Source organism: Demequina globuliformis, from assembly GCF_000975155.1.
GTDB classification, from domain to species: Bacteria; Actinomycetota; Actinomycetes; order Actinomycetales; family Demequinaceae; genus Demequina; species Demequina globuliformis.
Genome location: NZ_BBRG01000001.1, coordinates 1533647 through 1764332 on the forward strand (window position 1 = coordinate 1533647; position 230686 = coordinate 1764332).

203 protein-coding genes and 5 tRNA genes (1 of these 208 only partly in view) are annotated in these 230686 nt (G+C 66.8%); 127 read left to right on the forward strand and 81 right to left on the reverse strand.

Annotated elements, in window-relative coordinates; genetic code table 11:
• Positions 1-40 precede the first annotated feature (40 nt).
• The 3 genes from AOP75_RS07225 to AOP75_RS07235 all read left to right on the forward strand — a co-directional run bounded on the left by AOP75_RS07225 (position 41) and on the right by AOP75_RS07235 (position 11220).
• A complete protein-coding gene (locus AOP75_RS07225; protein WP_236683086.1) occupies positions 41-9061 on the forward strand; it encodes a malectin domain-containing carbohydrate-binding protein in 9021 nt (3006 codons plus the stop codon).
• Between the two features lie 22 nt (positions 9062-9083).
• Positions 9084-10685, forward strand: coding sequence for a sugar transferase (locus tag AOP75_RS07230; protein ID WP_062077777.1), 1602 nt, complete (start codon positions 9084-9086; stop codon positions 10683-10685).
• Positions 10686-10770: 85 nt separating this feature from the next.
• Entirely contained in the window at positions 10771-11220 is a 450-nt protein-coding gene (locus AOP75_RS07235) for a CAP domain-containing protein (RefSeq protein WP_062077779.1), read from the forward strand.
• Here AOP75_RS07235 and AOP75_RS07240 read toward each other — a convergent pair.
• Positions 11210-11779 carry an arsenate reductase/protein-tyrosine-phosphatase family protein gene (locus AOP75_RS07240; RefSeq protein ID WP_062077781.1) on the reverse strand — a complete coding sequence of 190 codons (570 nt, stop codon included), beginning with the start codon at positions 11777-11779 and terminating at the stop codon, positions 11210-11212. The two genes, AOP75_RS07235 and AOP75_RS07240, sit on opposite strands and share 11 nt — an antisense overlap.
• A 44-nt stretch (positions 11780-11823) precedes the next feature.
• Between AOP75_RS07240 and AOP75_RS07245 the strand changes: the two genes are divergently transcribed.
• The 3 genes from AOP75_RS07245 to AOP75_RS07255 all read left to right on the forward strand — a co-directional run bounded on the left by AOP75_RS07245 (position 11824) and on the right by AOP75_RS07255 (position 14761).
• Positions 11824-13596 (forward strand): DUF4012 domain-containing protein, encoded by a 1773-nt coding sequence (locus AOP75_RS07245; protein ID WP_083966763.1) that lies wholly within the window; start codon positions 11824-11826, stop codon positions 13594-13596.
• A 45-nt stretch (positions 13597-13641) separates the two neighbouring features.
• Positions 13642-14181, forward strand: a complete 540-nt coding sequence (locus AOP75_RS07250) for an LAVTG motif-containing sortase-dependent surface protein (protein ID WP_062077785.1) — start codon at positions 13642-13644, stop codon at positions 14179-14181.
• Positions 14182-14299: 118 nt separating this feature from the next.
• Positions 14300-14761, forward strand: a complete 462-nt coding sequence (locus AOP75_RS07255; protein WP_152649991.1) for a hypothetical protein — start codon at positions 14300-14302, stop codon at positions 14759-14761.
• Here AOP75_RS07255 and AOP75_RS07260 read toward each other — a convergent pair.
• The 9 genes from AOP75_RS07260 to AOP75_RS07300 form a co-directional block, all read right to left on the reverse strand.
• Positions 14758-16122, reverse strand: coding sequence for a tyrosine-protein kinase domain-containing protein (locus tag AOP75_RS07260; protein ID WP_062077789.1), 1365 nt, complete (start codon positions 16120-16122; stop codon positions 14758-14760). The two genes, AOP75_RS07255 and AOP75_RS07260, sit on opposite strands and share 4 nt — an antisense overlap.
• Before the next feature lie 155 nt (positions 16123-16277).
• Entirely contained in the window at positions 16278-17426 is a 1149-nt protein-coding gene (locus tag AOP75_RS07265; protein WP_083966764.1) for a glycosyltransferase family 4 protein, read from the reverse strand.
• Positions 17423-18484: a glycosyltransferase gene (locus AOP75_RS07270; protein WP_062077793.1), complete on the reverse strand. Its 1062-nt coding sequence runs from the start codon at positions 18482-18484 to the stop codon at positions 17423-17425. The genes AOP75_RS07265 and AOP75_RS07270 overlap by 4 nt, the downstream gene beginning before the upstream one ends.
• Before the next feature lies 1 nt (position 18485).
• Complete coding sequence (locus tag AOP75_RS07275) at positions 18486-19820, reverse strand: hypothetical protein (RefSeq protein ID WP_062077794.1); 1335 nt, start codon at positions 19818-19820, stop codon at positions 18486-18488.
• Positions 19817-21094 (reverse strand): lipopolysaccharide biosynthesis protein, encoded by a 1278-nt coding sequence (locus AOP75_RS07280; RefSeq protein ID WP_062077797.1) that lies wholly within the window; start codon positions 21092-21094, stop codon positions 19817-19819. Before AOP75_RS07280 ends, AOP75_RS07275 begins: the two co-directional genes overlap by 4 nt.
• Complete coding sequence (locus AOP75_RS07285; protein ID WP_062077799.1) at positions 21091-21654, reverse strand: acyltransferase; 564 nt, start codon at positions 21652-21654, stop codon at positions 21091-21093. Before AOP75_RS07285 ends, AOP75_RS07280 begins: the two co-directional genes overlap by 4 nt.
• Entirely contained in the window at positions 21651-22799 is a 1149-nt protein-coding gene (locus tag AOP75_RS07290; protein ID WP_161794553.1) for a glycosyltransferase, read from the reverse strand. The genes AOP75_RS07285 and AOP75_RS07290 overlap by 4 nt, the downstream gene beginning before the upstream one ends.
• A 205-nt stretch (positions 22800-23004) precedes the next feature.
• The gene (locus AOP75_RS07295) at positions 23005-23853 is read right to left on the reverse strand and encodes a hypothetical protein (protein ID WP_062077803.1); all 849 of its coding nucleotides are present in this window, start codon (positions 23851-23853) and stop codon (positions 23005-23007) included.
• Between the two features lie 56 nt (positions 23854-23909).
• The gene (locus AOP75_RS07300) at positions 23910-24131 is read right to left on the reverse strand and encodes an RNA-binding S4 domain-containing protein (RefSeq protein ID WP_062077805.1); all 222 of its coding nucleotides are present in this window, start codon (positions 24129-24131) and stop codon (positions 23910-23912) included.
• 143 nt (positions 24132-24274) lie between these two features.
• Between AOP75_RS07300 and AOP75_RS07305 the strand changes: the two genes are divergently transcribed.
• Positions 24275-24526, forward strand: coding sequence for a hypothetical protein (locus AOP75_RS07305; RefSeq protein ID WP_062077807.1), 252 nt, complete (start codon positions 24275-24277; stop codon positions 24524-24526).
• 22 nt (positions 24527-24548) lie between these two features.
• The gene (locus tag AOP75_RS07310) at positions 24549-25583 is read left to right on the forward strand and encodes a tocopherol cyclase family protein (RefSeq protein ID WP_062077809.1); all 1035 of its coding nucleotides are present in this window, start codon (positions 24549-24551) and stop codon (positions 25581-25583) included.
• A gap of 13 nt (positions 25584-25596) precedes the next feature.
• Here the strand turns inward: AOP75_RS07310 and AOP75_RS07315 are convergent, their stop codons facing one another.
• Positions 25597-25923, reverse strand: coding sequence for a hypothetical protein (locus AOP75_RS07315; RefSeq protein WP_062077811.1), 327 nt, complete (start codon positions 25921-25923; stop codon positions 25597-25599).
• Between the two features lie 224 nt (positions 25924-26147).
• Here AOP75_RS07315 and AOP75_RS07320 point away from each other — a divergent pair, with 224 nt between their 5' ends.
• Both AOP75_RS07320 and AOP75_RS07325 read left to right on the forward strand, forming a co-directional pair.
• Positions 26148-26690 carry a PadR family transcriptional regulator gene (locus AOP75_RS07320; protein WP_062077813.1) on the forward strand — a complete coding sequence of 181 codons (543 nt, stop codon included), beginning with the start codon at positions 26148-26150 and terminating at the stop codon, positions 26688-26690.
• Between the two features lie 38 nt (positions 26691-26728).
• A complete protein-coding gene (locus AOP75_RS07325) occupies positions 26729-28402 on the forward strand; it encodes an ABC1 kinase family protein (RefSeq protein WP_062077815.1) in 1674 nt (557 codons plus the stop codon).
• Between the two features lie 3 nt (positions 28403-28405).
• On the opposite strand, the gene AOP75_RS07330 is transcribed toward AOP75_RS07325, so the two are convergent.
• On the reverse strand, positions 28406-29866 hold the full coding sequence (locus AOP75_RS07330; protein ID WP_062077817.1) for an NAD-dependent succinate-semialdehyde dehydrogenase: 1461 nt from the start codon (positions 29864-29866) through the stop codon (positions 28406-28408).
• A gap of 67 nt (positions 29867-29933) precedes the next feature.
• Entirely contained in the window at positions 29934-31586 is a 1653-nt protein-coding gene (locus AOP75_RS07335; protein WP_062077819.1) for a DUF389 domain-containing protein, read from the reverse strand.
• Positions 31587-31726: 140 nt separating this feature from the next.
• Between AOP75_RS07335 and AOP75_RS07340 the strand changes: the two genes are divergently transcribed.
• Entirely contained in the window at positions 31727-32521 is a 795-nt protein-coding gene (locus tag AOP75_RS07340) for a L,D-transpeptidase (RefSeq protein ID WP_062077821.1), read from the forward strand.
• Positions 32522-32585: 64 nt separating this feature from the next.
• Here the strand turns inward: AOP75_RS07340 and AOP75_RS12640 are convergent, their stop codons facing one another.
• Both AOP75_RS12640 and AOP75_RS07345 read right to left on the reverse strand, forming a co-directional pair.
• Positions 32586-32735, reverse strand: a complete 150-nt coding sequence (locus AOP75_RS12640) for a hypothetical protein (RefSeq protein WP_161794554.1) — start codon at positions 32733-32735, stop codon at positions 32586-32588.
• Between the two features lie 66 nt (positions 32736-32801).
• A complete protein-coding gene (locus tag AOP75_RS07345; RefSeq protein ID WP_062077823.1) occupies positions 32802-39161 on the reverse strand; it encodes a hypothetical protein in 6360 nt (2119 codons plus the stop codon).
• Positions 39162-39475: 314 nt separating this feature from the next.
• On the opposite strand from AOP75_RS07345, the gene AOP75_RS07350 reads away from it, so the two are divergent.
• Together AOP75_RS07350 and AOP75_RS07355 are read left to right on the forward strand one after the other, a co-directional pair.
• Complete coding sequence (locus tag AOP75_RS07350) at positions 39476-42343, forward strand: FAD-binding and (Fe-S)-binding domain-containing protein (RefSeq protein WP_062077825.1); 2868 nt, start codon at positions 39476-39478, stop codon at positions 42341-42343.
• 55 nt (positions 42344-42398) lie between these two features.
• On the forward strand, positions 42399-42893 hold the full coding sequence (locus AOP75_RS07355) for a CAP domain-containing protein (RefSeq protein WP_161794555.1): 495 nt from the start codon (positions 42399-42401) through the stop codon (positions 42891-42893).
• Between the two features lie 42 nt (positions 42894-42935).
• On the opposite strand, the gene metX is transcribed toward AOP75_RS07355, so the two are convergent.
• Positions 42936-44132, reverse strand: coding sequence for a homoserine O-acetyltransferase MetX (metX, locus tag AOP75_RS07360; RefSeq protein WP_083966768.1), 1197 nt, complete (start codon positions 44130-44132; stop codon positions 42936-42938).
• A gap of 179 nt (positions 44133-44311) precedes the next feature.
• Between metX and AOP75_RS07365 the strand changes: the two genes are divergently transcribed.
• On the forward strand, positions 44312-45814 hold the full coding sequence (locus AOP75_RS07365; RefSeq protein WP_083966769.1) for an NlpC/P60 family protein: 1503 nt from the start codon (positions 44312-44314) through the stop codon (positions 45812-45814).
• A gap of 126 nt (positions 45815-45940) precedes the next feature.
• Here AOP75_RS07365 and AOP75_RS07370 read toward each other — a convergent pair whose 3' ends face one another.
• Positions 45941-46462 (reverse strand): inorganic diphosphatase, encoded by a 522-nt coding sequence (locus AOP75_RS07370; protein WP_062077830.1) that lies wholly within the window; start codon positions 46460-46462, stop codon positions 45941-45943.
• Positions 46463-46566: 104 nt separating this feature from the next.
• Here AOP75_RS07370 and dacB point away from each other — a divergent pair, with 104 nt between their 5' ends.
• From dacB to AOP75_RS07470, 20 genes are all read left to right on the forward strand, one after another.
• Positions 46567-47949 carry a D-alanyl-D-alanine carboxypeptidase/D-alanyl-D-alanine endopeptidase gene (gene dacB / locus AOP75_RS07375; RefSeq protein WP_062077832.1) on the forward strand — a complete coding sequence of 461 codons (1383 nt, stop codon included), beginning with the start codon at positions 46567-46569 and terminating at the stop codon, positions 47947-47949.
• Positions 47950-47976: 27 nt separating this feature from the next.
• Positions 47977-48978 carry a tRNA lysidine(34) synthetase TilS gene (gene tilS, locus AOP75_RS07380; protein WP_062077834.1) on the forward strand — a complete coding sequence of 334 codons (1002 nt, stop codon included), beginning with the start codon at positions 47977-47979 and terminating at the stop codon, positions 48976-48978.
• Positions 48979-49031: 53 nt separating this feature from the next.
• Complete coding sequence (gene hpt, locus AOP75_RS07385) at positions 49032-49568, forward strand: hypoxanthine phosphoribosyltransferase (RefSeq protein WP_062078498.1); 537 nt, start codon at positions 49032-49034, stop codon at positions 49566-49568.
• A gap of 130 nt (positions 49569-49698) precedes the next feature.
• Complete coding sequence (gene ftsH, locus AOP75_RS07390) at positions 49699-51795, forward strand: ATP-dependent zinc metalloprotease FtsH (protein ID WP_083966771.1); 2097 nt, start codon at positions 49699-49701, stop codon at positions 51793-51795.
• Between the two features lie 32 nt (positions 51796-51827).
• Positions 51828-52424 (forward strand): GTP cyclohydrolase I FolE, encoded by a 597-nt coding sequence (gene folE, locus AOP75_RS07395; protein WP_062078502.1) that lies wholly within the window; start codon positions 51828-51830, stop codon positions 52422-52424.
• A 6-nt stretch (positions 52425-52430) separates the two neighbouring features.
• The gene (gene folP / locus AOP75_RS07400; RefSeq protein ID WP_236683088.1) at positions 52431-53285 is read left to right on the forward strand and encodes a dihydropteroate synthase; all 855 of its coding nucleotides are present in this window, start codon (positions 52431-52433) and stop codon (positions 53283-53285) included.
• Positions 53282-54319, forward strand: a complete 1038-nt coding sequence (folK, locus tag AOP75_RS07405) for a 2-amino-4-hydroxy-6-hydroxymethyldihydropteridine diphosphokinase (protein ID WP_062077836.1) — start codon at positions 53282-53284, stop codon at positions 54317-54319. Before folP ends, folK begins: the two co-directional genes overlap by 4 nt.
• Positions 54320-54328: 9 nt before the next feature.
• Complete coding sequence (locus tag AOP75_RS07410) at positions 54329-54796, forward strand: DUF3180 domain-containing protein (protein ID WP_062077838.1); 468 nt, start codon at positions 54329-54331, stop codon at positions 54794-54796.
• A gap of 48 nt (positions 54797-54844) precedes the next feature.
• Positions 54845-55324: a PH domain-containing protein gene (locus tag AOP75_RS07415; protein WP_062077840.1), complete on the forward strand. Its 480-nt coding sequence runs from the start codon at positions 54845-54847 to the stop codon at positions 55322-55324.
• Positions 55321-56919 (forward strand): PH domain-containing protein, encoded by a 1599-nt coding sequence (locus AOP75_RS07420; RefSeq protein ID WP_062077842.1) that lies wholly within the window; start codon positions 55321-55323, stop codon positions 56917-56919. The genes AOP75_RS07415 and AOP75_RS07420 overlap by 4 nt, the downstream gene beginning before the upstream one ends.
• Positions 56912-57796 (forward strand): Rossmann-like and DUF2520 domain-containing protein, encoded by an 885-nt coding sequence (locus tag AOP75_RS07425; RefSeq protein WP_062077844.1) that lies wholly within the window; start codon positions 56912-56914, stop codon positions 57794-57796. The genes AOP75_RS07420 and AOP75_RS07425 overlap by 8 nt, the downstream gene beginning before the upstream one ends.
• Entirely contained in the window at positions 57793-58659 is an 867-nt protein-coding gene (gene panC / locus AOP75_RS07430; protein WP_062077846.1) for a pantoate--beta-alanine ligase, read from the forward strand. The genes AOP75_RS07425 and panC overlap by 4 nt, the downstream gene beginning before the upstream one ends.
• On the forward strand, positions 58656-59117 hold the full coding sequence (panD, locus tag AOP75_RS07435; RefSeq protein WP_236683089.1) for an aspartate 1-decarboxylase: 462 nt from the start codon (positions 58656-58658) through the stop codon (positions 59115-59117). The genes panC and panD overlap by 4 nt, the downstream gene beginning before the upstream one ends.
• Positions 59118-59156: 39 nt before the next feature.
• Positions 59157-60851: an L-aspartate oxidase gene (locus AOP75_RS07440; protein WP_062077850.1), complete on the forward strand. Its 1695-nt coding sequence runs from the start codon at positions 59157-59159 to the stop codon at positions 60849-60851.
• A gap of 41 nt (positions 60852-60892) precedes the next feature.
• The gene (gene nadC / locus AOP75_RS07445; protein ID WP_062078504.1) at positions 60893-61798 is read left to right on the forward strand and encodes a carboxylating nicotinate-nucleotide diphosphorylase; all 906 of its coding nucleotides are present in this window, start codon (positions 60893-60895) and stop codon (positions 61796-61798) included.
• 20 nt (positions 61799-61818) lie between these two features.
• Positions 61819-63351, forward strand: a complete 1533-nt coding sequence (gene lysS / locus AOP75_RS07450) for a lysine--tRNA ligase (RefSeq protein ID WP_062077852.1) — start codon at positions 61819-61821, stop codon at positions 63349-63351.
• Positions 63351-63560: a hypothetical protein gene (locus tag AOP75_RS07455; protein WP_062077854.1), complete on the forward strand. Its 210-nt coding sequence runs from the start codon at positions 63351-63353 to the stop codon at positions 63558-63560. The genes lysS and AOP75_RS07455 overlap by 1 nt, the downstream gene beginning before the upstream one ends.
• Before the next feature lie 120 nt (positions 63561-63680).
• A complete protein-coding gene (locus AOP75_RS07460) occupies positions 63681-63992 on the forward strand; it encodes a histone-like nucleoid-structuring protein Lsr2 (protein WP_062077856.1) in 312 nt (103 codons plus the stop codon).
• Between the two features lie 96 nt (positions 63993-64088).
• On the forward strand, positions 64089-65171 hold the full coding sequence (locus AOP75_RS07465) for a lactonase family protein (RefSeq protein ID WP_062077858.1): 1083 nt from the start codon (positions 64089-64091) through the stop codon (positions 65169-65171).
• Positions 65172-65245: 74 nt separating this feature from the next.
• Complete coding sequence (locus tag AOP75_RS07470) at positions 65246-65989, forward strand: phosphoglyceromutase (protein WP_062077859.1); 744 nt, start codon at positions 65246-65248, stop codon at positions 65987-65989.
• Positions 65990-66067: 78 nt separating this feature from the next.
• On the opposite strand, the gene phoU is transcribed toward AOP75_RS07470, so the two are convergent.
• Complete coding sequence (gene phoU, locus AOP75_RS07475; protein WP_062077861.1) at positions 66068-66727, reverse strand: phosphate signaling complex protein PhoU; 660 nt, start codon at positions 66725-66727, stop codon at positions 66068-66070.
• Positions 66728-66872: 145 nt separating this feature from the next.
• Between phoU and AOP75_RS07480 the strand changes: the two genes are divergently transcribed.
• The 6 genes from AOP75_RS07480 to pstB all read left to right on the forward strand — a co-directional run bounded on the left by AOP75_RS07480 (position 66873) and on the right by pstB (position 72970).
• Positions 66873-67985: a sensor histidine kinase gene (locus AOP75_RS07480; protein ID WP_062077863.1), complete on the forward strand. Its 1113-nt coding sequence runs from the start codon at positions 66873-66875 to the stop codon at positions 67983-67985.
• Complete coding sequence (locus AOP75_RS07485; protein WP_062077865.1) at positions 67982-68677, forward strand: response regulator; 696 nt, start codon at positions 67982-67984, stop codon at positions 68675-68677. The genes AOP75_RS07480 and AOP75_RS07485 overlap by 4 nt, the downstream gene beginning before the upstream one ends.
• Before the next feature lie 277 nt (positions 68678-68954).
• Complete coding sequence (locus tag AOP75_RS07490) at positions 68955-70115, forward strand: phosphate ABC transporter substrate-binding protein PstS (RefSeq protein ID WP_236683090.1); 1161 nt, start codon at positions 68955-68957, stop codon at positions 70113-70115.
• A gap of 91 nt (positions 70116-70206) precedes the next feature.
• Positions 70207-71211, forward strand: coding sequence for a phosphate ABC transporter permease subunit PstC (pstC, locus tag AOP75_RS07495; RefSeq protein ID WP_083966773.1), 1005 nt, complete (start codon positions 70207-70209; stop codon positions 71209-71211).
• Positions 71211-72167 (forward strand): phosphate ABC transporter permease PstA, encoded by a 957-nt coding sequence (gene pstA, locus AOP75_RS07500; RefSeq protein WP_083966774.1) that lies wholly within the window; start codon positions 71211-71213, stop codon positions 72165-72167. The genes pstC and pstA overlap by 1 nt, the downstream gene beginning before the upstream one ends.
• A gap of 23 nt (positions 72168-72190) precedes the next feature.
• The gene (gene pstB, locus AOP75_RS07505; RefSeq protein ID WP_062077869.1) at positions 72191-72970 is read left to right on the forward strand and encodes a phosphate ABC transporter ATP-binding protein PstB; all 780 of its coding nucleotides are present in this window, start codon (positions 72191-72193) and stop codon (positions 72968-72970) included.
• A 305-nt stretch (positions 72971-73275) separates the two neighbouring features.
• Here pstB and AOP75_RS07510 read toward each other — a convergent pair whose 3' ends face one another.
• A complete protein-coding gene (locus AOP75_RS07510; RefSeq protein ID WP_062077871.1) occupies positions 73276-73746 on the reverse strand; it encodes a hypothetical protein in 471 nt (156 codons plus the stop codon).
• Positions 73747-73906: 160 nt separating this feature from the next.
• Here AOP75_RS07510 and AOP75_RS07515 point away from each other — a divergent pair, with 160 nt between their 5' ends.
• From AOP75_RS07515 to rlmB, 5 genes are all read left to right on the forward strand, one after another.
• Positions 73907-74389 (forward strand): CarD family transcriptional regulator, encoded by a 483-nt coding sequence (locus AOP75_RS07515; RefSeq protein ID WP_062077873.1) that lies wholly within the window; start codon positions 73907-73909, stop codon positions 74387-74389.
• Positions 74386-75096, forward strand: coding sequence for a 2-C-methyl-D-erythritol 4-phosphate cytidylyltransferase (gene ispD / locus AOP75_RS12745; protein ID WP_062077875.1), 711 nt, complete (start codon positions 74386-74388; stop codon positions 75094-75096). Before AOP75_RS07515 ends, ispD begins: the two co-directional genes overlap by 4 nt.
• Complete coding sequence (ispF, locus tag AOP75_RS12750; protein ID WP_062077877.1) at positions 75093-75566, forward strand: 2-C-methyl-D-erythritol 2,4-cyclodiphosphate synthase; 474 nt, start codon at positions 75093-75095, stop codon at positions 75564-75566. Before ispD ends, ispF begins: the two co-directional genes overlap by 4 nt.
• A gap of 19 nt (positions 75567-75585) precedes the next feature.
• Positions 75586-77001 (forward strand): cysteine--tRNA ligase, encoded by a 1416-nt coding sequence (cysS, locus tag AOP75_RS07530; protein ID WP_062077879.1) that lies wholly within the window; start codon positions 75586-75588, stop codon positions 76999-77001.
• A 150-nt stretch (positions 77002-77151) separates the two neighbouring features.
• Positions 77152-78111, forward strand: a complete 960-nt coding sequence (rlmB, locus tag AOP75_RS07535) for a 23S rRNA (guanosine(2251)-2'-O)-methyltransferase RlmB (protein WP_062077881.1) — start codon at positions 77152-77154, stop codon at positions 78109-78111.
• Positions 78112-78116: 5 nt separating this feature from the next.
• Here rlmB and AOP75_RS07540 read toward each other — a convergent pair whose 3' ends face one another.
• Together AOP75_RS07540 and AOP75_RS07545 are read right to left on the reverse strand one after the other, a co-directional pair.
• Positions 78117-79436, reverse strand: a complete 1320-nt coding sequence (locus tag AOP75_RS07540) for a DUF4032 domain-containing protein (protein ID WP_083966848.1) — start codon at positions 79434-79436, stop codon at positions 78117-78119.
• A gap of 155 nt (positions 79437-79591) precedes the next feature.
• A complete protein-coding gene (locus AOP75_RS07545) occupies positions 79592-80743 on the reverse strand; it encodes an ABC transporter ATP-binding protein (protein ID WP_062077883.1) in 1152 nt (383 codons plus the stop codon).
• A gap of 164 nt (positions 80744-80907) precedes the next feature.
• Here AOP75_RS07545 and AOP75_RS07550 point away from each other — a divergent pair, with 164 nt between their 5' ends.
• The 7 genes from AOP75_RS07550 to AOP75_RS07580 all read left to right on the forward strand — a co-directional run bounded on the left by AOP75_RS07550 (position 80908) and on the right by AOP75_RS07580 (position 86619).
• Complete coding sequence (locus AOP75_RS07550; protein ID WP_062077885.1) at positions 80908-82503, forward strand: serine/threonine-protein kinase; 1596 nt, start codon at positions 80908-80910, stop codon at positions 82501-82503.
• 118 nt (positions 82504-82621) lie between these two features.
• Positions 82622-83134 carry a MauE/DoxX family redox-associated membrane protein gene (locus AOP75_RS07555; RefSeq protein WP_062077887.1) on the forward strand — a complete coding sequence of 171 codons (513 nt, stop codon included), beginning with the start codon at positions 82622-82624 and terminating at the stop codon, positions 83132-83134.
• Positions 83135-83154: 20 nt separating this feature from the next.
• Positions 83155-83979, forward strand: a complete 825-nt coding sequence (locus AOP75_RS07560; RefSeq protein ID WP_062077889.1) for a DsbA family protein — start codon at positions 83155-83157, stop codon at positions 83977-83979.
• A 203-nt stretch (positions 83980-84182) separates the two neighbouring features.
• Positions 84183-84255 (forward strand) — tRNA-Thr (locus AOP75_RS07565).
• Positions 84256-84710: 455 nt separating this feature from the next.
• The gene (locus AOP75_RS07570) at positions 84711-85115 is read left to right on the forward strand and encodes a hypothetical protein (protein WP_062077891.1); all 405 of its coding nucleotides are present in this window, start codon (positions 84711-84713) and stop codon (positions 85113-85115) included.
• A 23-nt stretch (positions 85116-85138) separates the two neighbouring features.
• On the forward strand, positions 85139-85729 hold the full coding sequence (locus tag AOP75_RS07575; protein ID WP_062077893.1) for a signal peptidase I: 591 nt from the start codon (positions 85139-85141) through the stop codon (positions 85727-85729).
• Complete coding sequence (locus AOP75_RS07580; RefSeq protein WP_062077895.1) at positions 85726-86619, forward strand: hypothetical protein; 894 nt, start codon at positions 85726-85728, stop codon at positions 86617-86619. Before AOP75_RS07575 ends, AOP75_RS07580 begins: the two co-directional genes overlap by 4 nt.
• Here AOP75_RS07580 and AOP75_RS07585 read toward each other — a convergent pair.
• The gene (locus tag AOP75_RS07585; RefSeq protein WP_083966775.1) at positions 86576-87298 is read right to left on the reverse strand and encodes a uracil-DNA glycosylase; all 723 of its coding nucleotides are present in this window, start codon (positions 87296-87298) and stop codon (positions 86576-86578) included. The two genes, AOP75_RS07580 and AOP75_RS07585, sit on opposite strands and share 44 nt — an antisense overlap.
• Before the next feature lie 170 nt (positions 87299-87468).
• Between AOP75_RS07585 and AOP75_RS07590 the strand changes: the two genes are divergently transcribed.
• From AOP75_RS07590 to groL, 3 genes are all read left to right on the forward strand, one after another.
• Positions 87469-87768: a DUF3263 domain-containing protein gene (locus AOP75_RS07590; RefSeq protein WP_174435799.1), complete on the forward strand. Its 300-nt coding sequence runs from the start codon at positions 87469-87471 to the stop codon at positions 87766-87768.
• 10 nt (positions 87769-87778) lie between these two features.
• Entirely contained in the window at positions 87779-88420 is a 642-nt protein-coding gene (locus tag AOP75_RS07595) for a LytR C-terminal domain-containing protein (RefSeq protein WP_062077898.1), read from the forward strand.
• Between the two features lie 344 nt (positions 88421-88764).
• On the forward strand, positions 88765-90390 hold the full coding sequence (gene groL, locus AOP75_RS07600; protein WP_062077900.1) for a chaperonin GroEL: 1626 nt from the start codon (positions 88765-88767) through the stop codon (positions 90388-90390).
• Between the two features lie 137 nt (positions 90391-90527).
• Here the strand turns inward: groL and AOP75_RS07605 are convergent, their stop codons facing one another.
• The 3 genes from AOP75_RS07605 to AOP75_RS07615 all read right to left on the reverse strand — a co-directional run bounded on the left by AOP75_RS07605 (position 90528) and on the right by AOP75_RS07615 (position 92057).
• Entirely contained in the window at positions 90528-90809 is a 282-nt protein-coding gene (locus tag AOP75_RS07605) for a DUF4031 domain-containing protein (RefSeq protein ID WP_062078512.1), read from the reverse strand.
• Between the two features lie 110 nt (positions 90810-90919).
• Positions 90920-91213: a WXG100 family type VII secretion target gene (locus AOP75_RS07610; protein WP_062077901.1), complete on the reverse strand. Its 294-nt coding sequence runs from the start codon at positions 91211-91213 to the stop codon at positions 90920-90922.
• Positions 91214-91367: 154 nt separating this feature from the next.
• Positions 91368-92057: an HD domain-containing protein gene (locus tag AOP75_RS07615; protein WP_062077903.1), complete on the reverse strand. Its 690-nt coding sequence runs from the start codon at positions 92055-92057 to the stop codon at positions 91368-91370.
• Between the two features lie 166 nt (positions 92058-92223).
• Between AOP75_RS07615 and AOP75_RS07620 the strand changes: the two genes are divergently transcribed.
• From AOP75_RS07620 to AOP75_RS07630, 3 genes are read left to right on the forward strand one after another with little or no spacing between them, the layout of a single operon-like run.
• Positions 92224-92607 carry a cold-shock protein gene (locus AOP75_RS07620; RefSeq protein ID WP_062077905.1) on the forward strand — a complete coding sequence of 128 codons (384 nt, stop codon included), beginning with the start codon at positions 92224-92226 and terminating at the stop codon, positions 92605-92607.
• A gap of 10 nt (positions 92608-92617) precedes the next feature.
• Positions 92618-93658 (forward strand): DUF3027 domain-containing protein, encoded by a 1041-nt coding sequence (locus tag AOP75_RS07625; RefSeq protein ID WP_062077908.1) that lies wholly within the window; start codon positions 92618-92620, stop codon positions 93656-93658.
• A 22-nt stretch (positions 93659-93680) separates the two neighbouring features.
• Entirely contained in the window at positions 93681-94841 is a 1161-nt protein-coding gene (locus AOP75_RS07630) for an MFS transporter (protein ID WP_062077909.1), read from the forward strand.
• An 18-nt stretch (positions 94842-94859) separates the two neighbouring features.
• Here the strand turns inward: AOP75_RS07630 and AOP75_RS07635 are convergent, their stop codons facing one another.
• The gene (locus AOP75_RS07635; protein ID WP_062077911.1) at positions 94860-95735 is read right to left on the reverse strand and encodes a CAP domain-containing protein; all 876 of its coding nucleotides are present in this window, start codon (positions 95733-95735) and stop codon (positions 94860-94862) included.
• On the reverse strand, positions 95732-96856 hold the full coding sequence (gene serC / locus AOP75_RS07640; protein ID WP_062077913.1) for a phosphoserine transaminase: 1125 nt from the start codon (positions 96854-96856) through the stop codon (positions 95732-95734). Before serC ends, AOP75_RS07635 begins: the two co-directional genes overlap by 4 nt.
• Positions 96857-96897: 41 nt before the next feature.
• Here serC and manA point away from each other — a divergent pair, with 41 nt between their 5' ends.
• The 7 genes from manA to AOP75_RS07675 all read left to right on the forward strand — a co-directional run bounded on the left by manA (position 96898) and on the right by AOP75_RS07675 (position 106815).
• A complete protein-coding gene (manA, locus tag AOP75_RS07645) occupies positions 96898-98067 on the forward strand; it encodes a mannose-6-phosphate isomerase, class I (protein WP_062077915.1) in 1170 nt (389 codons plus the stop codon).
• Between the two features lie 9 nt (positions 98068-98076).
• Complete coding sequence (locus AOP75_RS07650) at positions 98077-99408, forward strand: UDP-glucose dehydrogenase family protein (protein ID WP_062077917.1); 1332 nt, start codon at positions 98077-98079, stop codon at positions 99406-99408.
• Positions 99405-100103, forward strand: a complete 699-nt coding sequence (locus AOP75_RS07655) for an iron-dependent transcriptional repressor DtxR (RefSeq protein WP_062077919.1) — start codon at positions 99405-99407, stop codon at positions 100101-100103. Before AOP75_RS07650 ends, AOP75_RS07655 begins: the two co-directional genes overlap by 4 nt.
• Before the next feature lie 156 nt (positions 100104-100259).
• Complete coding sequence (locus AOP75_RS12965; protein ID WP_062077921.1) at positions 100260-100970, forward strand: C40 family peptidase; 711 nt, start codon at positions 100260-100262, stop codon at positions 100968-100970.
• A 195-nt stretch (positions 100971-101165) separates the two neighbouring features.
• Entirely contained in the window at positions 101166-102149 is a 984-nt protein-coding gene (locus AOP75_RS07665) for an aldo/keto reductase (protein ID WP_062077923.1), read from the forward strand.
• 97 nt (positions 102150-102246) lie between these two features.
• Positions 102247-102322 (forward strand) — tRNA-Arg (locus tag AOP75_RS07670).
• 221 nt (positions 102323-102543) lie between these two features.
• The gene (locus tag AOP75_RS07675) at positions 102544-106815 is read left to right on the forward strand and encodes a PDDEXK-like endonuclease domain-containing protein (RefSeq protein ID WP_152649995.1); all 4272 of its coding nucleotides are present in this window, start codon (positions 102544-102546) and stop codon (positions 106813-106815) included.
• 30 nt (positions 106816-106845) lie between these two features.
• Here AOP75_RS07675 and AOP75_RS07680 read toward each other — a convergent pair whose 3' ends face one another.
• Positions 106846-107043 (reverse strand): FmdB family zinc ribbon protein, encoded by a 198-nt coding sequence (locus AOP75_RS07680; protein WP_083966850.1) that lies wholly within the window; start codon positions 107041-107043, stop codon positions 106846-106848.
• A gap of 10 nt (positions 107044-107053) precedes the next feature.
• Positions 107054-107677, reverse strand: coding sequence for a 5-formyltetrahydrofolate cyclo-ligase (locus AOP75_RS07685; RefSeq protein WP_062078514.1), 624 nt, complete (start codon positions 107675-107677; stop codon positions 107054-107056).
• A gap of 111 nt (positions 107678-107788) precedes the next feature.
• Between AOP75_RS07685 and AOP75_RS07690 the strand changes: the two genes are divergently transcribed.
• From AOP75_RS07690 to AOP75_RS07700, 3 genes are read left to right on the forward strand one after another with little or no spacing between them, the layout of a single operon-like run.
• On the forward strand, positions 107789-108991 hold the full coding sequence (locus AOP75_RS07690) for a molybdopterin molybdotransferase MoeA (RefSeq protein ID WP_161794556.1): 1203 nt from the start codon (positions 107789-107791) through the stop codon (positions 108989-108991).
• A gap of 40 nt (positions 108992-109031) precedes the next feature.
• Positions 109032-109571, forward strand: coding sequence for a GNAT family N-acetyltransferase (locus tag AOP75_RS07695; RefSeq protein ID WP_236683128.1), 540 nt, complete (start codon positions 109032-109034; stop codon positions 109569-109571).
• A 52-nt stretch (positions 109572-109623) separates the two neighbouring features.
• Positions 109624-110649 (forward strand): hypothetical protein, encoded by a 1026-nt coding sequence (locus tag AOP75_RS07700; protein ID WP_062077931.1) that lies wholly within the window; start codon positions 109624-109626, stop codon positions 110647-110649.
• 168 nt (positions 110650-110817) lie between these two features.
• On the opposite strand, the gene AOP75_RS07705 is transcribed toward AOP75_RS07700, so the two are convergent.
• From AOP75_RS07705 to AOP75_RS07715, 3 genes are all read right to left on the reverse strand, one after another.
• Complete coding sequence (locus tag AOP75_RS07705; RefSeq protein WP_062077933.1) at positions 110818-112140, reverse strand: glycosyltransferase; 1323 nt, start codon at positions 112138-112140, stop codon at positions 110818-110820.
• Positions 112137-114341 (reverse strand): glycoside hydrolase domain-containing protein, encoded by a 2205-nt coding sequence (locus AOP75_RS07710; protein ID WP_062077935.1) that lies wholly within the window; start codon positions 114339-114341, stop codon positions 112137-112139. The genes AOP75_RS07705 and AOP75_RS07710 overlap by 4 nt, the downstream gene beginning before the upstream one ends.
• Before the next feature lie 266 nt (positions 114342-114607).
• On the reverse strand, positions 114608-115237 hold the full coding sequence (locus AOP75_RS07715; RefSeq protein ID WP_062077937.1) for an HdeD family acid-resistance protein: 630 nt from the start codon (positions 115235-115237) through the stop codon (positions 114608-114610).
• A 141-nt stretch (positions 115238-115378) separates the two neighbouring features.
• On the opposite strand from AOP75_RS07715, the gene AOP75_RS07720 reads away from it, so the two are divergent.
• Positions 115379-115454, forward strand: a tRNA-Ala gene (locus tag AOP75_RS07720).
• A gap of 87 nt (positions 115455-115541) precedes the next feature.
• Here AOP75_RS07720 and AOP75_RS07725 read toward each other — a convergent pair.
• Positions 115542-116399: a Sir2 family NAD-dependent protein deacetylase gene (locus AOP75_RS07725; RefSeq protein ID WP_062077939.1), complete on the reverse strand. Its 858-nt coding sequence runs from the start codon at positions 116397-116399 to the stop codon at positions 115542-115544.
• Between the two features lie 238 nt (positions 116400-116637).
• On the opposite strand from AOP75_RS07725, the gene AOP75_RS07730 reads away from it, so the two are divergent.
• On the forward strand, positions 116638-117636 hold the full coding sequence (locus AOP75_RS07730) for an FKBP-type peptidyl-prolyl cis-trans isomerase (RefSeq protein ID WP_152649997.1): 999 nt from the start codon (positions 116638-116640) through the stop codon (positions 117634-117636).
• Positions 117637-117747: 111 nt separating this feature from the next.
• On the opposite strand, the gene AOP75_RS07735 is transcribed toward AOP75_RS07730, so the two are convergent.
• Positions 117748-118953 carry an AI-2E family transporter gene (locus AOP75_RS07735; protein WP_062077943.1) on the reverse strand — a complete coding sequence of 402 codons (1206 nt, stop codon included), beginning with the start codon at positions 118951-118953 and terminating at the stop codon, positions 117748-117750.
• Positions 118954-119037: 84 nt separating this feature from the next.
• On the reverse strand, positions 119038-120075 hold the full coding sequence (ocd, locus tag AOP75_RS07740) for an ornithine cyclodeaminase (RefSeq protein WP_062077945.1): 1038 nt from the start codon (positions 120073-120075) through the stop codon (positions 119038-119040).
• Between the two features lie 149 nt (positions 120076-120224).
• On the opposite strand from ocd, the gene AOP75_RS07745 reads away from it, so the two are divergent.
• Positions 120225-120662, forward strand: coding sequence for an Lrp/AsnC family transcriptional regulator (locus AOP75_RS07745; RefSeq protein WP_062077947.1), 438 nt, complete (start codon positions 120225-120227; stop codon positions 120660-120662).
• 5 nt (positions 120663-120667) lie between these two features.
• Here the strand turns inward: AOP75_RS07745 and AOP75_RS07750 are convergent, their stop codons facing one another.
• Complete coding sequence (locus AOP75_RS07750) at positions 120668-122182, reverse strand: dolichyl-phosphate-mannose--protein mannosyltransferase (RefSeq protein WP_152649998.1); 1515 nt, start codon at positions 122180-122182, stop codon at positions 120668-120670.
• Between the two features lie 62 nt (positions 122183-122244).
• Between AOP75_RS07750 and rsmI the strand changes: the two genes are divergently transcribed.
• The 7 genes from rsmI (at position 122245) to AOP75_RS07785 (ending at position 129409) form a co-directional block, all read left to right on the forward strand.
• Positions 122245-123090 carry a 16S rRNA (cytidine(1402)-2'-O)-methyltransferase gene (gene rsmI, locus AOP75_RS07755; protein ID WP_062077951.1) on the forward strand — a complete coding sequence of 282 codons (846 nt, stop codon included), beginning with the start codon at positions 122245-122247 and terminating at the stop codon, positions 123088-123090.
• A complete protein-coding gene (locus AOP75_RS07760; RefSeq protein WP_062077953.1) occupies positions 123087-123953 on the forward strand; it encodes a M15 family metallopeptidase in 867 nt (288 codons plus the stop codon). The genes rsmI and AOP75_RS07760 overlap by 4 nt, the downstream gene beginning before the upstream one ends.
• 45 nt (positions 123954-123998) lie before the next feature.
• On the forward strand, positions 123999-125795 hold the full coding sequence (gene metG / locus AOP75_RS07765; protein ID WP_062077955.1) for a methionine--tRNA ligase: 1797 nt from the start codon (positions 123999-124001) through the stop codon (positions 125793-125795).
• Entirely contained in the window at positions 125792-126628 is an 837-nt protein-coding gene (locus tag AOP75_RS07770) for a TatD family hydrolase (RefSeq protein WP_062077957.1), read from the forward strand. Before metG ends, AOP75_RS07770 begins: the two co-directional genes overlap by 4 nt.
• A 145-nt stretch (positions 126629-126773) precedes the next feature.
• Positions 126774-127571 carry an aggregation-promoting factor C-terminal-like domain-containing protein gene (locus tag AOP75_RS12885; RefSeq protein ID WP_062077960.1) on the forward strand — a complete coding sequence of 266 codons (798 nt, stop codon included), beginning with the start codon at positions 126774-126776 and terminating at the stop codon, positions 127569-127571.
• Between the two features lie 4 nt (positions 127572-127575).
• Positions 127576-128430 (forward strand): 16S rRNA (adenine(1518)-N(6)/adenine(1519)-N(6))-dimethyltransferase RsmA, encoded by an 855-nt coding sequence (gene rsmA / locus AOP75_RS07780; protein WP_062077962.1) that lies wholly within the window; start codon positions 127576-127578, stop codon positions 128428-128430.
• Between the two features lie 49 nt (positions 128431-128479).
• The gene (locus AOP75_RS07785) at positions 128480-129409 is read left to right on the forward strand and encodes a 4-(cytidine 5'-diphospho)-2-C-methyl-D-erythritol kinase (RefSeq protein ID WP_062077964.1); all 930 of its coding nucleotides are present in this window, start codon (positions 128480-128482) and stop codon (positions 129407-129409) included.
• 95 nt (positions 129410-129504) lie between these two features.
• On the opposite strand, the gene mscL is transcribed toward AOP75_RS07785, so the two are convergent.
• Positions 129505-129888 carry a large conductance mechanosensitive channel protein MscL gene (gene mscL / locus AOP75_RS07790; RefSeq protein ID WP_062077966.1) on the reverse strand — a complete coding sequence of 128 codons (384 nt, stop codon included), beginning with the start codon at positions 129886-129888 and terminating at the stop codon, positions 129505-129507.
• A 119-nt stretch (positions 129889-130007) separates the two neighbouring features.
• Entirely contained in the window at positions 130008-130607 is a 600-nt protein-coding gene (locus AOP75_RS07795; RefSeq protein ID WP_062077968.1) for a TetR/AcrR family transcriptional regulator, read from the reverse strand.
• Positions 130608-130704: 97 nt separating this feature from the next.
• Between AOP75_RS07795 and AOP75_RS07800 the strand changes: the two genes are divergently transcribed.
• From AOP75_RS07800 to AOP75_RS07810, 3 genes are all read left to right on the forward strand, one after another.
• Positions 130705-130776, forward strand: a tRNA-Gln gene (locus AOP75_RS07800).
• Between the two features lie 121 nt (positions 130777-130897).
• Complete coding sequence (gene glmU / locus AOP75_RS07805; protein ID WP_062077970.1) at positions 130898-132460, forward strand: bifunctional UDP-N-acetylglucosamine diphosphorylase/glucosamine-1-phosphate N-acetyltransferase GlmU; 1563 nt, start codon at positions 130898-130900, stop codon at positions 132458-132460.
• Complete coding sequence (locus AOP75_RS07810) at positions 132457-133437, forward strand: ribose-phosphate diphosphokinase (protein WP_062077972.1); 981 nt, start codon at positions 132457-132459, stop codon at positions 133435-133437. Before glmU ends, AOP75_RS07810 begins: the two co-directional genes overlap by 4 nt.
• A gap of 92 nt (positions 133438-133529) precedes the next feature.
• On the opposite strand, the gene AOP75_RS07815 is transcribed toward AOP75_RS07810, so the two are convergent.
• Together AOP75_RS07815 and AOP75_RS07820 are read right to left on the reverse strand one after the other, a co-directional pair.
• Positions 133530-134243, reverse strand: a complete 714-nt coding sequence (locus tag AOP75_RS07815) for a phosphatase PAP2 family protein (RefSeq protein ID WP_062077974.1) — start codon at positions 134241-134243, stop codon at positions 133530-133532.
• Between the two features lie 4 nt (positions 134244-134247).
• On the reverse strand, positions 134248-135015 hold the full coding sequence (locus AOP75_RS07820; protein WP_161794557.1) for a DUF1206 domain-containing protein: 768 nt from the start codon (positions 135013-135015) through the stop codon (positions 134248-134250).
• Between the two features lie 273 nt (positions 135016-135288).
• Between AOP75_RS07820 and AOP75_RS07825 the strand changes: the two genes are divergently transcribed.
• The 4 genes from AOP75_RS07825 to AOP75_RS07840 all read left to right on the forward strand — a co-directional run bounded on the left by AOP75_RS07825 (position 135289) and on the right by AOP75_RS07840 (position 140130).
• Positions 135289-135906: a 50S ribosomal protein L25/general stress protein Ctc gene (locus tag AOP75_RS07825; protein ID WP_062077978.1), complete on the forward strand. Its 618-nt coding sequence runs from the start codon at positions 135289-135291 to the stop codon at positions 135904-135906.
• A gap of 125 nt (positions 135907-136031) precedes the next feature.
• Entirely contained in the window at positions 136032-136607 is a 576-nt protein-coding gene (gene pth / locus AOP75_RS07830; protein ID WP_062077980.1) for an aminoacyl-tRNA hydrolase, read from the forward strand.
• 230 nt (positions 136608-136837) lie between these two features.
• A complete protein-coding gene (locus AOP75_RS07835) occupies positions 136838-137578 on the forward strand; it encodes an HAD family hydrolase (RefSeq protein ID WP_062077982.1) in 741 nt (246 codons plus the stop codon).
• The gene (locus tag AOP75_RS07840; protein ID WP_062077984.1) at positions 137575-140130 is read left to right on the forward strand and encodes a glycoside hydrolase family 65 protein; all 2556 of its coding nucleotides are present in this window, start codon (positions 137575-137577) and stop codon (positions 140128-140130) included. The genes AOP75_RS07835 and AOP75_RS07840 overlap by 4 nt, the downstream gene beginning before the upstream one ends.
• A gap of 127 nt (positions 140131-140257) precedes the next feature.
• Here the strand turns inward: AOP75_RS07840 and AOP75_RS07845 are convergent, their stop codons facing one another.
• From AOP75_RS07845 to AOP75_RS07870, 6 genes are all read right to left on the reverse strand, one after another.
• Complete coding sequence (locus AOP75_RS07845; RefSeq protein ID WP_062077986.1) at positions 140258-140992, reverse strand: amino acid ABC transporter ATP-binding protein; 735 nt, start codon at positions 140990-140992, stop codon at positions 140258-140260.
• Positions 140989-141852 (reverse strand): amino acid ABC transporter permease, encoded by an 864-nt coding sequence (locus AOP75_RS07850; RefSeq protein ID WP_062077988.1) that lies wholly within the window; start codon positions 141850-141852, stop codon positions 140989-140991. The genes AOP75_RS07845 and AOP75_RS07850 overlap by 4 nt, the downstream gene beginning before the upstream one ends.
• Positions 141853-141864: 12 nt before the next feature.
• Complete coding sequence (locus AOP75_RS07855) at positions 141865-142758, reverse strand: ABC transporter substrate-binding protein (RefSeq protein WP_062077990.1); 894 nt, start codon at positions 142756-142758, stop codon at positions 141865-141867.
• A gap of 75 nt (positions 142759-142833) precedes the next feature.
• Complete coding sequence (locus tag AOP75_RS07860; protein ID WP_062077992.1) at positions 142834-143271, reverse strand: cupin domain-containing protein; 438 nt, start codon at positions 143269-143271, stop codon at positions 142834-142836.
• Positions 143268-144602 (reverse strand): amidohydrolase family protein, encoded by a 1335-nt coding sequence (locus tag AOP75_RS07865; RefSeq protein WP_062077994.1) that lies wholly within the window; start codon positions 144600-144602, stop codon positions 143268-143270. Before AOP75_RS07865 ends, AOP75_RS07860 begins: the two co-directional genes overlap by 4 nt.
• The gene (locus AOP75_RS07870; protein WP_062077996.1) at positions 144599-146071 is read right to left on the reverse strand and encodes an adenosylhomocysteinase; all 1473 of its coding nucleotides are present in this window, start codon (positions 146069-146071) and stop codon (positions 144599-144601) included. Before AOP75_RS07870 ends, AOP75_RS07865 begins: the two co-directional genes overlap by 4 nt.
• A gap of 167 nt (positions 146072-146238) precedes the next feature.
• On the opposite strand from AOP75_RS07870, the gene mfd reads away from it, so the two are divergent.
• The 10 genes from mfd (at position 146239) to AOP75_RS07920 (ending at position 156951) form a co-directional block, all read left to right on the forward strand.
• Complete coding sequence (gene mfd, locus AOP75_RS07875; protein ID WP_062077998.1) at positions 146239-149715, forward strand: transcription-repair coupling factor; 3477 nt, start codon at positions 146239-146241, stop codon at positions 149713-149715.
• Between the two features lie 5 nt (positions 149716-149720).
• Positions 149721-150344: a hypothetical protein gene (locus tag AOP75_RS07880; RefSeq protein WP_062078000.1), complete on the forward strand. Its 624-nt coding sequence runs from the start codon at positions 149721-149723 to the stop codon at positions 150342-150344.
• Positions 150337-151035, forward strand: a complete 699-nt coding sequence (locus AOP75_RS07885) for a nucleoside triphosphate pyrophosphohydrolase (protein ID WP_236683091.1) — start codon at positions 150337-150339, stop codon at positions 151033-151035. Before AOP75_RS07880 ends, AOP75_RS07885 begins: the two co-directional genes overlap by 8 nt.
• Before the next feature lie 80 nt (positions 151036-151115).
• Positions 151116-152399 carry a phosphopyruvate hydratase gene (eno, locus tag AOP75_RS07890; protein ID WP_062078003.1) on the forward strand — a complete coding sequence of 428 codons (1284 nt, stop codon included), beginning with the start codon at positions 151116-151118 and terminating at the stop codon, positions 152397-152399.
• A gap of 192 nt (positions 152400-152591) precedes the next feature.
• On the forward strand, positions 152592-153308 hold the full coding sequence (locus AOP75_RS12410; RefSeq protein ID WP_152649999.1) for a septum formation initiator family protein: 717 nt from the start codon (positions 152592-152594) through the stop codon (positions 153306-153308).
• Entirely contained in the window at positions 153305-153820 is a 516-nt protein-coding gene (locus AOP75_RS07900; protein ID WP_062078007.1) for a DUF501 domain-containing protein, read from the forward strand. The genes AOP75_RS12410 and AOP75_RS07900 overlap by 4 nt, the downstream gene beginning before the upstream one ends.
• Positions 153817-154773: a Ppx/GppA phosphatase family protein gene (locus AOP75_RS07905; protein WP_062078010.1), complete on the forward strand. Its 957-nt coding sequence runs from the start codon at positions 153817-153819 to the stop codon at positions 154771-154773. The genes AOP75_RS07900 and AOP75_RS07905 overlap by 4 nt, the downstream gene beginning before the upstream one ends.
• Positions 154774-154796: 23 nt before the next feature.
• Positions 154797-154873 (forward strand) — tRNA-Leu (locus AOP75_RS07910).
• Between the two features lie 141 nt (positions 154874-155014).
• Positions 155015-155830, forward strand: a complete 816-nt coding sequence (locus tag AOP75_RS07915; protein ID WP_062078012.1) for a Bax inhibitor-1/YccA family protein — start codon at positions 155015-155017, stop codon at positions 155828-155830.
• A 134-nt stretch (positions 155831-155964) separates the two neighbouring features.
• Positions 155965-156951: an acetylxylan esterase gene (locus AOP75_RS07920; RefSeq protein ID WP_062078014.1), complete on the forward strand. Its 987-nt coding sequence runs from the start codon at positions 155965-155967 to the stop codon at positions 156949-156951.
• A gap of 65 nt (positions 156952-157016) precedes the next feature.
• Here AOP75_RS07920 and msrA read toward each other — a convergent pair whose 3' ends face one another.
• Positions 157017-157670 carry a peptide-methionine (S)-S-oxide reductase MsrA gene (msrA, locus tag AOP75_RS07925; protein ID WP_062078016.1) on the reverse strand — a complete coding sequence of 218 codons (654 nt, stop codon included), beginning with the start codon at positions 157668-157670 and terminating at the stop codon, positions 157017-157019.
• A 99-nt stretch (positions 157671-157769) separates the two neighbouring features.
• Between msrA and AOP75_RS07930 the strand changes: the two genes are divergently transcribed.
• Positions 157770-159257, forward strand: coding sequence for an AI-2E family transporter (locus tag AOP75_RS07930; RefSeq protein ID WP_062078018.1), 1488 nt, complete (start codon positions 157770-157772; stop codon positions 159255-159257).
• Between the two features lies 1 nt (position 159258).
• Positions 159259-160404: a methyltransferase domain-containing protein gene (locus AOP75_RS07935; RefSeq protein ID WP_062078516.1), complete on the forward strand. Its 1146-nt coding sequence runs from the start codon at positions 159259-159261 to the stop codon at positions 160402-160404.
• A gap of 228 nt (positions 160405-160632) precedes the next feature.
• Here AOP75_RS07935 and greA read toward each other — a convergent pair whose 3' ends face one another.
• The 3 genes from greA to trhA form a co-directional block, all read right to left on the reverse strand.
• The gene (greA, locus tag AOP75_RS07940; protein ID WP_062078020.1) at positions 160633-161115 is read right to left on the reverse strand and encodes a transcription elongation factor GreA; all 483 of its coding nucleotides are present in this window, start codon (positions 161113-161115) and stop codon (positions 160633-160635) included.
• 75 nt (positions 161116-161190) lie between these two features.
• On the reverse strand, positions 161191-161595 hold the full coding sequence (locus tag AOP75_RS07945) for a DUF4307 domain-containing protein (RefSeq protein ID WP_062078022.1): 405 nt from the start codon (positions 161593-161595) through the stop codon (positions 161191-161193).
• Between the two features lie 267 nt (positions 161596-161862).
• Positions 161863-162516 carry a PAQR family membrane homeostasis protein TrhA gene (gene trhA / locus AOP75_RS07950; RefSeq protein ID WP_062078024.1) on the reverse strand — a complete coding sequence of 218 codons (654 nt, stop codon included), beginning with the start codon at positions 162514-162516 and terminating at the stop codon, positions 161863-161865.
• Between the two features lie 75 nt (positions 162517-162591).
• Between trhA and AOP75_RS07955 the strand changes: the two genes are divergently transcribed.
• The gene (locus tag AOP75_RS07955) at positions 162592-163356 is read left to right on the forward strand and encodes an isoprenyl transferase (RefSeq protein ID WP_062078026.1); all 765 of its coding nucleotides are present in this window, start codon (positions 162592-162594) and stop codon (positions 163354-163356) included.
• A 211-nt stretch (positions 163357-163567) separates the two neighbouring features.
• Positions 163568-164926 carry an RNA 5'-3' helicase PhoH2 gene (gene phoH2 / locus AOP75_RS07960; protein WP_201774153.1) on the forward strand — a complete coding sequence of 453 codons (1359 nt, stop codon included), beginning with the start codon at positions 163568-163570 and terminating at the stop codon, positions 164924-164926.
• Between the two features lie 114 nt (positions 164927-165040).
• On the opposite strand, the gene AOP75_RS07965 is transcribed toward phoH2, so the two are convergent.
• The 10 genes from AOP75_RS07965 to AOP75_RS08010 all read right to left on the reverse strand — a co-directional run bounded on the left by AOP75_RS07965 (position 165041) and on the right by AOP75_RS08010 (position 174935).
• Complete coding sequence (locus AOP75_RS07965; RefSeq protein ID WP_062078028.1) at positions 165041-165880, reverse strand: siderophore-interacting protein; 840 nt, start codon at positions 165878-165880, stop codon at positions 165041-165043.
• Positions 165881-166003: 123 nt separating this feature from the next.
• Positions 166004-167095 carry an ABC transporter substrate-binding protein gene (locus AOP75_RS07970; protein WP_062078030.1) on the reverse strand — a complete coding sequence of 364 codons (1092 nt, stop codon included), beginning with the start codon at positions 167093-167095 and terminating at the stop codon, positions 166004-166006.
• A gap of 32 nt (positions 167096-167127) precedes the next feature.
• Positions 167128-167610: a hypothetical protein gene (locus tag AOP75_RS07975; protein ID WP_062078032.1), complete on the reverse strand. Its 483-nt coding sequence runs from the start codon at positions 167608-167610 to the stop codon at positions 167128-167130.
• A complete protein-coding gene (locus tag AOP75_RS07980) occupies positions 167607-168401 on the reverse strand; it encodes an ABC transporter ATP-binding protein (protein ID WP_062078034.1) in 795 nt (264 codons plus the stop codon). Before AOP75_RS07980 ends, AOP75_RS07975 begins: the two co-directional genes overlap by 4 nt.
• Positions 168398-169429, reverse strand: coding sequence for a FecCD family ABC transporter permease (locus AOP75_RS07985; RefSeq protein ID WP_062078036.1), 1032 nt, complete (start codon positions 169427-169429; stop codon positions 168398-168400). The genes AOP75_RS07980 and AOP75_RS07985 overlap by 4 nt, the downstream gene beginning before the upstream one ends.
• Positions 169426-170418, reverse strand: a complete 993-nt coding sequence (locus tag AOP75_RS07990; protein ID WP_062078038.1) for a FecCD family ABC transporter permease — start codon at positions 170416-170418, stop codon at positions 169426-169428. Before AOP75_RS07990 ends, AOP75_RS07985 begins: the two co-directional genes overlap by 4 nt.
• Before the next feature lie 235 nt (positions 170419-170653).
• Positions 170654-171145: a hypothetical protein gene (locus AOP75_RS07995; RefSeq protein WP_152650000.1), complete on the reverse strand. Its 492-nt coding sequence runs from the start codon at positions 171143-171145 to the stop codon at positions 170654-170656.
• Entirely contained in the window at positions 171142-172443 is a 1302-nt protein-coding gene (locus tag AOP75_RS08000) for a hypothetical protein (RefSeq protein ID WP_062078042.1), read from the reverse strand. The genes AOP75_RS07995 and AOP75_RS08000 overlap by 4 nt, the downstream gene beginning before the upstream one ends.
• A gap of 158 nt (positions 172444-172601) precedes the next feature.
• Positions 172602-173510 (reverse strand): hypothetical protein, encoded by a 909-nt coding sequence (locus AOP75_RS08005; protein WP_062078044.1) that lies wholly within the window; start codon positions 173508-173510, stop codon positions 172602-172604.
• A 120-nt stretch (positions 173511-173630) separates the two neighbouring features.
• Positions 173631-174935: a glutamyl-tRNA reductase gene (locus AOP75_RS08010; protein WP_062078046.1), complete on the reverse strand. Its 1305-nt coding sequence runs from the start codon at positions 174933-174935 to the stop codon at positions 173631-173633.
• Positions 174936-174988: 53 nt separating this feature from the next.
• Between AOP75_RS08010 and hemE the strand changes: the two genes are divergently transcribed.
• From hemE to AOP75_RS08030, 4 genes are all read left to right on the forward strand, one after another.
• Positions 174989-176080, forward strand: coding sequence for a uroporphyrinogen decarboxylase (gene hemE, locus AOP75_RS08015; protein ID WP_236683092.1), 1092 nt, complete (start codon positions 174989-174991; stop codon positions 176078-176080).
• Positions 176073-177374: a protoporphyrinogen/coproporphyrinogen oxidase gene (locus AOP75_RS08020; RefSeq protein WP_062078050.1), complete on the forward strand. Its 1302-nt coding sequence runs from the start codon at positions 176073-176075 to the stop codon at positions 177372-177374. Before hemE ends, AOP75_RS08020 begins: the two co-directional genes overlap by 8 nt.
• Positions 177375-177496: 122 nt before the next feature.
• Positions 177497-178171 (forward strand): hydrogen peroxide-dependent heme synthase, encoded by a 675-nt coding sequence (gene hemQ / locus AOP75_RS08025; RefSeq protein ID WP_062078052.1) that lies wholly within the window; start codon positions 177497-177499, stop codon positions 178169-178171.
• The gene (locus tag AOP75_RS08030; protein ID WP_062078054.1) at positions 178168-179367 is read left to right on the forward strand and encodes a ferrochelatase; all 1200 of its coding nucleotides are present in this window, start codon (positions 178168-178170) and stop codon (positions 179365-179367) included. The genes hemQ and AOP75_RS08030 overlap by 4 nt, the downstream gene beginning before the upstream one ends.
• A gap of 155 nt (positions 179368-179522) precedes the next feature.
• On the opposite strand, the gene AOP75_RS08035 is transcribed toward AOP75_RS08030, so the two are convergent.
• Together AOP75_RS08035 and AOP75_RS08040 are read right to left on the reverse strand one after the other, a co-directional pair.
• Positions 179523-180842, reverse strand: a complete 1320-nt coding sequence (locus tag AOP75_RS08035) for an LCP family protein (protein WP_161794558.1) — start codon at positions 180840-180842, stop codon at positions 179523-179525.
• 99 nt (positions 180843-180941) lie between these two features.
• Positions 180942-182051, reverse strand: coding sequence for an LCP family protein (locus tag AOP75_RS08040; RefSeq protein WP_062078057.1), 1110 nt, complete (start codon positions 182049-182051; stop codon positions 180942-180944).
• 171 nt (positions 182052-182222) lie between these two features.
• Between AOP75_RS08040 and AOP75_RS08045 the strand changes: the two genes are divergently transcribed.
• The 4 genes from AOP75_RS08045 to AOP75_RS08060 all read left to right on the forward strand — a co-directional run bounded on the left by AOP75_RS08045 (position 182223) and on the right by AOP75_RS08060 (position 188064).
• Entirely contained in the window at positions 182223-183218 is a 996-nt protein-coding gene (locus AOP75_RS08045; protein ID WP_062078059.1) for a glycosyltransferase family 2 protein, read from the forward strand.
• Between the two features lie 80 nt (positions 183219-183298).
• Positions 183299-183619 carry a WhiB family transcriptional regulator gene (locus AOP75_RS08050; RefSeq protein ID WP_062078061.1) on the forward strand — a complete coding sequence of 107 codons (321 nt, stop codon included), beginning with the start codon at positions 183299-183301 and terminating at the stop codon, positions 183617-183619.
• A 24-nt stretch (positions 183620-183643) separates the two neighbouring features.
• Entirely contained in the window at positions 183644-186760 is a 3117-nt protein-coding gene (locus AOP75_RS08055) for a glycosyltransferase (RefSeq protein ID WP_083966785.1), read from the forward strand.
• Positions 186757-188064, forward strand: coding sequence for a DUF5719 family protein (locus AOP75_RS08060; protein ID WP_062078065.1), 1308 nt, complete (start codon positions 186757-186759; stop codon positions 188062-188064). The genes AOP75_RS08055 and AOP75_RS08060 overlap by 4 nt, the downstream gene beginning before the upstream one ends.
• A gap of 33 nt (positions 188065-188097) precedes the next feature.
• Here the strand turns inward: AOP75_RS08060 and AOP75_RS08065 are convergent, their stop codons facing one another.
• A complete protein-coding gene (locus AOP75_RS08065; RefSeq protein WP_062078067.1) occupies positions 188098-188502 on the reverse strand; it encodes a metallopeptidase family protein in 405 nt (134 codons plus the stop codon).
• A 73-nt stretch (positions 188503-188575) separates the two neighbouring features.
• On the opposite strand from AOP75_RS08065, the gene AOP75_RS08070 reads away from it, so the two are divergent.
• Genes AOP75_RS08070 through ahcY form a run of 4 tightly spaced genes read left to right on the forward strand, consistent with a single transcriptional unit; the run spans position 188576 to position 192777 of the window.
• Positions 188576-188938: a DUF3499 domain-containing protein gene (locus AOP75_RS08070; protein ID WP_062078069.1), complete on the forward strand. Its 363-nt coding sequence runs from the start codon at positions 188576-188578 to the stop codon at positions 188936-188938.
• A gap of 17 nt (positions 188939-188955) precedes the next feature.
• Positions 188956-190374 (forward strand): phosphomannomutase/phosphoglucomutase, encoded by a 1419-nt coding sequence (locus tag AOP75_RS08075; protein WP_062078071.1) that lies wholly within the window; start codon positions 188956-188958, stop codon positions 190372-190374.
• Between the two features lies 1 nt (position 190375).
• Positions 190376-191335, forward strand: coding sequence for a cation diffusion facilitator family transporter (locus AOP75_RS08080; protein WP_062078073.1), 960 nt, complete (start codon positions 190376-190378; stop codon positions 191333-191335).
• Complete coding sequence (gene ahcY / locus AOP75_RS08085; protein ID WP_062078075.1) at positions 191332-192777, forward strand: adenosylhomocysteinase; 1446 nt, start codon at positions 191332-191334, stop codon at positions 192775-192777. The genes AOP75_RS08080 and ahcY overlap by 4 nt, the downstream gene beginning before the upstream one ends.
• A 150-nt stretch (positions 192778-192927) precedes the next feature.
• Here ahcY and AOP75_RS08090 read toward each other — a convergent pair whose 3' ends face one another.
• Positions 192928-193746: an RDD family protein gene (locus AOP75_RS08090; RefSeq protein ID WP_236683093.1), complete on the reverse strand. Its 819-nt coding sequence runs from the start codon at positions 193744-193746 to the stop codon at positions 192928-192930.
• Between the two features lie 43 nt (positions 193747-193789).
• Here AOP75_RS08090 and AOP75_RS08095 point away from each other — a divergent pair, with 43 nt between their 5' ends.
• Positions 193790-194785, forward strand: coding sequence for a stage II sporulation protein M (locus AOP75_RS08095; protein WP_062078077.1), 996 nt, complete (start codon positions 193790-193792; stop codon positions 194783-194785).
• A gap of 9 nt (positions 194786-194794) precedes the next feature.
• Here AOP75_RS08095 and AOP75_RS08100 read toward each other — a convergent pair whose 3' ends face one another.
• The 5 genes from AOP75_RS08100 to AOP75_RS08120 are packed head-to-tail and all read right to left on the reverse strand — an operon-like array spanning position 194795 to position 200294.
• Entirely contained in the window at positions 194795-196087 is a 1293-nt protein-coding gene (locus tag AOP75_RS08100) for a DUF58 domain-containing protein (RefSeq protein WP_062078079.1), read from the reverse strand.
• Between the two features lie 3 nt (positions 196088-196090).
• Complete coding sequence (locus AOP75_RS08105) at positions 196091-197173, reverse strand: AAA family ATPase (protein ID WP_083966854.1); 1083 nt, start codon at positions 197171-197173, stop codon at positions 196091-196093.
• A gap of 47 nt (positions 197174-197220) precedes the next feature.
• Positions 197221-198486, reverse strand: a complete 1266-nt coding sequence (locus AOP75_RS08110) for a DUF4350 domain-containing protein (protein ID WP_062078081.1) — start codon at positions 198484-198486, stop codon at positions 197221-197223.
• Positions 198483-199109, reverse strand: coding sequence for a DUF4129 domain-containing protein (locus tag AOP75_RS08115; RefSeq protein ID WP_062078084.1), 627 nt, complete (start codon positions 199107-199109; stop codon positions 198483-198485). The genes AOP75_RS08110 and AOP75_RS08115 overlap by 4 nt, the downstream gene beginning before the upstream one ends.
• 3 nt (positions 199110-199112) lie before the next feature.
• Positions 199113-200294, reverse strand: coding sequence for a DUF8558 domain-containing protein (locus tag AOP75_RS08120; protein WP_152650001.1), 1182 nt, complete (start codon positions 200292-200294; stop codon positions 199113-199115).
• A 102-nt stretch (positions 200295-200396) separates the two neighbouring features.
• Here AOP75_RS08120 and mtrA point away from each other — a divergent pair, with 102 nt between their 5' ends.
• The 6 genes from mtrA (at position 200397) to secA (ending at position 209062) form a co-directional block, all read left to right on the forward strand.
• Positions 200397-201080: an MtrAB system response regulator MtrA gene (gene mtrA / locus AOP75_RS08125; protein ID WP_062078088.1), complete on the forward strand. Its 684-nt coding sequence runs from the start codon at positions 200397-200399 to the stop codon at positions 201078-201080.
• Positions 201077-202750 carry an MtrAB system histidine kinase MtrB gene (mtrB, locus tag AOP75_RS08130; RefSeq protein WP_062078090.1) on the forward strand — a complete coding sequence of 558 codons (1674 nt, stop codon included), beginning with the start codon at positions 201077-201079 and terminating at the stop codon, positions 202748-202750. The genes mtrA and mtrB overlap by 4 nt, the downstream gene beginning before the upstream one ends.
• Complete coding sequence (locus AOP75_RS08135; protein ID WP_062078092.1) at positions 202747-204462, forward strand: LpqB family beta-propeller domain-containing protein; 1716 nt, start codon at positions 202747-202749, stop codon at positions 204460-204462. The genes mtrB and AOP75_RS08135 overlap by 4 nt, the downstream gene beginning before the upstream one ends.
• Positions 204463-204557: 95 nt before the next feature.
• A complete protein-coding gene (locus AOP75_RS08140; protein WP_062078094.1) occupies positions 204558-205229 on the forward strand; it encodes a ComF family protein in 672 nt (223 codons plus the stop codon).
• Between the two features lie 174 nt (positions 205230-205403).
• Positions 205404-206063: a ribosome hibernation-promoting factor, HPF/YfiA family gene (gene hpf / locus AOP75_RS08145; RefSeq protein WP_062078096.1), complete on the forward strand. Its 660-nt coding sequence runs from the start codon at positions 205404-205406 to the stop codon at positions 206061-206063.
• Between the two features lie 194 nt (positions 206064-206257).
• Positions 206258-209062, forward strand: coding sequence for a preprotein translocase subunit SecA (gene secA, locus AOP75_RS08150; protein ID WP_083966788.1), 2805 nt, complete (start codon positions 206258-206260; stop codon positions 209060-209062).
• A 60-nt stretch (positions 209063-209122) separates the two neighbouring features.
• On the opposite strand, the gene AOP75_RS12720 is transcribed toward secA, so the two are convergent.
• Positions 209123-209509, reverse strand: coding sequence for an Rv3235 family protein (locus tag AOP75_RS12720; protein ID WP_162488573.1), 387 nt, complete (start codon positions 209507-209509; stop codon positions 209123-209125).
• A complete protein-coding gene (locus AOP75_RS08160; protein WP_062078100.1) occupies positions 209506-210294 on the reverse strand; it encodes a LysM peptidoglycan-binding domain-containing protein in 789 nt (262 codons plus the stop codon). The genes AOP75_RS12720 and AOP75_RS08160 overlap by 4 nt, the downstream gene beginning before the upstream one ends.
• Before the next feature lie 132 nt (positions 210295-210426).
• Between AOP75_RS08160 and AOP75_RS08165 the strand changes: the two genes are divergently transcribed.
• On the forward strand, positions 210427-210939 hold the full coding sequence (locus tag AOP75_RS08165; protein ID WP_062078102.1) for a hypothetical protein: 513 nt from the start codon (positions 210427-210429) through the stop codon (positions 210937-210939).
• A 17-nt stretch (positions 210940-210956) separates the two neighbouring features.
• On the opposite strand, the gene AOP75_RS08170 is transcribed toward AOP75_RS08165, so the two are convergent.
• Positions 210957-211163 carry a helix-turn-helix domain-containing protein gene (locus AOP75_RS08170; RefSeq protein ID WP_062078104.1) on the reverse strand — a complete coding sequence of 69 codons (207 nt, stop codon included), beginning with the start codon at positions 211161-211163 and terminating at the stop codon, positions 210957-210959.
• Positions 211164-211273: 110 nt separating this feature from the next.
• On the opposite strand from AOP75_RS08170, the gene AOP75_RS08175 reads away from it, so the two are divergent.
• From AOP75_RS08175 to AOP75_RS08185, 3 genes are read left to right on the forward strand one after another with little or no spacing between them, the layout of a single operon-like run.
• On the forward strand, positions 211274-211894 hold the full coding sequence (locus AOP75_RS08175) for a hypothetical protein (protein ID WP_062078106.1): 621 nt from the start codon (positions 211274-211276) through the stop codon (positions 211892-211894).
• A gap of 1 nt (position 211895) precedes the next feature.
• Positions 211896-213143: a CpaE/TadZ family protein gene (locus AOP75_RS08180; protein WP_236683095.1), complete on the forward strand. Its 1248-nt coding sequence runs from the start codon at positions 211896-211898 to the stop codon at positions 213141-213143.
• 4 nt (positions 213144-213147) lie between these two features.
• A complete protein-coding gene (locus AOP75_RS08185) occupies positions 213148-213594 on the forward strand; it encodes a DUF6912 family protein (RefSeq protein ID WP_062078108.1) in 447 nt (148 codons plus the stop codon).
• A 77-nt stretch (positions 213595-213671) separates the two neighbouring features.
• Here AOP75_RS08185 and AOP75_RS08190 read toward each other — a convergent pair whose 3' ends face one another.
• Complete coding sequence (locus AOP75_RS08190) at positions 213672-214469, reverse strand: inositol monophosphatase family protein (RefSeq protein ID WP_062078110.1); 798 nt, start codon at positions 214467-214469, stop codon at positions 213672-213674.
• A 263-nt stretch (positions 214470-214732) separates the two neighbouring features.
• Here AOP75_RS08190 and AOP75_RS12970 point away from each other — a divergent pair, with 263 nt between their 5' ends.
• Complete coding sequence (locus tag AOP75_RS12970) at positions 214733-218449, forward strand: right-handed parallel beta-helix repeat-containing protein (protein ID WP_062078112.1); 3717 nt, start codon at positions 214733-214735, stop codon at positions 218447-218449.
• Positions 218450-218480: 31 nt separating this feature from the next.
• Here the strand turns inward: AOP75_RS12970 and rsgA are convergent, their stop codons facing one another.
• The 3 genes from rsgA to AOP75_RS12645 are packed head-to-tail and all read right to left on the reverse strand — an operon-like array spanning position 218481 to position 221352.
• Entirely contained in the window at positions 218481-219500 is a 1020-nt protein-coding gene (gene rsgA / locus AOP75_RS08200) for a ribosome small subunit-dependent GTPase A (RefSeq protein WP_062078114.1), read from the reverse strand.
• Positions 219497-220753: a 3-phosphoshikimate 1-carboxyvinyltransferase gene (gene aroA, locus AOP75_RS08205; protein WP_062078526.1), complete on the reverse strand. Its 1257-nt coding sequence runs from the start codon at positions 220751-220753 to the stop codon at positions 219497-219499. The genes rsgA and aroA overlap by 4 nt, the downstream gene beginning before the upstream one ends.
• 56 nt (positions 220754-220809) lie before the next feature.
• Positions 220810-221352 (reverse strand): hypothetical protein, encoded by a 543-nt coding sequence (locus AOP75_RS12645; protein ID WP_062078116.1) that lies wholly within the window; start codon positions 221350-221352, stop codon positions 220810-220812.
• 156 nt (positions 221353-221508) lie between these two features.
• Between AOP75_RS12645 and AOP75_RS08215 the strand changes: the two genes are divergently transcribed.
• Together AOP75_RS08215 and rsrA are read left to right on the forward strand one after the other, a co-directional pair.
• Complete coding sequence (locus tag AOP75_RS08215; protein WP_062078118.1) at positions 221509-222099, forward strand: sigma-70 family RNA polymerase sigma factor; 591 nt, start codon at positions 221509-221511, stop codon at positions 222097-222099.
• Between the two features lies 1 nt (position 222100).
• Positions 222101-222343, forward strand: a complete 243-nt coding sequence (rsrA, locus tag AOP75_RS08220; RefSeq protein ID WP_062078120.1) for a mycothiol system anti-sigma-R factor — start codon at positions 222101-222103, stop codon at positions 222341-222343.
• Between the two features lie 98 nt (positions 222344-222441).
• Here rsrA and AOP75_RS13010 read toward each other — a convergent pair whose 3' ends face one another.
• Positions 222442-222516 (reverse strand): 50S ribosomal protein bL37, encoded by a 75-nt coding sequence (locus AOP75_RS13010; protein ID WP_439645193.1) that lies wholly within the window; start codon positions 222514-222516, stop codon positions 222442-222444.
• A gap of 125 nt (positions 222517-222641) precedes the next feature.
• Here AOP75_RS13010 and AOP75_RS08225 point away from each other — a divergent pair, with 125 nt between their 5' ends.
• Positions 222642-223730, forward strand: coding sequence for a type IV pilus twitching motility protein PilT (locus tag AOP75_RS08225; protein WP_062078122.1), 1089 nt, complete (start codon positions 222642-222644; stop codon positions 223728-223730).
• A 400-nt stretch (positions 223731-224130) separates the two neighbouring features.
• Here the strand turns inward: AOP75_RS08225 and AOP75_RS08230 are convergent, their stop codons facing one another.
• The 4 genes from AOP75_RS08230 to AOP75_RS08245 all read right to left on the reverse strand — a co-directional run bounded on the left by AOP75_RS08230 (position 224131) and on the right by AOP75_RS08245 (position 230518).
• Positions 224131-224733 (reverse strand): GDSL-type esterase/lipase family protein, encoded by a 603-nt coding sequence (locus AOP75_RS08230; protein WP_062078124.1) that lies wholly within the window; start codon positions 224731-224733, stop codon positions 224131-224133.
• Complete coding sequence (locus AOP75_RS08235; protein WP_062078528.1) at positions 224730-228428, reverse strand: multifunctional oxoglutarate decarboxylase/oxoglutarate dehydrogenase thiamine pyrophosphate-binding subunit/dihydrolipoyllysine-residue succinyltransferase subunit; 3699 nt, start codon at positions 228426-228428, stop codon at positions 224730-224732. Before AOP75_RS08235 ends, AOP75_RS08230 begins: the two co-directional genes overlap by 4 nt.
• A 378-nt stretch (positions 228429-228806) precedes the next feature.
• Positions 228807-229622 (reverse strand): ABC transporter permease, encoded by an 816-nt coding sequence (locus tag AOP75_RS08240; RefSeq protein ID WP_062078126.1) that lies wholly within the window; start codon positions 229620-229622, stop codon positions 228807-228809.
• Positions 229619-230518 carry an ATP-binding cassette domain-containing protein gene (locus tag AOP75_RS08245; RefSeq protein WP_062078128.1) on the reverse strand — a complete coding sequence of 300 codons (900 nt, stop codon included), beginning with the start codon at positions 230516-230518 and terminating at the stop codon, positions 229619-229621. Before AOP75_RS08245 ends, AOP75_RS08240 begins: the two co-directional genes overlap by 4 nt.
• Before the next feature lie 85 nt (positions 230519-230603).
• On the opposite strand from AOP75_RS08245, the gene AOP75_RS08250 reads away from it, so the two are divergent.
• Positions 230604-230686, forward strand: partial view of a hemolysin family protein gene (locus tag AOP75_RS08250; protein WP_062078130.1) — the 5' portion only. Its footprint extends 1234 nt past the window's final position; 83 of the gene's 1317 nt are visible here — the first part of the coding sequence; its start codon is at positions 230604-230606; its stop codon lies beyond the right edge, outside the window.

Consider the following 230686-nt stretch of genomic DNA (forward strand, 5'->3'; position numbering starts at 1 on the left):
GGATTGGTCGTTCGCGCACCGTGAGGCTCCGATGGAGGGTGTGCCGGACAAGAACTACTCGGCGCGTTTTGAGCGCACGGTGAGTGTGGATGCGGGGACGTATGTGTTCTCGCTGGTGCACGATGACGGTGCGCGGTTGTTGATTGACGGTGTGGTCGTCTATGACGGGTTTGCGCGGTCCTCGGGTGACGAGGGTAAGTCCGTGGCGGTGCCGCTGACGGCGGGCGACCACGAGGTCGAAGTGGAGTACTTCCAGCAGTATTACGGCGCGAAGTTGTCGGTTGAGTGGGAGCTGCTGCCGCCGCAGGAGTGTGCGGCCGATGCGTGGTCGGTGTCGTATTTTGCGGGTACTGCGTTGCAGGGGTCACCGATTGCGCGGGATTGCCTGACGGATCTGGACTGGCAGTTGGCTACTGGTGAGGCTCCGGTTGCGGGGGTCGCGGCGAAGAACTACTCGGCTCGGTTCAAGCAGACCATTGATGTTCCTGCAGGAATCTATGAGTTCTCGTTGTCGCATGACGACGGTGCGCGCCTGTTGGTTGATGGTGTGGTGGCGTATGACGCGTTCGTGCCCTCAAGTGGCAACGATGTCAACACCGTCGCGGTGGCGTTGACCGGTGGCGAGCACGAGATCGAGGTGGAGTACTTCCAGCAGTTCTACGGCGCAAAACTGTCCCTCGACTACGAGGCGGTCAGCCTGTCGGACACCACCGCACCCCCCATTCCGGTGGCGGTGTCCGCCACCGCGACGGGCGAGGGCATCGACATCACCTGGGATCCCGTGGTGGCCGATGATCTTGCCGGGTACAACATCTACCGTGGGGCAGATGCGGGGGTCGCCCCGGACTCTGCCACCAAGGTCAACGACGCGATCCTGACGGCAACGTCGTTCACCGACCCGACCGCGCTGGCTGGCACCGAGTACTTCTATGTGGTGACGTCGGTGGACCACACCGGCAACGAGTCCAACGCGTCGAGCGCGGCCTCAGCTGAGTTGGACGGCACCGCGCCGCCTGCCCCGGCGAGCGCGAACGCCTTTGCGGGGGAGACGAGCATCGCCTTGTTGTGGGGCTCCGTGAGCGCGGACGACCTCGAGGGGTACAACGTGTACCGGGGGACAGCGGCCGGGGTGTCCGTCTCACCTGGGAACAAGCTCAACTCGATTCCGACGACCAGCACGAGCCTGATTGACGCTGACGTCGTGGCGGGCGTGACGTACTACTACGTCGTGACCGCAGTCGATTCCAGCGGCAACGAGTCTGCTCCGTCGAACGAAGTTTCCGGTGCTCTACCGAACGACGATGAGCCTCCTGCGGCACCACAGAACGTGACCGCGGTAGCAGCGGACGCGGAAGTGGTCTTGTCGTGGGACGCCGTCGACGCGGGCGACCTCGCGGGCTACCGCGTGTACCGCTCGCTTGAGACGGGTGCGTACACGGGTGCGGTGGCCGTGACCGGGGAGGAGCTGCTTGACTCCCCGACCTTCACGGACACCAACGTCGACAACAACACGACGTACTTCTATCAAGTAGTCGCGGTCGATGGCAGCGGCAACGAGTCAGATCCGTCGAACGAGGTCATCGCCACCCCGCGTGTGCCGAACACGACGGACATCAGCGTCGACTTCACCGCCACGGACGCGGCGCCCGAAGACGGCTTTGTCGCAGACTGGGGCCAGCCATACGGAGCGCGGACTAGCCCGGGGCAGGGTTCTGGGCTCACCTATGGGTGGGTCGACGCCGACGGCCACGAGCTGTCGCTCGTGGGCAACGGGCGCGACCGCGCGCGGCCAGCGGTGGACTCCAACCTCAACACGATCATTCACATGCAGTATGGGGATGTCGACGGGGGCAATGGCACCAACGGTGTGAAGACGCCTGGTGCGTGGGAGATCGCCGTTCCCGGCGGACTCTATGAGGTCACGGTCGCCGTCGGCGACCAGATGGGTGCCGATTCTTACGACTCGGAGCACACCGTCAATGTTGAGGGGTCTGTGGCAATCAACGAGTTCCAGGGCACCGCTGCCCAGGAGTTTGAGACTTACACGGCGACAGTGGGCGTATGGGACGGCAAGCTCACGCTTGACGCTCTTGGTGGCGTCAACACCAAGCCCGCGTACGTGGAGATCCGCGGCATCGAGTTTGACCGTCCGCACGTCGACACGGTGAACCCGCTCAACCGTGCGCTCGACGCTGACACCACCGGGGGCGTGGCCGCCACGTTCGCGCGAGTTCACTCCGGCGGCGGCGTGAACGACCAAACCATGCCGGGCAATGTCAAGGTCTTTAACGTCGCCACGGGCGCGGAGGTGCCCGGCTCGGTCAACACTTCTGGCGGAAACGACACCATCAACTTCGATCCTGATGGAGAGTTTGCCCCGAATACGACGTACCGCTTTGAGGTGTCGTCGGAGGTCGAGGACCTGTTCGGCAACCCGTTCGTGCCGTTTACGTCGATCTTCAGGACCGGCGACGGAGTCATTGTTGGTGGCGAGGAGTTCACCCCACTGACGAACATCGCTTTCGAGAAGGTGCAGATCGATCTTCCTGAGGTCGACAAGTACTGGGCGTCGTTCGCGTTCGGACCGGACGAGCGCCTGTATGGCACCACGATTGGGCAAGGCCTGTTCCGGTTCGACGTCGACGAGCAGACCGGTGAACTGTCCAACATGACGGACCTGGGCTACCAGGGCTACGCGATGATCGGCATCCTGTTCGATGAGTCGAGCACCGCGAGCGACCTCAAGGTGTGGGTCACCAAGACCTCCGCGAACGTGGGCAATGAGCAGAACCAGTTCATCAGTGCCATTAGTTTGCTGACCGGCGACGAGCTTCAGAACGAGAAGCAGGTCTTCACAGGCCTGCCGCGGTCTCAGTCCGACCACCTGACCAACTCGATGGTGTACGGCCCCGAGGGTGACATCTATGTCCTCCAAGGCTCGAACCAGGCCGCAGGCGACCTCGACAACTCGTGGGGACAGCGAGGCGAACAACTGCTCACCGCGGCGTTGTTGAACTTCGACCCCGACCACGCCCGTATCCAGGCGTCGCTCAACGACGCTCAGGGTGACAACCCCTTGCTGGTGCAGACTGCGCCGTCCGGTAACACCGGCGAGGATGTGCGAAATGGCTTTAACGCTGCCTCTCCGTACAACCCCTTCGCGGCCGGCGCGCCGCTTGAGATCTACGCCACCGGCATCCGCAACGCGTACGACCTCACCTACCACTCCAACGGGCACATTTACGTGGCGACCAACGGCACCGCTGGCGGCGGGAACTCGCCCGGCGTGAACTACAACGCCGCGAATGACACATGGACCCGCGTCGCGGCCCCCGGCATTCCTGGCTTTAGCAGTGTGAACGGGCAGGACCTCACCCAGGCCTGCCGCGCGCGCGAGCAGTGGGACCCCACGTTCGTGCCACGGTCTGTGCCGGCCATCAGCAACCACCCGACCCAGCGTGACCACCTCTACGACGTGGTGAAGGGTGGCTACTACGGTCACCCGAACCCCACCCGGTGTGAGTTCGTACTGCATGAGGGCAATGACCCCGCCAACCCGCCGCAGTGGGCGGGCCAAGGCGGAAGCAAGTACGCCTCGGGCGTGCTGCCCGAGTCGCACTACGACGGTGTCGCGTACGACTTTGAGTACAACAAGAGCCCGAACGGCACCATCGAGTACACGAGCAAGACCTTTGGTGGCGCCCTCGAGGGGCGGATCATTGTGGTGCGCTTCTCTAACAACAACGACCTGATCTTCCTCCAGGCCGATGCCGTGACGGGCAAGATCCTGGGAGGTCAGACAGAGGTGGGCATCACCGGCGTGCCCAACAGCACCATCGCGGGCGTGGGCGGCTTCAACGATCCGCTCGAGGTCGTCGAGGATGTCCGTAACGGCAACCTCTATGTCAACCAGTACGACCGCGCCGGTAGCAACCAGGCGCTGTACCTGCTGCGTGTGCCCGCCAGCCAGCGGGCGGCGAAGGTCACGGCTGATCGCGATGAACTGGTGTACTCCGCGGTGACCAGCAACGGCGCGCTGGTCGATTCGACTGCGGCGCACCGCACGGATGTCGAGGAGCTCACCATTACCAACGAGTCCTCCGAGCCGCAGTCCCTCACGCTCGACATCGCCGGCGCTCACGCGGCCGAGTTCTCGATTGACGGCACGGTGCCAGCGAGTCTCGCGTCCGGGGCGTCGGTCACGCTCAGTGTCCGGTTTACGCCAGGGACCACGGCCGGCCAGCGACAAGCGGAGCTGAACATCGCCGGTGGAGACTCGAACGTGGTGGTGCCGCTATACGGCCTTGCGATGGCAGGCATCCAAGGCGGCAACGAACCCACCTTCGCCGAGGTGATGGGCACGCTGGGCTACGGCGTCGACGTTGGCTGGACCAACCTCGCTGGCGGGATGAGCCCTGCAGCGAAGGGCGACGAGGTCCTCGAGCCGCTCTTTGTGAAGGCCGGGACTGCTCCGGTCACGTGGACGCCGCTCGCGCACTACGCCCCCGGCGATCTGGTGAGTTTTGGCTGGTACACCGGTGAGGGCACACAGAGCGAACGCTCGGTGCTTGGCACCATGGACGGCCGCGTCAACGTGGGCGGGTACCAGTCCCTGTTGCCGCCTTACGGGGAAGGGTCGACGCCGACCTTTGACCCTGCGGGCGAGACCTTCGGCTTCTACTACTACTCGCCGTTCTTTACCCGCTACGGCTTCACTGAGGACCGCTTGAACTCCCCAGCGTCCGAGGCGCACAGGGCTCGCATCTACCCCGCCAAGAACCGCAACGGGGTGACGATTCCGAACGCGTACCTGATTGCCTTCGAGGACGCTGCGAACGGCGATTACCAGGACTACGTGTTCCTTGTGAGCGGCATCAAGCCGGTGACCGACACAGGCTCGGGCGGCTCCGCGATCAAGGTGGACTTCACGACCGCCACGGGAGACCTGGCTCCGGGATACCTGCGTGACTACGGTCAGGCGTTCGGTCCAAAGACCCGCGCGGACCAAGGCAGTGGATTGGTGTATGGCTGGAAGGGACAGACCACCGAAGACGACCTCGACATCTCCGTGGGCGGTACTACCCCCGGCAACGGGCGCGATCGAGGCACCGCGCAGGCAGACATGAGGCTAGACAGCATCATGCACATGCAGCCGTCGGGACTGCCTAACTTCAACGGCACGCCGCTGGACGCGTACTGGGAGTTGCAGGTGCCTAACGGTGAGTATGAGATCACGGTCGGCGTGGGCGATGCCCAGCCGGGCAACGACCCCGAGAACCACGTCATCAACGCGGAGGGCGAGACCATCATCAGTGGCTTTGTCCCCAGCGGAGCCAACGGTCAGAACTCGCGCCACACCATTGCCAGCGGCACGGTCGAGGTCACTGACGGTTTCTTGACCATCGACCCGGTCGGCGGCACCAACACCAAGATCGCTTTCGTTGACGTGGTGCCCGTGGGTGACACGGGTTCCGACCCGTCGGACGGTGCTCAAGTGAAGATCAACTTCCAGCCCGCGACGGCTCCAGTGCCAGACGGCTGGACCGCGGAGATTGGTGAAGCGTTCTCGACCGAGCGTGGCTTTGGGTGGATGGATGAGGCCACCGACGAGCCTGTGGCTCGCATTGCGGCGACACGCTACCGTGCCGGCGCGCTGTCGGGCATCGCGTACCCCAGCGACGAGCGCCTGAAGACCTATGCGTTCCTCGACAACTCGACGCAGCCCGACTACACCAGCGGCTACTGGGAGTACCTGGTTCCGAATGGCACGTACCAGGTCGCCCTGTCCGTCGGTGACGCCAACTACATTGACTCAACGCACAGCGTGACGGTCGAAGGACAACCGGTCATCAACGGCTTTGTGCCGACCGAGCAGACGCCTTTCCAGACGGGAATCCGGACGGTCACCGTGACAGATGGGCGCCTCACCGTGGCCAATAGCGGGGACAACTCGAAGATCAACTGGATCTCGATCAAGGGCGACGGACTCGATGGTGGCCCCACCGAGGAGGCCCAGGTGAAGGTGAACTTCCAGCCCGCGGCGGCGCCCGTGCCTGACGGGTGGACCGCAGAGACCGGCCTTGCCTTCACGTCTGACCGTGGCTTCGGCTGGTTCAATGCGGCGAACGACCAGGCTGTCGAGCGCAGCATCGCGACGCGGTACCGGACCGCGCCACTGTCCGGCATCGCGTACCCCGCGGACCCGACACTTCAGACATACGCGTTCCTCGACAACGTGACTCAACCCGCGTACACCGACGGGTACTGGGAGTACGCCCTCCCCAACGGAACCTACGAGGTCGAGCTGTCTGTCGGTGACGCCAACTACCTGGATTCCGTTCACCAGGTCTACGTCGAGGGCGATGTCGTCATCGACGGATTTGTGCCGACAGCGGGCGAGCCGTTCCAGACCGGGAGCGCCACGGTCGAGGTCACGGACGGGCGCCTCACCTTGTCGACCGACTACAGCGCAGTCGTCGACAATCTCATTGAGGGCAATACCAAAGTCAACTGGATCACGATCTCGGGAGAGGGCCTTGAGCCGAGCGTCCCCACCACGACGGCGCATGTGACCTTCCAGCCAGCAGCGGCACCCGTGCCCCAGGGGTGGACGGCGGACACGGGCGCGGCCTATAGCGCCGCTGCAGGTCAGGGCTGGCTCGTTAGCGGGCAGCCCGCGGACCGTTCAGCGCAGACACGGTTGCGTGCCGCACCGGCGGGAGACCCCTTACGTCAAGGGCTCATCCTCATGCAAAACGTCACGACGACCGGCAGCACCATCACTGGCGGCAGCGTGGGTCACTGGGAGTACGACCTCGCCAATGGCGTGTACACCGTGACGGCGTCAGTGGGTGACGGCGAATACGACGACTCGATCCACGGCCTCGAAGCTGAGGGAGTGGCGCTCGTGACCGGCTTCGAGCCGACCGCAGCGACCCCGTTCGCTACAGGCACGGCGCAAGTCGTCGTCACCGACGGCAAGCTAACGCTCGTCCCCACGGGCGTGAACACCAAGATGAACTGGATCACGATCACGGGGCAGGCACTCGCTGACCCCAGCATCGTCGTCGAAGTCAATAACGAGCCCGTCAACGACACGTACGAGGGCGGTGTGGCCGTGGTCGCAGCGACCGCCGTGCCCGCATCCGGATCGACAGTCGAGTCGTTCACCTATTCGATCAACGGTGGCGAGGAGATCGACGTCGACGGTGACTTTGAACTGTCAACGCCGGGAGAGTACGAGGTCGTGTTCTCGGTGACGGACTCCGAGGACCGGACCGCGCAGCGCACCGTTGATTTCACCGTGCTGAACATTGGCGGCACGGTGGAACTGACGAGCGCTCAGGCGCCACGCCAACCCAATGGCGAACCCCTGGCGGGCATGCGCGATGACCTGCTGGTGATGCACCGCATGAACGGCGGAACGACCAACGGCTCGGGGACGCTGCTGTACCGCTCCTACGACTCCGCGACAGTCGAGGTGGCGAACACCGGCACGCGCGACCTGCGCATTACCGAGCTCAGCATCAGCGGACCGCAGGCGGGGCAGTTCCAGCTTGTGGATCCGCCAGCACTGCCGCTGTTCATTGAGCCCGGCGATTCCGTCGACCTTACCGCCCAGTTCATCGGATCCGGCGGCGCGAAGGGCATGAGGACGGCAACGCTGAACATCGCGTCGAGCAACGTTGGAGCCGCGACGACGCAGATCGACCTGCATGCCGGATACATGTCCGGGCCGGAGGGAGGCAGCGAGCTGACCCTGGGCCAAGTGATCGACATCTTCGACAGCCAAACATTCGTGGGAACGGATGGCTCAAACTTGCCGTACGGCTCGGAGAACCACGGCTCCGCCCTCAATGGCGAAGAGGTGCGTTCCGCACTATGGAAGCGGCTGGATGCCTCCAAGCCTGTGCAGGCTGTGCAACTCGCTGCATTCCACGGGCAAGGCGGGTCGGAGACATTGAGGATCGCGAACTCGTCGGTCTCCATGGCTGGGCTTGATGCTCAGTCGCTGTTCCCGAAGACCGGCGGCGGCAACCCGGTGACTTTGTCGCTGAATCCGACGGGCAACTTCGACATCGCGATCAGCGGCCAGACGACCAACCGCACCGACTACATGGCGGTCAAGACTTGGCCGTTCAAGGATGCGGCAGGTGACATCGTGCCCGGCTCGTGGTGGGTTGGCCATGACTACATCGCCAGCCTCAACCAGTGCGGCGTGGGCCCCACGAACTGTGACTTCCAGGACAACATCTACCTGGTGACAAACGTGGTGCCAGTGACGACCGATGCCTCCGCACCGGCCGCTCCCGCCGCCCCAGTGGGTGTCGCCGATGAGGCCGGCGTTGACCTCACCTGGGCCGCTTCAGCAGAGTCTGACCTCATGGGTTACCGTGTCGAGCGCGCGAGCGCTGCGGCCGGCCCGTGGGCGGTGGTCTCGGGTAGCGGAATCGTCACCGGCACCTCGTTCCGAGACACGGCTGTGGGCGCCGCAGCCCAGACGCACTACCGGATCGTTGCCGTGGATGCCACGGGTAATGCCACGCCGGGACCTGGCACAGCGGTCGACACGTCGATGATCGAAGCGGCACCCATCCGCATCAATGCCGGCGGACCGCAGGTGACTGCGGGTGGGGTGACTTGGCTCGAGGACCAGTTCTTTGTGGGAGGTAAGTCGTTCTCGAACACGTCAATCGCAAACATCGGAGGCACCACCAGCGATGTCCTCTTCCTGACTGAGCGCAGTGCGGTCAACAACAACACGCCGTTCTCGTACGCGATCCCGGTCTCTGGAAACGGCAGCTACCAGGTGATCCTGCACTATGCGGAGATCTATCACAACGCCACTGGCGGCGGCACGGGCGGCTCGCGCGTCTTCTCCGTGAACTTCGAGGGCGGTCCAGTCGAGATCGTCAACCTCAACTTGAACATGCTGGTAGGCCCCATGAATGCGTACTCCACGACCAACACCGTGAACGTGACGGACGGGGTCCTGAACATCAGCTTTACGTCCACGGTGGACCAGCCGAAGGTCTCCGCGATCGAGGTTGTCAAGAACTAGCGAGCACCACGGGGGGTGCGGCATGACTGAGCAGTCGGTGAGGGCGCGGACTCCCGCACGTCCAGGCGGTTCCGCGTTCGCGGTCGCGATGCCTGCTCCGACACTGTCTCCCGTGTCGCTAGGCGGTGTGCGTGCGAGCGAGCCCCGGCCAGTTGCTGATGCCGCGTCCCCCGTGCGCCGGCAGAGCATGCGGGGCCCGCGCGGTTGGGCCAAGAAGTACCAGCGCCGTCTCGCCATGACCGACGCGTTCGTCGTGGCGTTGACCATGATGATCGCGCACGGCGTGAGGTTTGGGTGGGAGCCGCTTGTCCCCGTGTCCGGCGTGAACGCGCCGGCGTACATTCTCGTGACGGTAGTGATTGCCGCTGCCTGGGTAGTGATGCTGGGGTGGACAAAATCGCGTGATCCGTCCGTACTGGGCCACGGCCCGCAGGAATTCCAGCGCGTTGTTCATGCATCGTGGCTCATTTTCGCCAGTGTCGCGCTGGTGGGATTTATGACGCAGTGGCAAATAAGCCGGGGATATCTTCTGGTGGCACTTCCGGTCGGGATTGTTTCGCTGCTCGGATACCGCGCCGCGTGGCGCTACTTTGTTCATTCTCAAAGGGACCGAGGCGAGTTGCGGGCGCAGTGTGTGGTCGTCGGCTCTCCCAGCGGCGCGCGTCAGATGATCGCTCGCCTCAACGCTGTGCCCCGCGCAGGGTACGCCGTCGTGGGGGCGTGCCTGACATTTCCTGACACCACGACCGTGGACCAGGTCGCGGGCGTCCCCGTGCTGGGCGGAACAGAGTCGGTCGCCTCCGAGGCCGAGCGGGTAGGAGCCGAGTACGTCATCGTCTCCGGCGCGGACGCACTGAACGCTGCGGCAACCAAAGACCTCAGCTATCAACTGGAGCGTGCGGACATCGGCCTTATTGTCGTGCCGGCGATCGTGGACGTGGCTGGACCCCGGGTGTCGTTTACCCCCGTCGAGGGTCTTCCCTTGATGCACGTGGATGCTCCTCGATTCACGGGTGGAAAGTATGCGCTCAAGGGCGCACTTGATCGCATCGCAGCCCTGGTCGCGCTGGTGGTGCTCGCGCTGCCCATGATGGTCGTGGCGTTCGCAGTTGTGCTCGACTCCCGTGGCCCCGTGGTCTTCAGGCAGGAACGTGTGGGGGTGGGCAGGCGCCCGTTCGTGATGTACAAGTTCAGAACTATGCACGTGGGCGCGGAACGCCAGGTTGCTGAGATGGAGCGAGAGCGCGGCTCCCAGGTGCCGAACGCCGTGTTGTTCAAATTGAAGCGAGATCCGCGCGTGACGCGGGTTGGCCGGTTCCTGCGCCGGTTTTCCATCGACGAGTTGCCGCAACTAGTGAACGTCGTCAAGGGCGACATGTCCTTGGTGGGACCTCGTCCACCGTTGGATCGGGAGGTGCGTCGCTGGGAGAAGAACGTTGACCGGCGCCAACTCGTGAAGCCAGGTTTGACCGGGTTGTGGCAGGTCTCCGGGCGCTCAGACCTCGACTGGGAACAGTCAGTCAGGCTGGACCTGTACTACGCGGAAAACTGGTCGATTGCTGGCGACTTCGTGATTGTCTGTCGCACGGTGTGGGCGGTCGTGGCGGGCCGTGGCGCGTATTAGACCCATGGCCGCGCCACGACAGCGGCCCCGCGCACCGGATGTCCGTGGGCGCCTGGGGTACGGCCGCCATGCTTGGTGGGCGGTAATGGGCGCGGTCGCACTGGGTGTGGGGGCGAGCGCGTGCGACGGCGTTGACCCTGGTTCCGCCGCGCAGGCGCAGGACTTTGCGCAAGAAGTCTTCGCGGCTACCAACACCGCGCGGGAGACGGGCGGGCTCGCTCCGCTCGCATGGAGCGACTGTTTGGCCGATGCTGCGTCGCAGCGCGCGGAAGGTGTCAAGGACCAGCCAGTACTCGAGCACGCGCCCTTAGCGGTGCAGTGCACGGATGCCGACACGGCCGGTGAGAACCTCTCGCGAGTCGAGGGGGATGCGTACACCGTGGTGGAGCGCTGGATGGGCTCTCCCACCCATGAGGCCAACGTGATGTCTCCTGCGTACGAGGTCGCAGGGGTCGCTTGCGTCCCGGTGCAACGAGCATTCGCGTGTTCGTGGTTGGCGGAAGGGACGGCGAATGATGCGTCGGTTATTTCGTAGCTGGGCCGCCGGGGTCGTTGTCCCCGCGCAGCCAACTGGCGATGGCCGCGCAACCGCTGGCGATGAGGTCAAAGGCGGCGGCGTACTCCTTGCGACTGCGACGGTAGGGATCGGGGACATCGGTGGCCGGGGTGCTCGCGAGCTGGGGGCGGAACCGCGTCACTGCGAGCGGGATTCGGGTCACCCTCTCGGCAACCGTCGACCCTTCCAGCGGGACGTTGCCCCGCGCCGTCCGGACCAGTTCATCGAAGGTAAACGTTGTGCGGAGATGCGACGGCGCGCACTGTGCGATCTGAGCCCGGTGAGCGACCGTCATCCCCACCGCGATGGTCGCGCTGTTGGCGAGGTCAGGTGTCAGCGGTCGCGACCGGTGGGACGTGGCGTCGAACCCGGCTTGAGCGAGGAGCGTGAGCATCTCGTGTGGGATCGGCTGCCCCTCCATGGCTCGCACCCCCGCGCTGTGCACGCTGACGTGGTCGCCCACGTAGGCGTCGAGCAGCATTTCAGCGGCGGGCGACCGGCAGATGTTGCCGGTGCATACAACGATGATGCTTGTCACGCCTTGTCCCTTGCTCAGCGGGATTGGGAAGGGGGTCGCTAGCCATGGCTACCGTAGCAACCCAGGATGGGCCGCGACGCCGAGTGTGGCTTCGCTGGGTTCTTGTCGCCGTGCCGGTCGCGTTCTTGGTGCCGGTGGGGCTCCTGGCGTGGGACGGGTATGCGCTCGTCTCCTCGGTCGATGAGCTGCAAGCGAGCGCGACCGATGCTCAGGTCGCATTAAGCGAGCGCGACGCGGAAGGGCTGTCCACCGCAGTGAGCGCACTGAACAGCTCCGCGGATCATTTCGCGGCTCACACCGAGGGCTGGCACTGGAGCCTGGCCGCGCACATCCCGTGGGTGCGCGACCAGACAGTCCCGCTGCAGCAGGCCGGCTCGTCAGTGCGCGCTGTGTCCAGCGGCGCGCTCCAACCGCTTGCGCAGGCGGGTAACCTCACTGCGCTCGAGGCGCCGCCTATGGAGAACGGCCGGGTAGATCCTTATTTTCTGGCGGACTTTGAGCAGCCGCTGTCCCAGGCATCTGCGGTACTCGCATCTGAGTCGCAGGCCCTGCGCACGGTGGACCTGAGCGGCACCGTGCCCGCGATCCAGGACCCGTTCGGTGGGCTGGAAGCTGACATCTCGCACTTGGCAGACGTGGTGCGTTCCGCTGACATCGCGGCGCGGCTCCTGCCGTCAATGCTGGGGGGTGAAGGTCAGCGAACCTACGCCGTGATGGTGCAAAACAATGCGGAGCCGCGCACCTCAGGCGGGATCCCGGGCGCGGTAATTGAACTGACCGTCGAGGATGGGCGGTTCCACCTGGGTGAGTACATGTCCGCGGGCGCTCTCAACACGGGGACCGTCGCGGCCGACCTCACCGCGGACGAGCAGCGAATCTTCACCGACAAGATGGCGACGTACGTGCAAGATGTGAACTTCACGCCCGAGTTTCCCCGCGCGGCGCAGGTCATGCGGTCCTTCTGGCAGCGGGGGACGGGCGCCGACGTCGACGGTGTGGTGTCGATCGATCCCGTAGCGATGGGGTACCTGCTCAACGGGATGGAGCCCATCGAGATCGACGGGGTCACCGTCACGAGCGAGAACTTGGCTCAGGTGTTGCTGTCTGACGTGTACTGGAAATATGACGACCCCGCGCAGTCGGACGCGTTCTTCGCGCTCGCGGCGACCGAGCTGTTTGCGCAATTGGTCGATGGCGGGACTGACGTCGTTGGCGGTGTGGAGACCGCAGTCGCGCACCGTCGCTTGGCGGTGTGGTCGGCGGATCCCCGCGAACAGGAACTTCTGTCACAAACGTCGTTGGCGGGTGAGTTCGTCACTGACGGCGCCGCGGCTGGGGTGTTCTTGAACGACGCGAGTGGCTCGAAGATTGGCTACTACGTCGACCAACAGGTCAAGGTCTGGCCCGCGCGTTGTGTCGATGGGCGGGTCGGGGCACGCGATGTCGAGGTGACGCTCACGCACACCTACGACGGCCAGGTGGCTGACTTGCCGTGGTACGTCTCGGGCGGCGGAGTGCACGTGCCCGAGGGTCAATTTGTCTCGAACGTGCTTTTCTATGCGCCCACCGGTGCGGTCGTCACGGGTGTGAAGGTCAACGATGAGCCAGCTCTCTACAGCGCAGATACCCACCAGGGGAGATCGCTCGCCCGTATTCGCGCTGACCTGAGCCCAGGAGATTCCACCACCTTCGTTTTTTCCACGGAACAGCAGGCTGTGCCGGAAGGAAACGCGGGCCTTGTGTGGACGCCACTCGCGCGTGATATTGCCGTCGATCGCGAAGAAATTTCTCGTGCATTTGACAATTCCACCTGTTAGGGTTTGACCTAATCGTCATTCATTTTTTCGTTTGAGGGGAACTCGATGAATCGCTCAGTTATTGCCGCAATCCTCGCCGGATTTCTGATGCTTTTCGGGGCCCCAGCCGCCAGCGCCTACACGCCTGATGCCCCTGCCGGCGACACCATCACCGCCGTGCCGCGGGAGGCGTTCACGGTGTCGTTCACCGGCTTCCGCGAGGGTGACGTGCTGTTCACCCTTGAAGGGGTCAATGCTGAGGGCGCGGACTTGGCCGGCGTGCAGACGTTCATCAAGCCGGCGAACGCCCAGGGCAACGTCGATGTCACAGTGACATTGCCGGCGAACGCAGAGGGCAGGTACACCCTGACCGGTGAACAAGACGGGGTCGACGCCGTTGCCGTTGCCATCAACGTTGCATCGTCAGCGCCGACAGGCAATGAGGGAACGGGCGCGAGCGCAGGCGGCGGCGCCGACGACCTGCCGGTGACCGGTGGGACACACAACAGCGCGCTCGTCGCGAGCGCTGCTGCACTCTTGGTCGCAGGCGCCATCGCGTTGGTTCTCTCGGCGAGGCGGCGAAGCAACGTTTCGCCTCGCGACTGATCCCTGGCGCGGGCAAGACGTGCGCACTGTGGGAATGGGGTTCGCCGGGCCCAGGACGCTCGCCGTCCGATGGCTGCTGGCCGCTGCGGTGGCGTGCGCGTGGTGCGTGGCCGTTCCCATGACCACAGCTGCCTACACACCTGATGGTGACGCCCTCACGGTCTCCTCGACCTCCGCCACCGCTGGGGACACCGTCGTGATGTCGGTCGTGGGTGAGCCCGGAGTCGTGGCGACGCTCATGGTCGACTTGCCGAACACGGAGTCGGCCGCGTCGATTGCTGGACAGTCTGCGCTTGATAAGACCATCGCATCCGACGGCTCAGCGACCTACCGGGTGACCTTTCCCCGCGATTGGAGCGGCACCGCAGCGGTCTCGGCGTACCTCAATGGCGCTTTGGTCGACACCCAGTCAATAGCGGTGCGGCCCGCGGCAGTAGCCGGCGAGACGGCGTCGCCCCTTCCTGGCACGGGTGCTCGAGACTTGACCGCCATTATTGGCGCGTCTGCGGCCATCCTGGTCGCGGGTGTCGTGACGGTGGTGATCGTCGTCAACAGTCGGCGAGCCGGCGCCGGTCGCTAGGCGTCGCGCTCCGAGTAGACATAGCCGTACCGCCCGTACCCGTACGCATCCGGGCCTTTGGTAGGGAGCATGGTTAACGCGATCCCGGAGGCGTGGGCGCCCACGTTGTCGAGCGCCCCCAACGCGCCCCGCAGTTGCTGCGCGCGGGTTTTGCCGGCCTGGCACAACACGATCGCACCTCCCACACTGCGCGCGAGGATCGCAGAGTCGGTGACGGGAAGCAAGGGTGCGCCGTCGAACAGGACCACGTCGTACCTGGCTTGGAGGGTCTCGACGAGCGCGGCCATCGACGCTGACCCCAACAACTCAGACGGGTTGGGTGGGATCGCTCCAGACGGGAGGATGTCCAGGGCCGTCTCGCCCCAGCGCTGCGTGGCGTCCTCCAGAGTGACGCGTTTGACGAGGACGTCGGTAAGCCCCACCGTTCCTTCTATGCCCATGTACCCCGCGATGCGGGGCTTGCGAAGGTCCGCGCCCACGAGCATCACGGAGGCCCCGGAGTCTGCGAGGGCCAGGGCCAGGTTGGCGGCCGTGGTGGTCTTGCCTTCGCCTGGGAGCGCGCTGGTGATCACGAAACTTCGGTGACGCTCGGTGTCGAGAAACTGGATGTTGCTCCGCATGGTTCTGAAACTCTCCGCGCGGGGGCTGCGAGGGTCGGCGTGGACCACGAGAGCGCGTTCGCGCGCTTTGGGGTCAAAAACGATGCCGCCGACGATCGGTACATCGGTGAGCGCCTCGACGTCTCTTTCGCCGTGCACGCGGTTGTCGGCGGCTTGGCGTACGAGCGCCCCGCCAATGCCGAGTGCCACGCCCAACGCGCATCCGAGCGCGATGGCAAGCGGGCGGTTGGGAGAGGTGGGTGAGCCGGGGACTTCCGCTTCTTCGACGAGGGACAGGCTAATGGGAGACGTTCCGTCTTGATCAGAGGATTCGACGTCTTCGACGACGTCGATGAGCGCCGTGGCCGTCTGAGTAGCGACCGATGCGGCAAAGACGGGGTCGGCGTGTGTGGCAGTGATGTTGATGACGGAGGTGTTGACGGGGGCCGATGCCGTGATCAGCTCTCGTAGGCCCGACGACGACACGGTGATGCCCAGGGCCTCGGCAGTGGGGCGGAGGACAGCGGTGGTGTTGACGAGGTCGATATAGGTGTTGACTCGCTGCGTGGTGAAGCTGTTGCCCTGTTGCAGGTCGGAGGCAGACTCAGCCCCAGACGTAGAGACGAACACCTTGGCGGACGCGGTGTAGGCAGGTGTGGCCAAGAGTGCGTAGGCGATGCCGACTGCGGTGCCGACGACCGCGCAGACGGCAACCAGGATCCAGTTCTTTCTCAAGACGTGCAGGTAGTCCCGTAATTCCACGGCCTTACTCCCCTCGTCGGGCGCACGGTTCCCCAGCGCCCCGTGTGTCAGTCAATCTATCTGAAGCATCGCGCGCCACACGGTCCCTTGACGCGCCCGCCGCACGTGCTTCCCAAGCCCTGCCCCGCGCACCGTGGCTGCGGGGCGCCTTGCCCCTACGCATCTGTGGTGCCCATCGCTTGAGTGAGAACCGCCTCAATCGCGGTGGTGGTGTGCTCGCGGTCATAGCGGTGCGGGAGCACCGACTCTGTCTTCCTTGTGCAGGCCGCCCACACCAGCGCGACGTCGCGCGGATCGGTTCGCGTCACGGTCACCACGTCGGCAAGATCAGCGGGCGGTGTCGCACCCTCAGAGGTGATGACTGGGAGGCCGTTCGCCAGGGCTTCCAGGATCGCGACGGGGAGGCCTTCACGTCGCCGGGTCGGCAGTAGGAGGGCATCGGAGGCGGACAGCGCGCCGCTGAGGCGGCCGCGGTCAACGTGCCCCAAGAAGTGCACCCTGGCCGTCAAGCCCAGTTCACCCGCCAGGCGGTGGAGCCGGTCGCGGTCGGGGCCTTCGCCGCAAATGAGCAGGTGGGCGTCGTGCTCGCCGGAGGCCACGACGTGCCCGAGCGCGCGCACCGCGATGTCGACGCCCTTTTGAGGGTGCAGGCGGGACGCGGTGGTCGCTACATGAGCCCCCGTACTGATCCCGAGTGTGCCTCGCACCGCCATGCGGGCGTCGGCGCTAAAGGAGAAATGTCCCGCGTGGATGCCATTGGGCACCACATGCACGGAACCGGAGCCCACGCGCACCGGGAAGTCGTAGAGCTGCGTCGCGACCGCTTGGCTGACGGCAATCACTGCATCTGCGCCGCGGTAGAAACGCCGTTCGCGGAGAGAACGGGCACCGTTGAGGGGCACCTTCAGCAACTCGCGCGGCGTGCGTGTCGCGAGCGAGCTCCTGACCTCAGCACGGGCGGTGCCGTGACACTGAGCGACGAGCGCCACCCCTCGGGGCGTCGCGAGCCCGTCGGCCGCCCGGCTGACGCTCACCGTCACCTCCGGCTCCCACGCCCACCACGCGGCACGTGGATCCTTCATCGCGCGCCACCACACTCGTGAGTAGCGCCCCGGAGTCGCTGAGCTCACGTGCCACACCCGGTCGTAGGGCAAGGCTGCGTCCGGCGCCACGCCGGGCGTGGTGACGAGCGACACCTGATGGCCGCGGTCGCGCAGACCGCGAGACACGTCGTCGAGCGCCTGCTCCATCCCTCCCGCCCCGGCGTGTGCGAGCGTTGAACGGGCGATCACGAGAACCCTCATAGCGCGCTCCGCGCAATGTCCACCAGGGCGGAGAAGTGATGGTCGGCGGAGAACTGCTCGGCCCAAGCCGCCGCCTCGGCTCGGTCAGTGGATCGCGCTGCTGTGATTGCTTGCGCGAGAGAGGCGGCGGTGTCTGACGCGGCCCTCGCGCCATTGCGTCCGTCCACGACAGTCTCGCGGTACCCGCCATAGTCGATGGTCGCCGCTGGCGTCCCCTCAAGATTGGCTTCCAGCACCGTGAGGCCAAAATCCTCGTGCGCGCTCGCGACCACAACCGCCGCGTGGCGATACAGCCACTTCAACTCCGCATCCGCCACTCGTCCCAGCCCTATGACCTGGCGGTCAGGGTCAGTGTGGATCTCGCTGCCCGTTCCCACGACCACGCACGGGAGGTGCGCTGCCACTGATGCTGCGACGGCGAGGTCGACGTTCTTGTACCCGCGATTGCGGCTCACGACGATGGAAAAGTCGTCGTATGCCAGGGAAGCGGGACGTTCGGCCTTGCCGGGAAGGCGGCTCACAGGCGGGTGAACGACGGGGCAAGTGATCCCGTACGCATCGTGAATGCGCGCCTGAGAAACGCGAGAGTTGGCCACGACTGCGGACATGCGGGACATCGCTCGCTTGTCCGCGGCTCGTAGGCGAGGGGCGAGTGCGCGCAGCGCGCCGCGCTTGGCATGGCCGAGTCCCAGACGGAAGTCATCGACCGCGTACAGCCAGCGCGCGGGGCTGTGGACGTAGGCGAGGGTGGGGACCTGAAAGTCAAAGTGGTGCGCCCACCCGCTCGTCGACACGAGGGCAAGGTCGGCATCGCCCACGTGAAGCCGGCGTGCGACCAAAGGCAGCGCGGGAAGGAGGTAGTCGAGGTGCCTCGCCATCGCTTTCCCACGGATCGCTCGGTGCACGTCGCGACCCGCAAAAGTTCCGAAGGTGGCGGCGGGAGCGTATGCAAGCGTGTAGATGGGAGAGTCGGGGAACTGGCTCGCCCATGTGGCGGCAACGCGTTCCGCCCCGCCGCACTGCACCAAATAGTCGTGCGCAATCGCAATGGTGGCCACGTCAGCGCCCCCGTGCCTCAGCCGCGGTCGACCGAGCGCTCGCCGTCGGCTCGAGCGTGAAGGTTCTGGCGGTCGACGTTCCTGGCCGTCGCGACGCCTCGAAGAGCCGCACGAGGGCGAGCGGGGGGATGAGGGTCACGCACAGAAAGAGCGCGTAGTACAGATCGAAGCTGGACCCGCCCAGCAGAAACCGCACCTGCGCCACGAGCACGAACACGAGCCCAAGGGAGGTCGCGTATGCGCGCGCGAGCAGACTCATGGCGAGGCTGAAGGCAAAAAGCGCGAGCAGTGCGGCCGGGTACGAGCCCAGCACCAGGGTCAAGTACCCCGCAGGGGACAGGTACTGCCCGCTTGTCCCGTAGCCCAGGTACTTGGCGCTCATGTCGACAGCAAGCGACGTCGGTTTGTCCGGCCACAGCGACCGGGGGATGAACGTGAGCACCACATTTGCGAGGTCCTCAGGCCGGGCCTCTTCGCGGTCGTGGATCGAGTCAGAGAACCGGTAGCCGTCGAGGGTGTCGAGCCCGGCCTCATAGGGCGCCACCCACGGGTGGGAGAGCGACTCCTGGATGACCTCGCTCGTCGAGTAGCCGTAGTCGCGCGTGGTGTTGGCGCGCAGGCCAGACATGACCGACCCCGCAAGTGCGAACGTGAGGACAAGGGCGACCAGCAGTGCGACCCGCCGCGTGCGCGCGAGCCGTCCCAGCGTGGCTTCCGAGGCAATAAAGGCGCAGACGAGGACCAACAAGGGGCTGCGCACGTTGCCTGCGATCAGCACCGCGACTCCCGCCACCACGACCAACCAGCCGAGCGGTCGGCCAAAGGCCCGGAAGTAGATCATTACTGCAAGCCCGGTGACAAGGCACGTCTTGAGCAGAATCTCGAAACCTTGGCCGCCCGCTCCGCGGTCCTCGAGCGCAGTCTGTGGCAGCACGACCATGGCGAGCGTCCCCACGATGACGAGCAGATACGCGACCCGTTCCCAGCGTGCCGCCTTGTCGACAATGGGGGCGACTTGTGGTGTCGCACGGCCTTTGCGAGTGCGCCAGCCAAGGAATTCTCCCGCCCCCAGGACCAGTAGCTCGATGCTCCAGCGCAGGCTGTACCAAGCGATTTCGGAACTCGTGATGGGGTTCGCGAATCCTGCGTCGACGAGTTTGCTGTCGGTGAGGCCTGCGAGCTGGAGTCGCGCAGGCACCCACAGGCACAGCACGTAAATGGCCGTCGACGCGAGCGTGAGGAGCACGGAGGTGGGGCGCCCCGAGGCGACCTGACGCACGCCGTACGTGCCCAGCACCACGGCGACGGCGAGGAAGAGCAGTTCTCCGGCGCTCATAGTCGCCCGCCTGTGTTTGCGCGGCTCGACTGGGTGCCTGTGGTTACGGGGCCGGCCCGGCGACGGCCGACGGCTATCACCAGAACCGCACCTACGGCCAGGCTCAGCGCCTGGCTCGCGACCGTGATGATGGCCGCGCTGCGAGCGTCTACCGCACCCCACGAGAGCGCAAAGAGAAGTGCCGTACTGCTGAAGCCGGCCAGTGGCACAAGCGAGGCGAGTCCTGGGCGCTTGACGCCCTGGAGAATGGCCGCTGCCGCAACCGCGCCGATCGCTAGCACCGTGGCTGCGCTGAGGATTTGAACGGCGGAGATGCTCGGTCGGAATGCCGCCCCAAAGATCCACGGCACATACGCGGGCGCGAAGATGCCCAGCACCGTGGCGACCGCGATACCGCCCGCGAGGTACAGCCGCACCGCGACCAGGGCGGCGCCAATGCGGACGCCGCTCGCGGTGAGTTTCAGTGTGTCACGCGCTGCGAGCGTGGCGAAGATGAGGGGTACTTCTGCGACGGTCACGGCGATCGCGTAGTAGCCCAATTGCGCGGTCGTGGTTTGGAGCGGCATCAGAACCTGATCGATTCGACTGCTGCACACCAGAGCGATGGTCCCCGTGGACGCTGCGAGTGAGTACGCCGCGAACTCGTTGGCCGATGCCCGCTTGGCGGTGGCGTCTTGAGCGGGGGCTGGTGGAAGCCACAGGATGATGGCCGCGAGGGCGAACGCGGCGAGTGCTGCAGCGACGTAGGCCATCGCCGCAGTGACTCCCAGCAGTGCTAGTGCGCACACAGCGAGAAAGCGGGTCACGGCAAAGCACAACCGCTCGGCGTCGAGGCGGCGCCAGTCCCCTAAGCCAGTGAAGGCGGCGCGCCTGACTTGGATCACGACGGACGCGATCACGAGAGTCCATGCCGTCAGCACGGCCCACGTGTCGAGGCCGTGGTTCGCGGAAATGCGCGTCGCGTACCAGGCCAAGGCGGTCAGCACGAGGGCCGTGAAGGGCGCCGCGATTGCCAGCGCTAGCCGTTGTGCCGACTTCACGTCGCGCGACCGCGAGGCGACAAAGTAGGTGACGGCGGTCGGCACCCCGATCGCCGCGATGGCTGAACCGAGCGTGAGTGGCTGCATGACGGCCGCGAACTGTCCACGACCGTCCGGTCCCAAAGCTCGCGCCAGAACGGGGCCGCTGAGCAGGCCGAGCGCTGGGCCCGCGCCGTAAGCAAGCACGCTGCGCCACTGGTGACGGCGCGCGGGGGAGTGAATGCGCGGCGTCATGACGCGTCATCTGTCGGGAGGTCTTTCACGCGGCGAGCGGGAGTTCCCGCATACAGGCCGTGGGGCTCGCAGTCGCGATTGACCAGGGCGCCAGCAGCGACGACCGCTCCCTCGCCAATGGTCACTCCCGACAGAATGATCGCGCCGCTTCCGATTGAAGCGCCGTCGCGCACGGTGATAGGCGCTGACTTTCCGGTGCCCGAGCGCTGCCGGGGGTTGGCCCGCACGTGGTCTGTCGTGATGAACATCGCGCCAATGCCGATCCCCACGCGTGCACCGACCTCAACGTCGGTGCGGTTATCGAAGACGCACTTGCCATTGATGGTCGAGTGGGCACCTACCGTCAAATGCCTATCGCGAATGCTGGCGCCTGGCCGCACGAGGACTGAGCGATGCAGGTGCAGGCCCATCATCCGGTACCCCACGGTGCGTAGCCGAGCGGGGACGCAGGTGCTGGCGAGGACACCGTTGACGACCCAGTGCCAGATGATGGGGCGCTTCTCGCCTGGATCCGTCCACAGTTGCGTCCAGGCACGTCGCGCCTGCTGAAGAGCGGTCATGCCGCACGCTCGCGCGGCCGTGAGCTCAGGGCGTCAAGGAGTTCTTCTGCCTCGGCAACGCGCCTGGTCCACGAGTGCGGAGCCGCGGAAGCCACATTCGCGGCCGCTTGTGCCTCGGTCCACGCGGCGAGCGCCCGCTCAACTGCGTCTGTGAAATGAGAGGTAGTCGCCAGGTGGACGCCTTCAATCTGCGAGTCCGCGAGTGCGGGCAGGGCCGTCGAGACAACGGTGAGGCCCGCTGACAGATACTCGTAGACCTTCATGGGGAAGACGCCCTGCGTGTATCCGTTGAGCTCATAGGGGATGAGGCCCACTGTGCAGCCGGCGAAGAGTTGAGCGAGCGCCGCAAGGTCGAGGTTGCCGTGATGGGTCACGAGCGGTTCGTCGAGCAGTGCTCGAAGCTCGCGGTCCGCGGAGGTGCCATCCGTGTGGGAAGGACCCGCAAGCTCAAGCGGGATTCCGCGGTCAACGATTTCGTGAAGCAGTGCGAAGTCGACTTTGCTTGGAGTGAGGTTGCCGGCGAAGACGGCGCGGTTGCCTCGGCGTGGCGGGTGCGCCGGGGCAGAGAAGGTGTCGGTATGGGCGACGTTCTCCCACAGGACAGGACTGCGGTGATGCTGGCGGGCGAGGTGCGCGCACACGCTCGTGGAACTAGCGATCAGGACGTCCGCCCGCGCACAGAGGTCCGCCTCCGAGGAGAGCACAAGCTGCCGCGGCACGCGCGGAACTTCGTGCAGCAGGTCAACGCAGTGGTACACCGTGCGATGGAAAAGTGCGCCTAGCCCGTAGTCGAGGGGCGAGAAGGTCCACAGGATGGCCGACCCGGCGTCTGGGACTCGACGGAGCACCTGCCGGCGCAGGAGCCGCCTATTGATCGCGCGGACCAGTCGCGACCGGTGGAACGGGATGACGTGGGGCGACACCACCGTGAGATCTGGTGGTGCCTCGCGTCCCGCCACCGGGGAATCTCGGGACCGCGTGAGTCGAGCCCAGGCCCGGCGCAGGTCGGAGGGTGACAGTCGGGGGCGGCGAAGTCCAAGCGACTCGATGTACACGACGCGTCGGGAGCGCGCGAGGCCGACGGCGAGATGTTGCTTGTTTGTCCATACCGCGCTGGTGAAGTCCGCCGTGGAGAGGATGACCACTTGCCGAGGCTCGGGCGAGTCTGCCGCTGATCCCGTCACCTCGCGCCTCCCCAAGCTATGCGCCGCCTGGGTGTCCCCGTGCCACGGTCCTTGCTCTCACCGGCTGGCGATGCGTGCCTTCAGGCTATGGGATTTACCGGTCACGGTCTATAGATTTCTTCGACGATCGCGCCCGCGCTTTTGGGGCACCTACCAATGCCGACCTTCAGGACCGGTCAGAAGGGACAAAGCGGGCGACTGATTCAAGGTCGATATCGAAGTGCCGCACTACGGCCGCAAATTGCCGGTCATTGGCTCCGCCCTCGACGTTTACTTGCCGCAGGGAGTGCTTTTGTGACCGCCGGACAGTTGAGTAGTCTTGCCTCCCGCTGGCGGCCATTCGTACTGGTACTGAGGATGCTTGCGCTGCGGCCCAGAACCATAGATCGTCTGCAGTGGGGCAAATCCGCAGGGCGGTCTCCGTGTCGGCAAAAGCAGGTCCAATGGTGCCGCGCGGATAGAGAATTCCGCCGTTGCCCTTGAGCAATGGATGGGCAGATTGTGTGGTCGCTCGCGGCCACTCGGCGTAAGCGCGCGCCCCGTGTTCATCTCGCAGTATTTCCGTGCCGCGATTTCCGACAATCGCTCCGGGGTGCTGGGCTCCGGCGGCCACCAGCGAAGCGAGCCATTGGCTCGGATAGATGGTGTCGTCATCGACGGTCACGATGGTGCTGTCGGGGATGGCGTGGACGACCGGAATGAGCTTCTTGTAGCTGCGCGCATTGCCGTTCACCCACACGACGTCGACGCCTGCCTCCGTCACGGACGCGGGTAGTCGCCGGCTAGGGAACTCTTCCTCGGCCAGCACCAGGCATACGCGGCGCGCACGGACAGATTGGCGACGGAGGGACTCCAGCGTGACCCACACGTCATGAATTCGAGCGGGAAAACTCGTGAGCGCGACCGTGACGTCGACGTTCGGCCGGGAGGGCAGGTCTCGTGCGCGAAGCGCTCGGAGCCGTGCCTCAGCGGCGGCGCTGCGTGCGCGGTTGGCCACTCCGCTGAGCGATGGCATGATGCGAGCGTATCAGCGCGCATTCGCGGGGTGCCTGCCGCCCCGAGCGCCCCTTCTTATGCCGCGACGCGGGCGCTGCGTCCCGCGAAGGTCACCACGTCGCCAATCTGGAGCTGACGGCCGCGGCGCAGGTCCACTTCGCCGTTGACGCTGACTTCTCCCGACACAATGGCTTCCTTCGCGTTACCGCCGGTGTCCAACAGGCCCGCCAGTTGGAGGAACTGGCCAAGGCGGATCCCGCGGTCGCCAATCGAGACGTCGTCCGTGTGTGAAGCCATGTCCGCATGCTATCCGACGCGCTAAACGCGGGTCGGGTGCACGGCCGCTGGGTGCCCGGCCCCGGCACCTTCCGCCTCTTCACAGGAGCCCCGGTCCGTGCCACGATGCGCATGAGGGCATCGTGCCTGCCAGGAGGTGGCTCATGGATACGCGACACGACCCGGGTGCGCTTACGCGCGCCGCAGCAGTGAAAGCCGCGGGGCAGTTGTCCGCCGCTTCATGGGACAGCGTCGAGGCTCTTGCAGTCCTGGCGCTGTCGGCCCAAGGCACTCCCGACGCGCAAGTGCTGCTGGAGCGTGCGAACACCGCGGCTCAAGGCTTGCCTGCACAGACGTGGGACAGCGTGCGCGCGTTGGGCTGGCTGTCGCACGCCCAGACCGAGTTGCGCGGCTAGGGCGGCATCCATGGACGTGAGCATGCGGTCGTCCGCCCAAGCCCTGCGTCGGACGGTGAAGACCCTCGCGGCGACGCGGCGACCGGCCGGCTATCACGGGGATTACCAGGGCAGCGCCGGCTTTTTCGAGGGGTGGTACGTCAAGTTGGTCTCGGCGGACCGCTCGAGCCGGCTCGCGGTGATCCCTGGAATCTTTAAGGGTGAGGGCGATGCCCAGGATGAGGCCTTCGTGCAGGTCCTTGACGGGGTGACCGGCGAGTCCTGGTACGAGCAGTTTCCTGCATCTCAGTTCACTGCGGACTCCAAGGTCTTCAATGCGGCGGTCGCCGGCAATCGCTTCAGCGAAGAGGGCATCGCGCTGGACCTGGACGGGCCCGACCTTCGCGGGGCAGTGGCCTTTACCGACCCCATGGACCCCTGGCCCGTAACGCTGACGGAGCCAGGAATCATGGGCCGCTACGCGTGGGTCCCGGTCATGGAGTGCTATCACGGCCTGGTGTCGTTCGGGCATGGACTGCAGGGGAGCCTCACGTTGGGCGGCCGCGAGCTGAACTTCGACGGTGGGTACGGGTACATCGAGAAGGACTGGGGGCGCGCGTTCCCCTCGGCGTACGTGTGGATGCAGACCAATCACTTTCCGCACCCAGGCGTGAGCCTGTCTGCGTCGATCGCCACCATTCCGTGGGGCAGGCGTAGCTTCCGCGGGTTCATTGTTGGTCTTCGCATCCCGGGCGCGGACGGGGGTGAACTCCACCGCTTCGCGACCTACACGGGGGCGCGGTCCGACCTGGACATTGACGATGCCGAGGTCAGGTGGAGCCTGCGGAGCAAGGCAGGCGAGCGGCTGACCCTGCGCGCGGAGCGCCGACGGGGCGGGCTTCTCCACGCTCCGGTGCGGACACAGATGCACAGGCGGGTCGAGGAAACTCTGGATGCGCGTGTGCATGTGCACCTTCAGGACCGCGACGGGCGCACGGTGTTCGAGGGTGCCGGTGAGGCCGCAGGGCTTGAGGTGCACGGCGATCTCGACGCGCTCCTTGCGATGCAGGGCAGGTGACGCGCCGGTCGGCCTAGTCGTCGACGGCGTCCTTGAGTTCGTCCTTGGTCATGGTGGAGCGGCCGTCCACGCCCTTGCGTTTGGCCTCTTCGTACAGTTGGTCTTTGGTGCGGCCCTTGGCGCCGCTGTGGGAACGCTTGCCGCCGCGCTCGCCGCTGGACATGTCCTCGGTCGACGTGCGCGAGGCTTGCTCGGACTCGCCCGCGCGGGCCCGCTCCTTGTTGACGGTGCGGGCGGCGATTTCTTTGGCGGTGTCTTCGCTCTCGCCCCGCTCCATCGCGGAGTCCTTGATGTGCGCGTACTGACGTTCGCGTTTGTCTGACCATTCCTGGGGTGCCATAGGTGCCTCCTGTGGTGGGTGACGACTGCGTCAACGCGCCGGGGTCGCGCTTGCTTCCCTGGGGGCCGATGCCTGGGTGACGCGGGCGGGAGGGTGACCGGGGGACAGGCCCTCGGCTCGCTGTGGTTGCGCGCGCGGCAGCACCGTGTGACGATAGCAACGTATCGTTCACTATCGTTCGCTATCGCTCAGCCGCCCGTGGGCGGCGTGGCAAGGAGGTCGCCATGACCAGTGGATTCCGTTCAGCGGGCCGTCACTCGAACCCCGGTGAGGCCGTCTGGGAGGCCGTGCAGCAGATGCGCGCCGGCGTAGAGAAGAAGGTTGGCACCCGCATGGGCCGCGGCGATGTGCGCGCGGCCGTCCTCGCGCTCTTGTCGGAGGACCCCATGCACGGCTACCAAATCATCCGCGAGATCGAAGAGCGCACCGACGGCAGGTGGAAGCCCTCCGCTGGCTCGGTGTATCCCACGCTCCAGCTGCTTGCTGACGAGGGCTTGGTGACGGCAGAAACCGTTCAAGACCGCAAGGTGTACACCCTGACCCCAGAGGCGACGGAGCAAGCGGCAGCCGCCGCGGCATCGGCCCCTTGGGCTGCATCAGACGAGCCCGAGGCTGGCCAATTCAGCGCACTGTCAAAGGCTGGCTTTGACCTCGCGCAGGCCGCGGGCCAAGTCGCCACTTCCGGAACCAAGGAGCAGCAGCGCCGCGTGACCGAGGTCCTCAACGAGTCGCGACGTAAGATTTACTCGATCCTCGCTGAGGACTGACGGGTCCTCGTCGGTCCCGGTGGGACCGAGGAGAGTTGATGTCTGACACCCCCCACGGGCGGGCCCGTTACCGACGCATTGTGCGCTTCGCCGCGCGTCACCTCGCGTCGATCTGGTGGTTCGATCTTGTGCTCCCGCGCATTGGCCTGGGAGGCATCGCAGACCGCACGCGCGCGGAGCGCATGGAGACGTTTGCGCGACGCTTCCGCGTGCTCGCGGTCGAGCTTGGCGGGCTCATGATCAAACTGGGGCAGTTCCTGTCCTCGCGGCTCGACGTACTGCCGCCGCAGATCACCAAGGAGCTCGAGGGCCTCCAAGACGAGGTGCCACCCGTCGAGTTCGACCAGATGAGCGCTCTGGCACTGGAGGAGTTCGGGGCGCCCCTCGAATCGGTGTACGCGCATGTCGATCCGGTGCCGGTCGCGGCCGCGTCCCTAGGCCAGGCCTACCGAGCCAGACTCAAGGACGCGGACGTCGCGGAGATGGGCTTTGCCGACGTCGTGATCAAGATCCAGCGCCCGAACATAGGCGAGATCGTCGACATCGACCTCGCTGCGCTGCGGCGCGTGGGCGGCTGGTTGCGGCGGTTCCGCGTAGTCAACAAGCGCACCGACATGCCCGCCCTGATTGAGGAGTTCGCCCGCACCAGCCGTGCGGAGATCGACTACCTCCACGAGGCCGCCGCTTCCGAACGCTTCGCGGCTGACTTTGCGGACAACCCGCGCGTGCGCGTTCCCACCGTGGCATGGGAGCGCACCACCAGGCGGGTACTCACGCTTGAAGACGTCTCCGCCATCAAGATCTCCGATGTCGCGACACTGCGCAAGGCCGGCATTGCCCCAGCGGATGTGGCGAACGCCTTCGCGTCCGTGATGTACGACCAGTTCTTCACCCACGGCTACTTCCACGCGGACCCTCACCCGGGCAACCTCTTTGTGACACCCGGCGAGGGCGATGCCGGGGACTGGACCCTGACCTTCATCGACTTCGGGATGATGGGCGAGGTGCCGGAGCACCTGCGCGGTGCGCTCCGGGCGCTCTTGGTTGCCTCCGCGGCCCGCGACGGCCGCGGCATGGTCTCCGCGATGCAGGAGGCCGGCGTGCTGCTCGACAGCGCCGACACCTACGAACTTGAGCGCGTCATGACCAAGGTGTTCGCACGCTTTGGAGGCATGGCGGTCACCGAACTTCGCGATGCCGACCCGCAGATGCTGCAGGACTTCGCTCTCGAGTTTGCCGACGTGCTGGTGGAGATGCCTTTCCAGTTGCCTGAGGACTACCTGCTCCTGATTAGAGCGGTGTCGCTCACCTCAGGCGTATGTAGTGGGCTCAATCCCGCATTCAACGTATGGGACTCCATCGAGCCATACGCTGCGCAACTCCTGCGCGAGGAGTCCAGCCAACTGGTGGGCGACATTGCGAGAGAGGCCGTCGACCTGGTGGGCATCGCCTGGCGCCTGCCCCGCCGCCTCGACTCCGCCTTGGAGCGTGTCGAAGAGGGCCGCATCGGGGTAGTGGCGCCCAAGGTTGAGCGAGCAATGACCCGGCTGGAGTGGACCGGGCGGCGACTGATCTCAGCAATGGTGTTTGGCGCGCTCCTTGTCTCCGGAGCATTGGTCCACTCCAGTAGTCCGGCGCTGGGAAACCTGCTCATGATCGGCTCCCTGGTGCCGCTTCTGCACGTGGTCTTTGGGCGCCGCAACCCTTCGTAGCCGCTACGGGGTCATCGTGTACTTGGTCTCCAGATACTCCTGGATTCCTGCCGCGCCACCCTCGCGGCCCAGCCCCGACTGCTTCCAGCCGCCAAAGGGTGCGGACGCGTTGGACACGACTCCCACATTGAGCCCCATCATGCCCGTCTCCAACCGGTCAATCATGCGCTGACCACGCGCGAGGGACTCCGTGAAGACGTAGGACACGAGGCCAAACTCGGTGTCATTGGCCATCGCGACCGCCTGGTCTTCATCGCTGAACGTCGCGATCGCCAGGACTGGCCCAAAGATCTCCTCGCGCAACAGGCGTGACCCCGGCTGCACATCGGCCAGCACGGTCGGCGCATAAAACGTGCCGTCGCCCTCAAGCGGGGCCCCGCCGGTGAGCACGCGCGCGCCGCGCTCGCGTGCGTCCGTCACCAGTGCATCGGCCTTCTCCACGGCGTCACGGTCGATCAAAGGGCCGATGCTCACGCCCTCTTCCGTACCCCGGCCCACCTTCATCGTGCTGACGGCGTCGGTCACCCGTGCGGCGAACTCTTCAGCGACGTCCTGGTGCACCAAGAACCGGTTCGCCGCGGTACACGCCTGGCCAATATTGCGGAACTTCGCGGCGAGCGCCCCATCCACGGCGGCGTCCATGTTGGCGTCGTCAAACACCACGAAGGGGGCATTCCCTCCGAGCTCCATCGAGGTGCGCAGCACGTGAGTCGCGGCCTGCTCAAGCAGCGAGACCCCCACAGGTGTGGAGCCGGTGAAGGACAACTTTCGCAGGCGGGGGTCGCGGATCAGGGGCTCCGAGACTGCCTGAGAGTGCGCCGTGGTGATGACGTTAACGACGCCGTCGGGAACGCCGGCCTCATGGAGCACCGAGGCGAACAACAAGGTCGTCAGCGGAGTGGCGCCCGCAGGCTTGACGACCATGGTGCAGCCCGCGGCAAGCGCGGGAGCAATCTTGCGGGTCGCCATGGCCAGCGGAAAGTTCCACGGCGTGATGAGGTAGCACGGGCCCACCGGGTGACGGCTGATGATGGCTCGCCCCGACCCCTCCGGATGGGCGCCGTAGGTGCCTGCTGAACGCACCGCTTCCTCGGCAAACCACCGCAGAAACTCTGCTCCATAGGTGACCTCACCGCGGGACTCGGCGAGGGGCTTGCCCATCTCCAACGTCATGAGGAGCGCAAACTCCTCTGCGCGTTCCGTCACGAGCGTGAACGCCCGGCGCAGAATCTCCGAGCGTTCCCGTGCGGGCGTGCGCGCCCACGCTGGCGCGGCATCGACTGCCGCATCAAGCGCCGAGGTGCCATCGGCCACCGTCGCTGACGCGACCGAAGCGAGGACCGCGCCCGTGGACGGGTCGGTGACGTCAAGGGTGGCGCCGTCGGCCGCCGGGCGCCACGAGCCGCCGATGAACAGCTCTTGGGGTACGCGCGAGATCAGCGCGGTTTCACGTGTGGCGGGCATGGCTCCTCCTGGGGTCGGGACCCTTCCACGGTGCTACGGATCGGTCACAGATGCGAATTCTCTACCGTTAGTTCGAGGGAGCCTCGACAGTCGTGACGGTCACAGGTGTGAACTCGATGGTGACGCTCACCGCCCGCCCCAGTTCCTCGGTGAACTCCTGCTGCAAGGCCAGCGCGGATGGCGGTTCGCCTTCTCCGGCGAGGGCGACCGTGACGCCGTCCGCAGCCACAGAAATGTCCTGTACCTGCACAGGTGTGTCCTCGCCCAGCCACTCGTCGACAATCCCTTGCGCCTTTGACTGGATCGCCGCGGTCGCGAGGAGGCCCTGCGAGGTAAACATGAGCGGCACCAGGATCACCATGGCGAGCGCGACAAACGGGATGACCGTGGTGAGGATGCCTGACGTGCGGGACTTGAGCACCGCAGGCCGGGCAAAACCGGTGAGCACAAAGACCGCACACGCCGACAGCACAATGGCGACAAAGTTGGTGAGGAACAGCAAAAGTGCGCCCGAGGCATCGGCCCACCGCGTCGCCCCCAGCGAGATGCCCACCACCGACAATGGCGGCACGAGCGCAACCGCGATAGCGACGCCAGCGATGGACGCGGAGACGCGCTTGTCGACGGTCGCGAACGCCCCGGCCGCACCCGCAGCGATCGCGATGAGCATGTCCAGCAAGGTGGGATTGACGCGAGAGACAATCTGCGTGTTCGTGTCGAATGCGACGGCGACCGGAGCCCACGCGGCAAGGCCGTAGGACAGCAGGATCGAGACCGTTACACCCATGCCCACCATGAGCAGGGAGTCGATGGCTCGGCGCCTCCACCCGTTGATGATTGCTCCCGCCAGCCCCAGGATGGGGCCCATGAGCGGCGCCACCAGCATCGCGCCAATGACCACAGCGGTCGAGTCTGCGAGCACCGCGAAGGTCGCAATGGCGACGGACAGGACGAGCATGACCCAAAAGGCGGTCCGTTTTGCCAGCCGGGCGGGTGATTCGTAATACAGGCCCTCAGCGAGCTCCTCCCGGCGCTCGCGGCCAATGTCGGAGTTCTTGATCGAGTCCCACAACACGGTCGCGACGCCGTCGCGGTACGGGTCCGCTTGCGACGGCACGAGTCCCTCCGCGCGGCGCAGGCCCCACGTGACCAGCACGAGGCCCAGAACAAGCGCGACCACGGCAATGCCGGAGATCATCGAGGACGTAACGGTGCCGGGCGAGATGACGGCCAGAACCCCGACGGCGGTGACGGTGACGCCCGCCGTCAACTTGAGTGCACGGTGGGAAACGCGCCGGCGAACCGCATTTCCGATCACATACACGGTCCCCCGGAAGATCACGTAAAGGCCGGTGAGCCACACCACGAGATCGAGGCCGAGCTCTGCACCGACCGCGCCCTGAAACGCAAAGAAGGCCATGACCGCGGCGAGCAGCAGCGCCCCGAGCCCGCGAATGAACGCGAGTACTCGGTTGGAGCGGCGGCGGAGGCGGTGCTTGCCGGTGAAGGTGGACACGAGATCGAGGACCCCTGAGGCCGCGATCGCGGCGCCCACCGCCACGGATACGGCCGTCGTGGAGAACCCGGGGAACAGGAGCACGACGGCCCCACCGATGGCCGCGATGAGGCCCTTGACGGAAGCGGGATTCGCGATCGCCCGCAGCCCCTCGCGCAACTTGACCCAGACGCGGTCAGAGTCGCGCACCATAGTCTCGGACATGCTCTCTCCTCTTGCAGGTGCGCTCATCGTACGGCCGCGCGCGCACGCGTGCGCGCCCTCGCGCGACGCGTCGATGCTCACTAGACTCGAGAGATATCCGATGAGGGGCGGAAGCGGCGATGAGGACGTGGACACGGTCAATGCGCGTGCTTGCTTTGTCGAGCGTCGCCGCGGTGGCGTTGGTCGGCTGCACCGGCGACTCTGGGCTGGAGGAGACCACCGACGCTTCCCCCCAGCCGGCGGTGTCGGCCTCCGGCCCCACCGCCTCGCCCGACCTCGCCATTCCGCAGGTGATTCAGCAGTCGAGTATCGCGACGGCGCCAAGTGCGACCGTCACCGTCTACGACGCTCCCGACGGCGACGTTCAGCAAGAAATCGATGCGAACGACGTGCTGTCCGTGCCGGAGTCGACGCCCCTGACCTTCCTGGTGAAGGAGGCGACCGACGGCTGGCTTGAGGTGTACCTACCGGTCCGCCCTAACGGATCCACCGGCTGGATTCCCGCGAGCGATGTCACCCTCAGCAGCACTGACTACCGCGTTGAGGTAGGGCTGGATGACTTCACCTTGACGGTCTATCAGGGGGCGGATGCCGTCGTGACAACGCCGATTGGCGTGGGGACGGATGACCGGCCCACACCAGGCGGGGTGTACTACATTCGCGAGCTATTGCAGCCGGAAACGCCCGACGGCCCCTACGGCACCTACGCATACGGACTATCCGGGTACTCCCCAGTGCTCGAGACCTTTAACGGCGGTGAGGCCATCATCGGCATGCACGGCACTAATGAGCCCGACTCCCTGGGCGAATACGTGTCCTCTGGATGTATCCGCATGGCCAACGATGTCATCACCGAGCTCGTCACGGACTACGGCCTGCCATTGGGGACGCCGGTGTACATCTCCGAGGACGCTGCTCCCGTCACGACCGCCTAGTGCGGCTCACGGTGCACACAGCCTGACTGAGGTGAGGTCCCGCGTGCCCGCCCGCGGCTGTGATTCAGTCGCCGGGCGAGTGCTGCTGCGCGGCCGCACGCCAGCCATGAGGTGAGCCATCGGGAAGCCCGGTCACGCGTGGATCGGGAAGCCCGGTCACGCGTGGATCGACGATGGGCGTGGGGCGGTCACGCGGCCAGTGCAGCCTGGCCATGACGAACGCCCGCCCTGCACAACTGAGGTGTGCAGGACGGGCGTCCTTGGAGCGGCTGAGGGGGGATCAGCCGGTGTAGGTGATCACCGCCGCACTCACCGGCGTGGCTGCCGGGGCGTTGGTGCTCACGGTCTGCACGGTCGGCGCCGTCACGCAGGTGGGCGTGGGCGGCGGGTAGTTGACCGTCAGCGAGGTGGTCGGGTTGACGTCCAGCCGAACTTCGATGCCGTGACGAGTCCACCCGTAGTTATTGGTGCCGACCTCGACCCATGCGCCCGTGGCGTCCTGAGCCCAACCGGGCCAGCCGGTCGGTACAAACGTTGCCGGGTTCGTGGGATCGATCTGGTCCGCGGTGTAGCCGGCTGCCGGGGCAACGCTGGCTCCTGGCCACAGGACGTACCCGTCGCCAATTGCCACCTGCACCTCGACGTTCTGGCTCTCATCCGTGGGGTGGACGAACGTGATGGTCGCCGTGCCGTCGTCCGTGGACCTGTTCTGCGGGTCCGTCAGTTCGACGTTGTAGGTGAGCCACGGCGAGTCTGCGACGCACAGACTGCTGAGTAGCGAGCCGGCGAGCGTGGGATCGATGGGCTCTGGGCAGCCGTTGTTCGCGGCTTCCTCATCCCACAGGTCGTACGCGTCGCGGTTGGCGTCGTACTCATCGGCCGTAATGGTCGACATCTCGCCAGTGCCGTCGTCAGCAGCCACACAGATCTCGACGGGCGGAACATCGCAGTCGTCGGTCGCCGCAGGGTAGGCGACCGAGTCGATCGTCACCTCAGGGTTGACGCTGACGTTGATGCTGACGCCGTTGCGAGTCCATCCGAAGTTGCCGTCGCCGACGTTCTCATACGTGCCATCGGCGAGGGTCTCGTAACCAGGCCACTCGACCACGACGCCGTCAACGAAAGCCGTGCCGGGCCAGGGGACCACACCGGTCCAGCGCAGCCATCCGGTCTCGTCCGCGTCCGTCTCGGGATCGTCGGCGAGCACCTCAGCGAGTGCCTGGTCCAGCACCACTGGGATGGAGTAGTTCTGAGAATCGTCGGTGGGGTGCAGGAAGGTCAGCTGCGCCTCAGCCGTGCCATCCTCGCCGAACTCGACCTCGGTGTACTCGTCCTCGAGCACCACAGTCCACTGGAGGTAAGGGGCATTGGCGTCACAGATGCCGCCGAGCACGCTCGGGTCAATGGTGGCGCATCCCTCCGGCACCGGAATGGTGAACTCAGTGGTGAAGAGCTCATCCACGACCTCGCTTCCTGGGCTCCGCGCAGTGATCGTGTAGGTCCCGGGGGAGAGGTCCCCGAGGTTCATGACCTGTTCCACTCCACCGCGGGTGGCGGTGCCGAGAACCCTGGCAGGCACGTCGTTGCCGTGGAATGTCGTGCCCTCGAGCGTGAACTCGAGTTGCGCAGAACGCGCGGACCCGACCGTCACGGTATAGGTGGCGGCAACATTCGGGTCCTCACACGTGGGCGTTTCATAATCCACGGCTGACACCGGCGGAACCGGGTTGCAATCGAACCCGACGAGCAAGTAGAGAAGGTCCGTGTTGCGGCCCTCAAAGCTCATCAGTTCGGTGCCGAGGTTCTCGATGGTGACGGCCGGAATGATGTCGCCAGCGTGGTTGTCGCCGTCACCGCTGTGGCGTTCCCAGCGGTCGGGATGGACGAAGGAAAGCTCGTCGCCCACGGCGCTCCAGCGGATTGCGACCTTGCGGTAGCCGTCCTCATCGTCAGGCGTGCCAGCGTGGCACAGGTAGAAGGTGCCGTTGATCGGAGCGCACTCGTCATCGCCGTTCACTGGCTGCGGGTAGTCGCTGTAGTAGTCCGCGAACTCCTGCTCGGTGACGGTCATCCGCACATATCCGCGGTCGGTGATGGCCATCGCGCGGGCATCATTGTCGGTCTCCCCGCCAGCAGGCACGCAGATGTCGACGTTGCCCTGGCAGCCGTTGTCGTAGAACTCGGCGAACGGGCCTTCTGAGGTCCAGGTCGCTGCGACCGCGCTGTGGACCTCGGCCGGCTCCTCGTGAGTCAGGACTTCGAACCCTGCATGGAGATAGCCGGTCAGATCGGTCGGGTCGATGGTGACCGTCTCCGTGCCATCGGGCGCCTTGGTGTAGGTCCACGTCACGGTCCCGGTCGAGTACCCAGAGGCCGCGTTGTCATCTGGCACACAGACGTCCACAGTGCCGGAGTTCACGCACGGGTCGCTGACCTGCTTGATGATGAGGTGGTCCTTGTACAGTGCGTGGTCGGCATACTTGGAGCCGTCCATACCGAGGCCGTTGGCGATCAGCTCCATCAGCGTGTTGTAGTGGCCGGTGGAAGCGATCTTGTACTTGTCGAGTTGGAACGCGGTCACCTCGCCGCAGACTGGCTCAGGCGCGCAGTCCTCGAGCGCCTTGAGGGCATCGAAGCTGTCGCCCCAACCCACATAGGTCTGCTTGTCGGGCGTGAAGTTGGCCTTGAAGACGCCGGTCTTGGCGCCGGCGGGACCAGTGGTGGCGAGAAGATCCACGCCGCCGTTGATCTCCCAGCAGACGAAGACCTCAAACTCGCAGAAGCCCTTCTTGTTGGGCGCAAACGCGTTCGGGTACATGTCCTTGGCCTGTTGCTCGGTCACGGTGATGACCATCCAGGGGTTCGTGGGCCCTGTGGGGCCTTCGGCGATGGCCGCAGTGAGTTGCTGCTGTCCATCGACCGGCACACAGATGTCCACGTCGTCCTGGCAGCCGTTGTCGTAGAACGCCTGGTTCCACTCGGGGTGCTGAGCAACGTCTTCGAACAATTCATCGAGGTGGTTCTTCACCGTGAACGCCGGGTGTGGGCCCGTGAAGTCGGTGGTGAAGCCTTCGCCTTCAAGGGTTTGGGTGTAGGTCCAGGTCAGGAGCCCCTGGATGTAGCCGGATGCAGACCCCTCATCCGGGACACATACCGGCACGGTGCCCGTGTTGGTGCAGTCCTGCCCTGACCGCTTCACGAACACGTGGTCGGTGTAGATCTGCGCGTCCTCTGGGCCGCCGTTGTAGCCCAGTTCGCCAGTCGACAACAGGTGGTCGAGTAGTGCGTGATCGGACTCGCTGTCGATCGTGTACAGGTCGAGCTGGTACCACGTGTCGTCGCCGCAGCGCGGCGTGTCGTCGTAGCAGTCGGTGAGGCTAGAGAAGTCCACTGACCCGTCTGCGTCTTGGTACACGTACTGCACTAGCTGCTGCTCGGGGTCGAACAGGTACGCCGCTCCGTCGGTCGGAGTGCCGTCGACGTCGGCTTGGATCTCCCAGCACACGTAAACCTGGTACTCGCAGAAGCCCCTCTTGTTGGGCGCAAACGCGTTGGGGTACATGTCCTTGGCCTGTTGCTCGGTCACAGTGATGACCATCCAGGGGTTCGTTGCGCCGGTGGGGGACTCCACTGCAGCGAGTGTCAGCTCTTGCTGTCCATCGACGGGAACGCAGAGGTCCACGTCGTCTTGGCAGCCGTTGTCGTAGAACGCTTGGTTCCACTCGGCGTGCTGAGCGACATTCTCAAACACGTCGTCGAGGTGGTTGGTCACTGTGTACGCCGGGTGAGGCCCTGCGTAGTCAGTGGTGTAGCCCTCGCCGTCTGAGTTCTTGGTGTATGTCCACGTCATGAGCCCCTGCACCAGGCCAGATGCGCTGTCGCCTGGCAGGCACACCGGCACGGTGCCGGTTTGGACGCATTCGTCTGCCTGTTGCTTGATGATGAGGTGGTCGCCACCGTAGATCGTGTGGTCGCCGTAGCTTCCGCCATCCATGCCAAGGCCATTGGCGATGAGGGAGAGCAGCGTGTCCCAGTCTTCCGTTGAGGCAATGTCGTACAGGTCGAGCTGGAACGCGGTGACGTCACCACAGATTGGCTCTGGCGCACAGTTCTCGAGGTCCTTGAGGTCCTCGAAGCTGGTGCCCCAACCGACGTACTCCTGGGGCGTCGGGCTGAAGTTGGCGACATAGACGGGGTTCTTTGCGCCCGCTGCGTCGGTCCAGGCCAGGAGGTCGATACCGCCCTTGATCTCCCAGCAGATGTAGATCTCAAACTCGCAGAAGCCCTGCGCGTTGGGCTCCGGCGCGTTGGGATAGTCGTCCACGCGCTCTTGCTGCGTGACGGTCATGAGGGTCCATGGGTTGGTGGGTCCGGCTGGGCCCGCAGAACGTTCCTGTTGATTGTCGACGGGAACGCAGATATCGACATCCGTTTGGCAGCCGTTCTCGCGGAACAGGGCGAAACTACCCGCACCGTCCCAGGTGCTTGCCACGGTGCTGTGTTCCTCAGCAGGCTCGTGGTGAGTGAGGATAGTGAAGCCGTCGTGAATCACGCCGGTGAGGTCCGCAGGGTCGGTGGTAACCGTCACGGTGCCGTTGGCGTTCTTGGTGTACGACCACGAGATGGTTCCTGGAGCCAGGCCGGACGCTCGGGAGTCGTCGGGCAAGCACACGTCGACGGTGCCGCTGTTGGTGCAGTCCGTGCCGTTGCGCTGGACAAAGACGTGAGTCTTGTAGATGCTGGCGTCTTCCGGACCGTTGTCCCACCCGAGTTCGCCGGCCTCAAGCAGGCGATCAATGAGGTTCCGGTCTCGGTTGCTGTCGATCACATAGTGATCGAGTTGGAACCACGTGGTGGTGCCGCACTCGGGCACGTAGTCCCAGCAGTCCTCAAGCGAGTACAGCGTCACCGTGCCTTCTGCGTTCTGGAAGAGGTGTTGCTTGAGTTGCTGCTTGGGGTCGAACAGGTTGGCCGCGCCTTCGGAGGGCTGACCGGTCACGTTGGCCTTGATTTCCCAGCATACGAAGACGTCGTAGGCGCAGTCGCCATTGTTCTTGACGTACCAGCCAGCGGGGAGTTCGGCCTGCACTCCCTCAAAGTTTTCACAAAGATCGGTGACGGGCGGCTCGCAGTTGTTGGCGATGTACGCCGCGATGTCGCCGTCGAAGTCGGAGGCTTCAATGGTCCGGAACACCGCACCGTTGTGGTCACGAACCTCGATGGCGGGGTGCACCGCGCCGTCAGCGATCTGCGGAGAAAGCGTGACGGTCGGCTCGCTACCGTGGCTCTTGACGTAGTTCCAGGTAATGGTCTGCAGCGTGTGGCCTCCTTGGCCGGTGGGCTGGCAGATGTCCACCTGTCCCGTCGCTGTGCAGTCAACTCCTGTCTTGTGGACGAAGGCCGCGGTGCGGTAGTCGTTCCAGATCTCGTAGTCCTCGGCGTTCCCGTCGCCGTCGACCCCGCCGAGCCCGTCGCGCTTGAGGCGCTCCAACAGCTCTTCGTCTTCCGTCGACGCGATCTTGTACTTGTCGAGCTGGAACCAGGTCTCCGTGCCGCACTCGGGCACGTAGTTCAGGCACTCCTTGAGCCCGGCCTTGGAGCCGGCTTGTTGGATGAATTTTTGCTTCGGTGTGAACCATGCGTCATTGATGATCGGCTCGCCCGCGTCGTTAAGGTCAAAGTCGTCGGACAGCACCTCCCAGCACACCCATACGTCGTACCAGCAGTTGCCCTTGCCGTCGCTTTGCATGCCTTCGGGAACGGTGGTTTGCGTGCCGTCCCAGTTCTTGCACACATCGGTTTGGGTGGGAGTCTTGCTCTTGCACACGATCCAGTGCGAGACGTCGGGGTTCTTCTTCCCGTCGCGGTCGGGTGTTTGGTACAGGACTCCAGTGGTCGGGTTCTGGTACACGACATAGGCGTTGTCACCCTTGACCGCGAGTACCTCGTACTCATACCCCTGAGGCGCTGGCTTGAGCTGAACCGAGTCCCACTCAGCCTGGGAGGTGCTCTTCACCACCGTTCCGTGGGGGCTGCTCTTGCGACCTTCAGTCGCATAGCAGGAGAGGTTGGGGTATTGACGCTGCATGTCCTTGAGCCGGATGTTGCCGGAGTACGTCGTTCCCTCGCCTAGCGGAAGCGAGGGGACCTCGGCGGCGCTGCGCTGCGCGGGGGCCTCGCTCTTGTCCTCTGCCGCGGGCTCTTCCTCCGCTGCGGGCTCCGATGACTTTTCGGTCTCAGCGGGCTGCTCTTCTTGCGCGGCGGGTGCCTCTTTCTTCGCCGGCGCCTCTTCCTTTGCGGGGGCGTCCTTCTTTGCGGGCGGCTCCTCTTCCTTCTTGGCGGGCTCCTCGGCCGCGGGCGCGGGAGCATCCTCCGTCGACTCTTCTTTCGCGTCGCCGGAGGACTTCTGCGCCTCGGGTTCGTCAGCCGGAGGGCTGGACTCATCCGGAGGTGGGTCTTGGCTGGCGGCGCCGTCCGCCTCGTCGACATCGTCGGGTGAGGTGAGGTCATTCACCTCCTTTTGCACGGCTTGGAGTACACGCATGCCCGTGTACTCGCCGGCGTTAGCTGGGATAGCCCAACCAACAATGGAAAGCGCCACTGCGGAAGCAACCGCAGCGAACTTGACCCTCAGCTTCATCACTGCCTCCTCGTCGAGGCGGGTACCCCCCTGCGGTACCCCTCAGCACCCCGACACGACTTCAACGCTAGTGACATTTCTCACACGCGCAACGGCAGAGTGTGACAGAAGTGAAGGAAGTGACAAGGTGTGAGCCAGTGTGACAAAAGTCACACTGTTATCTTCGCAGTGGCTGCAACACTATCGAAAGCGATAAGGAGCCACGGCGACACTACTGGCGCTGTCCAGCACCCGGCGGGACCCGAACGGTCGTGGCGCGTCGATCGGACTAGAGGCCATCGCGTGTGGCATCCGGCGCGCGCATCAGTGGAACAATGACGGACGTGACGATCGCTCCAGAACAGACGGCCCTCGCGGCGCATCTGCGTGCAGCGGTGGCCGGCGAGGTGGACGACTCGCCCCGCCGCCGAGCGGAGTACTCAACGGACGCCTCGAATTACCGGGTCCCGCCGCAGGTGGTGGTCTTCCCCCGCGACGCCGAGGACCTGATGGCAGCCCTCAGCGCGGCGCGCGAGGCAGGCGCCCCCGTCACTATGCGTGGAGGCGGCACTTCGGTCGCCGGCAACAGCATCGGCCCATCCGTGGTGATCGACACCAGCCGCCACATGAATGCGGTGCTCGAGCTCGACCCGCAAACGCGCACAGCGCGCGTGCAGCCCGGCCTGATTCTGGGAGACCTGCAGGCGGCGGCCACGCCTCACGGACTGCGGTTCGGGCCCGATCCCTCCACGACTTCGCGCGCGACGCTGGGCGGGCTGATCGGTAACAACGCCTGCGGACCCCACGCGGTCGCGTACGGAAAGACGTCTGACAACGTCATCAGTCTTGAAGCCATCACGGGCGACGGCCGTCAGATCTCTGCGACGCGCAAAGGCACCCACGCGATCGCAGGACTCGATGAACTCATCCGCGCCAACCTCGCGCTCATCCGACAGGAGTTCGGGCGGTTCGAGCGCCAGGTGTCCGGCTACTCGCTTCAGCACCTGTTGCCGGAACTAGGAGGGGATCTCGCCAAGTTCCTGGTCGGCACGGAGGGGACCCTCGCGACCACGGTTGAGGCCACGGTCGCGCTTGTGCCGATTGCGCCAGTGCGCCTCACCGTCGCCTTTGGGTACGACGACATGCCCAGCGCCGCGGACGCCGTGATGCCGATCATGGCCCATGGTCCGCACGCGGTGGAGGGGCTCGACGCCCGGCTCGTGGATCGCATCCGCGCGGCCAAGGGTGACGCGGCTATTCCCGCCCTGCCCGCTGGAGCCGGGTGGCTCTTCGTTGAAGTAGGTGCTGACACGGAGGATGAGGCGCGCGAGATACTCGGGCGCATCCGAGCCTCCGCCGGCACCACCTCGGTGACAGTGGTCGAGGACCCCCGCGAAGCTGCGCAACTGTGGGCGATCCGCGCGGACGGTGCGGGCTTGGCGGGGCGCAGTGCTGACAACAAAGAGTGCTGGCCCGGCTGGGAGGACGCCGCGGTGCCCCCGGAGAAGCTCGGCACTTACCTACGGGACTTTGACGACCTCATGGAGCGCCACGGGGTGACAGGCCAGCCCTTTGGCCACTTTGGCGATGGCTGTATTCACGTTCGCCTCGACATTCCTTTGCAGCAGGACGGAAAGCCCCTGCGCGCGTTCATGGAGGATGCCGCCGCGCTCGTCACGAGTCATGGCGGGTCGCTGTCGGGCGAGCACGGCGACGGCCGTGCCCGCGGTGAACTGCTCCACCACATGTACTCTCCTGACGCGATCGACCTCTTCGGTCAGGTGAAGGCTCTCTTCGATCCCGCCAACGCCCTCAACCCAGGGATCGTGGTCGACCCTGCGCCCCTCGACCTCGACTTGCGGCGCCCAGCCGCGCCAGCGACACCGGCCACCACGGGGTTCGCGTTCCTGCACGATCACGGGGATATGACCGAGGCACTGCACCGCTGCACCGGGGTGGGCAAGTGCCGGGCGGACGCCATTGGCTCGGGCAGTGGCTTCATGTGTCCCTCGTATACGGCGACCAAGGATGAAAAGGACGTCACCCGCGGGCGCGCGCGCGTGTTGCAAGAGGCCATCAACGGACAGCTCATTGGTGGGCTAGCGGCCCCAGAGGTGAGGGAGAGCCTCGACCTGTGCCTGAGCTGCAAGGCGTGCTCCACCGACTGCCCCTCCGGCATCGACATGGCGGCGTACAAGTCGGAAGCGCTGCACCGCACCTACCAGGGCAAGATTCGCCCGGTCACTCATTACAGCATCGGCTGGCTTCCGCGCTGGCTGAAGGTCATTGGTCTTGCCCCGCGCCTCATCAACACTCTGCTGAAGCCGGCGTGGATCCAGAAGGCCGCCGTCTCGATGGCAGGCATGGACACCCGGCGTCATCTACCCACCTTCTCGGCGACCCCGTTCCGCCGGAGCGCGGTAGCCAAGGCTCGCCGCGCATCGGCCACCACCCCACAAGCGGGGGAGCGGCGGGTCGTGTTGTGGGCAGACTCCTTCACAGATGGTTTGGACTCCGAGGTTCCCGCCGCGATCGTGGACGTGCTTGAGGACGCGGGCTTCGAAGTCGTGGTGCCCGAGCAGTCCGCGTGCTGCGGCGTGACCATGATCTCCACTGGCCAGTTGGATGCGGCGCGCAAGACTCTGGGCAACCTACTGCAGGTGTTGGGGCCCGTCGCCGTCAACGGCATCCCGATCGTGGGCGTCGAGCCGTCATGTACGGCAGTGCTGCGCTCGGACCTCGTGGAGCTGTTGCCGGATGACCCTCGCGCTCGCGCCGTCGCCGGCGGCACCTACTCGCTGGCCGAGGTCCTCACCGGCCGTGCCCCCGTGAAGCCACGCGAAGGGTGGGTGCCACCCCGGCTGGACGATGTCACGGCCGTGGTCCAGCCGCACTGTCACCAGTACTCGGTGACGGGATTCGGTGCGGACCGTGAACTCCTCGCGCAGGCAGGGGCGACGGTGACGGAGACCGCAGGGTGCTGCGGCCTGGCGGGCAACTGGGGCACCGAGAAGGGCCACTATGACACTTCCGTAGCGGTCGCGGAGAACTCGCTGCTGCCCGCGTTGCGCAGCGCCCCTGAAGGCAGTGTGTACCTGGCGGACGGGATCAGTTGCCGCACGCAGGCCGAGGACCTCGCGGGAGAGCGCGGCCTCCACCTGGCGCAGCTCCTCGCTCAACGGCTGGGCGGCACACGGCAGTAGCGACAGTGGAGGGCCGATGCTCGGGCCACCTTCACCGGGGGCCTACCCTGGGTACGTGCTTGCTCGCCGTCTTGTTCCCGTGTTCGTCGTCGTCGCCGTGCTAGCCGGCTGTACCCAGAGTTCCTCGAGCGTCGAGCTCCCGCCCGCGGATGATTTCGCTCAGGACGTGTTTGACGCCGTCAATGCCTTGAGGCTCGACGAGGGCATAGACCGGCTCGACGACTCGGGCTGCCTGGCGGACTACGCCGTTGCCCGAGCATCGCTCCTGCCCGGTGCGGTCGACGTGCCTCGTCAGGACCTGCCGGCGGACTGCGGCGACTACGACTATGCAGGTGAGAACGTCTCACGCTCCGACCAGACGGCAGTGGAGGTCGTTGATACTTGGGCAGCCAACGACACTCAATACCCCAACCTGGTCGACCCCGCCTTTGACGTCGCGGGCGTGGGGTGTGTGCCGGTCTCCGCGGCAAACAACTCTGAGGTCGCGGCTGCAGGCGAGGAGATTGGCGGGATGGCCTGCTCGATGATCTTCCTCGGACACGCGCCCTAAGTCCTGGGCGCGCACCTTACGCGACGTGACGGGCTCGGGTGGCTACAGGCCCTGCTCAAACTCCGCCATGAAGGCGTTGAGTTGACCGGACTCCACCAGGAAGCCGTCGTGGCCCACGGGTGAATGCACCACCTTCACGCCAAGCGACCCTGACAGCGCAGCGTCCAGCCGCTGCGAGTTCTTCAGTGGGTAGAGGCGATCGGAATCCACGGCCACCACCAATGCTGGGCTGGTGAACCGGGCGAGCGCAGTTTCGACGCCGCCGCGGTCACGTCCGACGTCGTGCGACTGGATCGCCTGTGCCAAACGCACGTAGGTGTTGGCGTCGAAACGGCGCGCGAGCTTACGGGCGTGGTGCTGAAGGTAACTCTGAATGGCGAACAGGCCGCCCTTGCCGAGCGGATCGCCGCCTTCTTGATACGTGCGCCCAAAGCGTTCCTGGAGTTCGCTCTCCGAGCGGTACGTGGTGTGCGCGATCATGCGTGCCACACCCATGCCCACATGGGGCCCGTCGCCGTCGGCCGCTGCATAGTAGTCGCCACCGCGGAACTTGGGGTCGGCGGTGATGGCGGCCAACTGTGCGGTCGACCATGCGATCTGATCGGCGCTGGTGGCGGCTGTCGAGCCCACTGGCGCGATGGCACCTACCCGCTCAGGTGCCATGACGGTCCACTCGATGGCGCGCATGCCGCCCATCGATGGCCCCGCGATGAGGCGCCAGCGGTCAATGCCAAGATGGTCAGCAAGTCGAATTTCCGCGTTCACCATGTCGCGCATGGTCACGTACGGAAAGCGGGAGCCCCACGGCTCGCCGTCGTCGGGATGGGCGGAGGACGGGCCCGTGGTGCCTTGGCAGCCGCCCACCACGTTGGCGGACACGACGAAGTGACGCTCGGGGTCGATCGGCTTGCCTGGGCCGACCATCGCGTTCCACCACCCGCCGGTGTGGTGGCCGGGTTCAGCAGGACCAAAGACGTGGCTGTCACCGGTCAACGCGTGTGCAATGTAGACCGCGTTGTCTTTGGCTGCGTTCAGCTCGCCCCAGGTCTCGTAGGCCATCCGCGCCTGTGGCAGGACGCCGATCGGGTCCGCCTCGAGCGGGAGGTCGCCTAGGTCGAAGAACTGGCGGCGCCCGGGGTGGTCACCCTCGCGCCAGGCCGCGGTCGCGGGAATGGGCGTGCCAGGGCCGGGACCCTGTTCAGCGGCCCATGCGTCTGATTCGATGCCGTCGTCATCCATACCGGAAACCACACTAGGGCACGTTCGCGCGCCCGACGCGCCGGAATGGGCTTGTCGAACCCGTCACAGGGGGTAGCGCTATCCGGTGACTCATGTTTATGCTTTGACAGATGAGTCGCATGTGACACATGTGACAAGTGCAGTCTGGGGTGGCGACGCCCGCTACGAGAGTGAGTCTGATGGCTTCTGAACGTCTAGCGCGCAGCATGGCCGCGCGCATTGCCGCACCCGTTCTCGCCACAGCGCTTGCAGTCGGCACGCTCACCGCCTTCCCCACCCAGTCTGCGATCGCCGCGGAGTACCCCGGCGAAAACGAGATTGCCGCCGCGCGTGCCGCTGCCGACGACGCCGCGACCTCCGTCGCTCAACTTGACGCCGCAGTCGCGAGCCTCGAGGACGCCCTGTCAGAGGCCGAGGTAGCCGCGCTGATCGCGCAGGAGGACTACTTGGTCGCGCAAGAAGACGCTGCGACCGCCCAGGAAGAGTTGACTGCCGCTGAAAAGGCCGCAGATGAGGCCGATGCCGCTCTCGCTTTGGCGCGACGCGGCCTCGCCGGCGCAGCGATGGCGTCGTACCGCAACGCGGGGTCCATGACCGAGCTCGAAGCCATCACGCAGGCAAACGGATTCTCCGACGTGGTGTCACGCCATGAGGCGATTGATCGCGCAAGCGCCGAGGCGGACGTCACTGTCCAGGAAGTTCGTGCAGCGGAACTTGTCGCTCAGACCATGCGCGAGCGTGCTGAAGCCGCCGCGGCCAAGGCAGAGGCTGCCGAGCAGCTCGCCCTGGACAAGTCGGAGGATGCCGAAGCCACGCGCTCTGCCGCCGACCAAGCCGTTCAGGACGCCGCCAGCGCGAGGTCCGCCGCCATCACTCGGTTGGCGCAGATGCGCGGAGTCACGGAGCAGCTGGAGCAGGAACGCCAGGACGGCCTCGCAGCTGAGCGCGCGCGCCAAGCACAGGAGGCCTTCGAGGCCGAGCAGGAGCGGCTGGCGCAGGAGGCGGCGACTGGCGCGGAAGAGACCTCAAACGAGGTGGGCTCCACGTCGACCCCCAAGCCGACCTCGAGCTCCAAGCCCGACTCGACGTCGACCCCCAAGCCAACCACGACATCGTCTCCCAAGCCTACGAAGACCTCGGAGCCGGAGCCCACGCAGACGCAGACCTCGCAGCCTGAGCCCACCGAGACTCGGACGCCTGAGCCGGAGCCCACGCAGACGCAGACCTCGCAGCCTGAGCCCAAGCCGACCAAGACCAGCACGCCGGAGCCCACGAAGGACCCCGAGCCCGGCGGCTCGTGGAGTTCATCTGCTTCGCAGGGTGCATCGGCCGCAGCGTGGGCACAGACCAAGATTGGTGCGATGTACCAGCTGGGCGGTGTGGGCCCGCGGTACGACTGCTCCGGACTCACGATGATGGCGTGGTCGCAGGCGGGCGAGTACATTAGCCGCACCTCGCGCTCGCAGTACCAGGCCGTGACGCATGTGCCGTACTCGCAGATTCGACCGGGCGACCTCGTGTTCTGGGGCTCGGGCAAGAACGCCTCAGCGATCTATCACGTGGCGATCTACATTGGCTCCGGCCGTGTCATGGAAGCGACGGTGCCGGGAAAGACGGCGCGCACGCGATCGATGTACAACTGGGCCGTGGGCGACATGATGCCCTACGTCGGCCGCCCGTAGGCCTCCAACGACCGCCCACCACCCAGCGGTGCGCCCGCCCCACGCCACATGGCACCATTTCGCTGTTTTAGCTATGCATAACAGCGAAATGGTGCCATCTGGCGTTGAGGGAAGGGGCGCTCGCCCCTAGTGCTGCGGCGGGTACAGCGGGTTCATGTGAGCGAACGGCGTGCCCTTGGCGCGCTCGAACGACTCCTGAATCTCCTGCTCGGCCTCCTCGCGGGAGACCCAGTGCGCACCTTCAACGGACTTGCCCGGCTCAAGGTCCTTGTAGACCTCGAAGAAGTGCTGCACCTCAAGGCGGTGGAAGTCGGAGACGTCGTCAAGCTCGCGGCGCCAGGTCTGGCGCTGGTCGCCCACAGGCACGCACAGCACCTTGTCGTCGCCGCCGGCCTCATCGCGCATGCGGAACATTCCTAGTGCGCGGCAACGGATCTGGCAGCCGGGGAACGTGGGCTCTTCGAGGAGGACCAACGCGTCCAACGGGTCGCCGTCCTCGCCGAGGGTGCCGTCAATAAAGCCGTAGTCGTCGGGGTAACGAGTCGACGTGAAGAGCATGCGGTCGAGCATGATGCGCCCCGTGTGGTGGTCCACCTCGTACTTGTTCCGCGAGCCCTTGGGGATCTCGATGGTGACGTCGAATTCCATAGCATTCCTAGCGTCGTTGATCAGTGTGCTGGGTACTAGTGTGGCCCATGTCGAAGGGTTCACGTGTGCGCGGAAGAGTAACAGCCGGGATTATGGTGCCGGCGGTGATCATTGCCGGAGTCGGCGGATACGCCGTCGCTGACGCATACGACCTGGTCCCCGGGTGGATCACCAATCAGCCTCTTCCCGTGGAGCCAGCGCCGTTCCTCACGGCCTCCGCCGTCGAGGTGCAGGCCCCCCGAGCATCGGCTGTGACGGAGGTCACCGAGACCGCACCGTTGCCCTCCCGGCAGGCCGTCCAAGCGCTTGCTCAAGAGTTGCGCGATGACGACCGCACCGGCGACTCCACGAACGTGTCTGTCGTGGACCTGCTCACGGGCGAGGTGATCGCTGACCTGGGCGCGGATGACCCCCAGGTGCCCGCGTCCACGACCAAGTTGCTGACCTCGGTTGCGGCCGTGTCGGCGCTCGGGCCCGACTACGCGATGAGCACCTCGGTCCGGTGGGATGAGGCGTCGCGCACGCTGACGCTGGTCGCCGGGGGAGACATGATGCTGGCGGCCGATGCCGGCCACGGCGGCGCTGAGGACTCGCCTAACGGTTGGGCCGGGATGGGGGACCTGGCCGATGTCGCAGTGGCGCAGGTAGGCGTGGACGCCTTGGCCTCGGGTCCCGTCCGCGTCACTGTCGACGACTCCGCTTTCGAGGGGCCGGCGGTCAATCCAGAATGGCCGCAGTACGCGTTGGATGTGGGCTATGTCGCGGCGGCCTCGGGGCTTGCCGTCGACGTCGCGCGGATGACGGACGAGCACTACGCGCCGCGCTTCGAAGACCCTTCCCTGGCTGCAGGGGACGTGTTCGTGGACCGCCTCGCCGAGCGCGGCGTGGAGGCGGGGGACGTCACCCGGGCCCGTGCGGAGGGCACCGCCGAAGAAGTGGCCGTGGTGCACGGCGCGCCGCTGTCTGCGGTGTCGACGTTGCTGCTGCAGGAGTCCGACAACACGATCGCGGAGATCGTGTCCCTCGTTCACGCCCGTGAGGTGGGCGAAGACACGACCGCCGAGGGCGCCGCGAAGGCCACGATCGGCGAGTTGGCCGCGATGGGGGTCGACACGTCCGGGCTTGAGCTCTTTGACGGCGCGGGATTCTCCGAGAACAACAGGATCTCGCCCCACCACCTCACGAGCGCGACCCGCGCCGCCGTGGCGAGCGACAACGTGGCTGACCTGCTCGATTGGCTGCCCATTGCTGCCATGGAAGGCACGCTCGACGGCCGCTACTTGGACAGCGACGCTGCGGGCCAAATGCGCGCGAAGACTGGTTCGCTCACTGGCGTCACGACCCTGGCTGGCGCGGTGCAGACTGCGGACGGGCGTTGGCTCGCGTTCGCGACCCTCGCCGACGGCATGCCCTACGGGCAGGAACGCCCCAAGGCTGCTTTGGACGAGTTCGTCACTGCTTTGGCACAATGTGGCTGTGAAGGTTGAGGCGGCGCCCGCGGCGCGGGGCGAAGCATGACGGGGCCGCACCCCTCCGTCGCCGCCGTACGTAATGCCGTGCGTGAAGCGCTGGACATCTGCGACATCGGCACCCGCATCTGGGTGGCCTGTTCCGGTGGCCCCGACTCGCTCGCGCTCGCGGCGGCGGCCGGCTACGCGGGACGCAAGGACGGGTACCTCACGGGCGCGATCATCGTGGACCACGGCCTCCAGCCAGACTCCGCGCTCGTGGCTGAACGTGCCGCCGCGCAGGTGCGCCGCGCCGGCGTGCACACCGTGTTCGTGGAGCGGGTCACGGTGGGCCGTGAAGGGGGCCTCGAATCAGCCGCCCGCAACGCCCGCTATCAAGCGCTCAACGAGCGGATCGATGCCGAGGGCGGGCTCAATCCCCAACTCTTGACCGGCCACACCATGGACGACCAAGCCGAGACGGTGCTCCTGGCGCTGGCCCGCGGCTCAGGCGCGCGTGCGTTGTCGGGCATCCCCGCCCGCCGAGGCCGCATTGTGCGACCGTTCTTGTCGCTGCGGCGCAAGGACACGTTGGCGGCCTGCCAGGCCCTTGGTCTCGATCCGTGGCATGACCCCACCAACACCGTGTCCGACGGTCCGCGTCGCTCCGCGCTGCGCACGCAGGTGATGCCTGCTCTCGTTGAGGTGCTCGGCCCGGGCGTGGTCTCGGGGTTGGCGCGGTCCGCGGCACTTCTGCAGGCCGATGCCGACGAGCTCGACCGCCAAACTCGCTCCGCCATGGGCACCGCGCCCGGTGGCGGTGAGCAGTGGACGTGCGACTCCCTCGCGGCGCTACCTGACGCGATCCGCTCCAGGATGATCAAGATGATGGCGGAGAGCCGTGGGGTGGGGCCCCTCACCGCCGCGCACGTGGGCGCGATCGATCAGCTCGTGATTGGCTACCGCGGCCAAGGGGCAGTCTCGCTGCCGGGAGGCTACGAGGCCCGCCGTGAATATGGCAGGCTTGTGATCTCGCACCCGACGCAACGTTCTCACGGCCGCCCATAACGGCATCGGCCCCCGTCACACCTGGAGGAAGCCCAGTGGATGCCCAGTTCGATATGGATGACTTCACCAAGGTGATCGTTAGCGAGAACGACATCTCGCGCAAGCTTGACGACATCGCGGAGCAGATCCGTACCGACTACGCGGGCAAGGACGTCCTGCTCGTTGGCGTGCTCAAAGGTGCAGTGATGGTGATGGCTGACCTCGCGCGGCGCCTCCCGCCGTCGTTCCAGATGGACTGGATGGCGGTGTCCTCCTACGGTTCCGGCACCAAGTCCTCCGGCGTAGTGCGGATCCTTAAGGACCTCGACACTGACCTCACAGGGCGTGATGTGCTGATCGTCGAGGACATCATCGACTCCGGCATCACGCTGCACTGGCTGTTGAACAACCTGCGTTCGCGCGGCGCCAACTCGGTTGAGGTGGCGGCGTTGCTGCGTAAGCCGGAGGCCGTGCAGGTGGACATCGATGTTCAGTACGTGGGCTTCGACATTCCCTCCGACTTCGTGGTCGGCTACGGCCTCGACTATGCGGAGAAGTACCGGACGTTGCCGTTCGTCGCGATCCTCAAGCCCGAGGTCTACGGCGGCTAGCCCAATGGCGTGAATCGCAGCCGGGCCCGCACTAGCGCGGCAACTGGCCTGGTGATGCGCCCTCGTACGCGAACGCCCTCAGCGAAACGTCTCCAGGCCCGCGCCACACTCGCGTAGGCTTCTCACCACCATGAAGAATGCCTTCAGTCTGCGCCGAATCATCCCTCTGGTCCTGCTTGCGGTCCTTTTGGGATGGCTGATCTCTGGCCTCTTCGCCCCGAGCGTGGAGCGCATCGACACCTCGCAGGGCCTCGCGGTCCTCGACACGGGCCTGGTTGACCAGGCGAAGATCGTCGACGGCGATCAACGTGTGGAACTGGTCCTCAGCGAGAGCTGGGTCGACGAGTTGCCAGAGGACGCCCCCAAGGAGTGGGCCGATTACCCGGCGCGCGTGGAGTTCTTCTATGTGGGGCCACAGGGAGAAGCGGTCGTCGATGCGATCACCGCCGCTGACCCGCCCCAGGGCTACAACTCCGAGGTTCCGCAGACCTCCATTTGGAGCACCCTTCTCTTCACCTTCTTGCCCATCCTGTTGCTCGTGGGACTGTTCTGGTTCCTGATGTCGTCCATGCAGGGCGGCGGCGGCAAGATCATGCAGTTTGGCAAGTCCAAGGCATCGATGGTGACGCCGGACACCCCGACGGTGAAGTTCGACGATGTCGCAGGCGTGGAGGAAGCCGTCGACGAGCTGCGAGAGATTCAGGAGTTCCTCGAGAACCCCGAGAAGTTCCAGTCAGTCGGCGCGAAGATCCCCAAGGGCGTGTTGCTGTACGGCCCTCCCGGCACAGGTAAGACCCTGCTTGCCCGCGCGGTCGCAGGCGAGGCAGGCGTGCCGTTCTTCCACATCTCCGGTTCCGACTTCGTGGAAATGTTTGTCGGTGTGGGCGCCAGCCGTGTCCGCGACCTCTTTGAACAGGCCAAGAAGAACGCGCCCGCGATCATCTTCGTGGACGAGATCGACGCCGTGGGTCGTCACCGCGGCGCCGGTATGGGCGGCGGACACGACGAGCGCGAGCAGACGCTGAACCAGATGCTGGTGGAGATGGACGGCTTTGGCGGCACCACCAACGTCATCATCATCGCGGCCACGAACCGCCCTGACATCCTCGACCCCGCGCTGCTGCGTCCGGGACGCTTCGACCGCCAGGTGGGCGTGGACGGCCCCGACCTCAAGGGCCGCCGCAAGGTGCTCGAGGTTCACGCCAAGGGCAAGCCGATGGCGCCAGACGTCGACCTCGACATGATCGCGCGCCGTACGCCCGGCTTCACTGGTGCCGACCTCGCGAACGTCCTCAACGAGGCGGCATTGCTGACGGCACGTCGCGATGCTCAACTGATCGGGCCCCACGAGCTTGATGAGGCGATTGACCGCGTCATCGCTGGCCCACAAAAGCGCACGCGGGTCATGAACGATCACGACAAGGTGGTCACCGCCTACCACGAGGGTGGCCACGCGCTCGTGGCAGCCGCGATGAACTTCACCGACCCGGTCACCAAGGTGACGATCCTGCCGCGCGGACGTGCACTCGGGTACACGATGGTGATGCCACAGGAGGACCGCTACTCCAAGACGCGCAACCAGTTGCTCGACAACCTCGCCTACGCGATGGGCGGGCGTATCGCTGAGGAGCTGGTGTTCGGAGACCCCTCCACCGGCGCAAGCAACGACATCCAGCAGGCGACGGAGACCGCGCGCCAGATGGTCACCGAGTACGGCATGTCGACGGACGTGGGTTCCGTGCGCCTTGCCTCGGGCTCGGGCGAGGTGTTTATGGGCCGCGACATGGGCCATAGCCGCGATTACTCGGACGTGACCGCTGCCGTCATCGACGCCGAGGTCCGTACCCTGATGGACAACGCCATGCAAGAGGCGACCAAGGCACTGCAAAACAACCGGGCGTTGCTCGACACCCTGGCGCAGGAGCTCCTCGACAAGGAGACGCTCAATGAGACGGAGTTGGCGGAGATCTTCGCCAACGTGAAGAAGGCGCCCAAGCGCAAGCACTGGGTCTCCGGCGAGTGGGCCCCCAAGTCCGCTCCTCGCAAGAAGCCGGTCGCTGCACCGGTGCCGCCCAAGGAAGAGCCCAAGGACACGATCGGGACCGAGGACGTGCCGGTTGACGTCGCGCCGGATGCCGTCGTGGCGCCGGATGGCCCCGGATCGCGTGCCGCAGGTCGGGACGGACATGAGGCCCCTGACGCTGACGGCGAGGGTGCCTCGAAGTGACGGGCGGAACTTTCGACAGCGGTCACGAGCCGGTGGACGCGGAGCCCGTCGTCTCTTCCGCGCACGGGGTGAACCACGACCGTGCCCGCAACGCGGTCCGTGAATTGTTGCTCGCGATCGGGGAGGACCCCGATCGTGACGGTTTGAAGGACACCCCTGCGCGAGTGGCGCGCGCCTATGAGGAGTTCTTTGGTGGCCTCCAGTTGGACGCCGCTGACATCTTGAGCACGGTCTTCGAGTTGGGGCACGAGGAAATGATCCTCGTCAAGGACATCGAGGTGTACTCGATGTGCGAGCACCACCTGGTGCCCTTCCACGGGGTAGCGCACGTGGCGTACATCCCGGGCGAGGACGGCCGCATTACTGGATTGAGCAAGTTGGCTCGCTTGGTAGACATGTACGCCCGCCGGCCGCAGGTCCAGGAACGCCTGACGACCCAGGTCGCGGACGCGCTCGTGAAGCACATCGGCGCGCGCGGCGTGATCGTCGTGGTTGAGGCAGAGCACCTATGCATGTCGATGCGCGGGGTCCGCAAGCCTGGCTCGCGTACCGTGACGTCCGCTGTGCGGGGGATCATGCGCGACGCTGCGACCCGTGCGGAGGCGATGAGCCTCATCGTCGGAAAGTAGGCCATCGTGACGCTCGTCATGGGCATCCTCAACGTCACCCCTGACTCCTTCAGCGACGGGGGGCGGTGGAACACGACCGATGCCGCGGTGGCCCAGGGTCTCGACCTCGCTCGGGACGGCGCGCGGGTGATTGACGTGGGTGGGGAGTCGACTCGCCCTGGCGCGGACCGAGTGAGCATCGAGGAAGAGCAAGCGCGCGTGCTGCCCGTCGTTGCTGCGCTCGCGCAGGAGGGCCTCGCCGTGTCGGTGGACACCATGCGCGCGGAGACGGCGAAAGCAGCGGTGGAGGCCGGAGCGGCCATTGTGAACGACGTCTCCGGCGGGCTCGCGGACCCCCTCATGCCCCACGTGGTGGCTGACCTCGACTGCGACTACGTCGCCATGCACTGGCGTGCTCACTCAACCCGCATGGACGCGCTGGACCGCTACCACGATGTGGTCGCGGAGGTCCGTGACGAACTCGCGTCCCGCGTCGATGTCTTGCAGGCCGCCGGCGTGAGCACCGAGCGCATCATTCTTGACCCTGGCCTGGGGTTTTCCAAGGTCGCGGAAAGCAATTGGCCGCTCCTCGCTGACATCGCTGGCTGGGCGGGCGACGCCCGAGTGTTGATCGGGGCCTCGCGCAAACGCTTTCTGGCGGCCGCGATCCAGCCTGACGAGATTGAGCGCTTTGGCGAAGACTTGCCTGCTCCACCGCCTGCGCCGCTTGAACGCGAGCACGCCACCACCGCGATCACCACCTTGTGCGCGCGCGCAGGGGTATGGGGGGTGCGTGTCCACAACGCGAGGGCCGCTCACGACGCAATCGCGGTCGTGTCTACTTGGCAGAACGCCGCGAAGGCGCAAGACTCAGGGGCATGACAGTGCACACGCGTCCGTACGTCAAAGACGGCATCGAATTGGATCAGGTAGCGGTCAAGGGGATCCGCGTCACGGGGCACCACGGTGTCTTCGACGCGGAACGTGAGACCGGCCAGCTCTTCTTCGCTGATGTCGTCGCGCACGTCAATACCCGCGCCGCTGGCGCCGGTGATGACCTCGCGCGCACCGTGAACTACTCGGACCTCGCGGACCGTACGGCAGACGTGCTGGCTGGCGAGCCCATCCAGTTGCTGGAGGCTGTCGCCGAGCGCATCGCGCGCGCCGCGCTGGAGTTCGACGGTGTGCAGTGTGTGGACGTCACGGTGCACAAGCCTCAGGCGCCGTTGCACGTGGAGTTCCAGGACGTGTCGGTGCAGATTCGCCGCGACCTTCGCGACGGCGGTCTGTGGGCAGACAAGCGCATTGGCTCGTCGGCGGGAGCGTCTGACGACCCTTTTGACACGGGCGCCGGCCCTGTCAGGGATGTGTTGGACCAGCGGCCCGCGCAGCCCGTCCCTGCCCTCATTGCGCTCGGCGGCAACCTCGGCGACGTCGAGCCCACCCTGCGTCAAGCCGTGTCCGATCTCCACCGTGTGAACGGCATTGAGGTGCGCGCCGCGTCCCCCTTGGTACGTTCGCAGCCTGAGGGAGGCAAAGATCAGCCCGAGTACCTCAACGCGGTGGTCCGCATCCACACCGCGCTTGCACCGAGGGAACTCCTGGCGGCGTGCCAGGGGATCGAGTTGGTGCACGGACGCGACCGCTCCGATGCCTCTGGCAACCGCACCGTCGATCTCGACATCGTGGACTACGACGGCATCCAAGCGGACTCCGCAGACCTCACCCTGCCGCACCCGCGTGCGCACCAGCGCGCCTTCGTGTTGCTGCCGTGGTCGTCGATGGAGCCAGACGCGCAGCTCGCGCAGCACGGCGCCATTGCCGATCTCGCACGTGGTGTCGGCACCGACGGCGTCGCGCTGGTGGATGACCGGTGGCCCCGCCCCTCGGCGCCGCAGACCCCACCTAGCCCGTAAGGCACTGTGATGTCCACCCTGACGTGGCAGCGCCTCACCATCGTGGGGCTCGTCTCGCTCACGCTGGTGTGGCTCCTGGTGCGCACGATGGACCAGTCTGGCGCCACCCCGCCCCACGTGCCGTGGTCCGCGTGGCTCATCTCGCTCGTCGTGGCGGGCTGCGCGTTGGTGTTCGGGTGGCAGGTGCGGTCCTTCCTCAAGGGCAAACGTCCCAACCTGTCGCCCTTGCGCGCCGCACGGACCGCCGTCTTCGCGCAGGCCACGGGATACGTGGGCGCGATCTTGATGGGGGCCTACGGAGGCTACGCGCTTGGCCTGTTGGATGGGTGGTCGCACGGACCTCGCCGTGAGGTGATCATCTCCGCGCTCATCGCGCTTGCTGCGGCCGCCACGATGGTGGTCGCTGGCCTCATCGCGGAACACTGGTGCCGTCACAGTGACGACGACGAGGACCGCGGTGAGGCTTCGCCTGCGTAGAAGCGCGACGCAGACGACCGCGCACAGGTCACCTGGCAGACTGTTCCCATGACGTGGGAACCCTCTGACGACGCCGCGTGGACGTACGTGTCCCGCACCCTCATTCCCGCCCGCCTCATTACGTTGTGGATATGGGTCGCGGTCCCAGCGATCATCGTGTCGGTGGTGGGTTCGTTGACAAGCCGCTGGGTCTTTGCCGGGCTCATCGCGTTGGCGGTGATTGGCCTGTGGGGAACGTGGCTGGTGTTCCGGCAGGTGACGGCGCACGCGTGGATTGAGCGCGAGGACGACCTCATCATCAAGCGTGGGCGCATGTGGCGTACGGTGACAGTGGTGCCGTACGGCCGTATGCAGTACGTCGAAGTCGAGTCCGGCCCCATTGATCGCGCGTTCGGGATCGCGAAGGTGCAGTTGCACACGGCGTCGCCTGGCTCGGATGCCCAGATCGCTGGGGTCCCCACGGCGGAAGCCGAGCGCTTGCGCGACCGCCTCGCCTCCCGCGGCGAGGCCCAACTGGCGGGCCTGTGACCGCGCCGCAGGTCCCCGCGGTGTACCGGGCGCCCCGCGAGTGGACGCGCCTGCACCCCGTCTCGCCCCTCCTGGGCGGCTGGGCCGTCTTTGGTGTCATCGGATCCATCGCGTTGTATAACTACGCGCCACAGTGGACCGGGGTGGACCCCGAGTTGCAGGCGAGTGCGCATTGGCTCATGGGCTCTCTTGGCTGGGTGGTCGCGGCGGTGGCGCTCATCGTGGGCGCCTCGATAGGGCTGGGGTTTCTCCAATGGCGCGTCAACCAGTACCGACTGTCCGACGAGGCGATCGAGCAGCGCAAGGGGATGGTGTTTAAGCAGCACAAGCAGGCCCGCCTCGACAGGGTGCAGGCGGTTGATGTGGTGCAACCGCTGCTGGCGCGCATCTTCGGGTTCGCAGCTCTCAAGATTGAGGTGGCCGGCGGCGAGAACTCGGGCGTGAGCCTCGAGTTTGTGCGGCTGGGGGATGCGGAGGCGCTGCGCAATGAGTTACTTGCGCTCGCTGCAGGGGTCAAGCGTGCGAAGGCGGAAGGCAGGGAAGCCACCGTCGATGCGATCGTGGAGGAGGCCAGCACAGCGCAGGGGGCCGATGCTGGGGCGGGGCACGTCGCGGACGGCTCGTTGCGTGACCTGATATCGCAGCCCGCGGGGTACTCGGAGACTGCCGCGGCACCGGAGCAGGAGATTTACCGCGTACCGCTCAATCGGCTCCTGATGTCGATCGTGCTGTCGTGGCCGTTCCTGTGGATCCTTGCGATCCCTGTCCTGGCGGGCGTCGCGGTCTTTGCTTTGAACCTGGACGTCGGTCGCATCCTCAGCGCCGCCGGCGCCAGTTTGTTTACGGTCGTGCCAGCGGCCTTTGCGCTCTTTGGCTTCTTCTGGAACGAGTTGTCGCGCGGTTTCGGATTTATTGCCGCGTTGTCGGAGGATGGGATTCGCCTGCGGCACGGGATGCTGGAGACCCGCCGTCAGACGGTGCCGCCCGGGCGTGTGCAGGCCGTTCAGCTGCGCCAGTCCTTGTTATGGCGCAAGCATGACTGGTGGCGCGTGTCCATTAATGTCGCGGGCTACCAGGATGACCAAGAGGCCGTGTCGACGTTGCTTCCCGTGGGTTCCCGTCAAGAGGCGCTCACTGCGCTATGGCTTGTGCTCCCCGATCTTGGCGACCCCGACCCTGCAGGCACGGTCTCGCGGGCGCTCTCGGGGACGGGCGCGGACGGTGGCTTCACGCCCGCGACCACGCGGGCACGGCTGTTCGACCCATGGCAGTGGCGACACCGCGGCGTGCGCGCGACTGACCGGGCGCTGCTCATCCGGCGTGGCTGGCTTGTGCGCGACGTATTCGTCGTGCCTCACGAGCGCACCCAGTCGCTCGCCATGACTCAGGGGCCTTTGCAACGCGTTCGCGGGGTGGCGGACGTCACCGTGCATTCCACCAACGGGCCCGTGAAACCCGTGGCGCGGCACCTCGATAGGGCCGATGCCGAGGCGCTGTTGGCGAGCCAGGCCCAGCGGGCGGCAGAGGGGCGCAAGCGGCAGACGCCCGAACAGTGGATGACGGCGGTTGGGTTACGAGAGGCCACGCATGAGTAGGCCGGGCCGCCTCAAGGTCGGGGTCATTGGAGCCGGTCGCGTGGGGGCGGTGCTCGGGGCCGCGCTCCGGGCTGCGGAACACGACATCGTGGGTGCCACGGGGGTTTCCGAGGAGTCGCTGTCTCGCATTGATGCGCTCCTGCCTGGTGTTCCCGTCATGGACCCACAGGAGGTGGCCCAGGCGGCGGACTTGGTACTCATGACGGTGCCGGATGATTCGATTGCAGCGGTGACGGCGGGGCTCGCTTCACTAGGGGCGTGGCGTCCCGGCCAGATCGTCATTCACGCGTCGGGACGGTGGGGAACGGAGGCGCTCGCAGATGCGGCGTCCAAGGGGGCAATGCCGCTGGCGATTCATCCGGCGATGACGTTCACCGGCACGTCCCTTGACCTCACCCGCATGACGGGAGCAGCGTTCGCGGTGAGCGCGGCCGCGCCGCTGTTGCCCATCGCGCAGGCCCTTGCGGTGGAGATGGGCGGTGAACCGATCGTGATCGACGACGCGGACCGGGCCGCGTACCACGCGGCATTGGTTCATGGGGCAAACCATGTGGTGACCGCCGTAAGCCAGGCCGCCGGTCTTCTCGCACGCATCGGTGTGGAGCGGCCGGATCGCGTCTTGGGGCCGCTCGTGCACGCTTCAGTTGACGGCGCGCTCGGCGACGCACCCGGTGCCGTGAGCACCCTGACCGGTCCCGTGGTGCGCGGAGACGCCGGCACCGTTGCGGCGCACTTGGCTACCTTGATCGACCAGCCCGAGGCTCTGCACGCCTACCGCGCCATGGCGCGCGCCACCGCAGACCTCGCGTTGCACGGCGGGCGCATCGGCCCAGCCGCCTATGCGGACATCATCGCGACCCTGGGAGTCGACCCGTGATCATTGCACACACACTTGCCGAGCTCGCCGCCATTGACCGCGGCACCCGCCGTGCGGTGGTGATGACCATGGGCGCGCTGCATGAGGGGCACCTCGCGCTCGTGCGGCGCGCGCGCGAGGTGGCGGACCAGGTCATCGTGACGGTCTACGTCAATCCGCTGCAGTTCGACGAGCGCGCCGACTACGACCGCTATCCCCGCACCCTTGAGGCGGACTGTGCCTTGCTCGAGCCGCTCGGGGTGGAAGCGGTGTTCGCGCCCGCGGATCACACGATGTACCCGGCGGGGGAACCGACGGTGTCCGTGAGTGCCGGGGTGATCGGCCGGGTGCTCGAGGGCGCAGCACGCCCGGGGCACTTTGACGGCGTCGTGACGGTCGTGGCGAAGCTGCTGCACCTGACGCAGCCAGATGTCGCCGTGTTTGGCGCCAAGGACGCGCAGCAGGTGATTGCGGTGCGGGCGCTAGTGCGCGACCTTAATTTCCCGGTCGAGATCGCGACGGCCGCCACGGTGCGCGATGACGACGGACTGGCGCGCTCGTCGCGCAACGTTTTCCTGTCGGACGCCGAACGCACTCAGGCGCTCGCCCTGTCGCGCGCCCTGGCGGCGTCGCAAAGCGCGGCGCACCGCGGTGCGGCCCTCGACGACGCCGTGTTCGCCGGCCGCGCGATCCTCGATGCTGCTGAGGGGGTGGTGCTCGATTACTATTCAGCGCTGGACCCCGCAGACGCGACCGAGGTCCAAGGCGACTACCGTGGAGACGTGGTGATCGCCGTCGCGGCCCGAGTGGGACGCACGCGACTCATCGACAACGTCACCACGCGCATCGGCCCTCCCGATGCCGCGGAAGGAGAACTGCCGTGACTTCCCTACAGCGGCCCATGATGATCTCGAAGATCCACCGGGCCACCGTGACCCAAGCGGACCTGCACTACGTGGGCTCCATCACGATCGATGCGACGCTGATGGAGCGCGCCGACCTGCTGCCCGGGCAGCAGGTTGACGTCGTGGATGTCACCAATGGGGCCCGCCTCACGACCTACGCAATTCCCGGTGAGCCCGGGAGCGGCCAGATCTGCATCAACGGCGCCGCGGCGCACCTCGTGAACCCGGGGGACCTCGTCATCATCATCGGCTACGGAATGCTCGCCGACGAGGAGGCCCGTGCCTTCGAGCCTCACGTGGTGTTCGTGGACGGCGAGAACCGGATCCTGCAGGAGTGTGACGATCCGGGCTCGGTGCCGGACGGCTACGGCCTCGAGCGTTCGGGCGTGCCGGTGCACGATTTCCACGACAAGGGATGGGACGCCTTCAAGTCCTAGGGGACCTGTGTCCCGGAGCGGGGCCGCTAGGTTGTTCGCATGACCTCGTTTGTTCGCCGCCTGGCTGCTCCCGAGCCCGGCTGGACCATCTCCGCTGACGTCATTGTCGTGGGGTCGGGAATCGCCGGGCTGACCGCAGCCTTGGAACTGCGATCCAAGGTCGACCACGTTCTGGTGGTGACCAAGGGCATCCTGAGTTCCGGCTCGACCGTGTGGGCCCAAGGTGGAATCGCAGCGGCGCTCGACCCAGAGGACACCCCGGACGAGCACTTCGCTGACACCCTGACCGCCGGGGTGGGACTGTGTTCCGAGGAGTCCGTGCGCATTCTCGTGGACGAAGGGCCCGACCGCGTGCGCGACTTGGTGGCCCGCGGCGCGAACTTTGATACCGGGCCCGACGGCGGCATCACGCTCACTCGGGAGGGCGGGCATCACCGCGACCGCATCGCGCATGCGGGTGGCGATGCGACCGGCGCGGAGATTTCCCGCGCGCTCATCGCGCAGCTGGAGGCCGTCCGCAACGATCCCGGCATTGAAGTCATCGAGCACGCCATGGTGGTCGACCTGCTCACCGCGGCGCCCGACTCCAACGGGCGGCCAGGACCCGTCTGCGGCGTCACCCTGCACATCATCGGCGAGGGTTCGCGCGACGGCGTCGGCGCGGCCTTGGCGAAATCGGTGATCATGGCCACCGGCGGCATTGGCCAGGTGTTCCGCTCCTCCACGAACCCGACCTCCGCCACCGGGGATGGCCTCGCGGCGGCCCTGCGGGCGGGTGCGGCCGTCGCTGACCTCGAGTTTGTCCAGTTCCACCCCACTGTCCTGTGGCAGGGGGCCGCGGCTCGCGGGCAGCAGACGCTCATCTCGGAGGCCGTGCGCGGCGAGGGCGCGTACCTTCTCAATGCCGATGGCAAACGCTTTATGGTCGACCGTCACGAGATGGCAGAGCTGGCACCGCGCGACGTCGTCAGCCGCGGCATTGTCGCGATGATGGAGGAAGAGGATTCCGAGAGCGCCTTCCTGGACTGCCGCCACCTGGGAGGGGCGTTCCTGCGTGAGCGGTTCCCCACCATCTGGGAGCGGCTTGCCGAGCAAGGTGTCGATATGGCGCACGACCTCATTCCCGTCGCGCCGGCGCAGCACTATCACTCGGGGGGAATCCTGACGGACCTGCGCGGCCGCTCCACACAGGCGGGCCTGTACGCGGTGGGCGAGGCCGCGTGCACGGGGGTTCACGGCGCGAACAGGCTGGCGTCGAACTCGCTCTTGGAAGGTCTCGTGTTCGCGCACCGGGCGGCTGCCGATGCCGCGGCGACGGTGGCAGAAGGAACGGTGCGCCAGCACGAGCCGGTTGACCGGCCCGGGCCCACCGCTTTGCTTCCCGCGACCATGCGCCCGCAGGTGCAAAAGGCCGTGCAACAAGGCGCGGGCCCCATCCGCGACGCCGAGGGACTGACCCGAGCCGCGGACCGGCTCGCCCGGATTCGCCAGCGGTACCACCGCGAAGGCGCGCTGTCCGGCGAGCCGCAAATCGCGGAGTGGGAGACCTCGAATGTGCTGGCCTGTGGCTCGGCGTTGGTGGCGACCGCGCTGGAGCGTCGAGAGACGCGCGGTGGTCACGTTCGTGACGACTTCCCTGATAGGGACGATGCCCGGTGGAGGGTCCGCGTGGCCGCGCACCTGGACGCCGATGGCACGCTGGCACTGCTCCATGCGCCGCTGGACGTGGGATAGGGAGACCTTGGCAGCGCGCTAGCCGTACGCTGGTGGCCGTGATGCATCCTGAGGACCTGCCGCAAGACCGCCCACTGTCCGCCTCGTGGCTTGCCGGCGCCGTCGCGCAAGCCTTAGACGAGGACCTGGGCGCGGAGCCTGGCCGCGATGTCACCACGCAGTCGACCATTGGGGCGGACTCGTGGGTAGCGGGCCGCATCGTGATGCGGGAGCCGGGTGTGGCGGCGGGAGTGCCGGTCATCGCGGAGACCCTGGCCCAGGTGGCTGACCGATTGGGCCTGCGCCGGCCGCGCGTCGACGTCGCCGTCGCGGATGGTGACCGCCTCCAGGGTGGTGCCACGGTGGCGTCGATTGAGGGTGCGGGGCACGTGGTGCTGATCGCCGAGCGCACCATGCTGAATTTCTTGTCGCGGGCGTGTGGCATCGCTACTCATACGCGCCGGTGGGCAGACGCCTTGGAGGGGACAGGGGCTGCGGTGCTCGATACGCGCAAGACCACCCCTGGTCTACGCGAACTGGAGAAGTACGCGGTGCGGTGCGGTGGGGGAGTCAACAAGCGCGTGGGGCTCTATGACTGCGCGATGGTGAAGGACAACCACATCGCGGCAGCTGGGACGGTGAGTGGGGCCATCGCAGCCATCGCTTCTCGTTACCCCGACGTGCCGGTGCAGGTTGAGGTGGAGACGCCCGAGCAGGCGTGGGAGGCGATTGATGCCGGGGCCCGCTTCCTGATGATCGACAACATGCCACCGGTGGAGATGGCGCCGCTCGTGGCCGCAATCCGCGCGCGGGAGGCCGACCTTGGCCGCGTGCGCCTCGAGGCCACAGGCGGCCTCACCCTCGACAACGTTCGGGACGTAGCCCTGACGGGCGTGGATTACATGTCCGTGGGCGCACTGACGCACTCGAGTCCCATCATCGATCTGGCGCTCGACCTCGACGCTTGACCCGCTGACGCACGCCCGCCATGCGCGCCGGTAACCTAGAAGGCGTGACTGACGAGACTCCCACGCCCGAACAGGACCTCCCCGAGCAGATGCGCGTGCGCCGCGAGAAGCGCGACCGCCTCATTGCGCAGGGTGGCCAGGCCTACCCGGTGTCCGTCCCGCGTACTCATGAGATTGCCGACGTCAAGGCGGAGTACGACCGCCTTGAGACGGGCGAGGAGACAGATGACGTGGTCGGTGTCGCCGGCCGTGTCGTGTTCATTCGCAACACCGGCAAACTGTGCTTCGCGGCCGTCCAGGACGGCGCGGGTGAGCGCTTGCAGGTGATGTTGTCGCTCGCTGAGGTTGGTGAGGACTCCCTCGCGGCGTTCAAGGCTGATGTCGACTTGGGCGATCACCTCTTCGCCAAGGGCCGGGCCATCAAGTCGCGTCGCGGCGAGGTGTCCGTGTTTGCCTCCGAGTGGGAGATTGCCGCGAAGGCGTTGCGACCGCTGCCGGTATTGCACAAGGAACTGTCTGAAGAATCGCGAGTGCGTCAGCGCTACGTCGACCTCATTTCGCGGCCGTTGGCGCGCGACACCGTGCGCCACCGCGCGCACGTCATGCGTTCGCTGCGTGAATCGCTACACGGGCGCGGATTTATTGAGATCGAGACCCCCATGTTGCAGACCCAGCATGGAGGCGCGGCGGCCCGCCCGTTCGTGACCCACATGAACGCATATGACATCGATTTGTACATGCGTATTGCGCCCGAACTGTTCTTGAAGCGCGCAGTCGTGGGCGGGATCGAAAAGGTCTTCGAGATCAATCGCAATTTCCGCAACGAGGGCGCGGACTCCTCGCACTCGCCGGAGTTTTCGATGCTCGAGGCGTACGAGGCTTACGGCGATTACAACACCATGGCTGCACTCACGCGCGACCTGATCCAGGGGGCCGCGACGGACGTCTTTGGTTCCACCACGGTCACGCTGGCTGACGGCGAAGAGTACGACCTTGGCGGGCAGTGGGACGAGCTCACGATGTACGGCTCGCTTTCGGAGGCCATGGGCGAGGAAGTCACGCCGGCGACCTCCGTTGAGCAGTTGCTGGCGTGGTGCGACAAGGCGGAAGTCTCGGTTGATCCCAAGCGGGCCAATCACGGCAAGCTTGTCGAGGAGCTGTGGGAGCACTTCGTCGGGGATGCCTTGACGGCGCCCACCTTCGTACGCGACTTTCCCGTAGAGACCAGCCCGTTGACGCGCGATCACCGCAGCCAGGACGGCATTGTCGAGAAATGGGACCTGTATGTGCGCGGCTTCGAGTTGGCGACCGCTTACTCGGAACTGGTGGACCCGGTCATTCAGCGTGAGCGCTTTGAGCAGCAGGCGCGCATGGCCGCGCTAGGCGATGATGAGGCGATGAAGCTCGACGAGGACTTCTTGACGGCCATGGAGTATGCGATGCCTCCTGCCGGTGGAATGGGAATGGGCATGGACCGGCTGCTGATGGCCATGACGGGGCTCGGCATTCGCGAGACCATCACCTTCCCGCTCGTGAAGCCGAGCGAGGACTAATGCCTACGTGGCAGGCCGTCGCGATCGGCATCATTCCATCCATTGGCGTAGGGCTCGTTTTCTGGTTCGCGATGCGCGCTGTGGTGCGGGCAGACCGCAACGAGCGCGCGGCATTGGCGAGGGCCGATGCCGAGGCGGCTACGGTGGCAGATGTGGCACCTTCGCGCGGGGCCTCTGAGGCCGACTCCGAATCTTCCGCGCCACGCTAATCTGGCTTTCGTATTCCCGCACATCTGGTGGGGAATGAATCCCCGGCAGAATTTGTCTTATTGACGAATTCGGTAGCGGCATGTGACGCTATTGCCAGTCCCTACAGAAAAGGAAAGCAGATGGCGCAGAAGGTACAGGTCGTTCTCGTTGATGATATTGATGGTGGCGATGCATCGCAGACCGTCAGTTTCGCCATTGACGGAACCTCCTACGAGATTGATCTGAATGACGCCCACGCCGCTGAGTTGCGCGATGCGCTGCAGCCGTGGATTGCGGTCGCGCGCAAGACGTCCACCCGCCGCGCCGCTAGCCGTGGCCGCCGCGAGGACACCGGCAAGATCCGCGCGTGGGCGAAGGCCAACGGCTTCGACGTTTCCGAGCGCGGCCGCATTTCTGCTCAGGTGCGCGAGGCATACGCCAAGGCACACTAAGGCCGCGTGCGCGGCCTGCGCACACCCCAGATGTGAGACGCAGACGGCTCCGCACCCTCAGGTGCGGGGCCGTCTGCATGAGTCAGGAGAAGGACCATGAGCGAGACGGTCGAGCAAGCAGCGGTGTGGTGGGGCACGTACCCCGAGGCCGGACTGGGCACCCCCACAGGGACGGGGGAGGGCCTGTGGCGTCAAAGTGCAGCTGACGCGAAGCAGGTGCTCGAGCTGCCGGCGCCGTCCTTTATGGTCCCGCACCCCTCCCTTCCCCTGATCTATGCGGCAAGCGAAGAGGAGTACTCGGTTCTCCATGTGCTCGACGTGAGCGACCCTGACTCGCCGCGGATTGTGGGCTCCGTGGGAACGCGCAGCGCGGGCGCCTGCCACGTCCTATTGGCCCCGGACGCCCGCACCCTCTACGTCAGCCACTACACCTCCGGAACTCTCGTCGTCGTGTCCGTCGGCGAGGACGGCCACTTCTTGTCGGATGAGCCCACTCAGGTCTTTGGGCACGAGGGATCCGGACCGCGCACCGACCGCCAGGACGCCCCTCACGCGCACTTCGCGGGTCTGGGGCCGGGCGGACACCACGTCCTGGTTGCCGATTTGGGCACGGACGAGCTCCGCCGCTACGCGCTGCGCCCCGACGGTCTGCTCGACGACCATGGCGTCGCCGCGACGCTCCCCGGGGGCTCGGGCCCACGGCACTTCGTTGTCGACGGGTCCATGCTGTACGTCGCCTGCGAACTCACGGGCGCCGTCGCGACCCTGAGATGGGACGGCGCGAGCGGCACCGCAGAGGTGATCGCGCAGGTTCCCGCCACGACCGCCCTGCCCCGCACGGCCGACGAGAACTATCCGTCCCACATTCTCCTCCACGCGGGCACCGTGCTTGTGGGGGTCCGCGGGGCGGACGTGATCGCCGTCCACGACCTCAGCCCCGAGGGCGAACTGCGCTACCGCAACGCCATCGATGCCGGACACTGGCCGCGCCACTTCGCAGTGATCGAGGACCGCGTTCACGTGGGCGCGGAGCGTGGTCACGAGGTGCGCACCCTTGCCCTGGCGGATGTGCTGAGCGTCGCGCCCGAGTCCCAGGTTGGCGAGATCGTGAATCTTCCCCATGCATCGGCCCCGCTGCCAAGTCCGGCGTTCGTCATGGCGCCGGTGCCCGCCCACTAGAGCGAGCATCGTCCCTCCCAGGCCAGTGCCAAGGTCCCACTCGCCGCGCGGGCGAACGGCGATAGGCTGAAGCCATGACCTACACACTGATCCTGCTCCGCCACGGCGAGAGCGAGTGGAACGCGAAGAACCTGTTCACCGGCTGGGTGGACGTCGAGCTCAACGAAAAGGGTTGGGGTGAGGCCAAGCGCGGCGGCGAGTTGCTCAAGGCCGAAGGCGTCCTGCCTGACGTCGTCCACACGTCCCTGCTGCGCCGCGCGATCATGACCGCGAACCTGGCGCTCGACGCCGCGGACCGTCACTGGATCCCCGTCAAGCGCGACTGGCGTCTCAACGAGCGTCACTACGGCGACCTGCAGGGCAAGAACAAGGCAGAGACCCTCGAGCAGTTCGGCGAGGAGCAGTTCATGACGTGGCGCCGCTCATACGACGTGCCACCGCCCGTCATCTCCGACGACAACCAGTACTCGCAGGAAGGTGACCCGCGCTACGCGGGCGAGCCAACCCCCAAGACTGAGTGCCTCAAGGACGTGCTTGAGCGCGCGCTGCCGTACTGGGAGTCGGACGTGGTGCCGGACCTCAAGGCAGGAAAGACCGTCATGGTCGCCGCTCACGGTAACTCGCTGCGCGCGATCATCAAGCATCTCGACGGCATTGCCGACGACGACATCGTTGGCGTCAATGTGCCCACCGGTATTCCGCTTGTGTACGAACTCGACGAGGAGACCCTCAAGCCCATCAAGGCCGGCGGAACCTACCTCGACGCGGACGCTGCGGCTGCCGCCATCCAGGCTGTCGCGAACCAGGGCAAGAAGTAGCCCCACGCGCACCAAGGGCGCCCATCTCCTGCGTGGAGATGGGCGCCCTTGCGCGTCAGGTGAGGCCGGTCTGAGGCGTCAGAAGCGCGCTCGAGAGCCCGTGTGGTCGCCGGTCACCAAGTAGACAATCTGGCGTGAAACCGCCACGGCGTGGTCGCCAAAGCGCTCGAAGAAGCGAGCGAGCAAGGCGATGTCGAGCGTCTCCTGGACCGAGCCGGAGTAGCCCGACTCCAGGAGCGTCTTGTACGACGCGGAGTGCAGATCGTCGAGTTCGTCGTCGTCGGAGACGATGCCAGCGGCGACGTTGAGGTCGCGGTTCTCGAGCAGCGAGGCCACCTCACCAGCGGCGCGCTTGGCCGCCTCCGTCATCCCAGTGATGATCTCGCGGTGGCCCTCGGGAATGGCGCTGTCCGGGTAGGCACGGCGCGCGGCCTCGGCAATGTGCTGCGCAAGGTCACCCATGCGCTCAAGCGAAGCGGAGATGCGTAGCGACGAGATGATGGTGCGCAGGTCCAGGCCAACGGGCTGCTGTTGGGCAATGAGCAGGACGCAGCGCTCGTCCACGGTGGCCTCGAGCTCGTCGAGCTTCACGTCGTCGGCAATGACCTTTTGGGCCAATTCGACGTTCTGCTCCAGCAGGGCTTGAGAGGCGCGGGTGATCGCGGACTCGACGTGGTGGCTCATGGTGATGAGATCGCCGGCAAGTTCCGACATCTCTGCGGTGAAAATCGTGCGCATGACTCTCCTCTAAGGCTGTTGCGTCGTCCCTAGTGTGGCACCGCTCATCGCTTTGCACCCAAGTAAGCGGCACACAATCGGTAAACATCGAGTGACCAATGGGAAACTTTGGGTGAACTCGCGCCAGCGTCGATACTGTGACCACATGACCCCCGAGATCTGGCTAGCCGCCGCCATCGGACTAGCGGTGGGCGCCACGGTGGCTGCCGTGGTGATGTACTCGCGCCGCGACGCGCAGGACAGTTCGGGAACTCTCATTCCGCACCGCACCCGCGAGGTGCTATCCGCGCTGCAGTCGGGAACCATGGTCGTGCGGCGGGACCGGCGATCGGGTTTCTCGAACCCCACGGCCGCTGCGCTCGGCGTAGCGCGTCCTGACGGTGCGCTCCACCCGGGAGTGGCGGATCTCGCGGAGGCGGCATGGGCAGCCGGCAGGCCCGTCGAAGACGAGGTCGTGGTGAACCGCGGAGTGCTGGGAGTGTCGACGATCGTTCACGTGCGCGTCACCCCCTTGGGCGATGAACTTGCCCTCGCGATCGCGAACGACAACACCGAGCAGCGCGCGGCCGAACAGACCCGGCGCGAGTTCGCCGTCAACGTGTCGCACGAGCTCAAGACGCCTGTGGGCGCGTTGTCCCTCCTCGCGGAGACCATCCAGGACAACGCCGAAGACACGGAGATGGTCAGAGACTTCTCCAAGAAGATCCGCAAGGAGACGCGGCGCTTGGCCAAGCTGATCCAGGAAATCATCGAGATTTCCCGCATCCAGGGCGGCGAGTCCGTGCTCGAATACGAGGTGGTCCCGCTTGAGGGCGTGGTCGCCGAGGTCGTCGAGGGAGCCCAGATCGCTGCGGAGGCACGCAGTCTCACGCTCGTGGCAGATGTCGCTGCTACGCCGTCGGTCATGGGCGACCGCGATCTGCTGGTCATGGCCCTGCGCAACTTGGTCGACAACGCGATCAACTACTCGGATACCGGCTCGCACGTGACGGTGTCGCTCACGGCCGAGGGCGAGGTCGCTGAACTCAAGGTAATCGACGCCGGCATCGGCATCTCGAAAGAAAACCAAGAGCGCATCTTTGAGCGCTTCTACCGGGCAGATCCCGCGCGGTCGCGTGAGACCGGTGGCACCGGTTTGGGTCTGTCGATCGTCAAGCACGTGGTCTTGCAACATTCGGGGGTCGTGGACGTGTGGTCCAAGCCCACCGTGGGATCCACCTTCACCGTTCGTCTCACCACTCACCAGGAGGAGCAATGACCGAGGCGCGCATTCTCGTCGTCGAGGACGAGGAGTCGTACCGCGACTCCCTGAAGTATCTGCTGCGGCGCGAGGGATTTGACGTCCTGCTCGCGGAGAACGGTCAGCAGGGCGTTGAGGCCTTTGCCAGGGATGGGGCAGATGTGGTGCTACTCGACCTCATGCTGCCGCGGATGTCGGGCACCGAGGTATTCCGGGAGATTCGCGAACGTTCCAACGTGCCCATCATCATGGTGACCGCAAAGGACGACCAGGTCGACAAGATCATCGGCCTGGAACTGGGAGCCGACGACTATGTCACCAAGCCGTATAGCGCCCGGGAGCTGGTGGCCCGCATCCGTGCCGTCCTGCGCCGCCACGGCGCTGGGGCAACGGACATGCCTGATGAGCCCGAGCGACTCACGGTGGCGGGAATCACGATGGACCCCGAGCGGCTGTCGGTGGCGCGCGGCGATGACGTGCAGAACCTGCCGCCCAAGGAGTTCGCGCTGCTGCACCTGCTGGCTCAGAACGCGGGCCGCGTCCTGCCCCGTCAGGTCATCATCGACCGCGTCTGGGGAGCGGACTACTTTGGCGACACGAAGACGCTCGACGTGCACATTAAGCGCTTGCGCGGACGCATCGAGGAAGACCCCTCACACCCCGTCCTCATCCAGACGGTGCGCGGCGTCGGCTACACGTTCGAGGCCTAGCCCCCGCCCCTTCCCGCCACATGGCTCCATTTCGCTGTCATAGCTAGCTATCACAGCGAAATGGAGCCATGTGGCGTGGGTGGGCGAGCCCAAACTGGGGCTGTGATGCCCCGGTGACCCGGGCATCGGCCCGATGCGCCCGTCCAGTACCGCTGCCGTGTTTACCTAACGTTCACCCCATATTCAGTTATCCCCCTTGGTGGCGTTACCTGCCGTCCCTACGTTGGAACACGTCCGGCAGACAGCCGGCAGTCCCTGAATCTTCTTTGATCTACAAGTGAGGACCATCACTGTGAAGCTCATGAACCGCACCGGAGCCGTTGTCTCGGCCGCCGCGCTGACCTTCGCCCTGGCCGCTTGCTCGCCTTCCAACGAGCAGACCGACGAGCCGGCCGAGTCGACCGCAGGCGCAACCTCCGCTGAGGAGACCACCGAGGCCGCATCGCTCTCGGGCAACCTGCAGGGCGCCGGCGCCTCATCGCAGGAGTCCGGCATGGACGCCTGGCGCGCCGAGTTCCAGAACGCCAACCCCGACGTCACCGTGGGCTACGACCCGGTCGGCTCCGGCGGTGGCATTGAGCAGTTCCTGTCGGGCGCCGTGCCCTTCGCCGGCTCCGACGGCCTGCTGGACGACTCCGAGTACGCGCAGGCAGTCGAGCGTTGCGCCGGTGAGGGTGGCGCTTACCACCTGCCCATGTACATCTCGCCTGTCGCGGTGATGTTCAACCTCGAGGGCGTCGAGACGCTGAACATGGACGCGGCCACGATCGCGAACATCTTCGACGGCAAGATCACCACCTGGGACGACGAGGCCATCGCGTCGCAGAACGAGGGCGTCGAGCTCCCCTCCGACACCATCACGGTCGTCTACCGCTCCGACTCCTCGGGCACCTCCGAGAACTTCACGGACTACCTTGAGCAGGCAGCGGACGGCGCATGGCCGTACGAGGCTTCCAAGGAGTTCCAGACCGCAGCCAACCAGTCCGTTGGCTCGGACGGTACGTCCGCAGTGGTGGACACGGTGACCTCGACCTCCGGCGCCATTGGCTACGCTGACGCCTCGCGCGCTGCCGGTCTCGGTACCGTCGCCGTGAAGGTCGGCGAAGAGTACGTGCCCTTCTCGCCGGAGGCCGCCGCGAACATCGTCGCCGCATCGCCCCTGGCAGACAACGCCAACGGTGAGAACGACCTCGCATACGCGATCGACCGCACCACCACCGACTCGTCGGCCTACCCGCTGACCCTGGTCTCGTACCACATCGTCTGCTCGCAGTACGAGGACGAGGCCGAGCGCATGCTGGTCACCGAGTTCGAGAAGTTCGTTGCTTCCCCCGAGGGCCAGCAGGCCGCAGCCGGCGCCGCCGGTTCCGCCCCGCTGACCGCGGAGCTGTCGGAGCAGATCACGTCGATCCTCGACGGAATCGCCTCCAACGCCTAAGTCCACGGCACACCACAGTGGTGGGCTCGCCCGGTAGGGTGGGCCCACCACTTGCCATGACAGTGATCACAGAATTAAGGGAGACCTACGCGTGACCACGACCCCGCCGTCTACTGCCTCCGAGTCGGAGACCAGCGACTACGGCACCCACCCCGGAGCACGCGCGAACAGCGTGTTCAAGGGCTTGTCCACCGGCGCGGGTGCGCTGATTCTCGTCACGCTCGCAGCTGTCGCGACGTTCCTTCTCGCCGAGGCCTGGCCTGCGGTGCAGGCGGCGTCTGGCGATCACCTGGGCGACGAAGTCTCCTTCATCAAGCCTGAAGACGGTCAGTCGCTGATGGAGATCATCGGCTATCTGATCTACGGCACGTTGATCATGTCGATCATCGCGTTGGTTATCGCGACCCCGGTCTCCATCGGCATCGCGCTGTTTATTTCGCACTACGCGCCGCGTCGGCTCGCGCAGACGCTGGGCTATTTGATCGACCTGCTCGCCGCCGTCCCGTCCGTGGTCTACGGCCTGTGGGGCGTCGCCGTCTTGGTACCTTTCCTGACGCCGTTCTACCAGTTCCTCGCGGACTACCTCGGGTTCATCCCGCTGTTCGCGGCACCCGAGTCCGGGGAGATCTTCACCGGTCGCGTCGCGATGTCAGCCGGCATTGTGCTGGCGATCATGATTCTCCCGATCATCACCGCCGTGTCTCGCGAGGTCTTCCTGCAGACGCCCGTCCTCCACGAGGAGGCGGCGCTGGCCATGGGCGCCACCCGGTGGGAAATGATCAAGATGGCCGTGTTCCCGTTCGGCCGCTCCGGCATGATCGGTGCCACCATGCTGGGTCTGGGCCGCGCGCTCGGCGAGACCATGGCCGTGCTGATGATCATCAGCCCCGGACTGACGTTCTCGCCCTACCTGCTGCAGCCCAACCAGCACAACACCGTCGCCGGATACATCGCGCTGCAGTTCCCTGAGGCCAACTCCATGGGCGTCAACTCGCTCATCGCGATGGGCCTGGCGCTGTTCGTGATTACCTTGCTCGTCAACATGCTCGCGCGCTGGATCGTGTCGCGCCGCAGCGAATTCTCTGGAGCGAACTGATGGCGACCACCACCCTCAGCCCCTTTGGGGAGATCTCCCGCTCACGTCGCGTGAAGGACCGCGCGATGTCCTTCCTGATCTACGGCGCCTTCGCGCTCGCGATCATTCCGCTCGTGTGGCTGTTGGCCACCGTGGTGGTCAAGGGTGTCGACCGCTTCATGATCTCGGATACGTACCCAGACAGCGGGTTCAACCTCGAGTTCTTGAACCAGACCATGCGTGGCGTCTTCGGTTCCGAGGCTCCCTTTGGCGGTATTTCCCACGCGATCGTCGGATCCGTGATGATGACGCTCACCGCGACGGTCATTTCGGTGCCGGTCGGCCTGCTGACGGCGATCTACCTCGTGGAGTATGGCAGCGGCAAGTTGCAAAAGGGCATCCGCTTCTTTGTCGACGTCATGACGGGTATCCCGTCCATCGTTGCCGGTCTGTTCGCCTACTCCCTGTTCGCGATCACGATTGGCCCGGGCACCAAACTCGGCATTGTGGGCGCTGTCGCGTTGTCCGTGCTGATGATCCCGGTCGTGGTCCGCTCGAGCGAGGAGATGCTGCAGCTCGTGCCAAACGAACTGCGCGAGGCCTCCTACGCCCTGGGCGTGCCCAAGTGGCTCACGATCATCAAGGTCGTGCTGCGCACGTCCGTGGCTGGTATCACCACCGGTATCACCCTGGCGATCGCACGTGTCATCGGAGAGACAGCCCCCCTCTTGGTCGCGGTCGGCGTCGCTGACTCGCTGAACTGGAACCTCTTCGAGGGCCGCATGATGTCGCTTCCCGTGTACATCATCTCTGAGTACGAGAAGGGTCCGCTGCCGTGTGCCACCGACACCTGTGTGTCGGAGATCACGGAGTACCGGGCATGGGCCGCAGCGCTCGTGCTGATCCTCATCGTGATGGCCCTCAACCTCATCGCCCGCCTCATCGCCAAATACTTCTCCCCGAAGAGCGGCCGCTAGGCCCCCAGAAACGGAGCACCGCAGTGTCTAAGCGCATCGACATCAACAACTTGAACGTCTACTACAGCCAGTTCTTGGCAGTAGAGGACGTCTCGCTGTCGATCGAGCCCCAGTCCGTGACTGCCTTCATTGGCCCCTCGGGCTGTGGCAAGTCGACCTTCCTCCGCACGCTTAACCGTATGCACGAGGTCATCCCAGGCGCCCGCGTCGAGGGCGAGGTCCTCATTGACGGCGTTGACTTGTACGGCAAGGACGTGGACCCCGTGACGGTCCGCCGCCACGTCGGCATGGTCTTCCAGCGCCCTAACCCGTTCCCCACGATGTCCATCGCGGAGAACGTGCTTGCCGGCTTTCGCCTCAACAACAAGCGTGTCTCGCGTTCCGAGGCAGACGAGATCGTCGAGTCCTCCCTGCGCGGCGCGAACCTGTGGGATGAGGTCAAGGACCGTCTCGACAAGCCGGGTTCATCGCTCTCTGGCGGTCAGCAGCAGCGTCTGTGCATTGCGCGGGCCATCGCGATCAAGCCGGATGTCCTGCTGATGGATGAGCCATGCTCCGCGCTGGACCCGATCTCGACGCTCGCGATTGAAGACCTCATCGCCGAGCTCAAGGATCAGTACACGATCGTGATCGTGACTCACAACATGCAGCAGGCTGCGCGCGTGTCAGACACCACCGCGTTCTTCAACATTGCGGGCACGGGCAAGCCGGGCAAGCTGATTGAGATGAACGACACCACGACGATGTTCTCTACGCCCGCGGAGAAGGCCACCGAGGACTACATTTCCGGTCGCTTCGGGTAACCCGCACAAGTGTGAATCCCGCTGGTGCGCTTCGGCGCACCGGCGGGATTCTGCGTTCCGGGGGCCGATGCCAGGTGGGGGCGCATACGCAGGGTGCCCGGGGCATCGGCCCGCTTTGCTGCTGTGCTCCACAGTGATGCGGAGTCGCGCTGAGTTGCGACGCGCGCTTGAGTTGCGACGCGCGCTTGACGTGTGACGCTCGCCGTGAAGTGGCACAAAACGCCCGTTATGCGGCGCTAAAACAGCCAAATGGAGCCATTTGGCGTGGGGGGAGAGCGTAGGGGGTGGGGAGCTGCGACGCGAGGCTAGCCGATCGCGTCGACGATGCCCTCATACTCGGGAAGGGTGCCGTCCATGACGGGGATGATCGTCGAGTAGCGGTTGACGTCGCCCTCGGCAAACGAGCCGGTGGCGAGGAGGCCGGGCTGCACGGGAGAGGTGCCGCTGACCTCGGTGTCGTCGGCCTCCGGGCCCAACTTGACGGTCGCGCCGGCAGGAACCATGACGTCGGTCACCGTCGCGTTGTCGAACGTGATCTGCAGATTCGCGTCCTCGTCGCCGCCGTTGTACAACGTGCCGATCATCGTGGCCGGGCTGTCGACGGCCTCCGTGATGACCAGCAGGTTCAGTGCCTCGACCTCGCCCATGACGAGCTGCGTGCCGTCTGACGCCGCGTAGTTCTTGTGCGTCGTGATGGGGTTCACGTAGGAGCACCCGGCGAGGGCTGCGACGGCCACAGTGGCGACTGCGATGCGGGCGGGGACGGTGTGCTTCACTGCGCTTCAAGCCTTTCGCGAGAACGGGGGTCGCGACCAGGATACTGGTCATGTGCGTGTGGCACGAACGGCGCGTCGTTACCGCAAGGTGAACAAGGCCCCTGTTAATGGAATCGCCGTGCTGGTAGAATCGTCCCTGACACGAAGGGGCCCACTCCACATGAACTTTAGCGTCGGCGAGACCGTCGTCTACCCGCACCACGGTGCGGCGAAGATCCAGGACATCAAGAAGCGCACTATCAAGGGCGAGGAGAAGACCTACCTCAAGCTCAAGGTGGCGCAGGGTGACCTGACCATTGAAGTGCCAGCAGAGAACGTCGACTTGGTCGGCGTCCGGGACGTGGTGGACAAGGCGGGTCTGGAGAAGGTCTTCGACGTCCTCCGCGAGCCGTACGTCGAGGAGCCCACCAACTGGTCCCGTCGCTACAAGGCCAACGTCGAGAAGCTCGCGTCCGGTGACGTGATCCGGGTGGCAGAGGTTGTCCGCGACCTGTCGCGTCGCGACACCGACAAGGGCCTGTCCGCTGGTGAGAAGCGTATGCTGCACAAGGCACGTCAGATCCTCGTGAGCGAGCTCGCTCTTGCTGAGAAGTGCGATGAGGACACGGCCGAGGCTCGCCTGGACGAGGTCCTCGCCTCGTGACCATCGCGGCCGTGATTACGGCCGCCGGATCGGGCACCCGCCTGGGCGCTGACGTGCCCAAAGCGTTGGTGCCCGTCCATGGGCGTTCCCTCGTGGAATGGGCTGTCGCAGAAGCCTCTACCGTTGCCACGGACATCGTGGTCACCGCGCCGCGCTCCCACCTCGAGGCCTTCCGCGCCGCGCTCCCCGGTGTCACCGTGGTCGCGGGCGGTGCCGACCGTCAATCTTCCGTCGCGGCCGGGCTTGATGCCTTGCCCGCAGGCGCGAGCATCGTCCTGATCCACGATGCGGCCCGAGCCTTTCAGCCCGCCGCCGTCATGCGTGCCACCGTTGACGCGGTCCGGGGCGGCGCGGACGGCGCCATCCCCGTCGTGGACGTGATCGACACGCTCGTTACGGCCCCCGGGCGCGACGGCGAGGTCGGTGATCCCGTTGACCGCGCCCAGTTCCGCGCCGTGCAGACGCCGCAGACGTTCCGCGTTGCGGCGATCCTCGATGCCCACCACCGCGGCAAGCCTGGCGCCACGGACGACGCGACGTTGGCGCGTGAACTCGGGTACCGGGTGCTTGCGGTCCCCGGCCACGAGGACGGATTCAAGGTCACGCGTCCTGCTGACCTGTCGCTCGCCAAGGATTGCGCCACGAGGCGTCAGGCGGAACACGAGATCGAGTCCGGTGCGGCTCGCTTGTCTAGGGAGGACTCATGACTATCCCTCGCATTGGCCAAGGCGTCGACGTGCACGCGTTCGGCGGCGACGGTGAACTGGCGCTCGCGGGACTGACGTGGCCAGGGGAGACGCCTTTGTCCGGGCATTCCGATGGCGATGTGGCCGCCCACGCGGCGTGCGACGCATTGCTGAGCGCTGCCGGACTGGGCGATCTCGGCTCCAACTTTGGCACGGACCGTCCCGAGTGGGCGGGGGCAGCCGGCACGGCGTTGCTGCAGGAGACCGCGTACCGCGTGCGCGCGGCTGGTTTCGAGATCGGGAACGTCGCCATCCAGGTGCTTGGCAACCGGCCCAAGTTGGCTCCGCGCCGGGCGGAAGCGGAGGCGGTGCTGTCGGAGGCCGTCGGGGCTCCGGTGACGGTGTCGGCCACCACGACCGACGGCCTGGGGCTGACCGGGCGAGGCGAAGGCGTGGCCGCGATTGCGACGGCGCTGGTCGCGCACACATAAGCCCGGTAGCCTGACACGCGTGACTCTCCACCTGTTCGACACGGCCACCCGTACCGATCGCGCCTTTGAGCCGCTCGAGCCCGGGAAGGTGGGGATCTACCTGTGTGGTCCCACCGTGCAGAGCTCCCCGCACGTGGGCCACTTGCGCAGCGCGGTCGCTTTCGATGTGCTGCAGCGCTGGCTCGAACGTGGCGGCCTCGACGTGACCCTCGTGCGCAACGTCACCGACATCGACGACAAGACCCTGGCCAAGGCGGCCGATGCCGGGGTTGAGTGGTGGGCGTGGGCGCTTCGCCACGAGCGTGAGTTTCAGCAGGCCTACGCGGCTGTGGGCGTGAAGCCGCCCGCCGCCGAGCCACGCGCCACTGGACACATCCCGGAGATCCTCGCGCTCATTGAGCGCCTCATCGAACGCGGCCACGCGTACGAACTTGCGGGCTCCGTGTACTTCGATGTGCGTTCCTACGACGAGTACGGCGCTCTCACCCGTCAGGCGCTGGACGACCTGACGCCTGCGCCGGACGCGCCCGAGGACGACAAGCGCGACCCGCGCGATTTCGCGCTGTGGAAGGCGACCAAGGCAGGCGACCCCGACACCGCCGCCTGGGCGTCTCCCTGGGGCAAGGGCCGGCCCGGCTGGCACATCGAGTGCTCCGCCATGGCGCGCCGCTTCCTGGGTGACACGTTCGACATCCACGGTGGCGGACTGGACCTGCGGTTTCCGCACCACGAGAACGAGCAGGCGCAGTCCCGCGGCGCGGGCTACGGCTTCGCGAACCTGTGGATGCACTCAGCCTGGGTGACCCAGTCAGGCGCCAAGATGTCCAAGTCCCTCGGCAACGGCCTGTTGGTGTCGGAGGTGCTGTCGCGTTACCCCGCAGCCGCCCTCCGGCTCGCGCTCGCGCAGGTGCACTATCGCTCCATGTTGGAGTACTCCGAGAAGACGCTCGAGGATGCCACCGCAACCTGGGGCCGGCTCGCTGGGTTTGTGCAGCGGGCCTCTGACCGCGTGGGCGCTCTTACTGATGCGCAGGTGCGCGCGGCAGAGCTGCCAGAGCCATTCGTCGCGGCGATGGACGACGACCTGTCGATCCCGCGCGCGCTCGCCCACGTGCATGAGACGGTGCGCTCCGGAAACGCCGCGCTGACGCAGGACGACGACGCCGCTGTAGCCGCGTCGCTGCTCTCGGTTCGCGCGATGCTGGACGTGCTCGGGCTGGACCCGGCGTCGGAGTGCTGGGCACAGACGGACACAGGCGCATCCGCGGCCATGACGGCACTGGATTCGCTGGTGAGGGCAGACATCGACGCCCGCGCGGCCGCCCGCGCAGCGAAGGATTGGGCGACCGCGGATGAGATCCGCGACCGCCTGGGCGCGGCCGGCATCGTGATCGAAGACGGCGCGGACGGCGCGCGCTGGTCGCTGCAGGACTAATCGGGCCCACAGCCCTCGCCCTCGTCCGGCGAACCCGCTCTCACCCGTGCCCACCTTCCGCGCCTGAACGGCACGTTCGCGCGCGCTTGCGGCGAGTGGACGGCACAGGCCGATGCGCGGCGCACGTGGCCGCGCGACTACCCTGGTGCCATGGCAGGAAACTCCAAGCGCCGCGGCGCCACTCGCAAGCCCACGTCGAAGAAGGGCGCCTCCGTCGGTACCGGTGGCCACGGCCGCCGGGCGCTCGAGGGCAAGGGCCCCACGCCTAAGGCGGAGGACCGCCCCAATCACAAGGCGTACAAGGCGAAGCAGCGCGCTGAGGCGGAGGCCGCCAAGCGACCGCAGAAGGGCCGCTCGGGACCGCGGGACCGCACGTCGACGTCACACGAGGTGGTGGTGGGCCGCAACAGCGTGCTCGAGGCGCTCCGGTCGGGTATCCAGGCCGAGACCTTGTTGGTGTACAACCGCATTGACTCCGACGACCGCATCACAGAGATCGTGAGCCTCGCCGTGGAGCACGAGGTGACCGTCCGTGAGGTGACCAAGACGGTGCTGGACGGTTACGCGGGGGGAAGCCCCCACCAGGGCGTCGCGCTTGAAGTCGCACCCTATTCGTACGCCGACCCCGACGACTTCCTCGACGGCGATGGTCGCACGCTCATTGTCGCGCTGGACGGCATTCAGGACCCGCGCAACTTGGGTGCCATCATGCGCTCCGCCGCCGCCTTTGGCGCGACCGGAGTAGTGGTGCCCGAGCGCCGTGCTGCGGGCGTGACCGTTGCGGCGTGGAAGGTATCCGCGGGCGCCGCCGCGCGCGTGCCCGTGGCGCGTGCCACCAACCTCACACGCGCCATCGAGGGCTACAAGAAGGCCGGCATCTTTGTCATCGGCCTGGACGCAGATGCGGACGTGATGATCCGCGACTCCGAACTCATCGACGGCCCGCTCGTGATCGTCGCAGGCGCGGAGGGCTCCGGGCTGTCGCGACTGGTGCGTGAAGCATGCGACCAGATTGTGTCGATCCCCATTGACGGTGCCACCGAGTCGCTCAACGCCTCCGTGGCGGCGTCGATCGCGCTGTACGAAGCCGGCGCGCACCGAGCACGCTAGGCGGCTCAGCGCGGGTGGTTGTCGCGGGCCTGTGTCCCTGTGCGGGTGCGCGGCAACGACTGCCAGGCACGGATCGCTCGCGTCTCCGTTGGCGCCTCTGACTCGTCGGAAGGCACCGTGCCAATGATCTGACCAAGCACGGCCTCCTCGTCGGGCCGTTCGGGGAGCACGTTCTTGACGTAGGAGGCCGCAGCCTCCGGCATGGTGACGTCGGGCCTCTTTTCCGCCAGGAACCACCGGTGGTCGAGCACCTCGTGGAACACCTGCGCGGGCTCGAGCTTGCGCCGGAACTCCCGCGGCACGGCACGCACCGTGGGTTCAAAGACGCGTGCAAGCCACTCGTGGGCCACGAGGACCTCGTCCTCGTCGGGTGAAAACACGGCGCGGAACTCGTCGAGGTCGTTGAGCAGGCGGCGCGCTTGGTTCTCTTGCACGTCCAGGCCGGTCAGTCGGAGTAGGCGCCGCGAGTGGTGACCGGCATCGACCACCTTGGGACGGATCGAGAGTTCCTTGCCGTCGGAGGTTTGCGTCATGTCGAGTTCGGCGACATCGAACCCTAGTTCATTGAGCGCCTTGACCCGTTCGGCGAGGTGATAGCGAACGTTCTCGCTGAAGGTTTCCTTGCCGGTGAGCGCCGACCATAGTTCGCGGTAGCGCTCCTCGATGCGGTCGCCCAGCTCGAGCGGGTCAACCGCGTTGTCGAGTTCTTCTGCGGCCTGGAGGTCGAACATCTCGCCAATGATGTTGGTGCGCGCCAGATCGATGTCGTAGCGGCGCTGGCCCTCGGTGAGGGCGTGGTGCAGGTCGCCCGTCTCGGCGTCGACCAGGTAGGCGGAGAAGGCCTCGGCATCGCGCCGGAACAGGGCGTTGGACAGCGACACGTCTCCCCAGTAGAAACCCAGCAGGTGCAGGCGCACCAGCAGCACGGCCAGCGCATCAATGAGGCGGTCGAGAGTGTCGTCGCGTAGCGCCTGACTGAACAGCGCACGGTACGGCAGCGAGAACTGCAGGTGTTCGGTCACCAAGGCGGCGGCGAGCTCTTCGCCGTCGGCATCCTGGCGGCCGTCCACGACAGCGAACGGCACCACGCACGGAGCGCCCATGCGCCCCAGCTCGCGGAGCATGTCGAATTCGCGGTGGGCCATAGGGGACACGGTCTCTTTGACCGCGAGCACTCGCCCGTGGAACCGCACAAAGCGCACCACGTGGCGCGAGATGCCGCGAGGGAGCGCGGCGAGGGTGTCCTGGGGCCAGGTCTCCAGGGGCACGGACCACGGCAGGTCGAGCAACGCGGGGTCGACCACGCCGGTGATTTTGAGGGCCATGCCTCCATCGTAGGCGTAGCCCTGGCTGTCACCCACGGACCGCGTCCGTTGCGGGAAGGTGCGGGCTCATCAGACGCAGCGAGGGCGGCCCAGGAATCCCTGGACCGCCCTCGCTGAGAATGACGTCAGCGGCGATGAAGCCGTGAGTGTGTGAGTTACAGAGCCTTGTCCGTCTGCACGGCGGCCGAGAGGCGGTCACCGCTTGCGGAGGAGAACACGTGCTGCTCGCCCTCGCGGATCTTGACCCACACCGAGTCGCCCTTCTTGGGGACATCGCGGGGGTCAATGCGGACAATGACCTCGGAGTCGCCTGCGTCGAAGTGGATCTCGCCGGCGCCGGGGGCGTCGGTGGGGATCGAGCCGTAGACGTATGCGTCCGAGCCCAGCTCCTCGACCACATCCACCTGGATGGGGAAGGCGCCGTCGGAGTTGGGGGCAACACGGTCGAGCGACTCGGGGCGGAAGCCCACGACCACGCGGTTGTTGTCCTCAGCCTTGAGGCCGGCGAGGGCCTGACGGCTCAGGGCCACCTGGCTGTTGCCGATCTGGGCGAAGTCGCCGTTGACCGAGTAGGTGCCGATGTTCATGGCGGGGGAGCCGATGAAGCCGGCGACGAACACGTTCGCGGGGGCGTCGTACATGTCGCGAGGCGAGCCCACCTGCTGGAGCAGGCCATCCTTGAGGACCGCGATGCGGTCACCCATGGTCAGTGCCTCGACCTGGTCGTGCGTGACGTAGACGGTGGTGGTGCCCAGGCGGCGCTGCAGTGCGGCGATCTGGGTACGGGTCTGGACACGCAGCTTCGCGTCAAGGTTCGACAGCGGCTCGTCCATGAGGAACACCTGGGGCTGACGGACAATGGCGCGGCCCATGGCCACACGCTGACGCTGACCACCGGACAGTGCCTTGGGCTTGCGGTCCAGGTACTCGGTGAGGTCCAGGATCTTCGCGGCGGCCTCGACACGCTCGCGGATCTCCGACTTGTCGACCTTGGCAATCTTGAGCGCGAAGCCCATGTTGTCTGCCACCGTCATGTGGGGGTACAGCGCGTAGGACTGGAACACCATCGCGATGTCGCGGTCCTTGGGCTGAACGTGAGTCACGTCGCGGTCGCCAACCCAGATGGATCCGGCGTCGATGTCCTCGAGGCCTGCGAGCATGCGCAGGGAGGTCGACTTACCGCAACCGGAGGGGCCAACGAGGACGAGGAACTCGCCGTCGGCAATGTCGAGCTCAAGCGCGTCAACGGCCGGGCGCTCCGTGCCCGGGTAGATGCGCGAAGCCTTGTCGTATGTAACGGTGGCCATGAAAGGTCCCTTCACTGGCAGGTACGTGCCAGACGATCCGTGGTGAAGAGTGCCGGTGTGGTGTCCACAATGACACTAACCACAACAAGGTTTGCTGCGGTTAGGGGCCATCATTCCATACGCAATAGTTCAGAACCAACCTCCCTGGCTGTAGCGTGAGTGCCATGGCAGGCGTGGTTCGCGAGACGGGCGAAGAGATAGGCGGCTACCGCATTGTCGACCAGTTGGGTCGCGGTGGTTCAGGCGCGGTCTACAAGGTCGTCGACGGTGGCGGAGCCGAGGCCGCCTTGAAGCTCGTGGACGCTCGTGCCGACACCGTTGCCGCGGAACGACTCGCTCGAGAGGTCCGCGCTCTTCAATCCCTGGAGCACCCCGCCGTGCCGGCCGTGCTTGACGCTGAGCTCGACGGCGACGAGACGTTTGTGGTCTTTGAGTACATCCCTGGCGTCAGCTTGTGGGACTACATCCAGCGAGAAGGGCCGATGCGCGGGGACCAGTTGGCGCACTTCGCTGACAGAACTGCGTCTGCTTTGGAGGCGGTGCACGCCACTGGGGCCGTTCACCGTGATGTCACGCCCTCGAACATCATGATGGGGCCTGATGGCCCGGTGCTGATCGACTTTGGCTTGGCTCACAAGACGACCGACCACCGCCTGACGCAGGAGGGGCTGGTGTCTGGCACCGCGGGGTACGTGGCGCCAGAGGTGATTGACGGCATGGAGCCAGGCGCGGACGCAGACCGGTGGGCCTGGGCGGCAACAGTGGCGTTCGCGATGACGGGCAAGGCGCCGTTCGGCTCGGGCACTGGCGCGATTTCCCGCACGCTTGAGACCACTGTTGACCTTCCCGACGAGCCGGGGGCCGATGCTCTCAGGGCCGCGCTCGGTCGCGACGTGTCCGTGCGACCTGGGCCGCGTGACGTCGTGGCGGCGCTGCGCGGCGCGACCGTGGTCTTGCCGGTCGCCGAGGCGGCGCCGACCGCCGTCGCGGCCGTCGCGCCCACCGCCGTGATGGGCGCGAACGCCACGGCAAGTCCCGAGACATTCGACGCCGCGGCTTTCGGTGCGACCACCGGAGGAGACGCCCAGGACGACCTCGATGAAGACCAGACCTACGAGGACGAGCAGTGGACTGACTCTGATGAGGTCGAGGTCGATGACCTTCTCGCGGCCGCTCCACGGCGCAAACTGATGATCGCCGCACTGACTGTTGCCACGGCATCGGCCGCAGCGCTGGCGCCGTTTATCGCGTTCTTCGTGATGGTACTGACGACCATCGTGGTCCGCGCCGTGCAGCGGCGCGCGCTCGCGCTCGCGACCGCGCGCGCCAGGCGAGGGCAACGTCGCGGAGACGCGGCCCTGCATACGATTGGCCTGCCATGGCACCTGTTGCGCGCGGCAGGGGAGGCGCTGCCGTCGATCCTCTTGGCCGCCGCAGTCGGCGTAGGCGTCGGCACTTTGGGATGGTGGCTCGTCAGCGCTGAGTACGTAGCCGGCGCCAGCAATGAGGCGCAGGTATGGGGACACGGAGTCGCGCTGTTCGCCGGGGGGCTCGCGGCTGCTGCCACGATGTGGTGGGGGCCGTGGAGCGAACTGTCTCGCGAGGGTGCGCACCGCCTGGCCGCCGCCGTCGCGCCGTCTCGCGGCCCCATCGTCGCCTGGGTGATTGTGTCCGCGGTTGCCATCGCTGTCGTGGTGTTGTCTGTCTATCTTTTGACGGAACCAGTGTGGTGGCCGGCTCCCGGCCAGCCGATTGCGTAACCCCGGCATCGGCCCTGCTAAACGGAACGCGTATGGGGAACCAATTCCACAACCTGTACGTTGGGGCGTCAACGGTGGCCTCACGCGAGGCCGCGACTCAGACTGAGGGAGTAACACGATGACGTTTGCGGACCGGTTCCGATCCGTGCAACCGTGGCTGTCGTTGCTCGTCCGCTTGTCGATGGCGGGCATCCTCATCTTCGCGGCGATTCCCAAGATTCAGGACATCCCGCAATCCATCATCGCCGTGCGCGCCTACCGGCTCCTTCCCGAGGAGATCGTTCCCTTTGTGGGCACTCTCCTTCCCTTCTTCGAGCTTGCGCTCGCCCTATGGCTCATCCTGGGCCTGTGGACGCGCTGGGCTGCGGGTGCGTGGCTCGTGATGATGGCTGCCTTCACCATTGGAGTGATCTGGGCGTGGACCCAGGGGCTATCGATCGACTGCGGCTGCTTTGGCGGCGGTGGCGAGGTGGAAGAAGGCGCCACGCAGTACCCACTTCACTTGCTAGAGCGAGCAGGATTCATTGCCCTAGGGCTGTTCCTGTTCATCTGGCCCCGTTCCCGGTTCTCGCTCGACTCGTGGATGGCGCCTGCACCCGCCACGGACGAGCCCGTCGAGATCGACAACTGACCCTGAGGTAAGGAATCCCCATGGCCAAGAACAAGCCCCAACCCAGCAACACCAAGGCAGCCCAGGCTCGCGCTAAGGCGCAGGCTCAGGTGAAGGCAGAGGAGCGCCGGACCGGCATCATCATTGCGGCCGTGTCCGCAGTCGTGATCCTGGTCTTCGGAGGCATTGTCTGGTTCATCGTTGAGTCTGGCAAGGTCCCCTCGCTTGACTCCGACGACCTCGCCAAGCCCGCCGCGTCCGACGTTTACGGCGGCATCCCCGTCGATGCGACCGGTTCGGTGAGCGCCGACGTCCCCGCCGATCAGCCGCGTGTCGACATCTACCTCGACTTCATGTGCCCCATCTGCAACCAGTTCGAGCAGGTCAACGCCGAGGACCTCGACGCATTGCGCGAGGAGGGCGAGGTGCAGTTGTACTACCACCCCATCTCCATCCTCGACCGTTACTCCTCCGGCACCGAGTACTCGACCCGCGCAGCGAACGCCGTTGCCACCGTCGCCGACCAGGCGCCGGACGCGTTCCTCGACTTCTCCGCCGCGCTGTTCGCTAACCAGCCCACCGAGGGCGGCGAAGGACTGAGCGACGAGCAGATTGAGCAGATCGCCATCGCTGCCGGCGTTCCCGAGGATGTTGCCGCGCAGTTCGAGAGCCAGGACTTCCGGGCCTGGGTGAAGGCCGCCACGGACCAGTCGTCGCAGAACTACGTGCAGGGCACCCCGACGGTGCGAGTCGTAGGCCCCGGCGAGGAGTTCTCCGACGTTGACGACCAGGACGCGATTCTGCAGCAGTCTGAGGTTCCTTACTTCGAGCCCGGCCAGCTGCGTGCCTACATCGAGGGCCTCTAGCGCGCCCTCTTGATCAGCACGGCGGAGCACCGCCTGCGCTGACGCTGTTTCCGTTGACCCCCGGCGCCCTCGTGGCGTCGGGGGTCAACGTGCGTTGGGGGCCGGTGAGGTGGCTCGCCGTGTGTGAGGCGGCTCGTTGATTCGCGTGTGCACCGCACCCCTGCGGATCGGTATCCTGATGCGGCGGCGCGAACGCTCCGCATGCTGGCATGGCGCAATTGGTAGCGCACCGTACTTGTAATACGGGGGTTGCGGGTTCGAGTCCCGCTGTCAGCTCTGACCCTGTCGACGCCCACGTGGGTTCACCGTGCGTCCTGCGGCGCGTTCTGCGCGCATCACGCGCCCGCGTCCTCGCCCCTCCTTTGTTGCCGCACCCTTAGCTGGTAGAGGCGTGGCGTGCCCGCGCTGGCGGCCCGGCGAGCGCTTACCACACGGTCAGCAGGGGGGTGCCGAGAAGGTCCCTCATGGGCGCGGTCGCGGGCCGAGTGTGGGCTATCTCATACTTTGTGGTGCTGTGTTTCAGATTGATATACCTGGTAAAAGCGACTTTGAGTGAGCGTTGGCGAAGTTCGTGAAATTTCTCACATAAACTGCGTCATAGTCCGCAACGCCGGCCGTCTCTATGTGAGGTAGGTCATAGATCGACCGCCGGCAGGACAACGAAACAGCGCCTGGATTCCCCATCCCGGGGGTCATTCACGTGCGCCCACACAAGAAAGCAGAAAGACCCCATGGCTAAGACCAAGAACTCCGCTCGCAAGTACGCCGCCGTGGCCCTGGGCCTGGTGGGTATCGCCGGCCTGTCGCTCGCCTCCGCAGCCCAGCTCACCGTCAACGAGGACTCTCCGCTCGTGGGCGTGAGCACCGGCGCTGAGTGCGACACCGCCGTAAACGTGGACTACACGACCACCTACGCTGGCGGCGTGTTCTCGGCCGCCACCGTAGAGGTGTCGGACATCAACGTCGCGAGCCCCGGCGGCTGTGTTGGGCGCGAGCTCATCGTGTACGTGCTCGACGTTTCCGGTGCGACCCTCGCGGAAGTAAAGACGACCATTGACGCAGCATCCGAGTCGATCAACCTGCCCACGGGTGTGAACGCTGCAGCGGTACGCAACGCCGCAGTCGCGATCAACTAACGACATCACCCACCCGAGCACCGATGGCACGCGAGCTGAGCGCACCGGAGACCGGCGGTTCTAGCGACCGCCGGCGCTTCGGCGCGCTCGGCGCCGTGCTCGGGTGGGTCGTCATTGCGGTCCTCGCGTACTTCATCTGGCCGGCGTCGCTCGGTGGCGGCACCACCGCCATTGTGGTGAACGGGCATTCGATGGAGCCCACGTACTACACGGGCGACATCGTCGTGGCGCGCGCCGCGGAGCCGCAGGTGGGCGACGTCATCGTCTATAGCACACTTGACCTTGACGGGTCCAAGATTGTTCACCGCATCATTGGTGGAGACGGCGTCAACGGGTGGCAGGTCCAGGGGGACAACAACGACTACGTCGACCCCTTCTATCCCACGAACGAAGACGTGCTCGGCGTCGCGAAGCTCCACATCCCCAAGCTGGGATTGTGGGCCGCGATCCTGCGCAGCCCCCTGGTGTGGGGCAGCATCCTGCTCATCGCCGTGGGCTTCACCATGTGGCCGTCGCGGCCTGAAGAACTCGACGTATCTGACGATGTGTCTGACGACGAGGACGGCTCGTCAGCCGGCATTGCCGAGCCCTCTGGTGCGGAGGTGTCTCGATGACGACCCTCGTCGCCACCGGCGCCGCGCGGCGCGTGGCGCTCCTTGCTGCCCTCGTCGCACTCGTGGCGACCGTCGCCTTCTGGGTCACCCCGGCATCGGCCGCACACCTCACTGTCACGCACGCTCGGATTGCCACTTTCACGGCATCGGCCTGCACTACTCAGACCATCGGCTTCACCGCACCAAGTGCCTCATCCGCTCAGACGTCGGTAACTGTCACCGGCATCCCCGCCTCGTGTGCGGGTAAAACGGGCCGCGCCGTTCTGGTGAACAGCCAGGGCGCAAAGGTCGCCGACCTGACGTGGACCATGGCGTCCGGTTCACAGACCGTCAGCGTTCCCGGCTTTCCGACCGCGAACGTGACTGGTGCGAAGCTCGTTGCGAATGGGTGGTGGGTGCCCGCGTCGTGGACCGCTCCCGAACCTCCTCCCAACCCGCCCGCGGGTCAGTGCTGGGGCATGCTTCACTCCAATGGCCAGCGCGTGCAAGGCACCACGTGTGTGCCAACCTTCACGGCCCAACGCCTTCAGAACCTCGCAGTAGCGAATGGCGGCCCCGGAACCTATCGTGACGTCTCGATCCGGACGGATTTCACCCCTGCTGGCTACGTCGTCAACGGTACCTACGTCGGTGAGTATCAGGCGCTTACGAAGTGGCGTGCCACCGTGGACCTGACCTCGGCAGCTATCAGCAGCGGCATCAACCTCACCGGACCGGTGTACATCTACTCCGGGCAGAACACGGTGCTAGCGCCAGGCGAAACCTGCTCGAACTTGGCCGCTGTCACGTTCCAGGAGTCGGTCCAGGGCAACAACCCGACCGGTGACTTCACCATCAGCAGCGCGCCTATCCCGTGGATGTCGGCGTCGAGACTCCTGTGCTCGCGTTAGCGGTGCCACTGCTGTGCTGGCCCCAGCGGATGGGGTTCGCGCCTTGCTTCTCGAGTAGCGCGTTGACCTGAGAGAACGGCCGCGAGCCAAAGAACCCTCGCCGCGCGCTGAGCGGGCTTGGGTGAGCGCTCGTGACCACCGGCACGTCGCCCAGCAAGGCACCCGCGGCTTGCGCATCTTTGCCCCACAAGACGGCCACGAGTGGTCCGCCGCGCGCACCCAGGGTGCGCAGGGCCTGAGCGGTCACCTCTTCCCAGCCGCGGCCCCGATGCGAACCGGCCTCGCCCGCGCTCACAGTAAGGACGCGGTTGAGCAACATCACGCCTTGGCGCGCCCAGTGGCTGAGGTCGCCGTCGCTCAGCGTCTCCCCGGTGTCCTGCATCAGTTCGGTGGCGATGTTGCGCAGTGACCGCGGCATGGGGTGGCCAGGTGCGACTGAGAAGCTCAGCCCCACCGCATCGCCGGGTGTGGGATAGGGGTCCTGGCCCACGATCACCACGCGCACCGCGTCGAGCGGCACCTGAAAGGCCCGCATGACGCGCGCGCGTTCAGGCAGCCACGTCCGTCCAGCCCGCGCCTCGGCATCGAGGAACGCGGCCGCGGCGGCGAGGTCCGTGTGGGCGGGCGCGAGCGCGTCGGCCCACTGCGCGCCCAGGTTCGCGGTCCATTGGTCCGTCATGCGGCCCACCCTAGTGTTGGAGACCGGGGCCGATGCCACAGCGGAGCGGGCCCGCATCTCACCTCAGCGCGGTGCGGCTGCGTAGTCGCAGGCCCAGCGCCGTTTAGGCTGGAAACTATCGAGGAAACGACGCGGGCCGCGGTGCGCGCGAGAGTGGAAATGAGGTGACCGTGACCGACGTGACCCACCTGGAGGCCGCGGCCGACGACCGCTCATCGCTGTCCGAGCGAGACCGAGCGGTGCTGGAGTTCGAGCGTCGCTGGTGGGCACACGCAGGCGCCAAGGAAGAGGCGATCCGGTCAGAGTTCTCGTTGTCCGTCACTCAGTACTACCAGGTATTGGGGTCCTTGTTGGAGTCGCATGCGGCCGTGGAGTTTGACCCCATGCTCGTCACCCGACTGCGACGCCTACGTGCGACGCGGGAACACGACCGGTCGAGCCGCGCTTGGATTGCGCCCGGCGCGCGTTAGGGTGTGACCCGTGGCGAAGGATGCGCAGACGTACGAGCCCGACGAGTTTGACGAACTCGCGGCACAGACCGGACCGGTGGGTGTTCACCGTGCGCCACGGCCGTGGTGGAGCAGGGTGTTGCCCCCCGTGCTTGCCTTCCTTATCGCTGGCGCCGTCGCCTACCTCATCGCATTCCTGCTGTGGAACGCCGGCGGCAACAACGACGACGATCCCGCTCCCGCCACCACGGTGACCACGAGTCCCACGTCCTCTCCCGAGACCTCGCCGACTACCTCGCCTAGTGCGGAGCCGTCGGCCACGCCGAGCGAGAGCGCCAGCCCGTCGCCGACGCCCACACCAACGGAGACCGAGGAGCCGGAACCGGTCATCGTTTACGACGCACAGGTGCAGGTCCGCAATGGATCCGGCATCCAGGGTCTCGCGGGCGAGCAGCAAAGTGCGCTGAACGACGCTGGCTACTCAAACGTGGACGCGAATAACATCGCTTCCAACCTGATTCCCAACGGCGTCAACACCGTCACCTACGCCGACGAGTCGCTGGCCGACACGGCCCAAGACATCGCGGACACACTCGGTATCGACGCCGTTGACGGCAGCGGCACTCCCGGCGGGGCGGAGATTGAAGTCCTCCTCGCAAGCGACCCGGGCTAGCCGCTCGTCGCTGGCCGAGCAGCCTCTCGGCTCGGCCTCCCTCCGCCAGATGGCTCCATTTCGCTGTTTTGCAGCGCCAAAGCAGCCAGAATTTGCCACTCCAGCCGGGACTGTCGCGCACTCCCGTGTGCGCCGTCGGTGAACATGAGTGAACATCGCGCAACATCGGTTTGCACTCGGCAGGGGAGAGTGCCAGAATCGGCTTAGCACTCCCTACCCGAGAGTGCTAAAAAGTTTGGCTTCGCAGTCGAGGTGTGCGGCCCTGGCGTGACGTGAACGTCTGGGCCGGCATCGTCCGTCGCGGGCGGCTCGGAGCCACCGTCATCGAAAGAGGACTTACACCCATGGCAAAGCAGATTGCCTTCGATGAGGAGGCCCGTCGCGGCATGGAGCGGGGCATGAACGCCCTCGCTGATGCCGTCAAGGTCACCCTCGGCCCCAAGGGCCGCAACGTTGTGCTCGAGAAGAAGTGGGGCGCCCCCACGATCACCAACGATGGCGTGTCCATCGCCAAGGAGATCGAGCTGTCGGAGCCGTTCGAGAAGATCGGCGCAGAGCTCGTCAAGGAAGTTGCCAAGAAGACCGACGACGTCGCCGGTGACGGAACCACCACCGCGACTGTCCTCGCTCAGGCGCTGGTCCGTGAGGGCCTGCGCAACGTCTCCGCTGGCGCTAACCCGATCGCTCTGAAGAAGGGCATCGAGAAGGCCGTGGCCGCCGTGACCGAGCAGCTGCTCGCACAGGCCAAGGAAGTGGAGACCAAGGAGCAGATCGCCGCTACCGCTGCCATCTCGGCAGGCGAGCAGGAGATCGGCGACAAGATCGCTGAGGCGATGGACAAGGTCGGCAAGGAAGGTGTCATCACCGTCGAGGAGGCTTACCAGCTAGGTATCGAGCTGGAGCTCACCGAGGGTATGCGCTTCGACAAGGGCTACCTGAACCCCTACTTCGTCACCGACGGAGAGCGCCAGGAAGCAGTGCTCGAGGACGCCTACGTGCTACTCGTCGAGTCCAAGATCTCCTCGCTCAAGGACCTGCTGCCCATCCTCGAGAAGATCATGCAGGCGGGCAAGCCCCTGGCGATCATCTCCGAGGACGTCGACGGTGAGGCTTTGGCCGCACTGGTCGTCAACAAGCTGCGTGGCAACCTCAAGGTCGTCGCCGTCAAGGCTCCCGGCTTTGGCGACCGCCGCAAGGCGATGCTGCAGGACATGGCCGTTCTCACCGGTGGCCAGGTCATCTCCGAGTCCGTCGGTCTGTCGCTGGAGACCGCTGGTCTCGAGCTGCTCGGCCAGGCGCGCAAGGTCGTTGTCACCAAGGACGACACCACCATCGTCGATGGCGCCGGTGCCGAGGAGCAGGTCGAGGGTCGCGTCAAGCAGATCCGCGCTGAGATCGAGAACTCCGACTCCGACTACGACCGCGAGAAGCTCCAGGAGCGCCTCGCCAAGTTGGCCGGCGGCGTTGCCGTCATCAAGGCCGGCGCGGCAACCGAGGTCGAGCTCAAGGAGCGCAAGCACCGCATTGAGGACGCCGTCCGCAACGCGAAGGCTGCTGTCGAAGAGGGCATCGTCGCCGGTGGTGGCGTGGCACTGATCCAGGCCGGCAACGCCGTGCTCGGGTCGCTGCAGCTCGAGGGTGACGAGGCCACTGGTGCTCGCATCGTCGAGGCCGCTATCTCCGCTCCGCTGCGCCAGATCGCGATCAACGCTGGCCTCGAAGGCGGCGTTGTTGTCGAGAAGGTCAAGGGTCTCGAGGTGGGTCACGGTCTGAACGCCGCGACCGGCGTCTACGAGGACCTGCTGGCTGCTGGCGTCAACGACCCGGTCAAGGTGACGCGCTCGGCGCTGCAGAACGCTGCCTCGATCGCGGCTCTGTTCCTCACCACCGAGGCTGTGGTGGCGGACATCCCTGAGCCCGAGCCGGCCATGCCGGCCGGTGGCGGGGACATGGGCGGCATGGGCTTCTAAGCTCTCCCGCGCCAGCGCTCAACGCTGATACAGCGAAGGCCCCAGGGGAAACCCTGGGGCCTTCGTCGTATGTGTGCAGGCTTGGCACGCGGACTGCCGCTGGCGGCTTTCTGTCCCGGCAGGTGATTTCCAGCGGTCTAGCGTGGGGGAGCGGCGCGGCGCTGAGCCGACGTGACCCGCAGCCCGGATGCCCGGAGCCGGCGCACGAGTTCACGCCCGTCGACCAGTACCGCCCCACGTGCGATGAGGTCCGCGTGCATGTCCTGAGGCACGTCGTAGTGGTCGCGATCAAAGGCGCGCGCAGGAAGCCCCGCTGCGCGGGCAAACTCATGCAGTTCCTCAAGCGACTGATCCGAGACCATGTGCCCCCACACCCGGCCGTGGCGAGGCCACAGCGGCGGATCAATGAGCACTGTCACCTGGCCGAGCATACTTGAGGCGCGACGGCCCACCCCGCAAAGGATTCACCGTGGGACGCCACCGTCCCCATAGTGCGATCCCGCACGGCCGCCGCGCCTCACGGCTCGCGTTAGCGCGCGCTGAACAGCTGCGCCGCAGCGTCCTCAGCGCCCGCGTAGTGCTCGGCAGCTTGGTTGAGCGCGCCGGAGAGCGAGTTGAGGGCCATCTCGACCTGCGCCTGCGCGGCTCGCCACTGGTCCAGCACCCCTGCGAACGCAGTCGCGGCGCCACCCTGCCACGTGCCTTCGAGCGAGGTGAGGTGGGCCATCATCGCTGTGACTTCTGTGCGGATGGCCTCGCCCGACGTGTGGGCCTGAGCGGCGGCGGTCGCGACCTCGGCCGCATCAACGTTGTACTGCGTCATGGTGTCTCCTAGCTGTGTCGTGAAGTGGACACCTCGACGCTAGAGATTGCCGCCGTGCGGCGGCACCGGAGCGGTGACATCTGTGGATGCGGCCTGGGTGAGCGGCGCGCTGGGGACCGCGCTTAACGAAGGGCCCGCAGCATCGGCCCTTTTGCTAGGCCGCCGTGGCGGCCGCAATGTCCCGCTTGAGGCGAGAGAGCTCGGCAGTGACGTTCTCGCGCGCCTGCCGCTCCCAATCGCGGGCGAGCGGAGAAATGTAAATGCGATCGCGCGACAGCAGCTTCTGCAGAATGCGCTGGCGCGTCTCCAGGTACTCAAGCGGATCGACGTGGGCGTATTCCTCGCGCACCTGCGCGACGTACGTGCGATAGCGCTGGGGTTCCGTGGCGAGGACAGCCAGGTCGGCATCCGACAGCACACCGGCGTCAGAGTCGCGCCCTGCGGGCTTGTGGCGTTCCAGGCCGTGCACCAGGTTGACCACGATCGCCACGGTGTCCTCGTTGACCCCCAGCGCCGTCAACTGCTCGCGGGCATACTCGGCGCTCGCGGCCTCGTTCTCACCCGGGTGGTGCAGGTTCGCGGCCTTGTCCACGGCGTCAAAGATGGCGCCGTGATACCACGCGGCTAGACGCACCAGATGGGGGCGGGCAGCCTCCTGCTGGAGTTCGTCGACGCGCTGCAACAGATCGATCAGGTGGCCGATGCTGTGGTACCGCCGTTCGGGTGCCGTCCAGCGCTCAATGAGGCGGTCGGCAGCACGGTCGATAAGGACCGGCTCGACACTTGCGCCTGCGGAGACTGCGCTGCGGTGGAAAGCAGGCACCAGCCACTCGGGAACCGGCACGTCGCACCTCACTTCGGGGCCATCGGGGACTCGTGCTGACTCCAGTGTGGCCCCGCGCGCGCACCCGTGGCAAACCGCGGGCCGTCCGCTGAAGGCTACGTCGGGGGTGACGGCTAGACTGGAGGGGCGTCGAACACGCGGCGCCCCAAGATTCAGCGAGGTAGATGTGCCCACCGGTCGTGTGAAGTTCTTTGACACTGACAAGGGTTTCGGTTTCATCGCAGGCGACGATGGTGCCGAGGTCTTTCTGCACGCGTCGGCGCTGCCTGACGGGGTGACCGCGCCCCGCCAGGGCACCCGCGTCGAGTACTCCGTTGCCGATGGCCGTCGCGGCCCATCCGCTCTCTCGGTTCAGCTTCTCGAGCCCGTCAAGACGGTATCCCAGGGGCTGCGCAAGAAGCCCGACGAGATGACTGTCATCGTCGAGGACCTCATCAAGATGCTCGACGGAGTATCGAACTCGCTCCGCAAGGGGCACTACCCGGACGCCGCGCGCGGCAAGAAGGTCGCTTCTGTGCTGCGCGCCGTCGCCGATCAGCTGGAGGCGTGAGCCCATTCCCATGGACGCAGTGCTGGACAAGGCCGTAGACCTCGCGCGCGAAGTCGCCATTGAGGTAGCCGACGGTGAAGAGTGGGTGGGCGAGCACCTGAGCGCCAACCGCGTTGAGGACCGACTCGTGACGCACCTGTTCGCGTGCACCATGCCCGGCTATCGCGGCTGGGTGTGGGCCGTGACCGTGTCGCGCGCGCCCCGCGGGCGCGAGGCCGCGGTGTGCGAGGCGCACCTGGTTCCTGCCGACGACGCGCTCCTGGCGCCTGCGTGGATTCCGTGGGCCGACCGCATCCGCCCCGGTGACCTCGAGCCCTCGATGGTGCTTCCCAAGATTGAGGAAGACCCTCGCTTGGAGCCCGGCTACGAGTCTCACGACGCCGACGAGGACATCGCCGAACTCTGGGAACTGGGACTCGGACGCGAGCGCGTCATGGCACCCCGGGGACGTGACGCGGCGGCCGAGCGTTGGTATCGCGGCTCGCACGGGCCCACGGCGTCAAGCGCAGTCGCGTCTGCCTCGCCGTGCTCGACGTGCGCGTTCTTTGTGCCGCTCACCGGGTCATTTCGCACGACCTTTGGCGCGTGCGCGAACGAATGGTCGCCCTCGGACGGCAAGGTCGTCTCCGTGGATCACGGTTGCGGTGCGCATTCGCAGACCGACGTGGAACGCCAGAGCACGCGTTGGCCTGACGCCGAGCCGATCTTTGAAAACGACGGGGTGACTCCCGTTGACATGTCGAAGCCCGATCCGGAGCCGCAGCCCGAGCCGGTCGCCGAGCCGGTGGCCGAGCCTGCCGCTGAGCTCGCGGCGGACGCTCAGGCAGACGCGACATCCGAGAACGCAGCTGCGGGAGCCGCGGCGGCAACCGGGGTCGAGGCCCAGCAAGGTGAGTCCTCTGCGGCATCGGCCCCCAGCGCGGAAGGTCAGTCGGCGTCCCCAGCGAGTGCCGGCGAAGCGGTGACGGAACCTTCACAGGAGGCCGATGCCCCGGCTGAGTCGCGTACTGAGGAGCCCAAAGTAGTGGCCCCGGAGGGCACCACTGACTGACGGGCCACCGCCCGTACCGGCGGTGGGGAGGGACATCCTTCGCGCCGCCGCTCGCACGACGTACGCACCGACCTTCCTCGCCGAGATAGGGCTGGGAGCCATGCTCCCGCTCTTCGCGCTCTCGGTGGTGGGTTTTGATCACTCCGCTGCAGTAGCTGCAGGCGTCGTGGCGCTGTACTCCGCGGGGCGCATCGCCGGCTCCTATGTGGGTGGACGGCTGAGCGCTACGCTCGGGTACGCCCGCGCAGCCATGGTGGGGCTGGCGCTCTTGGCCGCCGGCGCACTGGTGTGCGGCGTCTCGGAAGGGCTCGCTAGCCTGACGGCGGGCGTGATGCTCGTGGGCCTGGGTCACGCGACTTATCACGTGGCGCGCCAAGGCCAAGTGACGGGAATGGTGCCACCCACCCACCACGGCCGGGCGCTCACCACCCTCGCCGGGACGTGGCGCATCTCGAACTTCATTGGTCCGCTCCTGGGATCGGCATTCATCGCCGTCTGGGGATTGCCGTCCGCCTACCTGTTCGCGGCCTCAACTGTCCTTGTCGCGATGGTCGCGGTGGCGACCTCGCCGGCATGGAAAGACCGCTCGCGCCCGCACGCCCACCCTCATGCGCCCGCCCTGACGGTGGCTCGCGCGAACGTTCGCATCTTGAGCACGCTGGGAGTGGCCGTGCTGATGACTGGCGCGGTGCGGTCCGTGCGGATCCTCGTGATCCCGTTGTGGGCGGAGCACATTGGCGCCTCAGATGAGGTGGTGTCCCTGATCTTCGCGCTGTCGGCGGGCGTCGACATGCTTCTGTTTTTCCCGGCGGGCCTTGTCGCCGACCGGTGGGGCCGGGCATGGACGGCGGTGCCTTCCACGCTCTTGCTCGCGGTCGGCTTCATCGCACTGCCCTTCACCGATTCGCCCGCCGCGGTGGCGCTTGCTGCGATGGTCATTGGTCTGGGAAATGGGTGGGGATCAGGGGTGCTCATGACGCTGGGCAACGATGTCGCGCCCGCCGTTGGCAGGGACATGTTCATCGGGATCTGGATGAGCTTCCAAGACGTGGGCGGACTGGTCGGTCCAGCGGTGGTCTCAGGACTCGCCGTGGTCTCGATGCCGGGGAGCCTGTGGGCAATCGGAGCCGTGGGACTCGCGACTTCCGGGGCGCTGGCGGCATGGATTCCGCGCCGTCGCTAGTGCGCCGTCTTCACCGCGTCATTGAAAGTTTGCTGTCGAGTACCAGGTTGTACCGTCGTCGGTGACAGCCATTCCCGCACCCATCACCGCATACTGAGGATTCAGCATGTTCATGCAGTGGCCGAACGAGAAGACCCAGCCGGAGTGCGCGCTGGCCGCTGCTGCTCCCTGTGACTGGCCCGCTGATGAGTAACTGACCGCGACGTTCTCCCCACCTGCTGGACGCGATGGGTTGTGTGCGAGAGCATCCATGGTGGCTGCTGTCGCCGAATCCTGTGCCGCCATCGACGACGACCAGGCCATGGCGGCCGAGGCCAACGTCGTTGACCAACTCAGCGGGGCCGCTCCGATGCGCGCGCGTTCCACGTTGGCCGCGGACAGCATGCTCTGGGCGCTCGAGGCTCCCGCCGCACCGTCAGGTGATGCGCAGTACTCGTCTCGCGACCGAGCCGACGGGGCTGGCTTCGCTGCCTCTGGTAGGACCTCAGCATCTGGAGCGGAGCCGGGGCCAGCGGAGGCGTCACCCTCTGCCGCCTCTGGCGGCACGCCACCAGCGGACCCGTCGCCGGCGGCGCCCGTCGGAGCGGTAGGCGCAGGCGACGGGCTCGGATTGGGCGGCAGCGACACGGAGATGCGCGGCATCATCCCGGACAGGTCCCAGGACGCATCCCCGCCGCTCACGGCAGCCGTCGTGACCTGTGCGTCGTCAACGCTTGCGCGCGATGGGGCCTCAGATACCGTCGGAGCACCGGCGGCGACGGGGTCCGGTGCCCACAGGCCGGCCGCCGCCCCAGTGGTGGACGCAACCGCGACCGGGATCGCGACGAGCGCCGCGACGGCCAGGCGCGAATGGCGCTGGCGTCGCGGCGAAGGCGCGTCCGGGGGAGGGGTCACGGTGCCAGTTTCTCCAGGAGCCAGTCGATCGACGCGGTCAGGGCTGAGACGTCATCGGGATCCACCGCAGGGAACATCCCGACGCGGAGCTGATTGCGGCCCAGTTTCCTGTACGGGTCAATGTCGACCACGCCGTGAGCGCGTAGAGCGGCCGCGATGGCGCCAGCATCGATCGCCTCGTCGACGTCGATCGTTGCCACCACCTGTGAGCGGTACCGAGCGTCGGTGACGAACGGGGTGAGCAGGGACGAGTCGTCAGCCCACGCATAGATGCGGCGCGCGGATTCGGCGGTGCGACCCGTGGCGAAGTCCATGCCGCCCCCGGCGAGCATCCACTCCAGCTGGTTGCGCATCATGACCAGTGGCGTGAGCGCGGGAGTGTTGTACGTCTGGTCCTTGCGTGAGTTCTCGACTGCGGTCGCCAGTTCCAGCGTGGCGGGGATGTAGCGATCGGTCGCCGCGATGCGGCCAATGCGCTCGATGGCTGCCGGCGACATGAGCGCGAACCAGATGCCGCCGTCGGAGCCGAAGCTCTTCTGCGGTGCAAAGTAATAGACGTCCGTGTGCTGGACATCCAGGTCGAGCCCTCCGGCCGCTGACGTGCCATCGATGACGGTGAGGGCCCCGCCGGTGTCGCTGGGCCGCACGACCGGGGCCATTGCACCGGTCGAGGTCTCGTTGTGTGGCCAGGCGTAGACGTCGATGCCGTCGGTCGCCTGCGGCACTGCCACCGAACCTGCGGGCGCCTCGCGCACGTCGGGGGATTCGAGGTACGGTGCGGCGGCCGTAACCTGCGCGAACTTGCTGCCGAACTCACCGAACACGCCGTGCTGGGCACGGCGCTCCACGAGCGAGAAGGCCGCGGCATCCCAAAACGAAGTGGAGCCGCCATTGCCAAGAAGGACCTCGTAGCCGTCCGGCAACGCGTAGAGCTCCGCGAGCATGCGTCGAACATCGCCGACCAGGTTGCGCACAGGTGCCTGCCTGTGGCTGGTGCCAAGGATGGCGGGCTGGGCATCCACGATCGCCTGAATCTGGGCGTCGCGCACCCGCGATGGCCCGGACCCAAAGCGCCCGTCGCGGGGCAGAAGTTGCGCGGGAATCGTCAGTTCGGTCGACATGGCACCAGCGTAGTGCGAGCACACCTGGCAGACTTGCGCCTGTGCATCTGATCAGCCCCGTTCTCCGCGACTATGCGTGGGGCACCCACGACGACATCCCGTTGCTCCTGGGAGTCACCCCTCCCGGCGGGCCCGTTGCGGAGGCCTGGTGGGGTGCGCACACCTCCGCGCCATCGCCGAGCACCCTCGCCGGTGGCGAGCCGCTAGACGAACGCATCGCGCAGGATCCTGAGTCGACACTTGGCCATGAAGCCGCCAAGCGCTGGGGCGCGCGTCTTCCGTACCTCTTGAAGGTCTTGGCGATCGACAAGCCGCTGTCGATTCAGGTGCACCCCACCTTGGCCCAGGCTCGGCACGGGTTTGCCCTTGAGCAGCGGGGTACTGGCGGGTTGCCGCATGCCTTCGTCGACCCGTACCACAAACCGGAAATGGTGGTGGCGGTCACCGAAATGCGCGTGCTCGCGGGTGTGCGTGAGGTGGTGGACACCGCTGCGGACTTGCGCTCGCTGGGGACCGGCAGGGCGCAGGGGCTCGCGGAGGCGCTTGAACAGGCCGGGGACGTGCGCGACTTCATTCGGGGTGCGCTGTCGGGCGGGGTCGACGATGAGACGCTCGCTGCGCTCGCTGACCTTGGCTCTAGGGCCGATGCGGAAAGTTCCATGGCGGCGGCGGCGCGCGCTCTCGCACATTTCCCTGGGGATGCGGGAGCGATTGTGGCGCTCGCCATGCATGCCGTTCGATTGCGCCCAGGTGACGCTCTGTTCGTGGGCGCGGGCGTGCTTCACTCGTATCAGTCGGGCATGGGCCTTGAGATCATGGCCAACTCCGACAACGTGGTCCGCGCCGGTCTGACCCCCAAAAACGTCAATGTGCCCTTGCTGCTCAAGCTGCTCGACCCCAAGCCCAGTGAGCCACAGGCGCCGGTTGTGAAGACCGCCGGAGCCGCCCGCCACCTCGTGACGACCTCGGAGGAGTTCGCGCTCACTCTCGTCAACGACGGCTCGGTGTCGCTGCCCACTGCTCCACGCATCGTCCTGTGCTTCCGCGGTACGGCCACGCTGACGGCAGCCGGCCGCACCCTTGAGCTGCGCCGGGGCCAAGCCGCTTTTGTGCCCTTCGAAGACGGCGAACTCACGGTCGCCGCGGACGGCGGCGCGGTGATTGCCCGCACCCCTTCCGACGGTGAACGGGTGCTGACCCATCCGCACTAGGGTGGCGATATGAGTGAACGCATCTCGGTTTTTGGAACTGGGTACCTTGGCGCCACGCACGCCGCCGGCATGGCTGAGTTGGGCCACGAGGTCATCGGGGTGGACATCGATCCGGCCAAGATCGCGCGGTTGTCAGCCGGTGAAGTTCCCTTCTATGAGCCCGGCCTCCCCGAGCTCCTGAAGCGCCACGTAGATTCCGGTCGCCTGCGCTTCACCACCGACGTTCACGACGCCGCTGAGTTCGCCGATGTGCACTTCATCGGGGTAGGAACACCACAGGTCAGGGGCGGGTACGCGGCCGACGTCAGCCAAGTGGAATCCGTGATCGAGGAACTCGGGCCGCTGCTGACACGGCCGGCGACGATCCTGGGCAAATCGACGGTCCCGGTCGGCACAGCTGAACGCCTTGCGGCGCGACTGCGAGAGATTGCACCCGCCGGCGACGAGGTGGACCTGGGCTGGAATCCCGAGTTCCTCCGCGAAGGCTTCGCGGTCCAGGACACCCTGCGGCCCGACCGCCTGGTCTTGGGGATCGATCGGGACCGTCCCGGGCGCGTCGAACAGGTGGCGCGGCGCGTCTACGCTGCCATGCTCGAGCGCGACACCCCTTTCCTCGTGACGGACTACGCCACGTCAGAACTCGTCAAGGTCAGCGCGAACGCCTTCCTTGCGACCAAGATCTCCTTCATCAATGCGATCGCGGAAGTGTGCGAGGCCACTGGTGCAGATGTGCGCGACTTGGCTGACGCCATTGGCCACGACGAGCGGATTGGCCGCAAGTTCCTCGGCGCCGGACTCGGGTTCGGAGGCGGTTGTCTGCCTAAGGACATCCGCGCCTTCATGGCCCGTGCGGGCGAGCTTGGCGTGGACCAGGCGCTCGCATTCTTGCGCGAGGTCGACGGCGTCAACATGCGCCGTCGTGAGCACGCGGTTACCCTCGCTGAGCGCATGCTCGGCGGGCTCGACGGTGCCCGCATTGCAGTCCTGGGTGCGGCGTTCAAGCCCGACAGTGATGACATCCGCGACTCGCCCGCGCTTGACGTCGCAGGCGGCCTGCACCTGCGCGGAGCCAAGGTCGTGGTCCACGACCCCGAGGCCAATGCGAACGCCGCACGCATCTGGCCCACGCTCACATATGCGGATGATGCGCTCGAGGCCTGCCGCGACGCGGAACTGGTGATCGTGGCGACCGAGTGGAAGCAATTCCGGACTCTCGATCCGCAGGCGCTGACGAGTATTGTGGCGTCACCGCGCGTGATCGATGGGCGGAACTGCCTTCCGTCCGAGGACTGGATCGAGGCAGGCTGGGAATACAGAGGAATGGGGCGTCTCGCCGGATGAGCGATCTGATCGACACCACGGAGATGTATCTGCGGACCATCTACGAGCTGATCGAAGACGGCGTGGTGCCCATGAGAGCGCGTATTGCCGAGCAGCTCGATCACTCGGGGCCCACGGTTTCGCAGACGGTCGCTCGCATGGAGCGTGACGGCCTGGTCGTTGTCGCACCCGACCGTCACCTGGAACTGACCGAGCACGGTCAGGAACTCGCCGTGCGCGTGATGCGCAAGCATCGGCTCGCAGAGCGCCTCCTGACCGACGTGATCGGTCTTGACCTCCCTCACGTTCACGAGGAGGCCTGCCGGTGGGAGCACGTGATGAGCGATCGCGTCGAGCGCCGTCTGGTGGAAATGCTGGGCGAGCCCACGGTCTCGCCCTACGGAAATCCCATCCCCGGACTGGACGAGTTGGGGCTGACTCCCGTGAGCCCCGAGGCGCCCGGAATCTCACTTGAAGCGGCCGCCGAGCAAGATTTGTCGAATCTCACAATTGGCCGTATTGGCGAAGGCCCGCAGGCGGCCGCAGGCTTCCTCGACGAGGCCGTCCGGACCGGGCTCGTGCCAGGGGCGACGGTAGCTGTCGAGGTGGTCGGTGACGCCATCGCTGTCACCGTTGACGGGCACACCCTTGAGATCAGTCGAGAGGCTGCGCGGCACGTGTTCGCGGTCCAGGACTTGGAGAATCGTCACGATTAGGTAACATGGGCGACTAGCAACAGGAGGACGAGACCTCGTCAGGTCCCTGCCGGATGGCTCTTGGGGTACCCCCCGGGACGGCAGGAGAGCCAGGAACATCGACGCGCTTGAAATAGCGACGCGCGGAAGGAACACAGCATCTTGAGGTACGGATACATGCGCGCCAAGACGCGTGCAGTGGCAGCTACGGCAGCCGCAGCACTCGTCGTAGTGCCGCTCACGGGCGCCGCAGCAGCGGCACTCGTCACGCAAGACATCACCACTCCTGCCAACACGTCCGCTGAGGCAGACTCCTTGGCAGAGACCGCAGCCGCCGCAGATATTGCGGCCACGGTGACCGCCGCTGACGACGCTGACTACAGCGTCGCGACGCCTGACGTGGAGTACTCGGCCAACCCCGAGCCCATCGTCACTCCCGAGCCGGTTCAGGCTCCGTCCACGACTTCCAACTCGGGCACGAGCTCCTCTTCGGAGTCCAGCTCCAGCTCGAACTCCGCTCGCACCGTGTCGAACTCGGCATCCGTGTCGGCCGCGATCTCCGGATCCGCCGTCATCGCTGAGGCCTCGAAGTACGTGGGAGTGCCGTACGTCTCCGGCGGTTCGTCGCCGTCCGGCTTCGACTGCTCCGGCTTCACCTCGTACGTATACGGCCAGCTGGGAATCTCGCTGCCGCGCTCGTCTGGCGCCTACTACAACGTGGGTACCGTCGTCTCGAGCCCGCAGCCTGGAGACATCATCGTGACCCCCGGTCACGTCGGCATCTACGCCGGACCGAACCTGCAGATCGACGCGCCGCGCCCCGGCAAGTCGATCCAGTTCCGGCCGATCTGGCAGTCGAACCCCACCTACGTTCGCGTGACGGGCTAACGCCTTCGCGCTTCACTGAGGCCGCCGCTTCCGCAAGGAGGCGGCGGCCTCAGTCGTTTTCGGGCACATGAGTGGTCGCTCTGGCAGGCCGGCAGGTGGGCCCCGTCGATGTCGCGTGCCTGGGTGTGGCGGGACGACGACGCGAAGGACGCGAAACGGTTCGATTTTTCGGTTACCACTCGGTAGGGTGAAGGCATGCGTACCAACGACGTTTCCCGCTTGAACCGCAGTGTCTCCGTGGTTGGCCAGGGCTGCTGGCAGCTTGGCGCCGACTGGGGCGATGTCGCCGACGACACCGCGCAGGAGATCCTCGCCGCTGCCGCCGATGCGGGGGTGACGTTCTTCGACACCGCGGACGTGTACGGCGATGGGCGTTCCGAGCGTGCTGTCGGGCGCTTTGTCGCACAGCGCGGCGACTCCTCGATCACGGTGGCGACCAAGATGGGGCGCCGCGCGGATCCGCACGTGCCCTCCGAGTACCACCTGGACAATTACCGCCGTTGGATCGACCGATCGCGCGAGAACCTGGGAGTCGACACCCTCGACCTCGTTCAGTTGCACTGCCCTCCAACGGAGGTCTTCGAGGACCCTCAGACGTACGACGACCTGCGCACGTTGGTCGACGAAGGACGTATTGCGCGTTGGGGAGTGTCGGTGGAGACGTGCGACCAGGCGCTGCGCGCGCTTGAGGAGCCGGACCTCGCGAGCATCCAGATCATTCTCAACATCTTCCGCCGCAAGCCGCTCGATGAAGTGGTGCCAGCCGCGAAGGAGGCCGGGGTCGGCATCATCGCCCGCGTCCCGCTCGCCTCAGGGTTGCTGTCCGGCAAGTACGACGAACACACGACCTTCGCTGACAGCGACCACCGCACCTTCAACCGCGAGGGCAAGGCCTTTGACATTGGCGAGACCTTCGCGGGAGTTCCGTATGAGGTGGGGGTCCAGGCCGCGCGTGAAGTAGCGCAGTTGACGCCCGAGGGCTGGACCACCGCACAGTTGGCGCTCGCGTGGATCGCGACCGTCGGCGCAGACACGATCATCCCCGGTGCCTCGACGCCGCAGCAGGCGACCGCGAACGCCGCCGCAGGTGACCTGCCCGCGCTCGACGATGCCACGCTTGAGGCACTTAAGGGCATTTACGACTCCTCGATCGCGCAGCACGTCGCCCACCGGTGGTGACCCGCTCCTGAGTGTCCCCCGTGCGGGGCTCTGCGCGGTCGATGGCGGCGCGTGGATTCACGCAAGGGGGCGTAGCGGGTACCCTGTCTTGTGCCCCGCGCCTGTAGCTCAGGGGATAGAGCACCGCTCTCCTAAAGCGGGTGTCGGCAGTTCGAATCTGCCCAGGCGCACCAATGAAACAGCCCCGCGCCGTGCCTCAAAAGGGAACGAAAGCGTCCGGTTTGACGAGAGGCCGGGAGCGGTCCCACAATTTCCTTCAACGGTGCGCGTCGGCTGATCAAGTGGGCGCGCACTGTGTCGTTTCCGGGCCCGCCGGCTGCCCCGCGTGGCACCGCACGCGAGCGGCCCGGCGTGGTGGCCGCATCTGAGAGTCAGGGATGGGTACCGTAGGACAGTGGTGGACTACATCGGGCGTTCCCTCGTGGCGGACGCACTTCAGGAGTGGCGAGAACAGCTTCAGGCTCGCGCGACGGTGTCCCCTCTCCGCGACGTCGTCGCCACGCAGGCCGAGCTCATCGACCTGCGCCACTCTCACCCCTCAGGGCTGGCCCAGCTCTTCGCTTCGCGTCCCACCGCGCTGACGTCCCTTGTGCGCGAGGACCAGGCGCTCGACGCCGCCCTCACGAAGGGCCGCGCGATTCTCACAGAGGCGGAGCGAGTCAAGGCCGCCACCGGTGCCTGGACCGCCGCGATGGCGGTGGGAACGGCCTGCTGGCGCGAGGCCAGCCACGACGTCGAAATGCCGGTGCTGTTGCGTGCGGTCGAACTCGATCGGTACCGCGAACGCGACCTCCACATCACGTTGCGTGACGAGGTCTGGATCAACCCGGTGATGGTCTCGCTGCTACGGGAACGCGCCGCGCAGGCCGGCCGGGAGACGGCACCGGCGCTGCCGACCATCCACCCCGGCCGGGACTTTGACCCGCGTCCACTGTGGGACGCGCTCGAGGAGCACAAGGACCTCCTTGGCGAAACCTTTGAAGTGCGCAATCGCCTCATCCTGGGTGCGTACGACGACCCGGAGCAGCGCCTGCTTGACGACTTGGACGACCTCGACGCGGTCATCGGCGCATCGCCCATCCTCGCTGCGGCCGCAGGCGACCGTGACGCGCTCGCAACCCTGGGCGAGCCCCTTCCTGCGTTCCCCCGCGGTGATCGTGACCCCTTCGGCGAGCGCGGCCTCGGTGACCTTGACGACGTCACGTTCGCCGCATTGGACTTGATTGCCACGGGCCGCGACGTCTTCCTCCAGACTCCGCCCGGCGCGGACTCCGTTGGCATTGCCGCCGCGATAGGCGCCGACGGTGCCGCATCCGGGCGGACCGTCGCCATCGTGGGTGGGCAGGATGACGCCCTCAAGGCGATCGGTCGCCGCATGGCTGACCTGGGCGCCGGCGACGTCGTTGTCGATGGCACGGAGGCTGCGTGGAACATGAGGGCGCGCTCGCGCCTGCTTGAAGCGATCACGATGGGCACGCCCCACGTCGATGACGCGCAGTTGCGTGCGTCCGGCGAGGCCCTCGTGACGGCACGCGCTTCGCTGCACCGGCGATTCGACGCCCTCCACCGCACCTACCGCCCTTGGGGTGTGAGCGCCTTCGAAGCGGTCCAGGCGATTGTGCGCATTACGACGTCCACTCCGCCGCCGGAGACGACGGCGCGGTTGGGGGCCGACGCCGGAGCAGTAGTCGTGGACAACGGCTTCGCGTCCGTCTCGGCTGCGCTCGCACGGGCTCTCGCTCCCGAAGGGGCCGATGAGGCCGCGGTGGCGAAGCAGGCGGATGCCGCGGCGGCATTGTCGATCGACGAGGGCGCAGAGCCGTGGTGGTCAGGGCACGCTCTAAGTGAGGATGGCCCTCGCCTTGACGAAGCCCTCGCGTCGTTGCTGGGTCGCTCCCTTCCGAAGCTCCGCTCTGAGGCAGCGATGGCCGCGCACGAGACCGGTGTCGACGAGGCCCCTAGCTTCGCAGTATGGGCAGATCAGGTCGACATGTTCGACCAGTTGCGTCAGGTCCTCGAGATCTTCTCTCCCGCGGTGTTCCACCGGTCGCTGCATGACCTCGTGTCCGCCACGGCTCCGCATGGATCCTCTCGCCATGTCGACATCCCGCGACGGGACCGACGTGCGCTCATGCGCCGGGCGGTGGAACTACTGCGACCTGGCCGCGGCAAGGAGACCTTGCACGCCGACTTGGTACGCGCGCATGACCTGGCCTTGCGGTGGCGCTCGCACTGCTCCGCTGGCGGCTGGCCAGTGGTCCCCGATGACTACGACCTCTACATGGACCGCGTTGAACGTGCGCGAGGCGAGTGGGAGACCATCGCCAGCGTCGTGACGGCCGTCACGGGAGCGCAGGACGCGATCGCGGAACCGTGGGACGAGCTCGTCGACCGGCTCGACCGCCTGGCGCTCGGAGTTCCGGGTTCGCTCGAGTCCTCCGACGTCACTGACGTGGATGTCGACATCGACTCCGGCGGGTTCGCGACCCTCGTGGCCGACCTCCGCGAACGCGGTGCGACGGGAGCGCAGATCCGGCGTGACCTGGAGTTTGCGTGGTGGGCTGCAGCCTTCGACGCGATTGTCGCGACTGACCCATCGCTCACGGAGTACGGCGCGATTGGCGCCGCCGTCGAGGAGTTCCAGGCCCGCGACGCAGAATTCTCTGCAGCGCGCATTGGCCCCTTGATGCGTGCGGCTGCGGAAAGGCGGCGCAGCGCGATCGCTCGTCACCCGGATATGGCGCGTGACCTCTTCGCTGCCCTGGTGGAGGGCCGCGACGCGTCCTACCAGGACCTGTGGCGCGACTTCACGCCGCTCGTCACGGCATTGCGTCCAGTGGTGTTGGCGAAGGCGGAGCAGGTATCGCACCTCGCGCCGCCGTCGTTGTCGATCGACATCGCCGTGGTGGTGGCAAGCGAGTCTCTTGCGCTGGCGGAGCTGGTTCCCACGCTGGCGCGCGCCAAGCAGGTCGTCGTCGTAGGTGACGCGCACGCCGCGACCCGTTCGGCGGTCGCGGCTTTGGCCACCTTGCTGCCCCAGGTGACCATGCACGCCACCGGTCAGCCTCGCGACCCGCGCGTCAGTGCGCTGCTCAGCGAGGCCGCCTACGGCCGCGCACTGCCGACCCAGCCCGCGGCCCGCGCCCAGGGCAGGCTCGCAGTGACCTACGTCGAGGCATCGGCCCCCATCCCGGACGAGCGCCAGCAGGTCGAGACGACGGAGGCCGAGGTGCGGGCGGTCGCCGACTACGTGGAGGACGCCTTCTCCCGCGATATTCACCGCGCCCGGCTCGTCGTGGCGGGTTCGCTCGCCCACGCCGAGGCCCTGCGCACTGAACTGGTGGCACGCTCCGCGCGCGTGGCGGCAGCGACACGCATCGAGGCACTCGGTGAGGCCGCGGGCATCCGTTGCGATGAGGTCATCCTGTCGCTGGGATTCGCTCCGGACGAGCACGGCAACGCGCCCACCTCGCTCGGCGCGCTGTCGGAGCCATGGGGACGGCAGGCGCTCGTGCAGGCGCTCGTCGCCTCTCGCTGTGACGTCACCGTCGTGTCCGCGCTCGATGCAGACGCCCTCACGGCCAGCGCCGGCGATGACGCTCCCGGTGTCGACGATCTGCGCGAACTGTTGCGTGCGGCACAGACCGAGCCCGTGTCGCCCGAGCGGCCAGAGCCGGCTCCCAGCGACTGGCTCCTCGCGGACGTGGCGCAGCGCCTACGGCATGACGGCTACCCGGTCCACGTGCGTTACGGCAAGGCAGCAGACGCCATCCCCATGGTCGTGGGCGGCAAGCGCGACCCCGAGTTCTCGGTGGCGATCGTGACCGACGAGGCCTCGACGGCGGGCTCGGTCTCCCTGCGCGACCGAGTCCGGTGGCAGCGCTCGCAGCTGGAGCGCCTGGGATGGGTTGTCGTTCCGCTGTGGACCCTTGACGTCTTCATGGACCCGGATTCCGCGGCGGCACAGGTGCGCGCGGCGCTGCCGGAGAACGCCCCCGCGCCCGTCATCGTGCAGGATGCCCTCGACATCGACGTGCCCGCCGCTGCCGAACCCGACGCCGCACCCGAGGTCCAGGAGGACGTGCGGCGGCCCGAGCCCGAGCCGATGACCCTGGGCCTGTCCACACTCATGGTCGAGTCCGCGATCGATGCGGCCACGGGGCAGCGAGCCGAGGCCGCTTCCGATACCACCCCCGGGGCGAGCCCCACGGGCGTGCCGGCAGCAGCGGTGCCGGAACGAGACGACGCTGAGCCCGCTCCGGAGCCGGAGCCAGAGCCGGAACCCGCCACGGCTGCGGTCGCGACACCGACCCCGCGGTCGAAGCCCGAGATCATCTCCGTGGAACTGGACTTCGAGATCCCCGAGCAGCCAGGTGACAAGGCAGGCGCCGACGCCGCCGAGGCTGCGCAAGCGCATGAGGCGTCAGAAGCGGATGAGGCGTCAGAAGCGGAGGAGGCTGCCGACGTGGACGAGGACTCTGACGACGCAGCCCCGGACGAGGCCGCCGACGAGGACGACCACCTTCCCACCCCGGCACGCCCGCAGGGTGCCGACCGTCCGCTCATTCCTACCCGAGCGTGGGAGGACGAGGACGCCGGCTGGGGCGATGGCTATTCGGGTTCACGCGAGGACGACATCCTGCGCGAAAAGCCCCCGCACTGGTAAATCCAGACGCGGGGGAGGGTGCGCAGTGCGCTAGTTCGAGGCCTTGGCGTCTGAGCGGGAGTCCGTGCGGTAGAAGCCCGATCCCTTGAAGGTCACGCCCACGTTGCCAAAGACACGGCGGAGCTGGCCGGAGCATGCAGGGCAGGTGACGAGAGCGTCGTCGTGGATCGACTGCACCTCGTCAAAGCGGTGGTCGCAAGCGCGACAGGCATACGAGTACGTGGGCATGTCGAGCATTCTACGCGGGAAGTGACGTAATCCCTTGCGGCGTGATAACGGCGTTGACGGGCCGGTCGTGAGACTCGCGCGGAAGCAGCGCACCATCCACGTGGAATTCCGACGTGAAGGTGAGGGCCACGACGGGAGCGTCGGGGCGTGCGAGGGTAAGAGCGCGGTCGTACCAACCGCCGCCTTGGCCTAGGCGAGTGCCGGCCACGTCCACGGCCAGGGCCGGGACCACCACGACATCGGCCCGTTCGAGTGCCTCCCCCGGCAAAAAGGTGCCGGACGGCTCGGGAGGGCGCCCCGGCGCACGTTCCACGAGGTCGTCGGCGCCACGATATTCAGCCCAGCCGCGCTGAAGCCCGTCGCCCAGGCACGGGATCAGCACGCTCACCCCGCGGTCGTGCAGGGCAGAGATGAGGGGAAGGGTGCCAGGCTCGTGGGGGCGAGACGCGTAGACGGACACGCACTGGGCGCGCTCGACCGCCGGCAGTTGCAGGACATGGTCGCGAAGTGCGACCGCGAGCTCCTCGTTACGCCGCTCGGAGCGGTGCAGGCGAGCCTTCCTGACGGATGCCCGCAGGTGAGCTTTCGCGTCTTCGGGCGCCTCTGTTCGGGCATGGCTCGGCTGCGAGGTCATGTGTCCCATTGTGTCAGTAATTCGTGAACGCCTCGTGACGTGTTCCTCACATTGCACCCCCACCAGCGCGGCACTTGCCGTGGTGGCGCGTCGGCGGCGACAATGCGTGACGTGACTGTCCACAGCCTCGCCGACTACAAGCGCGTAGTCAGCGCTGCGCTCGGCCGCAACCCCGCCCTCGACGTGCTGATCGCGGATGCGGTCGGCGGCACCCTCGCCGAAGATGTCGTGGCGGCGCGTGACCTGCCAGCGGCGCCGGTGTCCGCCTGCGATGGCTACGCCGTTGCCGCCGCCGACGTCACGGCGGATCACGCGTTGGTGGTGTCGCACGACGTGTCATTCGACGACAGGTCGCCGCGCACGCACGTCCCGGGCACGGCGGCGCGCGTGCCCTCGGGCGGGCCGCTGCCGCGGGGCGCCGATGCCGTGGTTCCGTCTGACCGCACCGACGGCGGCGTGGCGAGGGTCATCATCGATGGTCACGTCACGCCGGGGCAGAACGTGCGCCCGGAGGGCTCCGATGTACGGGCCGGCGAAATGCTGGTGGCGGCAGGGACGCGGCTGGGCCCGCGCCAGGTTGCCGCGGCGGCCGCGATGGGCAGGCCCCGCCTGCGCGTGCATCCCGTGCCGCGCGTGGTCATCGTTGCCGTGGGTGATGAGCTGATTGATCCAGGCGCGCGCCGTCCCGGCGGGGGAGTGCCGGACGCGAACTCCCATCTGCTCGCTGGCCTGGTGCGTGACGCGGGCGCGCAGGCGTACCGGGTGGGGCCGGTTCCGGACGAGCCGCTCGCGCTACGCGCAGCGCTCGAAGATCAACTGGTGAGGGCCGATGTCCTGCTCACCACAGGCGGTCTGTCCCAGGGGACGCGTGACACGGTGGCCTCGGTGATGGCGCGGCTGGGGAACTTCGAACTGTCGGACGTCGCCCTGTATCCGGGGCGCCGCATGGGCCTTGGCGCGATCGATATGGGGCCGCGGCACATTCCCGTCGTGGCGCTGCCGGGTTCACCGGCCGCTGCGGCAGTGATGTTTGAGGCCTGTGTGCGCCCGGCTTTGCGTGACATGTGCGGATTCCACCAGCGTGAACGCGACGCCATGGTCGCGACGGTGGGTCAGGGCTGGAGCGCGCGCGAGGGCCACGTGAACGCCGTCCCGGTCGCGCTGCGACGCACCGACGAGGGTCGCGTGGCGACACCCATTGGGGACGGGACGCTGTCACTGGCCTCGCTGGCAAAGGCGGACGCACTGGCGTGGACGGGTCCAGAGACGGCCGAGGTCGAACCCGGTATGCGGGTTCACTGTTCGCGCTGGTGAGACTGTGCGCCCTGTCACGCTGACCCGCGGACCGGTGACGGTGCGCGCCTTGCGACGGTCCGACGAGGCCGCGTGGCTGGACTTGAGGGCCAGGAATCGGCGGTGGCTCCAGCCGTGGGAGGCGACGACTCCGCCAGGGGCAAAGCCTCCGGGGGCGACCTTTGGGCAGATGGTCAGACGAGACCGCAAACAGTGGCGCGAGGATGCGGGGTATCCGGCCATTGTGGAGTTCGAGGGCGCGCTCGTCGCGCGCGTGACGATCTTTGGCGTGCAATGGGGTGCTGAACGCGGCGGCTCCATTGGCTATTGGATCGACGAAGCGCACGCGGGGCGGGGGATTGTGCCCACCGCGGTCGCCATGCTGGCGGGGTTGGCGTTCGACCGCGGACTGCACCGTCTCGAAATAGCGGTACGCCCAGAAAATGACCGCTCGATCGCGGTGGCGCAGAAGCTGGGCTTTCGCGATGAGGGGCTGCGGCTGTCCTATCTCTACATCGACGGCAACTGGCGCGACCACCGTATTTATGCCTGCACTCAAGATCAGCCGCGAAGTGGCCGATATTGGGGGCAACAGAACTGACACGCCGCGCGCCTCACGCTCCTGAGCGCCGCCCGGCCGTACCGTCGTGCCCATGGTGCCAGTCGGACTGCTCGCGATCATCGCGTTGGGGCTCGTGGTCGCCTACCTTCTTCCCCAGCGGATCAAGGAACGCGGCGACTACGCCCTTGTACGAACCGAGGATCGCTACAGCGCGCAGATGCGCGTCGTGAAGTCCTCCGCCGAGCGCCTCGAGAAGGCGGCCGCTCGCCCCTCGACGGACTCCGGTCAGGTGCCGTTGCTGGCCACCGGAGCCACGCGCGCCGAGCGAGTCTCCGAACGTGCCGAGACGCAGTCGCGGCCCGTGGGTCCACTTGATCAGGCCGCCGTTTTCGCCCAGCGTGAGCGTTTGCGCGTGCGCCGAGACCGCGCCGCCATCCTTGCGGAGCGTGCCGCGCAGGCTCGCCGTCGCCTGGTGGTGGCTGGCGGTGCATTGGTGATCGCCGTGATCTCGTGGGGATTCGTCGCCTTTGCTGGCACCTCCGGTTTTGTGGGCGCAGTGGCGACCGCTGCGGTCGTGGGTGTCGTAACCGCGGGAGCGCGAGCAGCTGCGGCGCAGCGCAAGGCCGATGAGCGTCTGCTGCTGGTCGCCCGCGAGGTCGAAGCGGCAGCGACCGCAACCCAGGCCCTACGAGTGGTCTCGCGTGAGCGTGCCGCTGGCCACGAGGCCGAGCCGTCGGACGTGGCGACCCAGGCCATTCGTATTGTCACCTCCGAAGACCTGGCGCCCTTGGCCGCGCCCGCACCAGTGCCGGCGCCCGAGCTTCCCGAGCGGGTGCAGACGGAGACGTCCGCTCCTGAGGAGTCCGCGGCGTGGTCACCGCGCGAGATGCCCGCCCCGTCCTACACGCTCAAGCCGACAGTGCGTCAGCGTGAGGCGCGCCCCATTAGCGCCGAGGACTACGACGCCGCGCTGGCTCGTGCCAAGCGTTGGGGCCAGAGCCAGGAGCAGCCTGCAACGGTCGTGGCTTCCACAGGCACCGACTCCGTGCAGCCCGAGCCCGCCAGCACCACGGCGGCGCTTGATGCGATCCTCGCCCGCCGTCGCCGCGCAGGCTAGAAACCCAACGCCGGCCCGCTCGCCCGCCCGCCACCCCTTCCCGCCAAATGGCTCCATTTGGCTGTTTTACGGTCGTATAACAGCCAGTTTGTGCCACTTCAGCGGATGCAAGCGCGCGCGTGGGCGCCGCGGCACCCGCATGTCAGCACTCGCGTGCCCGCCGGTCGGCTAGCGCGCGCTCACACGACCAGATGGCTCCATCTGGGGCATGGGGGCAGCGGAAGCGGACAGCCGCGACATCAGGGCATCGAAGACGCGCTCGCGGTCGCACATCATCGCGTGCTCCCTGGCGCGTCGCCGGTGAGCGTCCTTGTGGGCGTCGGTCATCCCCAGGATCGCCTCGTCAAGCGCGCCAGCGATCGCGTGCGGGTCGTCGGTTGGCACCAATAGTGCGGTGCTGCCGACCGCCTCGGGGATCCCCCCGGTCGCGCAGGTGATCACGGGCCCGCCGCCCGCCAGCATCTCTTCCACCAGCGCGATTCCAAACGTCTCCGTGAACTCGGGGCGGGGTTTGGACGGCAGCACGTAGGCGGCGCACGCGGCCATCAGGTGAGGCTTTTCTTCGTCGCCAACGTCGTCGAGGAATCGGATGCGATGCGCAGCTGGTGAGGACGCCGCATGTGCCTGCAGCGCCGCGGCGTCGGGGCCCCGGCCAGCGATCACGAGCGTCCGCGAGTGATGAGTCATGGACGCGGCAAAGCCATCGATCAGGTCGTCGACTCCCTTGGCGGTGCCCAGGCGAGAAAGGAACAGCACGTATCCGTCGCGCGTGAGTCCCCGCCGCCGCACCACGGCGTCCGTCACCGCAGGGTCAAGATCCAGGTAGGCCGATGTGTCGATCGCCGGGTAGGAGATGCCCACCCGCCGTTCACATTGAGTGGCGAAGTCAGTGCCGTACCGGGCGTCGATGGCAGCAGCCGCCTCGACGATGACCTCCTTCGTGTAGTCGGACACCGCGACACAGTGGTCCTGGGCCAGGTAGCTCGACAGCACGTGGGCGGCCGCGCCAAACCGGTCGGCCTCGACGCAGGCGCGCACCACGTCCGTGACGTCGGAACCCACCGCCTCCGCGATAGTCGTGACGTTGACCGGCAGTCCCGTGGCTCGGGCGGCGCTCACTGCCTCCTGCACCGCGAGGGTGTGGGGGGACAGGTAGAGGGAGAGACACACGGTCGGCACGCCGTCGGTGAAGAGTTCGATCAGCCTGCCGGTGATGCCCGCTTGGAAGCGCCCGTCCGGAATCTTGTAGCCGCCCACGGGAGCGGGCCGTTCCACGGTGATTCCCGGCGAGTACGGCATCACGGTAGCCAGCGGCTTGAGCGGCAGACCCGTCTCTTCCAGCCGGTCAAGGGGCCAGGTCACGATCCTGACGTCGTCGAAGCCGCGAGTCAGGGCAACCTCGGCGAGGTTGCGCGCCTCTCCGGAGTGGCCGCAAATGACGGGATCAGCGCGCACAACAATCACGAGCCGACGGTCGGGGCGAGTGGTCATGACAACACCTCCGGTGAGGTCCATGAGGGAGGGCGATGGTCGGTGCCCCAGCCGGAAGGCTCGGGGCCAAGTGTGAGGTGCAGGCGGCCACCGGCGTGAACGCGCGAGGCGGGAATCCATGCGCCCGGGAGAGGTTCGCCGTTGAAACTTGCGGATTGGATGTACTGAACGGCGCCGTCGCGGTGGGGCTCGCGAAATCCAGAGGTGTCGATGCTGAGCATCCCGCCTGCGACCGCGACGGTCGAGTAGTGAAACGCCGGGGGATGGAGGAGGAACAGCGCTTGCCCGGCGACGGGGAACAGGCCTAGCGACGCCCACACGTACCAACTGGACAGGCCGCCGGAGTCGTCATTGCCGGGCAGTCCGCCTCGCCCGGTGCCGAACTGCTGGTGGACGATGGCGTGCACGATCTCCGCGGTGCGGTCCGGGCGTCCCGCATAGTGATAGGCCCACGGAGCATCCATGTCCGGCTCATTGTTGAGCCCTTCGAACCTTCCGAGCGAGTATCCGGCGACCATTTCCTCGACCGACGGCCGCACGCCCGGCTGGACAACGGCGTCGGCCCCTTGCCCAAAGAAGCTGTCGAGCGCGTCCACGAAGCCGTTGTCGCCGCCGCTGAGTCCCACCCGGGAAGCCATGTCATGCATGAGTCGGAACGAGTAGTTCGCGCGGGTGCCCTCGTAGAACGTCGAGTCAATGAGCAAGCCATCTGGCCCGAACGCCGCCGGCCAGTGCTCGGCCAACTTCTCCAACTCGCTCGCCAGGTCCATGTCGCCCACTAGCCGCGCCACATGCGCCGTGCACCAGTAACCGTAGGACAAGTCCAGTGTGTGACTGATGGGGTGGGTGATGCCGCGCAGCAGGTAGTCCTCGCCGTAGGTGCGCCGCAGGTCAGCGGTGAGATGCACGAGCGCCCACTCCCAGTCGATCCCGGGCAGGCCCAGTTGTGCGAGGTCTGCCAGGAACGTGTGGGCCAGCGCGGAGCCTTGGCGCCCAAAGCGGTCGGAGCCTCGCGCCATGCGGTAGCCGATGGGGAGGTTGCCCTCCTGTTCACAGATGGTCAGCAGCGCGTTGGCGAGTTCGACCGCGCGGTCCGGCGCGAGCGTGGTCAGGAGCGGCAACTGTGTGCGATAGATGTCCCACATCGTGGAAACGTCGAAGACCCACGGGCCCTTCGACGGCCAGAACGGGCTCTCGTCCTTCGCGAACGACGGCTTGATGAGTGAGTGGTACATCGATGTCGCGAAGACCTCGCGGCGCTCGCGGTTGTCGGTGTCGATCCGTACCTTGGCGAGCATGCCGTCCCATGCCTGGCGCGTGGCGGCGACGCGGCGGTCGAAGGCCGGGGCCTCGTGCGCCTCGTCGCGCTTGAGGTTGGCGCGCGCCTGCTCAACGCCGCGCAGCGAAAAGCCCATGCGGACCTCGACCTGTTGGCCCTCCGTCGTGGGTCCCGCCCACATGAATCCGAACGGGCGCAAGGTCGTGGGGCGGATGTGGTCGAAGGCCAACGAGGACCCGCCCGGCATGAGCCTGCGGTCGTACCACAGCAGCTGCCGCCACCCCTCGACGTCGCACTCGATGTGCACGGCGAGCGGCGCACCTTCGACCACGATTTCCCCTTGGACGACCCCGGGCTCGACCGTCTCGAGATGGGCGCGCAGCGGCACGGTCGCGCCATACGGAATGGCGAGCCCACCCATGGACATGTCGATGACGACGCGCGCGTCTGCGTGAGCGGGGAACGTGTACCGGTGGACGGCGCTCTTGGGGCCGACCGTGAGTTCCGCCGTGATGCCTGAGTCCAGCCGGGTGCGGTACCAGCCGGGCCTGGCGTCCTCGTCGTGGAGGCCCCATGTTTGCCCTAGGGCGTCAAGCGGTTCCAGCATGGGCGTGACGCGCATGTAGTTGTAGTACTTGCGAATGGCACCCGTGCCTGACTGTTGAAAGTGCGTGAAGCCGGAGGCGACGAGGTCCTCGTGGAGGGCCGTCGGGACTCCCTCCGTGGACAGGTCGTAGCGGCCGTAGCCGGTGGGATAGGCACCGGAGTAGGCGCATGCACTCACCATGCCGAGCGGGTGTGTGGCTCCCGGATGCGTGTTGCCGATCAGCGGCTTGGGTGCCCACCACGTGGCGGCGAGCCCGGACTGTGCGGGCAGGTCCGTTGGCTCCACGCCGATGAACGGGTCCACGTGGTCGAGCATGGTGCCCCTTCCGCCGCGGCGGCGCCGCAACTGCAGGGGCCGCCTGTAGCGCTCACGCTACGGCGCGGCGGTTGAGGAGGCATTGCGGGAATGAGTCGGTTGTGTGAACTCTGCCGCGACCGTCTCCACCGCCTCCACCACCGCCAGATGGCACCATTTCGCTGTTTTGGCTGCGCTAGACAGCCAAATGGAGCCATTTCGCGTCAAAAAAGGTGAGGGCCGATGCCAGGGTTGCCCCGGCATCGGCCCTCACCTTGAGTGTGTCGTTAGCCGTCGATGACGGTGTGCTTCTCGGCTTCCGCCTCGGTCGGCAGGTGACGGCCGAGCGCGAAGGCCTGCACCACGCCTACGATGCCGATGAGCAGGAAGGTGATGCCGGTCATGAGGACCAGGGCGAGGGCACTCCAGGTGGGCACCACGATGAGCACAATGCCGGCGACCAGACCAATCACGCCGCGCACGTAAGCCATCGAGGAGGACTTGGCACGGCCAGCCTGCGCGAGAGTCGCGACGCCCTCGATCACCCAGCCCAGGCCAATCAAGATGACAGTGATCACGGTCAGCACGCCCGCGGCGGCCGTCAAGTTCTTCAGCATGACAATGCCGCCCAGTAGCAAGAGCAGGCCAACGATCATGTTCAGGATGCGGGCACCGGTCGCCACGTCGCGGCTGAAGATGCCGACCGCAGTGCGCACGGCACCTGAGATGACGAAGAAGATTCCGGCGAACACCGCGACGACCTCAAGGGACTTCCCTGGCCACACCAACAGGGCAATACCGATGGCGATGCCCACCGCGCCCAACACGCCCATCGTGACGCGGGCAACGTTGATGGCATTGCGCGTCATCTGAGCGGGATCGAATCCCAGTTCATCGGTGTAGCGCGGCTGGTTCATGGTTCCTCCTGTGCGAATGGGGCCGTCACGGTCATGCTAGCGGCGGGGTCGCGCCGAGAGCTCGCGCCTCGACGGCGACTGCGCATCTGAGGATGCCGGTTGCCGGACCGACTGCGGCAGGTGGTATTCTCGTGAAGCCTTGGGGCTGTGGCGCAGTTGGTAGCGCGTCTCGTTCGCAATGAGAAGGTCAGGGGTTCGATTCCCCTCAGCTCCACCAAGTAATCAGGGTCGCACCGGTCACGGTGCGGCCCTTTTTGTCGCCACTGCGGGGGCGGTCGGGTGGCGCTGCGGTTGCCGCGCCGGATCAGGGCAAGGAGCCGGGCACACCCAGTTCGCGCGCCAGGCTCGCCAGCGTCTCGCTGGTGCCCGCGTCGATTTTGACGGTGGCGCGACGGTCCCCTTTGGTGGCGCCGCGGTTGATGATCACCACCGGTGCGCCGCTGCGGTGCGCCCGCTCAATCAAGCGCGACCCCGAGTTCACCGCGAGTGACGAGCCCGCCACGAGCAGCGCGTTCGCGCGGTCCACGATGGCCTCTGCGGCCCGGGTCCTGAGTGCCGGCACCAACTCTCCAAAGAAAACGACGTTGGGCTTGAGGAACCCGCCGCATACGCTGCACTCCGGCACGCTGAAGCCCTCCCACGTCGCAGGTGCGACGTCGCCGTCGGGGCCGAGCTCGACCGCGTCGGGCATCGCCAAATACGCGTTGTCCCGTTCGATGCGTGCCGCGATCTCCTCGCGCGCAAACTCTGAGTGGCAACGCAGGCATGTCACTGTGCGCATGTCGCCGTGCAGTTCGACGACGGCGCGCGACCCGGCGCGCAGGTGGAGCCCGTCGACGTTCTGGGTGACGAGCCCCGCCACGGTTCCCGCAGACTCGAGCGCCGCCAGAGCCTCGTGCCCTGCGTTGGGCCGGGTGCCCGCAAACGCCTTCCACCCCAGGTGCGAGCCCACCCAGTAGCGACGCCGGAAGGCCTCGTCTCCCAGGAACTCCTGGATGGTCATGGGGGTGCGCCGTCGTGAGGTGGCGCCCCGATAGTCCGGGATACCGGAGTCGGTGGAGACGCCGGCACCTGTCACGACCGCGATGCGGCGCCCGGCGAGCACGTCCACGGCGCGGTCAAGAAGAGCGGCGTCTGGGGTGGTGGCTTCCTCTGTGGTCACGCGGGTCCTCCCGGCTGATCGTGCACGCGCGTTGCTCTTCGATGGTCGCACGCGCGGCGGCGTCGCTGGGTGGGGACGTGCAGCCGCATGGCCACTCAGACGAAACCTGACAGAATGCTAGGAGTCTTCCGAGCCGGGGAACTCTTCGAGCCCCCCATCGGTTGTTCGACTATGACCGATGCCGGTGTGTGCCGGCGCCCCCACACCCCTTTCGCGAGGGGACGCAAGGAGTAGCCCCTTGAGGACCACCCGCACTACCACCGCCGTCGCTATGGGAGCTATCGCGCTCCTGGGGCTCACGGCATGCTCATCGGACGCTGGGGACGAGGCCGACCCGACCGCGTCGGCGAACACCTCCACTGAGGCCAACGCGGATCCTTCGGCCGCGGCCGTCGCTGAGCCGACGGAAGAGGACATCGCGGCCGTCGACTCGATTGAGTGGACGGAGGGCGAGGACGGAGTGCCGGCTCTCGAATTCGAGCAGCCCCTCACGGTCTCCACCACGGTGGACCGGGTCGTCACCGAGGGTGACGGTGAGACCCTCGAGGACGGCGCGTACGTCAACCTCAACTACATCGGCTTTGACGGCGCTGACGGAGCGGTGTTGTACGACACCTACTCCACCGGATCCACTCAGGCCTACCAGCTCACAGAAGGTGCGATCGCGCCTTCGCTGTATGACGCACTGATTGGCCAGCAGGTCGGCGCACAGATTTTGATTGGCGAGACGTACGAGGCCCCGGATGAGGCCGGCGAGCCGATCGACGTGTCCTCGTTCACTGCGGTGACCGTCGAGTCGATCACCACCCCGTTGGAGCGCGCGGAGGGCACCGCCGTAGACCCAGTCGATGGCCTGCCTGTCGTGACGCTCGACGACGCCGGCAAGCCCAGCGTCGAGATTCCCGACGGTGACGCGCCCACGGACCTCGTGGCGCAGCCACTCATTGAGGGCGACGGTGCGACGGTTGAAGAGGACAACGTTCTGATCGTGAACTACAGCGGTTGGCTGTGGGAAGACGGTAGCCAGTTCGACTCCTCGTGGGAGCGTGGCGAACCCTCGCAGTTCTCGCTTCAGGGCGTGATCCCCGGTTGGACCCAGGGCCTGGCAGGGCAGACTGTTGGCAGCCAGGTGTTGCTCGTGGTGCCGTCCGAGCTCGGCTATGGCGATGAGGACCGCGACGGCATTCCCGCGGGATCGACCCTCGTGTTCGTCGTCGACATCCTCGCGGCGCTGTAGGGCTCTACGCGACGACGCTGTTCCACGCTACGACGCTGAAGGCGCCGGTCCCCACGGTGGGGCCGGCGCCTTCAGCGTTGCTAGGGTCAATCCTGCGCGTTGGGAGCGGGACTAGCCGGAAGGCTTGGCGTCGAGATCCACGGTGTCGCCGTCCACGACCGTGTCGGTTGCCTCAAGTTGTGCGACCACGTCATAGGTGCGGCCTGTGTTCTTCGCGATGGCGGTGATGAGCGCCGCGACGGGCAGCGCCATGAACGCACCCATGGGGCCCGCGATCGCGCCGCCGGCCATGGCGCCGCCAAAGGCCACGGCGCCGTTCAGTTCCATCGTTTTCGAGGACAGCCGCGGGTTGAGGACGTAGTTCTCGATCTGCTGGTAGACCAGCACGTAGCCGACCAGGATGAGCGTGGGCACCCAGCCCTCGACGGCGAGCATCACCAGCGAGGGGATGATGGCGCCCAGGTATGTTCCGATGAACGGAATGAACTCCGACACGAATCCCATAAACAGCGCCATGGGCAGTGCGTACACGAGCGGCATGCCGACCAAGATCATCGTGAAGAACGCGCCGGTGCCGCAGACGATCATGAGCAGCAGGCGCGAGTAGAAGTAGCCACCGGTTTGCTCGATCGAGGTGCGCGCGATCCAGGACACCACTTCCTGGCGCTCCGGAGGCATGCGGCGCATGATTGTGCGCATGAGGCGGGGGAAGTCGGCCGCGAAGTAGAACGTGAACGTCAGGATCGTGAACACGTCGAAGACGAGGCCCAGCCCGGAAGACACGAGGCCCAGCACGTTGTCGCCCCATTGTTGGACGGCGTGCAATAGCGGCGCAGTGGCGTTTTCGGCGGCTTGCGGGTCGACGAAGTCGCTACCAAAACGGTCCGCAGCCCACGCATTGAGGTTCGTCATCCAGGCCGTCAGGTTTTCGCTGACGGCGCTCGCGAACTGCACGATCGCGGGGATCAGGAAGGACACCATCAGGATCAGGGCGACGAGCGCTGACAGGAAGATGATGCCAACGGCGGCGCCGCGAGGCATGGTGAATCGACGGGTCAGCGCCTCGACGCCAGGGATGATCGCCAGCGCAAAGAACAGCGAGATCAACAGGATCCCGATCAGGTGGCGAAGTTCCAGCACGATGGCAACGCCGAGCGCAGCGGCAGCAATCACCACCACGAACTTCCACGAGCTCATCCATACAAAACGGTTTGCCCACGCGGGTGCCGTCGAGTGTGGCCGATCACCTTTGACGGTTTGGGCGGCTTGCGCCACCTCCGAGGGCACCGTGGCTGGCGCGTGCTTCTTGGCGTTCATGGGGACCATCGTGCCAGGCGAGGGCCGATGCCGGTAGGCGCCACTGGGCCGCCGACCGGCAGGAGCGTGCGGGTACGGGGGACGCTAGCGCGAGCTGGGCACGGAAGCGGGAGAGACCACCATGCCGAACAAGTCTCGCGGGTCGGCAGGGGAGGCGACGAGGTCGATCTCTCCGGCAAACTCCGTCCCCTGTACGGCATCAGCCACGTGGGCCAGGGCCGTGAGGTCTTCAAGCGCGAACCCCACTGAGTCAAAGACGGTGATCTGTGCAGGAGACGTGCGCCCCGTGGCCTGCCCAGTGATGACTGTCCACAGTTCCGTCACCGGGTGGTCCGCGGGAAGGTGCTGGATCTCGCCTTCGATGCGCGTCTGAGGTTCGTACTCCACGAAGACATCCGCGCGACGCAGAATGTCGGTGTCGAGCTCGGTCTTACCGGGGCAGTCGCCGCCGATCGCATTGAGGTGCATGCCGGGCTCCACCCAGTCGTTGGCAACGATCTGCGCGAGCGCCTTGTCTGCGGTTGCGGTCGTGATGATGTCCGCCCCGCGGCATGCGTCTCGTGCGCTCGTGGCCCGGTAGACGGTGAATCCGTGGGGCTCAAGGTTTCGTTGGAGCTTGTCCATCGCGGCCGGATCGGTGTCCCAGATGCGCAGCGACGTGATGCCGAGCGCCCCACGCATGCCCAGGGCCTGGAATTCGCTTTGCGAGCCGTTGCCGATGATCGCCATGACCTCGCTGTCAGCGCGAGCCAGGTGTCGCGCGGCCATTGCAGAGGTCGCCGCCGTGCGCAGCGCGGTCAGCAGTGTCATCTCGGCGATCAGGATGGGATAGCCAGTGTGGACGTCCGCGTAGGCGCCAAACGCGGTCACGGTCTGCAGGCCGCGCGCGGGGTTCGCGGGGTGCCCGTTGACGTACTTGAAGCCGTAGCGGTCTGCATCAGCGATAGGCATGAGTTCGATCACGCCAATGGGCGAATGCGCTGCGATGCGTTCCACCTTGTCGAACTGGGGCCAACGCGCATAGTCAGTCTCGAGGCGGGCGGCGATGTCAGCGATGATCCGCTCGGCGCCGGTGTGGCGGATCCAGGCAGTCATCCGGGGAACGTCGACAAGCATGACCATGGTGTTGCTCCTTCTCGTGTCGGTGGGTCACCTCCTGGTTCCAGGATCGCAAGGAATGCGAGCACTTTCCTGGCCTTTGGCGCGTGAAACGTGCGAGTATCAAAAGAACCGCGACGGAAACGCGCGTTCGGCGCAAGGAGGGTGCACGCATGGATGCCTTAGACCGCAAGCTGCTCGATCTGTTGAGCGACGACGGCCGCGCGCCCTACGCGGAACTGGGGGAGCGCATCGGCCTGTCAGCCTCCGCCGTGAAGCGGCGAGTGGACCGGATGATCGCCGATGGCGTGATCCGTGGCTTCACCGTGTTGACCGACCCGGAGGCGGTGGGGCACGGCACGGAGGCGTATGTCGAGTTGTTCTGCCGCGGCATCGTGGGACCCGCGGAGCTCAGGCGCATTCTGGAGAAGGTTCCTGAGGTCATCGAGGCCACCACGGTGACGGGTCAGGCCGATGCCATGGTCACGCTCCGTGCCAAAGACACCCAGGACCTCGAGAGGGCGCTCGAGCAGGTGCGCGCACCCAATCAGGTGGACTCCACCCGGTCAGCGATTGTGCTGTCGCGACTCATCGAACGTCGCGTTCACTAGCGGCGCTAGACCCACGATGGCAGCCACATGTGCAGTTGCCAGTAGCGGAAGGGGACGGGCTCGCCGGTCCACAGCGGAGTGAAGAAGCCCGCCACGATGAGGACAGCGGCCACGTAAACCAGACAGATCACCACGCCGGGTTTCCACCACGCGCCGCGGAGGCGGTCCGGTTGCGCGAGTCTCTTCATCGCCCACACCACCATCAGGACCAGGAACGGCGCCATGGTCACGGTGTAGAAGGTGAAGATGGTGCGGTGGGCGAACGGCAGCCACGGCAGCCAGGCCGCGAGGTACCCCGTCGTCACCGTCAGCGCGAGCATGTCGCGGTGGCGGACAATGCGCCACAGTGCGTACAGCAGGACGGCGGCGCCAACCCACCAGATGAGTGGGTGGCCGATGCTGTGGATCGCTGACACGCACCGCTCGGCGCCGCAATCGACATCGGTGACGTCCTCAAAGTAGAACGCGGTTGGCCTGATCTGCAGCGGCCAACCCCAGGGATTGGACTCGTAGTTGTGGGGCGAGTCGAGGCCGCGGTGGAACTCCCACATTTGCGAGTGATAGTGCACCAGGGAGTTCAGCGAGTCGGGGAGCCACGTGAGGCCCTCGCCGGGGTTGTCCTCTGCCCAATGGCGGCCCCATGAGTTGTCCGAGCGGAACCACGGGATCCACGACGCGAGGTAGACCAGGGGCATGATGACGATGGTCGCGAGGAAGGCGGGGATGGCGCGCACGAGGCCTGCCCCGAACCAGTTTTCCCACCCGAGCATGCGCCGTTCGTACCAGTCCCAGATGACGGACAACACCAAGAAGGCGGCCGCGAAGTACAGGCCATTCCACTTGACGGAAATCGACAGGCCAAAGGTGGCGATCGCGGCGAGGCGCCACCACCGGATTCCCAGGGACGGGCCCCGCCCAGGGATGAGCGAACCTTCGCCAAGGCCTAGCCTCTCGCGTTCGGCTACCGACTGCCTGACGAGCGTGCGGCGCGTCACATGGTGATCGACGACGAGCAGGCCCATCGCGGCGACCACAAAGAACGTGAGGAAGATGTCGAGCAGGGCCGTCCGCGACAACACAATGTGTTCGCCTTCGACCGCCAAGAACAGGCCGGCGACCGCGCCCCACAGCGTGGAACGCAGCAGGTGTCGGGCGATGAAGGCGATCATCAGCACCGTGAGGACGCCGACCACGGCCGACATAAAGCGCCACCCGTAGGCGGAGGGGCCGAACATTTCCATGCCCCAACTGATCATCAGTTTGCCGACGTTGGGATGCACCACGTAGTCGGCGTCGGTAGACAGCTGGGACACGTCGCCGTTGGCGAAGTCCTGGTTATCGCCGCCCCAGTCGCCTTCGTAGCCCAGCGTCATCAGCGAGTAAGCACCGCGCGCGTAGAAGACCTCGTCGAAGACCAGCGCCTGCGGGTAGCCCAGGCTTGAGAAGCGCATGATCGCCGCAACGACGCCCACGATCGACGCCATCAGCGTCACCCGCCAACGCCACACGAATTCCGTCACAAGGGGGAGCCTAGTGGGTGGCGTTTCTCAGACGACTCTCGCCGCTGTGCGACGCTGGTGGCATGACCGGTCGCCTCAGCCTTGCCGCCACTCCGATTGGCAACGTGGGCGACGCGTCCGCCCGATTGCGAGCGGCTTTGACGGAAGCGGACGTGATCGCGGCGGAAGACACTAGGCGCCTGAAGGACCTCGCACGCAGGCTCGACCTGAGCGTGAGCGCGGAAGTCATCGCACTGCACGATCACAATGAGCGTGACCGCGCAGGCGACCTCGTACAGCGGGCGGTTGGCGGTCAGTGGGTCGTGGTGGTGTCCGATGCCGGCATGCCAACCGTCTCCGACCCCGGTTTCCGCGTGGTCGAGGCCGCGGTCGCAGCCGGGGTCGTCGTGGACGTGCTGCCGGGGCCGAGCGCGGTGCTGACCGCGCTGGCGCTGTCAGGGCTGCCCACCGACCGCTTTTGTTTTGAAGGCTTTCTTCCGCGCAAGGAAGGAGAGCGTGCCCGAGCGCTCGCCGGACTGGCGGCCGAGCAGCGCACCATGGTGTTCTTCGAGGCCCCTCACCGCCTTGCCGCGACCCTTCGCGCCATGGTGGAGGCGTGGGGCGGGGAGCGCGAGGCGGCCGTCTCGCGAGAGCTCACGAAGACCTATGAGGAGACGCGGCGCGGACCGCTCGTTGAACTAGCCGAGTGGGCGGTCGCCGGTGAACCACGCGGAGAGATCGTGGTGACCGTCGCGGGCCGTAGCGCTCAAGCCCCCACCCTCGAGGCCCTCGTGTCCGAGGCACTCGCGCGCGTCGCCGCGGGCGAACGCGCGAAGGACGCTGTCGCGGACCTCGCCACCACGTCAGGAGTGCCCCGCCGCGACCTGTACGCCGCCGTGCTGGCTGCGCGGGAGGACGCCAGGCGATGAGCCTCCGGCCGCAGCACGCGCGACGCCGGCCACGCGGCGCCGGGCTGCCGGGCACTGTCATAGCGTCGATCGCGGGCGTGGCGGGAGCGTGGGCGGTGGTCGCGTTCGGGCCAGCGAACGCCGCAACACCCTTCGCCGACGATTCCCCTCTTGCCTCAGCGGTCGCGGCCGATCCCGGTGCCCAGTCCGGTCCCGCTACGGAAGACACCGCGAGCATCGGCCCCATCACCGCGCCCAGCGTCGACGCAAACATCGGCGCCGCTCCTGAGCTCAGCGTCGACCTGTGGAGTCGACACTCGATCGACGAGCCCGAGTCGCCGTGGGTCGTGACCAACAAAACCCGCCCCGTGAACCCGATCGACTACGCGCCACCCGAGTTGGACACGGTCGCCGGGGTGTCGATGGTCCCGGAGGCCGCCGCTGCCATGACCCGCATGCGCGCCGCCGCAGCCGACGCCGGGGCTGCCTTTTCTTTGTCGAATGCGTACCGGTCCTATGGCAAGCAGTCGGGCCTGTACTCAACGTATGTGGCAAACCTGGGGCGCGCCCTCGCTGACCGCGGCTCCATGCGCCCGGGCTACTCGGAGCACCAGACGGGCTGGTCGGCCGACGCCTATTCCTCTGCGGCCTGCCGCATCAAAGCGTGCTTCGCCGACGAACCCGCCGGCAGATGGCTTGCTGAGCACGCCCACGAGTTTGGATTCATTGTGCGTTACCCCAGCGATGCGCAGGACATCACGGGCATCCGCTACGAGCCGTGGCACGTGCGGTACGTGGGCGAGGACCTCGCCGCGGAACTGGTCACGACCGGCCTCACCATGGAAGAGTTCTTCGACCTCCCCGCTGCTCCCGACTACGAGTAGGCAGTCCCGTCCGCGCCACCGCGCGGCTTCACTAGGATGGGGCCCATGTCACGCATCCTCTCTGCTGTCGCCTGGCCGTACGCCAACGGACCCCGCCACATCGGCCACGTCGCCGGGTTCGGAGTCCCCTCGGACGTCTTCAGTCGCTACATGCGTATGGAGGGACACGACGTCCTCATGGTGTCCGGCACGGACGAGCACGGTACGCCCATTTTGGTGCAGGCCGACCAGGAGGGCGTGAGCGCGCAGGAGCTTGCTGACCGCTACAACCGCGTGATCGTGGAGGACCTGGTTTCGCTGGGCCTGTCCTACGACCTCTTCACCCGCACGACCACCGGCAACCACTACAAGGTCGCGCAGGCCCTCTTCAAGGCCGTGCACTCAAACGGCTACATGATCGAGCAGACGACCCGTGGCGCCATCTCGCCGTCGACCGGCCGCACCCTGCCAGACCGTTACATCGAGGGCACCTGTCCCATCTGTGGTTCCGACGGCGCTCGCGGCGACCAGTGTGACAACTGCGGCAACCAGCTGGATGCGGCGGAGTTGAAGAACCCTGTGAGCCGGATCAACGGCGAGAAGCCGCAGTTCGTGGAAACGGAGCACTTCTTCCTCGACCTGCCCGCGCTCGCCCAGCCGCTGTCCGACTGGTTGGGCACCCGCCACGGGTGGCGCCCCAATGTTATGAACTTCTCCCGCAACTTGCTCGCGGACGTGCGCCCGCGCGCCATGACCCGCGACATCGACTGGGGTATCCCCGTGCCGCTTGAGGGCTGGGAGTCCAACCCGAACAAGCGCTTGTACGTGTGGTTCGACGCCGTGATCGGCTACCTCTCCGCCTCGATCGAGTGGGCGCGTCGCGAAGGTGAGCCGGACGCATGGCGCCAGTGGTGGAACGACCCGGAGACGCTGTCCTACTACTTCATGGGCAAGGACAACATCACGTTCCACAGCCAGATCTGGCCCGGTGAACTGCTCGCCGCCAACGGTCGCGGCGACAAGGGCGGCTCGCTCAGCGAGTTCGGTGACCTGCAGCTCCCCACCGAGGTGGTCTCCAGCGAGTTCCTCACCATGGAGTCCTCCAAGTTCTCCTCAAGCCGCGGGCACGTGATCTACGTGCGCGACATGCTGGCCCGCTACCAGCCCGACGCCCTGCGCTACTTCATCGCGACGGCCGGTCCGGAGTCCCAGGACGCGGACTTCACGTGGTCCGAGTTCAAGAACCGCACCAACAACGAGCTCGTCGCTGGCTGGGGCAATCTCGTGAACCGCACGGCCTCGCTGCTTCACAAGAACGTGGGAGAGATCCCGCAGCTCACTGATCTTCAGGACGTTGACCGTGCCGCGCTCGAGCACTCCGAGGCATCCTTTGGTCGCGTGGGCGAGCTCATTGGCGCACACCGTCAGCGCGCTGCAATCGCCGAGGCCATGCGAGTGGTGGGCGAGGCCAACAAGTACTTGGCTGACACCGCCCCGTGGAAGCTCAAGACGGACAATCCCGAGCGTATGAAGACCGTGCTGGGCGTGGCGGCGCAGTTGGTCTCCGATGCCAACACACTGCTCGCGCCGTTCCTGCCGCACTCGGCGCAGAAGGTTCACGAGGCCTTGGGCGGCACCGGCACGTTTGCGCCCATGCCGCAGATGAACGAGGTCGAGGACCTGGACCTGCCCGACCGCCACTACCCCGTGATCCAGGGAGACTACTCCGCGGTCGCGAACACATGGTCGCGCAACGAGGTCGTGCCAGGCACGCCGGTGGCTCAGCCATCGCCCATCTTCGTCAAGCTTGATGACTCGATTGTTGAGGACGAGCTGGCGCGTATGCGAGGCGACGACGAGTGACCCGCGCGGGCCAGTGGCCGCCGGTTCCTGAGGCGCTTCCGGCGCCCATCGTCGACAACCATTGCCACCTTGAGTACCCGGCAGGGGATGAGCCGCGCTCTGTTGAGCGGCGCCTCGAGGATGCCGCCGCCGCTGGCGTGACCCGCGTGGTTCAGGTGGGCTGCGAGGTCGACTCTGCGATCTGGACGGCCGATGCCGTCACGAGGTTCCCGCAGATGCTCGGGGGAGTGGCCATCCACCCCAACGAGGCGGCTGTGCTTGCTGCCGCGGGCACGTATGACGAGGCTTTTGCGACCATCGCGGACTTGGCTCGTGGCGAACGCATCCGCGTGGTGTCCGAGACGGGGCTGGACTACTTCAGGACGGGCCCGGAGGGCCGGGACGCGCAGGTGGCCGCGTTCCGCGATCACATCGCGCTCGCGAAGGAGCTCGACCTCCCTCTCCAGATCCATGACCGTGACGCGCACGCTGACGTCGTCGAGGTCCTTGACCGGGACGGCGCGCCCGAGCGCACGGTTTTCCATTGCTTCTCTGGCGATGCCGGATTGGCGCGGCTGGCGGCCCAACGTGGCTGGTATTTGTCCTTTGCGGGCACGGTCACGTTCAAGAACGCCGGGGCGTTGCGTGCTGCTCTCGCGGTCACGCCGTTGGACCACGTCTTGGTCGAGACTGACTCCCCGTTTCTGACGGCGCACCCCCACCGCGGCACGCCGAATCATCCCGCCTTGGCGGCGCTCACCGCGCGCACGGTGGCGGACGTTCTTGAGGCTGATCTGCGCGTTGTCTGCGAGACCGTGAGTGCCACATCGGAGTCGCTGTACGGGCCGTGGTAGGTCCCTCTCGGGGCCACCGCATGCCTGTGACTGTCGTCACGTGGGGTGGCGCATGTGGGGCCAGCTGTGAGATAAAGGACCATTCGCCGTTACGGTTTCGTTATTTGGATGGCACCTCCGTGACGCGCACGAAAGGACCGCAAACTTGAGTTACCGACGCACGACCCCTGCGCCCGGTGGGCGCCGTGAGACCCGCACCAAGACCCGCTTCCGTCGCCGCACCGTCGGCACCGTGACGGTCGGCGTGGCACTGTCGGCCTTCGCCGTCGGCTCGTTCGCCTCTGCTGGCGTCAACGCCTTCGCGAGCCCGCAGACGGATAAGGACGTCGCCGCCGCCGAGGCCACCCTCGCGCCAGTCGAGGCTGCGTCCACCGACATCGAGGTCGTCACCACGACTGAGGAAGTCAAGCTCGAGCACGGCTCGGTGCAAGAGGATGACCCCAACACGGACAAGGGGACGGAGAAGGTCGTCACCGAGGGAGAGGACGGCACCGCGCTGGTCTCCTACGAGGTGACCCTGAAGGACGGCGTCGAGGTGGAACGCTCCGAGGGGCTGACCGTCGTGGTCGATGAGCCCGTCGACGAGGTCGTCGCCATCGGCACCAAGACCAAGCCCGCCATCCCCACCGGCGTCTCTAACGCTGGCACCAACCGCGCGATCGGCAAGGAGATGGCCGCCTCCAAGGGCTGGACCGGGGATCAGTGGAGCTGCCTCAACGCGCTGTGGACCAAGGAATCCAACTGGAACTCCAACGCCCACAACAGTTCGTCAGGCGCCCACGGCATTCCGCAGTCCTTGCCCGGCTCCAAGATGGCCTCGCACGGTAGCGACTGGGCGACCAACCCGGCGACCCAGATCAGCTGGGGTCTGTCCTACATCTCGGGCCGCTACGGCAGCCCCTGTGCCGCATGGGGCCACTCGCAGAGCGTCGGCTGGTACTAAACGCGTGGCCGAACTCCTCGGCCCGTCGGACATCCGGTCACTCGCGGAGTCCCTCGGCACCGCTCCCACGAAAAAGTGGGGCCAGAACTTCGTCGTGGACGCCGGCACTGTGCGTCGCATTGTCCGTATCGCGGGCGTGGGCGCGTCCGACCACGTCGTCGAGGTGGGCCCTGGCCTGGGCTCACTGACCCTTGCCTTGCTGGAATCCGGCGCCCACGTCACCGCCGTCGAGATCGATCCTCTTCTCGCGGGAGCGTTGGGGGACACCGTCGCCCAACGTGCACCCGAGGAAGCCCAGCGGCTCACCGTCATGCACAGCGACGCGCTCAAGGTGACCTCGCTGGAGGCCGCGCCGACAGCGCTGGTCGCCAACCTGCCCTACAACGTGTCCGTACCGGTCATTTTGCACTTCTTGGAGACGTTTCCGACCCTCGAGCGCGTCCTCGTCATGGTCCAGGCCGAGGTCGCTGACCGCCTCGCGGCCGGGCCGGGCTCGCGCACGTACGGCATTCCGTCAGCGAAGGCGGCGTGGTACTGCTCGGTGCGACGCGCCGGGGACGTGGGACGTGCCGTGTTCTGGCCGGTGCCGCGCGTGGATTCCGCGCTCGTGCTCATGGAGCGGCGCGAGGTCCCCACCACGGACGCGAGCCGCCAAGATGTGTTCGCAGTGATCGATGCGGCCTTCGCTCAGCGACGCAAGGGCCTGCGTGGCGCGCTGGCCGGGATCGCCGGTTCCGGGGCGGCCGCGGAGGACGCACTGGTGAGCGTCGGGATTGCGCCGCTGACTCGCGGTGAACAACTCGACATCGGTGACTTTGTGCGCATCAGTGAGGCGCTCGCTGCGCAACGCTCCGCCTAGAAGCCTGCCCGTTTCTCGCCGGGCGGGGATATCTGGGAGAGTGAGCGGCATGAGCCCCTCCGTGACTGTCCGTGCGCCGGGCAAGATCAACCTTCAGCTCGCCGTGGGACCGCTGGGTGCAGACGGTTATCACCCGCTCGCGACAGTGTTTCAAGCCGTCGACCTCTACGAGACGGTGCGGGCGACCGTGCGTGATGACGACGAGATTCGTGTCACGGTCGAGGCGCCGCGCACGCTCGGCATCGACACTGCTGCCGTCCCCACCGACGCCTCCAACCTGGCGGTGAAGGCCGCGTATGCGCTGCGTGCGGCGTACGGCATGGATTTGGGCGTAGACCTTCATATCGTGAAGGGAGTGCCGGTCGCAGGCGGCATGGCTGGCGGAAGCGCGGACGCCGCCGCCGCGCTCGTTGCCTGTGCCGAGGCGTGGGGCATGGCGGTGTCGCGCCAGGAACTCGACACGATCGCCGCCTCATTGGGGGCTGACGTGCCCTTCTCTTTGCACGGCCACACTGCGGTGGGCCTGGGACGTGGCAGCGATCTGTCCCCAGCGATGTCTCGGGGCGAGTTCCACTGGACGTTGGCGACGCAGCGCGCGGGTCTATCGACGCCAGCGGTGTACGGCCGCTTCGACGAGCAGGTGGCAGACGGCGCCCCGGTCGAAGCGGACCCGCAGATTAGCCAGGAACTGATGGCGGCCCTGATGTCAGGCGACCCCCACCGTGTAGGTGCGGCGCTGTCGAATGACCTGCAGGCGGCGGCGCTCGACCTCGCGCCGCACCTGTCCAGGGTGATGGACGCCGCGCGGGAGGCGGAGGCGTTGGGGGTCATGGTCTCCGGCTCGGGCCCCACCGTGGCGGCTCTGGGCAGGTCGCGGCAGCATGCGCTCGCGATCGCCGCTCACATTAGCGCTGCCGATGTGGCCGACTCGGTGCTGACCGCCTCTGGCCCGGCGCCGGGCGCCACGATCGTCAACTAACCCCCGCCCCCGAGACCACACTTCACGCCAAATGGCTCCATTTGGCTGGTTTAGCGGCGCTAGACAGCGAAATGGAGCCATTTGGCGGGAGGAGGTCAGCGCTTGGCGAGCGCGTCGCGAATCTCCATGAGGAGCTCGACCTCGGTGGGGCCCTCCTCCTCCACGACCTCGTCCGCCTTCTTGCGGCGAGCAGCGAGCTTGTTCATGGGCACCACGACCACGAAGTAGATCGCCGCAGCGATGGTCACGAACTTGAAGAGTGCGTCAAGCACCAACCCGATGCTGAAAACAGCGTTGTTGATCGTGAACGTCATGACCTGCGTCAGGTCAGGCTCACCAAAGATCATGGCGATGATCGGAGTGAGGATGCCGTCCACGACCGACGTAATCACGGCCGCAAAAGCCGTGCCGATCACGATGCCGACAGCGAGGTCAACGACGTTGCCGCGAGTGATGAATTCCTTGAAGCCCTGAATCATGGGAAGTCCAATCCGGGAAGGGACACGTGCACTGACGACTGTATTGCAGCCGTCAGTTGCATGCGCGGGGTGACCCACGCATCGGCCCTGGTCCGTACCGGTCTGTCGCCCTTTCAGCGCTACTCAACCGGTGGCATCACCGGGTCGCGCTCAAAGTTGCTCAGGCCGTTCCAGGCAAGGTTCACGAGGTGTGCGGCGACCTCGTCCTTGCTGGGTTCGCGCACCTCTGCCCAGTGCTGGCCGGCAAGCGCGACCATGCCCACCAGCATCTGCGAGTAAATGGGCGCCGTCACGGGATCCAGGCCCCGCTTGGAGAACTGGTGGGCGAGCAGATGCTCCACCTGCGTGGCGACATCGCCAATGAGCGACGAGAACGTGCCAGAGGCCTGGGCGACCGGAGAATCACGGACAAGGATGCGGAAGCCGTCAGGGGAGGACTCGATGTAATCCAGGAGCGCGCGGGCGGCGCGTTCCACGAGTTGGCGGGGGTGCCCGCGCTCAGACAGGGCACCTGTGAGCGCGCCCAGCAGAGCCTCGACTTCGCGGTCAACAATGACCGCGTAGACGCCTTCTTTTCCACCAAAGTGCTCGTAGACGACGGGCTTCGACACATCCGCCCGGGCCGCAATTTCCTCGACTGATGTACCGTCGAAACCACGCTCGGCGAACAGGCCGCGCGCGACGATCAGCAGCTGCTCGCGACGGTCGCGAGCGGTCATGCGGGCACGGGGAGCCTTGCGGTTTTCATCAGTCACGGTTCCTAGTGTGCCGCGAATCCTGGCAGACTGGTCCCTCGTAGCACCGCCAGTCACGCATTCCGCCCTGGTGTAACGGCAGCACGCAGGCCTTTGGAGCCTCGCAGTACAGGTTCGAATCCTGTGGGCGGAGCGGGGTGCGCGGGGAACCGCGCACAGTGAGGTGACCCGGGCCGATGCTCGGGACGCCTCTGCCCTCGCACGGCAGGTAGAGTGGTGCTCACCATCGTTCACAGCCACCCGAAGGGGGTCCGGTGAGTCGGATTCGACCCGCCGCCGTGATGATTCTCGCGGCCGGGGCAGGTACCCGGATGAAGTCCGCTACCCCGAAGGTCTTGCACTCCATCGCAGGCCGATCACTCGTAGGACACGCACTCTCGGCAGCAGCCGAACTCGACCCAGAGCGGATCGTGGTCGTGGTCCGCCACGAGCGAGAGCAGGTCGCGGAGCACATCACCCAGATCGCCCCCCACGCGTTGCTTGCCGATCAAGACGAGATCCCCGGCACAGGTCGCGCCGTGTACTGCGGCCTGTCCGCGCTGGACACCACCGCGATCGCCGCTCAGGTGGCCGCCGGTGCCGTGGGTGATACGTCCGTGTTGGAGACGCAGGTTGAGGGCGCCATCGTGGTCACCAGCGGCGACGTGCCGCTCGTGGACGCGGAGCTCCTGGGCGCGTTGCTTGACTCGCATGCCGACGCGGGCGCTGCAGTCACCGTGTTGACGGCGCGGGTGGAGGACCCCACGGGCTACGGGCGGATTGTGCGTGACGCCGGAACCGACGAGGTTGTCGAGATTGTCGAGCACAAGGACGCCTCTGACGACGTGCGCGAGATCGACGAGATCAACTCCGGCATCTACATCTTCGATGCCGCCGCTCTGCGCGGCGCCGTCGCGCAATTGGACCAGGACAACGCTCAGGGCGAGATGTACTTGCCAGACGTCATCGCCATTGCCCGCCGCGAGGGTGGCCGCGCACACGCGTTCGTCGCGCCCGACGCCGGTGCCGTCGAGGGCGTGAACGACCGGGTCCAACTCGCACAGCTGGGCCGCGCGCTCAACGACCGGATCGTGGAGCGCTGGATGCGTGAAGGCGTGACCGTCGTGGACCCGGCAACGACCTGGATCGACGCGGACGTCGAGCTCGCGCCAGACGTCACGATTTTGCCCGGCACGCAGTTGCACGGCGCAACCCAGATTGCCTCGGGCGCCACGGTGGGCCCCGACACCACTCTCACGGACGTGCAGGTCGGCGCTGGCGCCACCGTCACCCGTACCCACGGCTCGGCTTCCGTCATCGATGAAGACGCGACGGTCGGGCCGTTTTCGTATCTGCGACCCGGCACTCACTTGGGTGCCAGCGGCAAGATTGGCGCGTTTGTCGAGACCAAGAACGCGTCCATTGGCGATCACTCCAAGGTTCCGCACCTGAGCTACGTGGGCGACGCCAGTATTGGCCGCTACACGAACATCGGTGCGGCGACCATCTTCGTGAACTTCGACGGTGTCACGAAGCACCGCTCGACCATTGGCGACCACGTGCGGGTGGGATCAGACAACTCCCTGATCGCGCCCATCACGATTGGCGACGGCGCCTACACCGGAGCGGGCGCGGTGATCCGCCGCGATGTGCCCCCGGGTGCGCTCGGTCGCAACAGTTCGCCCCAGCAAGTCGTTGAGGGATGGGTGCTGGAGCGCCGTCCAGGAACGCCCTCAGCCTCAGCAGCCCACGAGGCGCTGCGCAGCAACGATGATGGACTGTCGGAGGGTGCTCGAGCAGAGCGAGCCGCCGCGACAGAGACTGAAGGAGAGTCATGAGCTCAGATATCTCGCACGCGAGCGAGAAGCGGATGGTCCTGGCCGGCGGCCGGGCACACCCCGAGCTCGCCACGGCCGTCGCCGAGGAGATGGGGATCGAGCTGCTCCCCACCACCGCGTACACCTTCGCTAACGGCGAGTTGTATGTGCGCTTCGGCGAGTCGGTGCGCGGCGCTGACGCCTTTGTCCTGCAGTCCCACGCGGCGCCCATCAATGAGTCGATCATGGAGCAGCTCATCATGGTGGACGCGCTCAAGCGTGCCTCCGCTAAGCGCGTCACCGTGATCATGCCGTGCTACGGCTACGCCCGTCAGGACAAGAAGCACAAGGGACGCGAGCCCATCTCCGCTCGCCTCATGGCTGACCTCTTCAAGACCGCCGGCGCAGACCGCATCATGTCGGTCGATCTTCACACCTCGCAGATCCAGGGCTTTTTCGATGGCCCCGTCGACCACCTGTGGGCCATGCCGCTGCTCGCGCAGTACGTGCGGACCCGCGTCGCCCCTGACAACCTCACCATCGTGTCTCCCGACGCTGGCCGCGTGCGGTTGGCCGATCAGTGGTCCGACTTCCTGGGTGCTCCGCTGGCGATCATCCACAAGCGCCGTGACCCGTCCGTCCCGAACCAGGTCAAGGTGCACGAACTTGTCGGTGAGGTCGAGGGCCGCACCTGCGTGCTCGTGGACGACATGATCGACACCGGCGGCACCATTGTCCAGGCCGCGGAGGCGCTGTTCGAGAACGGCGCTAAGGACGTTATCGTGACGTCCACGCACGGCCTGCTGTCCGGACCCGCGGTGGAGCGCCTACGCGACTCCGGCGTGACCGAGGTCGTTGTGACCGACACCTTGCCAATCTCCGACGACAAGCGCTTCGACAAGCTGACCGTCCTGTCGATCGCCCCGCTGCTGGCACGCGCCATCCGCGAGGTCTTCGACGACGGCTCCGTCACCAGCCTTTTTCAGGGCAACGTCTAAGCCCAGCTCTTGACGCGGCGAATGCCGCGACATACGTGAGGGCCGATGCCGGGGTCACCCCGGCATCGGCCCTCACGTATGTGGGTGGTTCCCTATGTCGCCGAGGTGTGCATCGCGGACGCAGCCACCACGCGCTCCGCGCTGTCGCGCAGCGGCACCCAGTTCCAGGCGATGAGCGCGCACGTGGTGCCGACCACGAATCCCGCGATCACGTCGGTGGGGTGGTGCATCCCGCGGTACACCCGCGATAGCCCTACGCCGATGGGGATGATGACGCACACGACCTGCACTGTCACGCGCAGACCGGTGTGGCGGATTCTCGACGCGCACAAGGCGAACGCGAGGTACACGGCCGTGGAGGCACCCGTGTGCCCGCTGGGAAAGCTCGACGTGGGTGGCGCATGATCAAGCTGGTCGACCTCAGGGCGCGGCCGGCCCACGACAAGCGAGGCGGTCAGAAAGACCAGCGCCTCCACCGCGAGAGCGATGGCTGGCACGATTGCGAACCACCATTGCTTTGACTGCCACCAGATGAAGGCGACGCCGACTACGCAGGTGGCCATCAACACTTGCGTGTTGCCGAGCTCGGACACGACCGCTGTGACGGAGTCGAGCGTTGCTGTGCGCAGGTCGACAGCTGCCTGATTGATCGCCTGCTCATCAATGCCGATGACGTCGACGAGCAAGAAGCCGGTGCCGACGACTGCGCCCCACAGGATCGCTGCGGGTAGGAGCACGCGAAAGACGATGCCGCGGCCCACCTGGCCGCGCGTGGGCGCGGCAAAACCTGGTCCTGGTCCCATCATCGCGTCACATCCGTGCGTAGCGAGCGCGGACAAACGAGTACAGCCCGTAGGCGGCGAACCCGATGCCGACGATGACCACGATCACGGGCCCGCCCGGCAGATCGAGCAGGCTCTTCACTGCACCGTCGAGTCCCTCCGCATCGTCGGGGTCGGCGGTCACGGCCGCGTAAGTGAACAGGCCGCCAACGACGCCGAGCGCCACACCCTTGGCGATGTAGCCGGTCGCGCCCAAGGCACGGACGGTTTTTCCAGAACGGGGAGGTACGGCGCGGAGGTCCTCCATGAACTTCTTGCGGGCGCCCTTCACGATGTGGAACAGGCCAGCGCCAAGGACGCCGATGCCGATGGCACCCACAATGAACTGGCCGCCGGGCCAGCCGAGGATGGTCGCGACGATGCCCTGCGCCTGCGAGTCGCCGCCGCCCCCGGACGATCCCATGGCGATCGATGCCGCGGTGAATGCGAGCACGAGGTACACGCCGGCCTTGCCGAGTGACTTGACGCGATCCTTCGCGCTGTCGCGGGAGCGCAACCCATCAGCGAGTTGCCATAGCCCCAAAGCGGCGAACGCCACGACCGCGATCCACAGGATCACGGCGCCCAGCGTGGTGCTTCCGATCTCGGAGAGCGCTTGGCTTGAACTGGCTTCCTCGCCACTGCCAAATGCGATCCTGGCGATCAGGAATCCGAGCATGATGTGGAGGGCGCCGGATACGGCGTAGCCCGCTCGGGCGCCTTTCTCCCAGATGTCACCGGTACTGCCTTGCCTCATTGACTGCGCAGGTGTGCTCATACTGGTGAGCAACGCGCCGTGGGGTGTTCTGATTCCTCACCGGGCTGGTACATCTTGCCGAAAAGCAGGCGCGATGACCGCGCACACTGCCCGAGCCCCGCGCGATCACGCATCACGCATGCGCGTCCGGTAGACTGATGCGGTTCCTCGGCGAGGCTGGTCACCATGGGTGCCGGCGTGATCGACGCGGCGGTGTGCTGTTGACGCCTGCCTTGCCTGGCTCCACATACCGAATCCCTCAAGGAGAACCTCATGGCTGACAAGCTGCTGCTCGCCGCTCAGGCGCGTACCGAATTCGGCAAGGGTGCGGCCCGCCGCGCTCGCGTCGCCGACCTCATTCCCGCCGTCCTCTACGGCCACGGTGAAGCCCCCACGCACCTGCTGCTGCCGGGTCACGACACGATGATGGCGCTCAAGAACCCCAACGCCCTGCTCACCATCGCGGTTGACGGCGACGAGCAGCTTGCCGTTGCCAAGGACGTTCAGCGCAACCCCATCAAGCGCACGATCACGCACGTTGACCTGCTGCTGGTCAAGAAGGGCGAGAAGATCACCGTTGACGTGCCCGTGCACGTCGAGGGCGAGTCCGCTCCCGGCACCATCCACGTTCTCGAGAACGCCTCGCTGCAGATCCTGGCCGAGGCCACGCACCTGCCCGAGTACCTCACCGTCAACATCGAGGGCATGGAAGAGGGCGACAAGAAGGTCGCCAGCGACCTCGAGCTGCCTAAGGGTTCGGAGCTGGCCGGCGACGCTGACCAGCTGATCATCCACATCTCTGTGCCGCGCACCGCGGCCGAGGAGCCTGAGGCTGACGCCGAGGCCGAGGGTGACGCCGCTGAGGCTGCCGCCGAGGGCGACGAGTCCTAACTCGCACCGCCGTTGCGACGCGCCCGTCACCTGTGGTGGCGGGCGCGTCGCGTTTCGCGGGACACTGGTGCCGCACACATTGACCTGCGCACGGCCAACCGCCTCGCAGACGGAAGGACACGGACGTGAGCGGACTCATCGTGGGGCTTGGCAATCCTGGTGACACGTATGCGGGGACCCGCCACAACATCGGCCAGATGGTCATCGATGAACTCGCCGCAAGATCCGGTTCCAAGCTGAGCGTGCACAAGAAGTCGCGCACCAGGGCGGCGACGGTCCGCATCGGGGGCGAACCCGTGGTGGTTGCGGTGCCGATGTCCTACATGAACGTGTCCGGCGGTCCGGTGTCCTCGCTCGCGGCGTACCAGTCCGTCGCCCCCGCGGACGTCATCGTGGTGCACGACGAACTCGATCTGCCTTTCGGGCAGGTCAAGCTCAAGCGCGGTGGTGGATCCGGTGGCCACAACGGACTCAAGGACATTACCAAGGCCCTTGGTACGCCCGACTACGTGCGGGTCCGGGTCGGCATCGGCCGTCCTCCGGGCAGCATGGACGCGGCGACCTTTGTGTTGAAGCCTTTCTCTGGCGCCGAGCGCAAAGAGCTCGACTTGCTCATCGCCCTGGCCGCTGATGCCGCGGAAGGCGTCGTCACCGACGGGCTTGAGGCGGCGCAGCAATACTTCCACTCGCCGCGCCCCTAGCGTTTCGCTCGCGCCGAGTCACACGGCCACCCAGCGCCCTCTCCACGCCGAATGGAACCATTTCGCTGTTGAGTGCCCGCTAGACGTGCATTTCCTGCCACCTCACGAGGGACTTCGGCCGGCGGGGAATGGACAACCCCCCTGGGAGCGTCACTACTATCGAAGCAGGCAGTGCCGCGGGAGTTCCTACCCGCACCCGACCGTGCCCGTCCCCGACCGAGGGAGTACGCATGACCTCGACCTGGACCATCCCGCCCGCCCCCGGCCGCACCTACCGCGCGGCGCTCTTTGACCTGGACGGGGTGCTGACCCCGACCGCCGAGGTCCACATGAAGGCGTGGGCGGCGATGTTTACCGAGTACTTTTTGCGACACGGCATTACGCCGGCGTATACGGATGCCGATTACTTCGCCTACGTCGACGGCAAGCCACGCTACGACGGTGTCGATGCGTGCCTACGCTCGCGAGGCGTCGAACTACCGTGGGGCGACCCGAGCGACCCTCCCGGAGCGGAGACGGTGTGCGGGATCGGTAACGTGAAGAACGACGCGTTCATGGCGGTGCTGCGCGCAGAGGGTGTGGCGCCGTATCCCGGTTCCGCGAAGCTCGTCCATCACCTGCGCGCTACGGGAGTCCCGGTCGCAGTGGTGTCGAGTTCGCGCAACGCGACTGAGGTGCTGGCCGCTGCGGGCCTCTCGCCCGAGTTCGAGGTGGTCGTGGACGGCAACACTGTTGCCACCGAGGGCATCGCGGGCAAGCCAGCGCCTGACATGTTTGAGTTGGCCGCGCGCCGATTGGGCGTGGCAACGGCCGATGCCGTGGTGATCGAGGACGCCTTCAGCGGCGTGCAAGCGGGGGCGGCGGGTGACTTTGCCCTCGTCGTGGGTGTGGACCGTGGCGCGGGCGCGCAGGCGCTGCTCGACAACGGAGCCGACATTGTGGTGAACGACCTTGAGGAGCTGATGGGATGAAGGCCGCACGGCACAATGACCCGGACAACGCGACGCCGGACTACATGGACCGGCTCCGGTTCCCGGTGGACCCATGGCGGCTTGTCGAAACCGAGTTCTCGAAGGACGACCTCGGGGTCACCGAGACTCTCTTCGCGGTCGGTAATGGCTATTTGGGGTTGCGCGGCAACGTTGAGGATGGGCATGACGCGCACGCGCATGGCACGTTCATCAATGGGTTTCACGAGACGTGGGACATTCAGCACGCGGAAGAGGCATACGGCTTCGCCCGCACCGGCCAGACCATTGTCAACGTGCCGGACTCGAAGATCATGCGTTTGTACGTCAATGATGAGCCACTCCTGCTGTCCGCCGCGGACCTGATCGAGTACGAGCGGGTGCTCGACATGCGCGACGGCGTTCTCACCCGTGAGTTGCTGTGGCGCACGCCCTCGGGGAACCGGGTTCGGGTCAAGTCCCGCCGGATGGTGTCGTTCGCCCAGCGCCACCTCGCGTTGATGACGTACGAGGTGGAACTGCTCGACGAGGCCGCGCCCATCGCGATCTCCTCGCAGTTGCTGAACCGGCAGGCCGGACTCGATGAGTACCGTGCCACTCCGGTCCACACCGGCATGGCCGACCCGCGCAAGGCGAACCGCCTGGACGACCGGGTCCTCGAGCCGCGCGTGCAGCACGCCGAAGGCTCCCGTGTGGTGTTGGGCTACAAGGCCAAGGACTCGGGCATGACGCTGGCGGCGGCGATGCAGCATCACGTCGAGTTCGACGGAGAGTACGACCGGATTGACGAGGTTGATCCCGACTACGCCAAGCACGTGTTCCGCGCGCGCGCCGAGCCCGGCCAGGTGTTCACCCTGACCAAGGTCGTCAGCTACCACACGTCGCGTCTGGTCCCTGCGCGCGAGCTCGCCGACCGCTGCCACCGCACGCTCGACCGAGTGCAGCAGGAGGGCATCGACACCCAGTACCAGCAACAGTTGGCGTGGATGAAGAGCTTCTGGGACCGGTCGGACGTCGAGATCGAGGGACACGACAACATCCAGCAGGCAGTGCGGTGGAACCTGTTCCAGCTGGCACAGGCTGCCGCGCGCGGCGACGGCCTAGGGGTGCCGGCGAAGGGCCTCACGGGTTCCGGCTATGGCGGCCACTACTTCTGGGACTCAGAGATCTACGTGATGCCGTTCTTCACGTACACGTCCCCGATTATCGCCCGCAATGCGCTGCGGTATCGCTATCAGATGCTGCCGGCGGCGCGCCGACGCGCGGGGGAGTTGGCCCAGCACGGTGCGCTGTACCCCTGGCGCACCATCAACGGGGAGGAGGCGTCTGCGTACTACGCGGCCGGCACCGCTCAGTATCACATTGACGCTGACATCTCCTATGCGATCGACAAGTACGTGCGCGCCACCGGCGATGACGAGTTCCTGGCCCGCAACGGCATCGACATTCTGGTCGAAACCGCGCGCATGTGGGCGGACCTGGGCTTTTGGCGCAAAGTCGAGGGCAAGGGTGAGTCCTTCCGCATCCACGGGGTGACGGGCCCGGACGAGTACACGACTGTCGTGAACGACAATCTCTATACGAACGTGATGGCGCGCTTTAACCTTCGTTGCGCGGCTCAGGCAGTTCGGAAGCTCAAGGACCGCTGGCCCGAGCAGCACGACAAGATGGTCGCGCGCCTGGGACTCACCGAGGATGAGGTCACCGAGTGGACGCGTGCGGCCGACGGCATGGCGGTGCTGTGGGACGAGCTCCTGGGCATTCACCCGCAGGACGCACTCTTCAATGAGCGCGAGGTCTGGGACCTGGCCAACACTCCGCCGGAGCAGCGCCCGTTGTTGCTGCACTTCCACCCGCTGGTGATCTACCGTTTCCAGATTTTGAAGCAGGCCGATGTGGTCTTGGCTTTGTTCCTCCAAGGTGAGCACTTCACGCTCGAGGAAAAGCGCAAGGACTTCGAGTACTACGACCCGATCACCACGGGCGATTCCACGCTGTCAGGCGTGGTGCAGTCGATCATCGCGGCCGAGGTGGGCTATCACGAACTGGCGCTGAAGTACTTCTGGAACAGTCTCTTCGTTGACTTGGGCGACCTGCACTCGAATGCAGCGGACGGCGTGCACACGGCGTCCACAGGCGGGGTGTGGTCGGCGCTCGTGTACGGCTTTGGTGGGTTCCGTGACCACGGCGAGGTGCTGCGTTTTGACCCGCGCCTACCGGAGGGGTGGCCCTCGCTGACCTTCCGCCTGACCCAGCGCGGCACCCGCGTCAAGGTGACCGTGCGCGAGGCCTCGATCTCCTTTGCTATCGAGGAGGGGCCAGGCCTCACGATCGACGTGCGCGGTGAACGCCACAGCCTCACTCAGTTGGCAGAGCTTGAGGTTCCACTCGACGGCCAGGGTGAACGCATTCCTGGCGCGCCCGACGCGGAAGCGTTCCACGGCACCGTCCGTGCCGACGGCACAGTGATTAGGCCGTCGCTGCCGACGAACGTGGCGGAGACCGCTGAGATGGAACTGCCCGACGAGGGCCAATTGCGAACCCACGGAAGCTGACTGGGCGACCCAAGCATCGGCCCGCGCTCCCCACGCCAAATGGCTCCATTTCGCTGTTATGCAGTCCTAAAACAGCCAAATGGAGCCATTTGGCGAAAGAGGCGGGGGTGCGGGGGCGGGTGCAGAGTTAGTGGTGCGTGACCCGCGCGAGGAACTCGCGCGTCTCCGGCTGCTGCGGCGCGTCGAAAATCTGCTCCGGCGGTCCCGCCTCAAGAATGCGGCCGCCATGCATGAAGACCACGCGGTCGGCGACGGAACGCGCAAAGGCCATCTCGTGGGTTGCCATCAAGATGGTTGACCCCTGCTCCTTGAGCCCACGCACCAGGTCGAGCACCTCGCCCACGAGCATGGGATCCAACGCGGACGTGATCTCGTCCAACAAGAGCAATTCCGGGTTGGTGAGGATGGCGCGCACAATGGCGACGCGCTGTTGTTGACCGCCGGAGAGCCGGTCGGGGTAGTCGCTCAGTTTGTCGCCCAAGCCAAACTGCTCCAGCAAGGCGGCACCGCGCTCGCGAGCAGTCGCGGCATTTTCGCCGTGCACCTTGCGGGCGGCGAGCGTCACATTGTCGATGACGCGCATGTGAGGAAAGAGGTTGAACTGCTGGAACACCACGCCAATGCGGGCCCGGACCTTGTCCATGTCCACGGCGGGATCGGAGATGTCGTCACCGCTGAGGAGCAGCTGCCCGTCATCGATGCGCTCGATCAGGTTGATGGTGCGCAGCAACGTGGACTTGCCGGAGCCTGACGCCCCGATCAGTACCACGACGTCGTGCTCGTCGAGCGTGAGGTCAACGCCTTTGAGGACGGTGTTGTCGCCAAAGCTCTTCCAGACGTCACGGACCTCGAGGACGCTCATACGACTCCTCCGATCTGCTCGCGGCTGTTCATGCGCGCCGCGACATAGTCCGTGAGGCGCGTCAGCGGTAGGGAGATCGCGATGAACAGCAGCGCGGCGATCACGTAGGGCGTCATGTTGTAGGTCAGAGCGACGTCGATCTGTGCGGCGCGGATCGCATCGACGGCTCCCAGGACGGAGATCAGCCCCACGTCCTTCTGCATCGACACAAAGTCGTTCATGAGCGCAGGGATGACCTTGCGGACACCCTGCGGGATCACGACCATGCGCAGGGTCTTGGCATGGCTGAGGCCAAGGGACCGCGCCGCGATGCGCTGGGAGGGGTGCACGGCCTCCATGCCGGCGCGCAGGACTTCGGCCACGTAGGCCGAGTAGCACAGCCCAATCGCGATGGTTCCCCAGACCGCGGCGCTCATGGGAGGGAAGATGTCCAGCGCGGGGATGCCAAAGCCCACGAGGTACAGCACGATCAGCACTGGCACACCGCGGAACAGATCGACGTACACGGTCGCGAGCATGCGTAGCGGGAAGAACACTGGCCCGCGCAGGGACCGGATGACGGCCAACACGGTGCCGAAGATCGCCACGCCGATTCCCGCAAAGAACAGCGCCCGGATGTTGAGCCACAGGCCCTCAAGGATGTCCGGGAAGCTCTCGCGCCCAATCTCCCAGTTGAAGAAGGTCTGCTTGACGGCGTCCCAGCCAGGGGTGTTGACGACGACCAGGACGGCGACAAGCGCGAATGCGACCGTGGAAGCGGCTGCGATGAGGACGGAGCGCCACGTGGCCTGTCGACGGTACTCCCGTCGTTGCAGCTCAAGTGCACTTGGCTCGTGCACCGGTGGCGCTCCGTCACTCATCGGCGGTCATCCTTAGTTCAGAACGGGCACGTCGACCGCGTCGGACAGCCACTCGGTCTCGAGGGCCTGCAGGGTGCCGTCCTCAGCGAGGGCGTCCACTGCTGCGGAAACGGTCTCCGTGTTGGGTGAGCCCTTGGGCAGCAGGAACGCGAACTGGTCGCCCTCGGCGCCGTCCTCGGTCGGGAACTGGCCCACGATGGCGCCGTTGTCGAGCTCCACTGCGGACAGGTAGAACGCGGAGGGCAGGTCGGTGATGAAAGCGTCGATCTGGCCCGCATTGAACGCGGCGACGGTGTCCTCGGCGGAGTTGAACACTGCGAGGTCGTCCTCGCCGATCATCTCTGCGGCGACGATGTAGCTGGTGGTGCCGGAGGGCACGCCAATGCGCGAGCCAGCGAGTTCAGCGACCGAGGTGGCGCCAGCGAGGTCGGAGTCCGCGTCGGCCACGACAGCCTGAGAGGTCGTGTAGTACGGCGAGGAGAAGTCGACGGCGTTGCGGCGCTCTTCGGTAATGGAGAACTGCTGAATGTTGAGGTCCCAGTCCTTGGCGCCGGGGGCGATGGCGGTCTCGAACGAGGTCCGGACCCACTCGACGTCCTCGGGCAGGTAGCCAAGCTCGGTCGCGACGGCGTACGCCACGGCGGACTCGAAGCCTTCGCCGTTGGTCGGGTCGTCCTCGACCATCCAGGGCTCGTAGGCGGGCTCACCGGTGGCGATGGTCAGCTTGCCCTCGGTCACGGTGTCGAGGGTCGCGGCTGCCTCGGTGGTCGACGCAGCAGTGGGGGTGTCGCTTGCGGCGGGGGTCGCGGAGGTCTCGGCCTCGTTCGAGGACGAGCAGCCGGCTAGCGCCAGTGCGGACAGGGCGACGGCAGCAATGCCGGCGCGGGTCAGGGGGCGAACAGTCATGCGATCTCCATATGAAACGGGGGGAAGGGTATGGAGCGGGGTCGACGCTGATCGCTCCCTCGTGCGCGGGCCATTCTACGTGGGCTCAGCCAGTGCCCAGTCGGCGAAGTCGAATCCTGGGCTCACGACGCAACTCACGAGAGCCTCCGTGTGGCCCGCCAGGTCCGCTGCCTGCCATACGCCCGCCGGCACCACGGCCATGGGTCGGTGCCCCGCGGCCAGGTCTGGTCCGAGCGTGACGGTCTCCACGGCATCGGCCGGTTGGTCGCCGTTGCCGCCCAGGCTGAGCGTGAGCGTGCCGGGACCGTGCCATAGCCACAACTCATCCGAGGTGACGACGTGCCAGGCGGAACGTTCACCCGGCGGCAACAAGTAGTGAATGCAGGTGGCCGCCGGGCGCGTTCCGCCGGGAGTGTCGACCGGCACGGTGCCGGTCCAGACGCGCTTGAACCACCCGCCTTCCGGGTGGGGCTCGAGGGAGAGGGCCGATGCCGTGGCAGGGACAGCGGTCATCGCGCAACTCCGTGCGGTGTGGGGGCGCTCAGGCCGGTCTCCGTGCGGAAGCGCTCTGTGGTGTGCCGCACCCGGCCAGCGGTGACGGTGGCAGCGGCGCGCCCGTCGCCTGACTCAGCGAGCGTGACGATGGTGGCCTCGATCGACGTCACAGGAGTGTCAAAGAAAGCGAGGTCTGCCATGGCGCCCACCGCCAAGTAGCCAGTGCGTCGCGGCCCTTCGTCGATGCCCATGGCGTGCGCGCCCCCCAGCGTCGCGGCGGTGAGCAGCCGCTCGGCGAGGTCGTCTTTGGAGTAGCCCTGGCCGCGTGCGATGCGCATCAATGCCGCGATCTCGCCCATGGGATCGAGGGAAGGCGAAGAGGACAGCGAGTCCGTGCCGATCGCGATGGGGCTGCCCTCGCGCAGGTAGGCCGCGACTGGGGGCGCGTCGAGTCCGATGATCTCGTTGGAGCGCGGGCACAGCGCCACGGTGGTGCCGCGTGCACGGAGGATGGCCCGGTCGCGCTCGGACATGTACACGCCGTGAGCGACGTGGCAGTCGGGCCCGAGCACGCCCAGGTGGTCAACGTAGTCCGTCGCTGACGTGCCGAATCCTGCCTGCCTCAACTCCCTCAAGCTCCCGAGCCCCTGGGACTGCCACGGCCCCAAGTGAGCGGCCTCAAACTCACGTTCGATACCTGACTCGCCCAGGTGAATATGGATGCGCCTGCCGCGCTCGCGAACGATGTCCGGGATCTCCAGCAGCGGGACAATCTCAAGTGAATAGGGCGCGTGCGGGCTCAGCCCCGAGCCGGGGCGGTCGGGCATGGAATCCAGCGCCGCCTCGACCTCGGCGCGACCGTGCTCGCGCCAGTCCTCGTTGGACCAGTCGATGACCTCCCAGTAGGCGATGCCCGCGAGCCCTGCATCGTGGAGGGCCGTCGCGGCCTCGGGATCGGTGACGATGTCTGCGGCTGCCGTGACGCCTGCGACGATCATCTGGCGCGCTCCATCCGCCGCCGCTGCCGCCCAGTCGTGGCCTCGCTGGTAGACGGGATTGAAGCCCGTGACCCAGTCCTCGAAGCCGTTGTATGTGCGGCTCGCGACCTCCGCCATGCCGGTGTACTGCAGGTGGGTGTGGGCGTTGACGAGGCCGGGCATCAGGACCCCTGGCCACCGGACATGGTTGACCGGGAGGCCGCGTTCTTCCAACGAGGCCTCGACCCACGCGCGCTCGCCCACGTGCAGAATGCGCTCGCCGCGCACCGCGATCGCGCCGTCGAGGATGGGTGGCGCCGTGATGGGCAGGACGAGGTCCGCCGAGTACAGCGTGACGGGGAACGAGGTCATGAGGTCTCCGAGGGGTCGGGGCGCACGGCGTAGCGCGGCGAGCGCCAGTCCGAGTGAAGGGCCGATGCCGGGGTGGGTTGCGGCGCAAGGGTCACCCCGCGTACGCGGGCTGCGGTCGCGGCGACGTGGTCAACGGCGGTGGGGCTCAGCGCGTGGACGCCGATGCTGGGGCGAGTGCCGACGACCTCCGCAATGGCCGCGAGTTGGGTGGCGAAGGACAGGTCCATGATTTCGATCGGGTTGCCCTCGGCAGCGGTGACGTTGATGCAGCCGCCGCGGTCAAGAATGAGGGTGCCGGTCGTGGTGCGGTCCACGTGCGGTGCGACGGCGATGAGGCCGCCGTGCCACGAGATCTCGTGCGGTACGCCGCCCGCGACTGCCACAGCAGCCGCAGCGTCCACGAGGTCAGGTCCGACCGTCCCCGGCCATCCCGTGGCGGACACCACGAGCGCGTCCTTGCCCAGGGCATCGGCCGGTCCCACCTCGTAGCCATCGTGGAGAGCGAGCAGCGCGCGAGCCGGGTCGATCTCACTGACGCGCACGTCCGCGCCCAGCGCCCGCAGGTGCGCGGCGACGCCCACTCCCACCGGGCCGTAGCCGATCACGAGTGCAGGTTGATCGCGCACGCTCGCACCCGCGGTGTCCAGTAGGTCGGCGATCGCGAGCACGCAGCTCTGTCCGGTGCCGTAGCGGTTGTCGAAGCCCGTCTTGGTGACCGCGTCGTTGACCGCGACCACGCCGGTAGCCAGCGCGCCGCCGGCGTGCATCGCACGCAGGGGCGTGAGGCCGCTCGTGGTCTCCTCGGTGGCGCCCAGCCAGCGGCGGACCTGGTCGGGGCGCTGGTCGTGCGCCAAGCGGGTGACGTGCGAGCCGTCGTCGACCAGCACGTCGAAGCCACGGTCAATAAACGCCAGCGCGCCAGCGAGTTCTTGATCGGGGGTTGCGTCCGCGTCTGCATCGACGGGCACGCCACGCTCGCGGAGGGCGGCGGCTACCTCCGGGTCCGTCTCGTCTGGATGGGCGTACACCGCGACGGAGGCACCCGCGCTCGCGAGCAGCAGGGCAAGGTTGGCGGTCTTGGGTTCGAGGGTCATCGACACACCCACCGACAATCCGGCCAGCGTGCCCGCGCTCGCGAGTTCGGCGGCGATCGCCGTGGAGACTGGCATGTGCGCGGCGGCGAAGTCGAGCCGGCCCGCGGCGTCGCCGCGTCCGCCCGTCGGGTTGCCGCCGAGCGTGATCGCCCCGGTGTCGGTATCGAACACGACCCTGTCGGCTGCGGTGCTGTCAGCGTCCTGGCCCGATTGCCCCCCATCCACACGAGCGCCCATGCCGCGCAGCATGTCGCTGAGGTATGCGGCGACCACGCCCTCGCCGAGCACGGTCATGGGGCGCCCCGCGATGAGGAGGTTGGTGTCTGAGGCGAAGCGACGCAGCAGCCGCTCCGCTTCTGCGCGCGCATCGGTCATGCAGTCAAGTTTAGGTTCACCGCGCTGCTGGGGTCCCACCCGTTCGCGCCGCGGGCCGTAGCTGCACGTCGATATGGTCACCCCGCGGTCAACCGTGACGCATGTCTCACGGCGTCCGTAGGATAGTGGAGCCGGAGATCCCGGTTTATTGGCATGCCTGGAGAAGCGTGAACCAGCCCCTCAACGCCCTGCTGAGCCACCTGTCTGTACCCGCGCTGGCGGACGGCGCGCACCTGATCGCTGCGGCATCGGCCGCTCCCGCGATCGTGGGTGGCGCTGATGCCGATGGTCCGCTGCTTGTTGTGACAGCCTCGGGAGGCGATGCGGACACGCTTGCCGCGGCCATTGGCGCCTACCGCGACCCGGCGACGATTTCGGTGCTGCCCGCGTGGGAGACGCTGCCGCACGAGCGCCTGAGCCCCCGCTCCGACACGGTCGCGCGGCGCCTCGCGACGCTGCGCAGGCTGGCGCACCCCGCCGAGGTTGAGAAGGAAGCAGGGCTCCCGGCGCTCGAGGTCGTGGTCGCCCCCATTCGCGCCTTGCTCCAGCCCCTGGTAGCCGGCCTGGCTGACCTTGAGCCGGTGCACGTGGCGGTGGGGGAGAGCCACGACCTGACGGCGCTCACGGAGTCTCTCAGCGCGGCTGCGTACACCCGCGTGGACATGGTGGAGCGGCGCGGCGAGTTTGCAGTGCGCGGCGGCATTGTGGACGTCTTTGCACCCACGGATGCGCACCCCGTGCGCATCGAGTTCTTTGGCGATGAGGTTGACGCGATCCGCTCATTCTCCATTGCCGACCAGCGCTCGCTTGAGTCCGTTGGCCGACTATGGGCACCGCCGTGCCGCGAACTCTTGCTTACCGAGGATGTGCGCAGCCGGGCAGCGAGCCTCGTGGAGCAGATTCCGGCCGCCTCGGAGATGCTGACCCGCGTCGCAGACGGACAGGCAGTCGAGGGCATGGAGTCGCTCATCCCGCTGCTCGTGGACCGCCTACAGGCGTTGCCAGAGGTGCTCCCGCGCAATACAACGGTGGTGTTGGTCGAGCCAGAGCGCCTCGCCCGACGCGCGGAGGACTTGGCGCGCACGGCAGACGAGTTCCTCGCTGCGGCGTGGGTGTCCGCGGCCGCCGGCGCCGACTCCCCGCTTGAGCCCACCGAAGGCTCGTTCCTCACCCTGGAACAGTTGCGCGAGGCCGCCCAGGACCGTGGGCTCGCTGTCGCGACGCTTGGCCCCTTTGGTGGCGCCGATGCCACCGTCACCGCGTTGCGCGACCTTGAGGACCATCGTGGTCGCCTGCGCGAAGCGCTCGCCTTGCTGAAGGATCGCTTGGCTCAGGGATGGAGCGTCCTCGTGACCGCGGCCGGCTCTGGCTCGGCGCACCGACTCGCGGAGCAACTGAACGAAGCCGAGATCCCCGCGCGCGTGCAGGAATCGTACGAGCCGCTCGACGGCGCCATCGCCGTGATACCGCACATCACCGGCGCGGGCTTTAGTTCTGAGGACGACCGCGTGCTGGTGATGCACGAGTCCGACCTCACGGGACGCGCCGCCGTCGCTGCGGGCCCCAAGGTCAAGGTGCCCAGCCGACGCCGCAACGCGGTCGACCCGCTGCAATTGCGACCCGGGGACTTCGTTGTCCACGAGGCCCACGGCGTAGGCCGGTTCGTGGAACTCACCAAGCGCAGCGTGCGCGGGATCGAGCGCGAATACCTCGTAATCGAGTACGCGCCGTCCAAGCGCAACGGCCCTGCGGACCGCCTGTCAGTCCCCACCGACCAACTCGATCAGGTCACCAAGTACGTGGGCGGCGAAGCCCCCAGCGTCAACAAGATGGGCGGCTCCGACTGGGCCAAGACCAAGACGCGCGCACGCAAGGCAGTCAAGGAAATCGCCGCGGAGCTGATCCGCCTGTACAGCGCGCGCATGGCCACGACCGGCCGCGAGTTTGGGCCCGACACCCCATGGCAGCGTGAGCTTGAGGAGTCGTTCGCGTTCGTCGAGACCCCTGATCAGTTGTCGACCATTGACGAGGTCAAGCAGGACATGGAGCGCTCCGTGCCGATGGACCGGCTCGTCTGCGGCGACGTGGGCTTCGGCAAGACGGAGGTTGCCGTCCGTGCCGCGTTCAAGGCCATCCAGGACGGCACCCAGGTAGCAGTCCTGTGTCCCACGACCCTGCTCGTGAAGCAGCACGTCGACACGTTCACCGAGCGCTTCGCGCAGTTCCCCGTGACTGTGAAGGCACTGTCGCGCTTCCAGAGTGACAAGGAAGCCAAGGAGATCATCGACGGCCTCGCGGACGGGAGCGTCGACCTCGTGATCGGCACGCACCGCCTCGTCACCGGTCAGGTGCGCTTCAAGAACCTGGGGCTCGTGATCGTCGACGAGGAGCAGCGCTTTGGCGTGGAGCACAAGGAAACCTTGAAGGCCATGCGCACCGACGTGGACGTGCTCGCGATGTCCGCGACCCCTATCCCGCGCACGTTGGAAATGGCCGTCACCGGCATCCGTGAAATGTCCACCCTGGCGACCCCGCCGGAGGAGCGGCACCCGATCCTTACCTACGTGGGGCCACAGGAAAATCCGCAGGTGGCCGCCGCGATCCGTCGCGAGCTGCTGCGCGACGGACAAGTCTTCTACATCCACAACTCTGTAAAGACCATTAATGCAGAGGCCCGCCGCCTGAGCGAGCTGGTGCCGGAGGCGCGGATCGCCGTCGCTCACGGTCAGATGAGCGAGAAGCAACTTGAGCAGGTCATCGTCGATTATTACGACAAGCAGTACGACGTGCTGGTGTGCACCACCATCGTGGAAACGGGCCTCGACATCTCGAACGCGAACACCCTCATCGTGGAGCGTGCGGACAAGTTTGGGCTGAGCCAACTGCACCAGTTGCGAGGTCGCGTGGGCCGCGGCCGCGAACGCGCATACGCCTACTTCCTGTACCCGCCGGACCGCACGCTGACGGAGACGGCGCACGACCGCCTGCAGACCATCGCCGCCAACACCGACCTGGGCGCCGGCATGGCCGTCGCCATGAAGGACCTGGAGATTCGCGGTGCGGGCAACCTGCTGGGCGCAGAGCAGTCTGGTCACATCGAAGGTGTGGGCTTTGACCTCTACATCCGCATGGTCGGCGAGGCCGTAGCTTCCTTCCGCGGCGAGGGCGGCGAGGAGCGCGCGCCCATGACGATCGACCTGCCCATCGACGCCCACATTCCGACGCAATACATCGAGCACGAACGGCTGCGCCTTGAGGCGTACCGGAAGATCGCGGAGGCGAACTCCGCTGAGGAACTCGAGGCCGTCGCCGAGGAACTGCGCGATCGCTACGGAAACCTCCCTGAGCCCGTGGAGAACTTGTTCGCCGTGGCGCGATTGCGCTGCGAGGTGCGCGAGACGGGAGTGACCGACGTGGTTGCGCAGGGCAAGTTCGTGCGGTTCAGCCCGCTCGAGTTGCCGGACTCCGCCGCGATGCGGATCTCGCGCCTGTACCCGGGCACGCTCGTCAAGCCAGCGGTGCGCCAGGTGCTCGTGCCGGCTCCGCTGACCCAGCGCGTGGGAGGCAAGCCCATCGAGGGACCCGAGGTGCTCGACTGGGTTCGCCAGGTCATCACGGCCACGTCCGTGGCACCAGTAGGATGAGGCCCATGACGATCCCCCGACGCCGACGTGCCCTGGCCGCCGCCCTCGCGGGCACGGCCGTTGTTCTGACCGGGTGTGCAGTACCCGGCCAGGATGGCTCCCCGTCAACCGCGGTGTCCTACCAGGACACGGACATCTCGAACGAGCGAGTGTCTGACCTGTACACCGCGTGGACCAGCCAGGGTCACGTGTCCGTCACGCGCCGCGGCGTGCTGACGCTCGAAGTGATGCGCGAGCCAATGCTCGACAACCTCGAGCGCCTTGGCATTCAGTACTCCCGCGACTACATGGAGGACCTGGCGGCCGAACTGATGCGGTCAGAGGCTGTCGAAGGCCAGCCCACCGAGGAACTCGTCGATGGTGTCGAGGCGGCCTACCTCATGGGCGCCTATGGCCTGGCTGACACCACGGGCACCTTGCTGCCGGAGATCGCGCAATCCGTCGAGGACGAGGCCGTGACCTCAACCCGCACCGGAGACTTCTCCGAGGCGGAACTGATCACGACGCTTAATCTCGTGATGCCGTCCGCGAGCAACCGCCTCAACATGAGCGACCCACTGTGGATCACTGAGTTCACGGGCGTGAATGCCTTCGTCGAGCCCGACGAGGACTGGATCGCCAGTGAGTGATGGCCTCACCCGTCTGGTCGAGGTCATGGACCGCCTCAGGTCCCCCGGCGGCTGTCCTTGGGACGCCGAGCAAACGCACGAAACGCTGATCAAGCACGCCCTCGAGGAAGCCTACGAACTGGCCGAGGCCGTCGAGTCTGGTAGCCGCGCTGACCTGCGCGAAGAGTTGGGCGACGTGCTCCTCCAGGTCGTCTTCCACGCGCGCGTTGCGCAGGAACACGCCAGCGACCCCTTCGACATCGACGACGTCGCTGACGGCGTCGCAGACAAGTTGATTGAACGCCACCCGCACGTCTTTGGTGGGGCCGATGCCGGTACGGCCGAGGACGTTCACGCCCGGTGGGAGCGGATCAAGAACGAGACGAAGGGACGACAGTCCGTCATGGACGGCGTCCCGGCCCAGCAGCCCGCCTTGGCGCGGGCGCAAAAGATCATCAGCCGCGCTTCCAAGGCGGGGCTGCAGGTGAACGACCCCGCCGGCGTCGACATCGGCCACCAACTCCTGGAACTGGTCGCCCGCGCGCAGGCAGAGGGCGTGGACGCCGAGGGCGCGCTGCGCGCGGCCGTGAGGGAGTACGAGGCTGCCGCCCGGGAGGCCGAGCGTGCCGCCCAGGCGAGCGCCCCGACTGGGCCGCGCGCCCCAGCGGTTGCCTCCCCAGCATCGGCCGCCACTGAAGGTTCACCCACGTAGGACGTTTGTCAGGGCGCACCCCATGCGGGCCATCGCTAGACTCACGAAGAGAACACCACACACACAACTGAAGGAGCATCATGGCGAGCATTGAGGCCGTTGGCGCACGCGAGATTCTTGACTCGCGCGGCAACCCCACCGTCGAGGTCGAGGTCGCGCTGGAGGACGGCACGTTCGCACGTGCAGCCGTTCCGTCGGGCGCATCGACCGGAGCCTTCGAAGCCGTCGAGCGTCGTGACGGCGACAAGGGCCGCTACTTGGGCAAGGGTGTCGAGGAGGCCGTGGACGCGGTCATCGACGACATCGCACCCGAGATCGTTGGCCTGGACGCTACCGAGCAGCGCCTGATCGACCAGACCATGCTGGACCTGGACGGCACGGACAACAAGGGCAAGCTGGGCGCGAACGCCATCCTCGGCGTCTCGCTCGCCGTGGCCAAGGCCGCTGCGGACTCCGCTGACCTCGCGCTGTTCCGCTACATCGGTGGCCCGAACGCACACGTGCTGCCTGTGCCGATGATGAACATCCTCAACGGTGGCTCGCACGCCGACTCCAACGTTGACATCCAGGAGTTCATGATCGCTCCCGTGGGCGCGCCCACGTTCCGCGAGGCCTACCGCTACGGTGCCGAGGTCTACCACGCTCTCAAGTCCGTGCTCAAGGAGCGCGGTCTGGCGACCGGCCTGGGCGACGAGGGCGGCTTCGCGCCCAACCTTGAGTCCAACCGCGCGGCGCTGGACCTGATCCTGGTCGCCATCGAGAAGGCCGGCCTGACGCCCGGTGAGGATGTCGCGCTCGCGCTCGACGTCGCAGCCACCGAGTTCTTCAAGGATGGTGCCTACCAGTTCGAGGGCACCGCGAAGTCCGGCGAAGAAATGTCCGCCTACTACGAGCAGCTCGTCAACGACTACCCGCTGGTGTCGATCGAGGACCCCCTGTCCGAGGACGAGTGGAGCGACTGGTCGCACCTGGTCGCCACCATTGGCGACAAGACCCAGATCGTGGGCGACGACCTGTTCGTCACCAACCCCACCCGCCTGCAGCGCGGCATCGACGAGAAGGCCGCCAACGCCCTGCTCGTGAAGCTCAACCAGATCGGCACCCTCACCGAGACCATCGACGCCGTGTCGCTCGCGACCCGCGCCGGCTTCACCTCCATGGTGTCGCACCGCTCCGGTGAGACCGAGGACGTCACGATCGCTGACCTCGTGGTCGCGCTCAACACGGGCCAGATCAAGACCGGTGCACCCGCCCGCGGCGAGCGCATCGCGAAGTACAACCAGCTGCTGCGCATCGAAGAGGAGCTGGACGACGCCGCGAAGTACGCCGGCAAGTCCGCCTTCCCGCGCAAGTACTCGGCGTAAGCCACGGCTGGCGGGCTCACGCTCGCCGCTGCCACACAGGGCCGCGAACCTTCGGGTTCGCGGCCCTGTTGCGTGCTTGGGCGCATGCGTCGTCGGGCCCGGGTGTGCGGGCCGCACGTGGGTGAGGGAGATCACGCGACTCGCGGCACCCTGCTGGACAGAAGTCATGGGCGCGGCTGGGACAATGGTCCGGTGAGTTCTCCCCGTCGCCCTGGCACGCCGCGCAGCTCCGCGCGCCCTGCTGGCGATGGCACCCGCCGCACGGGCGGCGCACCCGCGAGCCGCACGGCGCGGCCCGCCGCGCGCAGTTCGCAGCGCCCCGCGCCGCGCTCGTCGCAACGCGCATCGAGCCGCGGCTCCACCGGCCCGGGGCGCTCCACCACACCACAGGCCCCGCGCATCGACGCCAGTAGCCCGCAGGGCTCGATCGCGAGCATGCTGACCTGGCGCACGGCGGTGATTGTCGGCATGCTCATCTTGGCGTTCGCCGTAGTCGCGCCTGCCGTGCGTGCCTACCTGGACCAGCAGGTGATGCTCGAAGGGCTCCGCGCAGACGCTGAGGTCGCCCAGGCCGAGGTCGACGACCTGAACGCAGAGGTCGCTCGCTGGGATGACCCTGCGTATCTCGAAGCACAGGCGCGGGAGCGGCTCGCCTACGTCTTTCCCGGTGAGACTCCGTACCGCGTCGTTGACCCCGAGACGGCGGTTGACCCCGAGGCTGGGGCCGATGCCGAGGCTGGCGAGACCGCGAAGACCGGGTTGGAGCCCTGGTATGACACGCTGTGGGAGTCGATGACGAGGGACGACTCGGCTGCGGCGGACGACTCCGCTCAGACCGACTCGGCGCCGCAGCCCGAGCCGACGCAGGGTGAGAAGGAACCGCTGACCGACGTAGACTTCGGAGGGTGACCGACTCTGCCGTGACCGATGCCGACATCGCCGCATTGCGCCAGCAATTGGGCCGTGAACCGAGAGGCGTGGTCGCCATCGCCGCCCGCTGCGTATGTGGCAAACCCACAGTCGTGCACACCGCTCCACGACTCCCAGACGGCACTCCCTTTCCGACTCAGTACTACTTGACCCACCCCGAGGCGGTCTCTGCGGTCTCGACGCTTGAGGCCAACGGCGTGATGAAGGACATGACTGAGCGCCTTGGGCAGGACGAGGCCCTCGCGGAGGCGTACCGCGCCGCGCACGAGCGCTACTTGGCCGAGCGCTACGTGCTTGAGGACGTTCCAGAGATCCATGGCATCAGCGCGGGAGGCATGCCGGACCGCGTCAAGTGCCTTCACGTCTTGGTGGGCTACTCCCTCGCCGCCGGCAGGGGAGTGAACCCCCTGGGCGATGAGGCGCTCGACATGATCGCGCACGCCTGGACACCTGACCGTTGCACCTGCCCCGCCCTGGAGGAAACTGCATGACCCGCGTGGCCGCCATCGACTGTGGCACTAACTCGATCCGCCTTCTCATTGCCGACGTGGCCGCCGACGGCGCGTCGTTGACGGATGTGGTCCGCCTGATGAAGGTGGTGCGTCTGGGACAGGGAGTGGATCGCACGGGGCAGTTCGCGCCCGAGGCCCTGGCCAGGACGCTTGACGCCACCGCGGAGTACGCGGCCTTGTGCCGCGAGCACCAGGTCGAGGCCATCCGCTTTGTCGCGACCTCCGCTACGCGCGACGCGTCCAACCGCGACGAGTTCGTCGCTGGCGTGCACGCCCGCCTGGGTGTGGTGCCGGAGGTGGTGTCGGGTGAGGAGGAGGCCGCTCTGAGCTTCAGGGGCGCGGTCTCGGTCGTCGCCGAGGACCTGGTGCCGCCCTATCTCGTGGTTGATCTTGGTGGTGGCTCGACGGAAATGGTGCTGGGCGAGAATGCCCCCGCGGGAGCGCACTCCATGGACGTGGGCTGCGTGCGTATGACCGAGCGGCACCTGCAGGCCGACCCGCCCACCGAGGCCCAGGTGGCGGCGGCCGTCGCGGACGTCCACGCAGCCCTCGACGCCGCGATGAAAGATGTGCCCCTCGCCCAAACTCGCACCCTCGTGGGGCTCGCCGGATCCATTACGACCGTCACGGCCAAGGCGCTGGACCTCGGCGAATATGACCGCGAGGCCATCAACGGTGCGCGGCTGAGCGTCGACGAGGCCCTCGAGGCCTGCGATGCCTTGCTGCACGCCACACGCGCTGAGCGCGAGGCGATGCCCTTCATGCACCCCGGTCGCGTCGACGTGATCGGCGCGGGCGCGCTGGTGTGGCGCGAGGTCATCCGCCGTGTTCAGGCTGAGGTTCGCGCGGCCGGCGGCGAGTTGGAGGAGGTCGTCACAAGCGAGCACGACATTTTGGACGGCATCGCGTTCTCTGCCGTCTCAAGGGCCTGAGCGTCCCCGTCACGCCTAGCCCCGCCCCCGTAGCCCAACTGGCAGAGGCAGCCGACTTAAAATCGGCCCAGTGCGGGTTCGAACCCCGCCGGGGGCACCATCGTTGAGCCGGGAGCGCCCGGTGCCGCTCACACGTTGAGGGCACATATCCCCCGCAAGGAGGATGCCCCAGCCGCCCGCGTCACTTGTATGCTGAAGCGGACTTTTTACGTTGCGGATCCAGACCGTCCGAGGAGGACCGATGTCCAGCCCCGTGTTCAGCACATCCAACAGTGCGTTCAAGCCAGGCGCCACGATCAACCCAGACGGCTCTGCGGTCTCCGCGGCCGACCTCAACCAGCAGTTCAACGCGCCGTCAGCGACCCCGCAGGACACCGGCCGCATGAGCTACGAGGGCGTCACCACCAAGACGGCCGCAATGATCGTGCTCGCCTTCATCTGTGCGGCACCCGGGTACATGTTCTTCTCCTTCCCAGGCCTCATGATCTCCGCAATCGCGGGCATGGTCCTGGGCCTCGTGCTGGCGTTCAAGAAGACCACGCCGCCGCTCATGGCGATTGCCTACGCAGCGATTGAGGGGTACTTCCTCGGTTCGCTCTCGTATTACGTCGAGACCGCCTTCGAGGCGCCTGGCGCTGGTCTGCAGGCGCTCCTGGCGACCGGCATCACGTTTGGCGTCTGCCTTGCGCTGTACCGCTCTGGCAAGGTGCGCTACACCCGCAAGATGCAGAAGTTCCTCCTCATCGGAGGCATCTCATACCTGCTGTTCTCGCTGGTCAACGTGGGCCTCATGATCTTTGGCGCGACCGACTCCCCCTGGGGCGTGCGCTCGGAGTACGAGATCCTTGGCCTCCCGCTCGGCGTCTTCATTGGCGCCTTCGCGATCATCCTGGCGTGCGTCTCGCTCATCGGCGACTTCGACTTCATCGAAAACGGCGTGAAGAAGGGCCTGCCTGCCAAGTACGAGTGGACCGCCGCGTTCGGTCTCGTCGTCACGCTCGTGTGGATGTATACCGAGTTCCTGCGCATCATCGCGTTGCTGCAGGGCCGCGAGTAGCGTCCCGCGCACCGTCCACAAGGGCTCCACGGCATCTGTGCCGTGGAGCCCTTGTCGTTGTAGCGTGTCCTCGTGTTGCTCGCCCGTGTGGGGCTGGCAGCGATGTCCGTGTCACCGAGCAGCCCGAGGCGACGATGCCCCAGTTTGATCTCCCCCTGTCCGAGCTTGAGAACTACCGCCCGGATGTGCGTGAACCGCAGTATTTTGACGAGTTCTGGAAGCAGACCTTGGCGCAGGCGCGCGAGGCCGGCTCCGAGGTCATGGTGGCCGACGCCGGCTGGAACCTGCCGCAGGTGAGCATCCGGGACGTGATCTTCCCCGGCTACGGCGGGCACCCGATCCGCGGGTGGTACGTGCGACCGCGAGGCGTGAGCGAACCATTGCCGTGCATCGTGCAGGTTGCGGGCTACGGCGGGGGCCGAGGCCATGCGCTCGAGCACACGTTCTGGGCCAGCGCGGGGTTCGCGCACTTCTACATGGACACGCGCGGCCAAGGCAGCGGTTGGGGCAACGGCGGGCACACGCCGGACCCCGCGGGCACCGGACCCAGCACGGCCGGTTTCATGACGCGCGGCATTGAGGACCCGGTCGAGTACTTCTACCGTCGCGTCTACACGGACGCCGTGCGCGCGGTCGATGCCGCTCGCTCCCTGTCCGGTGTGGACGGATCCCGGGTGTTCTTTGCCGGGATCTCCCAGGGCGGGGGCATCGCCCTGGCGGTCGCTGGCCTCGCTGAAGGGCTAGCGGGAGTGATGGCCGACGTCCCGTTCCTCGCACACTTCGAGCGAGCCGTAGCGATCACGGACGAGGCCCCGTACAGCGAGATTGTCACGTACCTGTCCGTGCATCGCGGCGAGCGCTCGCGAGTCTTTGAGACGCTGTCCTACTTCGATGCCGTCAACCATGCCAAGCGAGCGACGGCTCCGCTGCTGAGCTCCGTCGCCCTGCGCGACCTGGTGTGCCCGCCATCGACGGGCTACGCCGCGTTCAACTGGTACGGCGCGCATGCGGCTCAGGCGCCGGCGAAGCACATGGAGGTGTGGCACGACAACGGTCACGAGGGCGGCGCGGTGCATCAGCTTGCCCGCCAACTGCAGTTCGTCCGCTCGGTCCTGAACTAGGCCGCGATACAGGTGAGGGCCGATGCCAGGGCAACCCTGGCATCGGCCCTCACCGCGCGGCGCGATTAGGCGTCGGCGTAACTTACCTGGCAGAAGCCGTGGTTGCAGTAGCCTCCCGGGTTCTTGTGCAGATAACCCTGGTGGTAGTCCTCGGCGTAGTAGAAGTTGCCGTCACCGGCGACCTGAGCGTGATCGATCTGGGTCGAGATGGTGCCAAAGCCCTTGTCGGTCAATGCGGCCTGGTACCGGTCCCTCGATGCCTGTGCGGCCACGTGCTGGGCCTCATTGGTCGTGAAGATCGCGCTGCGGTACTGCGTACCGATGTCCCCGCCCTGGCGGTTGGGAGTCGTGGGGTCGTGGTTCTCCCAAAACGCCTGCAACAGCGTGTCGAGGTCGACCTCAGCCGGGTCGTACACCACTTGCACGGTCTCAGCGTGGCCGGTGCGCGCGGTACAGGTTTCCTCATAGGTCGGGTTCTTTGTCCAGCCGCCCATGTACCCGGCAGCCGTGGAGTGCACCCCGGGAATCTGCCAGAAAATGCGCTCCGAGCCCCAGAAACACCCCATGCCAAAGTAGATCACTTCGAGGTGCTCGGGCCACGGGCCCTTCAAAGGCGTGCCGAGGACCACGTGCCGGTCAGTGACGTCGAGTGCCGTCTCACGGCCAGGCAGCGCCTCGTCCGGCGCGATCATGTGTGTCTTGTCGAATCCAAAAAGCATGGTGCCTCCTTCTGTCCAGCATCAACGCCGCCGCGTCCCAGTCTGTTCCTCCCGAGCGTCCCACTACTGAACCGCAGGTACGCGCGTTAGGCTCACGTCATGGCCGAACCAACGAAGACCGCGAGCGACCTGCCGTCGTACAGTCGCGGCGAGGCGGATATTGCCCCGCGGGTGCCCTTTGTTTTGCGTGTGACGGCGGCATGGTCGTGGCGCATCATCATCGTGGCCGTCATCGTTGGCGGCCTGTTCTGGATCTTCACGTCACTGGCGACCCTGTTCATTCCGCTCATCATCGCGCTGCTGATCGCCGCGCCATTGGAGCGGGCAGTCTTCCACATGAACAAATGGGGTGTGCCCCGCGGGCTCGGCGCGCTTCTGACCCTCCTGGCACTGCTGGGCGTCGTCGGATTCCTGCTGGGAGCAGCGTCCACCTCCATCATCTCCGGCTTTGGAGACCTGCAAGAGGCCGCGGTGGAGGGCTTCGAGACCTTCATCACGTGGTTGGCAGAGGGGCCGCTGCACATCAGTCAGGAGCAGCTCGACGGAGTGGTCGCGCAGGTCCAAGACTGGCTGACCTCGAACGCGGGCGGCTTGGCGTCGGGCGCACTTGGTGCCGCGTCCACGATCGGCGGCGTCGTGGCCGGCGCGGTCATCGCCCTGTTCGCCCTGTTCTTCTTCCTGCGCGATGGCCGCAAGCTGTGGTTGTGGGGCGTGGGCCTGCTGCCGGATGAGGCCGAGCAGCGCGTGGATGTGGCCGGATCGCACGCGTGGTCGACGCTGCGCCGCTACACCCAGACCACCGTCTTTGTGGCGTTCGTCGACGCCGTGGGTATTGGCATGGCAGCGTGGATTCTGGGTGTGCCACTGGCGCTGCCCATCGCGATCTTGGTCTTCCTTTTCTCCTTCATCCCCATGTTTGGTGCGACGCTCTCGGGTGCGATTGCCTCCCTGGTTGCCCTGGTGGATGGCGGATGGACCACGGCCCTCCTGATGCTCGGTGCCGTGCTCCTGGTGCAGCAGCTCGAGGGAAACGTGCTGTACCCGTGGCTGTTCGGCAAGGCGTTGTCGTTGCACCCGCTCGTGGTCCTGCTCACCATCACCGCGGGAACCATCACTCTGGGCCTTGTGGGCGCGATCATCGCCGTCCCGATCGTGTCCTTCGTGTACGCCTTTGGGCGCGGGTTGAGCAAGACGTACGCGCCAGACGAGGAGGAGGTCCCTCCCATCACGTCGCAAGTGCCCGTGTTTGCGGAGCGCTCGCGGGACGCGGTCCGCCGGGCCCGCTCCAAGATGTCCCGCACAGGGGAGATCCGCGTGCGGCAGTCGGATGCCATGACGGACGGGCAACACCGCGGTGCGGATGAGTCGCTCACCGCTGGCCCCACCTCCGCGGAGTCGGCGCCGGGTGCCACTGACGCGACCGCGACGGAGGAACGGCGTCCCACCACGGGGACCATCCGCATTCGCGGTGGCGCTGCGGACAACGAGGACGGAGCCGGTGATGGCTCCGACGCGGCGGTCCGCGGCACCGACGGCTCCGACGACCCGCAGGACGAGCCCGGCCGCGGGGACCAGCCGCCCCGCTGACATGCAGTGTGACTACTGGGATGCCGGCCGCTGCCGCTCCTGCGCGCTCATCGAAACCCCGTACGCGCGCCAACTGGCCGACAAGGACGCTCGCGCGCGCCAGGCGCTGATGGAGCGAGCGCCGGACGTGCGCTGGCACCCGCCCTGCCCGAGCGCGGAATCTGCCTTTCGCAACAAGGCAAAGATGGTCGTGGCAGGTAGCGCGGCCGCGCCCACGCTCGGCATCCTGGACCCAGTGGGGGAGGGGATCGACCTTCGAGAGTGTGGCCTGTACCCGCCCGTCATCACGCAAGCCCTCGAGGCGCTCGCGGCGTTTGTCGCGCGCGTCGGTTGGGAGCCGTACTCGGTGGCGAGGCGGTCAGGGGAACTGAAGCACGTGTTGGTCACCGCCGCGGCTGACGGTGCGCTCATGGTGCGGTTCGTCGCGCGGTCCACGGAAGCCGAGGCGCGGGTGCGCAAGCACCTGGGGTGGCTCTTGCGCACGCTCCCTCACCTTCGCGTCGTCACGCTCAACGTGCTGCCCGAGCACAAAGCGGTGCTGGAGGGGGACAGGGAGATAGTCCTGACGGAGTCAGACACCCTCACCATGCCACTGGGTGAGATCGAGTTGCACCTAGGACCGCGCGCGTTCTTTCAAACGAATACTGAGGTGGCGACGGCCCTCTACGCGCAGGTCGCGACGTGGATCGATGGTGCAGCGCCGGCATCCCTGTGGGATCTCTACTGCGGGGTGGGTGGTTTCGCGCTGCACTGCGCAGCGCCGGGTCGCGACGTGGTGGGCATCGAAATCAGTGCGCCCGCCATCGCGGCGGCGGTCCGCTCGCGGGATGAGGCAGCCACGCGTGGTGTGCCCGGCATGGGCTCGGTGTCCTTCGCTGCGGCCGATGCCGTGGCGTGGGCCGGCGAGCAGGGCTCGCCTCCCGCGGCGGTGATCGTCAACCCGCCGCGTCGGGGCTTGGGGCCGCAGCTGTCGTCATGGCTCAACGACTGCGGGGCGGACACGGTCGTGTATTCGAGCTGTCACCTGGAGTCCCTCGCGAAGGACCTCGCGGCCATGCCGGCCTACACCGTGCGCGAGGCGCGTGTTTTCGACATGTTCCCCCACACCGGCCATATGGAGATCGCGGTGCTTGCTGACCGGAGCTGACGGCTCCAGGTGCGGCGGCGCGGATTGTGCAGTCGCCACCTGCATCGCCGCTGGCCTTCATTAATGCGCTCGACGTGGCGAACGGCCTCGTCGCGACCGCGACCGGCGAGCAATCGGTGCTATGCAACACCCGTGTGGGGGATGAATCGCCAGGTCATAGCCGGCACACGCACCGCGGCCCGCCTGGCAGTCAATGCCAGGCGGGCCGCGGGAAGCGTGGTCAGTGCTTTAGCCGTTGAAGGGTTCCACCTTGACGACCTTGACGGCGATGTCATTGCCGTTGGGGGCGGTGTAGCTCGTCGAGTCGCCCTCGGACTTGCCAAGCAGCGCCTCTCCCAACGGGGACTGAGCAGAAAAGACGTCGAGGTCCGTTCCGCCGGCTACCTCGCGCGAGCCCACAAGGAAGCGCATTTCACGTCCGGCGACCTCAGCTGTCACCACCGTCCCTGACGTGATGGTGCCGCCGGTGTTGGCCTCGCCCACGGTCGCGTTGTCCAGGATGTGGCGCAGCTGCTCGATGCGTGCCTCCTGCTTCGCCTGCTCCTCACGCGCGGCGTGGTAACCGCCGTTTTCCTTGAGGTCGCCCTCTTGGCGGCGCTCGTCGATCTCCTTGGCGATCGTGGCACGGCCCTCGGTGACAAGGTGGTCGTACTCCGCCTGCAGGCGGTCATAGGCCTCCTGGGTCAGCCAGGTGCCGGTCGTCTCGGTCACGAGATCCTCCTTAGTGGACGTGACAGGCCAGGATAACAACAGGTGACGGAAAAGGTAAACGTGCCCGGTGCGCCGCTACGGCACCTCGTCGCAATAGTTCACTTCAACGGTGGTCGCTTCCTCAACCGTGGTGATCGGGACGGTGAGACGCCGCTCGCGGCCGTCAGCAGGGTCGAGCTCAACCTCGGCGACGCCTACCTCGGCAAAGCTCGTCGACATCGCACGCACCACGCACTCGACAGGCTCATCGGTGTAGATGTAGACGTCGAACGTGATCTCCGCCTCGGTTGGCGAATCTATCGCGAACCCCACCGTGTTCCACCGTGCCGCCTGGTCTGCTTGGTCCAACCCAAACCACGCGGCGACCACGGTCAATGCGGCGATGCCAGCGATGACTCCCGCCCATGCCGTTTTGCTGAGCCGGGGGACTGCTCCCGACGAGTTCTCCTCTGGACCTTCGTGGTGCGGCGCATCGCTCATGATGAGGCAGGATAGTTCACGGAAAGGGGCACGATTGTGACGAGCTTTACCGGTGGGCCCGGGTTCTTGGCCTTTGTAGCGACGTTCCTGCTGGTGGGAGCCGTGGTTTTGCTGATGCTGTCCCTGTCAAAGCACCTACGCAAAGTTCGCACGCGTCCTCCCGTCGAGGAGCGCGCAGGCGATGCGGAGGAGGCGACCGCCGGCGTCAGCGACGGATCGGTCGTGTCAGCGGAGCCTGCCGGAGGTGCGCAGCCAGCTAGCGCCACGTCAGCTGGAGAAGACGACGATGGCGATGGCGGCGTAGTGACACAGGAACCCCACAATCGTTAGCGCGTGAAAGATCTCGTGGAACCCGAAGTACTTCGTGGAGCCGCGGGGCCACTTGGTGCCGTAGATCACTGCGCCCACGGTGTATGACAGTCCACCAATGATGATGAGCGTCACGACGGCCGCGCCGCCGGCCTCGTAGAACGGGCCGATGAAGCCGACCGCGACCCACCCAAGCGCGACGTACAGCGGTACGTAGAGCCAACGGGGCGCGTTGAGCCAAAAGATGCGTAACAGCAAGCCAACGAGCGCGCCCGACCACACCACTGCGAGCACGACGATGCGTGTGGTGCCGTCGAGCAGCAGGACGGTCAGCGGCGTGTACGTACCCGCGATGATGAGGAAGATGTTGGCGTGGTCCATCCGCCTCAGCACCGCTGTGGTGGTGGGGGACCAGTTGCCACGGTGATAGACCGCAGACGTCCCAAACAGCATGACTGCCGTGAGCGTGAAAATGGCGGTGGAGGCGCGTCCCGCGAGGGTGGGAGCGAACACCACGAGGATCATTCCGGCGACCAGCGCGATGGGCGCGGCACCGAGGTGGAGCCATCCGCGCATCAGCGGCTTTGCCGGGTCGGGGAGGTTCTCTGCCATGAACCTACGATACCGTAGGTTACGGCGTGGGGGTACCGTTGTGTCACCTTGTTGGGGAGACGGAAGGAACGGGACGTGGGCCTGCGGGATCTGCTGTACCGCACGTATGAACGCGACATCGAGCGGGATCTGCGCGCGCACGGCAACGTCCCCCGGCACATAGGCGTCATCCTCGACGGAAACCGCCGGTGGGCAAAGCAGTCGGGCGCATCCCCGGCCGACGGGCACCGCCGTGGCGCGGACAAGATCTCGGATCTCCTTGAATGGTCGGCCGACGCCGGCGTCGAAGTCGTCACGTTGTGGATGCTGTCCACCGACAACCTGGAGCGCCCTGCAGCCGAGCTCGAGCCGCTGCTGGACATCATTTGCACTGCCATTGAGCGCCTCGCCGCAGATGGAAGGTGGCGAGTCCAGCACGTCGGCTCCGTGGAACTGCTTCCCGAGCCGACGGCAGCCCGTATCCGCGCAGCGGTCGAGTCCTCGGCTGGCGCGACCGGGCTACACGTGAATGTGGCCGTGGGGTACGGCGGTCGCCACGAGATTGCCGATGCCGTACGCGCCTACCTGCGTCAAGGTCATGCCGACGGTGCATCGCTTGAGCAGCTCGCGGACTCGTTCTCCGTTGAGCACATTGCTGAGCACCTGTACACCAAGGGTCAACCCGATCCCGACCTTGTGATTCGGACCTCAGGTGAGCAGCGCCTGTCAGGCTTCCTCATGTGGCAGTCCGCGCACACCGAGTTCTACTTCTGCGACGCCTACTGGCCCGACTTCCGCCACGTAGATTTCTTGCGCGCCCTGCGCGCCTTCTCCCAACGAGAGCGGCGGCGCGGAAAGTAGGCCAGCATCGGCCCGTACCCCTGTACCCCCGTATCCGGGCGTGTGACGAACATGTGACACCTGGCGTGTCGCGCTCGACAAGGCCCAGCGCGGGCGTAGCGTCGCACTCGTGGGAAACCTCTACACCCGCACAGATCCGATGCGGGACTGACACCGATCGCCGTGGAGCGATCGGCGCTTCACGGCCTGACCCCGGGAGCGCCACGTGACCATCATCGAGACCGACACCACCCCGTCGATCAATGCCGAGACCAAGACGGAGTTGCGCACGTTTGTGCTCGACACTTCTGTGCTCTTGTCTGATCCGCGAGCCCTCAAGCGGTTCGCCGAACACGCGGTGGTCCTTCCCGTCGTGGTCATTACCGAACTCGAAGGCAAACGCCACCACCCAGAACTGGGGTACTTTGCGCGGTCGGCGCTACGCGCGCTCGACGAGCTGCGAGTGCACCACGGCAAGTTGGACCAGCCGGTTCCAGCGAACGAGGCTGGCGGCACGCTGCGCGTGGAACTCAACCACACTGACCAGTCGGTCCTGCCCAGCGGATTCCGGCTCGGGGACAACGACACCCGCATTTTGGCGGTCGCCGCCAACCTCAAGGCCGAGGGTCATTCCGTGGTGGTGGTCTCCAAGGACCTGCCGATGCGCGTGAAGGCCTCAGCGCTCGGTATTGAGGCAGAGGAGTACAAGGCGGAACTCGCCGTCGACTCTGGATGGACCGGCATGCGGGAGATCCAGCTCGACGACGTTCGCATGAGCGAGTTGTATGACGCGGAGACCATCAGTGGAGTGCCCGCCGCCGAATGCGGCGAGGACTTGGCGACTTTGCCGGTGCATACCGGACTGGTCATTCAGTCGCCGCGTGGGTCAGCGCTGGGACGCGTGACCGACAGCGGCGCCGTCCAACTGGTGCGCGGGGACCAGGAAGTGTTTGGGGTACACGGGCGAAGTGCTGAGCAGCGCATCGCGATCGATCTGCTGCTGGACGAGACCGTGGGGATCGTCTCCATGGGCGGGCGCGCAGGCACCGGCAAGAGCGCGCTAGCCCTGTGCGCTGGCCTTGAAGCGGTCATGGAACGTCGCCAGCACAAGAAGATCATGGTCTTCCGGCCGCTATATGCGGTGGGTGGCCAGGATCTGGGCTACCTCCCTGGGTCCGAGGCAGAGAAGATGAATCCCTGGGCGCAAGCGGTGTTCGACACCCTGGGCGCGATGGTGTCATCCGAGGTCGTCGAAGAGGTCATGGCCAGGGGCATGTTGGAGGTGCTGCCGCTCACGCACATCCGCGGACGCTCGCTGCACGACGCGTTCGTCATTGTCGATGAGGCGCAGTCACTCGAGCGCAATGTGCTGCTGACGATGCTCAGCCGCATCGGCCAGGACTCGCGAGTGGTGCTCACCCACGACGTGGCGCAGCGCGACAACCTCCGCGTGGGGCGTCACGACGGCATCGCGGCCGTCATCGAGGCGCTGAAGGGGCACTCGCTGTTCGCCCACATCACGCTGGAGCGGTCAGAGCGTTCGGCGGTGGCCGCCCTCGTGACGGACATGCTGGAACGCCTGGACCTCTAGCCTCCCGGGTGGGGGCGACGTCCGGACCCCACCCCCTCTCACGCGAAATGGCTCCATTTGCCTGTCTAGCGAAGCTAAAACAGGCAAATGGAGCCATTCGGCGTTGGGTGGGGCTTAGAGGCCCACTTCCTGGAGGAAGGGCTCAAGCTCAATCCAGTTGACCTCATCGGGGCGCGACTCGTCCCAAATCTCCGCGTAGCGCGCCTGCTGCTCTGGCGTAAGCGCGAGCCACCGCTTCAGGCGCTCTTCCTGCTCAAAGTGCCAGTAGCCCACAATGCGGTAGAGCGTGTGGTGACGCATCCAGTAGGTACGCACGTGCTTGCGGGCCTCGCGCGACGCCTTGGTCTCGCATGCGACCCAAATGTACGTGTCGTCGCTCAGTTCATCGAGCGTGGCCATGGTCGGCACCAGCTCAGACAGCGCACGGCCGTTGCCGGCGATCAGCCACTGCACATCCACGTCTGCGGGCGAGGGCAGCGCAATCTTGTCTGCCTCATCCAAGAGTTCCACGATGACCTGGAACGTTTCCTCTGGCGACGCCTCCTCAAGGATGCGGGCGACAGCAGGCAGTCCGGTGGCATCCGCGAGCAGCAGGCGCTTGGTGCTGTGCTCGGGGGCGCCGTAATAGCCGTGCGGTGCGCTGATCGCGACCACGTCACCCGGCTGGCAAGTGCGAGCCCACGTGGAGCCGCGGCCATGTCCGTGAGTCACGATGTCCACCACGATGGTCTGCGCGGCCTTGTCCCAGCGGCGGATCGTGTAGTGGCGCGCAATGTCGTGGTCGTCCTCCCAGCCCTCGGCGGAATCCGCGTCGGGGATGTGGATGTGGACAAACTCATCGGGCTGGCCGGTGCTTTCCCAAGCGGACAAGGAGTCGCCTGCGAGGGTGACGCGGCGCAGGTTGGGGGTGAGCTCAATCGAGTCAACGACGTTCACACGGAAGGAGTCAGTCATGGTGTCTCCAGACTAAGTCGGGGAAGGCCCTGAGGCCTGGGGTGGGGCGGGAGGCCCTGATGGGCGGCACGCCCGAGTGAAGGGGAGACGCCGGCCGTGAAGCGCCGGCGCCTCCCTCAGGTGTTACTCGCTTGCGGCGGGCTCGGTGGCGGGGTCGCCGTCGAGCGCGGCCTCGAGCAGGGGCACAAAGCCCTCGATCGAGTAGGTGATGGACGAGGGGGAGTTCGCGAAGAAGGCGCCCTCGAGGACCGGGTCAGCCAGCCACACGTTGCCGCCGGTTTCTGTGGACGTCAGCGACGGGAACAGGGGCAGCGCCTCAAGCTCGCCACGAGCATCGGGGGTCGTCGCTACCTGCCACACCACGGAGTCGAGTTCTCCGAGGGTGGTGTCCAGCTGCTCCGCAGAGATCTGCACCCAGGCAGCTTCCGAGCCTTCGACGGCCGAGACGTCGAGGCCAAGGTTGGACAGGAACTGGTTGCGGGTGTCGTTCACCGCGTACACGAAGGCCTGGCCCTCGTAGTAGCCGCCCACCTGCGAGGTCATGCCCTCCCACTCGGGGTGAGCTTCGCGGACGGCAGCGAACTGTGCGTCGAGGTCAGCAATGATCTCCTCGGCCTTATCCGTGGTGCCGGTGGCCTCAGCGAGGAGCGTCAACTCGTCAGCGAGGGACACGCCCCACTCGACGGTCTCGTTGCCCTCGGAGTCGGTGGCCGGGCGGGTCACGACGGGAGCGATCCCTGACAGCAGGTCGTACTCTTCCTGCGTCATCTCGTGGTTCGGGTAGGTCGCGACAATGAGGTCGGGCGCGAAGGCGGCGATGGCCTCAGCGTCGTACGTCGTGGTGCCGGGCTCGAACAGTTCAGGCTCGGCGCCAGCGGCGATGCGGTCCTCGTCAGCCCAGGGGCCGGTGCCGTTGTCATAACCCTGCCAGGACACGGGCACCGCGACGGGGGCGACACCCAGCGCGTACAGGTACTCGTGCTCGTGCGAGCCGAGCGTCACGATGGACTGTGGCTCTGATTCGATGGTGACCTCGCCCATGGCGGTGTCGAGGGTGACGGGGAACTCGCCCGCGGCCGATTCTTCTGCGGGAGTCGCGGACGCGGTCGACTCGGCGGTCTCCTCGCCGTCCGTCGACGAGCACGCCGTGATGGTCAGTGCCGCGACTGCAGTCATCGAGACGGCAGCGAGGCGGCGCGCGGTGCGCTGCTTCATGGGATTCTCCTGTGTGTTGGGGTCGTGAGGGGTCATGACGTCGTGGTGAGTAGCAAGTGTTCGACGAGGCACGCGCCGTAGGCGGCCGTGGCCGCCTCGTCGAGTGCAGCGGCGCTGCTGGCGCCGGATTGGTCGCGGATCGCGACCACGGATAGGCCAAGTTCAGCGTCGTCTCGCACGAGCGCCTGCAGGGGAGCGGCGGTGTGGCCGGAGGCCCGCAGGCACGCGACGGTGGGCTTGGCGGGCATGGGGGAGACAAACCATCGCACTCCGTCGCGGCGCGCAAGGCCGGTGGCGGGGTCGACGCCGTCGAGCACGAGCGCAGTGGCGAAGGACTCTGCGGCCGTGTGGCGGGCGAGGACCAACGCACGGAAGCGGTCGCCGCATAACTGGGCCTGCTCGTCTTCCCCGGCGATCAGCGTCTCGCCGTCTGCCGTCGTGACCCGGGCAACGAGGCCTGGCACAGCTGCCAGCAGGGCGGCCGCCGACCGTAGTTGAGGGGAGGTGACAGTCACTGGGTGCCTCCCGGTCCGTGGGCCGGGACCACGATCGGCGTGCCGGTGATGGGGTCAGGGAGCACGCGGGCTTCGAGGTCGAACACGTCGCGGATGAGCGATTCGGTGAACACGGTCGTGGGATCTCCTGCCGCGGCCACCTCGCCGTCGCACATCGCTATGACGTGGTGCGCGTAGCGGGCGGCTTGGTGGAGGTCGTGCACCACCATGACGATGGTGCGGCCCTGTCGTTCATTCAGGCGGTGCAGGAGGTCGAGGACCTCGTACTGGTGGGAGATGTCGAGGTACGTGGTCGGTTCGTCGAGGAGCATCAGGGGGGTGTCCTGTGCGAGTGCCATCGCGATCCACGCCCGCTGGCGCTGTCCGCCGGAGAGCTCGTCAACGACGGAGTCCTGAATTGACGTGAGGTTCGTGGAGTGCAGGGCGCTCATGACTGAGGTCTCGTCGGTGCTTGACCACGGCCGCAGCACCTTCTGGTGAGGAGTACGGCCGCGCGCGACCAGTTCCTTCACGGTGATGCCTGCCGGGGCGATGGGCGACTGGGGGAGCAGGCCGATGCGCCGGGCCACTTCGCGGGTGGGGATGCGGTGGATGTTCTCGCCGTCGAGGGCAACCGCACCTTCCGTGGGCTCGAGCAGGCGCACGAGGGCGCGCAGCAGGGTGGATTTGCCGCAGCCGTTTGGCCCCACGATCGCGGTGATCTTGCCATCCGGGATGGTGACATCCACTCCGCGCACAATGGGCTTGTCGCCGTAGCCGATGACGGCGTGCTGTGCCTCGAGTCTGCTCATGAGGGACCTCCTCGGGATGCGCGCCACACCAGCCACAGCAGGTAGGGGGCGCCAATGACGGCGGTGAAGATGCCCACCGGGAACTGCAGGTCGGCAGGCATGAGCTGGGACATTTGGTCGGCTGTCAGCAGCAGCAGGGCGCCCATGAGGGCGGAGGGGATGAGCGTGACGCCCGCGTTGCGGGTCAGGCGCAACGCGAGCGCTGGCGCGACGAGCGCGATGAAGCCGATGGGGCCGGTCACAGCTGTCGCTGCTGCGGCCAACAGCACCGAGCTGATCGCGAGAATGGCCCGCGAGCGGCCGACTGTGATGCCGAGCGCGCGGGCAGTGTCTTCGCCCATCTCCATGGTGCGCAACGCCCGGGCGTGCCACAAGACGATGGGCAGGAGGACCGCCAGGACGGTGGCTGCGACCGTGACGTGGGTCCAGGTGCGGCCCGTGACGGAGCCGACAAGCCAGCCCAGCGCGGTCCCGGCGTCGTGGACATCCATGCGAGTAAGGAGGTATTGCGTGGTGGACTGGGCCACGAAGCCGATGCCGATTCCGGCGAGGATCAGGCGCAACGGAACAATGCCGCGGCGCCACGACAACGCGAGGATGAGCCCCGCGGTGATGAGTGCGCCCACAGTCGCGCCGGCGGCGGTGATCCACAGAGACGTCGCGCTCACGAGCGACATGGTCAGCACGGCGCCGGTGCCCGCGCCCATGGTGATGCCGATGAAGTCCGGTGAGGCGAGCGCGTTGCGGGTGAGCGACTGAAGGATCGCCCCGGACAGTCCGAGCGTTGCGCCCACCAAGATGGCGGTCAGAGCGCGCGGTGCACGCACTTGACCCACAATGAAGTCTCCTGGAGCGCCCACGGGGATTCCGACTACGGCCTTGAGGGAGTCGAGCACCGTAATGTCCGCCTTGCCCATCGTGAGGGCAAAGATGAAGACGGCCGTGAGCACGGCGAGGAAGATGAGGCCAACGGCGAAGGTGCGGCGGTGGGTTGTGATCCCCAAGGCGCCGATGCGCAGGATCTTCACAGCTCCACCACCTTCATGCGGCGAGCCATGAGGGCGAAGATGAGCCCGCCGATGAACGCGGTCGTGATCCCGACGCCGATCTCGGACGGGCGAGCGATCACGCGGCCAAGGACGTCGCAGACGAGGACGAGCGCGGCGCCTCCGAGCCCGCTGACCACGAGCAGCCAGGGCAGCGAGGCCCCGACGAGAGCGCGGGCGAGGTGAGGCACGGCGAGGCCCACGAAGACGATGGGGCCAGCGGCGGCGGTGGCCGAAGCCGCCAACAGGGTGACGATCACGATGATGATGGCGCGTACTGCGGAGATATTGATGCCGAGGGCGCGAGCGGCATCCTCGCCGAGGCCCACCGCCTGCAACTGGCGCGACACCAGCAGGGCGGCGGCGACGGCGACTAGCACGATGGGGACAAGCGTGGCCACGTCGTCGCTTTGCCGGCCAGTGAGCGAGCCCGCGACCCACAGGCGGTATTGGTCGAGCGTGGCGTCATCGACGAGCAGCACAGCGTTGATGACGGACGTGATCAACGCGGTGAGCGCGACGCCGGCCAAGGCGAGGCGCACGGGTGCACCCGCAGCCGCGCCGCGGGCGCCGATGCCGTAGACCAGCATGGCCGCGAGGCCGGCGCCTACGAAGGCGAGCGGTACCTGGGCGGCGAAGCCGGTCAGTCCGAGCGTGAGCCCGATGACCACGGCGAGCGAGGCACCGGCGTTGATGCCGAGCAGGCCGGGGTCAGCGAACGGGTTGCGGGTGAGAGCCTGCATGAGCGCGCCAGCGATGCCGAGGGCCGCGCCAGCGATGATCCCGATTACCGTGCGGGACATGCGTAGGTCGCGCACGATGAGCTGTTCAGGGTCCTCCGGGTCGAGGTCGACCAAGGCCTGCCACACCGTTCCCAGGTCAATGGACCGCGAGCCAATCGCCAGCGACAACGCAATCGCGATCACGAGTGCTGCTGCTGCAGCGATCGCGATGAGGGCGCGCCGGGGCATCGTGCTCCTACTAGTGGGTGGTGTCCAGGCACGTCGTGGTGCGCTGGTGAGGCTCACCTAACTTAGACCACGCCCGCGCATTAAAGCAACGTCGCTGTCAGGTTAATCACGGGGTACGGAACGGGCCGTCCGATGTGCACGCGCGCGCTACCAGGGCAGATGCTGCCTGCCCTGGAGGTGCCGCCCGTCCTCGGCAGTGAGGATGTTGCTGAACCGTTGCGATGGCGTGTGCGGCTCACACGCGAGGTCGGACGTTCACGGGGCAAAGTTCTGGGCCCGATGGCTGGAGAAAACGCACCTCGATCGGATGCTCGTCGGAAGTATCCGGCAGCGAATAAATCATCGCCACTCTCTCCGGGTTGTTCCGGCCGCCGTCAGGAAAAATGATCATCCGCCTCAGTGTGAGTGCCCCGGCGAACTCCGTCGGGTCCGCAGGGCGCTCGCCACGTGCAGCCGTCCAGGAGGCGTAGGGCTTGGCAGCGCACGTTCCGGTTCGATGCACTCCGGCGGCAATCGTCTGCCGCGCAAGACGGTCGGTGTAGTCGGTGCTGTCGATAGCCGTGTCGATATCCTGAACTACAGATTCGTTCATACGATGGGGAAAGTCGATCTCGATTCGAAGTGGCACTGCGGTGCCAGTGAATCGTATTTGTGACTCCATAGCGCCGCCTCCGATTCCGCCGTCGAGCACGATTGGTCCCACATGGCGGCTCACGAGATCACTCATCCTCTACCTCCCATCTCAGCTATCAGTGCTTCTTGCGACAGCAGGGTGGTGACTTTCAGTTGTGATTCGGCGTCAGTGTTGAAATAGTCCGCTACCGCCGCGTCGAAAAGGCCTCGACCTCTGGTGTATTCGGCGGCTGTGGACTGTAGGCATTGATTCGCATAGTCGTATACGCCACTGGCTGCAAGGTGTGTGCCGGCTAGCCCGACGCCGATGGCATGTGGTCGTGGCGTTGGGTTACTGACGGGGGGAGCCCCGGCTGCCCTCAGCGCCTCGGACAGTGCACCCTCGACCCTCCCCATCGCGGTAGTGATCATGTCGGTGTCAGTACGGTTGATGCTGGAACTTCCGTCGCCCGCCGAGAAGTCGGCCAGTGTGAAAGCATCGAGGTTGTAGTCCGCGAGTTGTGTCGACATCGCATTGAGGGTTTCGTCAAGCCACCTATTGAGTTCCAGTTCTTGCGCTGCGATGGTCTCGTTGAGAGCGCCGAGTGCACCGACGAGGGAGGCGAGAATTTCCGCATAGGTGTCACCGGATACGTGCCCGCCGGACGCATCCAAGCTTGACAGCGTACTGACCGTAGTGCTGGCGAAGGCCCCGACAGCTCCGACTGTCGCCGCGGTGCCGACACCCGCGGTGGCCACTGTCGCCACTGCGCCCGCAACGGCGGCTACCACCGTGAAGGAGTCCTGACGGGCGCCCGCAGCGATTTCCGCAGCGCGGCCTTCCCACGCGGCGGCGGCCGAGGTGCAGATCGCAACGACGTCTTCCCGGGCAGCAGGCCACATCGCTTGTTGAGCGGCGTACTGAGCTTCAAGGATGGTGTAAACGGTCCCGAGGTTCTGAGTCACCGTGAGCAGTTGCGCACAGTACTTGTCATAGACCGGACCTACGAAACTCCCCGCAAGGTCATTGAGTGACGCCATCGCGGTCTCTGTCGCTCTGACGATTTCATCGCTGTCGTTGACCGTGGCGACCGATGCGGCGCCGCCGAGCAACGCCGTCGCGGCGTTGGCACTCGACTGAGGAGCGCGACATAGGGCGCCACTGGGGAGCGTGTCCCAGCCCGTGAGGATGGTGTCGATCGTTGATCTGATCTCGTCGAACCTCGGCGCGACCGAACCTTGCGCTTCCAGAGTCGTCGTCGCTGTCAGTGGGCTTCCGCCGCCTTCTCCGTTCGCATCGGGACGCGCGTAGTGGTGATATGCCCAACCCCACTTCGCGTACTTCTGGTTGTCGTTCCAGTGGGGATTGAAGCCGTCTTCTGCCATGTAGCAGTCGATGGCCGCCTTCTTCATTCGTGCGACGAGACCGCCTAAGTCGTCATAATCTGACATTGCCTTGCCCCCCTTGTGTAAGTGATTGCGTGATTTCTCAATGGCCGATTCTCACAGCGCCCGTCAAGCCTGGGAGTTGTGGCGCTCCGTTCCTGGACGGGCGACGAAGTGAGCACGCGTCAAATCGTCACCATGCCATCCGCGATGTGTACGTACCCCTCAAGCTTGATAGGGCGCAGCGCGTCCATCGGGGCTCCGTCTTCAGGTACGAACTGAGCGCGGCCACCAAAGGCGGAGTACCACGACGCACCGCGGCTCAACTCGACTGCTGGGTACTCGAGTATGTGCCAAGTGCCCTTGGTGTGCTGATCAATCAGAGCGTGCATCGGGCAGCCCTCGTCCACCTCAGCGACTGACGTGCTTGTCACACAGTCGTCCAGTCGAGCGTTGACTTGAGCTTGGACCTCCGCGATGAGCGCGGCGGTCGGGGAAAACGTGGCGGTCCCTTCGTTGGCCTCGCCATCGACCGCAAGTTCGTCCTCCGCCAATGTGACATAGTCTGGCTCGGACGGCTCGATCGGATACACCGCAGGATAAAGGAGCGGCGTGTACCCCAGCGTTTGCGTCGGTAAGCCGGCGACCGAGAAAGTCTGCCAGCCGCTACTCGTGGCGTGACCCTGGAACGCAAAAGGATCTGGCATGAGCCAGGTGTCGAGGAACCACCAGTCAGGTTCGCCACGGCTCATGTGGATGTGCACGGTGTGCCGCTCGCCGGCAAGAGTGTAGGAAACCTCGCTCTGCGAGTCATACGGGTCTAAGGCGTCCTCGTGGAACTCGACCTCGATGTCGCTGATGAGTTCTGTCGCTGCCCCGAGGGCCTCGTCGGTGAGGAGTTGGTAGCGCTCATCCATCACGTCCATATCTCGAGTCAACGTGTTGGCTTTTGTCGCGTCGCCGGTAGCCAAGGCTTCGAAATACTCTTGAGCCGCTGCCTGCGCCGTGCGGGAGTCATTGAGATGCGCCACGAGCAGCACAAGTCCAACGCTTACCAGCGCGAGCGCGCCCAAGGTGGACCAGAACGCGGCCATTCTTGTGAGTCGTCGTTGCCCAGAAGCGGGCAGACGCTGCTCTTGTGCGCGCAGGGCGTCGCTGCTACCCCCGCGTACGTCCCCCATGCGTGAGAATCTAGTGATTGATCCTCTGTCGGGTCAAGCGCGCTCCGAGCGGTGCGCCTCGGCGTCGATCTCGTCGGCCGGGCAGGCATCCTGAGGCATGTCGACATCGATGCCGTAGAGCGCGCGAATGGCGCCGAGGTAGCGGTCTTCCTCGCCCGCTTGAGCCAACTCTCGTGCCCTGACCGTCGGGGTGTGCAGCAGCGTCTTGGCGAACCGGCGCAGGGACTGTTCCGTCGCATCGGCCCGCTCGATGGCCTCCTCGGAGGCCCCGGCGGCTGGGCGCACGCGGCCCAGTTCTTTCTCGAGGATGCCAAACACGTGCTCACGGAGCGCCACCACCGCCGGGTCCAGCGTGCGAGCGCTCTCGCCATCGCCAAACCTGGCCACGGCGTGCGCGACGATCGCGCGGGCTGCCTCAATGGAGGACACCGATTCCTCAGGGGCTTGAGTGCCGACGGACTCCAGGTCGACCACGTGGACCCCGCGCATCTGCGCCACACCGGGCGCCACATCGCGGTGCAGGGCCAAGTCCACGAGCGTGATGTCGGAGCTTGCATGCGCGCGAGCGCTGGAGACCATGGCGGGCGTGAGCACGATGGACTCTCCGCCCGAGCATGCGAGCACCACGTCGACCTCGCCGAGCGCGTCGCGCAGGCCATCACCGTCCAAGGGCCGGATCCCGTGGCGGTCCCCAAACTCCTGGGCGCGGCCCGAGGGCGAGTACACGCCCACGATGTCGACGCCGCGTGACAACAGGGACCCCACACCCGTCTCCGCGAGCGCGCCGGTCCCGATGATGATCGCGCGGGCACCGTGCCAGTCGACCGTGGCGGAGGCAAGATCGAACGCCACGGACACGACGGAACGGCCCGAGGTGCCCAGGCCGGTCGACGATGCGACGACCCGCGACGTGCGCAGGGCTGACTGGAAGAGGCGGTCAAGCAGGGGGGACACGTGCTGTCCGGCCTGGGCGTCGATGTGTGCGCGCCGAACTTGGCCGGAGATTTCGCGCTCGCCGACAACCATGGACTCGAGCCCAGTGGCCACGGACATCAGGTGGTGAACGGCGTCGTCACCCTCATAGACGGCCAGGGAGCGCTCAATCGCGTCCCGGTCCAACGACGTGGCATCTTCGAGGGCAGAGAACACGGCCTCGCGTCCCGACGCTGCGTCGTCAGCTTCGAGGTACACCTCGAAGCGGTTGCACGTGGGCAAAACCACGGCACCGCTGATGGGGGAATCGCCGGACACGATGGCGGCTCCCAGGGTCTCCGAACCAACGCTGAGTTGCTCGAGGACAGTGAGATCGCGATTGTGGTGACTGGCGACAAGAGACATCAATACCACCCCTCCATTCTGACATGCGCCGCACACAAGGCAGAATCGAAGGCATGACCGGTTCGTCACTTCCGTCCACGCACCCCCTCTCCGCAGGGCTCACCCGCGACAGCGCGCTCGTCCAAGCGCTGGAGGGCCGCGCCTCGTCACACCGCCCGGTGTGGTTCATGCGCCAAGCCGGCAGGTCGCTGCCCGAGTACCTCAAGGTGCGGGAAGGCACCAGCATGCTGGAGTCATGCCTGGACCCGGCGCTCGCCTCGGAGATCACGTTGCAGCCGGTGCGCCGGTATGGCGTTGACGCGGCGATCTTCTTCTCCGACATCGTGGTGCCGATGCGCGTCGCTGGGGTGGGCGTCGATATTGCCCCTGGCGTGGGACCAGTGTTCGACCGCCCCATCCGTTCTATGGCAGATGTGGAAGCGCTGCCCGAGCTCGGCGAGGCCGGGGACGGCGGCGCCTTCGACCAGGCTCTCGAGCCCATCCGCGAGGCAGTGCGGCTGACGGTCGAGCAACTGGGCCAGACCCCGCTCATCGGCTTTGCCGGCGCGCCTTTCACCCTCGCGGCGTACATGGTCCAAGGCCGCCCGTCCCGCGACCACATGGCCGCGCGCGAGCTGATGTGGGCCCAGCCGGAGGTCTGGGAGGCGCTGGTGGCGTGGACGTCGCGGGCAGCGGGCGTGTTCGTGCGCACGCAGGTGCTCGCCGGTGCCTCTGCCGTCCAACTCTTTGACTCGTGGGCTGGCTCGCTGTCGGAGAAGACGTATGTCGAGAAGTGCGCAGGGGGATCGCGCGCGGCCCTCACCGCGGTTGCCGACCTCCCTGTGCCCCGCATTCACTTCGCCGCCAACGCCGGCCACCTGCTGGATCCCATGGGAGCGGCGGGGGCGACCGCTCTTGGCGTTGACTACCGCACGCCTCTCGACGAGGCCGTCGCCGCTACTGGTGGGCGTTTCCCGTTGCAGGGCAACATCGACCCGGCCATGCTCGGGGCTCCCATCGAGGCTCTGGAACGGCACGTCCAGGACGTGCTCGACCGCGGTGCGCAAGCGCCCGGACACGTGGTAAACCTTGGCCACGGGATGCCGCCGCACGCGAACCCTGACGTGGTCAAGCGCGTCGTGGAGCAGGTGCACGAGCGTGGCTGACCCGCGCCGGTGGATCGTCATTGGAGCGGGCCCGGCTGGCCTCTTGGCGGCGCGGCGCCTCGCCGCGGCCGGGCATCAGGTCACGGTTCTCGAAGCTGAGGACGAGGTCGGCGGTCGTGTGTCCCGAATCCGGGTCGACGGCCTCGACATGGACGCCGGCGCGGAGTCCTTCGCGACCCGCGGCGGGTACGTCGAAGCCCTGGCGCGCGAGCTCGGACTCGGTGACCGGCTTGTGACCCCGTCGGGAGACCCGGCCTGGGTCGTCACCGCAGAGCGCTCCTTCCAGATGCCGCGCGCGGGGTGGCTCGGCGTGCCGACCGCGTCGCTCTCGCGTGACGTGGTCAAAGCGCTTGGCTGGGGCGGTGCTTTGCGAGCTGCCGCCGACCGCTTCCTCCCGCCCGAGCCCGTCGATCCCGAGGATTCCCTTGGCGAGGTGGCCCGCAGGCGCCTTGGCGACGTTGCGGTTGACCGCCTGATGCAGCCGGTCGTGAGCGGCATTTTTTCCCGTCCCATCGATGAGCTGCGGATCGATGCTGCAGCCTCCGGCCTCGCTGCAGAGGTTAGCGACGTTGGCCTGGTGAAGGCCGCGAAACGGCGGCGTGCGATCGCGCCTGCAGGCTCCGCGGTGATGGGTATTGACGGGGGAGTGTTCCACCTCACGCAGGCACTGGCGGCCGATGCGACGAGGCGTGGCGTACGGATCGAGACCGGTCAGGTGGTGGCGGCCGTCACCCACAAGCAGCCTGCTCACAAGAAGGCACAGTGGCAGGTGGTGACGGAGCAGTCGAAGTGGAAGGCCGATGAGGTGGTGGTCGCGGCCTCACGCCCTGTGGCCGCCGCGCTCGTGCCACAGATTGAGCGCGCACCCGACAAGCAGGTCGCTCTCGTCACCCTGTCTTTGGACGCCTCGGAACTGAACCGCCACCCGCGTGGCTCCGGTGTCTTGGCAGTAGGCGATGTCACGCGCGCCAAGGCCCTCACGCATGCGAGTGCGAAGTGGGCGTGGGTCGCCAGGGAAGCGCCCAGCCGCCACATGGTGCGGTTGTCCTACAACGTCAACTCGCGCGAGGACCTTTCCGGATATGCGGTCGCAGACGCCTCGCGGTTGCTGGGCGTTGAACTCAAGGACTCACAGGTCCGTGACCTGGTCCAGGTCACGTGGCACGATGCCGCTCCGACGCGTGCGGGAAACCGCGAACCGGCTCCTGGCCTGCACCTGGTGGGCGCCGCTGCGGGCTTCTCGGGCCTTGCCGCCATCGTGGATGACGACTCACGTTCCACTCTGGGAAGCTGACCGGGACCAACGTCCCGGGTGCACCCAGAATCAGGCCCGTAGCCGGGCATCGGCCGTGTGCCATGAACGAAGTCGCCACGCGGCGATTTCCCCCGCGCGCGAGCCCGGGTAACAATGGATGCATGACTGATCAGCCCCACGGCTTCACCCTGTTTTCCGTCCTTGACGGTTTCCTCGATGCGCCCGATGAGGAACTCGCGGAGGTTGTCGAGCACTTCGACGCCGCCGTCGCGGAACTGTCCGACCACGACGTGGTCCTACGCGGCATTTACGACGTGTCAGGCATGCGTGCCGATGGCACGGTGATGCTGTGGCTTCACGGCCCTGACCTGGCGGACCTTCAGCTGGCCCTGCGCGAGTTGCGGGCGACCGAACTCCTCGCCGACACCAAGCTGACCTGGTCGGCTGCCGGCGTGCACCGCCCCGCAGAGTTCAACCGTGCTCACGTGCCCGGCTTCCTGCGCGGCGAGCACGCCCGCGACTGGCTGACGGTCTACCCGTTTGTGCGGTCCTACGACTGGTACCTGCTGAGCGATGAGGAGCGCGGGCAGATGCTCCGCGAGCACGGCATGAAGGGCTCCAAGTTCAAGGGCGTGGTCGCCAACACCGTTGCTGCTTTTGCGCTCGGAGACTACGAGTGGCTGCTGCCCATGGAGGCCGACAATGTGCTGGACCTCGTCGACATGATGCGCGACCTGCGATACACGGAGGCGCGACGCCACGTGCGGGAGGAACTGCCGTTCTACACGGGACGGCGCATCGAGACCGCCGAGGCAGTGGAGGTGCTGGCCTCGTGACCGACGCACCCGCACTCCAGGCAGCCACACGCGCCCTCGACGCGCGCACCTACGACTGCATCCTGCTCGCCGGCTTTGGCGGCCCAGAAGGCCAGGATGACGTCATCCCGTACCTCCGCAATGTCACCGCCGGCCGCGGTGTGCCAGACGAGCGCCTCGAGGAAGTTGCCCACCACTACCGGCACTTTGGTGGCATCAGCCCCATTAACGAGCAGAACCGGGATCTCAAAGCCGCGCTCGAAGAGGAGATCGCCAAGCGCGGCCTCGACCTGCCGGTGTATTGGGGCAACCGCTTCTGGGCGCCCTACTTCTCTGACGCACTCAAGGAACTGCACGCCGACGGCCACCGCAGCGTGCTGGTGCTGGTCACGACGGCTTTCAGCTCCTACTCCGGGTGCCGGGCGTACCGAGAGGATCTCGCCACCGCGCTCGCGGACACCGGACTCACCGACGAACTCCGCCTGGACAAGGTGCGCCAGTACTTTGACCACCCCGGCTTTGTGCAGCCCAACATCGACGCCGTGCGCGCTGGCCTGCGTGAGCTGGCTCAGTCAGGCAAGGGCGCTCAGCCCCACGTGATGTTCGCCACGCACTCCATTCCCTCGGTGGCCGCGGATGGTTCCGGGCCGCGTGAGGCCCGTCCCGACGGCACCCCGGTGCCCACCGGCGGTGGCGACGAGTGGTACGCCGGCGGCGGCTGGTACGTGGAGCAGCAGCGCGCCGTATCCGCGCTGATCATGGACGGCGTGGCCGACGAGTTCCCCGACGTGCCGTGGACCTTGGTGTTCCAGTCCCGCTCGGGCGATCCCCGCGTGCCGTGGCTGGAGCCAGACATCAACGACGCGATTGGAGCGCTCGACGAGTCCGTGAGCGGCCTGGTCGTGTCTCCCGTGGGCTTCGTGTCAGACCACATGGAAGTCGCGTGGGACCTCGACAACGAGGCGCAAGAGACCTGCGACGAGCGTGGGCTGACGATGGTGCGCGTGCCAACGGTGGGCGTCGATCCGCAGTTCGTGTCCGGCCTGATTGACCTCGTGGAGGAGCGTCACGTCGGACCCGACGGCCAGCCTCGCGAGCGTGCCGCCCTGACCGACCTCGGTCCGTGGCAAGATGTGTGCCCCGCTGACTGCTGCCTCACACGCAACCCCAAGCCGACCATCGCGTCAGCAGCGGCAGGCGGAGGAATCGGCGCTTAAAGCCCCCCACCGTCTGAATCACAGCATCGCTCGACACGCCGTCGTCACGTGGCCTCCTGGGTCGTGGCGGCGGCGTGTTGCTGCGTGATGCGGTGCGTCGTCACGCAGCTGTGGGGAGTGCCGCCGGCGGGCCGATGCCCGGACCGGGGTCGCGCTTAGAACTCGAGTTGGCAGTCGGCCAGGATGTCCGCTTGCGTCTCCCGGACGGGCGAGGGGGTCACACTGGGCTCCGGGTCGGCCGCGGTCTCCGAGGCTGCTGCCGACGATGTCGGGGTCGACGCGGGTGCCGAGGCGCTCGTGGTGGGCGTCAGCGTGGGAGAGGCGTCCGGAGTGGGCTTGGCCGCGGCTTCCGTGGCGGCGGCCTCAGCCTCGTCCTCCGCGGTCACGATCGTGAGTGGCTCGTCGGCGACGATCTCCTCCCACATCTGCGTCGCAGCAGGCTCGCTCCACAACACGTCTCCCGAGCCATCGCCCGCGTACTGCCAGGGCACGGTGACGAAGTTGAGGTTCGCGGTGTCGAAGCTGCGCAACGAGTTGGCGAGGCCGACCAGGTTGTCGATTTGTCCCAACTGAGCGTCCATCGATACTGACTCTGCCCCGGCACGCAACAACTGCGTCAGTTGCGGCAGGTCGGTGAGGACGTTACTACCGAGAGTCTTGCGCGCGAGGTTGGTCAGCAACTCTTGCTGTCGGTCGATCCGGGAAAGGTCAGTGCCGTCGCCGCCCAGCCCGGAACCCGTGCGGGCGCGAGCAAAGGCGAGCGCTGTCTCTCCGTCCAGCACGTGGGCGCCGGCCTCGAGGTCGAGCTTGGCCTTGGGGGAGTACATGTCCTCGGGGATACACATGGGGACGCCATCCATGGCATCCACCATGTCTTCGAACCCAGAGAAGTCGACCATCACGAAGTGGCCGTTGAAGTCGACGCCGGTGAGATCGTTGATGGTCCGCATGACGCACGCCGCGCCTTCGCCGCGGTCGCCGTTGATGCCGCCATTGGCGAGAGCAACGTTGAATTTGGCGGTCCAGCCCTTGACGACGGAACCGTCGTACAGCTGGCAGTCAGAGATTTGCACACGGGAGTCGCGCGGGATCGACACCACGTCAATGCGATCGCGATCCGCGGAGATGTGCATGACCATCGTCGTGTCGCCACGCATGCCGTCGGCGACGTCGCCGCCGATCTCGGCGTTCTCATCATTGCGTTCGTCCGTGCCGATCAGCACGATGTTCACTGGCTCACCCGCAGCGAAGTCCGTCGGGACGTAGGCCTCTTCAACTTCGCCGCCGGTGCCGCTGGCGATATCAGCGACGTCATAGCGGTCGATGGCGTTCTGGGTATTAGCGATGAAGGCTGTACCGAACACGACGCCGAATCCCGTGACGGCTGCGACGGAGGATGCGAGACCCACGAGAAAGCCGCGTCGCGGCTTGCGCGCTCCGTGGCGTGCGCGCGACCGTGCGGTGCGAGTGCTCAAGCGGGTCCTCCTGTGGGGCGCGCTCTCGCGCGACATGGTCTGGGTCAACAACGCTTTAGTGGTGGCGACCGTTCCCAGTGTGTGGGCCGAACATTAATTCTACGTGTCGTCGGCGTTCGCGTCAGGTGTGGCGTCCCATTCAGAGGTCGCGTCACCCTTGGCGTCCACCGTCACCGGTTCATCGGCACGCAACTGATCAAACATAAGCGGGGCTTCTTCAGTCGCCACGACGTCGAGCCGGTCCTCGGTATACGCCCACGGCACCGTGGAGAAGTTGACGTCGTCTTCCGACATTGTTCGCAGGCTGTAGGCGAGGGACACAATGACATCGGTCTGGCCAAGCTCGGGATCGGTGGTGAGGGAACCGGAGGCGGCCTTGAGGAACTGCGTCAGCGCGGTGGCGTCGGTGAGCAGGTTCTTGTCAAAGATGGTGTGAACCATGGCCTCAAGCAGTTGCTGCTGACGCTGAATGCGCTGCAGGTCCGAACCCGAGACGTCCCCTACCTCCGCCGTGCGCAGGCGCGCGTACGCGAGCGCTTCCTCGCCGTTGAGGGTTTGCCAGCCTTCCTCAAGCGACAGTCTCGCCTTGGACGACTCGATGTCCTGGGGAATGTAGATCTCGATGCCGTCCAGCGCGTCCACCATGTCGATGAAGCCCGTGAAGTCGATGACGGCCCAGTGATCGATCGGGAGCTGAGCCTCCTGCTGAATGGTGTGAATGGTGCATGCCGCGGCTTCTGCGGGATTGCCGTCGCGGCCGCCATTGGAAAACGCCACATTGAAGTCGCCGTACCCCCCAGGAATGACCTCGCCGTCCAGCATGGTGCAGTCGGGGATCTCCACCTGCATGTCGCGGGGGACCGACACCATATCGATCCGCGAGCGATCGCCGGCCACGTGCGCAATGATCGTCGTGTCATTGCGCATGCCACCGGTCACACGTCCGCCAATGTCACCGTTCTCGCCGTCGCGCACGTCTGAGCCCATGAGCAGGATGTTCAACGCGCCCGTGTCCGCGACCTCGACGTCGAGGTCTGGCACAATCCCGTCCACGTCGTGGGTAGAGATGGCGCCCTCGATCTGGCTGCTGACAGTCACGGCGTACACGACGCCAAACCCTGCGAGAGCCGCGAAGGTGACGGCCAGCACCATGCCCAGGCGTCCGCGGGGAATGCGCGCGGCGTGCCGAGTGGGCACGTGTGCACTCATCGAAGCTCCTTCGCAGCGGCCGACAGCGGGGGTTGAACGCAGTCTAGACGTGTGCGGAGGGCGCGGTGGCGATGTCTGGTGAGGAGGCATCGGCCCTCAGTATGGGGAGCGGGCCAACGCTCGGTCGCGGCGGAGTCGTACGCCGCGGTGCCGCTCGGATACAGTCGGCGGGTGATTGAGTTGAGCCCGTTATCCGCGCGTGTGCCCGTTTCTGTGGTGGTGCCTGTCCTCAACGAGGCAGCGCACCTTGCCAGCGCGGTAGAAGCGATTCTGCACAACGGCTACGACGGCGAGATGCAGGTCGTGCTAGCCGTCGGCCCGTCTGACGACGGTACCGAGCAGGTAGCTGCCCACCTGGCAGACGATCCACGTGTGGTGGTGGTGCCCAATCCTTCAGGGAAGACTCCTGACGGACTCAACGCAGCGATCGCGGCGGCGCGCCACGACCTGATCGTCCGCATGGACGGCCATGCGCAGATGCCGCGAGGGTACGTCGCTCTGGCGGTGGATGCGCTTCGCGAGACGGGCGCGGCCAATGTCGGTGGGCGCATGGTCCCGACGGCGACCGAGCCATTCGCGCGCGCCGTGGCCGTCGCCATGTCCTCGGTGTGGGGACTTGGGGGCGCTGGCCACCGGCAAGGGGGCACCGCTGGGCGGGCGGAGTCGGTCTATCTGGGGGCGTTCCGGCGTGAGGCGCTCGAGGACGTCGGGATGTACGACTCTCATTACGTACGCGCGCAGGATTGGGAGCTCAACTACCGGCTGCGTGAGGCCGGCTACCTGGTGTGGTTTGTGCCGCAGATGCAAGTGCCCTACACGCCCCGCTCCACGTGGAAGGCCCTCGCGCGCCAGTTCTACCTGACTGGCCAATGGCGCAGGGAGGTGATCACCCGACACCCCGACACCCGTTCCGCAAGATATCTTGCCGCGCCCGTCGTCGCCGTCGCGGTCATCGTGGGCGCGCTCGTTGGCCTCCTTGGATTGGCCACAGGAAGCGCGTTCGCGACCGCCTTCCTGATTGCCCCATTCGGGTATCTGGCGGGGGTGTTGGTGGCCACCGCGACACTGTGGCCGCGAACGGGATGGCGTGCGGGATTGCGAATGCCGCTGGTGCTGGGGACCATGCATCTGGGGTGGGGTCTGGGATTCTTGCGGTCAGCACGCTAGTCTCGACTTGACGCAAGGTGATTACAACGGTGTAATTCTTGCAGGCAGACCTATTCTGCCGAGGGATCGGAGGACGGCCTATGTGGAATATCTACGAAGGCTCAGTGCCCTCTGACGCAGGCAGGCCGTCCCCGGCGCTCGCGTCGGTGGTCGACATCTTTGACGGTGTCGATGACGACGGCCCGCTGGCATGGCAGGAGCGCGCTCTATGCGCCCAGACGGACCCTGAAGCCTTTTTCCCCGAAAAGGGCGGCTCAACGCGCGAAGCCAAGAAGGTTTGCGCGTCGTGCGAAGTCCGTACTGAGTGCTTGGACTACGCGCTCGAGAACGACGAGCGATTCGGCATCTGGGGAGGACTGTCGGAGCGCGAGCGGCGCAAGCTCAAGCGCCGCGCTGTCTAGCCAGCCGGACTGCGTGGGAAGGGCATGAGTCCAGCGCGCCTTGCTGTGCGCGCGGTCGTGGTCAGCGATGGGCAGACCGCCCGTCTGCCCACGGTGCTCGATGCGGTCCTGGCTCAAGATCCCGCTCCTGACTCCGTTGAGTTGGTGATGGTGGGCGGAGCGGCCGCCCCCACCCCCTTGCCGTCGGCCTCCGTGACAGTTCACGAGGTCGACGCCCACGACTTCTCTACCGCCGTCAACGCTGCGGTCGCTGCCTACGACGCAGCCCCGGGCGAACTGTTGTGGCTCCTCCACGACGACTCCGCTCCCCAGCCCGGCGCGCTCGCACTGCAGGTGGCCACCGCCCGCAAGCGACACCGCGCCGGCATTGTTGGCGCTGCGCAGGTGCAGTGGGATGACACCACTCGCTTGGTGAGCATTGGCGCGACGAGCACGCGCTTTGGTGCCCGGCGGCTCAACCTGGTTGAGGAAGGCGACGTTGACCAGGGGCAGTACGACTCCTTGGACGACGTCCTGGCCGTGTCCATCGCGGGCGCCTTGGTGCGTCGGGAGCTGTGGGACCACCTGGGTGGGCTCGACCCGGCCTACCGAGGCTGGTCCGACAGCATTGACCTGTGCAGGCGTGCGTGGCGTGCCGAATGGGACGTGGTCGTGGTGCCGCGTGCCCGCATCGCTCACGCCCAGGACCGGCTCCACGGGGTACGCGGCCCGCACTCGAACCGCCGTTCTACGTACGGTCCACGCCGGGCATCAGAGTGGTTCCATGCGCTCGTGTACGCGCCGTGGTGGATGGTGCTGCCGCTGATCTTGGGTTCCATGGTGTCCTCTGCCGGGCGTGTGCTGTTGCGCATTGCGCAAAACGACCCGCGGATGGCTTTCGCGGACGCCGCCGTTCCGGCGCGGCTTCTAGTCCGTCTGCCTCAGGTGGTGAGTTCGCGGCGACGTGTCGCGCGATCAGGGTTGAGGGGCAAGGCCGCTCGCGCCGTCGAGCGGCCGCTGCTGGCGAGCCCACGGCAAGTGCGACACGAGACCAGATCACGCGAGTGGGGTGCGTACGAGAGCTGGCGCGCGTCGACGGTGCCACCGGAACTGATTCGAGGCGAACTCGCCGTGGCGGCCAGGCGCAGGCGCGTGACGCTTGCCGCAGTTCTCGCTGTCACCATCGGGGCGTCGGTCCTGCGCCATCCTGACTGGGTGAGCGGCATCGTCAGCGGACGCATGCTGGCGTCCGGCCAGCTTGGTGTGACGGACACGGGCTGGCACGACTTGTGGGAGCGTGGCCTGGGCGGCTGGACTGAGCAGGCTCTTGGCGCGCCGAGCATTGATGGCGGACTGTCCTTGCTGTTGCTCCCGCTCGCCTTGGTGCCGGGCGGGCTCGCGGTGGGTTTCGCGCTGATCGTAGCCTTCGCACCCGTGTGGAGCGCCCTGGGAGTGTGGGCCGCGGCGGGGACTTTGACCCGCTCCCGCACCGTTCGAGCGCTCGCTGCCGTCACGTACGCGCTGGCGCCTGTCGCGGTCAGTGCGGGGGACGACGCGCGGTTTTCCGCTGTGGTGGTGCACCTTGCGCTGCCGTGGGTGGTGTTTGGTGTGGTGCGCGCGGGAGGATGGCACCTGGGTGAGCGGATCGGCGACGGCGAGGAGTTCCCTGGCCGCCCGTCCGCGTCGCCGAGCGCCGCCGCAGGGGCGGCGGCCATGCTCGCGATCGTGGTGATCGCCGCTCCAGTGCTGCTCATACCGGCATTGCTGGCGGTCGCGGTCGTGGGAGCGTGCGCTGGGCCAATGCGCGTGCGCATGTGGGCCGTGGGCTTGCCGGCGCTGGTGGTCGGGCTGCCCGGCTTGCTGGCGGCGGTCATGCAGGGCACCTTTACCGCTGACGCGTGGAGTGTGCTCACTCGTGAGCCAGGCCCCTCGATCAGTTCGTCTTCCTCCGCGCTCGACACTCTTGTCTCTGGCGTGCCGTCGACCGCACCGGCATGGCTGACCTGGACCAGCTCCGCCGTGATTCCACTCGCCCTTGGCTTTGTGGTCCTCGCAACGGTGGTGGGGCGCAGTTGGGTGCGCTCGACCGTCGGCATGGCGATGGTCATCGGGGGTGTGGTGATTGCCGCTGCCTCGACGTCGACGTCGATGTCCCCAGACGACGGGCTTGGCACAGCGATGGCCAACGGCTGGGCTGGGCCAGGGCTATCGGTGGTGTTGGTGGGTGCAGTCGTGGCGATCGGCGCCGCCTCCCGGGGTGCGTGGGACCGGGGTGCGGGCCGTCCTCGGGCCGCCGGCCGTGCCGTTCAGCTCGTCGCGGCGTGTGCCGCGGGCCTCATCGTTGCGGGCCACACGGTGGCAGTGGCCTGGCCCGACTCCGAGCGCGAGGGCGCCCAATCCGTATCAAAGGACGTCATCCCGCTCGTTGCCGCGCTGGAGATCGAGCAGCCGACGCGCCAGCGCGTCCTCGTCCTGTCGGATTCCGGTGATGCAATCTCCGCGGCACTGATGTCGACGGACGGGACGGAGGTGCTCTCCACTGCGGGTGAACTCGTGGGGCAGGGTCGCCCGGCCGCACGCACGACTGGGGTCCGGGCCGTAGGGTTCGACAGTCTGACGACCGTCATTGCGGGCGTCGTGGGTGGCAGCCCCGAGGCCCCGCAGGGCCTCGCCGACTGGGGCATTGGAGTAGTGGTGGCAGCGCCGGGCGCCGACCGGGCCGTTTCCGCACTGGCGCAGTCGGACGCATTGCAACTGCTGGGATCATCGGATCGCGGAACCACGTGGCGGGTAGCGCGACCCGGGTCCGACGTGCCGGTCTCGCGCGCCTGGGTCGAGGACTCCGAGGGGCCCGTCACCGCAGTCGAGATGGGCCGGTCGGGTGGCTCCGTCGACCTTGAGGAGCCGGTCACCGGAACTGTGGTGCTTGCCAACAGTGCGGACCAGGCGTGGACGGCGACCCTGAACGGGCGTGCGCTCGAGCCCGTCGAGGACGACCTGGGTCGCGCCGCATTTGCCGTGGACGGTTCCGGCACCCTGCGGCTCGCGTACGACGATGCCCCGCACCGGGTGTGGTGGTGGGTGTCGCTGATCGCCGTGGCGTGGGCCTGCATTGGATCGATTCCGCTGCCCACACGACTGTTTAGGGAGACGCGCGCATGAAGTGGACCGCTGCTATCCCCGTGGCATTGGCAGTCGGAGCCGTCGTGGCCGCCTCGACGGTCTCCGTTCCCGCCGCTCACGAGGGATCCGTACCCGTGATCACGACGGTCGCAGTCGAGCCGTCGAACCAGCCCGCCGTGTGCCCTGGGCCGCTTGAGGTGCCCGTAGGTGAGATCTCAAGTGGGGACGATGCCCTTGACTCGTCCTCGGAGGACCGAACGTTGTGGGTGTCGCCTGACCCGTCAGGCGAGGTAGGTGACGGAGACCTCGTCGACGCGACTGTCGCGACGTCGATGGAACGGGTGGGCGGCGGCGACATCGCGTCCCTCGCCGGGACGACCTGCACGCCGCCGCGCCAGGACCAGTGGATCGTTGCAGGGTCGACTGCGGTGGGGTCGTCCGCCCGGCTGGTTCTGAGCAACCCCTCGGAAGCAACGGTGCGCGTCACGGTGTCGCTCTTTGGGCCCGTCAGCGTCGACGGCCGTGAGTCGTTCACCACTGCCGTGGGTGCTGGCGCGCAGGAGACGGTGTTGCTCGAGAGCGTTGAGCCCGAGCTCCCTGCGCTGGCGGTGCGGGTCCAGGCGGGTGGCGTCGGCATCGCGACCGCATTGCAGGACTCACGTTTGGACGGGTTCGTCGCGGCGGGAACGGACTGGGCTACCGCGTCGGCCTCTGGCACCGACCTCCTTGTCCCCATCGCTGGCCCGTCCTCAACGCAACAACCGGCGTCACTGCGGTTGGTCGCCCCTGAGGATGCCCAGGTATCCCTGAGCATGTGGGGAGAATCTGGCACTCGCGAGTGGCTCGACGGGCAGACCCTGGACCTGGAGGCCGGGCTCGTGACTGACGTGACCGTGCCAGCGGGGGAGTGGGGCGCCGTGCGAGTCGAGTCTGATACCCCCGTGAGTGCTGCTGCGCTCACGCGCTCGGGGTACGAGTTGGGGGAGGACGCGCTGCCGGCCGCGGACCTCGCGTGGACGCCCGCGCAGGCCGTGGGGAACGCGACGCCGCGCGCCGTCGTGGTGCCTGAGGGAGACGTGACGGTGGTCGCTACGGCTCCGGAAGGCACCGCACTCACGCTGACTGACACGGCCGGCGATGTCCTCGTGGACGAGACCGTGCACGGTGAGTATGTGCACGCCTTTGCCCTGTCGGTACCGGCCGGCACGGTGCTCCGTAGTGACTCCCATGCCACCTGGGCCCTTCATGTGAGGGACGGCGGTTTCATCACCACGCTCACTCCGCGGCCGGTCGAGCGCGTTGCGCAAGAGGTGGCCATCGAGCCCGGCACCTACGTCAACTAGGGCAGGCTGCGACCTCGAAGAGGCATCGGCCCGTTATGCGCCCCTGCCGTAGTCGGGGTCGATTTCATCGGCTGGCCGGCCGAGCAGATGCGCGACGTTCTCCGTCACCACATCGCGTACCAAGTCCGCGAGGTCCTCCACCGCTGCGCGCTGCTCCAGCGGTCGTCGGTAGAGCACAATGCGCGCGGGGTGACCCATATCCGAAGGGAACAGGCGGGCCAAGGGGACGCCTTCTTCCCAGGGCGTCGGGTCCGACGGCGGCACGTCTTCGGTGCCGAATTCGACCTTGCCCCACGCGCGGCCCCAACGCGGTTCTAGGCGCGCGGCCGCGTCGCGGACGTACTCATCGAAGACCTCCGCGCGCGATCGCCACGCGGGGGCGTCATAGGGCAGCACCGGAGCCCGCAGGCCCCTGCCGTGCCGGTCGCGGCGCACCATGGAATCGAGGCTACCGCGAGGGGTTCGGCGCGCCTGCATCGCACACCCGGGCGGCCCAGATACCGTCCGATGTGTGAAGTCCACCCGTCAATGCTCCCGGACCAGCTGCGCCCTGCCGGCCGCGGCGACGCTTACCTATGTGTACGAGGATTCGACCGTGGTGGTGGGGCAGATGGCGGCTCAGGCCGAGCCGCACAGTTACGACCTGTGCGCGGACCACGCGGAGAGGTTCACGGCGCCCCGTGGGTGGGACGTCGTCCACATCCACCAGGACCTGGTGGACCCCGGCCCCAGTCCGGACGACCTCGATGCTCTGGCCCGAGCAGTGCGCGAGGCGGGCCGCCCTCCAGCCCCCGTCGCCCCTGCACCGCCGTCAGCGCCGGTGGCGTCCGAACCGCGTCGCGGCCACCTGCGCGTCGTCTCCTCGGAAGGTTAAGCCGATACCCTGGGCGCGTGAGTGACGCACCCGACCTGACCGGCCTGATTAAGGCGTACGACGTCCGCGGCATTGTGGGCGAATCCTTGACCGACGATGTCGCGACCGCCATAGGGGCGGCCTTCGCGGACGCCGTGGTGCTCCCCGACGGTGAATCCACGGTCGTCATCGGGCATGACATGCGCGACTCTGGCCCTGGACTGATGGCCGCGATCGCGGTGGGGCTCACCGCCCGCGCCGTGAATGTCGTGAGCATCGGTTTGTGCTCGACGGACGGCCTGTACCACGCATCCGGCGTGCTGGACCTCCCGGGCGTCATGATCACCGCCTCCCATAACCCGGCCGCCTACAACGGTATGAAGTTGTGCCGCTCGCGCGCGCGGGCTGTGGGTGAAAACACGGGCCTGGGCGACGTGCGCACGTTGGCGTCCCGGTACTTGAAGTCGGGGATCGACGAGGCCGAGGAGCGCGGCACGGTCACGAGCCGCGACATGCTCGCCGACTATGCAGCCTTCTTGCGCGACCTGGTGCCGCTCGAGGGGATCCGACCGCTCAAGGTCGTGGTCGATGCCGCCAACGCCATGGCTGGGCACACCGTGCCAGCAGTCCTGGGTACCGAGGCGGGGTTGCCCGCCCTGCCGCTTGAGATCATCCCGTTGTACTTCGACTTGGACGGCACCTTCCCCAACCACGAGGCCAACCCGCTGGACCCTGCCAACCTGGTCGACCTGCAGGCCGCCGTGCGCGAGCACGGCGCGGACATCGGCCTCGCGTTCGACGGAGACGCCGACCGGTGCTTCGCGGTCGACGAGCGCGGTGAGGTGGTGCCGGCGTCCGCCATCACCGCGTTGGTGGGGCTGCGAGAAACAGCCCGCGAGCGTGCACAGGGCCGCGACGCGACGGTCATTCACAATCTGATCTCCTCCCGCGCCGTCCCCGAGCAGCTCGAGGAGGCCGGAGCCACCCCCGTCCGGTCGCGCGTGGGTCACAGCTTCATCAAGGCCCAAATGGCGGAACTCAATGCGGTGTTTGGCGGTGAGCACTCCGCGCACTTTTACTTCCGCGACTTCTTCTTCGCGGACTCGGGCATGCTTGCCGCGATGCACGTGCTCGCCGCGCTCGGCACTCACGACGGGCCGCTCAGCGCGCTGCTGGAGCGTCACAACCCCTACGCGGCATCGGGCGAAATCAACTCGACGGTGGCCGATGCTGCGGCGGCCCGCGCCCGCATCCGCGCCGCCTTCGACGGCGACGGCGTGAGCGTGGACGAGCTGGATGGGCTGACGCTCAGCCACTGGGACAGCGAGCCGCGCTGGTGGGCGAACGTGCGCGCCTCCAATACTGAGCCGTTGCTACGCCTCAACGTCGAAGCCGCGGATCCGGCCACCATGGAGCGCCAACGCGACGCCCTCCTGAGCGTGATTCGCGAGGTCTGACATGAGCGCTGAGGGCACCGTGACGCAGAGCCACGCCGCCGAGGGCGGCACCAAGGCGATCATGGCTGCGCTCAGCGCCAACCTGGGCATCGGCGTGACGAAGTTCGGCGCGTGGGCTCTCACAGGAGCCTCGTCGATGCTTGCCGAAGCGATCCACTCGGTGGTCGACTCCGGCAACCAGATCCTGTTGCTCGTGGGCAAACGTCAGGCCCTCAAGGCTGCCGACACGACCCACCCCTTCGGGTACGCCCGCAACCGCTATTACTACGCGTTCCTGGTGGCGGTCATGCTCTTCACGGCCGGGGGACTGTTCTCGTTGTTCGAGGCCTGGGAGAAGTTCCAGGATCCCGAACCCATTGACAGTTGGGTCTGGGTGCCTGTGGTGGTGCTGCTCGTCGCGATGGCGATGGAGACTGCATCGCTGCGGACTGCGATTCGCGAGGCCAACGAGGTGCGCGGCGATCTGGGGTGGTTCGAGTACATTCGCCGCTCGCGGTCGCCCGAGATCCCGGTGATCTTGCTCGAGGACTCCGCGGCGTTGGCCGGTCTGGTGTTCGCGTTGTTCGGCATCTCCATGACCATCGTGACCGGCGACGGCATGTGGGACGCGGTCGGGACGGCGCTGATTGGCCTCCTGCTCCTGACCAACGCCATCATCCTTGCGCGCGAGACCAAGTCGCTGCTGATGGGTGAGTCCGTCACGGAAGAAGACCTCGCCAAGATTCGCGGTGCTTTCGCAGCCTCGCCCCTGAGCGACGTCATCCACCTGCGGACCATGCACCTGGGGCCGGATGACGTGATGATCGCCGCTAAGGTGGGGGTCGCTCCGGGCGCCACGATTGATGATGTCGCGGCGCACATCGATGATGCGGAGCGCCGCATCCGGGCCGCCGTGCCCGCCGCCCGCCTGATCTACATCGAACCCGACCTGCGACATGCCCTCAAGGAGCCAGACGCGTGACTGACCTCGACTACACCATCGCCGACCTCGCCCTCGCGGAGGCCGGCCGCCACCAGATTCGCTTGGCTGAGATCGAGATGCCGGGCCTCATGGGCCTGCGCGCGGAGTATGGCGACGCTCAGCCACTCAAGGGCGCTCGCATCGCGGGATCGCTGCACATGACCACCCAGACGGCGGTGTTGATCGAGACTCTGACCGCCTTGGGCGCCGAGGTGCGCTGGGCGTCGTGCAACATCTTCTCCACGCAGGACGACGCCGCCGCGGCGATCGTGGTGGGCGACGGCACCTACTCTGCCCCCGCCGGCGTACCGGTGTTCGCCATCAAGGGCGAGACGATCGAGGAGTATTGGCAGTACACGGACCAGATCCTCACCTGGGCGGGGCACGACGGCCCCACGATCATCCTTGACGACGGTGGCGACGCCACGCTGTTGGTCCATGAAGGCGTGAAGGCCGAGCGCGAGGGCGCGGTCCCGGCTCCGGTGGACGAGGACGACCCCGCGTACAACGCTGAAGTGGAGGGGATGCGGAAGGTCCTGCGTCGCTCGCTCGCGGCGGACCCGACCCGCTTCACGCGCATGGCTGCCGGCATCGTTGGCGTGAGCGAGGAGACCACCACGGGTGTGCACCGCCTGGATCAGATGCACGCGCGCGGCGAACTGCTGTTCCCAGCGATCAACGTCAACGACTCGGTCACCAAGTCCAAGTTCGACAACCGCTATGGCATTCGCCACTCGCTCCCTGACGGCATCAACCGCGCGACCGATGTGCTGATGGGCGGCAAGGTCGCCTTTGTCGCCGGTTACGGCGACGTTGGAAAGGGCGCGGCCGAGGCGTTGCGTGGCCAGGGCGCCCGCGTCATCGTGTCCGAGGTCGACCCCATCTGCGCATTGCAGGCCGTGATGGACGGGTACGAAGTTGCGCGCATTGAGGACGTCGTTGAACGCGCGGACTTCTTCATCACCACCACCGGCAACAAGGACATCATTCGCGTCGAGCACATGGCGGCGATGAAGGACAAGGCCATCGTGGGCAATGTGGGCCACTTCGACAACGAGATCGACATGGCGGGCCTCGCACGCTCTGGCGCCAAGCACCAGCCCATCAAGCCGCAGGTAGACGAGTGGACGTTCGCAGACGGTCACAGCGTCATCATCCTGTCGGAAGGCCGCCTGCTGAATCTCGGCAATGCGACTGGCCACCCCAGCTTTGTGATGAGCACCTCGTTCGCGAACCAGGTCCTCGCGCAAATTGAACTGTGGAACAACCTCGACGCGTACCCGCTGGGTGTGCACCGCCTTCCCAAGGTGCTCGACGAGAAGGTGGCGCGGACGCACCTGGATGCGCTGGGCGTCCGTCTGTCAGAGCTCACCGAGGATCAGGCCAGCTACCTGGGTGTCCCGCAGCACGGCCCCTTCAAGCCCGAGCACTACCGGTACTGAGGCGGCGGTACTGAGCAGGCTGTACTGGGCCGGGCCGACGCGAGCGTCGCCTAGCGGTTCCTGGGTGTCTGGGGGATGCTGGCATCGGGCCGATGCCCACTGGCCGGGGCAGCGCCGCCCGGCTGGGCGACCCCACCGGAAGGCGTGCTGTCAGGCGTCCGGTAGCCCGTACGGCAGGGCCGTCACCCGTGCGTCCTCCGACGCGCGGCGTTCCTGGCGCCTCATCTCTATTGCGTACTCGCGTGAGCCGCGGGCGGCGAGGACTGCCGCGATGACGTACTCAGGATGCGCGTCTGCGGGCGGGGGCGGTGACACGTACTCGAGCACGCGCGCAGTGATGTCGGTGCCCAGGCGAGCACGGGAGTCGGGACGCAATTGCGGCGCACGCATCAAGAAGGTGCGGCTCGTGAGCGCAAGCCCGTCCGGGAGGCGGCGAATGTCCGCGGATGTGGCCCACGGAGCAAGGTGGGCCGGCATGGGCACCGGCGGTTGCGGTTTGGGGGCGCCGCGCGTCCGCATGGCGAAGGTCCCCGCGAGCATGTCGCCCACCCGCTTGCCGCGCGCGGACAGCATCGATGCGGTGATAGCGATCATGCCGAGCGTGACGTAGATCTCGATCAGGCCCACAAAGGCGCGGATGAACGCGTGCCTAAACGAGATGGGGCCACCGTCGTCGCGCACGGTGCGTACTCCGACCGCGAGGTGACCCAGCGAGCGGCCCCGGCTCAGTGTCTCCACGAGTGCGGGAACCAAGACCAACAACGACACGATCATGATGATGGTCAGCGCAGCAGCCGCTGCGCCGTTGAGATACTGCGCGACGGTATTGTCGACGACCGTCATCACGGCAATGGCAGCGGCGCCGTACACCAGCACGTCGATGACGCCAGAGAGCATGCGCATCGGCACCGGAGCCGCGCCCGTGCTAAGCGCGACGCCTTCTCCAATGAGGATCTCGTCTTCGTCCACAGTTATGCCCCCTGATAGGCCGGTTGTATGGCATCGTAGCGGCGTGGACGTCGATGCCTTCTCTCAAGCACGCGCAGGTCGTTGGGCGCGCCTCAAGGAACTGTCAGGCCAGCGTCGCCTCACGGGAGCGGAAGCGGACGAGCTGACGCGGCTGTACCAATCCACCGCCGGGGACCTCGCGGCGGTGCGCTCCGCGGCCCCCGACCCCGCCGTGGTCTCGCGGCTATCGATGTTGTTGGCGTCTGCCCGCGTGTGGCTCACCGGCGGCCACGAATCCTCCACTCGCTCTATCCGTCACTTTGTGCTGCTGTCACTGCCGGCAGCGCTGTATCGCGTGCGCTGGTGGGGCGTCGCGGTGACGTTCGTGGTGATCATTGGCGGGGCGCTCAGCGCCTGGTACCTCCTCACGCACCCCGAGGCCATGGACGCGCTCGCCTCTCCGGCCGAACGCGCGCAGTACGCCAGCTACGAGTTCGCGAACTACTACGTCGAGTACGACTCGACATCCTTCGCTGCCCGCGTGTGGACCAATAACTGGTTCATCGCGGCCCAGTGCATTGCGCTGGGGATCACAGGCATCTACCCAGCTTTCCTCATGTTCAACACGATCTTGCAGTTGGGAACTGCCGCGGCCATCATGGCGGAGGCTGGCTACTTCTCGATCTTCCTGCAACTGATCAGCCCCCACGGCCTCCTCGAACTGTCCGCCGTGTTTGTGGCCGCCGGGGCTGGCCTGAGGCTGTTCTGGACACTCCTGTCGCCCGGGCCTCGCACCAGAGGCACCGCCCTAGCTCAGGAGGGACGCACGGCGTTTGGGGTGGCCGTGGGACTCGCAGTCGTCCTGCTGATCTCCGGGCTGATCGAGGGCTACATCACGGGCTCAGGCCTGCCGTGGTCAGTCAAGGTCGTCATCGGCGTCATCGCCGTCGCAGCTTTCTGGATCTACATCTTCGTGGTCGGACGCTACGCGACGGCGCTCAACGCTACGGGTGACGTGGACGGCGACTTCGCGACCGCGAAGGTCCAGGTGGCCGCTTGACCGGGTTGGTTAAAGCCGTCCGGATGCCTTGAGCGCCAGGTAGCGGTCTGCCACGTCCGGCGCGAGTTCGTCTGGCGCGGCAGAGAGAACCTCGGCCCCCATCTGGCGCAGGCGTGACACCACGGCGTCGCGTTCCAGGCCGGCGCGCGCTGCCGCCGCCGCGCCGTACACCTCCGCCGCGTCCTCGCGTCCAGCGAGCATCTCCACCTCCGTCGGGTCCTCGACGGACGCCACCAGGACCAGGTGGTGGGCGCTGAGCGCTTCAACGGCCTCCACGAGGCCTGAGTCCACCGAACTCACGTCCACAGTCGTGAGGAGCACCACCAGCGCGCGGTTGCTGTTGCGGGACAGAACCAAGCGCACCACCGCCGGCCAGTCTGGCTCGACGAGAACGGGGTCGACGGTGGCCAGCGCCTCCGCCAACTGCGGCATCACGGCCGGTCCCGAGACACCCATGGCTCGTGCACGCTCGGTCCTGTCGAACGCACTGACCTGGACCCGGTCGCCCGCGTTCGTCGCGAGCGCCGTGAGGAGCAAACTCGCCTCCATGGCGGCGTCGAGACGTGGCGCCTCGCCTACGCGCACGGCACTCGTACGCCCCGTCTCCAGCACCACCATCACGCGGCGGTCGCGCTCGGGGCGGAAGGTCTTCACCATGACGTCGGCCCGGCGTGCAGTAGCGCGCCAGTCGATAGTCCTGACGTCATCACCCACGACGTACTCACGCAACGAGTCGAACTCACTGCCGGCACCCTTGAGCTGGACAGCGGTGTCGCCGTCGAGCTCCCTCAACCGTGCCAACCGTGACGGCAGGTGGCGACGGGAGGCGAACTCCGGCAGCACGCGCACCGTGCCCGGCAGGTCGATCGAGCGCTGGCGCCCCGCGAGGCGCAGCGGTCCACCACTGCGGATCGTGACCCGGTCGGCATGCCTATCGCCGCGGCGGGTGGGCGTCAGCACCGTGGTGAGCCGCACGGTGTCGCCTGCGCGCAGGCGTACGCGGTGACGGTTGTCATGAGTGCCGGCCGAGGGCTGCCACGCGTCCCTGATGGCCCCCCGCACCGTGCGCCGCGACAGGTTCGCGACCTCGAGCTCGGACGCGGTTGACTCCGTCAGACGAACCGACCCGCGCGGGAGCCGGCGCACGCCCAATGACCGTGTGCGCGGGGCCATCCACGCGTCGAGCAACGCAAGCGTGACGACCGCCAGCACCCATAGCCACGCAAAGGTGCGCGTGTGGATCCACAGCGCGGGAATGGTTCCCAGTGCTGTGATCGCCACCGTCCAGCCGGTGATGTACATGCGCTAGCGCGGGACCGGGACGGCGGCCAGCACGGTGCCTAGAACCGTCTCAGCGGTCACACCCTCGAGCTCGGCCTCCGCACGCAGCTGCATGCGGTGCCCCAGTGTCCACGGAGCAAGGGCCTTGACGTCGTCGGGCGTCACGAAAGTCCCGCCGCGCATCCAGGCCCATGCGCGGGCCGTCTTCATGAGCGCGGTCGCACCGCGAGGAGAAACGCCGACGGCGACGGAGGCGGCCTCGCGCGTGGCTCGGCAGACGTCCACGATGTACCCCGCGACCTCATCGGACAACGTGACCTCACGCATCGCCTCGCGCGCCGACTCAAGGTCGGCCACCGAGGCAGCGGCATTGACGCCGGCGGCGGCGAGGTCGCGCGGGTCAAAGCCGCCCGCGTGGCGGCGCACAATGTCGATCTCGGCGTCCCGCTCGGGCAGGCCCACCGGGAGCTTGAGCAAAAAGCGGTCGAGCTGCGCCTCGGGCAACGGGTACGTGCCGGAGTACTCGATCGGGTTTTGCGTGGCGATCACCAGGAACGGGTCGGGCAGTGTGCGTGGCTCGCCGTCGACGGTCACCTGACGCTCCTCCATGGCCTCCAGAAGTGCCGACTGAGTCTTGGGCGGCGTGCGGTTGATCTCATCCGCGAGCATCAGGTTCGTGAAGATCGGTCCTTCGCGGAAGGAGAACGCTGCAGTGCGGGCGTCGTAGATCAGTGATCCGGTGACGTCTCCCGGCATGAGGTCTGGAGTGAACTGGACACGCGAGAAGTCGACGTCGAGCGTGCGGCTCAGGGTGCGCACCAACAAGGTCTTGGCGACGCCGGGGACGCCCTCGAGGAGAACGTGTCCGCGGCACAGCAGCGCGATGATCAGGCCGGTGACGACCTGGTCCTGGCCCACGACCGCGCGACCGACCTCGGTGCGCACGTTGCCGAGTGCCTGGCGAGCATCGGCGCCGGGGGCGGCGATCGGGGGCGTGGCAGCCGCGGGAGTCGCCGACGCGGGGGTTGCAGACGCCTGGATTGGCGCGGTACCAGAGGCGGGTGCCGCTGGCGCAGCCTCGGTGGGTGCGGCGCCGGACGCGGGCATGGAGCTCGAGTGGGCCGCGGAGTGGTCGGTGGGCTCGGAGGGGGTGGTCACGGTCGGTGAACCTCTCTTTCCAGGGAATCGAGCTCGGCGATGAGGGCCATCATGTCAGGGGACGAGGTGGGCAGGGGGCCGGCGAGGAGGGAGGCAACGTTCTGCCTGGACCGACCTGTGGCTCGGTGGGTGGCGTCAATGATGGCGTCCGGTCCGGCAGACCTGGGAATACCGAGGCGACGGCCGATGCGCACTGCTGCCTGGGCGCGCAGTGCGGCGCCCGCGTGCGCGGTGTCGCCCGATGAGCGGTACAGGCGAGCCCGCCCGCGTACAGCCTCCGCTCCGGGGACGACGACGGGTAGCGGCTCTGGCACCAAGCGGCCAAAGCGCCGGCCCCGCCAAACCCCGGCCATGACGACCGTCAGGGCAAGCATGAACAGGGCGGGCCCCACCCACGACGGGAGCACTCCGGCGGTGACGTTCGGGTCCTCCGGCGGAACTGGGCTGTCGACGTCGCTAAAGGGTGGGACCGAGCCGTCGGCGCCGTCGGCGGCGTACCAGACCAGTGTGGGGTGATGGCCAAGCGCCCGCAGCGTCAGGGCCGCATGCCCGTACTGATCCAGGTAGTCGTTCATGGCGAGCTGGTCGGAGGCGAGCACACGCACGGTGCGCCCATCCACCTCCGTCACGAGGTACGCGCTTGCGCCGTCAGCGGTCGTGAAGCACACCTCGACATCTGGCCCTGAGGCTCCGGAAACGGCGCTCCCTTGCACCTCGACGGTGCCGGCAGCCATGGCATCCGGGTCGTTGCAGGCAGCATCCGCCTGGCTCGCTTCAACGTACGTGTCGATCTCATTGGTGCCGAGCTCCGCCAGCTGCGCGACGGCGCGAGATGCGCCGAGAAAAACAATGTCCCCTGGGTAGTCCATGATCGCCTCGACCTGATACCGCTCCAGGGCATCCGGATTGGCGATGGCGAGCGTCGTGGACGACGGGTCCTCGACGTGCGCGGCGCCGAGCGCGTTGATGTGGTCGATGCTCACGCCCTGGTCGTCCAGAATCTGCGCCGCGGCCTTGGCCCCGTTGCCGCGGTCGTTACCGGGCGACAAGCGCGTCTCATCCTCGGGCTGGGATCCCCACACCATGAGCGCCACGACCACCACGAAGAGCACCGCTGCGATCGCGACCAGGGGGTGTTGCCGTAGCGATCGCGCGAATCCCTTGCCTTGTGCCGTGCGCGCGTAGTCACCACCTGGCGTTGCGGGGGTGTCTCGAGTGGTCGTCTCCTCCTGGGTGGAGGCGGGTGCAGGAGTGGTCGTCATGGGGCGGCCACCTCAACGCGGTGAGCGGATCGCACCGCGCCTGCCGCCGCGAGCGCGCGCTCCCACGCGGCCCGAGTGAGGCCACCCGTGCCGTACCGCGCCGTCTCGAAGTCGTGCGCGACGGGCACAATCGCGCCGCCGCCGTCGAGCACTGCGGCGAGGTCGGCCGCTGCCTCGTTGGCTGTCACGCCGGGGGACAACTCGATCACGCCGCGTTCGTGGGCGCCGCGCACCGTCGACCGGAACATCTCCATGACGGCCAGGTCCCAATTCTCGGCGGCGCCCGCGTCATGCGCGGCGGCGGCCATCTGCGCGGACGAGCGTGAATCGTCGGGGTTAAGTGCGGCGCCAGCGGCGCCGACTGGGCTGCGGCGCATCGGCCCCACGATGAGCCACACCACGAGCGTGACGAGCGCCACCACGGCGAGGATCCCGATAACGACCAGCCAGTTGGGGAGGCCCATGCCGAGCCCGTCGGCCGAACTCAAAAGGTCCTCGATCCACCGCATCACGGATTCGATCCACGACTCTGGGGTCTCGCCGTACTCAGGCTTGGACAGCTCGTCTTCGGCCCAGCGGCGCGCTTCATCAGCGTCCGGGTCGACGATCGCCCCCCACAGCATCGACTACCTACCTTGGGCGGCGCGGGCCTCTGCGGCACGCGCCAGGTCGATGTCGAAGCCCTCGTGTCGCATCCGCAGGTCCACGTAGATCAACGTGTACACCGAACCCATGTAGGCGTATGTCACGACGATGGTCACGACGTACAAGAAGCCGAAGATGAGGGCGAAGACGATTCCGGCGATCAGCGCCGCCTCGGGCGCCAGGAAACTGCCCATCACCGCTACAAGCTGGGCGGCATATTGCACCACGGACGTCGCGAGACCGATCAGCAGGGAGGTGACAAAGACGATCAAGACCGACCACCACAGCCGGCCCTTGATCAACGGTGGGATGCGCTTCACGGCCGCGGCGAACGAGACGTTCTCCAACACGATCACGGCGCGAGCGAGGCCTTGAAACATGGTCACGGCAAAGAAGACGGGAACCAGCGCCAGGCACAAAATGATCCCGACGATCACGCCAGTCACGCCGAGTCCCGGCTCTCCGGTCGCGAGCAAGAAGAACGGCGCGATCGCGATGGCGACCGCAACAATCATCGTGAGCGTCGCGACAAAGAACAGCCCGATCAGCGAACCGAGGCGTCGCCGCACCAACGGCCACGCTTTCGCGATCGTGAGTCGCTCGCCGAGAACCGCCCGGGCCACGCCAGGCGCGATGAAACCCGTCGACAGCACATCAGCCGCGAGGAACGAGACAAACGTCAGGATGAGCAAGACCACGGGGAGGACGCCTGACGGCGAGGCGGAGTCGATCACGCCATACATCGCGAGCGACGGGTCGCGGAACATCGCGAAGACGGTGCCGACCATCAGGATGACGGACGCGAGCGCGCACAGGAACGGCACACCCAACACGGTTGCGCGCGCGAAGCGCATCGCCTTGAACGGTGCCGCGAGGAAGTCGCCGAATGTCAAGGGTCGCAGTGGGATGATTCCCGGCTGCCACGACCGGTAGGTGGGCTGCGATGGGCTCGGGGCTCCACCGGAGTATCCAGGCGGCGCCGTGCCGGAGGGCTGATAGGACGGCGCAGGACCGGCCGTGCCGGGGGCAGGCGGTACGCCGGGCGCCGCCCACGCGCTCGGGGGTGTGGGCGTGTGCCCTGGTGTAGCGCCCACATGAGGCTGGGACGACGGCTGAGACGGGTCTACCCCCGCGGCCGGATCGTGCTGATTGCCCTCGGTCACATCCCCCTCCTTCACGTCGTCGCGCCCCCATCCTGCCATGCGCCGCCCACATCGCGACTGCGCGTCCCCAATGTGCCGCGCCGAGCATGGCAAGATGACTGTATGACGGCACGCATCCTGGTGGTCGATGACGATCCTGCAGTGGCGGAGATGACGGGAATCGTCCTCCGTGGCGACGGCTTTGATCCCGTGTTCTGTGACCACGGCGACAAAGCGGTGCAGGTATTCCGCGAGACCAACCCCGAGGTCATCTTGCTTGACCTGATGTTGCCCGGCCGCTCTGGCATCGACATTTGCCGCGAGATCCGGGCTGAGTCTGGCGTCCCCATCATCATGCTCACCGCCAAGTCGGACACGGTGGACGTGGTCCTCGGGCTCGAGTCGGGCGCGGACGACTACATTCCTAAGCCGTTCAAGCCGCGCGAACTCATTGCACGGGTACGCGCCCGGCTGCGCCGCAACGACAGTTCTGCTCCTGCAGTCGTGCGCATCGGTGACCTCGAGATCGATGTCACGGGACACCGCGTGACGCGTGACGGGTCTGTCATCCCGCTCACGCCTCTTGAGTTCGACGTCCTCGTCACCCTCGCGCGCGCCCCAGGTCAGGTGTTCACCCGTGAGGTCCTGCTTGAGGATGTCTGGGGCTACCGGCACGCGGCTGACACGCGCTTGGTGAATGTCCACATTCAGAGGTTGCGGGCCAAGATCGAGAAGGACCCCGAGCACCCTGAGATCATTCAGACGGTGCGCGGAGTCGGATACAAAGCCGGCGCGCACCAATCGTGACTGCGCCCACGTCATCCGTGGGCGGTGCGGTCCTCGCGCCGCTGCGGGTGGCGGCTCGGCGCTGGTCGCGGTCACTGTCGCTGCGCATCGTGTCGTCGACGCTCATTGTGGGAATCGGCACGGTGATCGCGCTCGGTGCCTACGTCACGGATGAGATTCGAGACGGACTCGTCGAGGACCGTGTCGAGCGCGTGCTGTCCGAAAGCGCGAGGGATGCCACCATCGCGCAAGAGCGCGCGGACACCACGACGGCAGCCAACCCCGCGGAGATGCAGCAGTTTGTGCTGCAACTGATCACGGAGCTGCGCTCGCTGGGAGGCGGCGACCGAGGCCTCGTCATGCAACGTAGCCCCGACAACACCTCCTCCGTGCCGCTGACGGTGGGAGAGTCGACCACAGGCCTGCGTGAAGCGATCTCGGATGAGATGCGTGCCGCCGTTGAAGGTGACATGACCCAGCCGTGGCAGTTCGTCGAACTCCCCGACAGCGACATCCCCGGCATCGTCGTCGGCAGCGGACTAGATCTGGGCGTCGCCGGCCCCTACGAGATGTACTTCGTGTACTCCATGGCAGACGAGCAAGACACGCTGGCGCTTATTCAACGAGTGCTGGCGCTCGGCGCCGTGGTGCTGGTGGGGCTCGTCGTCGCCATGACGTGGTTCGTGACAGCGCAGGCAGTGCGCCCAGTCCGTCGCGCGTCTCGCGTCGCCTCGCGCCTGGCTGAGGGTCGTTTGAGTGAGCGCATGACGGTGCGCGGCCACGACGAGATGGCGACTCTCGCGCAGACCTTCAATGACATGGCTGAGTCGCTCCAGCGTCAAATCACCCGCATGGAGCGCATGTCGCGACTGCAGCGCCGCTTTGTGTCCGACGTGTCGCACGAGCTCCGCACTCCGCTGACCACGATTCGCATGGCATCCGACGTGCTGTACGACGCCCGCGCGGACTTCCCGCCGGCGGTGGCGCGTTCTTCCGAACTGCTGAGCACGCAGCTGGATCGGTTCGAGGCGTTGCTGGCGGACTTGTTGGAGATCTCCCGCATCGATGCCGGGTCCGCTCAACTCGAGTTCGAGTCCATGGACGTAGCCGACGTGGTGCGCGACGAGGTCGAGGCCATGCTTCCGGTGGCCTCGGACATGGGAGTGCCGATCCGCCTGCGCGTGGCGCCGGGCGGCCACACCGCGTCGATCGACCGTCCCCGCGTGGGGCGCATCGTCCGCAACTTGCTTTCCAACGCGGTCGAGCACGCGCAGGACACTCACGTGGATGTCTCCGTGCGGTCCGACCGGCGCTCGACGGCAGTGGTGGTGCGCGACTACGGCGTGGGGCTCACCCCCCAGCAGGTCGACCGGGTCTTCGACCGCTTTTGGCGTGCCGACTCCGCTCGCGCAAGAACCATGGGCGGCACCGGCCTTGGCTTGTCGATTGCGCATGAGGACGCCGACCTCCACGGCGGCGAATTGTCTGTGTGGGGCTCTCCTGGGCAGGGTGCGAGCTTCCGGCTGTTGTTGCCACGTACGCACGAGGGGGTGGGCCAGAACCAGCCGCTCCCGCTGGTGATGCGCCAGGGGGCATTCGAGGAGGTGGGTCCGCTGGTGGTGTTCCCTGGTGTGGCGCACGACCCCGATGAGTCCCGCGTGGAGCCCTATTCCGAGGAGGAGACCTCATGAGGAAGACATGGGCTGCGTTGGCGTGCGTGAGCGCGCTGACACTGGGCGCGTGCGCCTCGATTCCCACCGAGGGTCCCGTGACGGAGGGCAACGGTGAAGTCTCGCCGATCGACCCCTTTGAGCCGATCGTGCAGGGCCCCGCGCCCGAGGATGACCCCGCAGCGATCGTCACGGGGTTCCTGACGGCCTCCGCCGGCGGAATCACGACTGACTTCTCCACCGCCAGAGAGTTCTTGACGGACGAGGCCGCGGCGACCTGGGATCCAGGGGCGACTGTCACGGTCTACGACTCGGGTGCGGTGGCGCCCGAGTGGGACCCGGACGCGGGCACCGTGTCGTACCAGGTGCCGCTCGGGTCAACCGTGGATGACTCGGGTCGCCGGGTGGATTCGACTGCTGGCGAAGTCGCGCAACTGGAGTTCCAGTTCGTCCAGGAAGACGGCCAGTGGCGCATTTCCGAGCTCGCCGATGGCGTCGTGATTTCGCGTGCGAACTTCGAGAGTTTCTTCCGTCCGGTGCCGCTGACGTTTGCCACGCCAGACCTCTCCACGGCGGCCTCTGAACTGCGGTGGCTGCCGGACAACAACGTCGCGACCGCCGCCGCGCGCGAGCTCATCGAGGGCCCCTCGGCATGGCTCGCGGACGCCGTGGTCACAGGGTTCCCGGCCACGGCCGCATTGGCGGTGGAGTCCGTCGTGGTCACAGACGGCGTCGCGACCGTCGACCTCACAGCGCAATCGGCTGGCACGCTCACGGAACGTGCGCTCGCGGATGAGCAGTTGAGTTTGACGCTGAAGTCGTTGCCTGACGTCACTGACGTGGACGTCCAGATTGGCGGCCTGCCCATATCCGATGAGGTCGACGTGACGCTTGACCCGCCCCCTGTGCCGGACGCGTATGCCGCGATCATCGTCGACCGACGTTTGGGCCTATGGAATGGGGCCGATGTCCGGGTCACCCCGGGCTCCCTGGGACTTCTGCCGGAGACGGCCAGAGATCTTGCTCGCTCATATGACGGCGCGGACGTCGCGTTCGCGGCGGCCGACGGCATCCGAACAACGGGCGCGCTCTCGGGCGGCTGGGACGCCCTCGTGGACCCCGCCGTGGCCGAGGACTCGGGAGAGCTGGTGCAGTCGGAGGTTGCGCTCACGATGGACGACCCGATCGACCCCAGTTACGACCGCTTTGGTTATCTGTGGGGCGCGTCCGCTTCCGGCGGACCATTGCAGGTTGCCGTCGACAACGGTGAGATCGTCGAACTGGGCGACGAGTGGCTGTCAGCGCGCGCGATCAACGCGATCGCTGTCTCCCGCTCGGGAACCATGATCGCCGTGCAGTCTCGCTCGGGTGGGCAGCCCATTCTCGAGGTCGCCGCCATTGTCCGTGATGACTCCGGTGTTCCCATTTCCCTGGGCGAGCCCTTGCCCGTGGGGCCAGGCGTGGGCGTGGGAGTCGACATTGCCTGGGTGGACGCGCTCTCGTTCGCGGTGCTGGGTGAGCCAGTGGACGGGACCGCCTCGCCGCTGTGGACCGTGGGAGTGGGGGGAGCGACCACCACTCTGGCGACGCTGCGCGAGGCGACCGGTGTCTCCGCGCGTTCGGGCGTCAGTTCGCTCGTGGTGACGGGGGCCGACGGGACGGTGGAGGAGCGCTCGGGCACCTCGTGGTCCGTGGCGCTTGAGGGCGTCGCTGACCTCGCGTACGCGGGCTAAACCCCCGTCCCCAGGCGACGTCACCTGCGCTGCGCGTCCACGCATCTGCCCTCTCCGGTGGTGGTTCCTACGGTTGCCGTGAAGACCATGGCTCCATGGAAGCGATCGCACGGCCACGCGGCCGACTCCGCCAGGCCGTCGTGGACGTCGCGCGCTGCGTGGCCCCGGTGGAATGCGCCGGCTGCGGCATGCCGGACGTGCCACTGTGCCAGGACTGCGCGTCCGCGTGGTGGGAGCCGCCGTTGCGTTGCGAGGAGGGAGCCCCGCGCCTCATGGTGGGGGACGAGGCGCTCCTGCCTGTGTGGGCCATCGCACCGCTGACGGGGGAGGTTCACGAGGTCATCGCCGCATGGAAAGACGCGGGCAGGCGCGACCTGGACCGCGTCATGCAGGCGGGGATGGAGCGCCTCGCTGGGGCCGTCGCGCCCGCGGCTGACCTGGTTGTGCCGGTGCCCTCGCGCCCTGGCGCCTCACGCCGCCGCGGTGCCGACCTCACCTGGGCACTGGCACGAGGTGCCGCGCGTGCGCTGCCAGGTGCCAGGCCGATGCGCGGGCTCAGGCTCGGTGCTGGAGAGTCGAGGGGCGCGTCGGCGCGGCAACGGTGGAGGGCCGCCCAAGGTGCCATCGGTGTGCGCGGCGAACTGAAAGGTCGAGTCCTGTTGGTGGATGACGTGGTGACCACCGGGGCGACGCTGGCGGCGTGTTCCTTGGCCCTCAGCGAACACCATGCGGAGGTCGTGGGGGCGCTCGTGTTGGCATGTGCCTAAGGTCCTCGCACCGGACGCCAGAGCGGGCTAGGCTGGCGTCAGACGGCACAGCAGGTGCCGCACCTTCGAGCAGGGGAGGTGATGCCCACAGGCGCGGAAGGCGCCGAAGCGATATCACCCCGAGCCGCGCGGCGGGAGGCCGCCGGCCGTCAAGCACTGCGAAGGAGCTGCACCATGGACATCGCCATCGTCGGACGCCACACCAAGGTCACCGAGGACATGCGCACCACCATCTTCGAGAAGATGGAGAAGGTTGAGGAAGTGGCGCCCCGCGTCACCCGGGCCGAGGTGCACGTGGTCCATGAACGCAATCCCCACCTGAGTGGGAACCGTGAACGCGTCGAGATCACCTTGCATGGGCCCCGTGGAATCTTGCGCGCAGAGGCGGACGCCGACGACCGCCTTGTTGCCCTCGATCGTGCACAGGCGCGCATTCTCGAACAGTTGCGCAAGCGCCGGGAGCGCCACGCCAAGCGCCACAACCACAAGCCCTCGCTTCATGAAGTTGTTGCCGCGGATCTGGCAAGCGTTGAGTCTGCCCCCTCGGCGCCTGACCCCGACCCCATTGAGTCGGTCCAAGAGTGGGAGGGAGCGCCGGAGGGCGCCACCCGCGAGGTGGCCATCGACGACACTCCGATCGTGATTCGCTCCAAGACTCACACAGGGTCGCCCATGAGCGTGTCTGAGGCCATTGACCAGATGGAACTCGTGGGTCACGACTTCTACTTGTTCCACGACGCGGAGTCCAACCTCCCCTCCGCCGTGTACCGCCGCCGTGGATGGACCTACGGCGTCATCCACCTCGAGACGAACTCCGCAGAGGTCACCGTCTGACCTGCTCACGTGGCGCCGCATGACTCGCGGTGCTCCGTGAACCCGGGCCCGCGTTCGCCACCTGTCAGGTCGCGAACGCGGGCTTCGGTCTGTGCGGCGCCACGGTTGCGCCCTCAGCGAGACGCGAACCACCGCCCGCGAGTCACGCCCTACGATGGGATGCGGATCCGACCTGAGACTTGAGGAGTCACGACGTGTCTGTCATCGATCGCATCGTCCGGATGGGCGAGGGACGCACCCTCCGCCGCCTCGAAAAGGTGGTCACGCTCACGAACGCTCTCGAGAGCGCGTACGAGGAGCTGTCCGACGACGAGTTGCGCGGGCTGACCGCCGAGTTCAAGGAGCGCGTCGAGCAGGGCGAACCGCTTGACTCTCTGATGCCCGAGGCCTTCGCGGCCGTTCGCGAGGCATCGCGGCGCACCCTCGGCATGCGTCACTTCGACGTCCAGATCATGGGCGGCGCTGCCCTTCACCGGGGTGACATTGCGGAGATGAAGACCGGTGAAGGAAAGACCCTTGTGGCGACCTTGCCGGCGTACCTCAACGCTCTTGATGGCAACGGCGTGCACATCGTGACCGTGAACGACTACCTCGCCTCCTACCAGTCCGACCTGATGGGCCGCGTGTTCCGGTTCTTGGGGATGGAGACTGGCTGCATCTTGTCCGGAATGCCGGCTGAAGACCGCCGCAAGCAGTACGCCGCTGACATCACCTACGGCACCAACAATGAGTTTGGCTTTGACCACCTGCGCGACAACATGGCTCTCGACCCAAGCCAGTTGGTGCACCGCGGCTACCACTTCGCGATCGTGGATGAGGTGGACTCGATCCTGATCGATGAGGCTCGTACCCCGCTCATCATCTCCGGCCCCTCGAGCGCCGACCATGGCCGCTGGTACACCGAGTTCGCGCGCCTTGCCCGGGAGCTCGTCGTCGACGAGGACTACGAAGTCGAGGAGAAGAAGCGCACCGTCGGCATGCTCGAGCCCGGCATCGAGAAGGTGGAGAAGGCGCTCGGCATCGAGAACCTCTACGAACCCGCCAACACCCCGCTGATTGGGTTCCTGAACAACGCCGTCAAGGCAAAGGAACTGTTCAAGCGCGACCGCGACTATGTGGTGCAGGACGGCGACGTCGACATCGTGGACGAGCACACCGGCCGCCTGCTGAAGGGCCGTCGCTACTCCGAGGGTCTGCACCAGGCCATCGAGGCCAAGGAAGGCGTGCAGATCAAGGCGGAGAACCAGACCTACGCCTCGATCACCTTGCAGAACTACTTCCGTCAGTACACCAAGTTGTCCGGCATGACCGGTACCGCGCAGACGGAAGCGGCTGAGCTGCACTCGACCTACGGCATGGGTGTCATCCCCATCCCGACCAACAAGGCGATGGTGCGCCAGGACAAGGCCGACCTCCTGTACAAGACGGAGCAGGCCAAGTTTGACGCGGTGATCGATGACATCCTCGAGCGCAATGCCAAGGGCCAGCCGGTCCTCGTGGGCACCGTGTCGGTTGAGAAGTCAGAGCGCCTGTCGAAGGAACTGCGCAAGCGCGGCATTCAGCACTCCGTCCTGAACGCCAAGCAGCACGCGAAGGAAGCGGAAGTGGTCGCTGAGGCTGGTCGCAAGGGGGCCGTAACCGTCGCGACGAACATGGCCGGCCGCGGCACCGACATCATGCTCGGCGGCAACCCCGAGTTCCGCGCCGTCCAGGAGATGGCCGCGCGCGGCCTCGACCCCAACGACAACCCCGAGGAGTACGAGCGGGTGTGGGACGAGGTCCTGCAGCAGGCGAAGGACGACGTCGGGACCGAGCACGACGAGGTTCTCGAGGCCGGCGGCCTCTACGTATTGGGCACTGAGCGCCACGAGTCACGCCGCATCGACAACCAGCTCCGGGGCCGTTCCGGCCGCCAGGGCGACCCGGGCGAGTCGCGCTTCTACCTCTCGCTCCAAGACGATCTGATGCGAATGTTCCAGTCCGGTCTGGCTGCGAACATGATGAACTCGTCGGCGATCCCCGACGACATGCCGATCGAGTCGAAGGTGTTGACCCGCGGCGTGCGCAGTGCGCAGGCGCAGCTCGAGGGACGTAACGCGGAGATCCGCAAGAACATCCTGAAGTACGACGACGTGATGAGCTCGCAGCGCACCGTCATCTATGCCGAGCGCCGTCGCGTGCTCGACGGCGAGGACTTTGGCGACCAGATCCCCGTGTTCATCGAGGACGTGATCGGCGCCTACGTTCGCTCGACCACGACCGTAGGCAACCCGGACGAGTGGGACCTCGAGGCGCTGTGGAAGGACCTGCGCACGATTTACCCCACATCCGTTTCCGCCGAGGAACTGATCGAGGAAGCTGGCGGCATCGACCAGCTCACGCCGGGCTTCATGGAGCGCGAACTCATCGCTGATGCCAAAGTTCAGTACCAGGCGGTCGAAGAGCGTCTGGGTGAGGAGATCGCGCGCAAGGCGGAGCGTCAGGTCGTGCTTCAGGTCCTGGACGCCAAGTGGCGCGAGCACCTGTACGAGATGGACTATCTCAAGGAGGGCATTGGCCTGCGCTCGATGGGTCAGCGCGATCCCCTCACCGAGTATCAGCGCGAGGGTTACCAACTCTTCCAGGCCATGCTGGACGGCGTGAAGGAGCAGGCACTGCAGGTGCTGTACCGCGTGGAAAAGCGCGAACCGGCGCAGCCCGGCCCCCAGGTCAACGCGGCATCGGCCGCCCAGACGGCGGCCGGCGCACAGGCTCAGCAGCAGCGGCGCTCGGTTTCCACGGCGACCGGCACCCCAGGCGCCATGATGCAGTCGTCGATGGGTGCCCTGACCTACTCCGGCCCGTCGGAGGACGGGTCTGCGACGGTCAAGAAGCCTGACGGCGCCGCGGCCAAGCCCGAGGGCGACGGGGCCACCTTCCCAGGGACGGCGAAGAATGCGCCGTGCCCGTGCGGATCCGGCAAAAAGTACAAGATGTGCCACGGTAAGAACGAAGACTGATCTCACACGCGAACGCCCGCCATCCCCACAAGGGGTGGCGGGCGTTCGCGCGTGGTGGGGCTAAATGAGGTCCAGCAACGTGGTGATCCACCGCCCGTGCGCGACTTCCATGCGCATCGCGACTGCGCGGGTCCGCGCAGGGGTGGCAACGACGATTGCCACCTCGGACGTGAAGGCGTCAATGCGGTCCACCCGTGAGCGCAAGACTCGCACCTGGCCTCCCGTTTGACCGGCACGCTTGGCCAGCGAGCGCTGGCGCTCCAGCTTCTTGCGCAGTTCCGGCTCGAGCCATCGGTGAACGGGGGTCAGATCGGGGCCTCCCAGGATGGCTTCGACGACCGCCTTCGCGACGGTGCAGGCCAAGGGCGCGGGGTTGCCCAGCTGCTTCCCAGAGTGGCGCACCGCCGGTGCGGTCAGGCTGACGCCGGTGAGTGCGGCGGCGCTCATGCGGTCCACCCCTTCGGAATCTCGAGCACCATGCCAGGGTGAATCATGTCGGGGTCCTCTCCGATGAGGCCTTTGTTCTGGTCGTACAACTCGGGCCAGTGCGTGGCCACGTCGGTGGGGGTGGCACCGTCGCCAAGGGCGTCGGCGGTCAGCGTCCAGAGGCTGTCGCCGGGCGTGACCGTGAGTCCAGTCGCGGCACCGCCCTGGGCATCACCTCCGGCGGTGTCGTTGGCGCCGTCTGAGGAGACCGCGCTGCTGGCCTCCGGAGCGGAGGTCACTGCTGGAGGCGCGGACGTCGCCTGCTCGTGGCTCGCGACTTCGGATGGTCGCGGGATGTGCGGGCGTTCGCGTGGAGCAGGTGGAGCGTGATCGACGCTCGCGGTCGGCTGGGCTAGCCAGCCTGCCTGATCGGGGGCCTCGTCGACGGTGGCGAAGCCGGGAGCCGCGACGCCTGCGCTGAGCCCAACTCCGAGTGCCGCGCTGACCACCCGGCGCCACGCTTGGGGCGTCACCTTCGCCACCGCGGCGCGCAGCCGCTCCGAGCCGGTGCTCGCGGCGATCGCGAGGGCCGCCACTGTGAGATAGGTGCCGATCGCGGCACAGACGGCGCAGGCTGCGAGCACCACGAGATCCGCCATGGCGAGGGGTCTTCCGGCGACGTCCGCCCAGAGTGCTCTGCCCGCGGCTGCCGCGAAGACGACGGCGGCGGGAGCGCCCGCCAGTGTCAGGACTGCTCCTGTGCGCCCCAGGCCGGGGCGCGGGTAACCCGTGGTGGGGGGCGCCATTGACGAAGTGCTTCGCTGCGACATGTGGTCATTCTTTCTTGTTTAATGTCGTTTGATGTCTTTAGGTATATCCCGCATGGTCATGGGTGTCCACCGGTAGGCAAGATCTGTGGACAGCGCTAGCGTGTCGGCATGCGATGGGAGCAGCTCTTTGCCGACCTCGAGGCGCAGGCGCGCGCGAGCGAGGAGGCGCAATGGCGCGGTGATGTCGCCGATCGCACGCGGTCCGAACGCGCGTCGATCGCGTGGGGCGAGCGCTTATTGGCGTCCGTGGGTCGCGCCGTGACGGTGACCTGCACCGACGGCGAGCGCGTGTCCGGCACGGTGATCGAGGCAGGCTCCCTGTGGTGCCTGCTTGAGGACGGCGCTGGCCGGTCCGTCGTGATCCCTGCGCCCGCGGTCGTCGCTATTTCTGGGCTTGCGCCGAGCGCCGCGCAGGCACGTGTGGTCGACTCGCGGCTGACGTTCGCAACCCTGGTGCGCGGCATCTCTCGCGACCGGTCGCGCGTGGCACTTGCGCTTGGTTCCGGTGATGTCCAGGGCGTGATCGCGGTGGTGGGAGCGGACTATTGCGATGTCCGCACCGACGTGGGCGAGACGCTCACGATTCCTCTCGCCAGGATTGTGCGCTGCACTGCGGTGTGAGCGGCGCGCCGGTGGGACTAAGCGTCCTCGGTGGCCTTGGCCTTGGCGGCGTCGTACTGACGCTGGATGTAGGCCTCGAGTTCTGACGCCTCGACGCGCCAGATTCCGCGCCCGCCTACCTGGATGGCGGGCAGGTCGCCGGAACGTACCAATGAGTACGCCTGCTGTGAGGAGATGTTGAGGACTTCCTGGACATCTTCCAACTTCAAGAACCGTGCTGCCATGACCGTCATTGTTGCACGCGCCCCGGCCGCCGCGGCCTTATCCACAGGGTCTTGTCGCCGGACGTCTGCCCGGGCATGCTGGGCTCACTGAAGGCGATTAAGGGGGGCATATGCCAAGCGACTCGCCCGTTGCGGGGCGGCTCAAGCGGCCGTCGTGGACCGATCCGCGCCTGCTCATCGGGATTGCACTGATCGCGTTGTCGCTGGTCGCAGTCGCGATGACGGTGCGGGCAGCGGATTCGACCGTGGCGCACTACTCGGCGCGGGACACGCTCACTCCCGGGTCCACATTGACCGAGCAAGACGTGGTCGTTTCTGCGGTCAAGGTTCCCGACGGCGAGTACTTGGAGACCTCCGCCGAGCCGCGCTGGGGTGCGGTCGTCACACGGACGGTCGGCGCTGGTGAACTCGTTCCAGTCGACGCGCTGACCGATGCGGACGACGCAGGGGTGCGGCCCATTGCGGTCACGACCTCGCTGCCTTTGGCCGAAGGGCTGCAGGCCGGGTCCGTTGTCGACGTGTGGCTCACCACCGAGGACGACGCGGGCGCCCGTTCGACGGTGCTGATCGGCGAGGGGCTCACCGTCACGGCGGTAGAGCGGGCCGACGGCGCCTTTGCTAGTGGCGGCGATACCGTGCACGTGGGCGTCGACACGGCTGGGGTGGCTGCTTTCCTCGACGCGGTGGCCTCGGGAGGCGCGCTCGCCGTCGTCGGGCCGGGGAGCAACTAGCGTGGCGACCACCGGTGTGGTGGTGGCAGTTCGCCACCGTGCTGAGGCGGAGCTGACCGCCGCAATCGACGCTCACCCGGCTTTGGCCGTTGCTCGGCGATGCGCCGATCTCGCGGAGGCAGTCGCGGCCGTGCAGGCGGGCGCCGGTGCGGTCATGGTGGTGTCTGACCAGCCACGCCTCACGCGGGACGTCCTCGCTGACCTTGCACGCTCCGGGGTTGCCCTCGTGGGCGTCGCCGCGACCGACGACGAGGGTCAACACTTGCGGACCCTCGGCATCCATGACGTGTGGGCCGCGCCGAGCGCGCCTGCCTTGGCGCAGCACCTCGCATCGCTCGCCGACCAAGCGACCCCTGGCGTGGTCGAGCGCGTGACGAAGCACGCTCATGCGGGCCAAGGGCAGGCCGGCCATGTGTACGCCGTGTGGGGCCCGGCGGGCGCACCCGGTCGCACCACCGTAGCGGTGGGGCTGGCGGCCGAGTTCGCCGCACGTGGCTACCGGACGTGTGTCGTGGACGCGGACACCTATGGCGGCGCGGTAGCTCAGGCGACCGGAATGCTAGACGAGGCACCGGGCCTCGCGGGCGTGGCGCGAGCCGCGAGCACAGGGCGGGTCGACGGTGACGTGCTCGCTCGCCATGCCGTGCGGCTGAATTCGCGGCTGAGCGTCCTGAGTGGCATTAGCCGGCCCAGTCGTTGGCCCGAGCTGCCGGCGCCCGCGCTGGACGCCGTGTGGGATGCCCTGCGTGACTGGGCGGACATCACCGTCATTGACACGGGATTCAGCCTCGAGCATGACGAGGACTTGACCTACGACACCCGGGCGCCACAGCGCAATGGCGCGACGCTCAGTGCACTGACGGCCGCCGACACCGTGGTCGCGGTGGGGAGCGCGGAACCGCTGGGGGTTCAGCGGCTCATCCATGCCTGGGAGTCCCTCACGGCGCTCGCGCCCCAACCTGTGGTGGCGATGAATCGCGTGCGTGCGGAGGTCGCGGGGCCCCAGCCCACCCAGGCTCTCGCCGACGCCTTGACCCGCTACGCGGGCGTGGACGAGGCATGGATGCTGCCGTGGGATCCGCGCAGCGCAGACGCCGCCACGTTGGCGGGCCAGACGCTGCGAGAACGCGCACCTCGCGGCAAGTTGACGAAGGCAATGGGTGCGCTCGCGGGCGGGGTGCTTGGCGCGGCAATGGTGGGCGCCCCCGCGCGCATATCCGACGTTGCTGTGCCAGCGCTGGGACAATAACTGCATGCGCGTATACATCCCGGCCTCGTTCGACGACCTCGACGCGTGCCTGCGCGGAGACTTCACCGCCGAGCGCGCCTACGCCGTGACCCCACGGCTGCTCGAGATTTCATCGCTCGAGGACGAGGAAGAACTTGCCGAGCAGGTGCGTGACGAGGCGGCGTACGCTTCCATTCTTGCGGTGGGGTCGCCCGCGCGCGTGGTCATCGTCGCCGACCAGGTGCGGGCGGATGTGCGGGAGATTGCCGGGGACCATCCCGCAGCCGTGTCGATCGGCGGCCGCGTCGCCACCGAGGACATCGTGTGCGCCTTCGTCGACGAGGTGGATGCGGTAGACGACGCGGCGGCTGCCGTCGCTGGCGACGACGACGCCGCTGAAGTCCTCGCCGAGCGTGACCTGCTGTGGTGGGACGTCAGCGAGTTTCCTGCTATCCCACGCCCAGCCGCGTAGCCTGTCCCGCTCGACAAGCGCGCAGTGGTGCCCGTGTTGCACAGCCCGTCGAGCATCGGCCCGCGCCCGCGCCCGGCCTAGTGCCGAGCGTGAAGCGCGCCCAGGATCGTCTCGTGCAGGAGCCCGTTCGTCGCGAGGGCATCTCCGCCGTAGGGGCCCGGCTCGCCTGCGAGCGACGTGAACGTGCCGCCCGCCTCAGTCACAATCGGCACAAGGGCTGCCATGTCGTGGAGCGCTAGTTCCGGCTCGCAGGCCGCGTCCACGGCGCCCTCCGCGACCATCATGTAGCTCCAAAAGTCACCGAAGGCGCGGGTGCGCCACACCGTGAGGGCGAGGTCAAGGAACGCTGGCAACATGCCGCGCTCCTGCCATCCCGTGAGTGAGGAGTACGACAACGACGTGTGGGCGAGCGAGTCAACGCCGGAGACCGACAGGCGCGTCGCGTCCGCGGGTGACGAGCCACGCCAGGCTCCGTCACCGAGCGCAGCAAACCAGCGCCGTTGTAGGGCGGGCGCGCTGACCACGCCGACCACGGGCTGGCCGTCGACGACAAGCGCGATCAGGGTGGCCCACGCGGGCACCTCCCGAATGTAGTTCTTGGTGCCGTCAATGGGGTCGACAATCCACTGGCGTGTAGCGTCTCCCACGGCGCCAAACTCCTCGCCCAGGATCGCGTCCTGGGGGCGCTCGTTGGCGAGCATGTCGCGCACGAGTTGCTCGGCGGCGCGGTCGACCGCCGTCACCGGGGTGTCGTCGGCCTTGGTCTCGACCGTCAGAGACTCAGACGCGAAGTTTGCGAGGGTGAGGCGGTCGGCCGCGTCCGCGATGCGAAGGGCGAGCGCGAGGTCGTCTGCGTAAGCGCCGGTGGGGGTCATGTCTCGAGGATAGTCCCGAGCGCGAACCGCTCATGCGGCGGTGCGGCGGGCCGATGCCGGGCCCCCTGGCAGCGTGGAGTGGCACGTTTTGGCTGGTGAACGGCCGTAAAACAGCCGAATGGCTCCATTTGGCGGAGAGGGGGAGGTGCTTGACGTGGCGCGAGGAATGCGCTTACCGTGGCAGGGAACCGGATGTGAAACCGGTTTCTCGCTCGTCTCAACGGAGAGGCGGCGCGAGCCTTCGATTCTCAATGGGGAGATTCATGAAGCTGATATCACGCAGTATCCGCTTGACGACAGCCGCGCTCGCCACCGCTGCACTCGCCGCGGTCGTCGCTGTGCCGGCTGGGGCCGCAGGGCCCGAGGGCGCTCTGAACGCCAATAACCTCGCCGCCGGCGAATACACCTCGAACTTCGCGGCCGGCGACTTCACGGTCCACGCGGCGCCAGGTAAGGACGTCGACGTCGACGGCAGCGACCGCACCTCTGATCGCGGTGACGAGTACACCCAACGTCTCAAACTGAACGGCTCGGGTTCCGCGGCGAACCGCTCCCTCTCGTTCACCGTCGACGACGCGACGCAGGTCATCGTCCATGCGCGCAGCGGCAGCGGCAGCTCTGACCGCGCCCTGGGACTGTATGACGAGGCATGGAGCCTGCTCGACGAGGCCCCGGCTCTTGCAGACGACTCCGGCTCACCCATCACGACTGAGGTCTTGGAGGTTCCTGCCGCCGGCACCTATTGGATCGCGTCGACGGGCTCAGGCGTCAACGTTTACCACGCGCAGATCGGCCTCGACGAGCCGCAAGAGCGGCCCGCCTGGGACACCGTCAGCGCGCCCACCGTTGACTCCCTCAGCGTCAACGCCGACGACCCCTCGCGCATCGATGTCACTTACTCAGGACTCGTGGGCGATGACGGCGCTGACCTCGCGCACGCCGCGCTCATGGACGCCTCCGGAGCGGTCGTTGACCGCGACTTCACCGCCACCGAAGGAGCCAGCGGCAGTCTGTCGTTGACGCCGCCGGGCTCGGGCACCTACACCGTGGAGGTCTCGCTCACGCGGGCCGGTGAGGACGCGGCGCTCGTCTCCGCGCCGGCGGCGCTCGAGGACTTCTCGCTTCCCCTCGCGGGACCGTCGATCACAGGTTCGCTGACGACCGCGGTGTCAGGCGGCACAGCCACCGTCACCCTCGAGTGGGGTGCGGTCGCCGAAGCGGAGTCGTACTCCATTGAGACCGCGCGCGGCGGCGACTTTGCCACTGTGCTGGATGGGATCACGGACACAACGACCGCAGTGCCGGGACTTGAGCCCGGCTCGACCTACCAGATGCGCGTGGTCGCGCACCGGGGCTCGGATGTCGCGGTAGGTGAAAGCACTGACATCGACGTGGCTGCGTCCGTTGAGCGGTGGCAAGTGGCGGACGTGGGCTCGAACGCGAGTTCCTCCACGGGCGCCGTCGACAACGGAGACGGCACCGTGACGTTCGACGCCACAGGCAGCTCGACCAAGTTCGCGTCCTCCGAGGACGGCTTCCAGTACTTCTACACGCAAGTGGACCCCGACACCGAGAACTTCACGTTGACGGCGACCTTTCGTGTCGATGACGCCTCTCGCAAGGACAATCAGTCCGGCTTTGGCATCATTGCGGTCGACGACCTGGTGGCCGGCGAGTCCTCGCACCGGTACTTCAACTCTGCCGGTGCGCTGGTGACCCGCTACAACGAAGGCACAGACCAGATCGTCGACGGCTCGCCCGGAGCCCGGTTCGTGACTGGATACACCGGCGCGACCAACGACGCCACGGCAGGCGCGCGCGACTCGAGCGGTTCGCGTGACTTTGATCCCGAGTACCGACCGGAGATCACGACTGGCCCCAAGTTCGGCGACGGCGACGTCTACGAGTTCACGCTCCGCCGCTCCAACACGGGCTTCCACGCGATCTGGCACCGCGAGGGCAGCGACGACATCGAGGTCATCGAATACGACCCCGACATGCTGCTCGCGCAAAACCCCGAGCACTTCTATGTGGGCCTCGCGACCGCGCGCAAGATCGCGGTCACGGTGACGGACTGGGAGTTCACAACCGTTCACCCGGACAACGATGAGGAGGCGCAGGAGCGCCCCATCGAGCAGATCCCCACGTCCCTGACGGTGGACGTCACCCGAACTACGGCGGCCACCAGCCTCGATGTTCCGCTCGTCGCTGACTTCTACGGCACCGGGCAGATCCTGGACGCGGACGGAGCTGTCGTGGTCGACGGCCTTGAGCTGGTCCCCGGCGAGAGGGTATCCGGCAGCGTGGACCTCGTCAGCGGTGACAACCAGTTCACCGCGCGAGCGATCCCCGCGGCCGAGCAGCCACAGTTGGGGGAGTACGAGGCACTGGAGTCGCTGGACCCCGTCGACGTGGCCCTCACGATCACGGTGGACGCCATCGGGTATCCGGGCCAGTCCGTGTGGGTGGCCCCCGAGGCAGCAGCAGATGGCGCCGGCACTCAGGCCGACCCGGTCGATATCTACACGGCCGTGGCGTTCGCTCAGCCGGGCCAGCAGGTGGTGCTCACCGACGGCACCTATGCGCTCAACCGGGCTGTCGTGGTCGAGCGGGGCCGCGACGGCACCGAGAATGCGCCGATCACACTCATGTCAGAGCCGGGCGCTCGAGCGGTGCTCGACCTGAGCGACTCGGTCAGCGGCGGCCTGCACCTGCGCGCCGACTGGTGGCATGTATACAACCTGGAGATCACCGGTTCAGGCGACAAGCTCAAACCCATGCTGATCCAGGGCAACCACAACATCGTCGAGCGCGTGGAGTCTCACCACAACCAGGACACCGGCATCCAGATCTCAGGCTCGTCGAGCGAGCCGCCGGCGCTGTGGCCGTCCCACAACCTGGTCGTCTCCTCGGTGGCACACCACAATGCCGATGCGGGCGGTAACGACGCGGATGGCTTCGCGGCCAAGCTCACCGTCGGTGAGGGCAACGTGTTCCGCCACAACATCGCGCACCACAACATCGATGACGGCTGGGACCTGTACGCCAAGTCCACGACCGGCCCCATCGGCACCGTGGTGATCGAGGATTCCGTCGCCTACAACAATGGCTGGCTGTCCGACGACCCAAGCCGCACGGGTGAAGGCAATGGCTTCAAGCTCGGCGGCGAGTCCATGCCGGGTGACCATCTGCTGCGCAACTCGGTCAGTTACGGGAACCTCGGCACGGGTGTGACCTCGAACTCCGGCCCTGATGTGCGGCTCGATCGCGTCACCTCGGTGGACAACGACCGTGGTGTGCGCCTCGAAACCAACGCGTCAGCAACCGACTATGTGGCAGGCGGTGTGCTGTCGTGGCGCAACCCCAGTGCCGACGTTCTGGGCCTCAAGCAGGATGACGAGTCCTTGATCGCCGCCCAAGACAACTACTTCGACGGTGCGACGGCGAATGCGTCCGACGGCCGTCCCGCGGAAGTCACGGCCGACTGGTTCATCCTCGACGATCCCTCGGGTGTGACGCCTGAGATTGCCTCTGACGGCAGCGTCGATATGTCCGGGCTGTTTGCCCTCACCGACGTGGCGCCCGAGGACACGGGTGCACGCCTGACGGTGGGTGACGGCTCGACTGACATTGAGGTCCTGCCCGAAGTCCAGGGTCCATCCGCATGGTTCGCGACGACCGTGTACACGGCGGGCGACCGAGTCCAGCACGAGGGCTACGAGTACGAGGCTCGCTGGTGGACCCGAAACAACGAGCCCGGCGCGCACGCGTGGGGTCCCTGGGTCAAGGTGGGCGAGGTCCACGCCCCGGCTGCTGTGGCTGAGTGCGCGGTCGCCTGGGACCCCTCTCACGTGTACACCGGCGGCGAGCTCGTTTCGGTCGACGGCGTGAACTACCGCGCCCAGTGGTGGACCCGTGCACAGGAACCCGGCGGATCTGTGTGGGGTCCCTGGGCTGCAGTAGGGACCTGCGCGGCGTAGACCTGGCGTCTCAGGGCGAGGGCTGGTGCGGCTACCAGCTCTCGCCCTCGGCGCGAGTGGCGAGGAGCCTCCGGATGGACTCGACGCGGGCGCGCTGAGCCTCGGTGTGTGCCCAGGCGTCCAGTTCGCAGCCGGCTTCGGCGGACTCGTGCGTGCAGCCTCGTGGGCATCGCTCCGCTGCCGCCTCCGCGACGTCGGGAAAGGCCGCGATGAAGTGGTCGGGGTCCACGTGGGCAAGTCCGAATGTCCTGACCCCAGGGGTGTCGATGATGCGCCCGCCATCGGGAAGGTCAAGTGCGACGGCGGACGTCGAGGTGTGGCGGCCACGCCCGGTCACGTCGTTGACGTGCCCCACTGCTCGCGCGGCATCGGGCACGAGCGCATTCACCAGCGTCGACTTGCCCACGCCCGAGTACCCCACCAGGACGCTTTCGCGTCCGGTGAGAAGAGACCGCAGCGGGCCGATGCCGTCGACACGTCGCGTACCGTCAGCGTCGGTTGACATGGTGGTCACCAGCACGGTGACGCCGAGCGGCTCGTAGGCAGCGCGGAGTTCGTCGGCGCTGCCAAGGTCGCCCTTGGTGAGGATCAGCAGGGCGTCCATGCCGGCGTCGAGCGCCGCGACAAGGCAGCGATCGATCATCCGCGGGTTCGGGTCAGGATCAGCGAGGGCCGTAACAATGCCGAGTTGGTGCGCGTTCGCGACCACGACCCGCTCGGTGGGGTCAGTGTCGTCCGCGGTGCGGCGCAACTCTGTCTGTCGAGGCTGCCGCTTCACGATCCTGGCAAGCGTGCCATCGGCCCCCGAAACGTCCCCCACGAGGGCCACGCGGTCGCCCACGACCAGACCGCGGCGCCCGAGTTCACGGGCCTTCACTGCCGTCACCGCGGTGCCGTCGTCCAGGACTGCGGAGAAGCGGCCGCGATCCACGCCGATGACCACGCCCGCGACTGCGTCGTCGTGGCTGGGCCTGCGCTTCGAGCGCGGACGGGATCCCTTGCCGGGCCTAACCCTGGCATCGGACTCGTCGTAGCGGCTCCAGTCGCTCACGCGCTCAACATGTCCTTCCACATCTGCGGGAAGTCAGGCATGGTCTTGGCGGTGGTGCCGACGTGCAGCACGTCCACGCTGTCGGCGGCAAGGCCGATCACCGCCGCAAACGTTGCCATGCGGTGGTCGTGGTACGTCTCCATCGTGGCGCCGGTGAGCCCGCCCAGCGGCATCCCGTCGAACTTCAGTGAGTCGTCACCCGCGAGGCAGCGGCCGCCTAGGCGATCCACTTCCGTGGAGATGGCTTTGAGCCTGTCAGTTTCGTGTCCACGCAGGTGGCCGATCCCGCTGATCACGGACGGTGATGCTGCCAGTGCACACAGGGCCGCGATCGTTGGCGTGATCTCGCCAGCGGGGGACAGGTCGGCGTCGATCCCAGCGATCTCGCCATTCGCCAGGCCGGGGGCGGTGACGCTGAGCACGTCCCCGTCCAGGGAGCAGGTGGCGCCCATGGACTCAAGGATCTCGGGAAACAGCGCGCCCGGCTGGGTCGTGGATGCTGGCCAACCGGGAATCCGCACCGTGCCTCCGGCGACCAGCGGCGCAGCGATGAAGGGGCCGGCGTTGGACAGGTCGGGCTCGACCCGAACATTGCCGAGGGCAATGGGGCCGGGGTGCACCGTCCACGTGCGCTCATTGGGCTGATCCACCCGGACGCCCGCTTCGCGCAAGGTCTGGCAGGTCATGTCGATGTGCGGCAGGCTCGGCAGCGTCGCGCCGGTGTGACGGATCGTGAGGCCCTGCGGCAGGCGGGGGGCGACCATCAGGAGCGCCGTGACGAACTGCGAACTTGCAGAGGCATCAACGTCGACGTCCGCGGGAATCTCCGCTGGCGGGGTGACCGTGAAGGGCAGGGTTCCCGTGCCGTCGTCTGCCACCGCAGCGCCCAAGGCGCGCAACGCGTCGAGCAATGGACCCATGGGCCGTACGCGTGCTTCCGCGTCTCCGTCAAAGGTGACCGGGCCATCGGCCAGCAGCACCAGGGGTGGCACGAATCGCATGACCGTGCCCGCGAGCCCCGTGAAGACGTGCCCGCCACCGCGCAGCGGGCCAGGGGTGACAGTCCACTCAGGCCCGTCGTCATCCACGGTGACCCCGAGCTCGCGGAGCGCCTCGATCATGAGGTCGGAGTCACGCGACCGAAGCCCGCCCCGGATAGTCACCGGCGCATCGGCCAACGCCGCGAGCGGCAGAAAACGATTGGTCAGCGACTTGCTACCGGGCACCTCAACGGTGGCGTCGAGAGAATGCATGGCGCGCGGCGCGCGCCAGATCTGACCGGGACCGGTGCCAAGCGGTGGGGAGCCCGTCACTTCTTTGTGGCCGTGACGGCTGCACCGCGGCGGGTCTTCTTTGCCTCAACCGTGGTCTTGCCCGACTTCTTGGCTTCCTTGGCCTCAGCCTTGGCCTTCTTCTCCTGAGCCTTCGCCTTCTTTGCCTTGGCCTTTTCCTTGCGGCGGGGGTTGTGGCCCGCGGTGGCTGCCAGCAGAGTTCCACCCAGAAGGGAGACGTTGCGCAGGAACAGTTCGAGTTCCTGCTCCTTCTTTTCTTCGTCGGTCTCCAACCAGAACGGGCGCCCGGCGACGACGGTCGCCGCGGTCAGTCCCGCAAGCACGAGGCCGGCGGTACGCGGCGTGCGCGACAACGCGAGCACAGAAGCGGCGGCCACCGTGGCCACGCCGTGAACCTTCACGATGTCCGTCGTCGAGACGCCCTCGACGCCCACCTCTGCCAGGGCGGGCTCCACCACCGGCGCGGCGCGCTCGGCTCGCTTGGCGGGCTCCAGATACGACTGGACGCCTCCGTACACGAACCAGGTAGCGAGCAGGGGGCGGGCGATGTGTCGAAGCATGATCCCAACCTACCAAGTAGCTGCAGAGCACGACAGGTACAACAGACAAGGAATGTCTCGACATAGTTGAGCGTTCCACCTCGCATGACATCGACAGCAGTGGCACCCACGCCCACCGCACCTTCACCTGCGGAGGGTCGAGTAGGCTCGTCAGCCATGAGCGATACCGCGCTGGAGTTCGAGGTCGAGGCACTGTCCTACATGGATCAGCTGTATGCGGCCGCACTGCGCATGACGCGAAACGGTGCAGACGCTGAGGACCTTGTGCAGGAGACCTACGCCAAGGCATTCGCCGCTCAGGACAAGTTCAAGCCCGGCACCAACCTCAAAGCATGGTTGTACCGGATCCAAACGAACGCGTTCATCAACACGTATCGCAAGAAGCAGCGCGAGCCCAAGCGTTCCGACGCCGAGCAGGTCGAGGACTGGCAGCTCGCAGCAGCGGCCGAGCACACCAGCTCCGGCCTGGCCTCAGCAGAGCAGCAGGCGCTCGATGGCCTCGGCGACGAGGAAGTACGCGAGGCGCTCGCTGACTTGCCGGAAGATTTCAGGATGGCGGTGTACCTGTCCGATGTGGAGGGGTTCGCCTACAAGGAGATCGCGCAGATCATGGACACCCCCGTGGGCACCGTGATGTCGCGCCTTCACCGAGGAAGGAAGCTTCTGCGGGAGAAGCTCGCAAGTTATGGGGCAGAGCGTGGTTTCCGCGACAAGCGCGCCGCCAGCACTACAGGTAAGGAGGTGTGACATGGCTGGAGCAGAATGCACCGAGGCCCTCGACCGGCTCTTCGAGTACATCGACCACGAGCTTCCCGAGGACGAAGTACAGCGAATCGGCACTCACTTGAAGTCGTGTCCGCCATGCGAGGCTGAGCACCAGATCAAAGAAAAGATCAAGGCGCTCACCGCTCGCACGGGTGGCGAGAAGGCTCCCGAGGAACTGCGCAACCGCATCCTCGAGTCTCTTCGGGCTGTCCGCGAGGACGCCTAAGCCACACCGGGGCACGAGCGCCACGCATCGGCCCCCTACAACGACAAAGCCCGCATCGGTCCAGGACCGATGCGGGCTTTCCCCTATGCGGGAACGTCTTATGCGTTGGGACGCTTGCCGTGGTTTGCGGCGCCCTTGGCACGCGACTTGCGCTTGCGGCCTCGCTTGCTCATCGGCTTCCCCTTTCTTGACCGGGTGACATCGTGACCCCCTATCTTCCCACACTCGTGTTCCGGTACGTGCCGCAGGGCGCTACGCTCGCCTCAAGACACGCCCGCATAGTGCCGATGGAGTTTCCGTGAGCGATCAGCCAGTTTCCGTCATCCCGTTCCTGCACGCCCTCGCCAGCACCGGCGGATCCGACCTCCATGTGAAGGTGGGCTCTGCGCCACGAGTGCGTGTTGATGGCCGTTTGCGCAAGCTTCAGGTGCCGCCGCTGACTCCCGCGGACACCCGCAACATGGTCGCGCAGGTGCTGCCAGAGGACCTGGTCGCGTCCTTCCGTGACACCCACGAGGCGGACTTTGCGTTCTCGCTGTCTGGTGTGGGCCGCTTCCGCGTCAACGCCTACGTTGCCCGCGGCACCGACTGTCTGGTGTTCCGCCGCGTCGCCGTGGGTGCGCAGCCGTGGGAAGACTTGGGGCTGCCTCAGGTGATCGCCGACCTCGCGCTTGAGCCCCGCGGTCTGGTGCTGGTCACCGGCCCCACGGGGTCGGGAAAGACCACCACGCTCGCATCGATGATTGACCTCATCAACACGTACCGCGAGGTCAACATCATCACGATCGAGGACCCCATCGAGGTCCTCCACCAGGACAAGAAGGCGATCATCTCGCAGCGCGAGGTGCGCTCCGACACCCTGGACTTCACGAACGCGCTGCGCGGAGCCATGCGCCAGGACCCCGACGTCATCATGGTCGGCGAGATGCGTGACATCGAGACCGTCCGTGCCGCGCTGTCCGCCGCCGAGACAGGCCACCTGGTGCTCGCGACCCTGCACACTGTCGACGCGCAGGACACGATCAACCGCATCGTGGACTTCTTCACGCCGCACGAGCAGAGCCAGGTCCGTGCGACCCTTGCGCAGACCCTGCGTGGAATCGTGTCCCAGCGCCTGGTGCGCCGCGCGGATGGCACCGGCCGTACGCTCGCCGCCGAGGTCATGGTCAACCACGGACGTACCGCTGAGGCGATCATTGAGCCCTCGAGCCAGCCTCCCATCACTGACCTCATCGCTGAGGGTGAGTACTACAAGATGCAGACCTTTGACCAGCACCTGTTCGCGCTCGTGCGCGATGGTTTGGTGTCGGTGGACGACGCTGTCGCGATCGCGTCGCGTCCGCACGATCTCACGGTGACGCTCAAGAACGCGGGTGTGATCGCCTAACCCGCCCTCCGCCCCGCCAAATGGCTCCATTTGGCTGTTTTTGGGGCGCATAACAGGCATTTTGTTCCACTTCAGCGTCAGGCACGCGGGAGTAGCGGCAGTGGGACCGTCTTGCGCGGCGCGCCTGCGGCTGCCGGAGTTTGGCAGTCGGCGGTCGCGTGAAACGGGTCGGGCCGTGTGCGGGCGTAGCGGCCGCAGAGCCCTCGCGGGCGTACCTCAGAGAGAACAACGCCGCGCGGAACGTACGCCGGTCGGGTCGATGCTGCAGTCGGCTTCGGTACGGAGCCGTGCCCCGGCATCGGCGGCTCCGAGGCTGTGGTGAAGTGGCACTTTTTCGCTGTTATGGCCACCTAAAACAGCCAAATGGAGCCATTTGGCGAAGGAGGGGGAGGCGGCGGGGCTAGGTGGATGCCGGCTGGAGGCCCAGCCACTCGTGCCACGTCGAGTGCAGCACCAGCCACGCCATGAGCCCGTAGCCAGCCTGCAACGGCACCTCGCCACCGGTGGTGGCCATGTCTGTCGCCCACTGGTCGTGGCGCGCAAGAGGACCGTACATGTCGATGTACGGCACCGAGCGACGGGTGGCCGCCTCGTCGCACAGCGCGGCATACTCGGCGACTGCGCGGTTGTCGACAGCGGTGATGGGCGGCGGGCCGGCCATCATGGTGCGAAAACCCAGAGCCGCCGCACGGTCCAAGGTGTTGGCGAGGTGCAAGCGCGTCATCGTGGGGGAGACGCGCTTGCTCAGGTCGTGACGACCGATCGCGAACAACACGTAGTTGTCCGCCTCCTTGAGGCCTGCCGGCCCCACGCGGCGGAGCGCTTCCTCATCCCAGCGGCTCGACAGTTCCGCGGTGGTTTCCCCTGGGACCGCGAGCGTGTGAAAACGCAGATCCGGTCCCAGGGGAAGGGTGCGGGCTGCGACGCGGCCCGACCACCCCAATGCCTTGGGATCGCCGTGGCCAGCGACGAGCTCGTCACCGACGAAGAAGATGTTCTTCATCGCTCGAATGCCCGGTCGACCAGGTCTGCCTGCTCTTCCTTGTGGCGCGAGCTCAGGCCCGATGCCGGGGAGGCGGACGCGGTACGGGTCACACCCCGTACCTCACGGCCCACCACACGCGGGAACGCGTGAGCAAGGTACGACCATGCGCCCTGGTTGCGCGGCTCCTCCTGGACCCAGACCAGCTCGGCGTCGCCGTAGGTGGACAGCACCGCGTTGATCTTCTCTGCGTCCAGCGGGTAGAGCTGCTCAAGGCGGACAATCGCTGTGGACGTGTCGCCGGACTTCTCGCGCGCCGCGGCAAGGTCGTAGTAGACCTTGCCCGCGCAGATCAGCACCCGGTTGACGCCCGAGGGATCGAGCGTGTCCGGCAGGATCGGCTCAAACGTGCCCTGAGTGAAGTCCTCGACGCTGGATTGCGCAGCACGCAGGCGCAGCATCGACTTGGGGGTGAACACCACCATGGGGCGGCGCGGGCGGTCGTAGGCCTGGCGGCGCAGCAGGTGGAAGTAGCTGGCCGGCGTTGACGGCATCGCCGCGACCATGTTGTCCTCCGCGCACAGCTGGAGGAAGCGTTCCACTCGGGCAGAGGAGTGGTCCGGTCCCTGGCCCTCGTAGCCGTGCGGCAGCAGCAGCACGACGGAGGAGGACTGGCCCCACTTCTGCTCGGCGGACGAGATGAACTCGTCGATGATCGTCTGCGCGCCGTTGACGAAGTCACCGAACTGCGCTTCCCACAGCACCAGCGCATCGGGCCGCTCAACCGAGTAGCCGTACTCAAAGCCCAGGCACGCGTACTCGCTCAGTGACGAGTCGAAGATGTGCAGGCGGGCCTGATCCGAGCTCAGGTACAGCAGCGGGGTCCACTCGGCGCCAGTGGCGCGGTCGTGGAACACTGCGTGGCGCTGCACGAAGGTGCCGCGACGGGCGTCCTGACCTGCCAGGCGCACCGGGGTGCCTTCCTGCAGGAGAGAACCGAACGCAAGTAGCTCGCCGTAGCCCCAGTCGATTCCGCCCTCGCGGCTCATCGCCTCACGGCGCTCGAGCAGCTTGGCGAGCTTGGAGTGGACGGAGAAGCCCTCTGGCGGGCGCGTGTGGGCGCGCCCGATGCGCTCGACCTGGCCCTTGGACACTGCGGTCTGCCATCCGACCATGACGCCGGCGTCCGAGGACTGGCTCGACGGCAACTCGAGGCCGGAGATGGACTCCGTGTCCGTGCCCTGGAAGCCCTCGCGGGTTTCCAGGAACACCCGCTCGAGCTGAGCGAGGTAGTCCTGCGAAACGGCCTCGGCCTCCTCGGTGGTGATGTCTCCACGGCGGATCAGCGATTCGGTGTAGAGGTGGCGAACCGAGCGCTTGGCCTCGATGAGGTCGTACATGCGCGGCTGCGTCATCGAGGGGTCGTCACCCTCGTTGTGACCGCGGCGGCGGTAGCAGACCATGTCGATGATGACGTCGCGACCGAACTCTTCGCGGTACTCGAACGCCAGGCGCGCCGTGCGGGCACAGGCCTCCGGGTCGTCGCCATTCACGTGGAAGATGGGGATCTGGTAGCCCTTGGCGATGTCCGTGCAGTAGCGCGTGGACCGCGAGTCGCCGGGGCCGGTGGTGAAGCCCACCTGGTTGTTGATGATGACGTGGACGGTGCCGCCGGTCTTGTAGCCGCGCAGGCCGGACAGGTTCAGCGTCTCCATGACGATGCCCTGGCCAGCGAACGCCGCGTCGCCGTGCACGAGCACGGGCAGCACGGGGTAGCCGTCGGTGGCGGGGTCAGCGCCCAGGGCGTCGAGCTTGGCGCGCACGATGCCCTCGAGGACCGGGTTCACGGCCTCAAGGTGCGACGGGTTGGCCGCGAGGTACACATCGGTCGTGGCACCGGACTCCGAGGTGAAGACGCCCTCGGTGCCGAGGTGGTACTTCACGTCACCGGATCCCTGAACCGAGCCGGGAACGGCCGTGCCGTCGAACTCGGAAAAGATCTGGGAGTAGGACTTGCCGGCGAGGTTTGCGAGCACGTTGAGGCGACCGCGGTGGGCCATGCCGATGCACACTTCCTGGATGCCGGACTCGGCAGCCGAGGACATGACAGCGTCCAGCAGCGGGATGAGCGATTCGCCGCCCTCGAGCGAGAAGCGCTTCTGGCCCACGTACTTGGTCTGGAGGAAAGCCTCGAAGGCCTCGGCAGCGTTGAGGCGGCGCAGGATGCGCAGGTGCTCTTCGCGGCTGGGCTTGGTGTAGTCCACCTCAAGGCGTTCCTGAAGCCAGGCACGCTGCTTGCGGTCGGCGATGTGCATGTACTCGACGCCCACGGTGCGGCAGTACGCGTCGCGAAGGCGCCCGAGCACCTCGCGCATGCGCCAGCTATCGCGTCCACCAAACTCGGCGGTGGCGTAGACCCGGTCGAGGTCCCACAGCGTCAGGCCGTGGGTCTGGACATCGAGGTCGGGGTGCTTGCGCAGGCGGGTCGACAGCGGGTCAACGTCTGCCATGAGGTGCCCGCGCGAACGGTACGCGTGAATCAGCTCGGCGATGCGGGCGGGCTTGGCGGCCTCCGCGGCCTCGTTGGTCGCGGCGTCCTGAACCCACCGGACGGGCTCGTAGGGCACGCGCAGCGCGGTGAAGACGCGGTCGAAGAACCCGTCCAGGCCCAACAGCTTGCGGTGCACGAGTGCGAGGAACTCGCCGGACTGGGCGCCCTGGATCACGCGGTGGTCGTACGTCGAGGTCAGCGTCATGACCTTCGAGATGCCCAGGCGCGCGACGGTCTCAGCCGAGGCACCCTGGTACTCCGCCGGGTAGTCCATGGCGCCGACGCCGATGATCGAGCCTTGGCCCTTCATGAGGCGCGGCACCGAGTGAACTGTGCCAATGGTGCCGGGGTTGGTCAGCGTGATGGTGGTGTCTTGGAAGTCGCTGGCCTGCAACGCTCCCGAGCGGGCGCGCTTGACGACGTCCTCATATGCGGACCAGAACGACGCGAAGTTCATGTCGTCCGCGCCCTTGATGTTGGGCACCAAGAGCTGACGGGAGCCGTCATCCTTGGCGAGGTCGATCGCGAGGCCAAAGTTCACATGTGCAGGGGTCTGCACGGCAGGCTTGCCGTCGTCCTGGACGTAAGCCACGTTCATCGCGGGCAGCTGCGCGAGCGCCTCGACGATCGCGTAGCCGATGAGGTGCGTGAAACTCACCTTGCCGCCGCGGGTGCGGGTGAGGTGGTTGTTGATGACGGTGCGGTTGTCCATGAGGAGCTTGGCCGGGATGGTGCGGACCGACGTCGCGGTCGGAACTTCCAGGCTCGCTTCCATGTTGGTCACGACACGCGCCGCGGGTCCGCGCAGGCGCGTCATGCCCTGCTCGACGTCCTTTGCCGCGAGCGCCTCGTGGTCATCCTTTTGCAGGTACGCCGCGGTGGGGGCCTGCGCGGTGGCGATGGGCTGGGTCGGCATCTGCTCGATCGCTTCCTTCGAGGCCGCCTCAGCGACCTCGGCTGCTGACGGGGCGGACTCGCCTGGCTCAGGCGTGGGCGCCTCGTTGACGGCGGCGGGTTCCGGCGACGCCGTGGTGTGGGCCGATGCCGCTGCTGGGGTGGCATCGGGGGCTCCAACGACGGACGGAGCCGCAGGCGCAGAGCTGGCTGCGGACTCATCCCGTTTGGCGGATGCGGCGGACACATCCGTGGAAGCGGGGGCGATCATGGGGCGGTCCGGCCGGTGACTTGTCTCATGCGAGCCGGGGCTAGGGGCGGCATCCTCGACCTGAGCCGGGGGCTCATCACTGCCGCCGGAGGCGGAGCCTGAGGATGCCGACGCCGCGGCGTCGGGGGAGTGACCGTTCAGAATGAGCGAAGCCACGCTGGGCGCTCCCTCATTGCGGTTGACAGTCATGCGGTCGGCGTCAGTTGCGCTGGTGTCGGTGGACACGTCGAGGCCGCTCACTTTCTTGGCGCCAGTGCGTCAGATACGTCAGTGTTCTTGGTGCACCAGCCTAGACGCTTCTGGACGGCTCTAGTGACGTCCTCGCAAGGCTTTGCCGAGGTTGTGCAGACCTTTACTCGGCCCTTGCCCAACCCTTGGTTATGACACGTCGCGACGGGTCATCCGCACCCACCCAACGGCGCTCGCGATGAGTCCATAAGTGAGGAGGACAGCGAAGCCAGCCCACGGCGCGAGCAGGTCCCCCGAGTCCATGGCGGAGTAGAAGCTCGCACCCACCATCGCGTCGCCGGCGGCGCCGGGCAGGTACGCCGACGCCCCCTGCAGCGGCTCGATGAACCCGAAGGCCAGTCGCAGGATGGGCTCGACTAACTGGGTCCACCCCACGAGGATCACGATGACGATGACCTGGTTGGGCAGGGCCGCTCCCAGCCCGACGCCCACGACGGCCCACACGGTGAGCGCGACGACTCCCATGGCAATGGACCCCCACATGGATGGGTCGTCAAGGAACGTTTCCTCGCCCGCAAGCGCCAAGCCTCCGGCGCCCACGAGCACCCCGGTCACCATGGCGACAAGGCCGTACGCCAATCCGAACGGCACGATCGCAATGAGTTTGGCGGCGATGAGGCGGCTGCGGCGCGGCTCCATCAGCAAGGTCGTGTCAATGGTGCGGTGACGGTACTCGCCGGTGATCGCAATGGCGCCCAGGATCGCGGGAAAAACGTAGCCAAAGGACACCGGCAGGCTGTAGACCATGGTCGCGAGCGTGCGGGGGTCAAAGCCACTGGCCTCGACATCGCTGGAACCGCTCATGCCAAGTTCATCCGCGAAGGTGAAGCTGAACACGATGACCGCCACCATGAAGGCGACGGCGACCGCGAGCGAGGCTCCCAGAACCCACCACAGACGGGTGGTGCTGAGTTTGCGGACCTCGGCGGTGATGGCGGCGATCATGCTGCGGCCTCCTGCGAGGTGAGGCGGAGGAAGACGGTCTCGAGACTGTCCGCCGACTCGGCGAGTTCATGGAGTTCGAGGCCATCAGCGAAGGCCGCGGCGCCTACCTGCGCGGCCGTCACACCAGGCACGGTTGCAGCGGTGGCAGACAGTGCCTGAGCGGCAGGGAAGCGGTCGCGCAGGAACGCGGTCAACTTGTCACCGTCCGGGCTCGCGATGCGCACCTGCGCACTGGCTTCCTCGCGTAGATCAGTGATGGCGCACGCGCGCCGAAGGCGACCGCCGGCGACGATGACCACGTCGTCCACCGTCAACTCCACCTCGGACAACAGGTGCGAACTCAGCAGCACAGTGCCGCCGCGGGCCGCGAACGCCTTCAGGAAACTGCGCAACCACTGCACCCCGGCGGGATCGAGCCCGTTTGCGGACTCGTCGAGCACCAGCACCTGAGGATCGCCCAGGAGAGCGGTCGCCAGGCCCAACCGCTGACGCATGCCCATGGAAAAGCCGCGTACGCGGCGCCCCGCAGCCTCGGTGAGCCCCACCATGGCCAGCACCTCGTCGCATCGGCCCGTATCCACTTTGGCCTGGGAGGCGTAGACGCGGAGGTGGTCGCGCGCACTGCGCCCTGGATGAAAGGCACCCTCAAAGTGCGCTCCCACCACCTGGGCAGGATGCTCAAGTGCCCCGTAGGGGCGGCCGCCAATCAATGCCTCGCCCGACGTCGCCGTCACCAGGCCCACCAGCGCCCGCAACGTTGTCGACTTGCCGGCACCATTGGGGCCAAGGAAGCCCGTGACTCTGCCAGGCCCTGCGGTGAACGACAGGTCATTGACCGCGTGCACTGATCCGAAGGTCTTGGTGAGCGAACGAATCTCGATCGCGGGAGCATCCATGCACATTCTCCAAGTCGGGGGACCTGTCCGATGCTAGCGCCCGTCGCTATGCTGGCGACATTATGGATGACGACAGGCGTCCCTGGTGTTGACCGCGTGGCTACTGGTGGGGGCTGGAGTGCTCCTCACCGTCGGCACCGCCATCTTTGTTGCCGCAGAGTTCTCGTT

What these genes read in the sequence shown, in the direction of transcription:
- AOP75_RS07470 (WP_062077859.1), top strand. Translation starts at nt 65,246, where the DNA reads ATGACCTACACACTGATCCTGCTCCGCCACGGCGAGAGCGAGTGGAAC.
- AOP75_RS08080 (WP_062078073.1), top strand. Translation starts at nt 190,376, where the DNA reads ATGAGCGCTGAGGGCACCGTGACGCAGAGCCACGCCGCCGAGGGCGGC.
- AOP75_RS08185 (WP_062078108.1), top strand. Translation starts at nt 213,148, where the DNA reads ATGCGCGTATACATCCCGGCCTCGTTCGACGACCTCGACGCGTGCCTG.
- hpt (WP_062078498.1), top strand. Translation starts at nt 49,032, where the DNA reads ATGGATGACTTCACCAAGGTGATCGTTAGCGAGAACGACATCTCGCGC.
- AOP75_RS08165 (WP_062078102.1), top strand. Translation starts at nt 210,427, where the DNA reads ATGCGATGGGAGCAGCTCTTTGCCGACCTCGAGGCGCAGGCGCGCGCG.
- AOP75_RS08190 (WP_062078110.1), bottom strand. Translation starts at nt 214,469, where the DNA reads ATGACCCCCACCGGCGCTTACGCAGACGACCTCGCGCTCGCCCTTCGC.
- AOP75_RS08100 (WP_062078079.1), bottom strand. Translation starts at nt 196,087, where the DNA reads ATGTACATCACCGGCTGGACGGTGGCGATCACAGCACTGGGAACCATT.
- AOP75_RS08240 (WP_062078126.1), bottom strand. Translation starts at nt 229,622, where the DNA reads ATGATCGCCGCCATCACCGCCGAGGTCCGCAAACTCAGCACCACCCGT.
- AOP75_RS07870 (WP_062077996.1), bottom strand. Translation starts at nt 146,071, where the DNA reads ATGACCGATGCGCGCGCAGAAGCGGAGCGGCTGCTGCGTCGCTTCGCC.
- phoU (WP_062077861.1), bottom strand. Translation starts at nt 66,727, where the DNA reads ATGCGCACGATTTTCACCGCAGAGATGTCGGAACTTGCCGGCGATCTC.
- metX (WP_083966768.1), bottom strand. Translation starts at nt 44,132, where the DNA reads ATGGATGACGACGGCATCGAATCAGACGCATGGGCCGCTGAACAGGGT.
- AOP75_RS08170 (WP_062078104.1), bottom strand. Translation starts at nt 211,163, where the DNA reads ATGGCAGCACGGTTCTTGAAGTTGGAAGATGTCCAGGAAGTCCTCAAC.
- AOP75_RS07930 (WP_062078018.1), top strand. Translation starts at nt 157,770, where the DNA reads ATGGCCGAACCAACGAAGACCGCGAGCGACCTGCCGTCGTACAGTCGC.
- AOP75_RS07705 (WP_062077933.1), bottom strand. Translation starts at nt 112,140, where the DNA reads ATGACCACTCGCCCCGACCGTCGGCTCGTGATTGTTGTGCGCGCTGAT.
- tilS (WP_062077834.1), top strand. Translation starts at nt 47,977, where the DNA reads ATGACGGGGCCGCACCCCTCCGTCGCCGCCGTACGTAATGCCGTGCGT.
- AOP75_RS07650 (WP_062077917.1), top strand. Translation starts at nt 98,077, where the DNA reads ATGAGTGAACGCATCTCGGTTTTTGGAACTGGGTACCTTGGCGCCACG.
- folK (WP_062077836.1), top strand. Translation starts at nt 53,282, where the DNA reads ATGACAGTGCACACGCGTCCGTACGTCAAAGACGGCATCGAATTGGAT.
- AOP75_RS07880 (WP_062078000.1), top strand. Translation starts at nt 149,721, where the DNA reads ATGACGATCCCCCGACGCCGACGTGCCCTGGCCGCCGCCCTCGCGGGC.
- AOP75_RS12720 (WP_162488573.1), bottom strand. Translation starts at nt 209,509, where the DNA reads ATGAGCGCCGCCGCACTCACCGGCGTCAGCCTGACCGCACCGGCGGTG.
- AOP75_RS07990 (WP_062078038.1), bottom strand. Translation starts at nt 170,418, where the DNA reads ATGCCCCGGCGCGCCCTCATCGCGATCGCTGCAGCAGCAGCACTCGTG.
- AOP75_RS08230 (WP_062078124.1), bottom strand. Translation starts at nt 224,733, where the DNA reads ATGAAGAACATCTTCTTCGTCGGTGACGAGCTCGTCGCTGGCCACGGC.
- mscL (WP_062077966.1), bottom strand. Translation starts at nt 129,888, where the DNA reads ATGATTCAGGGCTTCAAGGAATTCATCACTCGCGGCAACGTCGTTGAC.
- ispF (WP_062077877.1), top strand. Translation starts at nt 75,093, where the DNA reads ATGACTATCCCTCGCATTGGCCAAGGCGTCGACGTGCACGCGTTCGGC.
- AOP75_RS07845 (WP_062077986.1), bottom strand. Translation starts at nt 140,992, where the DNA reads ATGAGCGTCCTCGAGGTCCGTGACGTCTGGAAGAGCTTTGGCGACAAC.
- hpf (WP_062078096.1), top strand. Translation starts at nt 205,404, where the DNA reads ATGGACATCGCCATCGTCGGACGCCACACCAAGGTCACCGAGGACATG.
- AOP75_RS07835 (WP_062077982.1), top strand. Translation starts at nt 136,838, where the DNA reads ATGACCTCGACCTGGACCATCCCGCCCGCCCCCGGCCGCACCTACCGC.
- AOP75_RS07970 (WP_062078030.1), bottom strand. Translation starts at nt 167,095, where the DNA reads ATGAAGCAGCGCACCGCGCGCCGCCTCGCTGCCGTCTCGATGACTGCA.
- AOP75_RS08050 (WP_062078061.1), top strand. Translation starts at nt 183,299, where the DNA reads ATGTGGAATATCTACGAAGGCTCAGTGCCCTCTGACGCAGGCAGGCCG.
- AOP75_RS07280 (WP_062077797.1), bottom strand. Translation starts at nt 21,094, where the DNA reads ATGACGCCGCGCATTCACTCCCCCGCGCGCCGTCACCAGTGGCGCAGC.
- AOP75_RS07915 (WP_062078012.1), top strand. Translation starts at nt 155,015, where the DNA reads ATGTCCAGCCCCGTGTTCAGCACATCCAACAGTGCGTTCAAGCCAGGC.
- AOP75_RS07550 (WP_062077885.1), top strand. Translation starts at nt 80,908, where the DNA reads ATGGCAGGCGTGGTTCGCGAGACGGGCGAAGAGATAGGCGGCTACCGC.
- AOP75_RS07465 (WP_062077858.1), top strand. Translation starts at nt 64,089, where the DNA reads ATGAGCGAGACGGTCGAGCAAGCAGCGGTGTGGTGGGGCACGTACCCC.
- AOP75_RS07995 (WP_152650000.1), bottom strand. Translation starts at nt 171,145, where the DNA reads ATGAGTGATCTCGTGAGCCGCCATGTGGGACCAATCGTGCTCGACGGC.
- AOP75_RS07340 (WP_062077821.1), top strand. Translation starts at nt 31,727, where the DNA reads ATGCGCGTGCTTGCTTTGTCGAGCGTCGCCGCGGTGGCGTTGGTCGGC.
- AOP75_RS08115 (WP_062078084.1), bottom strand. Translation starts at nt 199,109, where the DNA reads ATGCTGTGGGGGGCGATCGTCGACCCGGACGCTGATGAAGCGCGCCGC.
- AOP75_RS07810 (WP_062077972.1), top strand. Translation starts at nt 132,457, where the DNA reads ATGAGCTCAGATATCTCGCACGCGAGCGAGAAGCGGATGGTCCTGGCC.
- AOP75_RS07365 (WP_083966769.1), top strand. Translation starts at nt 44,312, where the DNA reads ATGGCTTCTGAACGTCTAGCGCGCAGCATGGCCGCGCGCATTGCCGCA.
- AOP75_RS07310 (WP_062077809.1), top strand. Translation starts at nt 24,549, where the DNA reads ATGCGGTCGTCCGCCCAAGCCCTGCGTCGGACGGTGAAGACCCTCGCG.
- AOP75_RS08215 (WP_062078118.1), top strand. Translation starts at nt 221,509, where the DNA reads ATGAGCGATACCGCGCTGGAGTTCGAGGTCGAGGCACTGTCCTACATG.
- trhA (WP_062078024.1), bottom strand. Translation starts at nt 162,516, where the DNA reads ATGGCAGAGAACCTCCCCGACCCGGCAAAGCCGCTGATGCGCGGATGG.
- AOP75_RS07905 (WP_062078010.1), top strand. Translation starts at nt 153,817, where the DNA reads ATGACCCGCGTGGCCGCCATCGACTGTGGCACTAACTCGATCCGCCTT.
- rsmI (WP_062077951.1), top strand. Translation starts at nt 122,245, where the DNA reads ATGACCGGTCGCCTCAGCCTTGCCGCCACTCCGATTGGCAACGTGGGC.
- AOP75_RS07460 (WP_062077856.1), top strand. Translation starts at nt 63,681, where the DNA reads ATGGCGCAGAAGGTACAGGTCGTTCTCGTTGATGATATTGATGGTGGC.
- AOP75_RS07245 (WP_083966763.1), top strand. Translation starts at nt 11,824, where the DNA reads ATGGCTACCGTAGCAACCCAGGATGGGCCGCGACGCCGAGTGTGGCTT.
- AOP75_RS07920 (WP_062078014.1), top strand. Translation starts at nt 155,965, where the DNA reads ATGCCCCAGTTTGATCTCCCCCTGTCCGAGCTTGAGAACTACCGCCCG.
- ocd (WP_062077945.1), bottom strand. Translation starts at nt 120,075, where the DNA reads ATGGTCATGCTTGTCGACGTTCCCCGGATGACTGCCTGGATCCGCCAC.
- AOP75_RS07285 (WP_062077799.1), bottom strand. Translation starts at nt 21,654, where the DNA reads ATGACCGCTCTTCAGCAGGCGCGACGTGCCTGGACGCAACTGTGGACG.
- AOP75_RS08055 (WP_083966785.1), top strand. Translation starts at nt 183,644, where the DNA reads ATGAGTCCAGCGCGCCTTGCTGTGCGCGCGGTCGTGGTCAGCGATGGG.
- AOP75_RS07760 (WP_062077953.1), top strand. Translation starts at nt 123,087, where the DNA reads ATGAGCCTCCGGCCGCAGCACGCGCGACGCCGGCCACGCGGCGCCGGG.
- metG (WP_062077955.1), top strand. Translation starts at nt 123,999, where the DNA reads ATGTCACGCATCCTCTCTGCTGTCGCCTGGCCGTACGCCAACGGACCC.
- AOP75_RS07580 (WP_062077895.1), top strand. Translation starts at nt 85,726, where the DNA reads ATGACGACCCTCGTCGCCACCGGCGCCGCGCGGCGCGTGGCGCTCCTT.
- AOP75_RS07825 (WP_062077978.1), top strand. Translation starts at nt 135,289, where the DNA reads ATGGCTGACAAGCTGCTGCTCGCCGCTCAGGCGCGTACCGAATTCGGC.
- hemQ (WP_062078052.1), top strand. Translation starts at nt 177,497, where the DNA reads ATGACTGATCAGCCCCACGGCTTCACCCTGTTTTCCGTCCTTGACGGT.
- AOP75_RS08135 (WP_062078092.1), top strand. Translation starts at nt 202,747, where the DNA reads ATGAGGAAGACATGGGCTGCGTTGGCGTGCGTGAGCGCGCTGACACTG.
- AOP75_RS07335 (WP_062077819.1), bottom strand. Translation starts at nt 31,586, where the DNA reads ATGTCCGAGACTATGGTGCGCGACTCTGACCGCGTCTGGGTCAAGTTG.
- AOP75_RS07625 (WP_062077908.1), top strand. Translation starts at nt 92,618, where the DNA reads ATGGACGCAGTGCTGGACAAGGCCGTAGACCTCGCGCGCGAAGTCGCC.
- AOP75_RS08140 (WP_062078094.1), top strand. Translation starts at nt 204,558, where the DNA reads ATGGAAGCGATCGCACGGCCACGCGGCCGACTCCGCCAGGCCGTCGTG.
- AOP75_RS07235 (WP_062077779.1), top strand. Translation starts at nt 10,771, where the DNA reads ATGGGCGCGGTCGCACTGGGTGTGGGGGCGAGCGCGTGCGACGGCGTT.
- AOP75_RS07265 (WP_083966764.1), bottom strand. Translation starts at nt 17,426, where the DNA reads ATGAGGGTTCTCGTGATCGCCCGTTCAACGCTCGCACACGCCGGGGCG.
- AOP75_RS07945 (WP_062078022.1), bottom strand. Translation starts at nt 161,595, where the DNA reads ATGAGCGATGCGCCGCACCACGAAGGTCCAGAGGAGAACTCGTCGGGA.
- lysS (WP_062077852.1), top strand. Translation starts at nt 61,819, where the DNA reads ATGCGCGCCGGTAACCTAGAAGGCGTGACTGACGAGACTCCCACGCCC.
- AOP75_RS07795 (WP_062077968.1), bottom strand. Translation starts at nt 130,607, where the DNA reads ATGACCGCTCGCGACCGTCGCGAGCAGCTGCTGATCGTCGCGCGCGGC.
- AOP75_RS08000 (WP_062078042.1), bottom strand. Translation starts at nt 172,443, where the DNA reads ATGAAGAAGGCGGCCATCGACTGCTACATGGCAGAAGACGGCTTCAAT.
- AOP75_RS08160 (WP_062078100.1), bottom strand. Translation starts at nt 210,294, where the DNA reads ATGGCGCCCCCCACCACGGGTTACCCGCGCCCCGGCCTGGGGCGCACA.
- AOP75_RS07410 (WP_062077838.1), top strand. Translation starts at nt 54,329, where the DNA reads ATGTCCACCCTGACGTGGCAGCGCCTCACCATCGTGGGGCTCGTCTCG.
- AOP75_RS08105 (WP_083966854.1), bottom strand. Translation starts at nt 197,173, where the DNA reads ATGCCCGCGTCCGGCGCCGCACCCACCGAGGCTGCGCCAGCGGCACCC.
- eno (WP_062078003.1), top strand. Translation starts at nt 151,116, where the DNA reads ATGGCGAGCATTGAGGCCGTTGGCGCACGCGAGATTCTTGACTCGCGC.
- AOP75_RS07865 (WP_062077994.1), bottom strand. Translation starts at nt 144,602, where the DNA reads ATGACCTCGTTCCCCGTCACGCTGTACTCGGCGGACCTCGTCCTGCCC.
- AOP75_RS07560 (WP_062077889.1), top strand. Translation starts at nt 83,155, where the DNA reads ATGGCCAAGAACAAGCCCCAACCCAGCAACACCAAGGCAGCCCAGGCT.
- AOP75_RS07485 (WP_062077865.1), top strand. Translation starts at nt 67,982, where the DNA reads ATGACCGAGGCGCGCATTCTCGTCGTCGAGGACGAGGAGTCGTACCGC.
- AOP75_RS07480 (WP_062077863.1), top strand. Translation starts at nt 66,873, where the DNA reads ATGACCCCCGAGATCTGGCTAGCCGCCGCCATCGGACTAGCGGTGGGC.
- AOP75_RS07610 (WP_062077901.1), bottom strand. Translation starts at nt 91,213, where the DNA reads ATGACGCAGTACAACGTTGATGCGGCCGAGGTCGCGACCGCCGCCGCT.
- aroA (WP_062078526.1), bottom strand. Translation starts at nt 220,753, where the DNA reads ATGCATTCTCTCGACGCCACCGTTGAGGTGCCCGGTAGCAAGTCGCTG.
- AOP75_RS07980 (WP_062078034.1), bottom strand. Translation starts at nt 168,401, where the DNA reads ATGAGCAGACTCGAGGCACAGCACGCCGTCATCGGCTACGGCGACAAG.
- AOP75_RS07685 (WP_062078514.1), bottom strand. Translation starts at nt 107,677, where the DNA reads ATGACCTCGCAGCCGAGCCATGCCCGAACAGAGGCGCCCGAAGACGCG.
- AOP75_RS12965 (WP_062077921.1), top strand. Translation starts at nt 100,260, where the DNA reads ATGCGCGCCAAGACGCGTGCAGTGGCAGCTACGGCAGCCGCAGCACTC.
- nadC (WP_062078504.1), top strand. Translation starts at nt 60,893, where the DNA reads ATGCATCCTGAGGACCTGCCGCAAGACCGCCCACTGTCCGCCTCGTGG.
- AOP75_RS07350 (WP_062077825.1), top strand. Translation starts at nt 39,476, where the DNA reads ATGACGGACGTGACGATCGCTCCAGAACAGACGGCCCTCGCGGCGCAT.
- AOP75_RS07315 (WP_062077811.1), bottom strand. Translation starts at nt 25,923, where the DNA reads ATGGCACCCCAGGAATGGTCAGACAAACGCGAACGTCAGTACGCGCAC.
- AOP75_RS07935 (WP_062078516.1), top strand. Translation starts at nt 159,259, where the DNA reads ATGCAGTGTGACTACTGGGATGCCGGCCGCTGCCGCTCCTGCGCGCTC.
- AOP75_RS07330 (WP_062077817.1), bottom strand. Translation starts at nt 29,866, where the DNA reads ATGCCCGCCACACGTGAAACCGCGCTGATCTCGCGCGTACCCCAAGAG.
- AOP75_RS07370 (WP_062077830.1), bottom strand. Translation starts at nt 46,462, where the DNA reads ATGGAATTCGACGTCACCATCGAGATCCCCAAGGGCTCGCGGAACAAG.
- AOP75_RS08010 (WP_062078046.1), bottom strand. Translation starts at nt 174,935, where the DNA reads ATGTCTCTTGTCGCCAGTCACCACAATCGCGATCTCACTGTCCTCGAG.
- AOP75_RS07415 (WP_062077840.1), top strand. Translation starts at nt 54,845, where the DNA reads ATGACGTGGGAACCCTCTGACGACGCCGCGTGGACGTACGTGTCCCGC.
- AOP75_RS07655 (WP_062077919.1), top strand. Translation starts at nt 99,405, where the DNA reads ATGAGCGATCTGATCGACACCACGGAGATGTATCTGCGGACCATCTAC.
- AOP75_RS07850 (WP_062077988.1), bottom strand. Translation starts at nt 141,852, where the DNA reads ATGAGTGACGGAGCGCCACCGGTGCACGAGCCAAGTGCACTTGAGCTG.
- AOP75_RS07230 (WP_062077777.1), top strand. Translation starts at nt 9,084, where the DNA reads ATGACTGAGCAGTCGGTGAGGGCGCGGACTCCCGCACGTCCAGGCGGT.
- AOP75_RS07840 (WP_062077984.1), top strand. Translation starts at nt 137,575, where the DNA reads ATGAAGGCCGCACGGCACAATGACCCGGACAACGCGACGCCGGACTAC.
- AOP75_RS08175 (WP_062078106.1), top strand. Translation starts at nt 211,274, where the DNA reads ATGCCAAGCGACTCGCCCGTTGCGGGGCGGCTCAAGCGGCCGTCGTGG.
- AOP75_RS07965 (WP_062078028.1), bottom strand. Translation starts at nt 165,880, where the DNA reads ATGACTGACTCCTTCCGTGTGAACGTCGTTGACTCGATTGAGCTCACC.
- AOP75_RS07275 (WP_062077794.1), bottom strand. Translation starts at nt 19,820, where the DNA reads ATGAGCGCCGGAGAACTGCTCTTCCTCGCCGTCGCCGTGGTGCTGGGC.
- AOP75_RS08110 (WP_062078081.1), bottom strand. Translation starts at nt 198,486, where the DNA reads ATGACGACCACTCCTGCACCCGCCTCCACCCAGGAGGAGACGACCACT.
- AOP75_RS07815 (WP_062077974.1), bottom strand. Translation starts at nt 134,243, where the DNA reads ATGATGGGACCAGGACCAGGTTTTGCCGCGCCCACGCGCGGCCAGGTG.
- AOP75_RS07540 (WP_083966848.1), bottom strand. Translation starts at nt 79,436, where the DNA reads ATGGCCCTCAAAATCACCGGCGTGGTCGACCCCGCGTTGCTCGACCTG.
- AOP75_RS07665 (WP_062077923.1), top strand. Translation starts at nt 101,166, where the DNA reads ATGCGTACCAACGACGTTTCCCGCTTGAACCGCAGTGTCTCCGTGGTT.
- AOP75_RS07345 (WP_062077823.1), bottom strand. Translation starts at nt 39,161, where the DNA reads ATGAAGCTGAGGGTCAAGTTCGCTGCGGTTGCTTCCGCAGTGGCGCTT.
- AOP75_RS07570 (WP_062077891.1), top strand. Translation starts at nt 84,711, where the DNA reads ATGGCTAAGACCAAGAACTCCGCTCGCAAGTACGCCGCCGTGGCCCTG.
- AOP75_RS08040 (WP_062078057.1), bottom strand. Translation starts at nt 182,051, where the DNA reads ATGAGTGCACACGTGCCCACTCGGCACGCCGCGCGCATTCCCCGCGGA.
- AOP75_RS08060 (WP_062078065.1), top strand. Translation starts at nt 186,757, where the DNA reads ATGAAGTGGACCGCTGCTATCCCCGTGGCATTGGCAGTCGGAGCCGTC.
- AOP75_RS07710 (WP_062077935.1), bottom strand. Translation starts at nt 114,341, where the DNA reads ATGCTCGACCACGTGGACCCGTTCATCGGCGTGGAGCCAACGGACCTG.
- AOP75_RS08245 (WP_062078128.1), bottom strand. Translation starts at nt 230,518, where the DNA reads ATGGATGCTCCCGCGATCGAGATTCGTTCGCTCACCAAGACCTTCGGA.
- pstA (WP_083966774.1), top strand. Translation starts at nt 71,211, where the DNA reads ATGGCGACCACCACCCTCAGCCCCTTTGGGGAGATCTCCCGCTCACGT.
- AOP75_RS07250 (WP_062077785.1), top strand. Translation starts at nt 13,642, where the DNA reads ATGAATCGCTCAGTTATTGCCGCAATCCTCGCCGGATTTCTGATGCTT.
- groL (WP_062077900.1), top strand. Translation starts at nt 88,765, where the DNA reads ATGGCAAAGCAGATTGCCTTCGATGAGGAGGCCCGTCGCGGCATGGAG.
- serC (WP_062077913.1), bottom strand. Translation starts at nt 96,856, where the DNA reads ATGTCGACCGAACTGACGATTCCCGCGCAACTTCTGCCCCGCGACGGG.
- AOP75_RS08005 (WP_062078044.1), bottom strand. Translation starts at nt 173,510, where the DNA reads ATGGCCGCGTTCTGGTCCACCTTGGGCGCGCTCGCGCTGGTAAGCGTT.
- msrA (WP_062078016.1), bottom strand. Translation starts at nt 157,670, where the DNA reads ATGCTTTTTGGATTCGACAAGACACACATGATCGCGCCGGACGAGGCG.
- AOP75_RS07715 (WP_062077937.1), bottom strand. Translation starts at nt 115,237, where the DNA reads ATGAACCAGCCGCGCTACACCGATGAACTGGGATTCGATCCCGCTCAG.
- hemE (WP_236683092.1), top strand. Translation starts at nt 174,989, where the DNA reads ATGACCGGTTCGTCACTTCCGTCCACGCACCCCCTCTCCGCAGGGCTC.
- AOP75_RS07295 (WP_062077803.1), bottom strand. Translation starts at nt 23,853, where the DNA reads ATGCCATCGCTCAGCGGAGTGGCCAACCGCGCACGCAGCGCCGCCGCT.
- AOP75_RS07325 (WP_062077815.1), top strand. Translation starts at nt 26,729, where the DNA reads ATGTCTGACACCCCCCACGGGCGGGCCCGTTACCGACGCATTGTGCGC.
- rsrA (WP_062078120.1), top strand. Translation starts at nt 222,101, where the DNA reads ATGGCTGGAGCAGAATGCACCGAGGCCCTCGACCGGCTCTTCGAGTAC.
- AOP75_RS07785 (WP_062077964.1), top strand. Translation starts at nt 128,480, where the DNA reads ATGAGCCCCTCCGTGACTGTCCGTGCGCCGGGCAAGATCAACCTTCAG.
- AOP75_RS07440 (WP_062077850.1), top strand. Translation starts at nt 59,157, where the DNA reads ATGACCTCGTTTGTTCGCCGCCTGGCTGCTCCCGAGCCCGGCTGGACC.
- AOP75_RS07255 (WP_152649991.1), top strand. Translation starts at nt 14,300, where the DNA reads ATGACCACAGCTGCCTACACACCTGATGGTGACGCCCTCACGGTCTCC.
- AOP75_RS07320 (WP_062077813.1), top strand. Translation starts at nt 26,148, where the DNA reads ATGACCAGTGGATTCCGTTCAGCGGGCCGTCACTCGAACCCCGGTGAG.
- AOP75_RS07700 (WP_062077931.1), top strand. Translation starts at nt 109,624, where the DNA reads ATGGTGCCAGTCGGACTGCTCGCGATCATCGCGTTGGGGCTCGTGGTC.
- ftsH (WP_083966771.1), top strand. Translation starts at nt 49,699, where the DNA reads ATGAAGAATGCCTTCAGTCTGCGCCGAATCATCCCTCTGGTCCTGCTT.
- AOP75_RS07300 (WP_062077805.1), bottom strand. Translation starts at nt 24,131, where the DNA reads ATGGCTTCACACACGGACGACGTCTCGATTGGCGACCGCGGGATCCGC.
- AOP75_RS07820 (WP_161794557.1), bottom strand. Translation starts at nt 135,015, where the DNA reads ATGAGGCAAGGCAGTACCGGTGACATCTGGGAGAAAGGCGCCCGAGCG.
- AOP75_RS07745 (WP_062077947.1), top strand. Translation starts at nt 120,225, where the DNA reads ATGGATGCCTTAGACCGCAAGCTGCTCGATCTGTTGAGCGACGACGGC.
- AOP75_RS07515 (WP_062077873.1), top strand. Translation starts at nt 73,907, where the DNA reads ATGAACTTTAGCGTCGGCGAGACCGTCGTCTACCCGCACCACGGTGCG.
- AOP75_RS07425 (WP_062077844.1), top strand. Translation starts at nt 56,912, where the DNA reads ATGAGTAGGCCGGGCCGCCTCAAGGTCGGGGTCATTGGAGCCGGTCGC.
- AOP75_RS07455 (WP_062077854.1), top strand. Translation starts at nt 63,351, where the DNA reads ATGCCTACGTGGCAGGCCGTCGCGATCGGCATCATTCCATCCATTGGC.
- AOP75_RS07860 (WP_062077992.1), bottom strand. Translation starts at nt 143,271, where the DNA reads ATGACCGCTGTCCCTGCCACGGCATCGGCCCTCTCCCTCGAGCCCCAC.
- AOP75_RS12970 (WP_062078112.1), top strand. Translation starts at nt 214,733, where the DNA reads ATGAAGCTGATATCACGCAGTATCCGCTTGACGACAGCCGCGCTCGCC.
- AOP75_RS07545 (WP_062077883.1), bottom strand. Translation starts at nt 80,743, where the DNA reads ATGGCCACCGTTACATACGACAAGGCTTCGCGCATCTACCCGGGCACG.
- AOP75_RS07855 (WP_062077990.1), bottom strand. Translation starts at nt 142,758, where the DNA reads ATGACTGTTCGCCCCCTGACCCGCGCCGGCATTGCTGCCGTCGCCCTG.
- AOP75_RS07575 (WP_062077893.1), top strand. Translation starts at nt 85,139, where the DNA reads ATGGCACGCGAGCTGAGCGCACCGGAGACCGGCGGTTCTAGCGACCGC.
- AOP75_RS07585 (WP_083966775.1), bottom strand. Translation starts at nt 87,298, where the DNA reads ATGACGGACCAATGGACCGCGAACCTGGGCGCGCAGTGGGCCGACGCG.
- AOP75_RS07735 (WP_062077943.1), bottom strand. Translation starts at nt 118,953, where the DNA reads ATGAACGCCAAGAAGCACGCGCCAGCCACGGTGCCCTCGGAGGTGGCG.
- mtrA (WP_062078088.1), top strand. Translation starts at nt 200,397, where the DNA reads ATGACGGCACGCATCCTGGTGGTCGATGACGATCCTGCAGTGGCGGAG.
- AOP75_RS07680 (WP_083966850.1), bottom strand. Translation starts at nt 107,043, where the DNA reads ATGCCCACGTACTCGTATGCCTGTCGCGCTTGCGACCACCGCTTTGAC.
- AOP75_RS07305 (WP_062077807.1), top strand. Translation starts at nt 24,275, where the DNA reads ATGGATACGCGACACGACCCGGGTGCGCTTACGCGCGCCGCAGCAGTG.
- AOP75_RS08065 (WP_062078067.1), bottom strand. Translation starts at nt 188,502, where the DNA reads ATGGTGCGCCGCGACCGGCACGGCAGGGGCCTGCGGGCTCCGGTGCTG.
- AOP75_RS12645 (WP_062078116.1), bottom strand. Translation starts at nt 221,352, where the DNA reads ATGCTTCGACACATCGCCCGCCCCCTGCTCGCTACCTGGTTCGTGTAC.
- AOP75_RS07555 (WP_062077887.1), top strand. Translation starts at nt 82,622, where the DNA reads ATGACGTTTGCGGACCGGTTCCGATCCGTGCAACCGTGGCTGTCGTTG.
- rlmB (WP_062077881.1), top strand. Translation starts at nt 77,152, where the DNA reads ATGGCAGGAAACTCCAAGCGCCGCGGCGCCACTCGCAAGCCCACGTCG.
- AOP75_RS12640 (WP_161794554.1), bottom strand. Translation starts at nt 32,735, where the DNA reads ATGGCCAGGCTGCACTGGCCGCGTGACCGCCCCACGCCCATCGTCGAT.
- AOP75_RS08235 (WP_062078528.1), bottom strand. Translation starts at nt 228,428, where the DNA reads ATGATCGCCCCCGCTTCCACGGATGTGTCCGCCGCATCCGCCAAACGG.